Raw genomic sequence first — 230,686 nt, forward strand, 5'->3', positions numbered from 1 at the left:
CGCGAGTTCCAGCTGATCGTCGTCGCGCTCGCGCTGTTCGCGGTGTGGATGGGATGGGAGAGCGCCGCCGACCGCTTCGGCACGCCGGCGCTGCCGCTCACGGGCACCGTCGCGCGCTTCCTCGCCAGCAACCTGCTCGGGATCCCGATCGCCCTCGTCACGGCGTTCTACGCCGGCGAGCTGGTGTGGCGCGAGCGCGATGCGGGCCTCGCCGACATCGTCGACGCGACGCCCGTGGCCGACTGGGCGCCGCTCGCGGGCAAGACGCTCGCGCTGTGCGCGGCGCTCGCGATCCTGCAGGGCGCGCTGCTGCTGGCGGGCATCGCGCTGCAGGCGATCGGCGGCTGGTATCGCTTCGAGCTGGCGCTGTACGCGCAGATCCTGTTCGGGCTCCAGCTCGTCGACTACTGGCTGTTCGCCGTCGTCGCGATGCTCGTGCACGTGCTGGTGCACCAGAAGTACGTCGGGCACCTGCTCGCGGTGCTGTTCCACGCGGCGACGCTCTTCGCGGGCCGCTTCGGCCTGCGCCACCGGCTGCTGGTCTACGGCGCCGACACGGGCTGGGTCTACTCGGACCTCAGCGGCTTCGGGCCGTTCCTGCCGCCGTACCTGCTCATGAAGCTCTACTGGGTCGGGTGGGCGCTGCTGCTCGCGCTGCTCGCGAGCCTCCTCTGGGTGCGCGGCCGCGAGCCGACGCTGCGGCGCCGCCTCGCGCAGGCCCGCGCGCGCACCACGCGACGCACGCTGGTCGCCGCGTTCCCGGCGGTCGCGCTGGTGCTGATCGCGGGCGGCGTCGTGTTCCGCAACACGAACGTGCTCAACGCGTACGTCACGCCCCAGCAGGCGAACGCGATCCCGGCGGGCTACGAGCGGCTGTACCGGCGGTTCGAGGGGCGGCCGCAGCCCAAGATCGCGCACGTGCAGCTCCGCGTGGAGCTGTACCCCGCGGCGCGCCGCGTGGAGGCGCAGGGGCACTACGTGCTGGTGAACCGGTCCGCGCTACCCATCGACACGGTGCTGGTGCACCTGCGTTCTGGGATGCGCCCGCGCACGCTGGGGCTGGACCGCCCGGTGCGCGGCGTGGTCGCCGACACGCTGCACCACACCTGGCTCCACGCGCTCGCGCGGCCGCTGGCGCCCGGCGACTCGGTGCGCCTGCGCTTCGATCTCGCCTACGCGCCCGGCGCCTTCCGCCACGACGGCGCGGTGACGGCCGTCGTCGAGAACGGCACCTTCGTCGAGCGCGAGTGGTTCCCGAACGTGGGCTACCAGCGTGGCGCGGAGCTCGACGACCCGACGGCGCGGCGCGCGCAGGGGCTGCCGCCGCGCGCGCCGCGCCCGCCCGCGACGGACCTCGCGGCGCGCATGCACGCGGGCAGCTCGTCGGACGCGGACCTCGTCACCTTCGACGCCGTCGTGGGCACGGCCGGCGACCAGATCGCCGCGACGTCGGGCACGCTGCAGCGGAGCTGGACGCAGGGCGACCGCCGCTACTTCCACTACCGCTCGCCCGTGCCCACCGCGAACACGTGGGCGGTGCTCTCGGCGCGCTACGCGGTGCGCGAGTCGCGCCGCGCCGGCGTGCGCGTGCAGGTGCTGCACCATCCGGCGCACACGCGGAACGTCGACCGCATCCTCGGCGCGGCGGAGCGGTCGCTGGCGTACTACGCGCGCGAGTTCGGCCCCAACCCGTGGGGCGAGGTGCGCATCGCCGAGTTCCCGCGCTACTCGATGCGCGCCTCGGCGTTCCCGAACCTGGTCGCGCACTCGGAGTCGTTCGGCTTCGTGGCGCGCGTGCGCGACGACGCGGGCGACCTGGACACGCCGCTGCTGGTGACCGCGCACGAGCTGGCGCACCAGTGGTGGGGCGGGCAGATCATGCCCGCGAACGTGCTCGGCCGGCAGGTGCTCACCGAGACGCTCGCGAACTACTCCGCGACCGCCATCCTGCAGCAGGCGCACGGCGACGAGGCGGTGCGGCGGTTCCGGCAGCTGATGCTCATCGAGTACCTGAACCGCCGCGGGAGCGGCGATCAGCCGCTGCTGACCACCGGCGACAACGACAACGTCCACTACCGCAAGGGTGCGGTCGCGATGTGGACGCTGCGCCACTACCTGGGCGAGGCGCGGCTCAACGCGGCGCTGCGCGCGCTGGTCGCGAAGCACGGCAACGCCGGGCCGCCGTACCCGACGACGCTCGACCTGCGGCGCGAGCTGCGCGCGGTGACGCCGGACTCGCTGCAGTGGCTGCTGGTCGACCTGCTGGACACGATCACGATCTGGGACCTGCGCGCCAGCGCCGCGCGCGCGACGCCACTCGGCGACGGGCGGTGGCGGGTGGCGCTGGAGGTCGAGGCGGGGAAGGCGCGCGTGGACAGCGTGGGCAGCCACACGCCCGTCCCCATGCCGGACGACCTGGTGGAGATCGTCGTCTACGGCGCCGACGCGCACGCGCCGCTGTACCGCGCGATGCACCGTATTGGCACCGGCACGCGCACGGTGACCGTGGACGTCGCGGGCGAGCCGAAGCGCGCGGGCGTCGATCCCGACTGGCTGCTGATCCCGCGGCGCGGCGACGACCTGTCGGACAACGTGCGCGACGTGGTGCTCGCCCCGCGCTAGGCGCGCGCGCGACGGCCGGGCACGGCCGACGCGGATTTTCGCTACAGAATTCCGGCGGCGTGACGAAACTCTGACGGCGAATCGCAGCAGAGTGGCAGCGCCACGCCCGCCGGCCCGGATGCCGGCACCCGCGCCGCGCGGAACCCGCGGTGCAGCACCTGACCGAGCTCCACGCATGATCTCTCCCGTCGCCTGGCTCGACTCGCGCCCGCTGCCGAGCAAGCTGGTGATCGCCGTGCTCCCCGCGCTCGTGCTGAGCGTGGGGGGAGCCATCGCCGCCGCGCGGAAGGCGCCCGAGATCGCCGCGCCGCTCGCGGCGACGGCGCTCGCCGTGTTCGTCGTGGGCGTCGGCACCGCCTGGTGGACCGGCCGCCGGCTCGCGCGCGACCTGGGCGAGGTGTGCGACCGGCTCGCGCGCCTCGATCGCGTCTGCATCACCGGGCTGGAGACGTCGCTCGTGGCGATGGGCGCGGGCGACCTGACGCACGGCGTCACGCCGACGACGCGCCTGCTCGAGTCGACGCGCGGCGACGAGGTGGGCGACCTCGCGCGCGTGGTGGACGGCGTGATCGGCCGCGCGCAGCGCACGCTCGGCGCGTACGACGCCACGCGCGCCACGATCCAGGCGGTGCTCGCCGAGGTGCGCGGGCTGCAGGTGGAGGCGGAGGCGGGGCGCCTGTCGACGCGCGCCGACGCCGCGCGGCACCGTGGGACCTACGCGGCGCTGATCGCCGGCATGAACGCGACGCTCGACGCGGTGACGGGCCCGATGCAGGCGACCGCGTCGGTGCTCGCGCGCGTCGCCGATCACGACCTCTCGGCGCGCGTGGAGGGGGAGTTCGCCGGCGAGCACGCCGTGATCCAGGGCGCCGTGAATCGCGCGCTGGCGACGCTGAGCGACAGCCTGCAGCTGGCCGGCACGGCCGGCGAGCGCGTGGCCGGCGCGAGCGAGCAGATCGCCGCCGGCTCGGGCGCGCTCTCCGAGGACATCGCGCGTCAGGCCGCGGGCCTCGAGGAGGTCTCGGCGAGCCTGCAGCAGCTCAGCGCCGGCGCCGCCGCGAACGCCTCGCAGGCCGACGGGGCGCGCCAGCTCGCCGAGGACACGCGCGCGCGCACGGCCGAGGGCGTGGCGCAGATGGAGCGCCTCCGCGAGACCGTGGGGCAGATCAAGCAGCACAGCGACGACACGGGGCGCATCGTCAGGACGATCGACGAGATCGCGTTCCAGACGAACCTCCTCGCGCTGAACGCGGCGGTGGAGGCGGCGCGCGCCGGCGACGCGGGCCGCGGCTTCGCCGTCGTGGCCGAGGAGGTCCGCGCGCTCGCGCTGCGTAGCGCGGAGGCGGCACGGCAGACGCACGCGCTGCTGGAGGCGAGCGCGCAGCGCGCCGGTCAGGGGGTGACGCTGGCGGGCGACGTCCGCGCGCGCCTGGACGCCATCGACCGCGCGGTGAGCGGCGTCGCGCAGACGCTCGCCGACCTCGCGTCGGCCAGCGGCGCGCAGCACGACGGCGTGGCCCAGATCGATGCCGCGGTAGCGGCGCTCAACGAGCTGACGCAGCGCTCCGCCGCGACCACCGAGGAGAGCGCGGCCGCCGCGCGCGCGCTGGCCGGCGAGGCCGCGCAGCTGCAGACGTCGGTGGCGTCGTTCACGCTCGGCGCGTCCGGGGCGCCACGGCCGGACGGCCAGCTACCCGTGGCCTTCCGGCGCGAGCGCCGGCGGTCGGTCTTCACGCCGAACTGACGGCGGCGCTGCGGCCCGCCTGGTGACACAGGAGGCGGGCTCGTACATTCGGCGCTCCGCGTTCCCGGCCGCGTCGCGCGGCCCAGTCCGAGCCGCACCCTGGAGCACGCATGAAGGAATTCCTCTACTCCGCCGGCGTGAACATCGCCGGGACCATCGGTGTCCGTTGGGGCCAGCGCCGCGACCTGTCCAACGACGAGGCTGACGCGTTCATCGCCATCGTGCGCTCGCACCTCGACCAGCTGAAGATGATGCCGCTGGGCGACGAGCTGCTGACGGCGATCGGGCAGAGCGGGCGCCGCGTGACCATCTTCGCCTGCGATCCCGCGTACGCGTCGAAGGGGAGCGTCACGCTGATGGAGCAGCAGGACGCGGCCAACGACCTGGCGCGCATGATCAAGCCCTTCCGCGCGCCCGACGAGAAGCTGGTGGCCGCGATCCACAAGGACGAGGCGAAGCGGAACGCCTTCGTCACGGCCGCGCCGAAGACGCTGCAGTCGAGCGGCGCGCCGATGATGGGCGGGCACCGCGCGGCGCCCAACCCGGCGCCGAACGGCCCGATGATCGGCGGCCACCGGCCGCCCGCCGTCACGACGAAGTCGATCTACTCGGCGGAGCTGAGCGCGATCCTCGACCGGGCGTCGCCGACGCTGTCGCGCGCGCAGGTGGCGAAGCTGGCGGGCCGCACGCCCGACGAGCTGGCGCAGATGGAGGCCGGGACGCTCGCGATCGACAACGACACGTACTACCGGCTCGCGTTCACGCTCTACGAGTGGCTGACGCCCGGCAAGGGCGTGAACACCGTGATCCGCTACGTCACGACGATCACGGACTTCGACAAGAAGAAGAGCGACATCTCGTGCATCGTGCTGGGGCACGAGCTGATCCACGCGTGGCGCATGATGACCGGTCGCCGCATCGTGCCCAGCGGGTGGGAGGAGGAGGCAATGACCACCGGCATCCCGCCGTTCGTGAACTTCAAGTTCACCGAGAACAAGCTGCGCATGCAGTGCGGGATGCCCCTGCGCGCGCACTACAACTCGGACCCGAACTACAACTCGAAGCACATGGCGGTGCAGCACTTCGCGCTGCGCAACGCGTACCAGGGCTGCGGCGAGCTGGCGGCGACGTGACGCGCTGAGGTCCGGAGACGCGAAGCGGGGCGGCCAGTCGGCCGCCCCGCTTCGTTCGTCCCTCCGTCGCCGGCGTGGCTCAGCGCGCGAGCTCGCGCACCGCCTCGGTCAGCATGCGGACCTTCGCCGCGTCCGACGAGCCGGCCGCGTCGCCCTCGAGCGCCGTCGCGAGCGTCGTCAGCGCGCCCTGGCGCTGCGCGCCCGACGCCGACTCGGCGCCCGCGAGCGCCTGCCGCACGGCCGTGAGCCGCGCGCCCGACAGCCCCTTCGAGCGCTCCAGCTGGTCGACGAACGCGCGCGCCTTCGCGAAGCTCGCCGGCCACACGATCTTCGGCTGGCCCTGCGCGTTCAGGTAGTCCAGGTGGACCGTCTTCGCCGCGTCGATCTCGTTCTGCGACACGAACGCGCTCGGCGTGAGCTCGAAGATGTCGAGGCCGCGCGAGATCTCGGAGCTGACGATCGAGCCGTTGTACCAGTAGACCGACCACGAGCCGCCGTTGCCCATGCGGTTCGCGTCGACCGGGCCGCGGTCGTGGAACGCGATCTCGGTCGGGTGGCGGATGTCGGTGAAGTCCACCACCGAGATGCCGCCCTGGTACCACGACTGCACCATGACGTCGCGGCCCGGGATCGGGATCAGCGAGCCGTTGTGCGCGACGCAGTTCTCGTTGCTCGTCTGCGCGGCCGGGAGCTTCCAGTAGCTCTGGAACTCCATCTTGCGGTCCTTCAGCGTGAAGTACGCGTTCGCGCCCCACGTCTTGGGATCGCTGGCGCGGCACTTCGGCTGGCTGCCGCCGCCCCACTCGTCGGTGAAGAGGATCTTCGTGCCGTCGTTGTTGAACGTCGCCGAGTGCCAGTACGAGAAGTTCGAGTCGGCGACGGCGCCGATGCGCACCGGGTTGGCCGGGTTGCTGATGTCGAGCAGCAGGCCGTAGCCCTCGCACGCGCCGCCCGCGAGCCCGATGGCCGGGTACACGGTGATGTCGTGGCACTGCGTCGGGCCGGTGCGCGGGCCGCGCCCGCCGAACAGGCGCGCCATCATGCTCGGCAGCGCCGCGCGCAGCGCCGCGCTGTCCGCCGCCGTGGGATCGCCGCTGCCGCCGCGCGCCCGCACGATGCTGTCGAGCATCGGGCGCGTCTGCTGCGCGCGCAGCGCGCGCTCCGTGCCGTTCACGGTCACGATGAAGTCCCCGCGCGCCCGCGCCGCGGCGAGCGCCTGCGCGGCCGCCGTCACGTCCTCCGGCGCGGCGCCGTGCGTCGGCGGCGCGGCGAGGTCGTTGAAGATGCGCGGCGAGCTGACGATCGCCGCCGCCGCCGGGTTGGCCACGGGGACCTTGATCACCTCGATGCGGAAGAGCGCCGAGTTGGGGTCCTTGTCGGGCGTCTCGCTCACGCAGCCCGGCAGCTCCTCCGCCGAGCGCACGCCGGCCGAGCCCGAGATGTACACGTAGATGTTCTCCGTGTCCTTCGGGTCGACGAGCACGGTGTGCGTGTGCGAGCCGCGGCACGTCTGCACGTTGCCGACGTTGCGCGGGTTCTTGATGTCGCTGATGTCGAAGATGCGCAGGCCGCGCAGGCGGTCCTTGCTCACCGCCTGCTGCACGCCGCCGCCGCCGCAGTCGAGGCGCCCGGTGAGGCCCTCGCCCGAGACGAAGAGCAGGTTCTTGTAGACCGAGACGTCGCTCTGCGACGCCGGGCAGTAGTACGCGGTCGTGAGCTGCGGGCGGGCGGGGTTGGAGATGTCCCACACCTGCCAGCCGTTGTAGTTGCCCTGGATCGCGTAGTTGCCGGTGAACGCGAGGTCCGAGTTGGTGACCCCCGCGAAGCGCTCGGATGGCTGCGACTTGGACACCACGCGCAGGTTCCACGCGGCCTCCTCGGCGTCGTGGAGGCCGGCGCGCAGGCCGACGCGCGGATCCGGCCGCGGCGCCGCGGCCGACGCGCTGCCGCCGGTGGCGGCAGCGGCGCCGGTGCCGGCCGTCGCGCTCGCGCACGCGCCCAGCGCCAGCGCGCCGAGGGCGAGCGACAGCGACGGCAGGAGTCGGGCCGGCCGCGTGGCGGATCGGCGGGGAGGGAGCACGTGCACCATGTGGGGGTCCGGTGTCATGGGGGTGGGGCGGGGAAGGCGGATCACGGGGCGGTCGTCCCGAACATCAGCGCCGCGAGCATGTCCTGCATGCGCGCGATCTCGGTGATCTGGTCGACGTTCACGTCCGACGCGAGCTTGAACACGGTCTCGTTCTGCGCGGCGCCGTCGGTGGCGAAGAGCGTCTCGACCATCGCCACGGCGCCCTTGTGGTGCTGGATCATCAGCGTCAGGAACTGGCGGTCGAACTCCTCGCCGCGCGCCGCGGCCAGCGCCTGCATCTGCGCGGGCGTGAGCATCCCCGGCATGGCCGCGTGGCCCGCGTGCGGATCCCCGTGCCCGGCGTGCGCGTCGTGGGACTCCGCGGCGGCGGCGCTGTCGCGCAGCGCCGCCGGCTCGGGCACCGGCTGCTCGCGGTCGCGCAGCCACTGCTGCATCGTCGCGATCTCGTCGCGCTGCGCGTTGATGATGCGCGCCGCCAGCGTGCGCACGGCGGGGCTCGCGCCGTGCGTCGGCGCCAGGCGCGCCATCTCGATCGCCTGCGCGTGGTGGCCGATCATCCCGGTCATGAAGCGCGCGTCGGCCGCGACCCACGGGATGCGCGCGCTGTCGGCGCGGGCGCGCGCGATGGCGGCGCGGTCGGGCGCCGCTGCCGACGCCGCCGGCGACTGGGCGGCCGCGGCGGCCGGAGCCGCCACGAGCGCGACGGCGGTGAGCAGGGCCGCGGCGCGGCCGGCGTGGGATCGGGGCATGGCGGTGGAGCGGAGAGGGGCGGGCCCGCGCGAGCGCTCACGAGCGCGCGCGCGCGGGCCGTCCGGGGATCGTCGCCCGGAAGTTTGCATCCGTGCGCGATGGCGAGGTAGCCGCCCGGACCGATCGGCTGGTGCGGGGGCACGGCGGGTCGGCATCTTGCGGCACGACCCTCGGGCGGGCACTGTCGGCCCCGCGGTCCTCCACGTATACCCTGCGCATGCCCGACGGATCACGCCGGCTCGTCCTCCTGCTCCTCCTCGCGGCCACCGCCTGCGGCGGCGAGTCCCGGGGCCCGACGATCGGGATCGCCGTCGACTCGGACGGCCGCATCGGAGCCGAGTACGCGGCGGCGGACGTGAACGCGACGGGCGGCATCGGCGGGGACTCGCTGCGCCTGCGCCTGATGCCCACCCGCGACGCCACCCGCGCCCAGATGTCCATCGGCATCGCGGACAGCCTGGCCGCCGACGCCTCGGTGGTCGCGGTGGTGGGGCACTCCAACAGCGCGGCCAGTCTGGCGGCCTCGCAGATCTACAACGAGCGCCGGCTCCCGCACATCGCCCCGAACACCACCGCGCCGCTCTTCTCGGCGGCCGGGCCGTACAGCTTCCGCCTGGTGCCCGACGACCGGCGCCAGGCGGCCTTCATGGCGGCCGAGGTGGCGCGCGCCGGCGCCCGCCGCGTCGCCATCGCCTTCGTCAACGACGACTACGGGCGCGGCCTGCAGGGGGCGCTGCGGACCGATCTCGCGCGGCGCGGCACCGCGGTCGTGTACGAGACGCCGTACCTCGAGCGGGGCGACTCGGGGCGCGTCGCGACGGTGGCCCGCGCGATGGCCGCCGCGCGGCCCGACCTCCTGCTCTGGCTCGGCCGGCCCGACCAGCTGGATCTCATGCGCCGGGCGCTCGCGCCGCTCCTCCCGTCGCTGCCGGTGCTCGCGAGCGACGGGCTCGACGTCAGTCGCGTCTACGCGCAGCGCGATCGCTACCAGAGCGTCCGCTTCGTGCGGTTCGTCGATCCGGAAGGCCCGGGCGAGGCGCTGGCCGCCTTCCGCACCCGCTTCCGTGCGGGCACCCGCCGGGAGCCCACCACGGACGCGGTCCTCTCCTACGACGCGACGATGCTGCTGGCCGCCGCGCTGCGCGACGGCGCCCGGACGCGCGAGGAGGTCCGGGCGTGGCTGGCCGGCGTGGGCACCACCCGGCCCGCCTATCAGGGCATCTCGGGTCCCATCGCCTTCGACAGCGCCGGCGACGTGGTGCGCCCGCACCGCCTGGCCGAGGTGCACGCCGACGGCGTGCGGGCGGTGAGCGTTCCGTGAGCCCCGTGTCCGCATGAGCGTCCGATCGCGCGGCCTCGCGCTGCTGCTCGTCCTCGGCCTGTGGGGCTGCCGCGACGCGTCGCGGAGCACCATCGGCGTCGCGATGGGCACCGACGGCGTGGCGGCGGCGCGCCTCGCGGCGGCCGACGTCAACGCCGCCGGCGGGATCGGCGGCGACTCGCTGCGACTGCGCGTCACCGAGATGGAGGCCGTCGCCGCGGCGCAGCGCGCGATCCGCGTCGCCGACTCGCTGGCGTCCGATCCGGCCGTCGTCGCGGTGGTCGGACACTCCAACAGCGCCGCCAGCCTGGCCGCGTCGCAGATCTACAATGCGCGACAGCTCGCGCACGTCGCGCCGACGACCACGGCGCCGCTCTTCTCGAAGGCGGGACCCTACAGCTTCCGGCTCGTGCCCGACGACCGGCGGCAGGCGGACTTCCTGGTCGCGGAGATCGTGCGCTCGGGCGCGCGCCGCGTGGCGGTCGTCTACGTCAACGACGACTACGGCCGGGCGCTCCAGCTGGCGGTGCGCGCACAGCTCGACCGGCACGCGACGCCCGTGGTCTACGAGGCGCCGTACCTCGAGCCGGGCGACTCGGCGCAGCTCGCGGTCGTGGCGCGCGCCGCGGCCAACGCGCGCCCCGACCTGCTGGTGTGGCTCGGCCGCCCGCCGCAGCTGGCGCGCGTGCTCGCGACGCTGCGGCCCCTCCGCCCGGCGCTCCCGGTCCTCGGCAGCGACGCCGTCGATCTGGGGCCCGTGTACGAGCAGCCCGCGCGCTTCTCGCTCGTGCGCTTCGTGCGCTTCGTCGACCCCGCGGGGCCGGCGCCATCGCTGCAGGCGTTCCGCGCGCGCTTCGTCGCCGCCAGCGGCCACGAGCCGACCGCCGAGGCGCTGCTGGCGTACGACGCCACCATGCTGCTGGCGGCCGCGATGCGCGACGGCGCGCGCACCCGCGCGGCGGTGCGCGACTGGCTGGCGGACGTCGGCAGCGCGCGGCCCGCGCACCAGGGCATCTCGGGCCCGATCGCGTTCGACAGCGCGGGCGACGCGAACCGGCCGCTCCGCCTGGCCGAGGTGCGCCCCGACGGCGTGCGCGCGGTGAGCAATCCGTGATCGCCGGGCGCGGGCCGCTGCGCGGCGTCTCGGTGCGCACGCTGATCGCCGGCGGCGCGGCGACGCTCGTCACGATCATGGTGGTCGCCACCGCCGGGCTCCTGCTGGTCACCTCGCGCATGCGTCTCGCGCTCGAGCGGGAGGCGCGCACGATGCTCGCCGAGCAGCAGATCGTCGACCGCATCAACCGCGACGTCGCGCGGCAGCTGCTCTACGCCGCCAGCTACCTGGACGACCCGCGCCCCGAGACGCTGGCCGACTTCCGCGACCGCGGCGAGAGCGTCTACACCGCCGTGCGGCGCTACCTCTTCCGCGACCTCTCGCTGCCACAGCGGCTGCAGGTGGAGCGCGTGAAGGAGCTGCACCAGGCGCTCGAGGTGCGCGCGCAGGAGGCGTTCGACGCGCGGCGCGACTCGACGCCGGACGTGGTGCGGGTGCGGGCCGCGGCCGTCGTCGCGGCCGGGGATCCGCTGCAGGTGGCGCTCGACCGCTTCCTCGCGCTGCGCGCCGCCGACTACGACGCGGCGCTGCGCCGTCATGGGGAGACGCTGCGCCGCCTGTACGGCGCGGCGGCGCTGCTGGCCGGGCTGCTGTTCGTCAGCGTGTTGCTGGCGCTGCGCTTCGTGCAGCGCCGCCTGCTCCTGCCGCTCGACGAGCTGTCGCACGCCGCCCAGCGGCTGGGCGCGGGCGACCTCGCCGCGCGCGTGCCCCTGCGCCACGACGACGAGCTGGCGCGCGTCGGCGGCAGCTTCAACGCGATGGCCACGAGCCTCGGCACGCTGCAGCACGAGCTGCGGCGCAGCGAGGACCGCTATCGCCGCCTCGTCGAGCTGTCGCCGGACGCGGTGATCGTGCACGCGGACGACCGCATCCAGCTCGTCAACGACGCCGCGCGCCGGCAGCTCGGCGCGGCGTCGGCGTCGCAGCTCGTCGGGCGCCCGCTGCTGGACCTCGTGCACCCGGACGCGAAGCCGAGCGCCGCGGAGCGGCTGCGCCACGTGCTCGCGGCGGAGGAGCCCGCGTCCGCGGTCGAGCTGCCCTTCCGCCGCCTCGACGGACAGGAGGTGCACGGCGAGCTCGCCGCCACCGCCTTCGAGTTCGAGGGGCGCGCGGCGACGCTGATGGTGGTGCGCGACGTCACCACGCGTCGCAAGGCGGAGGCGGCGCTGCAGGCGGCGGAGGAGCAGCTGCGGCAGGCGCAGAAGATGGAGGCCGTGGGACGGCTGGCCGGCGGCATCGCGCACGACTTCAACAACCTGCTCACGGTCATCATGAGCTACGCGGAGCTGCTCGAGTCGGCGATCTCCGCCGCCGACCCGCTCCGCGACGACGTGGCCGAGATCCGCGCCGCCGCGCGGCGCGCGAGCCGGCTCACCGGGCAGCTGCTCGCCTTCAGTCGCAAGCAGGTGCTGCGGCCGCGGCTCACCGACCTGAATGCGGTGGTCGCGGAGATGGTCGCGCTGCTGCGGCGCCTGATCGGCGCGGACATCGACCTGCGCCCCGAGCTGGAGCCGCAGCTGCCGGCGGTCGAGGCGGACACCGGCCAGATCGAGCAGGTGATCGTCAACCTCGTGGTGAACGCGCGCGACGCGATGCCGCACGGCGGGCGCCTCCACATCCGGACCCGCCGCGTCCTCCTCGGCGCCGACGCGATCGGGGACGTGCCGGGCGCGCGGCCGGGCGCGTACGTCGTGCTCTCGGTGACCGACACCGGCACGGGGATGGACCGCGCGACGCAGGAGCGCGTCTTCGAGCCGTTCTTCACCACGAAGCCGACGGGGAAGGGGACGGGGCTCGGGCTCGCGACCGTCTACGGCATCGTGCAGCAGAGCGGAGGACACATCCGCCTGCGCAGCGAGCTGGGGCTCGGCACCACGTTGGAGATCTTCCTGCCGCAGGCCGCGAACGCCGAGCTCGCCGCCGCGATCCCTGAGGTGGCACCCGGCGCGTCGGGCGGCAGCGAAACCGTGCTGCTGGTGGAGGACGACGAGGCGGTGCGCGCGCTCGCCCGCCGCATCCTGCAGCGCGGCGGCTACACCGTGATCGAGGCCGCAAACGGCGACCAGGCGATCCGCCTCGCGGCCGAGCACCGTGGGCCGCTCGACCTGCTGCTCACGGACGTCGTGCTGCCGGGCATCGGTGGACGCGAGCTGGCCGCGCGGCTGGAGGCGGCGCGCCCGGGGCTCCCGGTGCTCTTCACCTCGGGCTACACCGAGGACGAGGTGCTGCGGCGTGGCATCCACGCGCACACCGAGCGCTTCGTCCCCAAGCCGTACGCGCCGCACGAGCTGCTGGCGCACGTTCGCGGGGCGCTCGACGCGCGACGGACGTCCGCGTCCTGATTCCGTTTGCGCGCCTCGGGCGCGCGGCGTATACATGGAGCCCGAGGACGCTCGCGCCGACGACGGCCGCGATCGCGTCGCGCGCTGGCCAGCAGGGAGCACCGCGTGGCCCACCTCGAGCACCCGCGCACGCACCGCCCCGAGCGCACGGACTTCGGTCCGCGCGCCGACGCCGCGGCGCCCGTGTCGCCGGCGGTGCCGGAGCCAGCGCCACCCGCCGCCGCGGCGGGCATGCCGATCGAGCTGCGCGCGCTGGCCGTGCTGCTGCTGCTGGATCTCGCGGTCGGCATCTGGATGCGCCTGCACGCCGAGCGGTGGCTGTCGTTCTTCGTCACGCACCTGCCGGTGCTGGGCCTCGCCGCCGCGGCGTGGGGCGTCGCGCCCGACGAGGCGAAGCGGTGGCTCACCGGCGGCGCCCGCGCCGCGCTCGCGCGCCGCGCGGTGCTGCGCGCGCTCGCGCTGCTGGTGGGCGTGCTCGCGACCGCGAGCCTGCTCTGCTCCACGGTGCGCGTGGAGTCGGTGGACCCGGGCGTCCGAACGCGGCTGCGCGTGATCGAGGGTGGGCGCACGCTCGCCGACTCCGCGCGCTTCGCGGCCGCGCCCACCGAGCCGCTCAACCGCCTGACGACGCCGATCGCGTTCCGCGTCTGGATGCCGCCGACGGGGCGGCGCGTGTGGGTGCACGGCCCCGGGCTCGCGAGCGCCAGCCGCCTCGTGCTGCCGTGGGTGCCGACGACCATCCAGTATCCCGACGACTTCGACTCGCTGGCGACGCTGGCCGCGGTGCCCGCGCCGGCCATGCTCCGCCTGCTCGCCGATTCGAGCACGCGTCCGGTGCTGACGATCCGCGACGGCGTGGACACGAGCGCGGTGCTCGCGCGCGCGCCGCTGGCGGCGCTGCGCGCGGTCGTCGTCGGCTTTCCCGAGCCCGCGCCGCCCGACACGGCGACGCTCGGCCGCTGGACGGAGCGGCTGCGCGCCTACCTCACCGACACGACGGCCCTGCAGGACAGCGCGTCGCTCGCCGCCCGCGACCAGGACGTCGCGGCCACGCTGCGGCAGTGGGCCGCGGTCGAGCGGCGGCGCAGCGCGCGGCCGCTGGTCGTCGGCGACCTGCTGCGGTGGGAGCTCCGCCGCCGCGACGGCACGCTGGTGCGATCCGACACGACGAGGGTGACCCGTGCGATCACGACCATCTTCCTCGACCCCTAATCGCCGCGTGGCGCTGCTCGCGGCGCTCGCGCTGCCCCTGCATGCGCCCGCCGCGCAGGTCGCGCGCGCGCCCGTCACGCTCGACGTGCGCATCGACGGGCCGCTGTACCGCACGCAGCTCGGCGACGACGCGTGCACGGCGCGCTGCGCCACGCTGCGCGGCGCGCTCTCGGACTCGGTGCGCGCGGCGTTCGAGCGCAGCTTCGGCTTCCTCGAGTGGCGCCCGACGGCCGCGCCGGACACGCTGGTCGTCGCGTGGGTGAACTCCGAGGCCCAGACCGGCAAGCTCGCGCTCTCGCTCCGCGGGAAGCACGCGCGCCGCGGCACGCGCACGACGCACGTCCCGTTCGAGAGCTTCAACGCGATCGCCACGCGCCCGGCCGCCGACTGGCAGAGCGTGCCCCGCCTGAGCGCCGCGTGGAGCGCGCAGCTGCGCACGATCCTCGCGCGCCCCTCGGAGACGCAGGGCATCCTCACGAACCTGCTCTGGCAGATCCCGCTCGCCGAGCGTGGCGGCGTCTCGCTCGGCGAGGCGCCGGACGTGGTGGTGGGCGTCGGCCCGCGGGCGCTGCGCGCGGATCCGGCGCGCAATCCGGTGTTCGTCGTGCGCATGCACGTCGTCGATCCGGCCACCGGCCCCATCGCGAGCGCGCGCCAGGACACGACGGAGATGTCGCTCGCCGGCTGCAGCCGCAGCGGCGGCGGCGCGACCTACCGCTGCCGCATGGACCAGCTGGTGTACCCGGAGCGCACGCCGCCCGACACGGTGCGCGGCGCCGCGGAGCTGAGGACGCTCGCGCGCCGCGCGAAGCAGCAGCCGGTGACGCTGCACCTCTGGACCTACTTCCCGGTGGACCCGGCCGACGACGCGCCGCTCCACCGGCCGCGGGAGTGACGCGATGCGTGCCGTGATCCCCGCCATCGTGCTCGTCGGACTGCTCGCGGGCTCCGCGCGCGGCCAGCTCCCGACGCCGACCCGGGTCAGCTCGGCCGCCGCGGCCACGAGCCGGCTGCAGCAGGGACGCGCGCTGCTCGACGCGCGCCGCTTCGCGGAGGCGCGCGACGCCTTCGCCGCGGTGCTCGACGCGGACGTGGAGCTCGACGCGGGCAGCCGCGCCGTCGCGCACTTCGGCCGCGGCGTGGCGGTGCAGGAGCTGCTGCGCGACGCGGAGGTGAGCGATAGCGGCGTCGTCGCCGCCGCGCTCGCCGACTACGACCAGGCCCGCCAGCTGGACTCGGCCGCGTACTTCGCCGCCGCGGGCTACAACGCCGCGCTGCTGCACCGCGCCATGGGCCGCCACGACCGCGCGGCCGCGACCTTCGTCGCCGTGTCGGCCGCGGAGCCGCCGGCGCGCCGCGCGCGCACGCTGCTCCGCGCCGCGCGCGAGCTCGAGGCGGCCGGGACGCCCGGCGCCGGCGACAGCGCCCGCGCGCTCTACCGGCGCGCGCTGGCCGCCGACAGCTCGCTCGACGACGCGCGCCTCGCGCTCGCCGGACAGCCCACGGGCGTCGCGCCCGCATGGTCGCTGGCGTCGCTGACGGCGCTCCTGCGCGACTCGTCGCGCGCGCCCGCCGTCGCCGAGGCGACGCTCGCGGCGCTGCACGCCCGGCCGGCGTTCCCGCCGCCCGTCGCGGACTCGCTGCTGCAGCTGCTCGCGACCGCCAACGTCGTGGCGAGCCTCTCGTCCGAGACGTTCGCCGCGACGCAGCGCGACCGGCTGCGCGACGTGCCGTCCCTGCATCCCACGCTGCGCGACGGCGTGACGGCGATGCTCGCGGCCTACGCGTCCACGCCCGTCACGCCGGAGGCGCGGTGGTGGCAGTCCGGCTCGTGGGACCGGCGACGCGCGTGGAGCGGCGTGCTGCGCACCATCGGCGAGTGGCACGAGCGCGACGGTCGCGAGGCGCTCGCCGCGACCTACTACGAGCGCGCGCTCGGCTTCCCCGACGAGGAGGTCGGGCCGTGGGTGGATCTGAACGCCGTGCTCCCGCTGGTGCTGATCTACGACCGGCGCGCGCGCACGTCGCCCGAGGCGGCGCAGCGGCTCGACCGGCTCATGCGGTCGGTGTTCGAGGGCAAGGCCATCGCCTACCAGCGCGAGGACATCCCGCGCATCCGGCAGTTCCACATCGCGCTCGGCAGCTACTACGCGGGGCGGAGGCAGTGGGTGGGCACGCCGCGGGGCGCGATCTTCCAGCTGGAGCGCATGCGCGAGATGACGCGGCGCATGGGCGGCGCGGCCCAGGGCGTGTGGGACCCGCCGCTGCTGCTGGAGCAGCTGATGGAGGGCTACCTCGCGACGAACCGGGCGGACGACGCACGGAGGCTGCTCCCCGCGCTCACCGAGGCCAACCGCCACGCGGGCCGCGCGGACACGACCGCCCGCTGGCGCGCCCGCATCGATCGGCCGGCGTCGGGCTGACGTCGGGTTGACGTCGGGCCGACGGCGCGGCGTCAGCCGCCCGCGCCGATCGACGCCTCGAGCAGGGCGCGGCGCTCGCGCGCGAGGCGGAGCTGGCACGTCAGCGCGTGCTGGTCGTCCGCCGTGCCGCCGACGGCGAGCGACTGCGCGCGACATTCGCGCTCGCGGTAGCGTGCCCACGCCGCTGCCGCGCTGTCGAACGCGGCCGCCGCCGCGGCCGGGCGCGTACGGACCAGCGGCTCGCGCACGCGCAGCATCGTCGCCGTCAGCCGCTCGTCCTCGCGCCGCACCGCGCTGGCCAGGCAGGCGGTGAGCGCGCGCGTGTCCGCGGCCGTCACGCACGCGGCGTCGGCCGGCGCGCCGTCGTCGCCGACCTCGATCACGCGCGTGCGCGGTGCGCGCGGCGGCACGGGCGGCGTGGGGACCGGCATCGCCGTCCCGGCGAACGGCGTCGCCCACGCGCCGAACGGATCGATCAGGAGCACGGACGGCCCGGCGCGGCGGACGCCGCCGGCGGGAGCGCGCGGATGCGCGCGTGGCGGGGCGTGCGGCACCGCCCGCCGTATCGCCGGCGGCAGCACGCGTACCGTGCGCAGGTCGGCCGGCGGGCCCGATGCGCGCGGCAGCTGCGCGCGGCCGGTCGCGGGAGCGGCCAGCAGCGTGGCGGCGAGGCCGAGCAGGGCAGGGCGCACGGAACACCTCGGGGGCGCGGGGACGTCCGCAATCTACGCGGCGTTGCGGGGCGCCGTCGACGAGGCATCTTCAGGGCGTGCAACCGCCCTCGACGCCGGTCCCGCCGCTTCGCGCCGGCGCGCTGCTGGCAGACCGCTACCGCATCGTGCGCGAGCTCGGGCACGGCGGCATGGCGACCGTCTACCTGGCCGACGAGGTGAAGTACGGCCGCCCGGTCGCCGTGAAGGTCCTGCGCGCCGACCTCGGCTTCGCGCTGGGCGCCGAGCGCTTCCTGCGCGAGATCGGCATCGCCGCGCGGCTGTCGCACCCGCTGCTCGTGCCGCTCATCGACTCGGGCGAGTGGGAGGGGATGGTCTACTACGTCTCCGCCTACGTCGAGGGCGGCTCGCTGCGCGAGCGGCTGCGGCGCGACCGCACGCTCCCGGTCGCGGAGGCGGTGCGCATCACGGTGGACGTCGCGGCGGCGCTCGACTTCGCGCACCGCGCGGGCTTCGTGCACCGCGACGTGAAGCCCGAGAACGTGCTGTTCGCCGACGGGCACGCGCTGCTCGCGGACTTCGGCATCGCGCGCGCGACGTGCGACGACGACGCCGAGCCGGTGACGGCGGCGGGGCTCGCGATCGGCACTCCCGAGTACATGAGCCCCGAGCAGGCCAGCGGCGAGTCGCGTCTGGACGCTCGGAGCGACGTCTACGGCCTCGCGTGCGTGCTCTACGAGATGCTGGCCGGCGAGCCGCCGTTCAGCGGCGCGGCCCCGCGCACCATCATGGCGCGGCAGGTCACCGAGGAGCCGCGCCCGCTGCGCGCGCTGCGCCCCGAGGTGCCGTCGGGCGTCGAGGCCGCGATCGTGCGCGCGCTGGCCAAGGATCCGGACCGTCGCTTCGCGTCCACCGCCGACTTCGCGGCGTCGCTGCAGGCGTCGCTGCAGGCGTCGCTGCAGGCCGAGCCCATGGCGCGACCGCGCGGCTACGCCGGTGCCACGCGCAGCCTCGCGGTGCTGCCCTTCGTCAACGCGAGCCCCGATCCCGAGAACGAGTACCTCAGCGACGGCATCACGGACGAGCTGATCGACGCGCTGGCCAAGGTGGACGGGCTCCGCGTCGCGTCGCGCACGTCGGTCTTCGCGCTCAAGGGGAAGCCGCAGGACGTGCGCGCGATCGGCGCGCTGCTCGACTGCTCCGTGGTGCTGGAGGGCACGGTGCGGCGCGCGGGGCACCAGCTGCGCATCACCGCGCAGCTCACCTCGACCGACGACGGGCGGCTGCTCTGGTCGCAGCGCTACGATCGGCGCGTGGCCGACGTGTTCGAGATCCAGGACGAGATCGCGCGCACGATCGTCGGCACGCTGCGCGCGACGTCCTTCGCCGACCTCGCCGCGCCGCCGGTGCGCCGCCACACCGAGAGCGCGACCGCGTATCGCCTCTACCTGCGCGGCCGCTACGAGTGGAACCGGCGCACGCGGGAGGGCGTCGCCGCCGGCATCCGCTACTTCGAGCAGGCGATCGCCGAGGACCCGACGTACGCGCTGGCGTACACGGGGCTTGCGGACTGCTACGCGCTGGAGGTCGACTACCGCAGTATCCCCGTGCACGACGGCTTCGCGAAGGCCAAGGACTACGCGCGGCGCGCCATCGCGCTCGACGACACGCTGGCCGAGGCACACACGTCGCTCGCCTGGAGCCTGTTCGCGTACGACTGGGCGTGGGACGAGGCGGGGCGCGAGTTCCGCCGCGCGATCGAGTGCGACCCGCGCTACGCCACCGCGCACCAGTGGTACGCGTTCGCGCTCGCGTCGCGCGGCGCGCTGGACGAGGCACTGGTCGAGGGCCACACCGCCGTGGAGCTGGACGGCGGCTCCGTGTCGGCGCGGCGCTCGCTCGGCTGGGCGTACTACTACGCGCGCCGCTACGCCGACTCGCGCTACCACCTGGACCGTGCGATCGCGATGGATCCCAACGCCGAGGAGAACTACCGCACGCTCGGCCTCGTGCTCGCGATCGAGGGCAACCCCGACGAGGCGACGCGCGTGCTGGAGGAGGCCGCGGCGATGCCGGAGGCGGGGAGCTACACGCGCGGCACGCTCGCCTACGCGCTGGCGCGCGGCGGGCGCACGGCGGAGGCGCGCGCGATCCTCGCCGAGCTGACGGCGCAGGCCGAGCAGGGGTACGTCTCGCCCGTCGCCTTCGCCACCGTCCACCTCGGGCTCGGCGAGGTGGAGCCCGCGCTCGACTGGACGGAGCGCGCGCTGGAGGCGCGCCGCGGCTGGCTCGCCTACCTGCGCGTGAACCCGATCATGGACCCGATGCGCGGCCACCCGCGCTTCGACGCGCTGCTCACGCGCATGCGGCTGCGCGACGCGTAGGCGCGCGTCCGCCGCGCGTCAGCCGCGGTTCGGTGCAGGCTGCGCGACGCGCTCCTCGTAGCGGCGCATGAGCGGCGTCACCGAGATGCCGTGCACGACGACGGACGCCGTGACCGTCGCGAGCACGATGCTCACCAGCCGCTCCGCGAGCGACTCGGGCAGCCCGTGCTCCGCCGCGTAGGCGAGGTAGTAGATCGAGCCGATGCCGCGGATGCCGAACCACATCGTGAGGCGCCGCTGGAGCGCCGGCGCGCCGCGCATCGGCGCGCCGAGGCGCACCGCGAGCGGGCGGATCACGAGGAACAGCAGCGGCGCGAACCACCACGCCTCCATCGACAGCGTGCGCGTCGACAGCAGCCCGCCCACGATCACCACGACGGCCACCTCGGCCACGCGCTCCAGCTGCTCCGTGAAGCCGAGCGCGGCCTCCGCCATGTAGGCGGGCGCCGTGTCGGGCGCGGTCGCGATCTCGTCGGCCTCCGCGGTCAGGGCGGCGGCGTGCACGTCGGGCGGCGCATCGGCGCCGGTGAGCTCCTCGGTCGCGCGGCGCTCCTCGCGCCGCAGCGCGAACCCCGCCGCGAACACCGCGAGGAAGCCGTACCCCTTCACCAGCAGCGCGGCGCCGTACGCGAGCGCGATCAGCCCGAGGGCCAGCAGGTCGTCGAGGCCGAGCGCCTCGCGCTTCTCGCGCCGCAGCCAGAGCACGAGGCGGCTGATCGCCCAGCCCAGCCCCCACCCGGTCGCCAGGCCGGCCGCGCCGGCCCACAGCACGTCCACCGCCAGCCACCGCCAGCCGAACGCGCCCAGATCGTGCGCCCCCAGCAGCCCGAGGCCGAGCATCACGAAGGGGAACGCCGTGCCGTCGTTGAGGGCCGCCTCGCCGGTCAGCGCGAAGCGCAGCCGGTCGCTGTCGGCCGCGTGGCCCACCTGCACGTCGCTCGCGAGCACGGGATCGGTGGGCGCCAGGATCGCTCCGAGCAGCACCGCGGCCCCGAGCGGGAGCTGCAGCAGGTACACGCCGGCGACCGTCGCCAGGCCGATGGTCAGCGCCATCACCAGCGTCGCCAGCCGCACGGGCGCGTGCCACCGGTCGTCCGAGAGCGCCGTCCGCAGCTTGAGCCCCGCGGCGAAGAGCGAGACCAGCACCGCGACCTCCGTCAGCCGCTCCAGCCAGACCGCGTCGCGCAGCGCGTCGAGCTGGATCAGCCCGAGCCCCAGCGGGCCGAGGGCCGCACCGGTGGCCAGGTAGAGCAGGGTGGTGGTGAGCGGCAGCCGGCGCACGGCCGAGCCGACGGTGGCCGTGACCACCAGCAGCAGCCCGACCAGCGTGAACCAGATCCCGACCTTCATGCGGCGGGGACGGACGGCGCGCTCATGGGCGCTCCCCAATGCACGGATGGGACCGTGTGTACGCCTCCGTACGATTGCGGGTGCGGATTTGCTCGCCGGGCGTACATTCGGGCCACCTGCCGTCCTACCCTCCCGGTCCTTCATGCCCCACCGACCGCCGTTCGCCCGACCGCGTCCGTCGCGCCGCCGACTCGCCGTGGGCATCGCCGCCGCCGTGCTGGGGACCGCCGCCTTCATGTGGCGGCGCACGCCGCCGCGGGTCCAGGTGCTCGACACCCAGGAGCACCGCGTGCGCGTCACGACGGTCGTCGACGGGCTCCGCAGCCCGTGGGGGCTGACCTTCCTGCCGGGCGGCGACCTGCTGATCACCGAGAAGCGCGGGCGCCTGCGGCTGGTGCGCGCGGGCGTCCTGCAGCCGGAGCCGGTGGCCGAGCTGGAGGTCGCCTCGTCGGGGCAGGGCGGGCTGCTCGACGTCGAGCTGCACCCCGGCTTCGCGCGGAACCGGCTGGTCTATCTCACCTACTCCAAGCCGGGACCGCGCGGCAGCACGACGGCGCTCGCGCGGGGGCGCTGGGACGGCAGCCGCCTCGTCGACGTGCAGGACGTCTTCGTGGCCGAGGCGTGGGGCCGCGGCGGGCAGCACTTCGGGTCGCGTATCGTCTTCGACCGCGCCGGGATGGTCTACTTCGGGGTCGGGGAGCGCAACGAGAAGTATCCGGCGCAGGACCTCGCGTCCGACAAGGGGAAGATCCTGCGGCTGCACGACGACGGGCGCATCCCGCGCGACAATCCATTCGTCGGCCGCACCGACGCGCGCCCCGAGATCTTCAGCTACGGGCACCGCAACCCGCAGGGGATGACGCTGCATCCCGTGACGGGCGAGCTGTGGGAGACCGAGCACGGCGCGCGCGGCGGCGACGAGGTGAACCACGTGCGCGCGGGGCGCAACTACGGCTGGCCGCGCATCACGCACGGCGTCGACTACTCCGGCGCGCGCATCAGCCCCGACTCGGCCCTGCCGGGCATGGAGCAGCCCGTGCTGCACTGGACGCCGTCCATCGCCCCGTCGGGGCTCGCGATCTACGCCGGCGACCGCTTCCCGCGGTGGCGCGGGCACCTGTTCGCGGGCGCGCTCGCGGGGCAGCAGCTGCGCCGCGTCGTGGTCGAGGGCGACCGCGCGGTGCATCAGGAGACGCTGCTGGAGGGCCGCTCGCGCATCCGCGCGGTGAAGAACGGCCCCGACGGCAACCTCTATCTCCTGACGGACGCGTCCGAAGGTTCGCTGTTGCGGGTCGAGCCCGCGCCATAGCATCGTGGGACCGGCGCGCGGCGCTGCACTGCCTCACCTGCACCTGGCCTGCCCATGCGGTCCGTAGACCTGCACCTGGTGCCCGGCGGCGCGTCCGTCGGCAGCTCGCCATCGGAGCATGGCGATCCGCGCGAGCGCGTCCCCGAGGGACCCGGCCACTCGGTCCAGTTCTACGAGAACGAGGCGTTCCTCGCCGCGGCGGTCGCCGACTTCGTGGCCGACGGCGTGGTCGCCGAGGAGCCGGTGCTCGTGATCGCGACCGCGACGCATCGGCGGGCGTTCGTGCGCCGGCTGCGCGCGAAGGGCGTGGACGTCGAGCAGGCGCGCGGCGCGGGGCTGCTCACGTGGTGCGACGCCGACGCGATGCTCGGGCGCATCATGGACGGCGGGCAGCCCAACGAGGACCGCTTCCGCGCGGAGCTCGGCCCGCTGCTGGAGCGCGCGGAGCTGCGCCGGCGCGGCGCGACCGTGCGCGCGTATGGCGAGATGGTGGACGTCCTCTGGCAGCGTGGCGAGATGCTCGCGGCGCTGCGGCTCGAGGCGCTGTGGAACGAGCTCGCGACCACGTACCACTTCGCGCTGCTGTGCGGCTACGCGATGGGACCGTTCTACGGGCTCGCGGGCACCGCGCACCACCAGGCGGTGTGCGGCTGCCACACGCACGTCATGCCCACGCGTCGCACGATGGCGCCGCCCGCGCCGCCCCTTCCCACGCCGCTGCCGCTCGCGGTCGCGCATCCGGCCGACGGCGAGACGCCGGACGACGCGGACGACGTGGACGACGCCTCCGAGGCCGAGCGGGAGCGCGACGCGCTGCGACGCCAGACGCGCGTGCTCGTGGCGGAGGTGGCGGAACGGCGGCGGCTGGAGCAGCAGCTGCGCGCCGCGCTGGCCGAGCAACGGCGCGTGGAGCGCGAGCTGCAGCGCAGCCGTCGGCTCCTGCTCGAGGCGCAGCGCGTCGCGCGCGTCGGCTCGTGGTCGGTGATCCCCGCCACGGGCGTCACCGAGTGGTCGGACGAGCTGTGGAAGCTCCTCGGCCTGTCGCCCGAGGCGGGCGCGCCGTCGGTGGAGCGGCTGATGGCGGCGGTGCACGAGGAGGACGTCGCGGCCGTGCGCGCGATGCTGCGCCGTGCGGCGGCCGCCGCGATCGCCGGCACCAGCGCGCCCGCGGCCGACGACGTGCGCATCCGACACGCCGACGGCACGGTGCGCATCTGCGAGTTCCGCGTCGCGTCCACGCCCGCGAGCACGCAGCAGCCACCGATGCTGCACGGCACGCTGCTGGACGTGACCGCGCAGCGTGCGGCCGAGACCGAGCGGCGCGCGCTAGACGCGCGGCTGCTGGAGACGCAACGCCTGGAGACGCTGGGCGTGCTCGCGGGCGGCATCGCGCACGACTTCAACAACCTGCTCACGAGCATCCTCGGCAACGCCGACATGCTGCAGTTCGCGCTGCCGGAGGGCACCGGCGAGCGCGTGCTGGTGGACGAGATCCTGCTCGCGGGCCGACGCTCCGCCGACCTGTCGCGGCAGCTGCTCGCGTACGCGGGCCACGCGTCGTACGTCGTGCGCGCGCTCGACCTGTCGGCGCTCGCGGTGGAGGTGGGCGCGCTCCTGCGCACCGCCATGCCGGCCGGCGGCACGCTGCGACTGGACGTGCCACGCGGCGGGATGGTGGCGGGCGACCGCGCGCAGCTGACGCAGGTGCTGATGAATCTCGTCACGAACGCCGCGGAGGCGCTCAATCCCGACGGCGGCACCGTGACGGTGCGCGTGCGCGAGCACACGCTCGACGAGCGCGAGGCGGCGCGGCTGGCGAAGGTGTGCGCCACCGGCGGCGGTCCGCTGCCCGCAGGGCCGTGCGTCCGCCTCGAGGTCAGCGACACGGGCGTCGGCATGTCGCGCGAGGTGCGCGCGCGGATGTTCGAGCCCTTCTTCACGACCAAGCGCAGCGGCCGCGGGCTCGGGCTCGCGGCGACGCTCGGGATCGTGCGCGCGCACGGCGGCGCGCTGGCGGTGACCAGCACGCAGGGGCAGGGCACGACCGTGCGCGTCTGGCTGCCGGCGGCGCCGTCGGGCGCGGAGGCGGAGCGCGCCGGCGCGGTGGCGGCGAGCGGCGCGCCGGCGGCGGTGCCGCAGCCGCGCATCCTCGTGGTGGACGACGATCCCGCCGTGCGCGGCACGCTCGCGCGGCTGCTCGGGCGCCTGCGCTACGACGTCGTGCAGGCCGGCGGCGCGAGCGAGGCGCTCGCCGCGCTCGATGCCGGCGACGCCCCACCCGCCCTCGCGATCGTCGACTTCACGATGCCCGAGGCGGGGGGGCAGGAGACGGCGCACCGGCTCCAGGAGCGGTGCCCCGGCCTGCCCGTGCTCTTCACCAGCGGCTACGGCGATGCCGAGGCGCCCGGCGGGGCCACGCTGCCCACGCTTGGCGAGCGCCCGCTGCTGCCCAAGCCCTACGACCTGCGGACGCTGGAGCGCCTGGTGGGGGGCGCGCTGCGCGCGAGGGACGCCGCGCCGGGGGGCTGAGCGCCGGGCACGCCGGCCCACGGCCCAGCGTTCCGGAGGGGAGCCGCGTCATTGAGGCACGGGTCGGCTGGACGACCCGGGGCGCCGTGCGCCCGCGCGATTCCCTACTGTCCCATCCCTACGATATGAAGCGAGCAGCTCCCGTCCTGGCGGCGCTCGTCGTCAGCGCCTGCGCGCGCCCGGCGACGACGCCCGCCACGAACGCGCCCACGCCGGCGCGGGGCCCGAATGCCGGCGCCCCGACCGCCGGCCCGGCCGCGGGTGCGCCCGGCGCCTCGGGCGACTCGACCCAGCGCACCGGCGCCACCGCCGGCCCGCGCCCCTACGCGCGCGTCATCACCCCGGGCACGCAGACCCGGCGCGGCCTCTTCGTCACGCACCGCCAGAACGAGCGGCTGCTGTTCGAGATCCCGCGGCGCGAGCTCGGGAAGGACATGTACCTCATCGGCCGCTATGCGGCCGCGCCCGCGGCCAACCCGAACCTCCCGGGCGGCGGCTTCGGCGCCTACGGCGGCGACCAGTTCGGCGAGCAGTCGCTGCGCTTCGACCGGCAGGGGAACCGCGTCATCGTCCGCTCCCCGCAGTACGACATCTCGGCCGACACCACCCTGTCGGTGTACGCCGCGGTGCGCGCGTCGAACTACGCGCCGATCATCGCGGTCCTCAACGTCGAGGCGTTCGGTCCCGACAGCGCGCCGGTCGTCGACGTGACGCGCCTGTTCACGACCGCGGTCCCCGAGATCGCGGCGATCCGCGGCACCATCGACCCGCAGCGCTCCTACATCGAGCGCGTGGTCGCCTTCCCGAACAACGTCGAGATCGAGGCGACGCAGACGGGCGTGCCCGCGGCGACCCCCGGGCAGGGCGGCGGTGGTGGCGGCGGCGCGGCCGGCGCGGCCCGTCCGGCGCAGTCGGTGCTCGCGCACTGGTCGCTCGTGAAGCTCCCCGAGAACCCGATGATGCCGCGCCGCTTCGACGAGCGCGTCGGCTACTTCTCCGACCAGACGGTCGACTTCGGGACGAACGAGCCGCGCTCGGTGCGCAGGCGCTTCATCACGCGCTACCGCCTGGAGTGCAGCGACCGCCGCGAGGGCGACCTGTGCTACCCGAAGCAGCCGATCACGTACTACGTCGATCCGGCGACTCCCGAGTGGCTCAAGAAGTGGGTGAAGGCGGGCATCGAGGAGTGGCAGCCGGCGTTCGAGGCGGCGGGCTTCAAGAACGGCATCGTCGCGGCCGAGGCGCCCGCGAACGATCCGGACTGGAGCCCCGAGGACGTCCGTCACACGATGATCCGCTGGCTCCCGTCGACGACGGAGAACGCCGTCGGCCCGAACGTGCACGACCCGCGCACCGGTGAGATCCTCAACGGGTCGGTGCGCATGTTCCACAACGTGATGAACCTCAACCGCTCCTGGTACTTCACCCAGGCGGCGGCGATCGACCCGCGCGCGCGCAAGCTGCCGATGCCCGACTCGCTCTCCGGGCGCCTGCTGCAGTTCGTCGTCGCGCACGAGATCGGGCACACGCTCGGCCTGCAGCACGACCAGATCGGCAGCTCGACCTACCACCCGGACAGCGTGCGCAGCGCGACGTGGGTGGCGAAGATGGGCCACAGCCCGTCGATCATGGACTACTCGCGCTACAACTACGTCGCGCAGCCCGAGGACAACATCCCGCTGCAGTACATCATCCCGCGGGTCGGGCCGTACGACCGGTTCGCGATCATGTGGGGCTACAAGCCGATCCCGGGCGCGACCAGCACCGAGGCGGAGCGCCCGACGCTGAACCGCTGGGCGCGGATGCAGGACACCATCCCGTGGTACCGCTTCTCGGCCAACAACGAGTTCGGCGGCTTCGGCACGCTGTCCGAGGCGGTGGGTGACGCCGACCCGGTGAAGTCGACCACGCTCGGCTACAAGAACCTGCGCCGGGTGATGGGCTACCTGGCCGACGCGACGCGCCTCCCGCTCGAGGACAACAGCGACCTGCGCGAGCTGTACAACCGCACCGTCAACCAGTGGGCGACCGAGGCCGGGCACGTGGCGACGATGATCGCCGGCGGCACGGTGCAGTACAAGGTCGGCGAGCAGCCCGGCCCCGTGTACGCGCCGCTCTCGCGCGCGCGCCAGGCGGAGGCCGTGCGCTTCCTGAACGAGAACGTCTTCCGCACGCCGACGTTCCTGATCGACCCCGAGGTCGGTGCCCGCATCGAGGCCAACGGGATGATCACGCGCATCAACGGCGCGCAGTCGCGCGTCCTGAACGCGGTGCTCGACGATCAGCGGCTGAACCGCCTGCTGGAGCAGGAGGCGATCAACGGCGACCGCGCGTACTCGCTGGCGTCGATGCTCGACGACGTGCGCCGCGGCGTGTGGAGCGAGGCGTACGCCGGCAGCCCGAACGCGGACGCGTACCGCCGCGAGCTGCAGAGCGACATGCTCGCGACCATCGACCGCAAGCTGAACCCGCCGGCGACGCCGGCCGGGGGGCAGCAGCAGCCGAACTTCCCGGGCTTCACGCCGCCGGCGCCGCTGTCGGACGACGCGAAGTCGCACCTGCGTGGCACGCTGACGACGCTGAAGGCGGACCTGCAGCGCGCGATCCCGCGCACGACGGACCGCGCCACCAAGCTGCACTTCCAGGGCGCGGTGCAGCGCATCGACAACATCCTCGACCCGAAGGGCTGAGTCGCGGACGCTTCGAAGACGACGACGCCCCCGCGGCCACTGGCCGCGGGGGCGTCGTCGTCTCGGGCAACCGATCGGCGTGTCGGGCCCGAACTGCAACAGCAGCAAGGATGAAATCTGATCAGATCGGATAAAAGCGGATGGCTCCGTGTGGCAGCGAGGGATCTCGCGGTCCACCGGAGCCATCCGTCGTTATCAGACCTTATCCGATCTTATCCTTGCAAATGCCCTTTGCAGCTTGGGCCGACGCGGCGATCAGCGCGTGCCCGGCGTGTGCGACGTCAGGTACAGGTTCAGCGATCCGAACGAGAGCTTCGACTTGAGCTGCAGGATGATCCGGCGATCGTCGTCGGAGATCCACACCTCGGCCTTGCCGCCCTCGGAGAAGATGCCGTTGGTCTTGATCGACGGCTGCACGACCACGGCGTCGAACGTCCCGGCGGGCACCGTCACGCGCTCGCGGCGCAGCACCTTGATCGTCACCGGGTTGCGGTCCGGCTTGAAGTACTGCTCGAAGCGGTACGTCTGCCCCACGACCAGCGGCACGGTGCGGATGTAGTACAGGAACGACCCGTCGTCGAGCGGGCGCGCGGCCGACGGCAGCTCGCCGCGGTCGTCGTGCAGGTCGTCGTACGTGCGGCGCTCGGGGAAGATCTCGAAGCGCGACACGCGCTCCTTCGGCCCCTCGTCCTGGTCCTTGTGGAAGCGGAGCGACGCGAGGTCGTCGCGCGCGAACCAGCTCTCGAAGACGTCGTGGACGCGGAAGCCGGGGATGCCGCCCTTCACGGTGAACACCGTGTGGTACGCGGGACGCCCGCGCACCGTCTCCACGCCGCGCACCTCCATGCTGCCCGTGCCGGCCTTGATGGGGCCGAAGCGGACGTCGTACTTGAGCTGCTCGCCCGGCGCGAACGGGCGCGCCGCCGCATCGGCGTCGGCCGACACGGGCGCGACGGCCGTCAACGGCTGCGCGGCCAGCGCCTGGCCGGCGGCCGGACGCCCGGCGACGGCGCCGAGGGCGGCGGTCAGCGTGGCGAGCGTGAGGAGGGTGGGGCGGACGCGCGGCATGGAGCCACCTGTGGCGAAAGGCACCGCGCGCCGGGGCGCGACACGTGCCGTGTGTTCAGTGCGTTCAGTCTTGACTGAATATAGCGAACGCTCTAGAATCCCGCCATGGCTTCTCGTGGTCCTGACTGTCTCTCCGCATTCGTCGAGCGCGCCGGCTGCCTGTGTGAGCGCGACGGGCTCCCGCGCATCGCCGGCCGCATCCTCGGCCTCCTCCTCGTGTCCCCCGAGCCGCTGGCCCTCGACGCGATCGCCGAGCGGCTGGGCGTGAGCCGCGCCAGCGTCAGCACCGACGCGCGGCGACTGGTGGAGCAGGGGGTCCTGGAGCGCGTGGGCCGGCCCGGCGACCGCCGCGACTACTACCAGATGGCGGCCGAGTCGCCCGAGCGCTCGCTGGAGCACCGGCTGACGGCGATCCGGCAGTTCCTGGCGCTGCTCGACGACGCGCGCCGGCTGCCCGGGCAGGATCCGGCCGTGCAGGAGCGCCTGGAGGACATGGCGGCGCTCTACCGCGACGTGATGCTGGCGACGAGCGAGGTGCTCGAGCGCTGGCGCGGCCGCGTCCTCGTGGGAGCGGCCGCCGCCGGTCAGTCCGCGTAGGGGTAGTCCGGGTCCGCCAGCCGCTCGGCGCGCGCGGCGGCCTCGGGCCCGGCGATCTCGCGGGCGAGGTCCACCAGCATCGGGCTGAGGTGCATGCCGTAGCGCAGCAGCGTGTACGCGCGCTCGCGCCGCGCCAGCAGGAACGCGAGGATCGGCTGATCGGCCTTCTTCGCGTTGCAGGGACGGCAGGCGAGCACGAGGTTGTCGCGCCGGTCGTAAGCCGTGAGCCCGCGGCGCGGCGTCACGTGGTCGAGCGTGATGTCGTCCGCGATCACCCGCTCGCCGCAGTAGGCGCACTTGGGGCCGTAGCGGTCGAGCAGCCACTCGCGCGTGTCGACGTAGGCGCGGCGGCCCGTCGGCAGCGACGTGAGGCGGACGGTCTCCTCGGCGGGAGCGCCGCCACCGGAGCGCTTGCGCCCGCGGCGCGGGCGGGAGCGGGGAGCGGCGGGGGCCGCCGTCGATGCCGCCTTGGCGGGCGTCTTGGCGGCGCGGTCTGGGGTGGCACGCGCGGCGCGCGTGCGGGTCGGAGCTGGAGCCTTCACAAACGGTTCTTCGGGTGAGCCGGCCCTGCGATGGGCCGGGCGTACGCCGGAAGGACGGCGGGACCGGCCTTCCCGTTTCGGGCGGCCTGGTCCGCGGACCCGTGCACTCTATACGCGAGGAGGGGCGGCCCACCAGCGGGCCGCCCCTCCGAGGCGCTTCCGGCGTCTGAGATCGTACCCCGGAGCGCAGGGCGCGGACCGCGTGCCACCGCTCCCGGTGTGCTCAGCTCGCGCGCGCCGGGAGCTGGCCCGGATCGGCGAGGAGCTCGTTGCAGCGCTCGGTGAGCGCCGAGACGTCGTACTGCTTGCCGTCGGCCGACTGCCAGAGCCACGCGTCGCCGACCCCGTTCTCCACGGGAACCAGCACCTCGGTGCTGACGGCTTCGGCGCTGCCGGGGGCCTGGCGGCCCTGGCCGGGACGCGAGACGACCCCGCGCCAGCCGATCACCTGCAGCTCGCCGAGGGCGGCGTCGCTGGGCAGGGGCGGGAACCAGGAGACGCTGACCGCCGTGCGGGCGCCCTGGAGCACGCAGCCCCGCGGCGACCGGACGCGCAGCACCTGCGAGGCCGGCTCGTCACGTCGTGCGGGCGGACGCTCGGGGGCCAGCGCGTCGAGCAGCTTGCTCGCGGCCTGCTGGGCGCCCATGCGCTGCCGGCTGGTGGGCCAGTCCTGACGGTCGGGCCACCGGGCGCCGCTCGTCTCGTCGTCCATGTCCATGTTTTCAATCTCCCACTGGGCGTTCGGGCGCGCCGCCGCGCGACGCGGGCCTGCCGGTCACGCGCGGGCGCGAGCGGCGTTACCACAAACGAGCGGGGCCGGCCGGACGGTCGTCGGGCCGGCCCTCGAGACGGGTGCGCCTGCACACGAGGTGTGCAGGCGCACCGGCGTCAGCGGCCGAGCTTGACGACGTTCTCCGCCGCCGGACCCTTCTGGCCCTGCACGATGTCGAACTCGACGCGCTCGCCCTCGGCGAGCGACTTGAAGCCCTGGGCCTGAATGGCCGAATGGTGCACGAAGCAGTCCTTCTGGCCGTTCTCGGGCGTGATGAAACCGAAGCCCTTGGCGTCGTTGAACCACTTCACGGTGCCGGTCGTACGCATGCGATTGACTCTTTGATGTAAGGACGAGAAAAGGGCCCTCACGAGAGCGAGGGCCCTTCCCCTTTGCGGTGTATGCGCGGCGCGCATCTGTCGCACTCGGAACCTAATCCGTTCCCGACCCAGCCGCAACGCCGCGGCCAGAAACATGCGGTGCTTCCGAGGTTTCGCCGCTCCGCGCCGCTCAGCGCCCCGACGCCGACGCCGTGCGCGCACCGTCCACGGCCGCCAGCAGCCGCTGCAGGAAGCCGTCGACCGCCCCGTTCTCGATCCACCGCACGACCGCCACGAGATCGCGGTCCGGGTCGACGTACACGACGTTCGTGCCGTTCCCCAGGTGCGCGAACGCGTTCGCGGGGGCGCTCGGCCACCGCTTGCGGTCGGTGTTGAGGAACCAGTTCATGAAGCCGTAGTCCGTCTGCGCGGGCGTCGGCGTCAGGGCGCGCGTCACCCACGCGTCGGAGAGGATCTGCCGGTCGCGCCAGCGGCCGCGCCGCAGCGTCAGGTGGCCGAAGCGCGCCAGGTCGTGCGCGCTGATGAACATCCCGCCGCCCCAGTGCCCGCCGCCCGACACGGACTGGATCGCCTGTCCGTCGACCACGATCCACGCGTCGTCGTAGCCGAACCAGCGCCACGTCGGCGACGCGCCGATCGGATCCATCACGTGCTCGCGCAGCACCTCCGGGAGCGGGCGGCGCCACACCGACGTGGCCGCGAGCGCGAGCGCGTTCACGCGCACGTCGTTGTACTCGTACGTGCTGCCGGGCGCCTTGCGGGCGCGCGTCGTCCACTCCGCGGGCGTGCCGGTGGGGCGGTCCGCCCACTCCGGCTTCCCCCACAGCGTGCCCTCCCAGTCGCTGGTCTGCCGCAGCAGGTGGTCCCAGGTGATGGTGCGGTTGTGCGGCGAGTCGAACGGGCGCAGCAGCTCGCTCGTCCCCATCCGCTCGGCGCGGCGGTCGGTGGGCGACCCGGCGACGCCGACGGTCATCACGGGCCCCACGTACTCGCGCACGCGGTCGTTCAGGTCGCGGATCATGCCGCGGTCGAACGCAACGCCGACCGTCGACGAGAGGAAGCTCTTGGTGACGCTGAAGGTCATGTCGACGCGCTCGGGATCGCCCCACTCGGCGACGATGTAGCCGTGCCGCAGGACCACACCCGACGGATCGCCGCGCTCGGCGAACGGGCCCACCGCCTGGCCGAACGGCTCGCGTCCGAACGTCTGGTAGTGCGCGACCTCGAGGTTGCGCGGCGCCTTGGCCTCGCTGGCGATGGCGAACGCGATCGCCGCGGCGAGGCCCGCGGAGTCGATCCCGACCTGGGCGGGCGTGCGATGCGCCCAGCGCGGACCGGGCTCGGGCCAGTAGGCGTCGCGCGCGGTGGCGCGGGCGGCCGGACGCTGCGCGCTGGCGGCGACGCACGGCGCGAGCAGCGGCGCCGCGGCGAGCGCGACGCCGAGGACGCGACGGGACAGGAAGCGAAGGAGGGACATGCGCGGGGCGGAGGCGAAGGGCGGCACCACGCGGGCGCGCGGCGCGGACCCTACGCTACGCACCAGCGCGCGCCGGCGCTCGACGCGCGCCCGTCGCTCACGTCGCGGGCGCGTTCGCGTCGGCCGGGGTCGGCTCGCCGCTGCGGAAGCGCGCCCGCCCCTCGCCCGCGAACGCCCACCACCAGGCGACGACGAGCACGAGGAGCACGACGACGACGGCGAGCAGGATCCCGCCGCGCAACTGTCGGCCGGGCGGGCCGGAGCCCGGAGGGATGGCGGAGGTCATCGCCGGTGAACGGTCGGAAGGCCGCGCAGGATCCCGTGAACGCGCGAGGCCGCGTGTGCCCGATGGGCGACACGCGGCCTCGCGGCACGTCGCGTTCCGGCGCGTCGGCCGTGGGCCGACGCGCCGGGCCGGACTCACCAGATGGCCTGGAAGTCGTAGTAGCCGTACCCGCTCTGCCCGTCCTTCACGCGGATGATCGCGGTGTAGCCGTTGCGCGCGCTCGGCTGCTCGGCGACCCACACGTCGCCGCGGCCCTGGCTGTTGCGGATCGTCACCGTGACGTCGCGGTCGGGGAGCCCGTTGCCGCTGACGCGCGTCTGGACGTCGCGCACCGTCGCGCCGCTGCGCGTCACGTAGTCCACGCGCGAGCCCTGCACGCGGATTTCGACCAGGTCGTCCACCGCGCCGCGCCACTGCAGCGCGCCCGCGCCGTAGCGCGAGTCGCCGTAGCCGCCGTTGTTGCCCCAGCCGCCGCTGCCGCGCCCGTTGTTGCCGCGCCCGCGGTCGTCCCAGCGGTCGTCGTCGCGCCCGTTGCCACGCCCGTTGCCACGCCCGTTGCCCACGCGGCCCCACCCGCCGCGATCGTCGCGGTCGTTGCGGCGCGCGTCGCCGTAGCTCGTCGGGCTCCAGAACGCGGTCACGCCGTAGCGGTCGTCGCCCGAGCGCTCGTCGCGGATGCGGACGATGGTCGTGTAGTCGTTGCGCGCCGAGGGCTGCTGCACGACGTCCACGTCGCCGCGCCCGTCGTTCAGGCGCACCGTCACCACGCCCTCGGCGCGCGGCAGCACGCCCTGCACGCGCGCGCGCTCGCGGCCACGCTCGTCGTTCGAGAAGCGAGTCGAGATGTCATCGCCGCGCATGACGATCAGCACCTCGCGATCGACGCGGCCGTTCCACGTGAACAGGTTGCGCTGCTGCTGCGCGGCGGCGGGCGACGCGCCGGCCATCAGGGTCACCGCGAGCGCGGCGGCCACGCCGCGGGTCGAACGAATCTTGGACATGGTTGCCTCTCCGGCACGACGCGAACCGACTCGTCCCGCCGCTCGGCGCGTCGCACGATGCGGGGAGACGGCGCGGGGTCGTTGGCGGTGCATTCGCACCGCGCGGCCCTGCGTCCGCCCACCGAGAGGGCATCGGCGGTGCCCGGCGGCCGGCCGCGCGTACGGCGCGGTGACGCCGGCGGTCAACCGTCGATCCGACAACGAGATGCATGCAACGACGACGGCGCGCGGCGATCTCTCGCCGCGCGCCGACTGTCCGCGCGCGAGGACGCCTTCGCGTCGCGCGGCGGGTACGACGTGGAACCCGGACGTCGCGGCCCTCAGACCTCGTCGAGCGTCACGTCGCGCGACGCGGCAAGCGCGCGGAACGCGGTCGCGAGCGCGCCCGCCGCGGCGCCCGCGGGCGACACGCGCCCGGTGTTCGTCCCCACCGCGAAGCCGGCCGCCAGCTCCAGGAACGCGCGCTCCGGCGTGACGGCCGGGGACGAGATGAGCAGCAGCCGCGCGATCGCGAAGCCCGGGTTGCCGAAGCCGTGCAGCGTCCCGCGCGGCGCGAACGCGCAGCCGCCGACGCCGAGGGAGAGGCGCTCGTCGCCGACGCGGACGTCGAGCGAGCCTTCGAGCACGTAGATCGTCTCGTCGTCGCGCGCGTGCAGGTGGTCGGGCACCCCGCCGCCGGGCGAGAGCGCGACCTCGACGACCGAGAGGGTGCCGGCGCTGTCCTCCACGCCGACCTTCTGGGTCGCGGAATCGACCAGGACGTGCACGGTCTCCCCGCCGCCCGCCGGCAACAGGCGGGTACGGGACGGGGCGCGCCCGCGCGGGGCGTCGTCGGGACCGAGGATGCGCATGGGATATGGCCTTCACGACGCAGTCGGCGCGCAGCACGGGGAGCCCGGCGCGCGGCCCGCCCGCGGCGTCGATGCGCGGGCGACAGCCGTAGCCTACGCCCCCAACCGCGTGTCGTCGTGGGTTGTCCAACCCATGTTCGGGAGACGCGCTGCGTGCTGCGTGAACGGGCGCTCATGACGCCTCTCACGCAGCACGCAGCACGCAGCACGCAGCTCTAGAGAATCTGCTGGAAGAGGAGCATCGCCGTCGTCGTCAGCCCCGTGATGACCGCGATGTGCGTGGCGCGCGCGTGCGCGTACGCCTCGGGCAGCAGCTCCTCGAGCACGAGGAACACCATCGCGCCCGCCGCGAAGCCCAGGCCGTAGGGAAGCACCGACGCGAACCGGTGCACGAACAGGTACGCGGGCACCGCCATCAGCGGCTGCGGCAGCGACGAGAAGACGCTCCACGCCGCGCACGCGGGCACCGACGCGCCCTGTGCGCGCAGCACCGCGCTGATCGCCAGGCCCTCGGGGATGTTGTGCACCGCGATGGCGATCGTGATGGCCGTCGCGAGCGCCGCGCCGCCGCCGAACGACACGCCCACCGCGACGCCCTCGGCGAACGAGTGCACGGTCATCACCACGAGCACGAGCAGCACGCGCCGCGCGCCCGCGCCGCGCAGCGCGCCGAACTCCGGCTCGCGGTCGCCCATCAGCCGCTGCGTGAGCAGCACGAACGCGACGCCCAGCAGCGCGCCGACGAACGTCGCGCCCGCGCTCCGCTGCTCGCCCTCCGCCAGCAGCCCGATGCTGGCGCCGAGCATCAGCCCCGCGGCGATCGCGTTCGCGGTCGCCATCGCGCGGGGCGAGAGGTCGCGCACGGCGAGGAAGGGGAGCGCGCCCAGGCCCGTCGAGATCGCGGTCGCCAGCGCGTAGAGGAAGACGCGGACGACGTCGGCGTCGATGCTCACGGCGCGACGCCCCGCGCGCCGCCGCCCAGCAGCGCGACGATGCCGAGTCCCAGGCTGACGACGATCGCGATGCCGGTGCGGCCGACGACGGCATAGCTGCCCGGCAGCAGCTCCGCGAACAGCAGGTAGACGAGCGCGCCGAAGCCCGCGCCCAGCGCCCACGGCAGCGCCGTCGGCAGCAGCGCGACGAGCGTCGTCGTCGCGATCGCGAACAGCACCTGGCCCACGCGCGCGACGGTCGCCGCCCGCGCCGCGGCCGCGCCACCGCGCCCATCCGCGCGCAGCGCGGCGCCCAGCACCGCGCCCTCGGAGACGTTGTGGACGACGAGCGTGAGCGCGAGCACGAGGCCGAAGCTCGTCCCCAGCGCGACCGCGGCGCCGATGGCCACGCCCTCGGCCGCCGAATGCCGGGCGCTCGCGCGGAGGGCGCCACGCGCGTCCGGCAGCGCGTCGACCGAGCGGAGCTCGGGGAGCCAGAGCAGGGTGCAGGCGAGCGCCGCGCCGGCCGCGGTCGCCCACGGGGCCCGCGCCACGCTCGGCGCGACGAGCGCGTAGGCGACGCCCAGCATCAGCCCGGCCGCGGAGGCGCCCGCCCACCCGAGCGCGGCCGACGACAGCCCGCCGCGGCGGGCGCCCACGGCGGCGCCGAGCCCCGCCGCGCCGACGGCGGCGGAGGAGAGCAGGAGGAGTTCGGGCAGGCGGGCGGGCATGGTCGGGGCGGGTGCAGCTTACCCGGCCGTCAGGAGCCCCGCCATGCCGGGACGCCCCGCGGTGCGCCGCACCCGACGGCGGGACCGGATTACAATGCGCTCGTGTCCGCCCTCTCCCGCTTCGTTCCGCCGACCGCCGTGCCGCGCCTGGAGCGCGCCCACGTGCCCGCCGTGGCGCTGCTGGCCGGGCTCCGCGCGGCCACAGCCACCGTGGTCCCGATCGTCCTCGCCGCGCTCCTCCGCCAGCCGCTGCTGATCTGGGCCGCGCTCGGCGGGTGGCTGACGTCGCTCGCCGATGCGGGCGGCGCGTACCGGACGCGGGCGCGCAGCATGGCGGCTTTCATCGTGGGCGGCGCGCTCACCTGTGCCGTCGCCTCGCTCGCGGGCGGGCACCGGACGCTGGCGCTCGTGCTGATCGCCGTCTGGGCGGGCATGGGTGGGCTGATGCGCGTGGGCGGCGACGCGGGCGCGGCGTTGGGGACCATGTTCGCCGCGACGTTCGTGGCGGCGCTGGCGACGCCCGCGGCCGACGCGCGCGAGGCCTGGCTCCGCGCCGCGCTGCTGGCCGCGGGCGGACTGTCGGCGATGGTGCTGGCGCTCGTCGTGTGGCCGGTGCGCCCGTACGCGCCCGTGCGCGAGTCCGCGACCGCGGCGGTGCACGCGCTGTCGGCCCTCGCGCGCGGGTTGCGCGACGCCTTCCACGCCGCGGTGCGCGCGCCGCACGACGCGCACGCGCCCACCGATCCGCGCACGCCGTTCGGGACGCTCGCCCGCACGCGGCACGCGCCGGTGCGCGCCGCGCTGGAGGAGGCGCGCGTCACGCTCGCGCAGACGCGCCGCACGCGCCTGGCGACGAGTCGCGCGGCCGAGGACCTCGCGATCCTGCTGGAGCAGATCGACGAGCTGTTCGCGGCGCTGGTGGGCGCCGAGGGCGCGGTGGAGGCGGTGTCGCACGCGCCCGAGGTGGACGACACGGTGCGCGAGGCCATCGCGACGGTGCTGCGCCGCTTGCCCGAGGCGCTGGACGGGCTGGCCGCGTCGATCGCGACGAGCCGTCGCTCTGGAAAGCGGCCAGCCGGGCTCCCGGCGCTCGACGGCGCGGTGGTCGCGCTCTGGCAGCTGGTGGATCCGCTGCCCGGCGCGACGCCCGCCCGCCCGCTGGGCGAGCGCGTGGGGCACGCCGCCGCGCTGCTGGAGCAGGTCGCGACGCTGGTGGACGCGACCTCCGACACGGTGGCCGCGATGCTCGCCGGGAACGACGACTCGGACGCCGCGCGGCCGTCGCGCGCGTGGGCGCCGATGGACGTGCTCCGCCGTGCCGCGAGCACCGTGGCGAGCGGCGTGCGCATGCTCGCCCATCCGGACCTCGTCACGCGGCGCCATGCGGCGCGCCTGGCCCTGACGGTGGCCGCGGCGCAGCTGCTGGGCGGGACGTTCCACGTCGCGCGCGCGCAGTGGATGACGACCACCGTGCTGCTCGTGCTGCAGCCGTACGCGGGCGCGACGTGGCAGCGCGGCGCCGCGCGCGTCGGCGGCACGGTGCTCGGCGGCGTGGTCGCGGCGGTGCTGGCGGCCGTGGTGCGCGACCAGCTCGCGCTCGCGGCGGCGATGTTCGTGCTCGCGGTGGCGGCGGTCGCGGTGCGGCGCATCGACTACGCGCTCTTCACGTTCTTCCTCACGCCGCTGTTCGTGCTGCTGGCGGAGCCCGCGCTCGGCGACTGGCGGCTGGCGGGCGTGCGCATCGTCGACACGGTCACCGGTGGCGTGCTGGCCGTGCTGGCGAGCCGGCTGCTCTGGCCGACGTTCGAGTCGCAGGGGATCCCGACCACGCTCGGCGTGCTGATGGACCGCGTGCGCGAGAGCTTCGACGCCGCGGCGCGGTCGGCGGGGCTGCTGCCGGAGATCGCCGGCGGCGCGACGCACGCACGCGCGCGGCGTCGCATGGGGCTCGCCGCGAACATGGCCGATGCGGCGCTGGAGCGCTGGCTGGCGGAGCCGCGCGTGCAGCGCCACGACGCCGAGGCGCTGCTGACGATGCTGGCCGAGGTGCGCCGCGTTGGCGTCGCGTGCACGGGGCTCGCCGCGCTGCCGCCGCACGTGGGCGCGCCGCCGGCCGCGCTCGCGGAGCGCGCGGTCGCGATCGACGCGATGCTGGCGGACCTCGCGGACGCGGTGCGGACGGGACGCGCGCCGGCGCCCGCCGATCAGAGCGTCGTCGCGAGCGCGGCGGGCGCGTCGCGCCGCACCGCGGAGCACCACGTCGTGTCGGCCGCGGCGGGACCGCTCTCGCGCGTGGCGCGGCACGTGCTCGGACTCCACGGCGCGGCGGCGCGCCTCGTGGTCGCGGAATCCGACGCGCGAGACGCGGCCTGAGCGCTGAGCCGAGTCGCGCTCCGCGTCAGGCGGCGCCCGGCGCGCCGCGCATCTCCATCACCAGCGCGGTGCGGCGCTCGTGCAGGCCGAGCTCCAGCCCGACGGGATGACGGTGCGGGTTCACGAGGCGCTTGATGCCGCCGTGGAAGCCCGCGAGCTGCGATCGCGCGCGGACGCGCGCCGCATCCAGCGATTCGGCGTCGCGCACGCGCTTCCCCGCCTGCAGCGCGGGCACGAGCAGCGGCTCCCACGGCGTGCCGGCCGCGAAGCGGCGGCGACGCGTCGGGTCGAGCGGGTCGACCATCACCGTGTCGCCGTCGGGCGGCGGCGCGTGCTCGTCGACGAGCATGTCGGCCGCGAACTGGCCCACCTCGCCCGGATCGCCGTCCTGCACGCGGTAGCGCCGCACCTGCAGCAGGCCGGGGATCGTCGTCTTCGCCGCCTGCTCCGAGACCTTCACGCGCGGGCTCCACGCGCCCGCGTCGTCGCGCATCGCGGTGAGCTTGTAGACCGCGCCGAGCGCGGGCTGGTCATAGGCGGTCGCGAGGCGCGTCCCGACGCCCCAGATCGTGATCGGCGCGCCCTGCTGCTTCAGCGACGTGATGACCGTCTCGTCGAGATCGTTCGTCGCCATGATGGCAACGTCGGTCAATCCAGCCTCGTCGAGCATCCGGCGCGCCTGGCGGCTCAGGTACGCGAGGTCGCCCGAGTCGAGGCGGATCGCGTCGAGCCGGTGGCCTTCCGCGCGCAGGCGCAGCCCCGTGGTGATCGCGTTGCGCACGCCGTCGAGCGTGTCGTACGTGTCGACGAGGAGCACGACGTTGTTCGGCAGCGCGCGCGCGTACGCGTCGAACGCCTGGCGCTCGTCGTCGAACGCCATCACCCAGCTGTGCGCGTGCGTGCCGCGCACGGGAATGCCGAAGCGCTGCCCCGCGAGCACGTGCGACGTCGCCGCGCAGCCGCCGACGTACGACGCGCGCGTCGCGGACAGCCCACCGTCGGGCCCCTGCGCGCGCCGCAGCCCGAACTCCACCACCGGATCGCCGCCGGCCGCGAGGCACAGCCGCGCCGCCTTCGTGGCGACCAGCGTCGGGAAGCCCACGTGCACCAGCAGCGCCGTCTCGACGAGCTGCGCCTGCAGCAGCGGCCCGCGCACGCGCACGAGCGGCTCCGTCGGGAACACCACCGTGCCCTCGGGCACGACGTCGACGTCGAGCGTCAGCCGCAGCTTCGACAGCGCGTCGAGGAAGTCGGGCGGGAAGAGCGTCGTGCCGTCGGCGCCGTGCAGCGACGCGAGGTAGGTCAGGTCCGCGTCGTCGAAGCGCAGCGCCTCGAGGTACGCCAGCGCCGGCTCGATGCCGCACGCCACCGCGTAGCCGCCGCCGAACGGCGCCGTGCGGAAGTACAGGTGGAACGCCGCCTCGCGCTCGGCCCGGCCACTCCGCCAGTAGCCGAGCGCCATCGTGAGCTGATAGAGGTCGGTGAGGAGCGCGGAGTGCGCCGGATCGGCGCCGGGCAGGGGCGGAGTGGTCACGCGCCCGCCCGGCGCACGCCGCGTGCCGGGCGGCGGGCGCGGCGGTCGGCGGTCAGAGCCGGACGGCCGCGGCGGCCCAGCCCTGCGGGTCGGCGTCCTGCTTGTGCAGCGTCGAGAGGTCCACCAGCACGCCGCCCGGATCGCGCCGCACGGCGAAGCGGTCCATGCCGCGCGTCGCGCGCCCCTCGATGAAGGTGCCGTCGGGCTGGTACTTGGACTTGTGCTTGGGACACTGGAACCGCCGGTCGGCGGCGAGCCAGCGCAGCGCGGTGTTCTGGTGCGGGCAGGCGAGGTTGAACGCGTACACCGCGCCCTGCCAGCGCACGACGATCACCTCGTTGTCGCGGTCGATCTCCGCGCCGTCGGCGGCGGGCACGGGATAGGTGCGCGTCTCGCCGTCGCGGCGCACGGGCGACGTGAAGGCGAGCGGCAGCGCGAACGCCTCCAGCGGCGAGGTGCCGAGCGCCACGAGCGCGGCGCCCGCGGCGGCGGCCGCGTGGCGCAGGAACGCGCGGCGGTCGGCGCCGATGGCGTCGGGCGCGGCATCGCAGGCCGTGCAGGCGTCGGGCGCGTTCGCGGCGCTCTTCGAGGGCGAGGACGACATCGATCGGGAGATGATTCGGGTCAGACGTTGGAGAGCACGACGCCGGCGAGCACGGTCGCGACCCACAGCACGAGACTGGCGATGGAGGCCGCGCGCAACCGGCGCCACCCGTCCACCACGGTCGTCGCGTCGCCCGCCGGCGCGGCGTTGACGGCCCGCTCCGCGGCTGCGAGGCGCGCGCCGTTGGCCAGCAGCAGCGCGACCAGCACGATCTTGACGTAGAGCACCGGCGACGCGACGAGGCCCTCGACGTCGGCAAGCAGCAGCATCACGCCGCTGCCGAGCATCACCAGCAGCGCGGCGACGACGGGGCGGTGCAGGGTGGCGAGCTCCCGCGCATGCCGCACGCGGTCGGCGCCGAGCGCGTCGTCGTCGCCGGCCTGCGGCACGCCGAGGCGCAGCGTGGTGCGGTCCGCGGCCACGGCGATCCCGCCGCCCAGGAGCAGCGCGCCCAGGTGCGCGAACAGCACCGCGCTCGAGACGGCGGCGGAGTCGGCGTAGAGCGACTGCCACGGCGCCATCAGCTCGGCCAGCCGCGCGACGAAGCCACCGCCACCGGCGGCCGTGTGCTGCGCCGCGGCCTGTCGCGCGGTGAGCGCGAGCAGCGCGATCGCCGCCGCGCGCGGTGCACGCGTGCGCATCAATGGCGGTTGAAGATCCACATGCCGATCACGCTGGCCGTCGACACCGCGACGGAGCCGAGCGCCACGTTCCGGTGCAGGCGCGCGTCGCCCATGTTGCCGTCCTTCGCGCGCGTGCCGAGGACGCCCGTGGCGACGAAGCCCGCCTCGGCGCCCAGCATCGTGAGGCCGTGCAGCAGCCGACGCGTGCGCCCTTCGGCGACGCCGCGCGACTCCAGCAGGTTCCACACGCCCGTGACCGTGTTGGCGACGAACACCGTGCCGACCGCGCCGGCGACGATCGCGTGGTTGCGCCGCAGGCCCGCGTCCACCGGCTGCAGGCGGCGGCCGGCGTAGATGTCCGACTTCTGGTCGAACAGGCGGTCGCCCATCAGGTACTGGCCCGCGAACAGCGGCAGGATCGCGTAGCTCCCCCAGCGGTGCAGCCGGAGGCGCGTCTCGTAGCCCTCGCTCACCTCCACCGCGCGCGGGCGGCGCACGGTGTCGGCCGGCAGCGCGGGCACCGTGGCGGCGGCCGGCGCGGGGAAGACGAGCGGCGCGGGACGCGGCGTGGAGTCGCCGGACAGGGCGGCCGCGGCGGCGGCGAGCCAGAACGGAGAGGGCATGGACGCGGGTCGGAGGAGCGGCGGTGGCGCGGCGGGCGAGGCGACGACGACGACGGTCGGCGCCCGGCACGCGGGCCGCCAGTCGTGAGGACGCTACGTGTTCACGAATTCATCCCATCGACGACAACACCGTCGCCGACGTAAACCCTGCCTCCGGCCCGCACGAGGGCGTTCTGCGCGAACAGGACCTTGCTGCCGACCTTCCGGTAGCCGCTGAGGGTGCGCAGCGGCTCGCTGCCGCCGCGCGCCGTCTCGGGGTCGACGGTGGTCATGACGCAGCGCGCGCACGGCTTGACGAGATCCAGCACGACGTCGCCCACGCGCGTGCGGCCCCACCCGTCCTCCGCGTACGGCTCGGCCGCCCCCTCGACGACGACGTTGGGGCGGAAGCGCTCCATCGACACCGGGTCCTGTCCCTGCGCGACGAGCCGCGCGTTCAGGTCGTCGAGCGACGCCTGCGACGCCACCAGCACCGGGAACGCGTCGGAGAACGCCGCGCGGTCGTGGGCGCCCGCGGTGTGGTGGTCGATGGGGCGGCGCGTCTCGTCGGGCATCCAGACCAGATGACACGGGCGGCCCAGCGCCTCCGCGAACCAGGCGTCGAGCTCGGGCGCCGAGTCGCAGGCCTCGACCTCATGCGCCCAGATGCGGACCTTGCGGCGGCGCGCGTCGGGCGGCGGCGGCGCGAGGTCCACCGTCGCGCCACCCGGCGCGTGCACGCGCACGGCGTGCGCGAGCGAGACGGGCGCCTCGGCATCGACGCCCGGCGGCGGCACGAGCGACGTGCGCAGCAGCGTCATGCCCGCGTCCTCGCGCTGCGTGAGGAAGACGCCCGCGTCGTCCACCAGCATCCAGCGGCGGTCGAGCGCGAGGCCGAGGTCACCCACGTCCGCGGCGGCGACGGGGATGCCGCGGAGCGACTTCACGGGGTGGACGTGGAGGGAGCGGACGCGCATCGGCGGACGAAGAGGCGGAGAACGGAACGGCGGAGGACGGACCGACGTGAAACGATGAAGCGGAAGCGTCGGAGATGCGAGCTATCGGGCGCTCCGGACGGTCAGGCGCGGCGGATGGCGAGCGCCAGATCCGCGACCAGCGGGACGTCGGCGACGCGGAGCGCACCGCCCGCGTGATCGACGACGCGCTGCTCCCGCGCCTCTCCGGCCACCGGGTCCCAAAGCGTCACCCTGTACGTGCCCGGCGCGAGCCCCGGCACCTCGACGGCGACGAGCCGGGCGGGCACGTCGCGCCGCAGCCGGCCGTCGTCGGTGCGCTGGTCCGCACGCAGCAGGTGGACGACGGCCTGCGAGGCGTCGCCGCACGCGAACGCGGCGCACTCGCCGCCCCGGAGCCGGACGACGGGCGCGCCCGTGGGGTGGGCCGACGGACGCGTCGTCACCATCCGCAGGGGCACTCCCGAGCGCGCGTCGCGCACCAGCAGCGCGTCGCGGAGCGGCCGGCGCCGGAAGCACGTCCAGTCGAGCAGCGGGAGGAAGCGGGACAGCGCGAGCTGCGCGGCGCGCATCCCCTCGGTGAGCGTGTGCGGATGGCGGTTGGGCCACCGCATGCCCCCGCCCGCGCCACCCGCCGCGAGGTGCGCCCACTGCATGTGCCGGAAGTACTCGTCGTCGAACGGCGCGGGCAGCGTGCAGCCCCGGTCCTTGAAGGTGTGGATGGGCCCGTGCTCGCTGTCGAGGAAGGGGCGATCGTCGGGAATCGCGGCGAGCGCCTGCTCCACGAGCGCGCCGGTGACCACGGCGGGCGCGATCGTATCGCGCGGGGCGTCGATCGTCCGCTCGGCGTAGAAGTGCGCGCTCGCGAAGTCGAGCGTGGGGTGCGCGAAGACCAGCTCGCGCAGCGACGGGCGACGGCGCAGCTCCGGACCGAACACCGAGACCGTCTGCAGGTGCGACCGGCCGTGGACGCGCACCTCGAGCTCGCGCAGCGACCCGCTCACGTCGGAGACGTAGTCGTGCATCGCCGCCTCGTCGTCGCCGGCCTGCGCGGGGTGCAGCTCGTTCCACAGGTCCCAGGCGAACAGCACGCCGCTCCCGCCCCAGCGCTCGGTGGCGAACGCCAGCCGCCGCTTCACGTACTCGCGCGTCTCGCGGCAGACGAGGAACTGCGTGCGGTGCGCGCACGGCCCACCGTGGCGGCGGTTGTACGGATGGCGGTGCCAGCGCTGCCAGTGGAAGAACGTGTCGAACGGGGTGAGCAGGATGCGCATCCCGATGCGCGCGCAGATGGCGAACAGGTCGTCCCAGAGCCTCACCATCGCCGGAACGAAGCGCCCCGCGGGCCGCTCGAAGTAGCGATGCTCGCCCTGGCAGTACTCCAGCATGAGCCGGAGGACCGTGACGCCCAGGCCGCGCAGGCGGAGCAGGTGCGCCTCCACACCGGCGAGGTCGCGCCGATGGAAGAGCCCCGCCAGCTCCGGCCAGGTGACCGCCTCGTTGGCGCCGACCGGCGTCCAGGACTCGCCCGTGTCGAGCACGAAGTACGGCGCGCGCGGCGCCCGCATCACCCAGGGCAGGGGCTCGAGCTTCGGGCGCACGGGAGCGGGCCGCCGGTCGGGACGGACCGGTGGCGCGACGAGCGGGGACATGAGCGGGGCGAGCGGTGTGGGGGACGGCGCGCGCAGGGGCGCGGAGAGGGCGGCACGTGCGCCAGTGCAGTGCCACCGCCGGCGCGAGCGCGCGAGCGCCCGTGGCCGGTCGTCCGTGCCGGTCAGCCCGCCGCGGCGGCGGGCGCGACGCGCGTGGTCGTCGCGCCCGCGTCCTCGAGCAGCGTGCGGTACCAGCGCTCGGCAGCGTCCAGACGCGCCTCGTGGCCCGCGCAGCCCCACAGCACGCTCAGCGTCGCGGTCGTGGCGTCGCGCGTCTTGGTGCGCTGCGCGTCGCGCACGGCGTTCGCGCACGGACCTTCCGCGTCGAACAGGCAGAGCAGCCCCGCGACGTCGATCTCCTGGCCCGAGGCGTTGAAGACGTACGTCGCGCCGGCGGGCGCGAGGCCCACGCGGAAGGGCGCCGTCGCGCGGTCGAGGTCCACCACGCTGATCGGGAAGCCCGAGTGCAGCGACACCGCGTTGCACGCGTCGACCGCGAGGTTGATCGCGCCCAGCGCGCCCTCGGTGGCGGCGCGCACGAGGTACTCGGATGCCGGCTTCCCGCGGCCGGTCGGCTTGTAGCCGCCGTGCCGCAGCATGTCGCGCACGTCGCTGCGCACCTGCTCGTCGCGCGCGAGCGGGGCCGGTGCGTCCAGCAGCAGCGCGTCGCGCACCGCGTCCGGCGTGGCGAGCTCGCCGAGGGGGGCGGGGAAGCGGGTCGCGAAGGCGGCCAGGCGGAGCGTCGGGTGCGCGTCGACGGCGAGGGTCGGGATCATTGGCGTGAGCGGGCGCCGAGCTGGCCGCGGGCCGGGAAACCGCGCCTCGCGACGGGTCGTAGATTGCTGGCGAGATACTTAGTCATCGCGCATCGACCGCGCGCCGCCAGCCGCCGGAGCGGGGAGCGACCACCATGCTCTGCATCCTCTACGTCATCGCCATCGGCGGCTGCCTGGGTACGGCCGCGTCGCTGGTCGAGCGCGCGCTCCCCCAGGCGTGGCCGCGCCGCTGGGTGTGGTGCCTCGCGATCGCGCTCTCCACGCTGACGCCGCCGCTGGCGCGCGTCCACCACACGATGCCGGTGGCCGACGTGCCGGCCACGCTCGCGGATGCCACCTGGTGGGCGCGCGTCCAGTCGCTCGATCCGACCATCAATCGCCTGTGGGTGCTGGTCTCCGCGTCGCTGGTGTGCTGGGGGGTGATCGGCGCGCTGCGCGTGGCGTACCTGGTCTGGAGGGCGCGGCGCCCGGAGATGGTGGACGGCGTGCGCGTGGTGCTCACCGAGACGGTGGGACCGGCGACGGTGGGGCTGCTGCGCGCGCGCGTGCTGGTGCCGCGCTGGGTGCTGGCGCTGCCGGACGGCCAGCGCCGCTATGTGCTGCAGCACGAGGAGGAGCACCGCCGCGCACACGACGCGCTGCTGCTGGGCGTGGCCTCGCTGACGCTCGTGCTGCTCCCCTGGAACCTCGCGCTCTGGTGGCAGCTGCGGCGCCTCTGCCTCGCGGTCGAGCTGGACTGCGACCGGCGCGTCGTGCGCACGCTCGGCGACGCGCCCACCTATGGGCGCCTCCTGCTGCGGGTGGCCGAGGCGTCGAGCCGCGGCCCGCGGCTGCAGCCGGCGCTGCTCGGACGGGTCGGGACGCTGGAGCGCCGCCTGCGCGTGCTGCTGGCGGCCGACCCGCGGCCGGGGCGTGCGGCACGGATCGGCGCACCGGTGCTCGCCCTGGCCCTGCTGCTCGCGGTGCTCGCGATGCCGCACCCGGTCGCGCCGAAGACGCCGGCCCCGCACGCCACCCACGTCGCGCCCCGATGAGCAAGCCCCAGCTGACCCAGCGCGAGCTGGACATCATGAGCGTGCTCTGGGAGCTCGGCGAGGCGACGGCCGCGGAGGTCCGCGACCGCGTCGACCCGGGGCTCGCGTACACGAGCATCTCGAGCATGATCCGGATGCTGGAGCTCAAGGGCTACGTCGGCCACCGCCGGGGGGAGGGGAAGACGCACGTCTACTTCCCGACGATCGAGGCGGAGGCGGCGGGGGAGACCGCGCTGGGGCGCGTGCTGGACAAGATCTACGGCGGGTCGCCGCTCAAGCTGCTGACGCACCTGATGGAGCAGCGGCGGCTGTCGGAGCCGGAGCTGGCGCGGATGCGCGAGCTGCTGGACCGCCAGCCGAAGGATGGGTAGAGGCGCCGGACGGCCCGGGCCGCGTGGGCGGAAAAACTAGAAACTAAGTTATTTGGGGCTCCGTATGGGGTGGCGGATGGGCATCCACCTCTCACCGCACGGAGGGCACGGCCATGCGACCGACGGTCCTGCTGCACGTCCTCGGAGGCGCCGTCGGGCTCCTCACCGGCTTCGTCGCCCTCTACGCCGCGAAGGGCGCGACGCTGCACCGGCGCAGCGGGATCGTCTTCGTCGGCGCGATGCTGTGGATGTGCGCGTTCGCGCTGCTCGCGATGGCGGTCTACCGATCGTGGTACGTCGTCAACGTGCTCGCGGCCGTGCTGACGAGCTACCTCGTGGTCACGGGGCTCACCGCGGTACGCGCGCCGACGCCGGCCATACGTCGCCTGGAGCACGCGCTCACGCCGCTCGCCGCGCTCGTCGGCGTGGCGGGCATCGCGCTCGGCGTCGCGGCCATCCGCAATGGCGGGAAGCTGCAGGGGATCCCGGCGTACCCGTACCTCATGTTCGGCGGCGTCGGGCTGCTCGGGAGCGCGCTCGACGTGCGTCGCATGCGCACCGGCCCGCTGCGCGGCGCGCGGCGGCTCGCGCGCCACCTCTGGCGCATGTGCTTCGCGCTCTTCGTCGGCGCGATGTCGTTCTTCCTCGGGCAGGCGGACGTGATCCCGAAGCCGATCCGCATCATGCCGCTGCTCGCGGTGCCGCCGCTGGCGGTGCTGGTGACGATGCTCTGGTGGCTGTGGCGCGTGCGGCGTCGGCGCGTCGGCGTGCCTGCCGCACCGCTTCGGGCGTTCGGCGGCGAGGTGGCGTCGCGCGGCTAAGAGGGGCGGAAAACGGCGTAAGCAGCGCGCTAAGCGGCAATCCGCATCATCGGCGCGCAGCTCCGTCCCCCCACCCGAACCGACACGCTCTCATGTCCGTCCCGTTCCTCTCCCGCGCCGCGTCGCGGCTCGCGCTCGTCGCCCTCACGCTCGCCGCGCCGCTCGCCGGCGCGCTCCACGCGCAGACCATCCACTTCGGCGCGGGCGCGCGCGACGCGTTCCTCGCCGCCGCCACGACGCCGGTCACCAACGGCATCGCCAGCGCGGGCCCCACCTACGACTTCGGCGCGCTCGGCACCGGGACCGTCAGCGGCAACGGCATCGCGACCACGAACGGGAACATCTTCGCCAGCGGCGGCGGCCTCCCGGTCCCCGCCTACACGATCGGCTTCTCGTCCACGCTCGGCGCGTTCGGCGCGGACTTCACCGGGCTCGGGACGATCAACGCGGACTTCCCGTTCCCGGCGGGCGTGGCGGAGTTCACCTTCTTCAACGGCGCGTCGACCGTCGGCACGGTCACGCAGAACTTCGGCTCCACCGGCGCGACGGTGTTCTTCGGCGTGACCGGCCTCGCCGCGTTCGACCGCGTGCAGGTGCGCACCAACGTCGGCGACGAGTTCCTGACGGACGACGTGGTGATCGGCGCGGCGCTGGTGGCCACGCCGCCCGCGACCACGGTTCCCGAGCCGACCACCGTGGTGCTCGTCGGCGCGGGCCTGCTCGGAGTGGTGGGCGTCTCGAAGCGACGGGCCCACGCGTGACGTCCCGCACGTGAACGAGGGTGCTCTCGGTGGAGAGCGCCCTCGTTCATTTTCCGGCGCAGGCTGGGCAAGCGTGGGAGCCGAAGCGCGTGCACGCCGTGCATGAGCGTGTCGTGGACGCTGCCTCGGAGCTTGGTGCCAGTCGTCGCGCGATCACTGGGCGCGCTTGGGCGCGCGGGCGTCGCTCGGCATCGAGCGTATATACGCGAGTCGGATCAGCCGAGAATGATCCGCGGCCCCTTTCGTGTCACGTCGATCTCGGTCGAGCCCCAGCTTGAGGTGCACCTCCCACGCGTCCACCGAATAACCGCGGTAGTCCGATACGCCGCCGATCTCCACCAACAGGCCGCCCACCGGCACGGTGCCGGTCCGCGCGATCTCGCGCATCTGCTCGCACGTCTGCCGAGGAGCTACCGAAGGCTCTGCGTCGCACCTCCACGCTCGAAGCGCGGCGACCACTTCGGTGACCGTCAGCGGTGGCTGGCGGCGGCCGATCGCGCTACAGCGCGCAAGCACATTGAAGTCCGAGACGGCCTTCGTCAGCGGAACGGGCTTGGCGTAGCCGGCATTCTGCAACTCGTAGAACTCGTCGAAGCCGGGCTTGCTGTAGCCCCCCGGCGCGAGGTACTGGCACGGCTCCGCGCGCTGCAGCAGCGCTGCACGCCGCGTTTCGTGCGCGGCAACTGTGTCGCGAGCTGACGGACCTGCAGCCGCGTAGCTGACGACGGGGGATGCGATCACGTGCGGGCTCACCGCGAGAGAGGCGGTCCCCAGCACGACGCAGGCTTGCTCGAGTACGCTCCGCCGCCGGAGTGCCATCAGACGCTCCGCCTTCCGTTCAGTGTGATCGTCGAGGCGCGGCCGATCGCTGCCGCAGCACTACCGCAGCACTCGGACTACTTGCCGTTGAGCGTGTACACGGTGGAGAAGCAGTCGGCGTCATTGCTCCTGTCGTCGTCACCGGATTTCGGTCTGATCTTGCGATAGGCGGCTTTTCGACCGGTCCACTGGTCAATGACGACGATGTACGTACCCTGGTCGTCGCTCTTCTCCTCGAGGAAGATCGCGACGTGATTGTCGTGCGCGTCATTCGGGTAGCGACCGTTGACGAATGTCGCGATGACCGTCCCCTTCGCCACCGTGCCGCCAAGAACCGTCTCTCCCTGCCTCCAGTGCTTCACCAGCGGCATCTTGAGGGGGATCTGTGCAATGGCGACGCACTGCCCACTTCCGTGAGACTTGCCGAGCAGCCGCTCCGGATCCCGCATCACCCAGGGCCCGCTGGTCCCGTTACTCAGGCACTTCAGTGGGCCGCCCCAGTCGATTGGTGTAGGCATTGACGCCCCCCGGTCGGTGGTTGGGGAGATCGCTGCCTCGCGCAGCCGAGCGCAGCTGAGCGCAGCCGAGCGCACGTCATCGCGCCAGCGGTGCGGGAGCCGAACGGCGCCCGCCGCGCAATGTTCGGCGGCCACGAAGCATGGGGGCACGACGGTCCGCTGGACCGGAAGCCCTGATGGCGACGATAGGGGTGATCCGCTCCCGCGGTCAAGTTCGTGCTTCGACGCTTCCGCGGACGGTCCTGCGTCGGGGTGTCGCCCCTCGTCCGCCTGGTCACCGGACCCGGCGCGTGTGCTACCCGTGCCAGCGCAGCCGGATGTACGCCGCGTGCCGCACGAGCCGCTCGAACGCGTCGGCGTCCATGCCGGCGCAGTGACGGTGGAAGTGGGCCGCCAGCTCCGCGGCGAGCGGGCCGAGGCGCGGGTCGTCGGCCGCGATGTCGAGCGGCTGCCAGTGCGCGGCGTCCGGCGACGGCTCGCGCCAGGCGTCGTCCGATGACGGGGCGCTGCTGCCGTGGGGCACCGTCGCGGGCGCCGTGGCCTCGAGAGACGGGACGGTCATGACGGAGATCCGGAAGGCGGATGGGAACGGCTGGACCCTGGCCCGCGCGGGGCTCTCCTCAAGCTGAGCCCGCCGTCATCCGTCGCGAGGTGACGAAACGCACAGGTTGCCGCGTTTCCTCACGAGCGCGCGCGAGGCGGCGCGCCGCGGCCGAGCGCGCGCGCCAGGGGCCCGAGGATCCCGAACACGAGTCGCTGGACCGCCGGCGCAGGGCGCGTCAGGCGCATCTCGTCCCAGTGCCGCGGCACGAGCACCGCGAGGTCCAGGAGCGGCGGGACGCCCCGCGCGTCGACCGCGCCCGACGCCGCGAACGCGTGCAGCGCCTCGAACAGGCGCTCGGTGCCGAGCGCGGGGCGCGTCTCCCAACGGGCAACCGCGGGCGCGTCGCCGCCATTCCACATGGCGTGCGGCACCCCGGCCGGGATGTCGAGCGTGTCGCCGACGCGCAGCTCGCGTTCTTCACCCGCGACGCGCACCCGCAGCGTGCCCGCGAGCACGGTGAAGCGCTCGCTCTGTCGCGGGTGGAAGTGCTCCGGCGGTGCGGTCGCACCCGGCGGCCACGTCGACTCGATCTCGAGGAGCGCGCCGCCGGTGTCCGCGGCGGTGCGCAGGAACCGGAGCGTCTGCCCCGTGGCGGCATTCGTCAGCGTGTCGCCGGCGCGGATCATCGCGAGTCGTCGAGGGGGCGTCGAGCGCGCTACTGGTACTGGATGTACAGAGGCTTCGGATTCAGCGCGAGCACGTCGCTGGGCTTCATCAGCGGATGCCCGGCCTTCGTGTCGTTGTGGTAGAACAGCTTGAAGCCCGTGTACTGCACCGGGTACGGATAGATGAAGCGCGACCACGTCGCGCGCTTGCCGTACGGCGGGCCCCACCCGTCCATGTGCATCACCACCTGCACGCGCGGATCGAGCTTGATGTTCTGGTAGTTGGTGACCATCGGGCCCGTGAAGCGGTGCACGACGAGCACCTTCGGCGGCAGCTTGTGCTTCGTCACCAGCCCGGCCAGCACGTCGATCGCGTGGTTGATGTGCTTCGCGTCGTACGTGCCCACGCGGCGACCCGGATCGCCGCCCTTCGTCATCGCGAACTCGGGGTCGAGGCCGAGGTGCACGTCGGGGCGCTGGAGGTACGGAAGCAGCACCTGCAGCTCCTCCTCGAGCGTGCTCTTGCCGATCTGCACGTCGAGGAACATCAGCGCGTTCTTCTGCTTCGCCCAGCCGTAGACCTTCTCGATCATCGCGGGGCTCTCGCGGCGGCGCCACTTGCCGTCCTTGCCCGGATCGCCCTGGGCGACGGCGGCGATGAGATGCAGCGCCTGCTGCACGGGCGTCGACGGATCGGCCTTGTTCCACGCGGCCGTCTCGCGGTCGAGCTTCGCGAACATCTGCGGCTGCGGCAGCTCGCCCAGCACGCCCATCTTCTTGGAGTGCGGGTTCCCGTAGTAGGCGACGATGCGGCGGTTGGGGAGGATGCTCCCCGGCAGCGGCGCCGGTCCCTTCACGGGCCAGCGCTTCGCCAGCTCCGCGTTGCGGGCGCTGTCGGCGCGCGCCTTCCGCGCGGCGGCGGACTCGCCGGCCGGCTTCGCCGCCGGCTTCCTCGCCGGCGACTTCGCGGCAGTCTTCGCACTCGTTCCGGTCCGGGTCGAGCCGCCGTCGGACGACTGCTGCGCGCCGGCGGTGAAGGCGAGCGCGCCACCCAGGAGGGCGGCGCCGGCGAGGAGGCGGAGGGGACGGGCGGTGCGGCGGAGCGACATCGACGGCGGGAAGGGGAGACGGCGGCCGCGGACCCCGCCTCGTCAGCGAGCGGGCGCCGCGCGGCGCGGTGGGGATGCTAATCCGCCCCGTCCTACCCCGGCCAGCCCCGAGGGTGCGAGGCGCGGGACCGCCGTCACGCACCCCATGCTTGCGCGATGACGCGGCTGACACGAATGTGGGCGGCCCTCCGTACGATCCCGGACGGCGAGCCCGACGTTGGGCCCGTGCCGTCCGTCCCGCCACCACCCTCCAGCTCCTCCCCTCATGCCGCGCGTCCTCAAGTGGGGGCTCGCCATCGTCGGCGTCCTCGTGGTCGTCCTCGGCGTCGCCGTCGGCGGCGCCTACGCGCTCTCGTCGCACCGCATGGCGAAGCGCTACACCGTCGCCGACGAGTCCGTCCCCGTGGGCACCGACAGCGCCACCCTCGCCCGCGGCCGCCACATCGCCGTCACGCGCGGCTGCGCGGACTGCCACGGCGCGGACTTCGGAGGCGCCACCTTCATCGACGGGATGCCGTTCGCGCGCCTGTCGGGCAGCAACCTCACGACCGGCAAGGGCGGCGTGGCCTCGGGGATGACCGTCGCCGACTGGGTGCGCGCGGTGCGCCACGGCGTGGGTCGCGAGGGACGCGCGCTCCTCTTCATGCCGTCGCAGGAGTTCAACGCGCTGAGCGACGCGGACCTGGGCGCGCTCGTGTCGTACCTGCAGACCGTCGCGCCGGTGGACCGCACCGGGCCCGCGAACGCCATCGGCCCCATCGGCCGCGCGCTCTACCTGGCGGGCAAGGTCCCGCTGGTCCCGGCAGAGGTCATCGACCACACCGCGCCGCGGAAGCCGAGCCCCGCGGTTGGCCGCACGGTGGAGTACGGGCAGTATCTGGCGGTCGGCTGCACGGGCTGCCACGGCGCGAGCTTCGCCGGCGGGCCGATCCCCGGCACGCCGCCCGAGTTCCCGGCCGCGGCCAACCTCACGCCGCACGCGACCGGGCTGGCCGCGTGGACCGAGGCGGACTTCGTGCGCGCGCTGCGCACCGGGCGCCGTCCCGACGGCCGCGAGTTGAAGGCCGAGATGCCGTGGAAGAACTTCGGGAAGATGACCGACGACGAGCTCGCGGCGATCTGGATGTACCTGCGCACGCTGCCGCCGCAGCCGACGCCGAAGGGTTGAGCGCGGACGCCCGGATGGGCACGTGCGTTGCCCCTCGCCCTCGCGCCCGGGGTCTCCCGGGCGCGACCCTTTGGTGAGGAGCACGCATGACCGACCGCAGCAGCCGCGAGAGCAAGCGCGATAGCAGGCGCGACGACGAGCGCGAGATCGACCGTGGCGCCATCGAGGGTGACCGGAGCGAGTGGCTGGAGCGCTCCGCGTCCTCCGCGGGTGATCCGCTGACCGACGTCGAGAAGAAGGGGCTGAGCATCCTCGCGCAGGCGGACCCGCGCGGCGACGGCTCGATCGAGGGCGTCAGCGCGCCCAAGGAAGGCGACGTGGGCGACAACGCGCCGATCGCCGGCTCGGCGGACAACGTCCGCCGCAACCCGCCGCTGGTCGAGGACGCGGGCCTCGGCGACGGCGGCATCTCGGCCTCGGGCGGCGCGGCTGGCGGCGCGTGAGGCCGCGGGCGCGCGTCGGCCCGCATCGCCCACCCCGCATCGCTCCGACCCGACGCGCGACGTGCCGCACTCCGATCCCACCGACGCACGCTGGCGCGCGCGGCGCCTCGCCGCGCGGCTGGCGTACGTCGTCGTCGTCCTGATCGCCACCTGGTCGGGGCTCTATCTCGATCCGAACCTCGCGCTCGCGAAGCTGCGGCTCGCGCGCGGGCTGCACCCCGGCTTCCGCCCGATGGACGTGCTCGACGCCGTCCGCAACGTGGCGCTGTTCGCGGGGCTGGGCGGCGTCTGGCTCGTGACGGGCGATCCCGCGCGACTGGGACGCGGCGTGCTCGCCGCGACGCTCGTCGGCACGGCGCTGAGCGTGGTGGCCGAGACGGCGCAGCTCTTCTCGCCGCGCCGCATGGCGAGCGTGCTGGATCTGCTCACGAACGGCGGCGGCGCGTTCCTCGGCGCCGCCGCCGTCGCGTACGCGATCGCGGTCGTCGCGCGGCGGCGCGCGCGCACGGTGGCGGCCGTCGTGCCGCACCTGCTGGTGGCCGGTCCGTACCTCGCCGCGTGCCTGTGCGAGGCATTCTCCGCGTGGGGGCGCCCCGACCTCGTGCCGGATGCGGCCGGCGGCTTCCGCACGCGGTGGCGCGCGTCGGTCGCGGACTTCCGGCTGCATCCGCATGCGCTGCCGATGTGGAGCGATCTGCTGCTGTTCGCGCCCGCCGGCTTCCTCGCGACGCGCGTGCTGATCGAGCGCGGCGCGTCGCCCGCGCGCGCGGCGACGGTCGCGACGACGCTGGGCGCGCTGACGTGGGGCGTCGCGGAGGTGCTGCGCGGCCTGAGCGGCGCCGACCTGCGGCCGTGGGCGGTCGTGCTGCACGCGCTCGCGACGCTGCTGGGCGCCGTGTTCGCCGCGACGCTCGCCGCGCGCGAGGCGCGGGGCGCGGGGCGCGGCGTCACGCTCGCGGACCGGCTGGTGCGGCTGCGCAGCAGCGCGCGCGCGTACGTCGCGCTCCTCTTCCTCTGGAGCCTGCGGCCGTTCGCGCCGGTGACGAGCGTCGGCGAGCTGCTGGGGAAGCTCTCGTGGGACGCGCTCGTGCCGCTGCGCGCGCTGGCGGGTCTCTGGTCGCTGCACAGCGTGGCCGACGTCGCGGTCGGCTTCCTCCTCTATCTGCCGGTGGGCGCGTGGTTCTCGGTGCGCACGCGCGCCGACGGACGCACGCCGCGCGCGCCCTGGTGGGGCCTCGCGCTCGCGGTCGCCACCGAGGTCGCGCAGATCGCGATCCGCGGCCGCGACTTCGACATCACCGACGTGATGGTGCAGGGCGCGGGCGTGCTGGTGGGCTGGGCGATCGTGCGCCGCGCCGACGCGCGGCGTGACCGGTTGCAGCTCACCGCGCAGCGCGAGGCGGTCATGCCCGGGACGCGCGCCGCGCGCACTCAGAGCGCGCTCGGATAGGTCTCGGGCGGCTCGTCGGCGGTCCAGGTGCCGGCGCGCTCCAGCGGGTGCACCGCGCGCGACTCGTCGAAGTGGTACAGGACGTCGAACTGCCGCCCGACGCGCGCGTGGAAGTAGTGGCTCTGGCGCTCCGTGCGCGGGCGGTAGATGACGCCGATCGCGCGCTCGAGCAGCGCCGTGTCGAGCGCGGCGCGCGCGGCGTCGGCGGCCGCGCTGCCGCGCAGCGGCACCACGCAGCGCGGCGGCGCGGCGTCGTGCAGCGCGCGCTCGATGCTGCCGGGGAGCGACGGGTTCACCTTCATCCGCTGCGCCGCGTCGCCCCAGTCGTGCGCGGCGGTCACCGTGCCGGTGTGCGTCGTGAAGCCGACGAGCACCGCGTCGTCGCCGTGCCGCTCGCGCGCGAGCTGGCCGAGGTTGATCTCGCCGCCCGCACCCATCTCGGTGGCGCGCGCGTCGCCGAGGTGGGAGTTGTGCGCCCACACGACGACCTTGCCCTCGCGCCCCTTCGCGCGCAGGTGCTGCACCAGCGCGTCGAGCGTGTCGGCCATGTGCGTGTCGCGCAGGTTCCAGCTCGACACGCGCCCGTGGAACATGCTCCGGTAGTAGCGCTCCGCGTCGAGCACCAGCCGCGCGTTCTGCTCGGCCGAGAAGAAGTCGTCGGCCGCGTCGTCGGCGTCGCGTGCGTCGTCGGCGTCGGCGTCGGGTGCACGGCGGCGGAGGTCGACCAGCTGCTGCACGACCGCGTCCTCGCAGCTCTGCGACAGGTCGAAGCTGGCCGCGTAGCCGTACTGCTGCGGGTCCTCGCCGAAGTGGTCGAAGCACGCGTAGCGGTAGCGCGCGCGGCGCGCGGCGTCGGGGTCGGTCTCGTCCAGGTAGCGCAGCACCTCGTCGATGGACGCGTGCAGGCTGTAGAGGTCGAGCCCGTAGAAGCCGGCGGCGCGCTCGCGCCCGACACGCTGGTTGTGCGCGCGCAGCGTGTCGAGCAGCCGCACGACGTCGGTGTTGCGCCACATCCACTGCGGAAAGCGGCGGAACCCGCCGAGCGCGTCGGCCGCCGTCGCGTCGCGGCCGCGGCCGCGCACCCAGTGGTTGGCGCGGTCGGAGTCCGGCCAGTCGCCCTCGACCGCGACCGCGTCGAAGCCGCGCTCGACGATGAGCCGGCGCGTGATGGCGGCGCGGGCCGCGTAGAACTCGTGCGTGCCGTGCGAGCCCTCGCCCAGCAGCACGAGCCGGCGGTCGCCGACGACGTCGAGGAGCGTGTCGTGGTCCGAGTCGTCGCCCGTGAGCGGGCGCGCGGCGTCGCGCAGGGCGGTGGCGAGGTGCGGGTCGGTCATGCCCGCGCCGTCGTGCAAGACGCGTTCTGCGGCGCTATGCGTGGTGGAGCCGGCGCAGCTCGCCGGCCAGCCGGTGCCGCACGCGGAGGCCGAGCACGACGCCCACGGCGGCGAGCCCGGCGACGAGCCCGAGCCAGAGCCCGGCCGGCCCCATTCCGCGCTGCAGCCCCAGCCAGACGCCGATCGGCAGCCCGACGAGCCAGAAGCCGACGACGTTGACGACCATCGGGACGCGTGTGTCGCCGACGCCGCGCAGCACGCCGAGCGAGACGACCTGCAGCCCGTCGAACACCTGGAAGATGCCGGCGAGCGGGATGAGCGTCGCCGCGACGGCGACGACGGCGGCGTCGGGCGTGTAGAGCCGCGCCAGCGCGCGCGGCGCGAGCAGCAGCACGACCGCGCTCACGAGCATGAAGCCGATGCCCCAGACCATCGCCGCCTTCGCCGCGCGGCGCGCGCCCGCCGCGTCGCCGGCGCCCACCGCGTGCCCCACGCGCACCGCCGCCGCCGCGCCGACGCCGAGCGGCACCATGAAGGTGAGCGACGCGAGGTTGATGGTCGCCTGGTGACCCGCCATCGCGACGGTGCCCAGGCGGCCCATGAGCAGCCCGATCGCGCCGAACGCGCTGAACTCGAGCAGCTGCTGCGCGCCGATCGGCACGCCGATGCGCGCCAGCCGCCAGAGCGCGGCCGGTCGCGCGGAGTCGCGGAGCCACGGACGCAGCGCGTGCCGCAGGCGCGGCCACGCGGCGGCGAGCAGCAGCAGCGCCATCGCCCAGCGCGACAGCGTGGTGGCGACGGCGCTGCCGTCGGTGCCGAGCGCGGGAAGCCCGAGGTGACCGAAGATGAGCGCCCAGTCGAGCCCCGCGTTCAGCACGTTGGCGATCACGATCGTGAGCACGATCGCGCGCGTCTGCGCCATCGCCTGCAGCGTCTGGCGGAAGACGACGAAGCCGAGCCACGCCGGGATCGCCGGGATCGAGAGCCAGACGAAGCGCGACGCGGCGTCGATCACCTCCGCCGGCTGGCCGAACGCGCGCAGCACCGCGGCGCTCGGCACCATCAGCAGCGCCGTGGGGACGGTGAGGAGGAGCGCGAGCAGGACGCCGCGCTGCACGCCGTGCGCGATCGCGTCGTGGTCGCGCGCGCCGACGGCCTGCGCGACCACCGGATCGAGCGCCATCAGCATCCCGGTGGCGAACGCGGTGACGTTGAAGAAGTAGAGGTTTCCCAGCGCGACGGCGGCGAGGGCGGACGCGGAGAGCCGACCGACCATCATCGTGTCGACGACGCCCATCAGCATCAGGCCGACCTGCACCATCGCGACCGGCACGGCCAGCCGGCGCGTCGCCGCGAGCTCGGTGCGCCACGCCTGGCCGGGCGTGGGCGTGCGCGGCGGCGCGTCGTGGTCGGCGGGGGCGGGGAGGGCCATGCGCGAACCGTAGCGGCGCCCCGAATCCCCGCGCAACGCGACCTCGTAGGTTCCAGCACATGTCCACCGCCTCGCCCGCCGCCCTCCTCGGCAAACCCGCCTCCTCGGGCTCCTCGTACTGGGCGCTGAGCCGCGCGCCGCGGTACAGCCTCACCTTCGCCCTGCCGCTGCTGGTGGCCTACGAGGCGCTGGCCGCGCTGCTCGGCGGCGCCGGTGGGGGCGGGCTGCGCAACGGCGCCGACGTCTGGCTCAAGACGCCCTTCGTCGCGCTGCTCGGCCCCCACGGGCCGCTGGCGTTCGGCGTCGTGATCGTGGCGATCGCGCTGGCGCTGGTGATCCGCGACCTGCGGCGCACGCGCCAGCCGCTGCGCGGCGACGTGTTCGCGGGAATGCTGGTGGAGTCGGCGGTGATGGCGGTCGTGTGCGGCCTCGCGGTGGGGATGGCGACCGCGCGGCTGATGCAGACGCTCCCGGGCCTGGTGATCGCGGCCGAGCCGATCGCGCGTCTCGGCGTCGCGTCGAAGCTGATGATCGCGCTCGGCGCGGGGCTGTACGAGGAGCTGCTGTTCCGCGTCGTGCTCGTGTCGGGGCTGATGTGGCTCGCGAAGCGCGCGATCGGCCTCGGGCCCGCGGCCTCCGCGCTCATGGCGACGGTCGGCGGCGCGATCATCTTCGCGCTCGCGCACCACATCGGTGCGTACGGCGAGCCGCTGACGGCGCAGGCGTTCACCTTCCGCGTGCTGGCGGGGCTCTTCTTCAGCGGGCTGTACGTGCTGCGCGGGTTCGGGATCACGGCGTGGACGCACGCGCTGTACGACGTGATGGTCCTCGTGATTCGATGAGGCGGAGGACGGAACGACGGAGGACGAGGAAGCGGAGGACGGAAGGGCGTGAAACGATACGGCGGACACTTCGAGCTCGAAGCTTCGAGCCGGAAGGTCCGCCTCACCGTTTCACGCAGTATCGTTCTCCGCAGGTCCGTCCTCCGCCGTTCCGTCCTCCGCCGTTCAGACTCACATGCGCTCGCGTCTCCTCCTTCCTCTCGTTCTCCTCGCGACGGGGTGTGCTGCCGCAACGGTGGGTGCGCCGTCCGGCACCAGCGATCGCGTTTCCGCCGCCGACGTGCAGGAGCTGGTGTCGGCGCTGGCCGCGGACTCGATGGAGGGGCGCGCGACCGGGCGGCCCGGCTCGATGCGCGCCGCGCGCCTCATCGCGGAGCGGTTCGCGCGCTACGGCGTGAAGGCGGCGGGCGACAGCGGGTACGTGCAGCGCGTGCCGATGGTCGCGACGGTGGGGCGCAACGGGCGGCCGGCCGTCGCGCTGGCGCCGAGCTTCGCGGCGCTCGACACGGTGGCGGCGGGGCGGCGGCTCGTGGGCGGCAACGTCCTCGCGATCCTCGAGGGGAGCGATCCGGTGCTGCGCGACTCGGCCATCCTGGTGGGCGCGCACTACGACCACCTGGGCATCGGCGCGCCGGTCGACGGCGACTCGATCTTCAACGGCGCGGACGACGACGCGTCCGGGACCGCGGCCGTGATGCTGGTGGCGCGCGCGCTCGCCTCGGGCCCGCGGCCGAAGCGGACGATCGTCTTCGGCGCGTTCACCGGCGAGGAGGTCGGGCTGGTCGGCACGCGCTGGTACATCCGCAACCCGGCGGTGCCGCTCGCGCGTACGGTCGCCGACTTCGAGATCGAGATGATCGGGCGGCCCGACTCGCTGGCGGGCGGCGCGGGGAAGGCGTGGCTGACCGGCTACGATCGCTCGACGATGGGGGAGCGGCTGGCCGCGGCCGGGATCCCGCTCGTGGCCGATCCGCGGCCGGCGCAGAACTTCTTCCAGCGCAGCGACAACATCGCCTTCGCGTATCTCGGCATTCCGGCGCACACGATCTCCACGTTCAACCTGCACGGCGACTACCACACCGTGAACGACGAGGCGGACCGGCTGGACTACGCGCACATGGCGCGCGTGGTGGAGTCGACCATTCGCGCGGTTCGCCTGCTGGCCGACGGCGCGGCGCCGCAGTGGAAGCCCGGGCAGAAGCCCGAGGCGCCGGCGGGGATGCGCGAGCGGCTCGGCATTCCCTGATCCCGGCCAGCGTTCATCCCCGGAAAGACGAAACGGCGAGACCGCGCAGGCTGCGCTGGTCTCGCCGTTCGTGCGTCGCGGGGCGACGAGGCGTCAGTGCGCCGGAGCGGGCGTCGCCGCCGGAGCGGTGCTGTGCCCGGTGGGCGTGCCGCCGTGCGTCCCGGCCGACGCGCCGTGCGACGCGTCCGCGTGCGGGTACGTCCGCATCATCAGGTCGGTCGGGTGACGGTACGTCTTCGTGTGGATGTAGAACGCCGTCAGGAACGTGGCGACGGCGCCGAGGACCGTCAGCAGCGCCGCACCCCATCCGCCCTTCTTGAAGGGGACGTGACGGTTGGGGGGGAGCACGGGCGAGGACGCCATGGGAGCGTGCGGGTTCGGGTCGTGGATGGTGGAACGCGTCGAATCTACTCGGTGCCGTCCGACAACGGCACTCGCCGAGCCACGGGACCCCGGGCCCGCCGGTCGGCGGCGTCGCGGAGGGCGGCCGGCCCGATCACCTCCCGCCCGAACCGGTCGCGGATGGCGTCCAGCGTGTGGGCCAGCCGCCGGTCGCGCTCCGTCTCCATCGGCGGCGCCCCGCCCGTCGCGGGCTCGCCGGCGCCCGCCGCGTCGAACAGCGCCAGCTGCGCGGGCGCGGCGGCCTCCCCGAACCCCGAGAGCGCGACGCCGAGCAGCCGCACGCCGACGCGCCGCGTCTTCCGCAGGCGCCGGAACAGCTCGCGCGCCACCGCGGCCACCGCGCGGTCGCTCTCGACGGCGGTGTCGAGCGTGCGCGCCGCCTGCCGCGTGACGAAGTCGGCGTCGCGGACCTTCACGGTGATCGTGCGCGCGCGGAGCCCGTCGCCGCGCAGGTCGGCCGCCACGCGCTCGCTGAGGCGCAGCAGCTCGCGCTCCAGGTCCGCGTCCTCGTGCAGGTCGTGCGCGAAGGTGTCCTCGCGGCTCACCGACTTCTGCTCCGCGCGCTCGGCCACCGGCCGCGCGTCGATGCCGCGGACCCACTCGTACAGCCACTGGCCGGTGCGCGCCCCCAGCAGCCCCACGAGCGCCTCCTCGCTGTAGGCCAGCGCGTCCGGCACGCGGCGCAGCCCGTTCCGCGCCAGCTTCTCGGCCAGCTTGGGCCCGACGAAGGGCAGGTCGGCGAGCGCGAAGCGCCTCATGAACTGCTCCTCGGTCCCGGGCGCGACCTCGTGCACCCCATCGCCGCCGGCGCCCGGCTTCGCGACCTCCACGGCCACCTTGGCGACCAGCTTCGACGTGCCCGCGCCGATCGACACGGAGAGCCCGGTCGCCTCGTGCACGGCGGCGCGGATGCGGTGCGCGGTCGCCGCCAGCGGCTCGTCGTAGAGCGCCTCGGTGCCGCCGAGGTCGAGGTACCACTCGTCGATGCTCGAGGCCTGCACGACGGGCGTCCACCGCGCGAGCACGGCGGCGATGGCGCGGCTCTGCCGCGAGCACTCGGGCCCCGGCACCGGCACGCACAGCGCCGCGGGGCAGAGGCGCACGGCGCGCGAGATGGGCATGCCGCTGCGCACGCCGTACTTCCGCACCTCGTACGACGCCGAGCAGACGACGCCGCGACTCTCGGCCGATCCGCCGACGATCAGCAGCTTCGCCTTGCCGGCGCCCTCCGGATCGACCTGGCGCGCGACGGCGACGAAGAATGCGTCGGCGTCGACGAGCAGGATTCTTCGCGAAGGGGCGGACATCGGAGTGGCGGGAGCTGCGGACTGCGGGCTGCGTGGCGGGACGCCCGGGAACTGTCTGCGCCCCGGACCCGGAAAAGCTAGCAGGGATGCAGATCCGAGAAGGTCGGATAACCGCCGATGCCCCTCCTGGCGGCGAGGAACTTCGCGCGACGCGGAGCCATCCGTCGTTATCAGATCTTATCCGAACTTCATCCTTGCCAATGCCGTTCGCCGTTCTGCAGCACGCAAGACTACCAGGCCGGCACGGCCTCCGGCGCCTCACGCCCTCGCGCGGTCACCGGCCACTTCGTCTCGACGACGTCCTGTCCGCGAACGCCGTAAATGACGTCGTTCAGGTGCACCACGATGCACACGTGGTTCGGGACGACGCGCACCTGATCGCCGACCCTGGGCCGCCACTCGGTGCGCGACAGGTCGAGGATGCCGTGCTCCTCGCTCATGCGCGTGACGATCACCTCGGGGCGGTCGAGCAGCGCGCCGAAGCCCGCCGTCTGCGTCTCGTCGGCGCCCGGTGCGCGCGCGCCGTCGATCGGCTCGCGGCCCAGCGCCTTCGTGCCGGCATCGATCACCGCCTGGCCCGGGACGCTCGTGCTCACGACCGTCGCCAGCACCGTCAGCGCGCACTCGTCCCACTCGCAGGCGCCCACCGCCGCCGTCGCGCGGTCGTTGTAGACGTACGTGCCCGGACGCACCTCGGTGATCCCCGCCACCTCGTGCATGCGCCACGCGGCGGGCGTCGAGCCGCCGCTCACCACGCGTGGCGTGAGGCCCGCCCGGTCCAGCGCCTCCAGCGACGCGCCCAGCGTCTGTGCGAGCGACGCGAGCTGCGGCTGCTGCGCGCCGATTGCCGCGCGGATGTGCCCGGGATAGAATCCCAGCCCGTCGTACTTCAACGGCGCGCGCTCCGCCACGAACTCGGCCAGCTGCACCACGGCCGCCGCGTCCTGCACACCCGTGCGCCGCATGCCGACGTCCTGCTCCACGAACACGTGGACCTCGCGCCCCACCTCGTCCGCGGCCGCCGCGAGCTGCACGGCGGTGCGCTGCGAGTCGAGCATCACCGTCAGGCGCACGCGCGGCGGGATGTTCATCAGCCGCCGCAGGCGCGTCGTGCCGGTGATCGGGAAGGCGAGCAGCAGGTCGTCGGTCAGCTCGCTCATGACCTCCGCCTCGCGCACCGTGGCGCACGTCAGCCCCACGGCGCCCAGCCGCAGCTGCTCGGCGGCGATGCGCGGCGCCTTGTGCGTCTTCACGTGCGGCCGCAGCTGCAGCCCGTGCACGGCGGCGTACGCCGCCATGCGGTCCAGGTTCATGGCCAGGCGGTCGAGGTCGACCACCGGAGCCGGCGTCTCGAGCTGCTCCAGATACAGGGGCATGGCGTGCGGTCTCTCCCGGGAGGCGGGTGGCACTCGCCCGCACGGCGCACGCCCGGCCGGCGCGCGCCGGCGCTGACGGCGCCCGCTCCGCACAAATGACACCCTCGCACACCGTCCAGCAACCCATGTCGACCTCCGCCCCCGATTCCGCCGGCGCGCCGCGCGCGTGGCAGCCCGTCTCCCTCGGCGCCGACGTCCCGCCGCCGCGCGGCGCGTACTCGCCCGGCGTGCGCGCCGGTGACTTCCTCTTCATCTCGGGGCAGGTGCCGCGCGACCTGCGCACGGGCGCGCTCATCGGCGAGGACGTCACGGAGCAGTCGCGGCAGACGCTCGCCAACCTCCGCACCGTCGTGGAGGCGGCGGGCGGCACGCTGGCCGACATCGTCTCGGTCGCGGTGCACCTGCAGCACTCGGACGACTGGGGCGCGTTCGACGCGGTCTACCGCGAGCACTTCACGGCGCCGTTCCCCACGCGCACGGTCGTCGGCGCGTCCCTGCGCGGCATCCTGGTCGAGGTGACGGCGGTCGCGTACCTCGGCAAGCGCTGAGCACGCGGTGAGCGAGCAGCCCGCGGCCCGCAGCGCGCACGTCGAGGTCCCGCGCACGGCGCGCTACTGGCACGCCGGCGCGGCCGACGCGCGCGAGGTGTGGGTCGCGCTGCACGGCTACGGGCAGCTGGCCGAGTACTTCGTGCGGCACTTCGTGCCGTTCGCGGGCGACGACCGGCTGGTCGTCGCGCCCGAGGCGCTGTCGCGCTTCTACGTCGGTGCCGGCGAGGGCGGCGGCCACGGCGCGATGCGCGTCGGCGCCACGTGGATGACGCGCGAGGACCGCGAGGCGGAGATCGCGGACTATGTGCGCTGGCTCGACGCGGCGCTCGACGACGCGACGCACGGCCTCGATGCGTCACGCGCGCAGCTGCACGTCCTGGGGTTCTCGCAGGGCACGGTCACGGCGTGCCGCTGGCTGGCGCACCGCCACCGGCGCGGGCTCGCACCGGCCGCGCGCGTGGTGCTGTGGGGCGGCGAGATCCCGCACGACCTCGACCTCGCGCGCGACGGCGACGCGCTGCGCGCCACCTCGCTGACGATGGTCGTGGGCGACGCCGACGAGTTCGCGACGCCGGCGATGATCGACCGGCAGCGCGCGCGCCTCGACGCGGCGCAGGCGCCGTACACGATCGTGCGCTACGCGGGCGGCCACCGGCTGGAGCGGGACACGCTCGAGCGCGTCCTGCGTGGCGAGGGCTGAGTCAGGAATCCGTGCCCCCAGCCTCCGCCGTCCAGCGATGCCTCGCCACACGGCGCGTGAGACTACGGATGCTCCGGATGAGACGGATGCTCCGGATCATCCGGAGCATCCGTCTCATCCGGAGCATCCGTAGCCCAATGCGATGCGGCGGCACGTCGGGCGCGCCGATGATGGCCTACGACGCCGGCGCTCAGCGCTCCCGAAACTTCCGCAGGTCGCGGCGGTCCTTCTTGCTCGGTCGCCCCGGATCGAACTCGACGCTCGTCGCCATCAGCCGGTGCTGCTCGGCGACCTTCGCGCGCTGCGCCTGGCTCTCCTCGGTCTCCTCGTAGAGCGTGCGCGCCACTTCCGCCGAGCCACGCCGCTCACCCGTACCGGTCACGCGCAGCACGTAGCGCTGCGAGCCGACGGTCACCTTCAGCTCGTCGCCGGGGCCCACGAGCTTCGCGGGCTTCGCGCGCGCGCCGTTGACGTCCACCTTCCCGCCGTCGACGGCTTCGGTCGCGAGCGAGCGCGTCTTGAAGAAGCGCGCCGCCCACAGCCACTTGTCGAGGCGGACCTTGTCGTCGCTCACGCGTCGTCGTCCTCGTCGTCCGGGCCGCCCGCGTCGTCCGACTCGTCGTCGTCCTCGTCGTCGCCGTCGAGCGCCTGCGTGGCGCGCGCCACGGCGCCCGCGAAGACATAGCGCTCGTCCTCGTTGCGCGCGCCCGCCACGAGGCCGCCGAGGGTGGGCAGGAGCGCGCGCACGGCGTCGTCGCTCTGTGCGTCCGCGAACAGCGCGCGCACCTGGTCGCACGCGTTCGCCATCGTCAGCAGCGACTGGGCGTTCGGACCGGCGCCGCGCTTGGGGGCGACGCGCGTCGCGTCGGCGCGCGCGCGGAGGGCGTTCGCGTCGGCCGCGAACCGGCCCGCGAGATGTTCGGCGATCGGACTGGCCATGTCGCAAGATCGCCGGTCGCGGCGCGCAAAGTCCAGCGCATGCCGCGACCCGCGGCATCCGACCCGCGCCGCGACCTCAGCCGGCTGGTTCGGCACGTCGGCGGGCGCGCCGTCCGCCGCCGCCGTGGCCGCATCCGGCGTCGCGGCGCGCTCGGCGATGCGCGGCCGCTCGTCCAGCACCGTGCGGACCTGCGGCGCGCGCGTGCGCACCCGCACGGGCTCGGATGCGACGGGCGGCGCGTCGCTCTCCGGCTGCGCGAGGTTCGCGTTCACGTATGCCGGATCGTCGGTCACCTCGCGCACGAGGTACGGCGCCAGCCACTGCGGCACCTCGACCACCGTGTCGGCCGTCGGCAGCTCGATCTCCGCCAGCACGAGGTCGCGCCCCGCGAACAGGTCCACCTCCCACGTCGCGGCGCCCTCGGCCACCGCGAAGCGGCGCTTCCGCACGCGCCGGTCGCGCGTCGTTGGCCAGAGCACCGCGAACAGCTCGGCCGTCGTCTCCTCCTCCACCTCCACGCGCGCGACGCCGCTCCCGAGCTTCACGGTGCGGTAGTAGCGCACGTCGGATCCGCTGCGCACCTCGCGCACGCGCTCCAGCAGCCGCGTCCCCGGAATCCAGCCCTGCGCGATCTCTACGCTCGGCATCCCGCGCAGCGTGTGCGGCAGACTGCGCAGCAGGTACTTCCGCTCGATCTCCATCGGCACGGGCGCCAGCCGCGCCGCCGTCTCCGCCTCCAGCGACGCGGCGACGCCGTCGAGCGACGCGACGAGCCCCGCGCCGTCGCGGCCGAGCCACTCGCTCGCGAGCGTGTCGTAGACGACCGTCCGCCGCGCACGTGCGCGGCGCGCGAGCGCGAGCAGCCCCGGTCGCGGATCGCGCGGATCGGCGCGCCGGTCGACCTGCCGCCGCTCGGGCTCCGGTGCCGGCGCCTCCGCGCCATTGCCCGCGGGCTCGCCCGCCTCGGCCTCGGGCGCGTCGGCGACCGCGGTCAGGGAGGCTGCCATCGCCGCCTCGGCCGCCGCGCGCGCGGCCGCCTGCGCCTCGCTCATCGTGCGCTCCGCGTCCGCCAGCGCGTCGGTGAGCTCGACGTCGAGCACGTCGAGGTCGTGCAGCTCGCCCAGCAGGTCCTGCAGCCGCCGCAGCCGCTTCACGACGGGCGTCGCGCTCTCGGTGAGACCGAGGACCGGCTCCAGCAGGTAGCGCACGCGCTTGCCCGCGATGCGCGCCTCGTGCGCCTGCGTCACCGCCTCGGGGCCCTGGACCGCGGACAGCCGCTCGCCCAGCTCCGCGGCCGCCTCGCGCAGCCGCGCCGCGAGCAGCGCCGCGAAGCGCCGCTCCGCCATCGGCGCGTCGAGGCGCACCTTCTGCCAGTAGACGGGCAGCGCCTTCGCCAGCACCGCATAGAGCCGGTCGAAGTCGGCGCCCACCTCGTGCGCGAGGTCGGCGTCCGCGTCCTCACGGCGCTCGCGCCACCGCTCGCGCAGCCACATCGCGCCGGGGCGATGCCGCGAGTTGAGCGAGCCACGCTGCGCGTCCAGCCACGCGACCTGCACCTCCAGGTCGCGGCTCTCACTGGTCGCGCGCGCGATCTTCCGCAGCCGCCGGCGCGCCTTCTTTCCGAACGAGTCGCGCAGCGCGTCGCGGTACGCGCGCTCGGTGCTGCGCAGCCGGCGGATGGCGACGCGGAAGTCGTGCAGCGCCTCCATATCCTGCGGATCCGCCAGTCGGTCGCGCGCCGCCGCCGCCTGCGCGAGCAGCTCGTGCGCGATGCGCCGCGCCGCCTCCTCGGGCGATCGCGCGAGGAGGTCGGCGGGCAGGGCGGGGAGCACGGCGCGAGGCGGCATGGATCGGTCGCGGGTGAACGGGGCGGTCAGCTGCCGTCCGCAGGCTCCACGCCCACCGACGCGCTGCCGTCCTCCTGATAGCTCACGAAGACGCGCCAGGGCTGGCAGCACACCTGGCAGTCCTCGACGTACTCCTGGAAGCCGCCGCCCCCCGGATCGAGCGCGACCTCGTTCGGCTCGCCGCAGTACGGGCAGAACACCTCGGCCTGCGTGTCCGCGACGCCGTCGCCCAGCGGGAACTCCTCGTCGAGCGCGGCGACGTCGTCGGGATCCTCGTCGCGGTCGTCGGACCCGTCGCCATCCTCGTCCTCGTCGTCGCTTAACGCGTCGGCGTCGGGGTCGTCGAACAGGTCGCGATCGTCGGGATCGTCGTGGCGGTCACGCAGGTCGAAGGCGTCGCGGGGCACGGCGGGTGGACTGAGGGGCGGGCGACGGTGCAGGCGACGGATTCGCCGCACACTCGGCGCGCGTGAGACGGGGCGCAAGTCGCGCGGCGCGCGGCGCGTGGCCGTCACGCGATTGTGACACGTCTCACGTGCGGGACGCGGCGGCGTCCCCGGGGGAGGACATCGCGCGTCCGTAAACATACGAAGCGGGTTGTCCCGCAACGGGTTGCGGACGGCGGGGGTTGAGGTGTGCCCCCTGCGCTGGCGGCCGGTGTCCCCACCGACCGTCCCTCGCGGAGCGTCCCCATGCTCGCCGATCCCGTCCATCACTACCCGCGTCCCGCCACGCGCGGTCCGTCCGCCGCGCGGCCACTGGCGCGTTCGATCGCGCTCGCGCTGTGCGCCGTGCTCGCGACCGGTGTCGCGACTGCCTGCAACAACACGCGCGTCGCGCGCATCGACCCGGCCTCCGTCACCGACCTCTCGGGGCGCTGGAACGACGCCGACTCGCGCCTCGTCGCGCAGGCGCTGGTGGGCCAGGCGCTGGAGGCGCCGTGGCTCGCCCGCGCGTCCGACCAGCGCGGCGGCCAGGCACCCAGCCTCATCGTCGGCCGCTTCGGCAACCGCACTCTGGAGCACATCCCCGTCGGCACGTTCGTGAAGGACGTCGAGCGCGCGCTGGCCGGGACCGGCGCGGTGACGGTGGTCGCCAGCGCCGACGAGCGCGGCGAGCTGCGCGCCGAGCGGGCGGACCAGCAGCAGTTCGCGAGCGCGGGCACGCGGGGGCGGCTCGCCAGCGAGACCGGCGCGCGCTACGTGCTGCAGGGCGAGGTGCAGGCGATCGAGGACGCCGAGGGGCGCGAGCGCGTGATCTACTACCAGGTGGACGCCGCGCTCGTCGACCTCGAGTCGAACGCGAAGGTCTGGGTGGGCCAGCACAAGATCAAGAAGTACGTCGACCGCCGCCGCTTCGGCTGGTGAGTGCCACTCCCATGATCACGCATCCCGAGAACGTCGCGGCGGCCGTGACGCCCCGCCGCGTGCCCGACGCCGCGCCGTGCGTCCACGCGCTCGCCCCCACCGTCCTCCTCACTCCCGAGGCCCAGGTGTCGCTCCTCATGCAGGTCGCATCGAAGCCCGCGACGCGCGCGCCGCTCGTCGCCACCGCGATCGGCGGCTGGGCGGTCGTGGTCGCGCTGCTCGGCGCGCTGGTGCTCGGCGGCTGCAACGGCCCGCGCGTCGTGCACGAGAGCCCCGTGCTCGTCACCGGGGAGCGCGTGCCGCTCACCGACAGCGTGGCCGCCGCGGCGGGCGCGCGAATCCTCGCGACCCAGCTCGCGACCGCGGAGACGCGCGACTCCATCACCGCCATCGCGACCGCCGGTTGCGCGCCCGACGTGTGCGCGGCGCTGGCGCGCGGCGAGGTCACGCTCGGCATGACGGAGGCGCAGGTGCTGGCCGCGACGCGCACCACGCCGGCCGCCTGGCGCGCGCGCCGCAGCGGCCCCGTGACGACGCTCAGCGCGCCGTCGCTGCAGGCCGCGCCGTCGGACGCCGCGGGTGAGATCGCGATGGTGCAGCTGGCCGACGGCCGCGTGGGCGCCATCGGCTACCGCGAGCCGCAGGGCGTCCGACTCGTGCAGCGTGCCGAGGACGCGACGCGTGTGGGGCGTGCACGCGCGACGGCGGATGCGCTCGTGCGCGAGGGCGATGCCATGGTCGCTGCCGGTGACAGAACAGCTGCACTGGATCGCTACGACCGCGCGCTCGTGCTGCTTCCCGACGACGCGATGCTGCAGTACCGCATCGCCACGCTGCTCGACCAGCAGCTGCGGCCCGTGGAGGCGCTGATCCGCTACCAGCGCTTCCTGCAGCAGCTGGAGCTGCAGCGCATCGACGCGATCGGCAACGCGCACGCGAAGCTGGCCGACGCGATCGCGCGCGCGCAGCAGCGCATCATCGTGCTCGAGCGCCAGGCGCGCTGACCCCATGCGCCCCCGGACCGCGACCCTCCTCGCGTGCGGCGCCCTGCTGCTGGGCGCGTGCACGCTACCGACACCCGCCGCGGTCCGACCGCAGCCGGTGACGGCCACGGGGCTCGCGGCCGCGGAGCAGGCGCTGCGCACGGCGCTGTCGGCCGGAAGCTGGGACGACGCGGTGGCGCGTGCGACCGATCCGCAGCGCGGCGCGCCGGACGATGCGCTGCTGCGCGCGCTCTACGCCGGCACGACGGAGTACTACGCGGGTCGCTGGCGCGAGAGCGCCGCGGCGTTCGAGCGGGCGGCGACCCTCGCCGACGAGCGCGTGACGTGGCGGCTGTCGCGCGGCGCGCTGGCGCTCGCGTCGAGCGACCGCGCGCTCCCGTACGTGCCCGGCGAGAACGAGGTCCTGCTCGCGCACCAGTACGCGCTGCTCGCGTACGCGCAGGCGGGCGACCGCGAGGGCGCGGCCGTGGAGGCGCGCCGCATCGGCGCGCTGCTGGAGCGCCAGGGACCCGCGGCCGATCCGCGCGAGCGCGCCACGCACGCCGTGCTGCGCTACCTCAGCGGCGTCGCGTTCGAGATGGCCGGCGAGCGCGAGGACGCCGCCGTCGCCTATCGCAACGCGCGCACGCTGGGCGCCGACGGCCTGCTGCCGGAGCCTGCACGCGCGACACGTGCGGTGGGGTCGCCGACGGGCGAGGTGGTCGTGCTGATCGAGCGCGGCTTCGTCGCACATCGCGTCTCCACGCGGATGCAGCTGCGCGTCGCGGGCGACAGCGCCGACGACGACGCGGCGCGGCTCGCGACGCGTCTGGGCGCCGCGCTCGGCGACGGCGCCCTCTGGTCGGACGACGTGCCGGCGGTCCTCGCGCTTGACGACGACGCGCCGAGGCGGCGCGCGCATGGCGGCAGCCTGCTGGCGCTCGCATGGCCCGCGCTGCGGCGCGCGCGCGACGTCGCGCCGCTCGCCGGCCTCGTGTCGCCCACCGACGCCGTCGTGCGCATCGTCAGCGCGTGGCGCGGGCTGGGCGCGGAGTCGGTCGGGCTGTCGCGGACGCCGGTGCTGCTGCGCGCGGACCTGTCCGACGCGGTGGCCGCGGACTTCCGCCGCGACCGCAGCTGGCTGGTGACGCGCCTCGTGGCGCGCGCCGCCGTGCGGCAGGCGATCGTCGCGCAGGCGCGCCGTCGCGCGCGCCCGCTCGGCGATCTCGTCGCGTCCGTCGGCACGCTGGTCGAGCAGGCCGACACGCGCTCGTGGCACCTGCTGCCCGCGCGGCTGGAGGTGGTGCGGCTGCGCCTGCCCGCCGGCGCGCAGCCACTCGCGGTCGACGTCGGCGGTCACACGCGCCAGCTCGGCGTGGTGCAGGTGGTCGCTGGCGGTCTCACGCTGTTCCCCGTACGACTCTGGCGGGACGATGCGCCCGCCGCGGCGCACGTCGCCGACGCCGGCATCTGAGCACGCGACCGATCAGCGTCCGATCCCCCGAAACCGCGCGCGTCGCGGTCGCGTCGTGTCAGGGTCGGCTCCATCCACCGGACATCCCCATGCGCCCATATCCCCCCGCCGCGCTGCTCGGCGCCCTGCTGCTTCCCGCCGTGGCTGCCGCGCAGACCACGTTCACGATCGACTCGCTCGGGCCCGCGACCAACGGTGGCGAGCCGCGCTTCCAGGGCGGCGTCGCGCTCTCGCTCGGCCAGCCGGTGCACGAGTTCCGGCAGTACGTGGCGGACGGCATCGGTGCCTCGGGGCACGCGCTCTATCGCCTGGGCGGCAGCGGCGCATTCGCGATGCGCGTGGACGCGGGCTTCGTGCAGTACGGCTCCGAGACGAAGCGCATCCCGTGGAACGACAACGTCGGCCGCGTCACCGTCGACCTCACGACCCGCAACAACATCTTCTGGGCGGGCGTCGGCCCGCACCTGATGGTGCCGCGCGGCCCCGTGCGCCCGTACGTGACCGGCTCGGTGGGCTTCGCGGTGTTCAACACGAACTCCTCGATCCGCGACCGCGACAGCGACCAGGAGATCGCGAGCGACAACAACGCCACCGACGGCACGTGGGCGATGAGCGGCGGCGGCGGCCTCCTGATCCCGGTCGCGCGCAACGCCCGCTCGCTGTTCTTCCTCGACCTGGGCGCACGCTACCACCGGAACGGCCGCGTGACCTACCTGCGCGAGGGCGGCATCACCGACCTGCCGGGCGGCGGCGTGCAGTACGACAAGATCCGGAGCGAGGGCGATCTCTGGACGTTCCAGATCGGTGTCTCGGTTGGCGGGCGGTAACTGAGAGCGTCGAGCGGCGAGCGGCGAGCGGGTTCCTCGGCGCGGCTGGCAGCGGGCGTGCGGGGCCGGCCACGCGGCGGGAGAGAGTGAGCGCCGAGCGCGGAGCGTTAGCTGACGCGATGATGCTTGTAGGCGGGGGCGGCGTGGGTGGGCAGAGGCGACCTGCGAGATCACCAAGGAGACTCGTGCACAGCAACGAGGCTCCGCAGCGTGAGATCGCTGGGAGCCGGAGCCCGCCCGCGCCGCCCCCGCCGGCGCGACTATCCCTAGTCGTCCACCCCGCGTCGTCGCTCGCGCTTCTTGTCGGAGTGCTTCTTCTTCTCGTCCAGGCGCTTCGCCTTGGCGGCGCGCGAGGGCTTGGTCGCCCGCCGCACCTTCGGCACCACGAGCGCCGCGCGCACCAGGTTCGCGAGCCGCCCCTCCGCCGCGTCGCGGTTCTGCCGCTGGCTGCGATGCTCGCTCGCCACCACGCGGATGTTGCCGTCCGCGTCCAGCCGCGACGCCAGCCGCTCCAGCAGCCGCTCGCGCTGCGCGTCGCTCGGCGCGCGCGAGGTGCGCACGTTCCACCGCAGCTCGATGCGCGTGCTCGACGTGTTGACGTGTTGCCCGCCCGGGCCGCCGGCGCGCGTGGCCTTCGCGTCCAGCTCCGCGCGCGGGATCGCGAGTGCGGGGCTCACGATCAGGACGTCGTCACCCTCCTCGAGCGTCGGCGGGACCGGCGCGCTCACTCGCCGCCCTCCGCGGTGCGGCGCGCGATGCGGTCGCAGCCCAGCGCGTCCAGGCGGCCCTTCACGCGGTCGGGCGCCGTCAGCGCGGCCTCGTTCTCGGGCGCGGCGAACACTGCGAGGTACTCGTTCGGCGACGTCTGGTGGAAGCTCGTCTGTCGGTAGCCCATCGCCTCCAGCTCGCACTTTAGCAGGGCGGGCGGCGTGCCGTGCTGGTTCGTCGGACGCGTCGTGTCGAGGATGCCGACGCGCGCACCCGGCCGCAGCGATGGCCAGAGGTTGTAGAGCAGGCCGAAGGGCTGCTCGATCTCGTGGTACATGTGGATCAGCAGCGCGACGTCCACCGCGTCGGGCGGCAGCCGCGGATCGTGCGGCTCGCCGAGGGTGAGCACGACGTTCGGCTGCGGCGTGGTGCGCAGTCGCCGCTGGAGCAGCCGCAGGTAGTCGGCCTCGATGTCCTCCGCCCACACCGTGCCCTTCGGCGCCACGCGCTCGGCCACGCGCACCGTGTAGTAGCCGTCGCCCGCGCCCACGTCGGCGACGTTGGTGCCGGGGCCGACCTTCATCAGGTCGAGCACCTGGCGCGCCTCGCCCGCGTCGTCGCGCGACTCCTCGCTCGACCAGCGCGGCGCGACGATGTCGGAGACCGGACGGCTCGGGGTGGGAAAGCGGTCGGCCGCGGCGCCACGCGACGCGCGACGCGGCGTGATGCTGTCGGCGGCCGCGGTGGTGTCGGCGTCGGCGCGCGCCGCGGGCGCGGAGTCGGCGCGCGAGGCCGGGGTCGCGCTGCCGCCGCGACACGCCGTCGTGACGATCGCCAGCGCGAGGATGGACTGGCGCAGGGCGGCGCTCATGCGCGCGCCGCTCCGTCGGTGCGCGCGGCGGCCGCACCGGCGCGGTGCACGCGCACGGCGGCGACGCGGCGGCCGTCCATCGCCACGACCTCCAGCTCGCCGCCGGGGAAGGGCGCGCGGTCGCCCACGCGCGGCAGCCGCCCGATCGCGCTGAACGTGTAGCCGCCGAGCGTCGTCCAGTCGCCGTCGGGAATCGGGAGGTGGTAGTCGGAGCGCACGTCCACCAGCGACATCGAGCCGGCCAGCTCCAGCACGCCGTCCATCTCGACGGCCTCGCGCTCGCGCTGGTCGTACTCGTCGTTGATGTCGCCGATGACCTCCTCGATCAGGTCCTCCATCGTCACGATGCCGGCGGTGCCGCCATACTCGTCGAGCACCACGGCCAAGTGCGCGCGCGTACGCCGCAGGTCGTCCAGCACGCGCTCGGCCGCGCGCGTCGAGGGGACGTACGCGGGCTCGCGCAGGTAGTCCTCGAGGCGGAACGGAGCCTCGTCGTCGGCGCGCAGCCAGAGGTCCTTCGCGAGGAAGACGCCGATCACGTCGTCGAGCGTGTCGCGGTAGACCGGATAGCGCGAGTAGCGCTCGCTGCGCAGCACCGCCCACACCTCGTCCTCGGTCGCGTCCACGTCGAGCGCGACCACCTCGGTGCGCGGGCGCATGACGTCGTACGCCTTCTTCTCGTGGAAGTCGAAGACGCCGGCGAGCATCGCGGAGTCGCTCTCGTCGAGCGTGCCGTGGGCGCGCGCCTGCATGACGAGCAGCCGCAGCTCCTCGGGGGAGTGCACGTGCTCGCCCTCGCCCACCGGCCGGATGCCGAACGGCTTGAGCACCGCGTTGCCGGCGCCGTTGAGCACCGCGATGAACGGCTTCATGAGCCGCGAGAAGAGGATCAGCGGCGTCGCGATGTGTCGGCTGACGCCCTCGGGCGCGGCGAGCGCCAGCGACTTGGGTGCCAGCTCGCCGAGCACGATGTGCAGGAAGGTGATGATCGCGAACGCGACGGCGATCGCGGCCCCGCTGTGCGCCGCCGCGCTCACCCCCGGCGCCGCATGATCGACGATGCCGAGGGCGCCGAGCCCGCGGTCGATGAGCGACGCGAGCGCCGGCTCGCCGATCCAGCCGAGGGCGAGCGAGGCGAGCGTGATGCCGAGCTGCGTGCCCGAGATGTAGCGGTCGAGGTGCTCCTGCGCCCCCTGGACGACGCGCGCCTTGCCGTCCCCCTCGGCCGCCATCTGGTCGATCTTCGAGCGGCGCGCCGCCACGAGGGCGAACTCCGCGGCGACGAAGAAGCCGTTGAGCAGCACGAGCACGAGCACCGCTCCCAGTCGGAGCCCGATGCCGCCCAACGACAACGCCTCTTCCGACGCCACCGCGTAACCCTCCCGTGCCTGGTTCGTCCTGCCGCTGAGTGGTCTCGCAAAATGCGAGACCCGTGCTCAGGCAGTCCCTTGCATTCCGCCCGCCGCCGCGCGCCCGCCCACGGTCGCGACGACCGGGCGACGGCCGCCCCGGCAATCTGCACCGCGGCACGGCGGCCTGCCCGTGCGCCCGGGGCCCGGGACGCCGCCCGCCGTCCCCCGCCGTGCGCCAGACGCCCAAATCTACCGACCTCACCCGCCAGGTCACGCTGGAGCCCCGCGCCGTGCTGCGCTGGGCGCACGCCGGCCGGCTGGTCGTGGTCACGGCGCTCTTCCTGGCGGCGGTGTTCGTGTGGGAGCGCGCCGCGCGCGACGACACGCGCATCGTGGCGGTCGCCTTCGCGCTCGCCGCCGCCTGGACCGCCGCGGCCTGGTGGCGCGTGGAGGTGCTGCGGCGCCGACCGGGCACGCCGCTGATGGCCGCGCAGTCGGCGATCGACCTCGTGCTGACGACGGCGGTCGTGCACGTGACGGGCGGCGCCAGCTCGCAGTTCACCCCCGTCTACATCCTCGTCATCGCGGTCGCCGCGCTGCTGCTGCCGGTGGGCGGCGGGCTGGCGACGGCGGTCGTCGCGGCGGCGCTCTACGGCGCGGACGTCGTCTGGCTCCGGCCGGGCGGCACCACGCTCGGCCTCTCGCTGCAGGCGTGCGTGTTCGCCATCGTCGCGCTGGGCGCGGGCTACGTCGGCGCGCGGCTGCGACAGGCGGGCGTCGGCGGCGAGCGGCTGGCCGCCGCGCTGGCCCGCGCGCGCGTCGAGGCGACCGACATCCTCCGCAACATCCGCAGCGGGATCGTGACCGTGGACGCGCAGGGGCGGCTGCTCTTCGCCAACCCCGCCGCGTCCGCGCTGCTGCAGTTGGACCTCGCGTCCCGACTCGGTCGGCCCGTCCTCGACGACATCGGCCGCGTCGCGCCGGTGCTCGCGGACGTGCTGTTCCGCGCCGCGGCGCGCGGGGAGCGCACCACGCGGGCCGAGGGCGACATCCGCGCGGGCGAGTTCACGGCGCTCATCGGCGTGACGACGACGGTGTCGGACGGATCCACCGCGGCCGGCGTCGCCGGTGCCCCACAGGCGTCCGGCACCGGCACGGCCATCTTCTCCGACATCACGCAGAGCAAGCGCGTGGAGGCGCTGCACCTGCGCGCGCAGCGGCTGGAGGCGGTGGCGGAGCTGAGCGCGTCGCTGGCGCACGAGATCAAGAACCCGCTCGCGTCCATCCGCAGTGCCGTCGAGCAGCTGGCGCGCCTCTCGACGCGCGGCATCGAGGGCACGCTCGATCAGGAGGACGCGGACGACGTCCGCACGCTGTCGGGGCTCACGGTGCGCGAGAGCGACCGCCTGAGCCGCCTGCTGTCGGAGTTCCTCGACTTCGCGCGCGCCCGCGTGACGCGCGTCGAGCGCGTGGACGCCGGCGCGGTGGCGCGCGAGGCGGGCCGGCTGGCGGCCGCGCATCCGGCGGCGGAGCACGTGCGCGTGCACGTCGCGGTGCCCGACGACACGCCCGCGATCGACGGCGATCCCGAACTGCTGCACCGCGCGCTCTTCAACCTGGCGCTGAACGCGGTGCAGGCGACGGCCGCGGCGCATCCGCAGGGCGGGGGACGCGTGCGGCTGGAGGTGCAGGCCCCCGACCCGGAGGAGCTGCCCGGCGGCCTCTCGTTCCCCGACGGCGCGGTCGCGCTCCACGTCTCCGACGACGGCGGCGGCATCGCGCCCGAGCTCCTCGACCGCCTGTTCGACCCGTTCTTCACGACGCGCCGCGACGGCAGCGGGCTGGGACTCGCGGTCGTCCAGCGCGCCGTGGAGTCGCACCGCGGCGTGGTGCTGGTGGAGGGGGGCGGCGACGGAACCGGCGCGCGATTCACGATCCTGCTGCCCCGGGCCACGGCGCACGCCGAGCCCACGCTCGGAGACAGCCGCCCGTACATGCCCACGCCCGCCGTGGCCCATCGCGCGGTCGCATGAGCTCTTTGGCGCGGGCGGATTCAAGCCCGGGCGTTCTCTGTCGCGCCCGCGCGGCGGTCGTGGGGTGCCCGCCGGCTCCGGGCGTCGCCGGACGCTGCGGAGCCCCGATCGCGCGTCGCGCATCGGGTCTCCTTGCTGGCGACGCAGCGTCGCTCGGCGATCACCCCACGACCGCCGCGCGCGTGCATCGCCGCGGCATCGAGGCGATAGCCAGTGCGCCGCGATCACGCAGGGGGCGCGAAGGGGCGACGGCGGGCACAGGCGACCTCCGATCGCAGCAAGGAGACGCGCGCACTCCGTGCGCGGCGGCTCCGCAGCGGCCGCGATCGGCGGGAGCCGACGCCCGCCGTCACCCCGCCGCGCCGGCGCGACCCACCACGCCCGCGCACGAACACGCACTGAGAGTATTCAGCACGCGCGCCACCGAGGCCACGTCATGAGCACCGCCGTCCGACCCACCGTCCTCGTCGTCGACGACGAGACGTCGATCCTCGACTCCGTCCGGATCCTCCTCAAGACCGAGGGCTTCACGCCCCACGTCGCGCACGGAGGAAGGGCGGGGCTCGAGGCGCTGGCCACCATGCGCCCGGACATCGTCGTCTCCGACGTCCGCATGCCCGGCGTCGACGGGCTGCAGCTGCTCGCGGCAGCGCACGCGCAGGACCCCACGCTCCCCGTCGTCCTGATGACCGCGCAGGCGACGCTGCAGAGCGCCATCCAGGCGGTGAACGACGGCGCGTTCTACTACCTCCAGAAGCCGTTCCGCAACGACGAGCTGGTGGCGATCGTGCGCCGCGCGGCGGAGACGCGCACGCTGCGCGTCGAGAACCAGCGGCTGACGCAGGAGATCAAGCGGCGCGACCGCACCGGCGTCGTCCCGCCCGCGGGTGCGGCGCGTGCATGGCGCGAGGCGCTGCGCATGGCCGAGACGGTGGCGCCCACGGACAGCACGGTGCTCGTCACCGGTGAGAGCGGCACGGGCAAGGAGGTCGTCGCGCGCTGGATCCACGAGCAGTCGGCGCGCACGGACGCGACGTTCGCGTCCATCAACTGCGGCGCGCTCCCCGAGTCGCTGCTCGAGTCGGAGCTGTTCGGCCACACCAAGGGCTCGTTCACCGGCGCGGTGAAGGACAAGCAGGGCCTCTTCCAGGCGGCCGGGGGCGGGACGTTCTTCCTCGACGAGATCGGCGAGACGACGCCCGCGACGCAGGTGAAGCTCCTGCGCGTGCTGCAGCAGCGCGAGGTGATCCCGGTCGGCGCCACGGAGCCGGTGCCGATCGACGTCCGACTCGTGGCGGCCACCAACCGCGACCTCGAGGAGGAGGTGCGGCGCGGGACGTTCCGCGGAGACCTGTACTACCGGCTCAACGTCATCGCCATCCACCTGCCGCCGCTGCGCGAGCGGCGCGACGACATCCCGCTGCTCGCCGACTCGTTCCTGCGGCGCGCGGCGCAGCTGCGCGGCGAGGAGGCGAAGACGCTGGCGCCGGGCGCGCTGGACGAGATGGTCGCCTACCAGTGGCCCGGCAACGTGCGCGAGCTGGAGAACGCGATGGAGCGCGCGGTGATCCTGACGCCGGGCGACGTCATCCCCGCGACCGCGCTTCCCGAGAAGATCACCGCCCGCAAGGTGGAGCCGCTGGTGGCCGAGCGGACGCCGGCGTCGCCGACGCTGGAGGCGATCGAGCGCGCGTACGTCACGTGGGTGCTGCAGAACGAGGGCGGCAACAAGTCGCGCGCGGCCGAGGTGCTGGGGATCGATCCGTCGACGCTCTATCGGAAGCTGGCGCGGTACGGCGTGGAGGCCTGAGCGGCGGCTGCGGGCGGCGGGCTGCGTGCCTCGTGAACGGCCTCGGGACGCTTCGGCGTGCCGGGGCCGTTCGGCCTTTGGAGAGGATGCGGATGCTTCGGATGACTCGGATGCTGCGGATCGCTCCGCTCGGTGCATCGAGCGTCGCCGCCACGCGGAGCGATCCGAATGATCCGTTCCCATCCGCAGCATCCGCATCCTCCCCAAACGGGGACAGGTCCAGCACGACGGAGCACGGACGCAGCCCGGAGCTCGCGGCCCGCCGCCCGAGACGTCGTCACACCGCCGGCCATGATCGTTCTGGCGCGCGACACGGCCCGCGCGCGCACGTGCCACGAGGCAAGCCGCGGCGACGCCGAAATGCTCTCGCAAGCTGCATGGCGTCGTGCAAAAAGCGAGGCGCGGAACGCCGCACCGCCGTGCGGTGGAATGATGCAAGTGCTTGCGGGAGCGTGGCTTATCCTGGCGTGCCGGACGCGGCACGGCCGCTGCCCAATGCGACGGCGTGAATCGGTCGCGACATGCGGCACGACGCGCAGAACACCGCGAGTCAGGGCGCTCGCCGAGACCCGGACGACACTCAAGTCCGCGACGGGCGCCGCCGATATCACGACTCGGATCGACCACGCAGGACCACGCAGTACCGCCTCGCACCACCGTCCCCCCCAACACCGGAGTCGCGCGTCATGCGTACCAACAACCGCAAGGGCTTCTCGCTCATCGAGCTCCTGATCGTCGTCGTGATCATCGGCATCCTCGCCGCGATCGCGATCCCGAAGTTCGCGAACACGAAGGAGAAGGCGTACATCGCCCAGATGAAGTCCGACCTGAAGAACCTCGCCTCGGCGCAGGAGTCGTACTTCGCGGACAAGAACACGTACGCCAGCCTCGCCGACATCCAGCTCGCCCCGTACAGCTGGACGGTCTCGGGCGGCGCGCAGGTCACGCCGTCGGTCACGGGCGCCGCGGGCGGCTGGAGCGCCTCGCTGGTCGACAACCGCGTCACGAGCGTCGGCGCGACGAAGAACTGCGGCATCTACGCCGGTGGCGTCACTCCGCCGAACGCTGCGGTGACGGCCGAGGGCGTGGTCGCCTGCTGGTAAGCTTCGGCTGACGCAGCACCCGCTCGACGCGCATGGGGCGGTCTCCTCCGGGAGGCCGCCCCATCGCGCATTCGGGCCTCGCGACTGGGCCCCCGATTGCGAACCGGCCCGGTCGGTCGTCCATTGCGCGGCGCCATGACGACCGCCTCCCGACCAGCTCCGGTCCCCCCGACCGATCCCGGCACCGACGCCTCCGAGCGCGCGGTGCCGCGCGCGCGTCTGGCCCTGCGGGCCGCGGGCGTCGCGGGCGCGATCGGGCTGGGCGTCGCCGTGGCCGGCGTGGTGGCCGTGCGCGCGGACGCCGCACCCGTGGCGATCGCGCTCGGTGGCGCCGCGGTGTGTGCGCTCGCGGCCTGGCTCTGGGTGCGGCGCCACGTCGAGCGCCCGCTCGCCCGCGTGGCCGTCGACGGCACGCCCGACGCCGACGTCGAGGCGCTCGCCGCGCGCACGCGCGCGCTCGCCGACCGGATGCGCGCGGGCGAGGCCCAGCGCGCGCGCGCCGAGAAGCTGGCGACCGTGGGGCGCATGGCGGCGGGGATCGCGCACGAGGTGGGCAACCCGCTGGCCGCCATCAACGGCTACGCCCACGTGCTGCGCGCGCGCACGGCCTCGCAGCCCGAGCTGGCGCCGGTGCTCGACGCGCTGGAGCGCGAGAGCGCGCGCATCGACCGCATCGTGCGCGGGCTGCTCGACTTCGCCCGTCCGCGCCGCATCACGCCGGCGATGGTGAGCGTCAACGGCGTGCTCGAGGGCGCGGTGGCGCTGCTGCGCGACCAGGGCGTGCTGCGCCGCCTCACCGTGCAGGCCGAGCTGGCCGACCCGACGCCCGCGGTGTTCGCGGAGCGGCACGAGCTCGAGCAGGTGATCGTCAACCTGCTGCTGAACGCCGCCGACGCGATGGACGGCGGGCCGGGCACCATCGCGCTCGTGTCGCGCGAGGTCGCGGTCGACGAGCTGGGACGCGAGGCGCGCCGGCGCGCGGGCGACGCGCCCGACACGATCGCGCCGCCGCGCCGCAACCGCCGCGTGACCGAGTGGCTCTCCGACGGCGGGCGCGCGCCGCGCGCGGTGGCGCAGATCGTCGTCGCCGACTCCGGCCCCGGCATCGCGCCCGAGGACTGGGAGCGCGTGTTCGATCCCTTCTACTCGACGAAGGACGCAGGGAAGGGGACCGGCCTGGGGCTCGCGATCGTCGCCCGCACGGTGGACCAGCTGGGTGGCGCGGTGTGGGTGCAGCGCGCGCGCGAGGGCGGCGCGGCGTTCGTGATCGTGCTCCCACTGGCCGATTCCCTCGCGCCGACGGGGATGGCCGCCGTCTCGGCCGACGCCGGCGAGGAGCAGCTCGACCTCCTGCTGCGGCGATAGGCGCGCGAAGCGCCCGGTGCGGCGCCATGCGCCGCCGCGCGCTCGCGTGATGCGTGGTCGCGAGCCGCCCGGGCGTACCGTGCGCCCATGCGATCGCGCACCGCCACGACCCCGTCACGCCTCCCGCGCGGCGACACCATCGTCGAGGCGCTCGTCGCGCTCCTGCTGCTCGCGACCGGCGCGCTGGCGCTGATCGGGCACACGGCGACGCTCACGCGCGACGAGCGTCGCGCGGCCGCGCGTCATCACGCCGCCGCGCTGCTGGAGGCGCGCGCGGCGGAGTGGGCCGGTGCGCCGTGCGCGGACGGCGCGGGCGCGCGCACCGTGGACGGCCTCGCGGAGTCGTGGACCGCGTCGCGCGACGCGGACTCGCTCGCGATCCTGGTGGACTCGCTGCGCGCCGCGGACGATCGGGGCGGCGTGCGCGCGGGGCTGGTGGCGGTGCGCGGGTGCGCGCCATGATCTCAACGACCGGAGTGCGACGCTCGCCGCGTGCGCGCGCCGGCACCTCGCTGCCCGCCGTGCTGATCGGCGTCACGCTGTCGACGCTCGCGGTGGCGCTGCTCGGGCGCGCGATGGTGGACCTGCTGCGTCACGCGCACCGCCTGCACGCGCGCGAGCAGGCGCGCGCGCAGCTCGGCCAGGCCGCGGGCGTGCTGGCCGCGGAGCTGCGCGGCGCGACCGCCCTGCCGTCGCCCACCGACGTCGCCGATCTCCTGCTCGTCGCCGACACCGCCGTCGAGGTGCGCGCGCCCGTCGGCGGCGGCGTGGCCTGCGCCACCGGCGGCGACTATGTCGAGGTGCTGGAGTCCGTCGCCACCGGCGCGCCGGCGGTCGGCTGGTGGAGCGACGCGCCCGAGGCGGGCGACGTCGTCCACGTGCACGACGAGGGCGCGCAGCCCACCGTGCGCGACGACGCGTGGCACGCGCGCGACCTCGTGGCCGTCGAGCATTCCGCGACCGCGTGCGCCACCGGCCCGTTCGCGCCGTGGCGCGCGGCGGGCGCGCAGCTGCGGCTCCGCCTCGCGGGCGCCGCGCTGCCGGCGACGGTGAGCGCGGGCGCGCCGGTGCGCGTGACGCGGCGACGCCGCTACGTGCACTACCGCGCCGGCGACGGCACCTGGCAGCTGGGACAACGCGAATGGTCCGCCGCACTCGGCGCGCTGCAGCCGGTCGCGGGGCCGCTCGCCTCGCGCAGCGCGCAGGCGCCGGGGCTCTCGGTCGTCGCGCGCGACGCCGGCCGCCTCGACGTCGTCGCGCGCGTCGAGCTCGCGTTCCCGGGCGCACGCTGGCGCGACTCCGCGGTGGTGCGCGCGCCGCTCGACACGGGACGCGCGCCATGAGCGGTCACGGGTCGTCCCGTCCGAGGCACGTCACGCGGCGCGGCACCGCGCTGCCGCTCGCGCTCGTGCTGCTGACCGTCGGCGCGGTGCTCGCGACCGCCGGGGAGGCGACGATGCGCGACGGCGTGCGCGCCAGCCGGGCATCGGTCGCGGCGCTGCAGGCGCGTGCGACGTCCGAGGCGGCCGTCGCGTGGGCGCAGCGCCACTGGAGCCCGGGCTGGGTGCTCGCGCTACGGCCCGGCGGCACGCGGCGCGTGAGCGTCACGACCGCCGCCGGCACCGCGACCCTCGACGTCGTGCGGCTCGACGTGCACCGCTACCTGCTCGTTGCGGAGTCGCGCGTCGCCACCGGCGTCGTGGGGGCGGGATCGCTCGCCGTCCGACGTGCGGGCGCGTTCGTGCGGCTGTCGCGCGTCTGGATCGCGCCGCCGGCGGCGCTCACCTCCGGCGGCGCGGTGGTCGCGGCCGCGGGCGCGGTGCTGCGCGGCGGCGACGTCGCGCCGGCCGGCTGGGACTGCCCGCCGCCGCTCCCGGTCCCCGCCGATCTCGCGATCGGCGCCGACGCCGATTCCGTCGGCGTCGCGCCGGACGTGCCGGCCGCGCACCGCGTCCTCGTCACGCCGGCCGCGCGCGACGACGCGACCTTCGACGTCTACGGTGATCAGTCGTGGGACGCGCTGGTGCAGCGCGCCGACGTCGTCGTCCCCTCGGGCACGGATGTCTCGCCGCTCCCGCGCGAGGCCGGCGGCGCGTGCGTCGTCGACGTCGGCAGCTGGGGCGAGCCGCGACGCGGGGCGGGCGCGTCGGCCGCGTGCACGGAGGTCGCACCGGTCGTCCACGTGCGTGGCGCAGAGGTCACGCGCCTGCGCGGTCCCGCGCGCATGCAGGGCATTCTGCTCGTCGACGGCGACCTCGAAGTGGAGGGCGACGTCGCCATCACCGGCGTCGTCATCGTGCGCGGCGCGCTGCGCGCTCCGAATGCGTCGATGCGCGTGACGGGCGCGCTGCTCGTGCGTCAGCGCGCGGCCGCGACGGGTGCTGCGCACGCCGTCGTGCTGGGCCCCGCGAGCGTCGTCGAATCCTCGTCCTGCGCGGTCACGACCGTCACGCTGGTGGCCTCGCGCGTCATGTCCCTAGGCAGGCGGGGAGGGGTCACCGTCACACGGTAGGCCAGGAGGTGACGGATCGCACGCCTCAGCCGTTACCCCCGGTGCGCCCCGTTCGTGTTGAGCGCGTGAAGCGGCCGACGTGCATCGGCGGCGCGCGATCACCCTGCAAATCCTCACCGCTCACCCGCTCATGCGCATCTTCGGTCGGAGCAAGCAGACCGTCGGTCTCGACATCGGATCCGGCCTCGTGAAGGCCACCGTCGTCGACCACTCGGGCGCCGTGCCGGAGCTGACGCGCGTCGTCGTCACGCCGCTGGCGGACGACGCGATCGTCGAGGGCGAGGTGATGGACCCGGCGCTCGTCGCCGACGCGGTGCGCGAGACGCTCGCCGCCGCCGCCGACCAGGCCAAGAACGTCGTCGTCGCCATCGGCGGCCGCGACGTCATCGTCAAGCGCATCCGCATGGAGCGCGTGAAGGAGGCCGCCGCGCGGGAGCTGATTCGCTGGGAGGCGGAGCAGCACGTCCCGTTCGACATGGACTCCGTGCAGCTCGACTTCCAGATCCTCGATCCCGCCGGCGACGCGCCCGAGATGAGCGTGCTGCTCGTCGCGGCCAAGCGCGAGCTGGTCGAGGCGAAGGTCCGCCTGCTCGAGGATGCGGGCGCCAAGCCGCGCGTCGTCGACGTCGACGCCTTCGCGCTGCACAACGCCTTCGAGACCAGCTATCCCGACGCGCTCACCGGCGTCGTCGCGCTGGCGAACGTGGGCCACGAGGTCACCAACGTCAACATCCTCGAGGAGGGCGTGCCGGTGCTGACGCGCGACCTGGCCGCCGGCACGCGCCGCGTGCGCGAGGACCTGCAGCGCGAGCTCGGGCTGTCGGCGCGCGACGCGGAGCGCGTGCTGCAGGGGCATGGCGACGCCGGTGGCGCGGCCACCGCTGCACTCGGCGCCATCGTCGCGCGGCACGCGCAGGACGTCGCGGTCGGCGTCGAGCGCGCGGCCGCGTTCCTCGAGTCCGCGTCGCGCACGGCCGGTCCGCTCCGCGCGCTCTACCTGTGCGGCGGCGGCGCGCGCATCCCGGGCCTCGCCCAGGCGGTCGCGACCCAGCTCCGCGTCTCGGTCGAGGTGGCGCAGCCCCTCGGCGGCATCGCGGTGCGCGACGGCGCGTTCGACGGCCTCGACGCCGACGCCGTCGCCCCGCTGCTGATGCTCCCCCTCGGCCTCGCCCTGCGGAAGGTCGCGTGACCGCGCCGCGTCCCGCCCACTCCGGAGCCGCCCGATGATCATCGAGGTCAACCTCCTCCCCGGCCGCCAGGCCGCGCGCCGCGGCACGAGCCCCACGGTCGGGGCGCTCGTCGAGCGCGCGAAGCTCGCCGTCCGCGACCGCTACCTCGCCGCCGCCGTCGTCATGCTCGTCGGCAGCGCCGGCGGCATCGGCGGCGCGCACGTCCTCCAGCTGCGCGACGCCGAGCAGCTCGCGGAGCGCGAGACCGCCGCCGTCGGCGACTCGACGCGCTTCCACAGCGTGATCAAGGACCGCAAGCAGGCGCTGGCCGAGCGGGACTCGGTGGAGAAGCAGCTCGCGATCATCGCGGCCATCGACAGCAACCGCTACGTCTGGGCGCACGTGCTCGATGAGGTGAGCCAGAGCCTCCCCGCCTACACCTGGCTCACCAACGTCAAGCAGACGAGCGGCGCGCCGCGCCCCGCCGCCGCGCGCAAGTCCACCGACACGACCGCGGCGGGCAAGGCCGCCGCCAAGGCCGACTCGATCGCCGCCGACAGCGCCAAGGGCGGCCTGAAGTTCCGCATCGTCGGCCAGACGGTCGACATCCAGGCGCTGACGACGTTCATGCGCGACCTCGAGGCGTCGCCGTTCGTGCAGCGCGTGCAGCTCGCGAAGTCCGAGGCGGTCGTCGTCGACGGCCGCGACGTCACGGAGTTCACGCTCGACGGCGAGTACGAGACGCCGATGCGCGGGCTCGTGCGGACGCGGGCGACCACCGTTCCGCTGCGCTGAGGAGAGCCCCGTGCCGCTGCTCCCGACCGAGAAGAAGGACCAGATCAAGTTCGCCGTGGCGCTGATCGCCGGCGGGCTGGGGGTCTACTACTACCTCTACCCGTACAGCGCGCGCGCGCTGGAGCTCGACGAGCAGCGCGCGCGCGTCGAGCGGCTCGAGGACACGAACGAGCGCGCGATGCGCGAGCTGAAGCGCGGCACCGCGAAGACGCTCCGCGCGCAGGCCGCGCGCTCGCGCGCCACGCTCGGCGTGCTGCGCCAGCTGGTGCCGACCGCGCACGAGGTGCCGGCGGTGCTCGAGGAGGTCTCGACGGCCGCGCGCCGCGCGGGCCTCGAGATCGGCGGCGTGCAGCCCGAGCCGGTGATCGGCGGCGACCAGTTCGACACGCACCGCTACAAGGTGACGGTGGTCGGCAGCTACCACGCGCTGACCTCCTTCATGGCGAACGTCGGCTCGCTGCCTCGCATCGTGGCGCCGGTGACGTTCGCGCTCGCGCCCGCGCAGGCGAAGAACAGCGCGCAGGCCGCGGCGCGCCCCGCCGGCGCTCCCGCCCCCACCGTGCAGCCGCTGATGGCGACGGTGACGCTCCAGACCTACGTGGCGCACACCGCGGCGCCCGGCGGCGCCTCGCGCGCCGGAGAGGTGCTCCCGTGACCCTCAATCCCCAGGCGCGGCGGCTCGCGCTGCTGGGCGTCGCGCTCTCGCTCACGCTCACCTCCGCGGGCTGGCTGTTCTTCGGCGCGCACGCCGAGGAGCCGACGGTGGTGGCGACGCCCGCGAAGGCGGCAGCCGTGAAGGCGACGGCGGCGGCCGCGAAGCCCGCAGCGGCTGCGACGCCGGCTGCGACGCCGGCTGCGACGCCCGCTCCGACCGCCACGAAGTCCGCGAAGGCCGAGCCGGTCGCGAAGGCGACGGCCGCTGCAGCCGCGCCGACGCCGGTGCGCCCCGCCGTGCGCGCGGTCCGCCGCGACACGACGCCCACCACCGCGACCATCGAGCGCGAGGTGTTCGCCTACGGCGGCGGCGCGCGCCGCGATCCCTTCCGCGCGCTGATCTCGACGTCGGTGATCCGCCCGATGCCCAGCGAGCTGCGGCTCGTCGCGGTCGTCTACGATCCGCGCGGCGCCGGCTCGGTGGCCATCCTGCGCGACTCCACGACCAGGAAGCAGCATCGCGTCCGCCCCGGCCAGCTGCTCGGCCGCATGCGCGTGGCGCAGATCCGCCAGAAGCACGTCGTGTTCACGATCGAGGAGCTCGGCTTCAGCCGCCAGGAGATCCTGGGGCTTCAGGACTCTACCGCTACGAGGCTGCCATGAGGGGCGTCGGCTCCCTGCTCACCGCCGCGGTCACGGCCGCGACCCCCGCGCTCGCGTCCGTCCCTGCGACGACCGTTCGCGCGCCCATCACCCTGGTCGCGATCACGAACCCGATCGCGCGCCACACGCCCGCCCTCGATGCGCGCGCCGCCGTCACCGGCGTCAGCGTCGTCGCCGGCGACAACGCCGCGGCCGCGGTCCTCATCCGCATCGACCGCGAGGTCACGGTGCAGGACTTCGTGCTCGACGGGCCGCGCCGCGTGGTGCTCGACCTGAACGGCGCGACGCTCGCCGTCGCCGGCGGGGCGCGCTACGACGGCGCGTCGCGCGGTGGCGTGAAGAACGTGCGCCTCGCGCAGTTCAAGGCCGGCGTCGTCCGCGTCGTCGTGGAGCTCGACGGCCCCCGCACCTACCGCGTCGAGCGCGTCGACGGCGCGGTCCGCCTGGTGGTGCAGGGCGAGAGCGGCGCCGCCTTCGCCCCCTGGCAGGCCGGCCGCCCGACCGACTCCTACGTCGCCGCGGCTCCCGCCGCGCCGAGCGAGCCGGCCCCGCGCCGCGAGACGCCCGCGCCGGCGGTGACCGTGCCCGCGACGGCCGCTCCCGCGCCGCAGCAGCGCGAGGCCGAGCGTGTGGCCGAGCGCGAGACGCGCGCGCAGAAGGAGCAGCGCGAGGCCGTCGCCCGCGACGGCGCGCGCCTTACGGTGACCTACCAGGACGCCGACATCCGCGACGTCGTCGCCGCGTTCGCCGCGTTCTCCGGCCGCACGATCATCGTCGGCAAGGACGTCGTCGGCAACATCACGGCCGAGATCAAGGACCAGCCGTGGGACGTCGCGCTCCGCGCGCTCCTGCGCTCGCAGGGCCTCGCGCTCAGCGAGGACGGCAAGAACGGCATCATCACGGTCGACAGCTACAAGAACCTGGCGAGCAACCGCGCGACCGAGCCGGTGGCGACCCAGATCATCGACATCAACTACGCCAAGGCCGACTCGCTGGTCCCGCTGATCCAGACGCTGCTCTCGCGCGAGTGCGCGCCGGGCGACGTCGCCGCCGCGGCGGCCGCCCAGCAGGCGAAGAACCCGGGGCAGGCCACGTCGATGTCGAGCAACCAGGGCGACCAGAAGGGCGTCCCGATGGGCTGCGTGGTCCGCGGCGCCGTCACCGCCGACCGCTCGACGAACAAGCTGCTGATCAGCGACGTCCCGTCCAACATCCCCGAGATCGTCGCCCGCGTCCGCGAGCTGGACGTGCGCACGCCGCAGGTCGCGATCAAGGCGAAGATCCTCTTCGTCAACCGCACGGGCCTCGAGGACATCGGCGTCTCGTACGACCTCGGCACGGGCACGCAGCAGTTCTTCCAGCAGCTCGTGCAGCGCATCGATCCCTCGACGCGCAAGCCGATGGACACCAACGGCGACGGCGTCCCCGACGCGATGGGCGGCGGCGACCCGTTCCCCGGCGACCGCATCGCCCTCGGCGGCAACGCGCTGTCGGCGCTCGCCAACGCCAACACGGCGCTGCAGCCCTCCGCGCTCAACCTGATCTACTCGGCCACGCTCGGCCGCTTCCAGCTGACGTCGTTCGTCAACGCGCTGCAGCAGAGCGAGCTCGCCGACGTGCAGTCGGAGCCGAGCATCGTCACGCTGAACAACCGCCCGGCGGAGATCTTCGTCGGTCAGCAGGTGCCGATCCGCGTGATCGACGCCAGCTCCGGCGCGGCGTTCGGCGGCGGGCAGCCGCGCGCGACGGTCCGCCTCGAGGAGGCCGGCATCCGCCTCAGCGTGGTCCCGCAGGTCACGAACAACCGCCGCATCGTCCTCGACGTGAGCGCCGAGAACTCGGACGCGCAGCTGTCGACCACCGACGTGGGCGTCGTCTTCAACCGCCAGCGCGCGGAGAACCGCGTGCTCGTCGGCGACGGCGAGACGGCGGCGATCGGCGGCCTCACGGTCACCAAGACCTTCACGGTCAAGACGGGCATCCCGTTCCTCGTCGACCTGCCGTTCGTCGGCCGCCTCTTCGGCCAGACGCGCAGCGAGGAGCGCAAGCAGGACCTGCTGATCCTGGTCACGCCGTACATCCTGGACGAGGGCGAGCCCGCCCCGATCCCGGCTCCGCGCCGCTGACCCGGGGAGATCCGAGCATATGGCGACGATCCACTTCCCGACGCGCGTCCTCCGCACGGTCGGCGCGCTTGCCCTGGGCGGCGCGCTGGGGGCCTGCGGCGACGCGTCCTCCTCGGCCATCACCGGCGGGGCCGAGAGCGACCGCACGCCGCCCGCGGTCGCGCTCGCGCCGGCGACCGCCGGCAGCGGCAACGACTCCACCATCGCGGTGCAGATCACCGCGCGCGACAATCTGGGCCTCAAGCGCGTGCGCGTCGTCGCGACGCAGCGCCTGCCGATCGGCAAGGACACCACCATCGTCGGCCTCGACACGGCGTTCACGAGCGCCGTGACCGACTTCACGCAGGCGGTGCGCTTCCGCGTCCCCGCGGGCACGCCGGCGGGCACGCAGATCACCGTCACCGGCGGCGCCTCGGACGGCGCCGGCAACGCGGCGGCCGAGACGTCGGTGCGCGTGGCGACCGGCAACCTCGAGCCGCCGAAGGTCCGCCTCACGGCGCCGCAGCCCGGATCGCTGTTCGTCATCGGCAAGTCGGGCGTGCTCTCGTTCAGCGCGTCGGCGCGCCTCAAGGTGCGCGCGGTCGGCTACACCGCGACGGGCCCCGGCTTCACCGCCGGCGACTCGACCTTCTTCCGCGAGCCGCTGCGTGACTCGGTGTCGATCCTCGACACGCTCGTCGTGCCGGCCACCGCGCAGACGGGCGTCCTCACGGTCACGCCGTTCGTCATCGACTCGCTCGGCCAGCGCGCGACCGGCGTGCCGACGTCGTTCGCCGTGCAGCCGATCACCGCGGTCAACAGCACGCCGGTCGTCACGTCGGGCGTCACGCGCCGCGTCGAGACGCAGGACACGGTGCGCGTCTCCGCCAGCGACCCGACGGGCATCCGCGTCCTCGGCTTCGAGATCGTGGACACGGTGCAGAAGCGCGTCCTGCTCGCCGACTCCACCGTGCTCTCCGGCCAGCTGACGGTGGCCGAGGCGACCTTCCGCTTCCGGCTCCCGTCGCTGACGCTGCCGGCGCCGGTCTACGTGCGCGCCTTCGCGACCAACATGGCGCAGCGCCGCGCCTACACGCGCATGGCCTCGGGCGCCGACCGCGTCGACTCGGTGCTCGTGGTGTCGGGCGCCACGCGCGACCTGCCGAACGGCGGCCTGCTCGCCGACGGCGTGTACATGAACCGCTACGACCGCCTCTACCTGACCAACATCGATCGCAACCAGGTCGAGGTGTTCAGCCTCTCGCGGCAGGCGTTCGAGCAGCCGATCGTCGTCGGCTCGCGGCCGTGGGGCATCGTCGGCTGGCCGCGCCGCCGCGCGGGCGTCCAGGGCGACACGCTCCTCGTCGCGAACTCGGGCGGCACGAACATCAGCTACGTCCAGGTGGGCGCGGACGGCGGCGGCACGGAGGTCTACCGCTACCCGCTGCCGAACATCATCGCCTACTCGGTCACCAGCGAGCTCTCGGCCACGACGGGCGAGATCATGCGGACCCGCAAGGTCTACGACTTCAGCGACCGCCCGCAGTTCCTCGCCGCCACGTGCGAGACGTTCAGCACCAACGGCGACAGCTGCGGCGACGTGAAGCTGGTCTACTCGACCACGCCCACGCCCGGCCAGACGACGCCGTTCCCGAACAAGGGCACGATCCGCTGGGAGAACCTGACGCGCTGCACGTCACACTTCTTCTTCGAGCAGGCGATGGGCACGGCGGCGCGCCGCGCCGACACCCTCGAGGTCGAGCGCTTCGCCGCCCACCCCTCGTACCGGCTGCCGAGCACCTGCGAGCAGCCGCCCGAGATGGTGACGCTGGTGCCGTTCATCCAGACGCTCACGGGGCTCGACGGCTCGCGCCGCCTCTACAGCATCGAGGTCGAGGTCGAGAAGCTCGCCTTCCGCGACACCACCTTCGTCCGCAACTCGGGCAACTTCGCCCGCGCGATCCTCGGTGAGGGCGGCTCGGTGCGCGGCAGCCGCGCGATCGGCTTCGAGGCGGATCCGGGGCTGCAGGAGGACATCCAGATCGCCGGCCGGACCTGGCTCTTCGAGACGCCGGTCATCGACCGCGGCATCTCGCGCCCGCGCGACGTGTCGGACTACATCGCCAACGCCTTCTCGTCGGTGCGGGGCGTCGCCATCAACTTCGACGGCGCGCTCTCGGCGATCCGCGGCGACTCCACCTACATCATCGACCAGCAGCTGCGGCTGCAGGGGCTGATGCAGACGACGGGCGGCCCGAACGCGGGCTTCGACTTCCATCCGCTGAACGCCGGCTCCGGCGCCTTCACGCCGGACATCGGGCGCCGCCTGGCCTTCTCGGCCTCCATGACGCCGCAGATCGAGGTCTTCGACAGCTACTGCTACCAGAAGCTGGGCACGATCGAGATCCGCGACCCGATCATCGGGCCGATCAAGGCCTCGCTCCGCCCGAACGGCCAGATCGTCCTCGTCGGCGCCTCGGCGCGCGGCGTGGTGGTGGTCCCGCTGGAGCGCGAGTTCAACTCCGGCTGCACCCCGTCCTTCTCGCGCCGATAGGTCGCGGACCGCCCGGTCCCGCGCCCCGCGCACCCGACGGCGCCGGCCCTCCAGGGGGCCGGCGCCGTCGCCGTTCCGCCGCCTGCCAGTCCACCACGGTCCAGCCCGCTGCGGGGTGGCGCCGGCCGCGACACTGTTACTTTGCTTCGCTCGCCCCCGCCGGACCCCTCCCTCCCGTCGCATGTCCGCCCTCCGCTTCACCACCGCCGGCGAATCGCACGGCCCCGCCCTCGTCGCCGTCCTCGAAGGCATGCCCGCGGGCCTGCCCCTCCTGGCCGAGCACGTGGACGCGGACCTGGCGCGGCGGCAGCAGGGGTACGGGCGTGGCCGCCGCATGCAGATCGAGACCGATCGGGTCGAGTTCCTGGGCGGCGTGCGGGCGGGGGAGACGCTGGGCGGCCCGATCTCGATGCTCGTCCGCAACGCGGACTGGAAGAACTGGGTCGACGTGATGGACCCGGCGCCGCGCGAGAGCGACCCGGATCTACGCCGCCGCGCGCTGACCCGCGTCCGCCCCGGCCACGCCGACCTGACGGGCGTCCTCAAGTACGAGCGCGCCGACGCCCGCGACATCCTGGAGCGCGCCTCCGCCCGCGAGACGACGATGCGCGTCGCCGTCGGCGCCGTCTGCCGGCGCCTGCTGGCGGAGCTCGGCGTCCGGATCGGCAGCCACGTCGTCCACCTGGGCGGCATCGACTGCGAGCCGTTCGAGCTGCCCGCCGACCTCAATGCCGCCTCGGACGCCTCGCCGGTCCGCGTCCTCGACTCGGCGGCCGAGCAGGCGATGATCGCCCGCATCGACGAGGCGAAGCGGGCGGGGAACACGCTCGGCGGCATCGTCGAGGTGGTCGCGACCGGGCTGCCGGTCGGGCTGGGCTCGCACGTCAGCTGGGACCGCAAGCTCGACGGCCGCCTCGGCCAGGCGATGCTCTCGATCCCGGCGGTGAAGGGCGTCGAGATCGGGCTGGGCTTCGAGGCCGCGCGGCGCAGCGGGGCCGACGTGCACGACGAGATCGCGCTGGCGCCGGGGCGGGAGCGGGCGGGGAACGTCCGCCGGCTCACCAACCGGGCGGGCGGGCTCGAGGGCGGCATGACGAACGGCGAGCCGCTGCTCGTCCGCGTCGCCATGAAGCCGATCGCCACGCTCATGCGCCCGCTCCAGACGATCGACGTGAAGTCGGCCGCCCCGGCCGCCGCGGCGGCCGAGCGGAGCGACGTGACCGCCGTGCCGGCGATGGGGGTGATCGCGGAGGCGATGGCGGCCTTCGTCCTCGCGCAGGCGGTGCTCGAGAAGTTCGGCGGCGACTCGCTGGCCGAGCTGACGCGCAACGTCGACGGCTACCTGGCGCAGGTCCGCGCCCGCCTCCCCGAGGACGCCCCCGACGCGGCCGGCGCCCCCGCCGCCTCCGACCCGGGCGCGTGAGCGCCCGCCACGTGATCCTCGTGGGGCTGCCGGGCGCCGGGAAGAGCACGGTCGGCCCGCTGGTCGCCGCGGCCCTCGGTCGCCCCTTCCTCGACTTCGACGTCGAGCTGGCGCGGCGGATCGGGGCGTCGGTGCCCGAGCAGTTCGCCCGCGACGGCGAGGCGGCGTTCCGGGAGCGGGAGGCGGTGCTGTCGCGCGAGCTCGCCGCAGCGCCGGCGATGGTCCTCGCGCCCGGCGGCGGCTGGCTGGCGAACTCGGCCGCCTCGGCACCTTTGCGGCCGGCGGGGCGTATCATCTACCTGCGGACCACGCCGGCGGCCGCGCTCGCCAGGCTGGGTGCGGCGGTCGCCGACCGGCCGCTGCTGGCCGACGCGGACGATCCGCTGGCGGCGCTGGCCGCGCTGCTGGCGCGCCGGTCGGCGGCCTACGAGACGGCCGACCTCACGGTGGACACCGACGGGCTCGACCCGGCCGGCGTCGCCGACCGGGTGGCGGCGCTGGTCCGGGCGGCGGAGGGAGGAGCATGACGGCGGATCGCGACGACCCGTCGCCCGAGGGGCTCGCCCCTGAGGGCCTGGACGCGCTGCTGCAGGAGCTGCGGGAGCGCTTCGACGGCTCGGCGGACCTCCGGGCGGTCCGGGTGTATCTGGCGGCGCGGGGGTACGACGCGCGTCGGATCGATACGGTGGTGTCCGCCTTCGCGGGCGATCCTGGAAACGGGGGGCCCGCGCCGGCCGCACGACCGGCGGGCGCGGCCGATCCGGCTATCGGGGCGGCGAGCGCCGCAGAATCGGCGGACGCCGTCCCGCCGGCTCCGCCCGCGCTCCGCATCCCCGCGGCCCACGAGCGGGCGCGCTTCTCCAGCGAGGCGTGGGGCCACCTGATCCAACGCAGGGCGGCGGCCGGCTGGTCGGTCGCCGAGCTCGAACACGTGATCGAGCGGGCGCTCGTTCAAATAGATGGACGCATCGCGGTCGACGACCTCCGCGCGCTGATCGACGGCGCGTTCGGCGGATCGGCCGAGTCCTCGACGGTACACTAGGGACCATGGCGACCAAGAAGACAGCGACGAAGAAGACGACGGCCAAGAAGGCGACCGCCGCCGGCGGCGCGCGGACCACGCGCGCCCGGGCGGCCGCCTTCGATCCGGCCGCGGACGAGGAGCCGACGCCTCCGGGCACGACCTCCCTCGTCATCGTCGAGTCGCCGGCGAAGGCGAAGACGATCGGCAAGTACCTCGGCCGCGGCTACAAGGTGCGCGCGACCGTGGGCCACATCATGGACCTGCCCGAGAAGAAGCTGGGCGTCGACGTGGACCACGGCTTCGACGTGCAGCTGGAGCCGATCGCGGGCAAGGAGAAGACGATCGCGGAGCTGAAGAGCGCCGCGAAGGACGCGAAGGAGATCTTCGTCGCGACCGACCCTGACCGCGAGGGCGAGGCGATCGCCGCGCACGTCGCGGACCTCATCACGCCCAAGCGCGGCCCCAAGCCGACCATCCGGCGCGTCCTCTTCCACGAGATCACGAAGGAAGGGATCGCGCGGGCGATGGAGCAGCCGGGCGACATCGACTCGGGCAAGGTCGACGCACAGCAGGCGCGCCGCGTCCTCGATCGCCTGGTGGGCTACAAGGCCAGCCCGGTGCTCTGGAAGACGGTGAAGAAGGGGCTCTCCGCCGGCCGCGTGCAGACGGTGGCGCTGCGCCTGATCGTCGAGCGCGAGCGCGAGATCCGCGCGTTCCTGCCGGTCGAGTACTGGTCGGTCACCGCGCAGCTGGAGAAGGGGACGCAGCCCTTCACCGCGAAGCTCCACCACGTCGATGGGAAGAAGCCCGAGATCTCGAACGCCGCGCAGGCGGACGCGATCCTCGCGGACCTCGCGGGGCGCGACATCTTCCCGGTCACCGACGTGAAGCGGCGCGAGCGTCGCAAGAACCCGCAGGCGCCGTTCACGACCTCCACGCTGCAGCAGGAGGGCGCGAAGAAGCTGGGCTTCGGCTCCAAGCGCACGATGCGCCTCGCGCAGGACCTGTACGAGGGCATCGACCTCGGCCCCGAGGGCGCGGTCGGCCTCATCACGTACATGCGTACCGACTCGACGCGCGTGGCGGAGAGCGCGGCGACGGCGGCGCGCGAGCACCTGCGCACGCTCTTCGGCGAGGACTACCTCGCGCCGGGGCTGCAGCTGTACGGCAGCACGAAGCAGACGAACGCGCAGGACGCGCACGAGGGCATCCGCCCCACCGATCCGACGCGCCGTCCGGAGCTGGTGCGCAAGTACCTCTCGGCCGACCAGCTGAAGCTCTACGAGCTGGTGTGGAAGCGCTTCATGGCGTCGCAGATGGCGCCCGCGGTGTTCGATACCACCACCGTCGACTTCGAGCTGAAGCCCACGTCGGGTGCGGCCTACGCGTCGGGCGTGTCGTCGTACGCGTTCCGCGCCACGGGCAGCGTCGTGAAGTTCCAGGGCTTCCTCGCGCTCTACCGCGAGGCGCGCGAGGAGGGCGACTCGGTCGCGCTCGAGGACGAGCAGGCGCTGCCGATGCTGGAGCTGGGGGAGCGCGTGCCGGTGAAGGAGATCGTGCCGCAGCAGCACTTCACGCAGCCGCCGCCGCGGTTCTCCGAGGCGTCGCTGGTGAAGGAGCTGGAGCGCCTCGGCATCGGCCGCCCGTCGACGTACGCGTCGATCATCTCGGTGCTCGCCGACCGCCGCTACGTGCTGCTCGAGCAGCGCCGCTTCTTCCCGACCGCGCTCGGCGAGACGGTCGAGAAGGTGATGGTGAAGAAGTTCCCGGCCATCTTCGACGTGCAGTTCACGTCGACCATGGAAGGGGAGCTCGATCGCGTCGAGGGCGGCACGGTCGACTGGCGCACCGCGCTGCAGGAGTTCTGGGGCCCGTTCTCCGAGGAGCTGCACGACCGCGACCTCGACCTGCTGATCGCCGAGGCGCACGACCTCTCCGCGCTGGAGACGGAGCGGTGCAAGGAGTGCGGCGGGAAGCTGGTGCCGAAGGCGGGCTTCTTCGGCCCGTTCGTCGCGTGCGAGAACCACCCGAAGAACTGCAAGTACACGCGGCCGATCACGGGCGAGCGCAAGCCGCCGGTGGTGACCGAGTACCTGTGCCCCGAGTGCGGCGCGCCGATGTACCTGCGCCAGGGCAAGAGCGGCGATTTCCTGGGCTGCAGCCGCTTCCCGAAGTGCCGCGGCACGCGCGCGCTGCCGACGGGCGTGAAGTGCCCGAAGGACGGCGGCGACATCTCGCAGCGCAAGTCGAAGGCGCGCGGCAAGATCTTCTACGGCTGCGAGAACTATCCCAACTGCGACTTCGTCGTCTGGGACAAGCCGGTGAAGGACGTCTGCCCCGAGTGCGGCTACGAGGGCGCGGAGGCGAAGCAGAACAAGACGCGCGGCAGCTACCGCAAGTGCCTGAAGTGCGGCAACGAGTGGGACGTCGCCGATCCGACCGAGTCGGCGGAGCAGGGCGCCGAGGAGCCGGTGGCGGTCTGACTGCGCGCGGCTTGGCGACGGAGGGAGAATGCACGCGGGGGCGCCGACCGGCTGGTCGGCGCCCCCGCGTCGCATCCGGCCCCGCCGCGGCTCAGGGAAGCTGCAGCTCCTGGCCCGGGTGGATCATGTCCGGGTTCGGGATCGCGTCGCGATTGGCCGCGTGGATCTTCTTCCACTGCGACGCGTCGCCGTAGACGTCCTTGGCGATCTTGGAGAGCGTGTCACCCGCCTTCACGGTGTAGGTGCGGCCGGCGGTCGCCTCGCCGCTGCGCGTGGCCTGGTCGGCGAAGCCGCTGTTGACCTGGAGGCTGACCTGCGCGTCGGAGGCGACCGCGCGGATCGCCTGCTGCGCCTTGTCGCGGTCGGCCTCGGTGCCCACGGTGCCCCGGACCTCGGAGCCGCTCACCTGCAGCCCGTAGACGTTGACGCCCTGGCGCTGGAGCGCCGCGGCGATGTCGGATTGGGTGGTCATCTGCCCTCCGGTGATGGATCGTGCGCGCCTGCCGCGCGGGGTGCATCGGATGGCCGGCGCGGACGGGCCGCGCACGGGACCGCGCGCATGTGCAAGGGATGGTCCCGGCGGACGGCGGCCGGGTTCGCCGGACGACGAAACCCTTTGCGCCACGGGGCGTGTCGAAGCGTCGCCTCGCCGGTACGATGCGCTCTTCCGCGGGGCCGCAACGAAGTGCATAGTAGCAGCCGCTTGGGGCCGCGCCGCCGCGGTCTCGCTCCCCGTTCGTCGCTTCCCCCCGCCGCACATGCGCCTTCCCCGTTCGCGCCCCGTCCTCGCCGCCGGTGCCGCCGCCGTCGTCGCCATCGCGGGCCTCGTCGCCTGGCGCACCCTCGGCGCCGCGAAGCCCGAGACCGATCCCCTCGTCGTCCAGGTGAAGGAGGGCGACTTCAAGGTCACCGTCACTACCACGGGCGAGCTGCGCGCCGTGAAGTCGGTGCAGGTGCAGGGGCCGCCCAACCTCCCGCAGGCGCAGATCTACCAGCCGATCAAGATCGCGACGCTGGTCCCCGAGGGGACGGTGGTGAAGGCGGGCGACATGGTCGCGGAGCTCGATCGCGGCGCCGCCGCCGGCAAGTTGAACGAGGTGCAGCTCAACGTGCAGAAGGCGGAGGCGCAGTACACGCAGGCGCAGCTCGACTCGACGCTCAACCTCTCCAAGGCGCGCGAGGAGCTGCGCACGCTGGAGTTCGCGCTCGAGGAGAAGCGCATCGCCAAGGAGCAGGCGCAGTACGAGGCGCCCTCGGTGCGCCGGCAGGCGGAGATCGACCTGCAGAAGGCCGACCGCGCCCTCGCGCAGGCGAAGCGCGACTACGCGACCAAGACGCAGCAGGCGATCGCGAAGATGCGCGAGGTCGGCGCGGACCTCGACCGCCACAAGAACACGCTCAAGATCATCCAGGACGTCGTGGGCGCCTTCACGATCAAGGCGCCGGCGCCGGGCATGGTGATCTACGCCAAGGAGTGGAACGGCCGGAAGAAGGTCGTCGGCTCGCAGGTCTCGCCGTGGGAGCCCACGGTGGCGACGCTCCCCGACCTGACGCAGATGGAGTCGATCACCTACGTCAACGAGATCGACGTGCGGAAGCTCGCGGTCGGCCAGGAGGTGAAGCTCTCGCTCGACTCCGATCCGTCCAAGGTGCTCACGGGGAAGGTCACCGCGGTCGCCAACGTCGGCGAGCAGCGCCCGAACACGGACGCCAAGGTGTTCGAGGTGAAGGTGCAGGTGATGCAGTCGGACACGACGCTGCGCCCCGGCATGACGACGTCGAACGCCGTGCAGACGGCGGTCGTGAAGAAGGCGCGCTTCATCCCGCTCGAGGCGGTGCAGGCCGACAGCGGCCGCACCTTCGTCTTCCGCCGCCGCGGCGGCTCGGTCGTGCGGCAGGAGATCGAGACGGGCCTGATGAACGACAACGAGGTGATCGTCGCCCGCGGCCTGGAGCCGCGCGACGAGGTGCTCCTCGCCGCGCCCGCCGACGCCGCGACGCTGCAGACGGTCACGCTCCCCGGCCGGCCGAAGCAGTCCGCGCCCGCGAAGCCCTCCGACAGCGCGCAGAAGGCGCCGGTGCCCGTGGTGCCGCCCACGGCCGCGCCGACGCCGGCGCCCGCCGCTGCCCCAGTCGCCAAGGCGACCGCCGCTTCCACGTCGCGCTGAGCGGTACCGTGGGAGTCGTCACCACACCCCAGGGGGCGACGTACGCGCCGCCCGCGGGCGGCACGGGCGCGCCCGGCGCCGACGCGCGCCCGCCGCACGGCAGCGACCGCGCCGCCACGCTCCGCCTCATCGCCTTCGGCCTGCGCGCCGCCATCGAGGCGGTCGGCCACAACACCCTCCGCGCCGCCCTCACCTCGCTCGGCATCCTCTTCGGCGTCGCGTCGGTCATCGCGATGCTGGCCATCGGCAAGGGCGCCGAGCAGGAGATCCTGGCGCAGATGAAGCTCCTGGGCTCCAACAACGTGATCGTCACGCCGCTGGTGGAGCAGAAGGAGGAGAAGGCCGGCGAGAAGGACGAGAAGGAGAGCAAGCGCTACACGCCCGGCCTCACCGCGCTCGACGCGCAGAGCATCCGCGACGTCGTGCCGCAGGTGCGCTCGGTCAGCACGGAGCTGTCGCTGCAGACCAACGCCACGCGCGAGGGGCAGCGCCGCTCGGTGAAGCTCGTGGGCGTCGACAGCGCGTACTTCAGCGCCTTCAACCTCGAGATGGCGGAGGGTGGCCGCTTCGCGCCGATGCACCTCGAGCGCGGCATGCCGGTCGCCGTCATCGGCAGCGGGCTGCGCGCGCGCTTCTTCACCAAGGAGCCGCCCATCGGCCGCCGCATCAAGGTCGGCGAGACGTGGCTCACGGTCGTCGGCGTGCTCGCGCCGCGCCCGGTCTCCGAGCAGACCGCGCAGCGCCTCGGCATCCGCGATGCGAACATGGACGTCTACGTCCCGCTGTCGACCGCGCTGCTGCGCTACCGCAACCGCGCGCAGATCACCAACCGCGACGTCGAGCGCGCGGCGCAGGAGTTCAACAACGACGACGAGGCGACCAAGAACGAGGACGCCACCGCGCGCGCCGAGCGGCTGAACCAGAACCAGCTCGACCGCCTGGTCGTGCAGGTGGCCGACGCGCGCTACGTCTCGCAGGTCGCGGAGGTCGTGCAGCGGCTGATGGCGCGCCGGCACAACGGCGTCGTCGACTTCGAGGTCAACGTCCCCGAGATGCTCCTCAAGCAGGAGCAGCGCACGAAGACGATCTTCAACGTCGTCCTCGGCGCCATCGCGTCGATCTCGCTGATCGTCGGCGGCATCGGGATCATGAACATCATGCTCGCCTCGGTGCTGGAGCGCATCCGCGAGATCGGCGTGCGGCGCGCGCTCGGCGCCAGCCAGCGCGACGTGCTCGCGCAGTTCCTCGCCGAGGCCGTGCTCATCAGCCTCGCGGGCGGCATGGCGGGCATCCTGCTCGGCGTCGGGCTCAGCGTCGGCATCGAGCGCTTCGCCAAGATCGCCACGATCGTCTCCCCACTCTCGGTGTTCGTCGCCTTCGGCGTGTCGCTGACGGTGGGGCTCGTGTTCGGCATCGTCCCCGCGTGGCGCGCCGCCCGCCAGGATCCCGTCGTCTGCCTGCGCTACGAATGATGGACGCCTTCCGCACCCTCCGCCGGCCGGCCGCGCGCGCCGTCTCCGCGCTCCTGCTGGCCGCGCCGCTCTCCGCGCAGGCGCCCGCCGCTCCGATGCCCACGCAGGCCCCTGCACGTGAGCCGGTCGGTCCCACGATCACGCTCGAGGAGACCGTCGACCGGGCGCTCGGCAACGGGCCGAGCGCGCGCGCGGCCCGCAGCGCCCGCGACGCGGCACGCTGGCGCGAGCGCGGATTCTCGGCCGGCCTGATGCCGCGCCTGTCGTTCGCCGGCACGCTGCCCAGCTACCGCCGCGCGATCACGCCGATCGTGCAGCCGGATGGCACCATCCGCTATCTCAGCCAGCGGCTCACGCAGTCGAGCGCGGAGCTGCGGCTGGAGCAGCCGATCGCGTTCACGGGCGGCAACGTGTTCGTGTCGTCCGCGCTAGAGCGCGCCGACATCACGGGCAACGCCTCCGGCTCGCGGCTCTGGCAGTCGACGCCGTTCACCATCGGGATCGAGCAGTCGCTCTTCCGGCCGAACAACATCGCCTGGAACTCGCGCGAGCAGGACCTGCAGCTGACGGTCGCCGAGCGCGCGTACGTCGAGGCGCGCGAGGACGCGTCGGCCGCCGCGGTGACCGCGTTCTTCGACCTGTACGCGGCGCAGATGAACCTCGCCAACGCCGAGACGAATGCCGCCGTCAACGACTCGCTCTTCCTGCTGTCCAAGGGGCGCTTCGAGGTCGGCCGCATCGGCGAGAACGACCTGCTGCAGAGCGAGCTCGCGCTGCTGCGCGCCCGCGCGTCGGCCGACGAGGCGCGTCTCGCGCGCGACCGCGCGCGCTCGGCGCTCAACCTGCTGATCGGCGCGCCCGCCGACGCGCCCGTCGCCGTCGCGCCGCCGGCCGGTGCGCCCGCGCTGGTCGCGCCAGACCCGGACCGCGCGGTCGCCGAGGCCAAGCGCAACTCGGCGCGCCCGGTGGAGCTGGAGCTGCAGGAGGTGCGCGCCGAGCGCGCGCTGCGTACCGCGCGCCTCGAGAACGGCTTCGGGATGACGGTGCGCGCGAGCTACGGCTACAACCAGACCGCGCCGATCTTCAACGGCGCCTACCAGTCGCTGCTGAACCAGCAGACGGCGAACGTCGGCGTCGAGATGCCGCTCGTGCAATGGCGGGCGGGCAAGGCGGCGGTGGAGGCGGCGCGCGCGGAGCAGGACCGCGTCGAGACGCAGACGCGGCTCGCCCGCGCCAACCAGGAGCAGGACGCGCGCTTCTCCGCGCTGCAGGTCGCCCAGGCGGCGCGGCAGCTGGCGCTCGCGGCGAAGGCGGACACCGTCGGCGAGAAGCGGTTCGACATCGCCAAGAACCGCTACATCATCGGCCGCATCGCCATCTCGGACCTGTTCATCGCGCAGAGCGAGAAGGACGCCGCGCGCACGGCGTCGATCCAGGCACTGCGGCAGTACTGGCTCGCGTACTACCGGCTGCGCCGGCTGACCCTGTTCGACTTCGCCACCAACGCGCCGCTGCGCCCGGACGCCTGAGCCGCCGCCGATCCGTGGGCGCGATCACCGGCCGGCCGCGACCCCCGCGGCCGGCCGGTGTATCTTCCGGCATGTCCTCCCGTTCCGAATCGCAGTCGCTCCACCAGGAGCTCCACGTCGTCGGCGGCGGCCTCGCCGGCTCCGAGGCCGCCTGGCAGCTGGCGCAGCGCGGCCACCGCGTCGTGCTCCACGAGATGCGCCCGTCGCGCCCCACGCCCGCCCACAAGACCGACCGCCTGGGCGAGCTGGTGTGCTCCAACACCTTCAAGAGCACCGAGCCGACGAACGCGCACGGGCTCCTGAAGGCCGAGATGCGCCTCCTGGGGTCGCTGATCCTGTGGGCGGCGGACCAGGCGCGCGTCCCCGGCGGCAGCGCGCTCACGGTCGATCGCGACGTCTTCTCGTCGGCCATCCACGACGCGCTGCACGCGCACCCGAACGTGCGGGTCGAGCGCGGCGAGGTGTCCGAGGTGCCGTCGCCGGGCATCGTCGCCACGGGCCCGCTCACGTCGGACGCGCTGGCGGAGTCGATCCGCGCCCGCCTGGGCATCGAGTCGCTCGCGTTCTACGACGCGATCGCGCCCGTGCTGTCGATCGAGTCGATCGATCCGGAGCTCGCGTTCCGCGCGTCGCGGTGGGGCAAGGAGACGATGGATGGGGCGGGGGAGGAGGGTGCGTACCTCAACTGCCCGATGTCGCGCGAGGAGTACGAGGCGTTTCTCGACGCGCTGACGACGGCCGACCAGGCGAGCGCGCACGACTTCGACAAGGTGCCGTACTTCGAGGGGTGCATGCCCGTCGAGGAGATGGCGCGGCGTGGCCGCGAATCGCTGCGCTTCGGGCCGATGAAGCCGATCGGGCTGCGCGATCCGCGCACGGGCAAGCGGCCCTGGGCCGTCGTGCAGCTGCGCATGGAGGACCGCGCGGGCCGCATGTGGAACATGGTCGGCTTCCAGACGCGGCTCCGCTTCCCCGAGCAGCAGCGCGTCTTCCGCATGATCCCGGGGCTCGCGAACGCGGAGTTCCTGCGCTTCGGCTCGATCCACCGCAACTCGTACGTCAACTCGCCGGGCGCGCTGCTGCCGCACCTCGCGCTGAAGGACGCGCCGACCACGCTGTTCGCGGGCCAGCTCACGGGCGTCGAGGGCTACACGGAGAGCACGGCGACGGGGATGCTCGCGGCCATCAACCTCGGGCGCCTGCTGCGCGGCGAGGAGCCGGTGCTGCCCCCGACGACGACGATGCTGGGCGCGCTCTACCGCTACCTGCGCGAGGCGGACCCGCGCCACTTCCAGCCGATGAACGCGAACTTCGGGCTGGTGGACGAGCTGCCGACGCCGGTGAAGGACAAGGTCGTGAAACGCGAGCAGTTCGCGCAGCGCGCGCTGGCCGACTTCGCGGCGTGGCGCGACGCGCACGTCGGCGACGGGCCGGTCGCGCTGCCGGACGGCGTGCCCGCCTCCGAAGCGAGCGCGGTGGCGTGAGCGACGCGCAGGAGCAGGCCGCGGAGCGGGCGCCGCTGCCGCCGGAGGTCGACGACTTCCTGCGGCACCTCGAGAAGGAGCGCGACGTCTCGCCGCACACGCGGAAGGCGTACGAGCGCGACCTCCGCGAGCTCACGGCGTACCTCCAGCGCCAGCTCGGCGAGCGCTTCGCGTGGGATGCGGTCGACCGCCTGCTGATGCGCGGCTACCTCGGCCACCTCACGCGGCGCGGGCTCGCCAAGCGGTCGGTGGCGCGCGCGCTGTCGTCGGCGCGCAGCTTCTTCCGCTTCATGCACCGTGAGGAGCTGGTCGAGGCCAATCCCGCACGCGCGGTGGGCAGCCCGAAGCTCGACCGGCGGCTGCCCGGCTACCTCGATCGCGCGGGCGCCGAGCGGCTGTTCGCGCTCGCGGAGACGCGCGCGCTGTCGATGCGCTTCACCGACGTGCGCAACCTCGCGATGGTGGAGCTGCTCTACTCCGCGGGGCTGCGCGTGAGCGAGCTGCAGGGGATCAACGCGTCCGACCTCGACCTGCTGTCGCAGCAGGTGAAGGTGCGCGGCAAGGGGCGCAAGGAGCGCATCGTCCCGGTGGGCGACCACGCGCTGCGCGCGCTGCGCAACTACGAGGCGAAGCGCGACGACCTGCAGCGGCGCCTGGGTGGGAAGGTGGAGCGCGGCGCCTTCTTCCTGAGCGAGCGCGGGAAGCGCCTCAGCGTGCGCGGCGTGCAGGAGGCGGTGGTGGGGCTGCTGCGCGCGATCGACGAGGAGCGCGGGCTCTCCACGCACTCGATGCGGCACACCTTCGCGACGCACATGGTGGACGGCGGCGCGGACCTCCGCGCGGTGCAGGAGCTCCTGGGACACGCGTCGATCTCGACCACGCAGATCTACACGCACACGAGCGTCGATCGGCTGCGGCAGGTCTACCGGAAGGCGCACCCGCGCGCCTGATCCCGGGGTACGGCCGGGTCTGGCGGGCGCGACCGCGCGCGCCTGGATCTTGCACTGCCTCCCGGCATGACCCTCGAAACGGTTCCCCTGGTGCTCGGCGCGGTCGTGGGCCTGGTGGGTCTCGGACTCGTCGCCGACGGTTGGCTCCCCGATTCCGCCCCGCGCGTGGCGGAGCGTCGCCGGCGCGCCCGCGCCGAGCGCGACTGCACGGGTGAGATCCTCATCGGGCTCGGGCTGCTGGCGCTCGCCGCCTCGCTCGCGGGTGGCGACGTCTGGCGCTGGGGCACGGTCGCGGTGCTCTCGGGCGTCGCGCTCCTGGCGGCGGGCGGGTTCCGCAACCGGCACTACCTGATCGAGCGGCTGCTCAACCGCGGCAAGTCGCGCCGCGGGCGCCGCCGCGAGCGCCGCGTCGAGCTGGCGGCCGAGCGGCCGGTGCCGCTGGTCGTCGCCTCCGAGGTGGACCGCCGCGGCCACGACCGCCGCGAGGACTTCGGCTACGAGCGCCGGCCGCGCACCGCGGGCCCGCTGGTGGCCGCGCACGCGGCGCCGGGCGCCAGCTTCGCCGACCGGCCGGTCCTGCGCCGCGCGTCGGCGGACTGACGGCACGAGGGCCACGATGCACGAAGGGCCGGGCGATCATCGCCCGGCCCTTTTGCGTTTCCGGCGGCATGCCGCGCAGCGTTCCCCGCCACACCCAAGTTCTAGCCGACCCGGGGGCTTGCGGCAAGGCCAGGGGCAGGCCGTAGCGTCGCGGCCGTGATCGGAGCCTCCGATCGACGACGGAACCTGCGGATACGGGGCGCGACATGGGCATGACGGGACACCCGGTGGTGATCGCCGGGGGCGGGCCGACGGGGCTGACGCTGGCGGCCGAGCTGGCGCTGGGAGGCGTCGACGTCGCGATCGTCGAGCGGCGGGCGAGCCAGGCGCTCGACGGGTCGCGCGCGGGCGGCCTGCATGCGCGCACGATCGAGGTGTTCGACATGCGCGGCGTCGCCGACCGGTTCCTGTCGCAGGGGCAGACCGCGCAGATCGTGCGGCTGCACATGATCCCGCTCGACATGAGCGACTTCCCGACGCGGCATCCGTACGGCCTTGCGCTCTGGCAGGCGCACATCGAGCGCATCCTCGCGGATTGGGTCGCGGAGCTCGGCGTGCCGATGCTGCGCGAGCGCGAGGTGACGGGCTTCACGCAGGACGACGATGGCGTGGACGTCGCGCTGTCCGACGGGAGCGCGTTGCGCGCGGCGTATCTCGTCGGCTGCGACGGCGGGCGCAGCGTGGTGCGCAAGACGGCGGGGATCGAGTTCGCCGGGTGGGACGCGACGGTGAGCTGGCTGCTCGCCGAGGTCGCGTGGACCGAGGAGCCCGCGTGGGGCTTCCGCGAGGACGCGACCGGCATCCACGCCATCGGTAAGGGGGACGGCAGCCGCGCACGGCTGGTGGTGACCGAGGCGCAGCTACGGTCGGGCGAGCCCGCGCTGCAGGAGCTGCGCGACGCGCTCGTCGGCGTCTACGGCACCGACTTCGGCGTGCACGGCCCCGTGTGGCTCTCGCGCTTCACCGACATGACCCGCCAGGCCGTCGCCTACCGCGACCGTCGCGTGCTGCTCGCGGGGGACGCCGCGCACGTGCATCCGCCCATCGGCGGGCAGGGGCTCAACATCGGCGTGCAGGACGCGGTGAACCTGGGTTGGAAGCTGGCGCAGGTGGTGAAGGGGGCGTCGCCCGCGAGCCTGCTCGACAGCTATCACGCCGAGCGGCACCCGGTGGCCGGGCGCGTCCTGCAGAACACCATGGCGCAGGTCGCGCTGCGGCGTCAGGACGATCGCACCAGGGCGCTGCGCGATACGCTGTCCGAGCTGCTCGTCCTCGACGAGCCGCGTCGGCGACTGGCCGCGGAGATGTCGGGGCTGGGCGTGCGCTACGAGCTGGGCGAGGGGCATGCGCTGCTCGGGCGTCGCATGCCCGACCTCGACGTCGAGACCGCGGCCGGGCCGACGCGGGTGTTCACGCTGCTGCGCGACGCCCGGCCGCTGCTCCTGAACTTCGGCGTGCCTGGCGCGCTCGACGTCGCGGCGTGGACCGACCGCGTGCGGTGCGTCGACGCGAGCTACGGGGGAGCGTGGGAGCTGCCGGCGGTCGGTGAGGTGCCCGCTCCGGCCGCCGTGCTGGTACGCCCCGACGGCCACGTCGCGTGGGTCGGCGATGCGAGCCAGGTGGGGCTCGCCGAGGCGCTCACCACCTGGTTCGGTCCACCGAAGGCAGCGCAGGGCTAGAGGCGCAGCCCCGCGGTCAGCGGCATCATCCCGCCGAAGCCGCGCAGCCGCGGCTGGTCGGTCAGGAGGTAGCGGAACTCGGTGAACAGGCGCGCCGGGCCGAGGTCGAACTCGAGGCCGGCGCCCGCCGTCAGCCCGACGTCGACGTCGTTGCGCCAGTTCACGTTGGCCTGGTAGTTGGGCGCGCCTGCCGGCGTCGCGCCGGCGACCGTCACCTCGACCTGCGGCGTGCGCGTGCTGAACACGCCCAGGCCGCTCATCAGGTACGGGCGCACCGGCGACGAGCGCGCGAGCGTGTAGGTCCCGCTCACCGCGACGCCGATCATGCGGCTGCGGCCGCGCGTGGTCGGCTGGGAGACATTGATGAGCGGCTGCCCGGCGCAGGCCGCGCACGGGATGATCGGGAGATTGGCGGTCGGGTCCGTCCAGGCGAAGAGCACCTCCGGGCGAACGCCGAGGCCGGAGCGAGCGCGGAAGTCGACGCCGCCCTGGACGAGGTAGCGGTTGTCGTCGCCGCCGAAGCTCCGCACGTCGAAGCCACCGCCGAGCGACAGGCGCGGACGATAGGAGTCGCGCCAGTCGTCGCGGCGACGCCGCTCCGCGAGCGCCTCGCGCAGGCGGCGCTCGCGCTCCGCGCGCTCGCGGGCCACCCGCTCCCGCTGCTCTTCCGCTCGACGCAGCGCCTCGCGCTGCTGCTCGCGCTGGCGGAGCCGGGCGCGGTACTCGCGGTCCTCGCGCTCCTCCCGCTCGCGCTGGAGGCGCTCGCGGCGCGCGCGGTCGGACTCCTCGCGCCGGCGGTCCTGGGCGGTGGCGGCGGTGGCCGTGGCCATCTGCGTGGCCGCAAGCGTGCACGCGACGAGGACGGGGACGCGCAACGACGGGAATCGCATGGGACGCTCCGGGTCGGGGCGAAAGGGGGCCCGCGCGCGACACCCCGCCGCGCGACCGGCGCTCCACACCCGTGTGACAGTGCGATCCCGCCGCTTGGTTTGCCCGCACGGGCGGTGCATCGCCGTGCATGGCGGGGGCGTCGGGTTGCTGCGCCGTTTCGGCCGCCGTTACACTTCCCGCGCGCCGACGGGCCCCTCCGTTCACGCCGCGCGGATCGCGCGCTCCAGCGCTCTTCTGCCGCCCGCCCCAGCGTCCCCTCCGATGGCCGAGCCCACGCACCGCGACTTCCTGGCGATCCCCGACTTCTCCCGCGCGGAGCTGGACGGGATCCTCGCCCTCGCGCACCGGATGAAGAGCGGCGCGTACACCGCCAAGCCGCTCAAGGGGAAGTCGGTGGCGATGATCTTCATGAAGTCCTCGACGCGCACCCGCGTGTCGTTCGAGGTCGGCACGTACCAGCTCGGCGGGCACGCGCTCTTCCTGTCGCCGCGCGACGTGCAGCTCGGGCGCGGGGAGCCGATCGCGGACACCGCGCGCGTGCTGTCGCGCTACGTGGACGGGATCATGATCCGCACGTACGGGCACGCCGAGGTCGAGGAGCTGGCGCGCCACGCGACGGTGCCGGTGATCAACGGGCTCACCGACCTGCTGCACCCCTGCCAGGTGATGGCCGACGTCATGACGATGCAGCAGCACCTCGGCAGCTACGCGGGCAGGAAGGTCGCGTGGATCGGCGACGGCAACAACATGGCGAACTCCTGGATGAACGCGGCGGCGGCGTTCGGGTTCTCGCTCGCGCTGGCGTGTCCCGAGGGCTACGACCCGGATCCGGAGATCCTGGCACGGGCGCGCGCGCAGACCGACGTGACGCTGACGCGCGATCCGCGCGAGGCGGTGCAGGGCGCGCACGTCGTGAACACGGACGTGTGGGCGTCGATGGGGCAGGAGGAGGAGCAGGCGGCGCGCGAGCGTGCGTTCGCCGGGTACGAGGTGCGTCCGGATCTCATGGCTGCCGCGGCGAGCGACGCGATCTTTCTCCACTGCCTGCCCGCGCACCGCGGCGAGGAGGTGTCGGCCGAGGTGCTCGAGGGTCCGCAGAGCCGCGTCTGGGACGAGGCCGAGAATCGCCTGCACGTGCAGAAGGCGATCATGGCCGCGCTCATCGGCGGCGAGCGCCTGGCCTGACCGCGCGAGTCGCGTGCGGCGGGACCGGCGGCATCGCGTCCCGTCCACCACTCCTGCCATGACGACGACGATCGAGGTTCCCGCGGTGGGCGCGCTCGCGCCCGACTTCACCCTGCTCACCGACGCGGGCGCGCCGCTGACGCTCAGCGCGCTGCGCGGCCGCGCGGTGGTCCTCTTCTTCTATCCGAAGGACGACACGGCCAGCTGCACGGTCGAGGCGTGCGAGTTCCGCGACCTGCTGCCGCGCTTCGAGGGGCTGGACGCGGTGGTGCTGGGCGTGAGCCCGGACCCCGTGAAGTCGCACGCGAAGTTCCGCGCGAAGTACCAGCTGACGTATCCGCTGCTGGCCGACGTCGAGCACGCGGTCGCGGAGTCGTACGGCGTGTGGCGGGAGAAGCAGCTGTACGGGCGCCGCTACATGGGCGTCGTGCGGTCGACGTTCGTCATCGACGCGGAGGGGCGGGTCGCACACGTGTTCGAGAACGTGAAGTCGGCCGGCCATGCGGAGCGCGTCGCGGAGGCGGTCGCCGGGCTCGGCTGAGGGTGGCTAGCAGGCACGCTCCCTGCTCGGGTACGGGCGGGCCGCCGCGACCGTGAGGGTCGCGCGCGGCCCGTTCGTGCGCGCAGCACCGTGCGATTCCGCGCGCCGGCGCCCTCGCCCGCCGCGTGGGAGGCCGAGCGCAGCCGTGGCCGATCTTGAGCGAGGGGAGGGGTGGACGATGAGCGACGCGTCGAAGACTGACCGTACGCAGGACAGGAACTGGGACAACGAGGTCCCGCTGGAGAAGAAGCTCGACGACCTGTACGCGCTGGTCGACGGGATCGAGGTCGCGCTGTTCACGACGCGTCGGCCGGACGGCCACCTGGTCACGCGCCCGATGCAGGTGCAGCGTCGGACCGCGGGCACCGACCTGTGGTTCATGACCAACATCGAGTCGCACAAGCTCGAGGAGCTGGTCACCGACCCGCACGTGAACTGCGGGTTCTACAAGGACCGGACGCGCGAGTGGGTGTCGGTGAGCGGCACGGCGCGGGTCACGCAGGACAAGCAGATCATCCACGACCTGTACCAGGCCGACTGGCGGGCGTGGCTCGGCGACGAGGGTGGGGCGCGTGACGGCGGGCCGGACGATCCGCGCATCGCGCTCGTGCTGGTCGAGGCGCACTCGGTGATCTACTCGAAGCAGGACCGTCCGACGCCGATGGTGCTGTTCGAGCTGGCGAAGGGGATCGCGACCGGGCAGCAGCCGAAGGTCGCGGACATGCGGTCGCTGGACGAGTCCGAGCTGCAGCGCGCGGCGAAGGTCGAAGATCCGCGGCCGTCGAGCGCCTGAGCCGGCGCGACGTCCGGACGGATGGGAGCAGCGGGCGGGCGCCGGAGTCGGCGCCCGCCCGCGTCGCGTTGGGGATGCCGCATCGCGGCGGCGCGCGGCGCGTGTCAACGGCTACCACCGCTCCTGCCACTCCGGCATATTGCCGCTCCCGTCCACCCACCGCAGGAACAGGAGCCCAATGGCTGACGTCGTCGCCGAGCAGGCGCTGAAGCGCACCCCGTTGCACGAGCAGCACCGCGCGCTGGGCGCGAAGATCGTCCCGTTCGCGGGCTACGAGATGCCCGTGCAGTACCCGGGCGGGATCACGGCCGAGCACAAGGCGGTGCGCGAGGGGTGCGGGGTGTTCGACGTGAGCCACATGGGCGAGTTCATCGTCACCGGGCCAGACGCGGTCGCGTTCGTGAACCACGTGACGACGAACGACGTCGCCAAGCTGGCCGTCGGGCAGGTGCACTACTCGACGATCCTGAACGAGCGCGGGACGATCGAGGACGACTGCCTCGTCTATCGCATGGCCGACCGGCTGATGCTGGTCGTCAACGCGTCGAACCGGGAGAAGGATCTCGCGCACATCCTCCGGTACAAGGGCGACTTCGACGTGACCGTCGAGGACCGGTCGGACGACTACGCGCTGCTGGCGGTGCAGGGGCCCAAGGCCGAGGAGATCCTGCAGCCGCTAACGGCGACCGACCTGTCGCAGATCGCCTACTACTGGTTCGCGGAGGGCGAGGTCGCGGGCGTGTCGGGGATCATCTCGCGCACCGGGTACACCGGCGAGGACGGCTTCGAGCTGTACGTGCCGGCGGCGGACGCGCCGCGGCTGTGGGACGCGCTGCTCGCGACCGGGCGGATCACGCCCGCAGGGCTGGGCGCGCGCGACACGCTGCGCCTCGAGATGGGGATGGCGCTCTACGGCAACGACATCGACGACACCGTGACGCCGCTCGAGGCCAACCTCGGATGGCTGGTGAAGCTCGCGAAGGGCGACTTCGTCGGGAAGGCGGCGCTGGAGGCGGAGAAGGCGGCGGGGATCCCGCGCCGGCTGGTCGGGTTCACGGTGGCCGAGCGGGCCATCCCGCGTCACGGCTATCCGGTGTTCCACGACGGACAGCCCAGCGGTGCGGTGCGCAGCGGGACGATGAGCCCCACGCTCGGGACCTCGATCGGCACCGCGTACCTGCCGGCGGCCGCGGCGACGCCCGGCACGACGTTCGAGATCGACGTGCGCGGCAAGCGCGTGGCGGCGACCGTGGTGAAGCCGCCGTTCTACAAGGACGCGTCGCACAAGTGAGCCGGTCGGCGCCCGCGATGCGGATCGCCATCCTGACCGTGTCCGACACGCGCGCCCGTGGTGAGGTCGTGGGCGACGCCTCGGGCGACGCGATCGCGGCGTGGGCCGCCGCGCGCGACGCCACGGTGTCGGCGCGCGCGCTCGTCGCCGACGACGCGGTCGCCATCGCCGCGCAGGTCGCGGCGTGGTGCGACGACGACGCGGCCGACGTCGTGCTGACGACCGGTGGGACCGGGCTCGCGCCGCGCGACGTCACGCCCGAGGCGACGCGCGCGGTGCTCGCGCGCGAGGCGCCCGGCATCGCGGAGCGGCTGCGCGCGTCGGCGATGGTGGCGTTCCCGCGCGCGGCGCTGTCGCGCGGGCTGGCGGGGACGCGCGCGCGGACGCTGGTGGTGAACCTGCCGGGATCGACCGGCGGCGTGCGCGACGCGCTCGAGGCGCTGGCGCCGATCCTCGGGCATGCGGTGGACGTGCTGCGCAGCCGACCGCTGGACCACGACGTGCCGCACGCGGCGGTGCGCGCATGAGCGAGCCGCGCGTGGGGCGCATCGGGCGCGAGGGGCCACGCGAGCGCGCCGACGGCGAGCCGCGCCAGCGCGTACTGCTGACGCTCACCGACCTGGAGCCCGCGGTGCGGCTGAACGCGCAGCTCGAGGCGCAGGGGCTCGAGACGACGCTGGTGTCGCCGGTCGACGACGTGCGGGCGACGCTGCGGCGGGCGGTGCCCGACGTGGTCGTGCTGACCGGCGCGCTGCTCGACGCGCAGCAGCTCGCGCTCGTGCGGATGCTGCGGTGGGACGGGATCCCGACGGTCGGGCTGACCGACGTGTCCGACCCGACGACGACGACGCGTCTGCGCGAGGCTGGGTACGCGGCGCTGTACGCGAAGCCGATCGTGCCGGAGGAGGTCGCGTCGGGGATCCGGCGCATCCTCGACCGGCGGCGGCTGTCGCAGCTCACTGGCCTCGCCGGCGAAAGCGAGGCGATCCGCGAGGTGCTCGTCCAGATCGAGCAGATCGCGCCCGTCACGAGCACGGTGCTGATCGAGGGTGAGAGCGGGACGGGCAAGGAGCTGGTCGCGCGCGCGATCCACCGCCTCAGCCCCCGTCGCGGCAAGCCGTTCATCGCCGTGAACGTCGGCGCGCTGCCCGAGACGCTGCTGGAGAGCGAGCTGTTCGGACACGAGAAGGGCGCGTTCACCGGCGCGGCCGAGCGGCGCCTGGGGCGTTTCGAGCTGGCGGACACGGGGACGATCTTCCTCGACGAGATCGGGGAGGTTCCGCCGCACACCCAGGTGAAGCTCCTGCGCGTGCTCGAGGAGCGCGAGGTCACGCGGCTGGGCGGCACCTCGCCGATCCCGGTGGACGTGCGCGTGGTGGCGGCGACGAACCGCCCGCTGCGCGACCACGTGATGGAGGGGACGTTCCGCACGGACCTGTACTACCGGCTGAACGTCCTGCGCATCTACCTGCCGCCGCTGCGCGAGCGGCCGGACGACATCCCGCTGCTGGTGCGGCGCTTCGTGGCGGAGTTCGCGGCGCGGCACGACCGGCCGTTCCACGGGCTGTCGGCGGAGGCGATGCAGCTGCTGGTGAGCTATCCGTGGCCCGGCAACGTGCGCGAGCTGCGCAACCTGATCGAGAGCATGGTGGTGCTGGCGCCCGGCCGCGAGATCCGGCCAGAGGACCTGCCGGCGCACCTGCGCGAGTCGGGCGCGGGGCGGCTGCTGCCCGTGCCGGTGGGGCCGGTGCTGCGCGAGGGGCAGCGCGCGGAGGGGCGGGAGCTCGAGTTCATCGTGCGGAGCCTGGTGGAGCTCAAGCTGCAGGTCGAGGAGCTTCGGCGGCGGCTGGACGACGAGCGCGCGGCGCGGCTGTCGGCGCCGGAGCCGGGCGCGGTCGGCAGTGGGGCGGGCGCGGGGCTGATCGCGCCGGCGCTGGAGGCGCGCGAGGAGGCGCCGCCGCCGAACGTGGTCACCGTGCGCCCTGGGATGACGATGGCGGCGATCGAGCGGGCGGCGATCGAGGCCGCGCTCCGGGAGACCGGCGGCAACCGCCGGCGAGCCGCCGAACTGCTCGGCATCGGCGAGCGGACGCTCTACCGGAAGCTGCACGAGTACGAGGGCGTCGCGGTGCCCGTCACGGACGACGAGTGACCGTGGGGGCGGCGTGACGCGGCGTGACGCGGCGCACGCGGCGGGTGAGGGCGGCCACCGGGGTGACTGTCCGCGCCCGGTTTGTGACGTTTTCATGAGGGCGGGTGTCTAGCTCCCGGACGCGCGCCGAGTCGCGTGGGGGAGTGGGCACCGGGTCACATGGGTCGCCATCGTGTCACGGCGGCGGCCTCAGGCCTTGCGCCTCGGGGTGATCCGGCTCACACTTCCCTCCGCCTCACCCCGGTGTGGCGCGCCCGCCGTACTCCTCGCAGGACCTCCCGCCGTTCGACGGCCATCCCGCCGTCCCCGCCGCTTTCTGCTGATCTGGATGGGCGCTCCGCGTCCAGCCGAGAGCATCCCCGCGCGCCGTCGTCGCCGTGACGCAGCCATCTTCCGTGTACGCGCCCCGCGGTGACGCCGCGGTGGCCTCGACGACCGCGCGCTTCCCGCTCGCCGAGGCCGAAGAGCTCCTGTCGAGTCTTCCGGGAGTCATCTCGGTCCGCATCCTCGAGACGGATGGCGGCGGCATCGGCGACGTGCACGTGCTGACGGCGTCGGACGTGTCGCCGAAGCAGACGGTGCGCAACGTCGAGAGCGCGCTCCTGGCGCAGTTCGGGCTGCGCGTGGACCACCGCAAGATCTCGGTCGCGACGACGAGCGACTCGGGCCGCGCGCGCGCGACGCGCCCCACGGGCCCGACGCTGGTGCCGCCTACGCGGGCGCTGGAGTCCGTGCGGCGCGTCTACTTCGAGGACGTGGAAGTCCGGCGTTCGTCGCGCGCGCTGTGGTGCCGCGTGATGTTGCGGCGCGGGGCGGAGATCGTCAGTGCGGAGGCGGATGCGCCGCCTGCAGAGCGGGCGCGCGTCGAGGAGCTGGCCGCGCGTGCGGCGGTGTCCGCGCTGGTGCGCGCCGAGGGCGAGACGCTGGATCTCGCGCTCGAGGGCGCGGAGCTGGTGACCGCGTTCGGCCGCGAGTTCGTGTTCGTGGGCGTGGCCGCGCGGCAGGGCCGCGGGGCGACGCTGCTGACGGGCAGCTGCGAGGTGCGCGACGGTGTCGAGGCCGCGGCGGTGCTGGCGGTGCTGGACGCGACGAATCGGTGGATTGCGCGCGGGCGCTGAAGCATCGCGTGAAATCGTCGACCGATATCGGTGCGATCTACCTGACTGAGTGAGTTGAATCCCACCTTCCGACCTATTCCCCGTCCCCGGTAGAGCGAAGCTGAGCGGGTGAGGCAATCGGCCTCTCGAGCGGAGCCAACCTAGTAAGCGCGTGTCGCTGGCAGCAGTCGCCAGTGGGCATAGCAACTAAGGGAGGTGAACTCGAATGACGATCATTGCTGATCTCGTTGCTGCGATGTTTAGCGGCACTTTGATCTGGTGGTAAGTCAAACCAGCCCGGGGCGGGGGGCTCCTTATCCATGCATGGGAAGCTAACTGCGTACATCGGGGCAACGATTGCCCTCGCCGTGCTTGCGACGGCCGCGGTTGTCATGCTAGGAGGGAGCATCGATCAGAAGGGCGTGCAGGCGGTTGTTTGCTTCACCGCGTTCGCCTTTATTGCGCAAGTGCAGGCGTTTCGACTGCCGCATAGCGCAGCGGGCTCGATTTCTTTCCTTCCGTACCTTTCGTCAGCGCTGATTGCCCCGAATTGGGTGACAGTCTGCGCCGCGTTCGGTTCGATGGTGGTCTCCGAACTCATTCGGCGGCCCGCGCTTGAGAAGGCGCTGTTTAATATCGCGCAGCTGGTTCTCTCGATCGCCTGCGGAATTATCGCGTTCCGACTTCTGGGCGCTGAAGGGCTGCAGCCGAACCGTTTGGTGCCCGGGATCCCGTATGTGTTCCTCGTGACCACCTTCTTCGTGGTGAACACGGGAGCAGTGAGCGGGGTCATCGCGTTGAGCCGGCAGCAACGCCTGGCCTCAGTGTGGCGCGAACATGCATTTCGGACTCTGCTTTTCGACGTCGTAGCCGTCGTAGTTGTCTACTCCTTCGTTTGGGTCTACCTCAAGGTTGACCTCCCTGGATTGGTTCTTCTCGCTGTTTTCGTTCTGGGTACGCGACAGCTCTACAGCACAACGCTTGAGTTGGCGCAGGCCAATCAGGACCTGCTCCAGGTCATGGTCGCGGCCATCGAGATGCGCGACCCGTACACCTCGGGTCACTCGCAGCGCGTCTCGCAGTACTCGAAAGTCATCGCGAAGGCCATCGGCCTCTCGCCCAAGGAAGTCGAGCGCGTCGGCGTTGCCGCGCTGCTGCACGACGTCGGCAAGATCGACGAGCGCTTCGCCCAGATCCTCCAGAAGCCGGGCCGCCTCACCGAAGAGGAGCGGCTCATCATCGAGGAGCACCCCGTGCGCAGCGCGGAGCTCGTGGCGATGGTCAACGGCCTGCAGGACCTCGTGAAGCCGGTCCGCCACCACCACGAGCGCTGGGACGGCGGCGGCTACCCGGATGGCCTCGCCGGCGAGGACATCCCGCTCACGGCCCGCATCATCGTCTTCGCGGACACCATCGACGCGATGACGTCGGACCGCCCCTACCGCCCGGCGCTCGGCCCCGCCGACGTGCGCCGCGAGCTGGTGAAGCATCGCGCGAAGCAGTTCGACCCGTACATCTGCGACCGCCTGATCGAGAGCGACCTGTACGAGCAGCTGTTCGCCATCTGCGGCACGCGGGTGGAGCCGCAGGTCGAGGCGCCCGTCGAGGCGCCGCGCGAGGTGCGCGCGCCGGAGCCGGTCATCGCGGCCTGACGTCCGCCCGCGTCGATACAAGAGAAGAGAGCCCGGCGCCGCGATGCGGCGCCGGGCTCTGTCGTCTGATGGATGCTCGTCGCGCCGACGCGACCGCAGTCAGCGCGTCGAGCGCTCCCGCAGGTCGAGCAGCTTCTCGACCGTCATCCCGTCCGCCTCCGCCTGGAAGTTCAGCACGATGCGGTGGCGCAGCACGGGCAGCGCGACCGCGCGCACGTCGTCCAGATCCGGCATCGGGCGCCCATCCATCGCCGCGCGCGCCTTCGCCGCGAGCACCAGCGCCTGCGAGGCGCGCGGGCCCGCGCCCCAGCCGACGTACTTCTTCATCGCCGCCGACGCCTCCGCCTCGTCCGGACGCGTGCCGCGCACCAGCTGCACGGCGTACTGCACGACGGTCGGCGGCGCGGGCAGCCGGCGCACCAGGCGCTGCATCGCGCCCAGCCGCTCCGCGGACAGCACCGGCTCCACCCGCGCCTCGTTCGCGCCCGTCGTCGCCGTGACGATGCGCTCCTCCTCCTCCCGGCTCGGGTAGCCGACCTTCAGCTCCAGCATGAAGCGGTCGAGCTGCGCCTCGGGGAGCGGATACGTGCCCTCCTGCTCGATCGGGTTCTGCGTCGCCAGCACGAAGAAGGGCTCCGGCAGCCGATGCGTGGTGCCAGCCGCGGTGACCGCGTGCTCCTGCATCGCCTGCAGCAGCGCGGCCTGCGTCTTCGGCGGGGCGCGGTTGATCTCGTCCGCCAGCACCATGTTGCCGAAGATCGGGCCGTTCACGAAGCGGAAGACGCGGCGCCCCGTGGCGTGATCCTCCTCCAGGATCTCCGTCCCCGTGATGTCGCTCGGCATCAGATCGGGCGTGAACTGCACGCGCGAGAACTGGAGGTCGAGCGCCTGCGCCACCGTCTGTACCAGCAGCGTCTTCGCCAGGCCCGGCACGCCCACCAGCAGCGCGTGCCCGCCGGCCAGCAGCGCCGTCAGCAGGTGATCCACGACCTCGTGCTGGCCGACCACGCGTCGGGCGATCTGGTCGGCCAGCGCGCGACGCGCGGCAGCCAGCTCGCGCAGCAGGGCGACGTCGTCGCCGGTGGCCTGCGGAGCCGTGGCGACGGAGGGCGGAGCAGAGGACATCGGCGTCGAGGTGAGGGTCGCGCCGAAATCAAAACGCGGGGCCGCCCGGATGACAGGGCGGCCCCGCGGGACCGGACGTTCAGGACGCGTCAGAACGCCGACGCGTCGTCGTCGCGTGCTCAGTGCGCGGCGAGCTGCGCGACGGCTCCCGTGGCAGGCGTCGCGGGCACCACGAACGCGCTCTGCTTCACGATCGGGTAGTTCGCGCTCCGCAGCTGCGCCACGACGGTGTAGCGGCCCGGCGCCGGCGCCGCCCAGCGCTCGGCGTACACGACGCTGTCGCCCGAGGCGAGCATCTTCGTCTGCATGTTCTGCGTGAACAGGCGCCCGCGGCTCCAGCGCCACACCTCGTGTCCCGCGGCGTCGTAGACCACGAACTCCTTCGTGCGCCCGTCGGGGAAGGAGAGCTCGACCCGGTGCTTCCCGGGATTCTCCACCGCGAGCGCGAACTCGACGCCGTCCTCCGTGTGCACCGACAGCGCCGCGCCGACCAGCGTGTCGCCGCGCGCCCGATGCGGGCGCGGCGCGTGGGTCGCACCGGCGCTCGACGCCTTCGCAGAGTCGGGCGTGCCGGGGCGCACGGTGGCGAGCAGCTCCCCACCGACGTGGGGGAGCGGGCCGCCGCACGCGAACACGGCCGCGGCGGCGGCGAGGAGGGGAAGAACGGCGAGTCGGCGATCCATGACGGGGCGGCGCGGCGGGGGCGGGAGGGCGCCGGGAGCGGGCCGATCGACCGTGTCGACCCTGGGAGCTGCCGGGCGGCAACCTACCGTTGTACGGACGAGCCGTCAACCGTTTGGTCACAGCGTAAGTGAAGGCGGATGCGCGACTTGCGGGCTCGCCTTCTGTTCGGCGTCTGTTCGGGAAGGGCGGGGAATCTCGCTTGCGAAAAATTTCACAAGCGCTAGATTCCCGGCCGCGATGAACCCGGAGGCTCAGGGCTCGACCGATCCCGAACGGCCGGGCCGAACGCCGGAAACGGCACCCGACGCCGCACCACGCCCGACGCCCACCGGCGACGGCGCGAGCGGCCTCGCGCTGGCCGGTCTGGGCTTCCAGTTCGCCGTCTCGCTCGTGGTGTTCTACTACCTCGGGCAGTGGCTCGACCGACGCTTCGGGACGGCGCCGGTCTTTTTGTTGGTCTGCATGCTCGCGGGCGCGGGCGCTTCCTTCTACGCCATGTACACGCAGCTCATGCGCGCACAGCGCCGCGCCGACGAGGCGCGCCGCGGGAATCGCGCGCCATGACGGCCATGACGATGGGTCGCGCCCTCGCGCTGTTCGCGCTCGTCGCCGCGGCGGTCGTGGTGGTGGGCGGCTGGATCCTGACGCTGGTCTACCCGGGCGAGGCGGCCCGGCACGCCATCGTCGCCAGCGCGGTCGTCGCGTTCGTGGTGCAGCTGGTCGCGTTCGCGATCGCGCGGCGCGCGGCGCAGCGCTCCAACGCGGTGGCGGGATGGGGCCTCGGCGCCCTGCTCCGGATGATGGTGTTCGCGCTCTACGCGCTGGTGCTCGTGAAGGCGCTCGGCCTCGTGTCGACGCCGGCGCTCATCAGCCTCGCGGTCTTCCTGTTCGTCTCCACGCTCGTCGAACCTCTGCTGCTGAACGTATGAGACTGTTCGGCTCTCTCGCGCTCGCTGCGTCGCTGGCCCTCGCGGGCGCGCCGGCGCGCGCGCAGGATGCCCACGGCGCCGCGCCCGCGGCGCCGACGGCCCAGCCCTCGGCGGTCGACACGTCGTCGGCCGCCACGGTCGGCGGGACCTCCGCCGCGGTCGGCACCGCCGAGCAGCACGGCGCCGCGCCGACGACCGTCGCCGACGTCGCGGCGCAGGGACACGCGGCCTCGCCCGCGCAGGCCGTGGACATCATCACGCCGCACATCACCGACGCGCACGCGATCGAGTATCCGTGCATCAGCGGCGACTACGCGATGCTGACGTGCGAGGCGCACCTGCCCACGGGCTGGATCGTGCCGATCGGATCGTACCAGCTGGACCTGTCGCCCACGAAGCACGTCGTGATGATGCTGCTCGCCAGCCTCATCGCCTGCGTGGTGCTGATCGGCGCGGCACGCGCGCACAAGCGGCACTCGCACGCGGCCGGCCACCCGAAGGGCTTCGCGGCCGGCATCGAGGCGATGGTGCTCTACATCCGCGACGAGGTGGCGCTGAAGAACCTCGGGCACCACGGCGAGAAGTACGTGCCGTTCATCCTGACGCTCTTCTTCTTCATCCTGTTCGCGAACCTGCTCGGCCTGATCCCGTACGGCTCGACGGCCACTGGCAACATCTCGGTGACCGCGATGCTCGCCATCATCACGTTCCTGGTGGTGGAGTTCGCGGGCATGCGCGCGCAGGGGATCGGCTACCTGAACACGATCTTCTACTGGAACAAGGATCTGCCGATCTACATGCGGATCCCGATGTTCCTGATCATGAGCCCGATCGAGCTCGTCGGAAAGATCGCGAAGCCGTTCGCGCTCGCGATCCGTCTGTTCGCCAACATGACGGCGGGTCACATCGTCGTGCTCGCGCTCATCGGCCTGATCTTCCTGTTCAGGAGCGCCGCGTCGGGTGCGCCGTTCCTCGCCGCCTCGGCGATCATGGTGCTCGAGCTGTTCGTGGCGTTCCTGCAGGCGTTCATCTTCGCGCTGCTCTCGTCGGTGTTCATCGGCCAGATCCGCGAGGCACATCACTGAGCGACGCGTAGCGTCGCTCAGTGATGTCATCGATGTCCTGTCGTCGCGGCTGATCGCCGCGACTCCCTGCGCCGGGCCTCGTCCGGTGTGGCGTACGACGGAAAGCTCGTAGTCAGTCGCGGCGGAACCGCTCCACCCGCTGCGACACGTACCCGGCCGGGTGGCCGGGAAGGCTCGCTGGATCTCGCGATCCGATGGCGGGCAGCACGGCGGCGCAGCGATGCGCGAGGTGCGGAGCCACGGCACTTCCCGATTCCTCTCAAAGACAATGTCGATCCTTCCCCTGCTCCAGGCGGCCGCCGAGACGGCCAGCGACAGCCGCGGTCTCATCTCCATCGGCGCCGGTCTTGGCGGCGGCCTCGCCGTGCTCGGCGCCGGCCTCGGCATCGGCAACATCGGTGGTCGCGCGGTCGAGGGCATGGCCCGTCAGCCCGAGGCGGCCGGCCGCATCCAGACCGCCGCGCTGATCCTCGCCGCCCTCATCGAGGGCGTGGCGCTCTTCGGCGCCGTGATCGCGTTCCAGCTCCAGGGCAAGGTCTGAGTTCAGCCGCGCGGCGGGGTGTCCTCGTGGCACCCCGTCGCGTGATCCCGGCGCGGGCTTCGGCGTCCGCCGCCTCCGCGCCCCTTCCAGAGTGACCCTCCGATGCGCACGCCCCTTCGCTCGCTTTCGCGTCCGCTGGCCCTCGCCGCCCTGAGCGCCGTCGCCGCCCGACCCGCCCTCGCGCAGGAGGCGGAGCACGGCGCCGCCGGCGCCGCGGCCGGCGGCGGGCTGCTCGACCCGCACGCGGGGCTGATGGTCTGGACGCTGCTGATCTTCGCCGTCCTCCTCTTCATCCTCACGAAGTTCGCGTTCAAGCCGCTGACCGCCGCCGTCGAGGCGCGCGAGAAGGCGCTCGAGGATGCGATCGCCGGCGCGAAGCGCGACCGGGAGGAGGCCCAGCGCCTGCTCGCCGAGCAGCGCGCGCAGCTCGAGGGCTCGCGCGGCGAGGCGCAGAAGCTGATCGCCGACGCGCGCGCCGCGGGCGAGAAGATGCGCGCCGACCTGCTCGAGCAGACGCGCCAGCAGCAGGCCGAGCTCCTCGATCGCGCCCGCCGCGACATCGACGCGGAGCGCGAGCGCGCGATCGCCGACCTGCGCCGCGAGGCGGTGGACCTCGCCCTCGCCGGCGCGTCCAAGGTCATCGAGCGCAACCTCGACGACGCGAGCAACCGCCAGCTCGTCGAGCAGTTCCTCTCGACGATCCCGACGAACGGGGCGCGCCGCTGATGCGCGACGCCACGATCGCCCGCAACTACGCGGACGTGCTGCTCTCCCTCGCCCGCAAGGGCGAGGACCCGCACGGCTGGGGGCGGATGGCGCGCGAGCTCGCCGAGTCGATCGAGGGCGACGCGAAGCTGCGCCACTTCCTCGAGTCGCCGCGCGTCGCGGCCGACCAGAAGAACGAGGTGCTGGCCAAGGCGTTCCAGGATCGCTTCCCGCGTGTCCTCGTCCGCTACCTCCAGACGCTCGTGACGAAGGGGCGACAGATGCTACTGCCGCAGATCGTCACCGAGTACTACAACCTGCTCGACGAGGCCGAGGGGCGCGTGCACGCGCGCGTCACGACGGCGCGCCCGACCACGCCGCAGGACGAGGCCGCGATCGCGGCGCAGCTCACGCGCGCGTTCGGCAAGCAGGTCGTCCCGCACGTGGTCGTGAACCCGGCGATCCTCGGCGGCGTGGTGGTGAAAATGGGCGACACGGTGATGGACGGCTCGGTGCGCCGCCGCCTGGCGATGCTGCGCGCCCGCATGACCGCGCGCTGATCGCGCCCGACGCAGGATCCCGCACGACGCCGCGCGCCGGCCGCCTCAGAGGCGGCCGGCGCGCGGTCGTTTCGGGCCCGCGCGCAGCGGTGCGGCTTGACACCCCGTGCACCCGGCGCGAGCGTCGACGGTACGGTCGGGCGCGTCCGCGTCCACCGTCGCTCGGTCCAGACCGCCGGAGGACCCGTCGTGGCGACGTTTCCGCGCATCCGCGTCCGTCTGCTCGCGCTCTCGTGCACGCTGCCGCTCGTCGCGACGACGGCGCTCGCCCAGACCAGTGCGCAGCCCGTCGCCGCCACGATGGCCGCATCTCCACGGCCGCCCGTGGCCGAGCGCGTGCCGCGTGTCGACACGCTCCACGGTGAGGTGCGCACGGACGACTTCTTCTGGATGAAGCAGAAGAAGGACGCCCGGGTCATCGCGTACCTCGAAGCGGAGAACGCGTACACGGACGCGATGACCGCGCACACGGCGGGGCTGCGTGACACGCTCTACCGCGAGATGCTCGGCCGCCTGAAGCAGACGGACCTCTCGGTGCCGTACCGCGACAACGGCTACTGGTACTACACGCGCACCGAGGAAGGGAAGTCGTACCCGATCATCTGCCGGCGGAAGGGGACGATGGCGGCGCCGGAGGAGATCGTCCTCGACCAGAACGCGCTCGCGGCGGGGAAGAAGTTCCACGCGCTCGGCGGGTGGGACGTGAGCCCGGACGGCCAGCGGCTCCTCTACCTGCAGGACACGACCGCATTCCGCGAGTACACGCTGTACGTGAAGGACCTGCCGTCGGGCCGGCTCGTGGACTCGATCCCGAACGTCTGGAACGGCACCGCGTGGGCCGACGACGACCGCACCTTCTTCTACATGACCGCGGACTCCGCCAAGCGCGGCAACGCGGTCTGGCGGCACGTCACGGGGCAGCCGCGCGGCGCGGACGCGAACGTGTTCCGCGAGGACTCGGTCCTCTACAACGTGTCCGTCTACCGGTCGCGCAACGGGCGGCACGTGCTGATCCCGACGTCGAGCTTCACGACGTCCGAGTGGCGGACGATCCCGACCGCCGCGCCCAACACGCCACCGAGGCTCGTCGCCGCGCGCCGCGACGGCGTCGAGTACGACGTCGAGCCGGCGGAGGGCGCGTTCCTCATCCGCACCAACGCCGACGGCGCGCGCAACTTCAAGGTCGTCCGCGCGCCCGAGCACGATCCCTCGCCGCGCAACTGGGCGGACTGGATCCCCCATCGCGACTCGGCCTTCGTGGAGAACGTGGACGCGTTCCGGGGCTTCGTCGTCGTGCAGGAGCGCACGGGCGGGATCCGGCGCGTGCGCATCCACGATCCGGCGACCGGCGCGGCGCACACCGTCGCGATGCCCGAGGAGGCGTACGGCGTCTTCGCCAGCGCGAACGCGGAGTACGACACGCCGACGTACCGCCTCAGCTACTCGTCGCTGGTGACGCCGAGCACCGTCTACGACTACCGCGTGGTGGAGCGGCGGCTGGAGGTGCGGAAGCGCACCGAGGTGCCGACGTACGATCCGTCGCGCTACGAGGTGCGGCGCGCGATGGCGCCGGCGCGCGACGGCACGCCCGTGCCCGTGTCGATCCTGATGCGGAAGGGGACCGCGCTCGACGGCCGGAGCCCGCTCCTGCTCTATGCCTACGGCTCGTACGGCGCGACGACCGAGCCGACCTTCCGCTCCTCGGTGTTCAGCCTCGTCGACCGCGGCTTCGTCTACGCCATCGCGCACATCCGCGGCGGGCAGGAGATGGGGCGCGGCTGGTACGACGACGGCAAGATGCTGAAGAAACGGAACACCTTCTTCGACTTCGAGGACGTCGCCGACTGGCTCGTGCGGTCGCGCTACACGTCGGTCGACCGCCTCGTCGCCAACGGCGGCAGCGCTGGTGGGCTGCTGATGGGCGTCGTCGCCAACGAGCGTCCGGAGCTGTTCCGCGCGATCGTCGCCGACGTGCCGTTCGTGGATGTCGTCAACACGATGCTCGACGCGTCGCTGCCCCTCACGGCGCAGGAGTGGCTGCAGTGGGGCAACCCGCAGGTGCGGGCCGAGTACGAGTACCTGAAGACGTACTCGCCGTACGACAACGTGCGCGCGCAGCGCTATCCATGGCTGCTGGTCACCAGCTCGCTCAACGACTCGCAGGTCGGCTTCCACGAGCCGACCAAGTGGGTGGCGAAGCTCCGCACGTTGAAGACCGACGGCAACCCGCTGCTGCTGCGCATGAACATGGCGGGCGGCCACGGCGGCAGCTCGGGGCGCTACGACCAGCTGCGCGAGCAGGCGTTCCGCTACGCCTTCATGCTGGACGCGGTAGGGCTGGCGGGGCGCGCGGGCGCACCGCGGGCGGCCTTCACCCCCTGAGCCGCGGACGGATGCGGCGGCGCGCGCCGGCCGGGTAGATTGCGCCGACCAGAACCCGGACTCGATGCTCGCCGCCCTCCCGCTCCTCCTCGCGCTCCAGCAGCTCCCGGCGTCGTCGCCGGTGCCCGACCTCTCGCAGACGTTCGCGGGGAAGCCCGCCGCGCCGTCGCGCACCTCGCCGGCGAACGGCGACACCGTCGGCTACTGGCAGCAGCGCGCCGACTACCGCATCGTCGCGCGGCTCGACGAGCCGAAGCAGGCCGTGGTCGCGACCGCGCGGCTGACGTACGTCAACGCGTCGCCCGACACGCTGCGCGAGCTGTTCGTGCACCAGCACCTGAACGCCTTCCGCCCCGGCTCCAAGTGGAGCGCGACCGACGAGAAGGAGGGGCGGCTGCGCTTCCAGCGGCTGCCGGAGCCCGCGTACGCGTACGAGCGCTTCACCGCGACGCCGACGATCGATCCCTCGCCTGGCTCGGGACAGGCTCCGACGCCGGTGCGCGCGGAGTACCCGGGCGCGCCCGACAGCACCGTCGTGCGGCTCGTGCTCCCGCGGCCGCTGGCGCCGCGCGACTCGCTCGTCGCGACGTTCGCCTGGGAGGCGCGGCCCTCGACGGTGGCGCGGCGGCAGGGGCGGCGCGGCCGCCACTACGACTTCGCGCAGTGGTATCCCAAGGTCGCCGTCTACGATCGCGGCGGGTGGCAGCCGCACGCGCTCGTGCCGGCCGGTGAGTTCTACGGCGAGTACGGCTCGTTCGACGTGACGCTCGTGCTGGCGGAGGACCAGGTCGTGGGCGCGACCGGTGTGCCCGTGGCCGGTGATCCCGGCTGGGCGCGTGCGTCTCGCGGCGGCGCGGCGCCGGTGCTCGCGCGTACGGCCTACGGCGCGCTGCCGGCATCGACGGCCGACTCCGTGCCCGCGGGCCATCGGGCCGTGCGCTTCGTGGCGCGCGACGTTCACCACTTCGCGTGGTCCACGTCGCCCGACTACCGCTACGAGGGCGGCGCGTACGTGCGCCGCGCGCCCGCGGGTCGCCCGACGGGGTGGGACACCGTGGCGGTGCATGCGCTCTTCCAGGCGGCGGACGACACGACGTGGGGCGGCGGACGCGTGGTGCAGCGCACGGTCGCCGCGCTCGGCTGGCTGGAGCGCGCGTTCGGCACGTACGCGTACCCGCAGATGACCGTGCTGCACCGCATCGACGGCGGCGGCACCGAGTTCCCGATGATGCAGATGAACGGGAGCGCGTCGCAGGGGCTGATCCTCCACGAGGGCGGGCACAACTTCGCGTTCGGCATCCTCGGCAACAACGAGTGGCAGAGCGGGTGGATGGACGAGGGGCTGACGTCGTACCAGACGTCGTGGGCCACCGGCGCGACCGCGCAGGCGCTGGCGGCGCGTGAGGCGCCGCCCGTCGGTCCCGCGCCCACAGATGCGCAGCGCGCGTCGATGCGCCGGCAGCTCAACAGCACGATCGTGCGGCAGGCGCGCCTCGTGACGCGGGGCGCCGCGCAGCCGATCGGCACGCGCGGCGACCTGTTCGCGGACTTCAACGTCTACAACAACGCCGTCTACACGCGCGCGGAGCTGATGTACGCGACGCTGCGCGACGCGATCGGCGACGCGGCGTTCGCGCGCTTCCTCAACGACTACTACGCGCGCTGGGCCAACCGCCACGTGGACGAGGCGGCGATGCGCGCGAGCGCGGAGCGCGCGGCCGGTCGCGACCTCGGATGGTTCTTCACGCAGTGGGTGCACGGCGTCGGCGTCGTGGACTACGCGCTGCGCGACGTCGCCGTGCGCGAGACGGGCGGCGGCTGGCAGGTGCGGGGCACGCTCGTGCGCGCGGGTGCGTACCGGCACCCGATCTCGGTCGGCGTGCGCACCGAGTCGGGGTGGACGCTGGTGCAGGGCGACGCCGCGCGCGACAGCCAGTCCATCGAGCTCCGCGTGGCCGAGCGGCCGCTGGAGGTGCGGCTCGATCCGCGCGGGGCGGCGGGCGCACCGACGGCGCGCTTCTACACCTTCACCGTGGCGCCGGACGGCCCGGCCCCGGCGGTCGTGCGCATCCCGGCGCCGACGCTCGCGGCGCCCTGAGCGGCCCCAGAATGGGCCATGACCCGGGCGCGGCGCGTTGCCTCGCCCGGCCCCGCGCGTCGATATTTCGTGCTGTAGCTCTCGCCCCGCGCGCGCCGTCGTCCGGCGTTCGCGGGGCTCCGCGTCGCCGGCCCCACGCCGGCGCCCTCTCACGACAGACATGAGCGGCCGCATCGACGTCAAGCGCGTCCCCAAGCCCTGGGGGCACGAGATCATCTGGGCGCACACCGACCGCTACTGCGGGAAGATCCTGCACGTGAAGGCGGGGGAGCAGCTCTCCGTGCAGTACCACGAGCGCAAGGACGAGACGGTGTACCTGCTGTCGGGGGAGCTGCGCTACTGGGTCGCGCTCGGCGACGCGCCGCTGGAGGACCAGCGGCTCCAGGCGGGAGACGCGTTCCGCATCACGCCGGGCACCGTGCACTACATGGAGGCGGTGACCGACTGCGACGTCCTCGAGGTGAGCACGCCGGAGCTGGACGACGTCGTGCGGATCAAGGACCGCTACGGCCGCGAGGGGACGAACGCGCCCTGACGCGCCTGACGCGCCCGGATGTACGAGGGCAGGGGAGCACGAGCGTGACACGGATCTTGCACGCCCGCGAGCTGGCCGCGAGCTTTGCGCCGCGCCGTCACGCTCCCCTACCGACCCTCCCATGAAAGTCATCATCCCGCTCGCCGGCAAAGGCACGCGCCTGCGCCCGCACACGCACGTCACGCCCAAGCCCATGCTGCGCATCGCCGGCAAGCCGGTGATGGACTACGTCATGGACGACGTGAAGCGCCTGGGCGACGTGGAGCAGGTGGTCTACGTGACCGGGCACCTGAAGGAGAAGGTCGAGGAGCACGCGCGCCGCGACATCGGCCTGCCCGCGGTGTTCGTCGAACAGTCGGTGCAGGACGGCACGGCGGGCGCGGTGAACCTCGCGCGCCCCTACGTCGACCAGCCGGTGCTGATCATCTTCGTCGACACGATCTTCGACGCCGACCTGTCGATCGTGCACGACACCGACGCCGACGGCATCATCTGGACGAAGGAGGTCGAGGACTACCAGCGCTTCGGCGTGGTGGTCACCGATGCCGACGGCCACATGACGAAGATCGTCGAGAAGCCGTCGACGCCGATCTCGAAGCGCGCCAACATCGGCCTGTACTACATCCGGAACTGGCAGCTGCTCTACGAGGGCATCGACCACGTCCTCACGCAGCCCAAGAACAAGGGCGAGTACTATCTGACCGACGCGTTCCAGTACATGATCGACAAGGGCGCGAAGATCAAGGTCGTCGACGTCGCCGGCTGGTACGACGCCGGCCAGATCGAGACGCTGCTCGACACGAACCGCGTCATGCTCGAGAAGGGCCGCGCGCGCCGTCCCGGCACCATCGACGCCAGCGCGACGATCGTCGATCCGGTCTACATCGAGGAGGGCGTGACGATCACGAACTCCACGGTCGGCCCGAACGTCTCGATCAGCGCCGGCTCCACGATCGAGGGCTCCACGCTGCGCGACTCGATCGTCGGCGCGCAGTCGCGCGTGCTCGGCTCGCGCCTGCACGGCTCGATCATCGGCGACGCGGTGAAGCTGGAGGGCTTCGCGGGCAGCGTCACGATCGGCGACCACGCGGAGGTGCGGGCGAGCGCCTGAGCGCCGCGCGGGCTGGCCCGGACGGGGGCGGCGCCGTACCGGCACCGCCCCCGTCCGCGCGTTCGGGCGCCCGGCAGCTGGTGCACCTGCACCATGTTGCATGACGAATCGTTCACGACATTCCGGCGCAATCGCCGCGGCCCTGCCGGCGCGGCCGCCTCACCACCGCTCGGAGTGCCATGTCGATCCTCTCCCGTCCCGCTGCCCGCGCCGCGCTCGCCGTTGCCGCGAGCGCCATCGTCGCCGCGCCCGCCGCCGCCCAGACCGTCTACTACGGTCAGAGCAACCTCGGCACCCAGAATGCCGCGATCACGCAGGCGCGCTCGGACTTCCTCGCCGCGCTCACCGCGGGCGTCGGCACCGAGACCTTCGAGGGGATCCCCGACAACACGCGCGCCCCGGTGGCGCTCAACTTCCCGGGCGCGGGCACGGCGACGCTCACGGGCTCGGGCTCGGTGGAGACGTCGCCCAGCTCGGGCGCGGGGCCGGTGTCGGGCGCGCACTACTACCTCGTGACGACGGGCGGCGCGAGCAGCGCCTTCAGCATCGCCTTCGCCAACCCGATCGCCGCCTTCGGCTTCTACGGGCGCGACCTCGGCGACAACTTCTCGAACCTGATCCTCCGCTTCACGCTCGCGGCCGGGGGCACGCGCGACGTGCAGGTGCCGTACGACGCGTCGCGCACCGCGCTGCCCAACGGCAACCTGCTCTTCTTCGGCCTGATCGACACGGCGAGCCCGTTCACGCGCGTCGAGTTCCGCAGCACGGCGTCCGGCGACGTGTTCGGCTTCGACGACATGACGATCGGCACCACGCAGCAGGTGGCCAGCGTCGTCCCCGAGCCTTCGACGTACGTGCTGCTGGCGAGCGGGCTCGGCGTGCTCGGGCTGGTCGCGCGCCGCCGCCGGACCGCCTGATGCGCTACGCGGCGCCGACCAGCTCCGCGGCCAGCGCGACGATGCCGAGCGCGCGCGCGAGCCCCACGGCGCCCTCGGCGTTCTCGAACCATTCGGCGGGCGTGTGCGCGTCGCCGCCACGCCCGCCCGCACCGATCGCGATCGCCGGCACGCCGCGGCCGAGCGGCACGTTCGCGTCCGTGGACGCGGCGCCGAGCTCCGGGACGCGGCCGACCAGCCGCGTCATCGCGACGGCGCCCGCGACCAGCGGCGCCTCCGCCGCCAGCTCGCCGCCCGGCCGGTCACCGATGACCTCGACGCGCATCGTCAGCGCTGGCGTCCCCTCGGCGCGGATCACGTTCTCCTCGTACGCGGCGCCGTGCACGGCGCGGCGGATCGACTGCTCGTAGCGGTCGAGCATCGCGCCGGACGTCGAGCGCAGGTCGACCTCCAGCCACGCGTCCGCCGGAATCGCGTTGACGCAGATGCCGCCGCCGATGCGCCCCACCGAGACGGTGACGCGCGGCGAGTCGTCGAGCGGCAGCGCCGCGATCGCCGCCGCCGCGCGCGCCGCGGCGTGCACCGCGTTCGGCACGCCGAACGCTGCCCAGCTGTGGCCACCCGGGCCCGCGAACGTCACGCGGAAGCGACGCGAGCCGACCGCGCGGTGCACGATGCGCTCGTCGCCCGCGCCGTCCAGCGCGACAGCTGCGACCACGTTCGGCGTCTCCGCGAAGTAGCGCTTCGCGCCGCGCAGGTCGCCCAGCCCCTCCTCGCCCGTCGTCGCGACGAACTCGATCGCGTGGCGCGTGCGCAGCTGCACGCCGTCGAACGTCTCGGCCAGCGCGAGCATCGCCGTGAGCCCGCGCCCGTTGTCGCCGATCCCCGGGCCGACGAGTCGCCGACCCTCGTGCCGCACCTGCAGCGGCGTCTCGCGCGGGAACACCGTGTCGAGGTGCGCGCACACCGCGACGCGCGGCGCGTCTTCCGATCGGTCCTCGCCCGGCCGACGGCCGACGACGTTGCCGGCGGCGTCCACCCGCACGTCGGCCAGGCCGAGCGCGCGGAAGCGGCGGGCGACCCACGCGCCGCGCTCCTCCTCCTCTCCCGTCGGCGCCGGGATCTCGGCGAGCGTCACCTGGTCGCGTACCGTGACCGCGTCGCGCGCGACGAGTCGCGCGCGGGCGCGCGCGAGCGCGTCGTGCACGCGCGCGACGTCGGACGCAGCCGTGGGCGCGGAGGAGAGCAGTGGCATGTGCAGGGAATTGGGGCCGCCGGTCGGACGCCGCAAGGGTCGGCGACGCCCACCGCTACATTCACACCAACCGCCCATGCCACCCGTATCCGCTCCGACCGCCCCGCAGGACGCGCCGGCCGCGACGCCTCCCGGCCGCCGACCCGCGTGGCTCGGCCGCACGGTCGTGTCGCTGGCCGCCGTCAGCCTGCTGACGGACGCGTCGAGCGAGATGATCGCGCCGCTGCTGCCGATCTTCCTGACGGGCGCGCTCGGCGCGTCGGCCAGCATGGTCGGCACCATCGAGGGTGCAGCCGAGTCGACCGCGTCGCTGCTGAAGCTGGCCAGCGGGTGGTGGTCGGACCGGCTGCCGCGTCGCAAGCCGCTCGTGGTGGCGGGCTACCTGCTCGCCTCGACGGCGCGGCCGCTGGTGGCGATCGCGAGCGGCGCCGGGCAGGTGCTCGCCGTGCGCCTCGCCGACCGGGTGGGGAAGGGGCTGCGCAGCGCGCCGCGCGACGCGCTGCTCGCCGCCGCGGTGCCGCCGGAGGTGCGCGGCCGCGCGTTCGGCTTCCACCGCGCCGCCGACCACCTGGGCGCGGTGATCGGGCCGCTCGTCGCGTTCGTGCTGCTCGGCTGGGTGGGGCTGTCGCTGCGCACCGTGTTCTGGCTCGCGGCGGTGCCCGCGGCGCTGGCCGTGCTGGTGCTCGTGCTCGCAGTGCGCGAGGAGCCGGCGGCGCCGCGCGTCGTCGCATCTGTCGAAGCGAGCACGCGTCCCGCGAGCCGCTCGCTCGGGGCGATGCTGGCGGCGGTGCTCGTGTTCACGCTCGGCAACTCGACCGACGCGTTCCTCGTGCTGCGCGCGACGCAGCTGGGCGTGCCCGTCGCGCTGATCCCGATCCTGTGGGCCGCGCTGCACGTCGTGAAGTCGGCGTCGAGCACGCCCGGCGGCGCGCTGTCGGACCGCCTGGGCCGCAAGCCGACGATCGTCGCCGGCTGGCTGCTCTACGCGTGCGTGTACGCAGGCTTCGCGTTCGCCGCCGCCGCCTGGCACGTGTGGGCACTGGTCGGCGTGTACGGCCTCTTCTTCGGGCTCACCGAGGGCGCGGAGAAGGCGCTCGTCGCCGACCTCGTGGAGCCGCACGCGCGCGGGACCGCGTTCGGCTGGTACCACCTGACGGTGGGGCTGGCGGCGCTGCCGGCGTCGCTGGTGTTCGGCGTGATCTGGGATCGCCGCGGCGCTCCCGCGGCCTTCCTCACGGGCGCGGCCCTCGCGCTGGTCGCGTCGCTGCTGCTCGTGCTGACGGTGCCCGCGGGTCAGCAGCAGCGCGAGCCGGGACGCTCGTAGCGCGCGGCGAGCCGCTCGCGCTCGAACTCCTGGCGCGTCGGCACGGCGCACTCGGGATGGTGCGCGCGCAGGTGACGCACGTAGCGCTCGTAGTCCGGAACGCCGAGCACCGCGTGCAGCACCTCGCGCACGCGCGCGAGCGTGGCTCCGAGGAAGGGCGTCGCGGCAGGCATGGCACCAATGACGCGGCCACACCGCACGGGCGCAAGTCGCCGCGCTGACACACGACGCGCGCCACAGCGGTGGGGAGCGCGGCTCACGGCGTTTCTCCGTCCGCCCCTGCATCGTCGTATGCGCGGTGCGCCGGGTGACACGCCCGTCACGGCGCGTCCTCACCACGTCCTCGCCGCTCGTGTCGCTCGTCAAGCAGTGGTTCCACCGCAGCGCGCCGCCCGCCGCCCCGCCGGCTCCCGTCGCGCCGGCTCCCGTCCCGCCCTACGTCGCGCCGCAGGCCGCCGAGCAGCCCGCCCGGCGCGACGCGGCAGCGAACGACGACGCCACGGTCGGACGGATGCTGGACACGCTGGGGACGCTCGTGCAGCTGGTCGGGCAGTACGCGCACGACAGCGACGTGCGTCCCGCCGCGGCGGCGCGGCACCAGGCCGACCTGTGGCGCCGGCACCTGACGACGGGGCTGGGCCATCCCATGGAGGACGGCGCGGAGGGAGGCGCGACGCGCGGCGGCGGCCTGGCGGCACGCGACTGGGAAGGCGCCGCGCGCTTCGCGACCGCGGAGCGGCAGGCGGAGCACGCGTACGTCGCCCGCGCGCTGGACGACCTGCGCGGCACCGTGTGGACGCTCGTGCAGGGCCTCCACCAGGCGATGGGCGCCGAGGCGGCGGCCGGCCGCGCATCCGCGTCGGTCGCGCGTCGGCTGCACGCCGCGGTGAGCGACGCGAGCCCCGAGACGCTCCGCGACGCGGCGCTGGCCGCGGTGGGTGAGCTGGGAACGGTGATCGCGCAGCGCGAGCGCGAGCGCGAGCAGCAGATCGCGCAGCTGGGCGAGGAGATCTCGAAGCTCGGCGCCGCGCTGGAGGAGGCGCGCCGCGAGGGCGCGACCGATCCGCTGACGGGACTCGGCAACCGGCGCGCGTTCGACGCCGCGCTGGACCACGCGGCGGCGCTGCACGGCCTGTGGGGGCAGCGCGTGTGCCTCCTGCTGATCGACGTCGACCTGTTGAAGCAGCTGAACGACCGTGACGGGCACGCCGCGGGAGACGCCGCGCTGCAGCGCGTCGCGTCGCACCTCGCGCGGATCTTCATGCGGCGCACCGACGTCGTCGCGCGCATCGGCGGCGACGAGTTCGCGGTGCTCCTGCGCGACGTGGCGCCCGACGAAGCGCGGCGGCTGGCCGAGCGGCTCGTCGCCGCCGTGGCGCCGTCGCCGGAGGCGCCGTCGCCCGAGGCGCCGTCGCCCGAGGCGCCGTCGCCCGACGAGGAGACCGCGTCGATCACCGTCTCGGCCGGCGTCGCCGCGCTGCGGCAGGACGAGACGGCGGCCGAGTGGTTCGCGCGCGCCGATGCCGCGCTCTACGCGGCCAAGGCGGCCGGGCGTGGCCGCGTGCACCGGGACGGCTGACGCGAGGGCGCGGTCCGTCCGGGACGCCTGTGGGGGGCGAGGCGGCTCAAGTCGCAGTCTTCCGCGGCCGAAACTCCTGACGGAGCCTTCCCGCCGAGCATGGCGCGTGGGTCGAGGTCCTCCTGATGGCGCCCCGCGGCTTCCCGCCGACGGGACGTCGTCGCCCCGCGCGCCCATGGCGTCGCGAGTCACCGCCTGCCGAGACCCGTGCCGACCCACAACGCCGACGGACTGGAGCCGGTCGAGCGCGCGATGGTGCTGCGCGCGCGACACCGCCAGTCGATCAACATGCGATGGTCGCTGGCGACGTTGGGGATGGTGCTCGCGCTCGGGGATGCGGTGTTCGACATCAGCGCCGCGCCGTGGCAGCTGGTGATCACCGTCCCCGCGCTCGTCGGCGTGGCCAACGCGATCGCGTCGCTGCGCCTGAACGCCGACCGGTACACGCCCAACGACGTCTGGCGTCTGCTGATCGTCGACGCGTTCGGGCTCGCCGGCATGGCGGCCGTCGCGGGCATCGCCGGCTACGGTGCGCTGCCGTTCTACGTGATGGTGATCGGCGGCTATGCGCTCGGCTTCCCCGAGCTCGCGCGCACGCTGCTCGCGATCGTCGCGGTCCTCCATCCGCTCGCGCGCTACTCCAGCTCGCAGATCCTCGGCTTCCCGCTGTCGACGGGACTCATCCTCGTCGAGGCGGCCGCGCTCGCGGGCGTGGGCTGGCTGACGACGCTCGCGCCGGCGATCAACACCGTCCGCACGCGCCGGGCGCGCGCGGCGCTGTCGGCGCTGGAGCGCGGCGACTTCACCGTGCGGCTGCCCGAGCGCTCGCCCGACGACCTCGGCCTGCTCGCGGCGAGCTTCAATCGCACGGCGGAGACGCTCGGCCAGAGCGTGGCGGCGCTGGAGACCGTGATCGCGCAGCACGAGGCGGAGGTCGCCGGGCACGAGCGCGCCCGCGAGGCGCTGCGCGAGAGCGAGGCGCGCCTGTGGATCGCGCAGAGCGAGGCCCAGGGTACCGCGGCGCGCATGCGCGCGGTCGCCAACGCGGCGGCCGGCGTGCTCGCGGCGGATTCGCTGGCGGCGCTGCACGACGTGCTGCGCGACGCCTGCCGCCAGGTGATCGAGTTCGACGCGTTCTCGCTCGCGATGCACGACGAGGCGTCCGACTGCTGGCAGCCGCTCGGCGCCTCCGATCCGGCGCTGGTCGAGGAGCGGCTCGGGAAGCTCGTCCTCGAGCGCCGCACGGCGCTGCGGCTCTCCGCGCGCCGCGGCAGCGAGGGCGAGCGCCGGTCGGGCAGCGTGCTCCTCGCGCCGCTGGAGACGGCGGACGGCATGCTGGGCGTGCTGGCGCTGCACAACGAGCGCGACGACGCGTACTCCGAGGCGGACCTGGAAGTCAGCGAGGTGCTCGCCCACCTCGCGACGACCGCCATCCACAACGTCACGCTGGTGGCCGAGCTGCGCTGCTCGCGCGAGGCGTTCGCGCACCAGGCGCACCACGACCCGCTGACGGGGCTCGCCAACCGCGCGCGGCTGCACGAGCGGCTCGCGCAGGTGCTCTCGGCCGCCGACACCGACGCGGTGGCCGTGATGGTGCTGGACCTCGACGGCTTCAAGCGCGTCAACGACTCGCTCGGCCACGCTGCGGGCGACGAGCTGCTGTGCGAGGTGTCGAAGCGCCTGCTGAACGCCACGCGCGGCTGCGACCTCGTGACGCGCCTCGGCGGCGACGAGTTCGCGGTGCTGCTGGAGAACGCGCGCTCGGACGCGGATGCGACCGCGGTCGCGGAGCGGATCCTCACCTCGCTGCGCACGCCGTTCGTGCTGGGCACGGCGGAGGCAGTCGTCGGCACGAGCATCGGCATCGCGCGCCCGGCGCCGCTGGAGGGCGCGGACGCCGGCGCGCCGCCGACGCGCGCTGCCGTCGTCGAGCGCGCGGACGCGATGCTGCGCGACGCGGACCTGGCGATGTACCGCGCGAAGGCCGGCGGCAAGGGGCGGTTCGCGTTCTTCGAGCCGTCGATGCACGCCGAGGCCGTCGCGCGGCTGGCGCTGGAGGCCGACCTGCGGGCCGCACTGGAGCGCGAGGAGCTGGCGATCTCGTACCAGCCGATCGTGACGCTGCAGGACGCGACCGTCATCGGCGTCGAGGCGCTGGTGCGCTGGGAGCATCCGACGCGGGGCTCGATGAAGCCCGCGGACTTCGTGCCGGTGGCCGAGGAGACGGGGCTCATCACGTCGATCGGCGCGTGGGTGATGCAGGAGGCCTGTCGCCGCGTCGCCGGGTGGAACGCCGCGCGCGTCGGCGCCGGTCAGGAGCCGCTCACCCTGACGGTGAACGTGTCCGCGCGGCAGGTCTACGAGCCCGGCTTCGTCGACGGGGTGCTGGAGGTGCTCGCCGAGACCGGCTTCGACGCCGCGCAGCTCCTGCTGGAGATCACCGAGAGCGTGCTGCTCGACCGGCCAGAGCTGGCGCGCGAGCGGTTCCTGGCGCTGCGCGACGCCGGCGTGCGCCTCGCCGTCGACGACTTCGGCACCGGCTACTCCGCGCTCGGCTACCTGCAGGCGTTCCCGATCGACACGCTCAAGATCGACAAGAGCTTCGTCGCCGGCCTGCGGCGCGGCAGCGGCTCGCAGGCCGCGCTGGCGCGCACGATCGTCGCGCTGGGGCGCGCGCTGTCGCTGCGCACCATCGCCGAGGGCGTCGAGGACGAGGACCAGCGCATCGCCCTGCGCGACGCGGGGTGCGCGTTCGGGCAGGGCTTCCTCTTCTCCGGGCCGCTCGATCCGGTGGCGGCGGAGGCGATGCTGGTGCCGCGCGTCGCGCGGACGCGCGGCAAGCGCGCGCTGAAGCTCGCGTGACGGCGGTCGCCGGCGTCAGTCGCCGGCGACCGCGACGGTCGGCTCGTACGGGACCTCGGTGGAGCGCGCCGGCTTGCGGCCCACGAGCACGGCGATCCATTCGCGCGCCGAGTCGGCGAGGATCACGAGCACGGCGACCAGGAAGAAGCCCGCGACGGCGGCGTCGAGGCGGTCGTTGAAGACCATCGCGCGCGCGGCCTCCATCGACTTCGCGCCGGCGGGCAGCGTGCCGGCGGCCAGCGCCGTCTCGAAGACCCGCGCGTGCGCCAGGAACCCCAGGCGCGGGTCGGCCGAGAAGATCTTCGTGAGGCCGGTCGAGAACGTGACGACGACGAGCCACGCGAGCGGCAGGAGGGTGACGAACGCCCAGCGTGCCTTGCCCATCTTCACGACGATCGTCGTGCCGACGCAGAGCGCGACGGCGGCCAGCAGCTGGTTGGCGATGCCGAACAGCGGCCAGAGCGAGTTGATGCCGCCGAGGGGATCGGTGACGCCCTGGTAGAGGAAGTAGCCCCACATGGCGACGAACACCGCGCTCGTGAGCACGACGGCCGGCGTCCACGCGACGCGGCCGAGCGGCGCCCAGACGTGCTTGCCGAGGTCCTGCAGCATGAAGCGGCCGACGCGCGTCCCCGCGTCGAGCGTCGTGAGGATGAACAGCGCCTCGAACATGATGGCGAAGTGGTACCAGAGCGCCATCGCGCCCTCGCCGCCGAGGGCGCGCGAGAAGAGGTGCGCCATGCCCACCGCCAGCGACGGCGCGCCGCCCGTGCGGGAGAGCAGCGAGTGCTCGCCGACCTGGCGCGCGAGCGTCTCCAGCTCCAGGGGCGTGACGACGAAGCCCCAGGTCGCGATCTTGGCCGCCGCGGCGGCCGCCGTCGTGCCGATGACGCCCGCGGGCGCGTTGATGGCGAAGTAGACGCCCGGCGTGAGCACGCAGGCGCCGACGAGCGCCATCACCGCGACCAGCGACTCGGTGAGCATCGCGCCGTAGCCAACGAGTCGCGCGTCGTCCTCGCGCTCCAGCAGCTTGGGCGTCGTGCCCGAGGCGATGAGCGCGTGGAAGCCCGAGATCGCGCCGCAGGCGATCGTGATGAAGACGAACGGGAAGACCTTGCCGGCGAACACCGGGCCCGTGCCGTCCACGAAGCGCGTGACGGCGGGCATGGCGAGCGGCGGGAGGACGATCAGGATGCCGGCGGCGAGGGCGACGACGACGCCGATCTTCACGAAGGCCGACAGGTAGTCTCGCGGCGCGAGCAGCAGCCAGACCGGGAGCACGGACGCCGCGAAGCCGTAGGCCATCACGAGCCAGGCGAGCGTCGTGCGCTGGAGCGTGAACGTGTGCGCCAGCGCGGGCTGCGCGGCGACCCACTGGCCGGCGTAGAGCGCGCCGACCAGCAGCACGAGCCCCATCGCCGTCGCCTCCAGCACGCGACCGGGCCGGAGCCAGCGCAGGTAGCCGCCCATCAGCAGCGCGATCGGGATCGTGAGGCCGACGGTGACGGTGCCCCACGGGCTCTGGCCGAGCGCGTTGACGACGACGAGCGCGATGACGGAGATCAGCACGACCATGATGCCGAGCACCGCGACGAGCGCGGTGAAGCCGGCGACGGGTCCGATCTCCTCGCGCGCCATCTGGCCGAGCGACTTGCCGTCGCGGCGGATGCTGGAGGCGAGGATGACGAAGTCCTGCACCGCGCCGCCGATCGCGACGCCGACGATGAGCCAGAGCGCGCCGGGGAGGTAGCCGAACTGCGCGGCCAGCGTGGGGCCGACGAGCGGCCCGGGGCCGGCGATGGCGGCGAAGTGGTGGCCGAAGACGACCCAACGGTTCGTCGGCACGTAGTCGCGGCCGTCGTTCAGCCGCACCGCGGGCGTGGGGCGGGCGCGGTCGAGGGCGAACACGCGCGACGCGATGAGCCGCGCGTAGAAGCGGTAGGCGACGAGGTACGTGCAGACCGCGGCGACCACGAGCCAGGCGGCGTTGACCGATTCGCCGCGGCGCAGCCCGAGGACCGCGAACGCGAACGCGCCCGTGACGGCGACGGCGAGCCAGACGAGGGCGCGGAGCAGCGTGGGCATGCGGGGCATGCAGGCGTGGCAGGAGGGAGGAGGGCGGGGCGGCGCGCGTGCAGGCGCGCTTTATGGATGCGGGGACGCTCATCGTCAACCCCGGCGCCGCGGCGTGGGCGTGGTCTGGAACGCGTCGGTCGCCTCCGATTAGCTTCCGGCGCGCGGGACGCCCGGCGGCGCGGCACGACGCGCGCCGACGGCGACCCCGGCCTCGCCGACATCCGATCCGTCTGCGCCGCGTCGCGGCGCCTCACCGTCCGCTCGACATGCCCACGCCAGTCACCCTGATTCCCGGCGACGGGATCGGTCCCAGCATCGCCGACGCCACCGTCCGCGTCCTCGAGGCCGCGGGCGCGGACATCGAGTGGGACGTCCAGGTCGCCGGCCAGGCCGGCGTCGCGCAGCACGGCGATCCGATCCCCGAGCCGACGCTCGCCTCGATCCGCCGTACGAAGCTGGCGCTCAAGGGGCCGCTCGAGACGCCGGTGGGGAAGGGCTTCCGCTCGGTGAACGTCGCGCTGCGCAAGGAGTTCGACCTGTACGCGAACGTGCGCCCCGCGCAGTCGCTCGTGCACTCCAAGCGGCACTACGACGACATCGACCTCGTGCTGGTGCGCGAGAACACCGAGGGGCTGTACGTCGGCATCGAGCACTACGTGCCGAGCGGCGGCGATCCGCAGGCGGCCGCGGAGAGCGTGGCGCTCATCACGCGCAGCGGCTCGGAGCGGATCCTGCGCTACGCGTTCGAGTACGCGGTGCGCCACGGCCGCAAGAAGGTGACGATCGTCCACAAGGCGAACATCCTCAAGTTCTCGCAGGGGCTGTTCCTGGACGTGGGCCGCCAGATCGCGAAGGAGTACGAGGGGCGCGTCGCGATGGACGAGCGCATCATCGACGCGATGGCGATGAACCTCGTGATGGACCCGAACCGCTTCGACGTCATCGTGACGACGAACATGTTCGGCGACATCCTCTCGGACCTGATCTCGGGCCTGGTGGGCGGCCTCGGGCTGGCGCCGGGCGCGAACATCGGCACGAACGCCGCGATCTTCGAGGCGGTGCACGGGACGGCGCCGGACATCGCGGGCAAGGACATCGCGAACCCGGGCGCGCTGATCCTCGCGGCGTGCATGATGCTCGAGCACATGCAGCAGCCGGACATCGCGAAGCGCGTGCGCGACGCCTTCGTGGCGCAGATCCAGGACGGCGAGGTGCGCACGCGCGACCTGGGCGGCACGGCCGGGACGACGGAGTTCACGGACGCGCTGGTGGCGAGGATCCGCGGCTGACGCGGCGCGTGACGCGATGCTGACCGTCCTCCACGTCTCCGACCTGCACTTCGGGCGCCCGATGGTGCCCGCGCACATCGCCGCGCTCGAGTCGCTGGTGAACGACCGGCCGTTCGACGTGGTCGCGGTGTCGGGCGACCTGTCGCAGCGCGCGCGCGCGGGCGAGTTCCAGCGCGCGGCGGTCTTCCTGCGCGACGCCCAGCGCGTCAGCCGCACGATCGTCGTGCCGGGCAACCACGACGTGATGTGGTGGCGCGCGCCGCTCGGCATCGGCGCGGACGAGGCGCTGTACGAGAACTGGCGCGCGCACGTGCAGGCGGAGATCGAGCCGGTGCTGCGCGTGCCGGGCGCCACGTTCGTCGGCCTCAACACGGCCCAGGGCGTGCTCCCGCAGACGCTGACGTGGAACGTGCGCGACATCTCGATCATCGGGCACATCCGCCGCGCGCAGATCGAGCACGCGGCCGCCGAGTTCGCGCGCTCGCCGTCCACCGACGCGCGCGTGATCGTCATGCACCACAACCCGGTCAAGGGCGAGCTCTCGCAGCGCCACGGCCTCAAGAACACGCGCAAGGTGCTCGGCGCGTTCGCCGAGATCGGCGTGGACCTGGTGCTGTGCGGGCACGACCATCAGGAGGCGATCCACTTCGTGGAGCACACGAAGAAGGGCACGGTCATCTCGACCGCGGGCACGGTGTCGAGCCGCTCGCGGGGCGGGCGGCCGTCGTCGGCGAACGCGATCACGCTCACGGGCGAGACGATCGAGATCACGACGCTCGTGTGGTCGGCCGAGGGACAGCGGTTCCTGCCGGGGCCCCGCCACTGCTTCGATCGCTGACCGGCTGGGTGGAGCGGATGACGGAAGCCCATCGCCGACGCCGCGCGGGCGGCGAGGGCGCGGGACAGCTCGCGCTGCCGCTCGACCTGCCGGCGGCCCCGCCGCTGCCGGCGGCGCCGGCGCCGCCGCGCACGTCGGGCCCGCTCGTGACGACCGACGTGACGCCGGTCGAGCGGGGACGGCGCAGCAGCGCCGAGGCCGCGGCGCGGCTGCAGGCGGCGCTCGTGCGCCTCGGCCTGCGCGGCATCGAGCGGGTGCGGCTGACGCGCAACCGCACGGTGATGGTCAGCTTCAGCCAGGGCGAGTTGCGCGTGCACGAGGGCTACCTCGACGCGCCGCCCGAGGTGCTGCGCGCGATCGTCGGCTTCGTGTGCGGGCGCACGCGCGCCGAGCGGCGCCGCGCACGGGAGGCGATCCTCGCGCACCAGATCGCGCGCCCGGCCGCGGTGCGCCGCCCCGAGCGCACGAAGGCCGAGGACGAGCCGGTGGTCGCGCAGCTGAAGCGCTTCCACGCGCACTACAACCGCGTCTACTTCGGCGCGCGGCTGCGCGCGGTGCCGATCCGCCTCTCGAGCCGCATGCGTACCCGCCTCGGGCACTACACGGCCGCGACGCCGACGGGCGACCCGGCGGAGATCGTGATCGGCCGCGAGCACATCCGGCGGCACGGGTGGGAAGAGGCGCTGCACACGCTCCTGCACGAGATGGTGCACCAGTGGCAGGACGAGGCGGGGCACGCGATCGATCACGGGGCGACGTTCCGCAAGAAAGCCCGCGAGGTGGGGATCACGCCGTCCGCCCGTCGTCACGTGCTGCCCCGCAGACAGAGGGCGGCGCCACCGCCGGCCGCTGCGGCGATCGGGTTGCGGGCTGCCCGAGAGGAGTAGGGTTTCGGGTTCGGGGTTGTCGGGCGGGTTTTGGCGCGTGGGGCGGGGGTGCCGGGGGCGGTCGCCGGCTCGGTATTTCGCGGGTCGGAGCCCCGCCCGCGCTACGCGCGGCTGGTCTCCTCTGCCGCGAAACATCCCTCGCGTTGCTCGGGACTCGCTCGGCGACCGCCCCCGGCACCCCCGCCCCCCTAGCGTCGTCGTCCGCTCGACGGTCGTAGCTCGAGCCTCCTCGCAGGCGGGCGCGGCATCCGAGGACCGCGATCCACGCGGCGGCTCGCCCTCCGTCGCGCGGGCTGCCGGTGTCGCCGATTGCGCGGCGTGATGGAGGGCGCGCACCGCCGCCGTTGAGCGCGTGCGCCAAAGTTCGGGACCCTCGAACTGGCCTGCGCGCACGAAGCGGCTAGAGTCGCCGGCTCCGGCGCTGACCCCCGGAGGCGCGGGCGGTGGGGCGGGCGCAGGCGACCTCGATCGCAGCAAGGAGACCCGACGCGCAACGCGCCGTCGGGGCTCCGCAGCGGCCGCGATCGCCGGGAGCCGAAGCCCGTCCCGCCGCCCGCGCCGTGCGCGAGAAACCCGCCTGCACCCGAAGGCTCGTAACCTGAACGAGGAAGGGCTGTTAGATTCGTGGGTCTCCGAACCCGACTCCCATGGCTACTGAGATCGCTCCCCACGAGTCCTACCTGCCGTCGCCGCAGCTCACGCCGCGCGAGGGCGACCTGTTCAACATCGACGCCGGGCTCACCGAGGAGGAGCGCGCCGTCCGCGACTCGGTGCGCCGCTTCGTCGACGAGAAGGTCCTGCCGATCATCGGCAAGCACTACGTCGAGGGCACCTTCCCGAAGCACCTGATCGCCGAGATGGGCGAGCTGGGCGTGTTCGGCGCCAACCTGCCCGAGGAGTACGGCTGCGCGGGGCTCAACAACGTGCAGTACGGGCTCATCATGCAGGAGCTCGAGCGCGGCGACTCGGGCATCCGCTCGTTCGCGTCGGTGCAGGGCGCGCTCGTGATGTACCCGATCTACGCCTTCGGCAGCGAGGAGCAGAAGCGCCACTGGCTGCCGAAGATGGCCACGGGCGAGGTGATCGGCTGCTTCGGGCTCACCGAGCCGGACTACGGCTCGAACCCCGCGGGCATGATCACCGTCGCGCGCGAGCAGGCCGACGGGTCGTGGGTGCTGAACGGCGCCAAGATGTGGATCACCAACGGCTCGCAGGCGCACGTCTCGGTCGTCTGGGCCAAGACCGTCCGCCACGGCGAGACCGAGGTCGGCGACGAGCGCACCATCCGCGGCTTCGTCGTCCCGACCGACACGCCGGGCTTCCGCGCGCGCGACCAGAAGGGGAAGCTGTCGCTGCGCGCGTCGGACACGTCCGAGCTGATCCTCGAGGACGTGAAGCTGCCGGCCGACGCGATCCTGCCGAAGTCGGGCGGGCTCAAGTCGCCGCTGATGTGCCTGACGCAGGCGCGCTACGGCATCTCGTGGGGCGCGCTCGGCGCCGCCATCGCGTGCTTCGAGGAGGCCGTGTCCTACTCGAAGAACCGCGTCATGTTCGACAAGCCGATCGGCGCGTTCCAGATCCAGCAGGTGCGCCTGGCCGACATGCTGACGGAGATCGTGAAGGGGCAGCTGCTGTCGCTGCACCTGGGCCGCTGCAAGGACCTGGGGACGTTCACGCCGCAGATGGTGTCGCTGGCCAAGCGGAACAACGTCAACATCGCGACCGACATCGCGCGCGAGGCGCGCCGCCTGCTCGGCGGCAACGGGATCCTGGCCGAGTACGCGTCGATGCGCCACATGGCCAACCTGGAGAGCGTGTACACGTACGAGGGGACGCACGACGTCCACTCGCTCATCCTCGGCCAGGCGATCACGGGGCACAGCGCGTTCAAGTGAGCACGGGCTGAGCCGGGCCGGTCCCGGCGGCCCGATCCGACAGGGCGCGTCCTTCCACGGCGGAGGGGCGCGCCCTGTCGGCGTCCGGCCGGTGGGGGTAACGTTGCCGCGTTGTTCGAGGGCGGTTCCGCACGCTGGACGGGGTGACCCGCGGGCGTGCTGCTCGGGTCCAGATGCATGTAGGCCACGCTGTGTGCGTTCGTTCGTCGCCGGTGCCCCCCGGACGTCGGCGGCTGCCCGCTGGTCCCATTTGCAGGAGGCACGCGATGCGTTCTCCGTTCGCGTCCCCGGCCGGGAAGCAGTCCGGCCACATCTCCCCGGTCGCCGCAGCGCTCCTCGCGCTCGCCGCCGCCGGCCCACCGGCCGCGCTCGTCGGCCTGCTGGCGGTGCCGGGCGAGGCCGCCGCACAGGCGACACAGGGCATCATCACCGGCGTCGTCGTGGCGGAGGGCACGCAGCGGCCGCTCCCCGACGCGCAGGTGTCGGTCGAGGGCACCACCAACGGCGCCGCGACCGACGCCAACGGACGCTTCCGGGTCGCCGGCCTCACCGGCACCGAGGTGCGCCTGACGGTGCGGCGCATCGGCTACCAGCCGGCCACGGTGACCGCGCGGGTGGGCGCCACCGACGTGCGCGTGACGCTGCGCGAGCGCGCGCTGGAGCTGAGCCAGGTCGTCGTCACCGGCACCGCCGGCGTGCAGGAGCGCCGCGCGATCGGCAACGCGGTCTCGACCGTCAACGTCGCCGAGGTCACCGCGACGCAGCCGGTGCGCAACTTCTCCGACCTGCTGACCGGGCGCGCGTCCGGCGTCAGCGTCATCGGCAGCTCCGGGCAGGTGGGCACCGGCTCGCGCATCCGCGTGCGCGGCGCGTCGTCGCTCTCGCTCGCCAACGACCCGCTGATCTACGTCGACGGCATCCGCGTCGACAACGCGCAGGCGAGCGGCCCCACCAACCAGGCGTTCGGCTCCGCGTCCGTGTCGCGGTGGAACGACTTCGATCCCGACGACATCGAGAGCATCGAGGTCATCAAGGGACCGGCCGCCGCGACGCTCTACGGCACCGAGGCGTCGAACGGCGTCATCCAGATCATCACGAAGAAGGGCGCCGCCGGCCGGCCCGGTTGGAACTTCACCGTGCGGCAGGGCAGCAGCTGGCTGCCCGGCTGGAAGGACGGCTACGGCTACGTGAACTACGGCACCGTGCCGCGCGCGGGCTCGACGACCGCGCTGGACACCGTGTCGATCACGATCGCGCAGCTGAACGACTCGCTCAACGCGCACTTCGGCCACGACATCTTCCGCGCCGGACGGCAGCAGGACTACCAGGCCAACGTCAGCGGCGGCACGGCCGCGCTGCGCTATTACGTGGGCCTGAACCGCGAGGAGGCGACCGGCGTCGAGCGCGCGAACCGTCTCCAGCGGACGAACTTCCGCGCCAACGTCTCGGCGTCGCCGAGCCGCACCGTGGACGTCACGGCGTCGTCGGCGTTCGTGACCGGGCGGACCTACCTGCCGTACGAGTCCGGCGGCGGCGGCGCGACGTGGGCGACCTACTTCTCGTCGCCGTCCTTCCTGTACAGCGGGCGCAACGCGAACAACGCGCAGCTCGGCTTCCGCAGCGGGCCGCCCGACATCTACTACGCCGCGTACAACATCTTCCAGGACGCGGACCGCTTCACGAGCAGCCTGCAGGTGACCAACCGGCCGGCGTCGTGGCTGGACCACCGGCTGATCCTCGGCATCGACCGGCTGGTGGAGGACAACCAGACGCAGGCGCCGCGCAACGAGACGCTGTTCGCCACCTACGCCGCGTTCTCCGAGGTGGGCGGCACGACGCAGGGCTCGCTCGCCGTGGGCACGCGCAACGTCGCCAACGTCACGGCGGACTACGCGTTCAACGCGAAGTACACGATCGCCAGCGGCCTGGCGGGCGTGACGTCGGCGGGCGGCCAGTACTACGGCCGGCGCACGCGCGGACGCGCGATGTCGGCGACGGGCTTCCCCGCGTCGGGCATCCTGGCGCTGTCGGCGGCCGCGGTCCAGCGGCTGGACGGTGACAGCCTGTTCGACAACAACACGCTCGGCGGCTTCGTGCAGCAGCAGCTGATCTGGAACGACCGCCTGTTCGTCACCGGCGCCGTGCGGCGCGACGACAACTCGGCCTTCGGCACGGACTATCCGGCCGTCACGTATCCGAAGGTGAGCGCCTCGTACGTCGTCAGCGAGGAGCCCGCGCTGAGCATCCCGAAGGCGTTCAGCACGCTGCGGCTGCGCGGCGCCTACGGCGGCAGCGGCTTGCAGCCGGGCGCGTTCGACGCCATCCGCACGTACACGGCGAGCGGCGGCTTCCTGACGCCCAGCAACGTCGGCAACACGGAGCTGGGCCCCGAGAAGAGCACGGAGCTGGAGCTGGGCCTCGACGGCGGGCTGCTGGACGACCGCTACGGCTTCGAGCTGACGTACTACGCGGGCACCACGCGCGACGCGATCCTGTCGCGCCAGGCGCCGCCCTCGATCGGCTTCCCGGGCTTCCAGCTGTTCAACGCCGGACGCGTGGACCGCGACGGCTTCGAGTGGGTGCTGCGCGCGCAGCCGATCCGCTCGCGCCTGGTGACGCTCGATCTGGGCCTCAACGGCAGCGCGAACAAGTACGAGATCAAGTCGCTCGGCCCCGCGCAGACGGTTTCGCTGACGAGCAACGTGCAGCACGTGGTGGGCTACGCGCCGGGCGCGTGGTGGGACCGCCGGATCGTGAGCGCGGACTACAATGCGACCACGAAGCGTGCGACCAACCTGCGCTGCGACGACGGGAAGGGCGGCTCGACGGACTGCGCGACGGCGCCGCGCGTCTTCCTCGGCAACACGGTGCCGACGAAGGAGGGATCGTTCACCGCCGGGCTCTCGTTCCTCGAGAACTGGCGCGTGAACGCGTTCTTCGACTATCGCGGCGGCTACAAGAAGCTGGATGGCAACCTGCGCGTGCGCTGCGGCGCGTTCGCGCTGTGCCGCGACCTGTACTACCCCGACGAGGTGCAGGACAAGGTGCTGCTCGCCGCCGAGCAGGCGGGTACCGCGTACACCTTCCACCTCATCCGCGACGCGAACTTCACGCGGTTCCGCGAGCTGTCGGTGACGTACACGTTCCCGCGCGCGCTGGCGCAGCGCTTCGGCGGCACGAACGCGGGCATCACGGTCGCCGGCCGCAACCTCGCGCTGTGGACCGACTACACGGGGCTGGAGCCCGAGGCGTCGTTCAACGGCGGCTCGCGCGGCGGCCAGTTCGGGCAGTGGGAGCAGAACGTGCTCCCGCAGACGCGCTCGGTGGTCGCGACCCTCAACTTCTCCTTCTGACCATGACGCCTCACATGCATCGCGCCGCGCGGCGGCGCTCCGGTGTGCGCGGCGTCGCGCGGGCGGCGGCGCTGGCGTGGCTCTGCGCCGCCGCCGCGGGCTGCAGCGACACGGTGGATCGCCTGCTGACGGCGACGACGCCCAGCCGCCTGGGCGAGACGGCGTTCCTGGTGCCGCAGAACGCGCCGCTGCTGGTCGCGAGCGCGATCGCCGACTTCGAGTGCGCGTACGGCGCGTACGTCGTCGCGAGCGGCCTCGCGTCGGGCGAGCTGTACGACGCCTCGCAGACCGCCTCGCGCTGGTCGTACGACCGCCGCGAGGTGCTGCCGGCGGACGCGCACTACTCGACCTTCGGGTGCGAGGCGATCGGCGTCTACACGCCCATCAGCACCGCGCGCTACACCACGGACCAGGCGCTCCAGAAGCTGGGGGAGTGGACGGACGCCGAGGTGCCCAACCGGGCGCGCCTGCGCGCGACGGCGGCGCTGTACGCGGGCTACTCGTACCTGCTGCTGGCCGAGGGCTTCTGCACGGCGGCGGTGAACCTGGGACCGGAGCTGACGACGGCGCAGCTGCTCGACTCGGCCGAGGCGCGCTTCACGACGGCGCTGGGGCTCGTGACGGCCGCGGATTCGACGGTGCGCTACGGTGCGTCCGTCGGGCGGGCGCGCGCGCGCCTCGGCAAGGGGAACACCGCGGGCGCGGCGAGCGACGCGGCGACGGTGCCGGTGTCGTTCGTGCTGAACGCGACGGCGGACAACAACAGCGGCCGGCGCAACAACCGCGTCTTCGCGCAGAACAACGCGTCGAACACCGGCGTCACCATCGCGACGCCGTACCGCACGCTCACGGTCGCGGGCGCGCCGGATCCGCGCGTGCGCGTCACGAACCAGAACCGCCTCGCGGGGGACCAGATCAACCAGCTCTGGACGCAGAACAAGTACGCGTCGCTGACGGCGTCGCTGCCGATCGCGACGGGCGTCGAGGCGCAGCTGATCCTGGCCGAAGCGCAGGGCGCGGCACAGGGTGTCGCGACGCTCAACGCGCTGCGGGCGCGCGCGGGCGTGGCGCTGCCCGCGCTCACCGCCGCGGAGGCGGCGAGCTTCCAGGCGACCGTCTACGAGGAGCGACGCCGCGAGCTGTTCCTGCAGGGGACGCGGTGGTTCGACGAGCGGCGCGGCAACCTGACGCTCGATCCCGCGACGGGCACGCAGTACCCGAAGGGCGGGAGCTACGGTGCGCAGCGCTGCTGGCCGCTGCCCGCGGTGGAGCGGGCGGCGAACCCGAACCTCGGCGGGTGAGCGCCGGACCCGAACGACGACGGCAGCAAGGATGAGAGCTGACAGGGTCTGATGACGACGGATGGCTCCGCGTGGTGGCGAGGAACGTCGCCCGACGCGGAGCCATCCGTCGTTATCAGATTTCATCCGATCTTCATCCTTGCAATTGTCGTTCGGGTCCGGCGCGCGGGGATCGAAAGAGCATCAGACAGGATTATCAGGATTGACAGGATTTACAGGATTCGGAGCGCCTCCTGGCGGCGACCAGCTTCGCGCCGGTGTGGAGACCATCCTGTTAATCGTGTAAATCCTGTCAATCCTGTCTGCAGTTGTCGTTCGGATTCGGCGCGATCGTGTCAGCGCGGCCCGCCGAAGTGCAGCGCGAACAGCAGCGAGAAGCGCGAGTCCGCGCCCTCCAGGCCGATCGGCACCGTGACGGCCGGGCGCACGGTGAACCGGTCGTTGAAGGTCAGGCCGGCGCCGAGGTCCAGCGCGCCGTACGAGTCCGTGTCGGTCGTCTCGAGGTCGCTGTTCTCCGGCGAGAGGCTGTTGCGCGTGTAGATCAGCCGCAGCCCGCCGAACGGCACCAGGTTCACCGCGGTCGACAGCCCGACCGGCGCGCCGATCGAGAAGCCCGCGCTGGCGAGGAGCGTCCGGTTCTCGATGTCGACGCCGGCGCTCGTGAAGTCCGGCCCCAGCCGGTAGCCGAGCGTCGCGATCGGGCAGAACTCGGCGGTCGGCGCGCGTCGGCGCGTCGGCGTGCCGATCGGCACCTGGTAGCCGAGCGTGCCCTGGATCGTGGTCGCCGACTCGTCGATGTCGTCGAAGTCGTCGAGCGAGACGCCGACGCCGCCGAACGGGCCGGCCGCCTGGCCGAAGAGCAGATCCGCGCCGATCGTCGTCAGGTCGTCCCCCGTCCCGAGCACGCCGCCGACGCGAACGGGATGGGTGTTGAACGAGGCGGCGCCGGTGCAGGTCTGGGCGCTGGCGTGGGCAGCCGGCAGCAGGACGGCCGCGGCGAGCAGGCAGGCGGAGAGCCGCGTCCGCGGCAGGAGACGGATCTGGGTCATGGGATGCTCCGACGGGTCATGGGCGCGATCCCGGCGCTCCACGGGATCTTCGGAGGGAGCGCCGGCCGCAGCGCTGGCGTAGGCAGGTCGCGCGCCCGCGCCGCCCGGGGAGCGTGATCGCCGGCACGTTTCGGGGAGCCCGGGCGCTCCATGGCCGGGCCAGTCGCGCCTTGAACAGCGTTCGGTCGCGCGCGATCTTTCCGCGTCAGGCATGTGAATTCCTTCACAAGACCCAATGAGGAGGCGTCGCGGTGAAGATCGCCGTGTGCATCAAGCGGGTGCCGGTCATGGAAGTGAAGTTCGCGATCGGCAAGGACGGCGCGAGCGTCGACGAGACCGGGTTGAAGTACGACGTGAACGATTTCGACCTGTGGGCGGTCGAGGCCGCGCTGCAGCTCAACGAGAAGAACGCGCCCGGCGAGGTCACCGTGATCTCGCTCGGCACCGACGCCGCGCAGGAGCAGATCCGGAAGGCGCTGTCGATGGGGGCCGACAAGGGCGTGCTCCTGAAGGCCGACCGGCTACCCGGCGACGCGTTCGCGGTGGCCGAGGCGCTGGCCGCGGAGCTGAAGGACGGCGGCTACGACGTCATCTTCTTCGGCAAGAAGTCGATCGACGCCGACAACTCCGCGACCGGCGCGATGGTCGGCGAGCTGCTCGGCCTCCCCGTCGTCACCGGCGTCTCGAAGCTCGAGATCGCGGGCGGCAAGGGCACCGCGCACCGCGCGGTCGAGGGCGGCATCGAGGTGCTCGAGTTCCCGCTGCCGGCGATCGTCACAGTGGACGAGGGGCTCAACAAGGAGCGCCTGCCGTCGCTGAAGGGGATCATGGCGGCGAAGAAGAAGCCGCTCGAGTCCAGGCCCGCGCAGCTGGGCACCGCGGGCGTCACGGTGCAGAAGATGGAGCTGCCGCCGGAGCGCGCCGCGGGCCGCATCGTCGGCGAGGGCGCCGCCGCGGTCCCGGAGCTGGTGCGCCTGCTCCAGTCGGAAGCCAAGGTCCTCTGAGCCACGCGAGGGAATCACACAATGGCGAACGTGTTCGCATTCGTGGAGTCGCGCGGTGGCGACGTCCGCAAGGCGGGGCTGGAAGCAGTGTCGGCCGCGCGGCAGATCGCCGACCAGACGGGCGGCGGTGAGGTGCACGCGCTGCTCGCCGGCGCGCCCGGCATCGCGGCGCAGGCGTCGCGGCTGGCCGAGGTGGGCGCCGACGTCGTGTACGTCGTCGAGCACGCGGGGCTCGCGCAGTACGACGCCGAGTCGCTCGCGGCGACGGCGGCGGAGCGCATCCGGGCCGGCGGCTACCGGGCGGCCGTGTTCAGCGCGACCGCGCAGGGCAAGGACCTGAGCCCGCGCGTCGCGGCCAAGCTGCGCGCGCCGCTGGCACCCGACGCGACGGCCATCGCGGTGGAGGGCGACGCGATCGTCGTCCGGCACCCGATGTACACCGGCAAGGTGATCGGCGCGCTCGCGATCACGGCGTCGCCCGCGCTGCTGTCGGTGCGCCTGGGCGCGGTGCCCGCGCAGCCGAACGCGAAGGCCGGCCGCGTGGAGACGATCCAGCCCGCCGCCGACCCGGGCGCCTCGAAGGTGCGCGTGGTCGAGCTGCGCGAGGGGAACAAGGGGAAGATCGACCTCGGCGAGGCGGCGGTGATCGTCGCCGGCGGGCGTGGGCTGAAGGCGCCCGAGAACTTCAAGCTCGTCGAGGAGCTGGCGGACTCGTTCGGCAACGCCGCGGTCGGCGCGACGCGCGCGGTGACCGACGAGGGGTGGCGCCCGCACTCCGACCAGATCGGGCAGACGGGGCGCGTCGTCAGCCCCGAGCTGTACGTGGCGGTCGGCATCTCCGGCGCCATCCAGCACCTGGCCGGCATGCGCACGTCCAAGACGATCGTCGCGATCAACAAGGACAAGGAGGCGCCGATCTTCAAGGTGGCCGACTACGGCATCGTCGGCGACGTCTTCGAGATCGTGCCGGCGCTGACACAGGCCGTGCGCGCCGCGAAGGCCGCGCACTAAGTTGGAGCGGGCGGCGCGCACGACGGCGCCGCCCGCTCGTCTTTCGGCTCGTACAGCCTCTCACCCGCTCGGAGTGCGCCCGTGACGACCGGGAACGTCGTGTTTCTCGTCATCCTGCTGCTGGCCGCGGCCTTCCTCGCGTACAACGCGCAGCGGCTGTATCGCTACATGACGATGGTCGGGAAGCCGGAGCACCGCCTCGACGATCCGGCGCGGCGCCTCTGGAACCTGCTGACGATCGGCTTCGCGCAGACGAAGATCCTGCGCGACCCGACGGCCGGCACGTCGCACGCGGCCGTGTTCTGGGGCTTCCTCGTCGTCACCATCGGCACCGTCGAGGTGTTCGTGCAGGGCGTGTGGGACGGCTTTAGCTACGCCAGCTTCCTCCCCGCGCCGCTGTACGCGCTCTACGCGCTGTCGCAGGAGCTGTTCGCGCTGCTGATCCTCGCCGCGGTGAGCTTCCTGATCTACCGCCGGCTGGTGCTCAAGCCGAAGCGGCTGCAGGGCGACGTCGTGCACGGCACCGAGGCCGTGATGATCCTGGCGACCATCGCGCTGCTGATGGTGACGCTCGTCATCACCGGCACGATGGAGGCGATCTACGAGCCGGACGCGCCGTCGGGCTACGGCCGCCTCGTGGGCCACGGGCTGGCGCTCGGGCTCTCCGGCGTGATCTCGCCCGAGAGCGCGCACACCGTCCGCGACGTCTCCTGGTGGACGCACGCGATCGCGGTGCTCGGCTTCATCAACTTCCTACCGTACTCCAAGCACCTGCACGTGCTCGTGTCGCTGCCGAACGTGTTCCTCTCGAACACGAGCGGGCCGGGCACGATCGGCGCGATGCGGCCGATGAACCTGGAGGACGAGACGGCGGAGCAGTTCGGCGCCAGCGACGTCGAGCACCTGAGCTGGAAGAACCTGCTGGACGGCTACGCCTGCACGGAGTGCGGCCGCTGCACCGCGGCGTGCCCCGCGAACATCACCGGCAAGGTGCTCTCGCCGCGCAAGATCGTCGTCAACACGCGCCAGCGCCTGATGGAGAAGGCGCCGCTGGTGGTGGGCGACGTCGGTGAGTTCCGCCGCCCGACGCTCGTCGAGCAGGAGGGCGCCGACGCCGGCACGCAGACCGCGACCGCGGTGCTCGAGAACCGCCTGCTCGACAACTACATCACCGAGGAGGAGCTCTGGGCCTGCACGAGCTGCCGCGCGTGCGTGCAGGAGTGCCCGGTCTCGATCGACCAGCTCGACATCATCAACGAGCTGCGGCGCAACCTCGTGCTGATGGAGTCGCGCTTCCCCGAGGAGCTGCAGCCGGCGTTCCAGTCGATGGAGCGCAACGGCAGCCCCTGGGCGTTCAGCCCCGCCGCGCGCGAGGAGTGGGCCCAGGGGCTGGACATCCCGACGATGGCGGAGGCGTTCGAGCGCGGCGCCCGTCCCGACCTGCTGTTCTGGGTCGGCTGCATGGGCTCCTTCGACGATCGCGCGAAGAAGATCACGGTGGCGTTCGCGCGCGTGCTGAAGGCGGCCGGCGTCGACTTCGCGATCCTCGGGCAGGAGGAGACCTGCAACGGCGACCCCGCGCGCCGCATGGGCAACGAGTACCTCTACCAGACGCTCGCGAAGGGCGCGATCGAGACGCTCGACCGCTACGAGGTGAAGACGGTCGTCACCTTCTGCCCGCACTGCTTCCACCAGATCGGCAACGAGTTCCCGCAGCTCGGCGGCAACTACGAGGTCATCCACCACACGACGTACATCGAGCGCCTGCTGCAGGAGGGCCGCGTCCCCCTCGACACCGACGAGGGGAAGCAGCTGACGATGGTCTACCACGACTCCTGCTACCTGGGGCGCTACAACGACGTCTACGACGCGCCGCGCGCGACGCTCAAGCGCGCGCTGCCGGTGGTGAACCTCGTGGAGCCGAAGCGCACGAAGAGCCGCGGCCTGTGCTGCGGCGCGGGCGGCGGCCGCATGTGGATGGAGGAGACGGAGGGGAAGCGCATCAACGTCGAGCGCACCGAGGAGCTGCTCGCGACGGGCGCCGACGCGATCGCGGTGGCGTGCCCGTTCTGCATGACGATGATGACCGACGGCGTCACCGCGAAGGGGAGCGAGGTGCCGGTGCTCGACATCTCCGAGGTCGTCGCGTCGCGGCTCGCCACCGGCGCCCCGGCGGCGCTCGCCGGCGACTGAGCCTCGCGGCACGCAACCTGACGCAGGACCGAGCGGGCGGCGCCGAGCCACGGCGTCGCCCGCTTCATCTTGCCGGGAGGGGCGAGCGATGGCGGATCAGGCAGACCGGACGCGCGGCGACGAGCAGGAGCAGGACGGCCTCGGGCGCGACGCGGCGCACGGCGGCGGACGCGACGACACGACGGGCGGCTCCTACGGACGCTCGACGGGGCGGGCAGGGGACGACCTGAGCGCGTCGTCCGACGACGCCTCGTCGAGCGGGCGCGACGCGGGCGACGCGGGCGACGCGTCGGGGCGCCGGCAGGGGCTGGAGGGCCGCGGCTTCGACGCGGGCACCGGCTACGGCGGCGGCGGCAACGCCAGCGCGTACCGCGCGGGAAGCAGCTACGGCGGGCAGGGCGGATCGGGCGGCGCGCAGATCCCGCGCGGCACCGACGAGCACTCCGACAATCGGTCGGGCGAGCAGGCGGGCCAGCGCGACCGCGACGGCCGCAGCGCGAGGGGCCGCGACGACGCCGACGCGCTGGATCTCGACGCGGCGTCCGACGTGCGCCGGCGCGATCCCTCGCGCTGAGCGCGACGTACGTGACGCGGGTGGGCGGATGAGCAGTTCCGCCCATACCGCGTGCGGCCCGCGCCGTCGAGATTGCGCGGCGCCATGGCCGAACCCCGACTCCTCGTCGTCGAGGACAATCCCGACATCGCGGAAGGACTCGAGGCGAACCTCGCGTCCGAAGGCTTCGCGGTGGAGGTCGCGCGCGACGGGCGCGTGGCGCTCGCCGCCGTGCAGGCGCAGCCACCGGACCTCGTGATCCTCGACCTCGGGCTGCCGCGCATGGACGGCTGCGAGGTGCTGGAGCGGCTGCGCGCCGACGGCGTGTGGTGCCCCGTCCTGATCCTGTCCGCGCGCGGCAGCGAGATGGACAAGCTGCACGGCTTCCGGCTGGGCGCGGACGACTACGTCACGAAGCCGTTCGGCATGCGCGAGCTGGTCGCGCGGATCGCGGCGCTGCTGCGGCGTGCCACACCGGCCACCGCGGTCGTCCCGCCGGCCGAGCCGCAGGAGGAGCGCGACGATGCGGCGCTGCTGGCGCGCTTCGGCCTCACGGAGCGTCAGGTCGAGGTCGCGCGCCTGCTCGGCGAGGGCGTGAGCAACGAGGAGCTCGCGCAGCGGCTGGGCATCAGCCCGCACACCGCGCGCAACCACACGGAGCACGTCATGCGCAAGCTCGGCGTGGGCTCGCGCGCCCGGGTGGGGGCCCTGCTGCGTGGCGCCGGCGGCTGACCCGAGGCGGGCGGGGGCGGCGTCCGACCTCGTGCGCCGGGCGCGCGGCTGGTGGGTGCGCCGCTGGCGCGTCTGGGTCGCGTCGCTCGCCGTCGTCGCGACGCTCACCGCCGTCGGCGCGGCCGCGCTGCAGCAGTGGATCGCGTGGCGCACGGAGGACGCGCTCGTGCAGCGCGCGCTCGTGCGTTCCGCCGCATACTCCGCGCGCATCTTCGACGACGGAATCCAGCGGCAGCTCGGCGACCTCCCGCTGCACGCGCTGTCGCCGGTGCTCGGCGCCCCCGCGTGGGGGACGTCGGCCGAGCCGCTGCCGCTGGCCGCGCTCGAGCGCCACCTGCGCACGACGCCGATGTGGCAGACGTTGCAGCGGGACTCGGTGCTCGCGATCGGCGTGGTCGACTACCGCGCGGGACAGGGGCGCCGGATCTCCGTGCGCCGCGTCGGCCGCGTGGCGGATTCCGTCGACGCGGCCGCGGCGATCGCGCAGGTGATGACGGGCAGTGAGCAGTGGCGGGGCCTCAACACGACCGGCATGTCCTTCCGAGGACCGGGCGCGCGGCTCTACAACGTGCTGTGGGCGTGGCAGAAGGACGCGCGGGACCGGCCGGTCGCGCTCGTCCTGCTCGTGACCGACGCGCACCTGCGGCTCCGCACCGCGACGTCGGTCGTGTTCCGCTACGTGCCGCTGCTGCCGCCGCTGGACGAGGCGGACACGTCACCCGAGCGGGCGCGCGCGAGCTGGAGCGAGCCGAACGGCCGGGACGACACGCGGACGTTCAACCACCGCTACATCGCCGTGCGGCTGCGCGAGTACGCAGGGCAGCGGCGCGTCTTCTTCGCGTCGCCCAACTGGAACGATGCATGGGTCGCCAGCTCCCCGCTGCGCGGCGAGCATCCGTCGCTGTTCGGCGCGCTGATGGTGGAGGCGGTCGTGAACCCCGAGCTCCGCGCCTACTTCCCCGAGTCGCGGGCGTCGCGGTCGGCGCAGACGATGCTCGGCGGCATCCTGGCGCTGGCGGCGATCCTCGCGCTCGCGTCCGTGGCGAGCCTGCGGCGCCGTCAGGAGCTGGCGCAGGCGCGCGAGCTGTTCGTGTCGTCCATCTCGCACGAGCTGCGCACGCCCCTGACGCAGATCCGGCTCTTCACCGAGTCGCTGCTGAACGACCGCGCGCGATCGCCCGAGCAGGCCGGCCGCTGGCTGCGCGTGATCGACCGCGAGGCGCGCCGCCTGGGCGACCTGGTGGACAACGCGCTGCTGCACGCGCGTGGGCTGCGCCACGACGTGCACCTCGCGCGCGTGCCGGTCGCGCTGGAGGATCCGCTGGCCGCGATGGTGGAGGCGACGCGCCCGTTCGCGACGTCGCGCGACGCGCGCGTGGCGGTGGACGTCCCGCCCGGCGTGCGCGTGCTGGGCGACGAGCGCGCGCTGCGGCACGTGCTGCAGAACCTCGTGGACAACGCGCTCAAGTACGGCCCGGCGGGGCAGACGGTCCGCGTGACGGCGGCCTTCGACGCGCCCGGCACGGTGGACGTCGCGGTGGACGACGAGGGGCCCGGCGTGGCGATCGCCGACCGGCGCCGCATCTGGGAGCCGTTCGTCCGCCTGGCGCACGACGATGGCGCGACCGGCACGGGGCTCGGCCTGAGCGTGGTGCACACGCTCGTGTGCGCGGGACGCGGGCGCGTGCGCGTGGAGGACGCGCCGGGCGGCGGCGCGCGCTTCGTGGTGCGGCTGCCGCTCGCCTGACGCGCGCGAGCGGGCGGCGCGCGCTCAGCGGCGGCGTAGGCGGTAGAGGCGGATCGTCTGCCGCGTGCCGTAGCCCTCGACGTCGCGGGTCACCGGCTGGCCGACGTCCAGCCCCAGCGCGCGCGCCTGCTCCACGAACTCGGGCGCGGCCAGGCGCCCCGGATCGGTGACATAGGCGACGCCGCCGCGGCGCAGCGTGTGCGCGAGCGCGCGCGCGACGAGCGCGGCGTACGGCTTCTCGTACAGCACGTCCGACGCGACGACGCGGTCGTAGTGGCCCAGGTCCGCCGGCAGCGCGCGCCAGTCCACGAGGCGCGTCTCGCAGTCCACGCCCGCGGCGCGCCGCACGTTCGCGCGCGTGAAGTCGAGCGCCTCGGCGTAGTAGTCGCTCGCGGTGACCTCGTAGCCGGCGCGCGCCGCCGCCGCGGCCACCAGGCCGCTGCCGCAGCCCAGCTCCAGGAGCCGCTTCCCTTCGCCGCCCTCCTGCAGCAGGTGCGCGGCGAGCACGCGCGCCGACGGCCAGACGTCGGCCCAGTAGGGCAGCCGCTCGTCGTGCGCGAACGCGTCCTCGTCGATGAGCGCCTCGGCGCTGCGCGGACGGCGGATGTCGAACGACTCGCGTGCGCCCTCGTCGTGCAGGCGGATCGTCTCGGTGACCGTGTCGAAGCGCGCGTCGAGCGCGGCGTCCAGTGCGTCCAGCGTCGCGTCGCTCATGCGCGCACCTCGGTGAACGTCGCGGCGTCGAGCGCGGCCGCGTCGAGCGCGCCCTCGCCCAGCAGCAGCGCGCGCGCGGGCGCACCCGCGGCGAGGGCCGTCACGCCTTCGGGCACGACGAGCAGCGCATCCGCGCGCGCGGCGGAGGTGAGCAACCCGGAGCCCTGCGGGCCGGTGAGGCGCGCGGCGAGCTCGCCCGACTCCTCGGCGTCGAGCGTGACGCGCAGGAAGTGCGTGAGCGGCGCCGGCGCATCCACCGGCTCGCGCAGCGTGACGCGCACGGCGCGGCGGAACGGCCGCGCGTCGCCGGAGAGGCGGCGCAGCAGCGGGCGCGCGAACAGCTCGAAGGTCACGACGGTGGAGACGGGGTTGCCGGGCAAGCCGAGCCAGGGCACGTCGGCGTGCGAGGCACGCGGCAGCGTGCCCGCCCCGACCGGGCCGCCGGGGCGCATGCGCACACGCCAGAAGCGCAGCCGGCCGCCGAGCGCGGCGACCGCGTCGCGCACGTGATCGCGGTCGCCGACGCTGATGCCGCCCGTCGTCAGCAGCACGTCGGAGTCGGCGTCGAGCGCCGCCTGCAGCCGCTCGCGCAGCGCGTCGGGCCGGTCGGGCGCGACGCCCATGTCGAGCGGCTCGCCGCCCGCCTCGCGCACCAGCGCCGCCAGCGCGACGGTGTTGGAGGCGATGATGCCGCGCCCCGCGCGCACCGCGTCCACGTCGCCGAGCGGCACCAGCTCGTCGCCCGATGCGACGAGCGCCACGCGCGGGCGGCGCACGACGGAGAGCCTCGTGCAGCCGACCGATGCGAGCACCGCGAGCCCGCTCGGGCCGAGCCGCGTGCCGGCCGCCACGACGACGCGATGCTCGGCGACGTCCTCGCCGCGCGGGCGCACGTTGTGGCGCGCGCCGGGCGCGGGCCGCACGTCGCGATCGTCGCGCACCAGCACCGCGTCGCCGTCGTAGGTCACGTCCTCGACGCGCACGACGGCGTCGGCGCCCGCGGGCACGGGCGCGCCCGTGGCGATGCGGACCGCCTCGCCCGAGTTCAGCGTGCCGCGCCACGCGCCGCCGGCGGGCACCGTGCCGACCACGCGCAGCACGACCGGCGCGTCCGCGCGCGCGCCGAGCACGTCGGCCGCGAGCACCGCGATGCCGTCCATCGCCGCGTTGTCCCACGGCGGCAGCGCGACGGGCGACACGACGTCCTCCGCCAGCACGCGTCCGTGCGCATCGGCGAGGGGGACCCGCTCCGCGGGCAGCGGCGCGACGTCCTCCAGCACGGCGGTGATCGCCTCCGCGACCGCGAGCCGCGACCGCGGGGCGGGGTGGCTCACGGCGCGCCGGCCGCCGTGCGTGCGCCGCCGAGTCGCAGCGACGCGAGCCGCGCCGCGAGCGCGTCGGCCACGCGGTCCACCTGCGCCGTCGGCACCGTGTAGTTGTTGCAGAGGAAGCTGAAGAGCAGCATCTCGCCGTCGGCGGTGGTCACGTAGCCCGAGAGCGACCGTGCCTTGTCGAGGGTGCCCGTCTTCGCGTGCACGTTCCCCTCGGCCGGCGTCCCCTTCATGCGCGAGCGGATCGTGCCGTCCACGCCCGCGATGGGCAGCGCGTCGTAGAAGAGGCGGAAGCTCGGGTCGCGGCGCATCGCGTCGAGCACGCGCACGAGCGCGCGCGGCGTGACGTAGTCGTGGCGCGACAGCCCGCTGCCGTCGCGGATCACGACGTCGCGCTCGGCCGCCACGCCCCACGTCGCCAGCTGCCGCTCCATCGCGCGGCGCCCGCTGTCCGCGGTGCCGACGCCCGTCTTCTCCAGCCCCATCGTCTTCAGCAGCAGCTCGCCGATCTGGTTCTGCGACGGCTTCTCGAACGCCGGCATCACCTCGCGCAGCGGCAGCGACTGCGTGACGAACAGCGTGTCGCCGACCGGCGCGACCGGCTCCTTGCTGACGCGCGGCTCCGCGCCGCCGATCGTGATGCCACGCGTCCGGAGCGCCGTGCGCAGCGCCCCCAGGAAGGCACCGTTGGCGTCGCGCTGCGCGAGCGTCAGCACGGCGCTGTCGTTCACCGACACCACGCCCTCGAGCACGTGGCGGGCCTCGCGCGCGTCCCACCGCGCGCGCACGCGCGTGGCCGTGCGGCCGCTGGCGATCCCCGGCGTCACCGTGCGCACGTCCACGCGCAGCGGCAGCGCGTCGGCCGCGGGCGTGACCTGCACCGTCACCGAGTCGCCGGGCCGCGCGCCCGCGCGCACGACGATGCGGCCGAAGCCCTCGTTGAAGAACAGCTCGTCCACGCCCGCGGAGTACGGCGAGTCGAGGTCGTCCCACGACCAGCCGTAGCCGTGCGCCTCGTCGGGGAAGGCGTCGCCGTCGGCGATCACGCGTCCCGCGATGCGGCGGATGCCGCGCGCCGCGAGCGAGTCCGCGACCGCGAGCAGCGGCTGCATCGCGTCGGTGCGCATGCGGTCGCTGATGGTCGGGTCGCCGCGCCCGACGACCGCGAGGTCGCCCTCCAGCACGCCCGCGCGCACGGGGCCGTGCGCGACGTACGCGGTGCGCCACCGGTAGTCGGGGCCGAGCGTGGCGATCGCGGTGGAGCCGGTGAGCAGCTTCTGGTTGCTGGCCGGCATGAACAGCCGGTCCGCGTCGCGCGCGTACAGCGTGTCGCCGGTGCCGGGGCGCACGATCAGCACGCCCCAGCGCGCGTTGGCGAACATCGTGTCCTGCACCAGCGAGTCCACGGCCACGCGCAGCGCGGCGACCGGCGACAGCGGCGCGGGCGTCGCCGCCGGCGCGGGCGTGCCGGTCGCGCGCGCGGCGCAGGCGCCGAGCGTCGGGACGAGCGCGAGGCCGGCGAGGAGGGCGCGGGTGGTGACGGCGCGCGCGGCGAGGGGCGAGGGCATGGGCGACCTGGAAGCGGGGAGGGTGGCGGGCGCCTCCAAGCTCACCCGGCGGTCGGGCGTCGCGCAATCGCGCACGGTGGGCGACCTGCGGTCAGGCGCCGCTCAGGCGTCGCGCGCCGGCTCGAACGTCGCGCTCAGCGACTCGTCCTCGGCCACGGTCACGCGCTCCACCCGCGGCGCGCCGCTTCCCAGCGCGTCGCCGAGCCGCGCCTGGACGCGCGTGGCGATCATCCGCGCGAGGTTCTCGCCGCTCGGGATCTGCGCGCCGTCGGCGAACTCCGGGACGTCGGTGTTCAGGTTCCGGTGGTCGAACCGTTCGCGCACCTCGTCGCCGAGGATGCGGTCGAGGAGCCCGAGGTCGATGCAGAAGCCGGTCGTCTCGTCGATCGGGCCACGGACCGTGACGTGGCAGACGTACGAGTGCCCGTGGAAGCTGGGCCGCGCGCAGAGGCCGAACACCTCGAGGTTGCGCGCGTCGCTCCACTCGGGGCGGCGGTAGCGGTGCGCGGCGGCGAAGGTGACGCGGCGCGTCAGTGAAGCGAATGCCATGCGGAGCGTGGAGCGTCTAGCGGCGAGCGTCGAGGGGGGGCACCGCGGAGTATAGCCGACTCCTCCCGGGGAACCACGCTCGACGCTCGACGCTCACCGCTCGACGCTGTCTGTCCTAGTGATCCTCGCCGTACTCCCCCGGTCCCGCGTCGGTGCCGCGCAGCCCTTCCGGCGTCGGCGACTCGGGCGGGATGTACGCCGTCCCGTGCGCGACCGCGTCCTGGTAGTTCGTCGTGCCGAACATGCGCTGGTCCAGGTCCTCGTCGCCCCGCGCCTGGAACACCTCGTCGCTCTGCTGCTCGGGCATCTCGCCCAGCAGCGTGCCCGCGGTCGCGCGCTCGGCCTGGATGTGGTCCTCGACGTCCATCGGCGTCTCGTCGCGCGCGTTGGCGTCGACCACGAGCTGGTTGTCGAATGAGCCGATGCCCACGATGTCGGTCAGCACGTGGTCGGCGATGCGCAGCTCCGCCTCGGTGCCCACGCGCCCCTCGAGGCGCACGGTGCCGTCCTCCACGTGCACCGTGAACTCGTCGACGTCCAGCGTCGGGTGCTCGGCGAGCCGGTCGCGCACCAGCGCGCGCAGCTCGTCGTCGCTCAGGTCGTCGGTGCTGCTGAAGTCCTCGTAGTCCCGCGCCATGTCCGCTCCTCGGCTCGATTTGCGAGGGGAGGGGTGCACCGCGCGTGCCGCGGCGCCGGAACGGCGGGAAAGGCACGAGGCCGGCGCGGGACGATGTCCCGACGCCGGCCCCGGTCGCGCACGGCTGCGGCGCGTGGAGCGCCGCGCGGCCGATCAGCGCGCGAACTGGTAGGTGATCCCGAGCGTCAGCCCGAGGTTGTTCGTCCACTTGCTCTTGGACGCGCCGCTCGGCAGCACCGACGTGCTGTCGAGGCCGACCGCGAAGTAGCGGTCCGGATAGCGGATCTGGTACAGGTAGCTGCCCACGTCCGCGCGCACCGACCACGGGCTGCCGCTCGGCACGAAGCGCAGGCCGGTCCCGTACGTGATCGCGAAGCGGGTGCCGAACTTGTAGCCGCCCGGATCGGTGCCCGTGAGGTTGGACACCGCGCCCGCGCCGCCGTGCACCGTCGGCACGAGGCCGTGCCAGCTCTTCTGACCCGTGAGGCCGACCGTGAGGCCGACGTCGGCGATGGTCAGCGGGCGGCGCTCGACGCCGAGGATGCGCGTGCTCGCCGGGCGCGCGGGATCGAGGACCGTGCGCTCGGAGACCGCCGTCGCGACGCGGGCCGTGAAGGACGCGGGCCCGCCGAGGTAGACGTCGTAGCGCAGCCCCGTCAGCGGCCCGCTCTGCGGCGCGATGCCCGCGGGATCCTTGCCGGCCGCGAACCAGCCGCCGAAGACCGAGAACGACTGCCGGTACTCGAGGTCGATGAACGGGCTGCGGTCGACCGGATAGCCGACCTGCGCCTCGGCGCGCCCACCAGCCAGCAGCGACGCGGCGCCGAGCGCCATCAGGACACGGCGATTCATGAACTCGCTCACGCGCGCACCCCGGCGAACTGCGCGCGGAGGTCGCGGCCGGTCATCTCCTCGGGCTGATCGACGCCCAGCAGGCGCAGCACCGTCGGCCCGACGTCGCAGAGCGCGCCGCCCTCGCGCAGCGGCACGTCGTCGCCCGCGGGGTCGACGACGACCAGGGGCACGGGGTTGGTCGTGTGCGCGGTGTGGGGGCCGCCCGTCTCGGGATCGATCATCATCTCGCAGTTGCCGTGGTCCGCCGTGACGAGCAGGCGCGTGCCGCTCCGCTCCGCCGCCGCGACGATGCGCGCCAGGCACTCGTCCACCACCTGCACGGCCTGGATCGTGGCCGGGAGGGAGCCGGAGTGCCCGACCATGTCGCCGTTGGCGAGGTTGCAGAGCATGAAGTTGTGCGAGCGCCCGCTGATCGCGTTCACCAGCACGTCGGTGACGCCGCGGGCGCTCATCTCGGGCGCGAGGTCGTAGGTCGCGACCTTCTGGCTCGGCACCAGGAGGCGCTCCTCGCCCGCGTACGGCGTCTCGTTGCCGCCGTTGAAGAAGTAGGTCACGTGCGGGTACTTCTCGGTTTCCGCCGTCTTCAGCATCGTCAGGCCGCGGTCCGTCAGCACCTCCGCCACGATGCGCGCCATCGACTGCGGCGGGAACGCCGCGCGCACGTCGTGCTGCTCCAGCGTCGGGTCGTAGACCGTCATCGTCACGACCATCAGGTCGGGACGGTCCGACACGTCGAAGCCGTCGAACGCCGGGTCCACCAGCGCGCGCACGATCTGGCGCATGCGGTCCGACCGGTAGTTCCAGCAGATCACCGCGTCGCCGTCGCGCATGGTGGCGAGCGGCTGGCCGCTCGCGTCGACGACGACCGCGGGGATCATGAACTCGTCCGTCGTGCCCGCGTCGTAGGTCTGGCGGATCGCCTCCACCGGATCGGTGACCTGCGGGCCGACGCCCTGTACGGCGGCGCGGTAGGCGAGCTCCGTGCGCGGCCACCGCTTGTCGCGGTCCATGCCGTAGTAGCGGCCGCCCACGCTCGCGATCACCGCGCGGCCGGCGGCCGTGGCGACGGTCTCGCGCACGTACTCCAGCGCGCTGCGCGGCAGCGTGTCGCGCCCGTCGAGCAGCGCGTGGATCGCGACCTTGGGCACGCCGCGCCGCGCCGCGAGGTCGATGAGCGCGAACAGGTGCTGATCGAGGCCGTGCACGCCGCCCTTGCCGACGAGGCCGAGCAGGTGCAGCGTCCCGCCGTTCGCCTTCACGCGCTCGCAGGCGGCGACGAACGCCGCGTTCTCGAAGAACGACCGGTCCCTGATCGCCTCCGAGATGCGCACGAGGTCCTGCATCACCACGCGGCCCGCGCCCAGGTTCAGGTGCCCGACCTCGGAGTTGCCCATCTGCCCCTCGGGCAGCCCCACGGCGAGCCCCGACGCGTCCAGCAGCGTGCGCGAGCGACGGCGCCACAGCGCGTCCCACGCGGGCGTCTCGGCCAGCGCGATCGCGTTCCCCTCGCGTTCGGCGCGGAATCCCCAGCCGTCCAGGACGAGCAGGGCGACCGGTCGGGTGTCGGTGGTGGGCATCGGGTGAACGGCGGGGTACGGAACAGGGACGCGGCGCGCCCGGTAGCATGCGCGCGGATCGGCCGGCCGTCGGGCCGCGCGAAATGTACCCGGACGGGCGCCCCGATGGGCACCCGCAGCAGTAGACGCGCCAGTACCCGCGCCGCCGCCGGCCCCGCCACCCGCCCATGACCGTCACGCTCTCCGACCGCCGCACCGAGCCCCGCCCGGGTCCCGCCGCCGACCGCCGCCGCACCGGTTGGCGCGACTTCCGGCACGCGTACCGGGGCTTCGTGCGCACGGTGGGGCTCGCGCTGCTGGTGCTGGTGGCGCTGGACGTCGTGCTCCTGCTGGAGCGCCATCGCTACGCGCGTGAGGCCGCGCGGCTGCGCGCGAACATGTCCGACGTCGAGCGGCGGCGAACGGACGCCATCCTCGCCGCCGACGAGGACCGCATGCGCATGACGGTGGAGCTGGCGCGACGGCGCGCGATGGGCGACCGCGACCTGCACCTCGCGGTCGCGGTGGACAGCGGTCGCCTGACGCTGGAGCGCGACGGCGCGCGGCTGCGCGACATGCGCGTCGAGGTGGGGCCGGCGCGCCGCGTGGGCGCGCCGCCCGACACGCTGCACATCGCCGCACCGCGCGGCGCGCGCACCGTTGCGCAGGTGCTCGGCCCCGACGACGCCTGGGAGGTGCCGCGCTGGGTCTACGTCGACCGCGGCCTCCCCGTGCCCGACGACCGCCTCGTGAAGGGCGCGCTCGGCGCGCGCGCGGTGCTGCTCTCGGGCGGCACGGTGCTGTACGCGCTGCCGTCGGCCGGGCCGCTCAACGACCCGGCGTACGTGATGCCGGGCGCCATCCGCGTGCGCCGCGAGGACCTCGACGCGATCGTCGCGAACGTGGCGCCCGGCATGACCGTCTACCTGTACTGACGTGTTCCGCGCGATCCGATTCGGGGGGCGCCACGCCTGGTGGCTGCTGGCCGCGGTGTTCGTGGCGATGGCGCTGACGACGCGCCTCCTCGCCGTCGCCGCCGACGCGCGCTGGGAGCGCGACGTCGCCCGCATGGTGTTCAACGACAACCTCGAGCTGCTGCGCCAGCTGCGTGCCGAGGCGGGGCAGGCGACCGACTCGCTGCAGCGGCTGCTGAGCGAGACGCCCGACACGCCCGCGGACGCGCCCTACCTGGTGGTCAGCGTGGCCGAGCGGCGGCTCTGGTACAAGCAGGGCGATTCGGTGCTGTTCGGGACGCAGGTCGCCACCGGCAGCGGCAAGACGCTGGTGCGGGACGACGGCGCCGGCGCGCACTGGAAGTTCGAGACGCCGCGCGGGCGGCTGGTGGTCATCTCCAAGGACTCGATGCCGGCCTGGGTGCCGCCCGACTGGCACTTCGTGGAGCAGGCCCGCAAGCGCGGGCTGGGGCTCGTCCGCCTCAACCGCGGGCAGGAGCTGCGGGCCGCGGACGGCTCGATCGTGACGGTGCAGGGGAGCGACGTCGTGCGCCGCTACCCGAACGGCCGCGTGGTGCCCTACACGGCGAGCGACGGGCGCGAGATCGTGGTCGGCGGGAACCTGCTGGTGCCCCCGTTCGGCACCAACCAGCGGCGCTACAAGGACGTCCTCGGCACCCGCCGGCTCAACCTCGGCGACGGCTACGCGTTGCACGGCACCAATCGCCCCGAGACCATCGGCCAGGCGGTGAGCCACGGGTGCGTGCGCCTCCGGAACGAGGACATCGAGTGGCTGTACCAGCACGTGCCCGTGGGCACGCCGGTCTACATCTACTGACCGGCCGCAGCCTCGTCGGGTGGAGGCGAAAGCGTTAGCATTGAACGGGTTCGGTCGTCAGAACCCGGGGGCGCGGTCCCCCTCCGTCCGATCGCCAGGGAGGCAGTACGTGAAGCATCGCAAGTCGACCGTGCGCACGCTCGCCGCGGCCGCGCTGGCCGCCGCGACGGTAGCCGTCGCGCCCGCGCGCGCGACGGCGCAGCCGGACACGCTCGGCGGGCGCAGCGGCAAGCTGCGCGCGCGGTTCGTGAGCCTGGAGCGCACGCTCACCTTCCCGTTCCTGCGGCGCCTGCTGGGCGACTCGTCGGCGCGGCCGGGCGTGTACACGGTCGACGAGGCGCCGGGCGGGCGTCCGTTCTCGTTCATCGGGCTGGTGCCCTTCGGCGAGAAGCGGAACGGCCGCATCGGGCCCTATCGCATCGGCTTCTGGCCGGCGGAGAAGGGGCGGGCCGTCCGGAGCGCGAAGTACGGCAACCCGCAGGGCTTCATCGAGGTCACGCCCGACAACAAGGACACGCGCGTCTCGGAGCACTTCAAGCTCGCGGACTTCCTGACGCACGATCAGGTGCGCGTGTGGCCCAAGTACCTCGTGCTCGACGAGGCGCTGGTGGACAAGCTGGAGCTCGTGCTCGCGGACCTGCGCGCGCGCGGCTACGACGCGAAGCGGCTCCACGTCATGAGCGGCTTCCGCACGCCGCAGTACAACGCGACCGGCGGCGAGACGGCGGGCCGCGCGGACCTCAGCCGCCACCAGTACGGCGACGCCGCGGACGTGTGGGTCGAGAACGGCGCCGGCCGCATGGCGGACCTCAACCGCGACGGGCGCGTGGACACGCGCGACGCCGCGATCCTGGCCGAGGCGGCGGACCGCGTGGAGCGGGCGCACCCGGAGCTCGCGGGCGGGGTGGGGATCTATCGCGCCAACCGCGCGCACGGGCCGTTCGTGCACATCGACGTCCGCGGGGCGCGGGCGCGATGGGGCCACGCGTGATGTCCGGCGTGTCGATCGACGAGACGGAGCCGATGAGCGAGACCCCGGCGAGCGAGCCGACGGCCGGGCTGACGATGTTCGAGCTGGCGCGGCTGGAGGAGGCGCGCCGCCGCGCGGCCGAGGTGGAGGCGCAGGTGCGCGCCAGCGCCACGGTGGCCACGCGCGCCCGCAAGCCGCGCAACTGGCTGTCGGCGGTGGCGTTCATGGCCGCGCTGGGCGCGGTGCTGACCTTCTTCCGCCCGTCGGACCCCGACGTCGCGACGCTCGAGGAGATCGCGGCGGTGCGCGAGGCGGGCGCGGGCGCGGACGTCGCGCGCGACGCGACCGATGCCGCGGTCGCCGCGTCGCGTCCGGGCTACGGCCGTAGCGGCGACGTGCTGGTGCGGGTCGCGATGCCGAGCCAGCTGATCGAGTCGCCCGTCGCGCTGCCGGCGGGGAGCGGCACGCTGCGCTACCAGTGGGTGCGCGCCGCCGACTCGTCCGAAGCCGACGTGCCGCGCACGCTCGCGCCGGGGATGTCGGTGCTGGCGCCGGCGCGCCCGGGCGTCTACCGCCTGGCGGTGGGCGAGGGCGCGTCGCGGCAGGTGCTCGACGACCTCTCGCTGGCGGTGCTGGTGCCGTTCGCGCAGAAGTTCGGCGGCACGGTGAACGGCTACCGCCTGGGCAGCTGGCCCTTCGAGCGCCTGGGCGGCGAGCGCCCGCTCGGCTTCGTCGAGGTCACCGCGCGCACCGCGGACGTCTCGCTCTCGCGCCACGTGCGCCTCGGCGACTTCGTGACGCACGACCAGCAGGCGCAGTGGCCGCGCTACGTGGTCGTGAGCCCGCGCCTGCTGGACAAGGTGGAGCTGGTGGTCGACGAGATCGCGAAGCTGCGCGGCGTGGGCGATCCGTCGCGCATCCGCGTGCGCATCAACTCGGGCTTCCGCACGCCGCTGCACAACTCGGGCGTCGAGGGCTCGGCGCTCAACAGCCGGCACCAGTACGGCGACGCGGCCGACGTGGCGATCGACGCCGACGGCGACGGACGCTTCACGAGCTTCGACAGCCGCGTGGTGGGGCTGGCCGTCGAGATGATCGAGAAGCGGCACCCCGAGCTCGTGGGCGGGCTGGGCGTGTACGTCAACGCGCGCTCGTCGTACGTGCACATCGATGCGCGGGGGCGGCGGGCGCGCTGGTGGGGGTGAGGCGCTGCGGACTGCGGGCTGCGGGTCTGCTTTGATGGCGTCCTGGTTGCGCTGGCACCCCGGGCCGCCCGGCGCGTAGTATCCGGCATTCGCGTCGAACCCGCAGTCCGCAGCCCGCAGCCTTTTCATGAGCCAGCACATCCGCGACCGCATCAACCGCCAGCTCGACGCCCTGGGCGAGGACCGGCTGTACCAGGTGCTCGACTACGTGGACTTCCTCGAGTCGCGCTACGGGCAGCGCGCCGCCACGCCGCCGAACACCTTCCAGCGGCTGGCCGACACGATCGAGGACCGGCTGCGCACGGGCGGGCTGGCCGCGAGCACGGTCAGCGAGGCGATGGGGTTCCTCAACAAGGCCGTCGGCGCGCTGAACGGCGCCGTGGCGGCGGGCCGCTCGGTGGCGACCGACATCGCGTCCGCCGCGCAGCGTGCGGGGACCGTCGTCGCGGACGCGGTGAACGCGCCGCCCTCCGGCGCTCCGGGCGCGCCCCCGCCGACGACCGGCGTGCCGGCCGCGCCGGCGCCCCAGCCGGGGCCGTCCCCGTGGCCGCCGCCGGCCCAGCCCTCGCCCGTGACGCCGCCTCCGCCACCGTCCGGTACGAGCCCTGCTACCGAGCCGCGGCGTGACGACGCCGCGCCCGGCACTCCCGGCGCGGCCACCTGACCGTTCCCCCAGCCCGACCCGCCGTGACCCCGTCCCCCCTGTCCCGCTCCCGCCAGCTGGCCGAGCGCGCCGTCGAGCGCGTGGGCGACCGCTTCCGCGAGGTGCGTCCGAAGGCCAAGCGCCGCCCGCGCACCGGCGCCAAGCGCACCGTGCTCGACACCATCCGGCAGCTCCCGCACTACCTGCGGCTGCTGGGGGGCCTGCTGACGGACCGGCGCGTGTCCGCGCTCGACAAGGTGCTGGTGGGCGGCGCGATCGCCTACATCCTCCTGCCGACCGACCTGCTGCCCGACTTCATCCCGTTCCTGGGCGAGGTCGACGACGTCTTCCTGCTGGTGACGGCGCTGCAGCGGCTGGTGGCGAACGCGGGGCGGCGGGTGCTGCTGGACCACTGGAGCGGGCATCCGTCGGAGCTGGCCGACCTCAACCTGAAGCGCGTGGTCTCGGCCGCCGCGTTCTTCCTCCCGATCGGGATGCGGCGGAAGCTGCGGGGGATGGCCGGGGGTTGAGTCGCCCCGGCGGTCCGCCTACCTTCCGCCATGGCGACCAGAACTCCCTCAGCAGCTCCCAGCCCCGCGCGTCCGGCTCCGTCGGACGGCGGGGTTTCGCGTTCGGGGCCCGGCGCCCCGGCAAACGGCACTCCGTCGAACGGCGCGCCGCGCCCGCACGGGCTGACGCGCGTGCGCGAGGCGATCGCGCTGACGTTCGACGACGTCCTGCTGGCCCCGCGCCACGCGCAGGTGCACCCGAAGGACGTCGACACGTCGTCGCGCTTCACGCGCGGCATCGCGCTCAACGTGCCGCTCGTGTCGGCCGCGATGGACACGGTCACCGAGAGCGAGATGGCGATCGCCATGGCGCGCGCGGGCGGCATCGGGGTGCTGCACAAGAACATGTCGATCGACCGCCAGGCGGCGGAGGTCGACCGCGTGAAGCGCTCCGAGAGCGGGATGATCCTCAACCCGATCACGCTCTCGCCCGAGGCCACGCTGCGCGAGGCGGTGGCGCTGATGGGGCGCTTCAAGATCTCCGGCGTGCCGGTGGTGGACGGCGACGGGCGGCTGGTCGGCATCATCACCAACCGCGACCTGCAGTTCGAGCGCGCGCTCGACCGCCCGCTGCGCGAGGCGATGACGAGCGAGGGGCTGGTGACGGCGCCCAGCGGCACGACGCTCGACGAGGCGGAGGCGATCATGGGCCGCCACCGCATCGAGAAGCTCCCCGTGGTGGACGACGCGGGCGCGCTGCGCGGCCTGATCACGGTGAAGGACATCCACAAGCGCCGGCAGTACCCGACGGCCAACAAGGACCATCACGGCCGCCTCCGGGTGGCCGCGGCGGTGGGCGCGGGCGGCGACTTCCTCTCGCGCGCGCGGGCGCTGGTGGACGCGGGCGTGGACGTGCTGGTGATCGACACGGCGCACGGCCACTCGCAGGGCGTGCTCGACGCGACCGCGCAGGTGCGCGAGGCGTTCCCCGACGTGCAGCTGGTGGCCGGCAACGTCGCGACGCGCGACGGCGCGGCGGCCCTCGTGGCGCGCGGCGTCGACGCCGTGAAGGTCGGCGTCGGCCCCGGCTCGATCTGCACGACGCGCGTGGTGACGGGCGTCGGCGTGCCGCAGCTCACCGCGGTGATGGACGCCGTCGAGGGCGCGGGCGACGTGCCCGTGATCGCCGACGGCGGCATCAAGTACTCGGGCGACATCGTGAAGGCGCTCGCCGCCGGCGCGTCGTGCGTGATGATGGGCTCCATGCTCGCGGGCACGGAGGAGAGCCCCGGCGAGTCGATCCTGGCCGAGGGGCGCCGCTTCAAGATGATCCGCGGCATGGGATCGCTGGCGGCGATGCAGGACGGCAGCGCCGATCGCTACTTCCAGGAGGGCGAGATGAGCCCCAAGAAGCTCGTGCCCGAGGGCATCGAGGGGCGCGTCCCGTACAAGGGCCCCGTCGGCGACGTCCTGTTCCAGATGGTGGGGGGGCTGCGGAGCGGCATGGGCTACGTCGGCTGCGGCTCGATCGAGCGGCTGCGCACCGAGGCGGAGTTCGTGCGCATCACCGCGGCGGGCCTGCGCGAGAGCCACCCGCACGACGTCACGATCACGCGCGAGGCGCCGAACTACTCGGCGTAGCGCCCGCGCTCGCGCGTCCGCAGGTCGTGAAGGTCGTCTGACCTGCTTCTGACCCGCGGGGCCCTGCATTCGCGCGGCTCCGCGCCCAACGTAAGGCGCCACCCGCTCGTATCTGGCCGTCGCACTGGCCGGGAGCAGGTGGCGCCGGTCGTTTGAGGCCAGGCTCGACATTGACAGAGTCGTGACGCTCGGGGCAGGTTTCCGCCCGTCTCCCCGGCACCGGCTGGCCGCGCTCCCTCCTGCGGCCGTCGCGAATCGACCGTTCCCCGCACAGGATCCCGCGAGAGGACCCGTATGGCGTTGTCGTCCATCAAGAGCATCGCACAGATTCAATCCGAGGCGAGCGAGGAGGGAGCGCACACGCTCAAGCGCTCGCTCGGCGCGCTCAATCTCGTGATGCTCGGGATCGGGGCCATCATCGGCGCCGGCATCTTCGTGCTCACCGGCACCGCGGCCGCGAACAACGCCGGCCCCGCCGTCGTGATCTCGTTCATCCTCGCGGGCCTCGGCTGCCTCTTCGCGGGGCTCTGCTACGCCGAGTTCGCGTCGATGATCCCCGTCGCCGGCTCGGCGTACACGTACGCCTACGCGACGCTCGGCGAGTTCGTCGCCTGGATCATCGGCTGGGACCTGATCCTCGAGTACCTGTTCGGCGCCGCCACCGTGGCGGTGGGCTGGTCGGGCTACTTCGTGGCGTTCATGCACAAGCTGGGCGTCGACATGCCCGCCGCGTTCACGCAGGCGCCGCTGTCGGTGGTCGGCACTCACACGCTGGTACGGAACCCCGGCGGCGTGCTGAACGTCCCCGCGATGGTGCTCGTGCTGCTGATGACCTCACTCCTCGTCATCGGCATCAAGGAGTCGGCGCGCTTCAACAACGTGATCGTGATCGAGAAGGTCGCGATCGTGTTCCTCGTCATCGGCTTCGGCTTCATGTTCGTCGACTCGGCGAACTGGGAGCCGTTCGTGCCGGCGGCGCAGGGCCCGGGGCGCTACGGGTGGGACGGCATCGTGCGCGCGGCCGGCGTGGTGTTCTTCGCCTACATCGGCTTCGACGCGGTGAGCACGGCGGCGCAGGAGGCCAAGAACCCGCAGCGCGACATGCCCATCGGCATGCTCGGCTCGCTCGCGTTCTGCACGGTGCTCTACATCCTGATGTCGCTCGTGATGACGGGCCTCGCGCCCTACACGGAGCTGAACGTCCCGCACCCGGTGGACGTGGCGCTCGCGAAGGTCCCGTCGCTCGGCTGGCTGAACTACCTCGTCGACATCGGCGCCATCGCCGGCCTCGCGTCGGTCGTGCTGGTGATGCTCATGGGCCAGCCGCGCATCTTCTTCTCGATGTCGCGCGACGGCCTGCTGCCGGCGGTGTTCGGCAAGGTGCATCCGAAGTTCCAGACGCCGTACGTGACGACGATCCTCACGGGCGTCGTCGCCGCGGTGGTCGCGGGCTTCTTCCCGATCGCGCTCCTCGGCGAGCTGGTGTCGATCGGGACGCTCTTCGCCTTCGTCGTCGTGAGCGCGGGCGTGCTGATGCTGCGCTACAAGCGCCCGGAGCTGCCGCGCCCCTTCAAGACGCCGCTCGTGCCGATCGTCCCGGCCCTCGGCATCCTGGTCTGCGGGTACCTGATGTACGGCCTCCCGCCGGATACCTGGCTCCGCCTGCTCGTCTGGCTGGCGCTCGGCCTCGTGATCTACTTCCTGTACGGCAAGTCGCACTCGCGCGTCGGCCAGATGGACACCGGCCGCTGAGTCGACCGACGGCGCGGGACCACCGGGTCCCGCGCCGTCGCGCGTCTCGAGGACCGCAGGGCCGCTCCCCCGGGAGCAGCCGGCGGTCCTCGTGCGTTGCGCCATCCGGTGGCGCGCCGCCTGCCCTCGACACTCCGCTGACACGCTGCGGCGCTTTCGCCGCCCCTCCTCTCCGCATGACCACGGCGCTCTCCCCGCTCCCGGACCTCCTGGCCCTCCCGCCCGCGCGCGCGGAGGCGATCCGCGCCCTCGCGCCGTACCTGCGCCCGGGGCGCCGCGTGGCGCTGTCGACGCACATCAACGCCGACGGCGACGGCTGCGGGTCGGAGGTCGCGATGGCCGGCCTCCTGGCGCAGCTCGGGATGACGCCGATGATCGTCAACCCGACGCCGTGGCCGGAGATGTTCCGCTTCCTGCTGCCGGACGAGGCGCTCGACCAGAGCCCGCGCGGGGCCGCGGCGCTGCGCGAGGCGGACGTCCTCATCGTGCTCGACATCTCGGACGTGAAGCGGCTCGGCGTCCTGGGCGACACGGTGCGCGGGCTCAAGATCCCGAAGCTGGTCATCGACCACCACATCGCGACCGAGGACCCGGCCGGCGACGTGGTGGTGAGCGACACGTCCGCGTGCGCCACGGGAGAGCTGGTGTTCGACCTCGCGCGCGTGCTGGGCCTCGAGCTCACGACGGCGGTGGCGACGGGCCTCTACGTCGCGATGCTCACGGACACGGGCGGCTTCCGCTTCAGCAACACGTCGCCGCGCTGCCACGCGATCGCGGGCCAGCTGCTGGCGGCCGGCATCGAGCCGGAGGACATGTACCGTCGCGTGTACGCCTCGGTGCCGGTGGGGAAGCTGGAGCTGCTGCGCGAGGCGCTGGCGACGCTGGAAGTGGATCCGTCGGTCGGCCTCTCGTGGATCTCGGTCCCCGCGGGCGCGATGGAGCGCTTCGGCGTCCGCTCCGAGGACCTCGACGGGATCGTCGAGCACCCGCGCTCGATCGCGGGAACGCGCCTCGCGCTCTTCTTCCGCGACCTGGGCCACGGCAAGGTGAAGGTGTCGTTCCGCAGCACGGGCGACGTGGACGTGAACGCCCTGGCGCGGGGGTTCGGGGGGGGCGGACACGCCAAAGCCGCGGGAGCGCTGGTGGCGGGCGGCCTCGACACGGTCCGCGACACCGTCGTCGACGCGGCGCGCGCGTATCTCGCCGCGATGGGGGACTGAGGTACTCGCTGACTGCTCGCGGGCGTTGGTGCGCGGGCGGGTGGGTGATTGATGCGCTTCGGCTCCCGGCGACCTTGCGCTGCGGAGCCTCACGGCTGCGCGTGAGTCTCCTTGCTACGGTCGCAGGTCGCCTGCGCACACCCATCACCCACCCACCCCGAGCTTCAGCGCGCAGTCAGGCGGGCGCGCGGTCGTAGTCCGCGCGAGACGGTGCGGCGTCGGCGTGGACGGCCGGTGCCGCGGCGCGCCCCGGCCGTCGCCAAGTTGGGCACGGGCCTACCATGCTGGGCGCGGCGTGGGTGGGACGGGCAAAGCCGACCTGCGACCGTAGCAAGGAGACCCGATGCGCGCGGCGCGATCGGGGCTCCGCAGCGCAAGGTCGCTGAGAGCCGGAGCCCGTCCCACCCACGCCGCGCGGCGCACGAGCCACCCGGAACACCGAAGCCCGAACCCGGCCGGGAGTGCACGCGCGCTCCCGGCCGGTCTAGCTTTAGAAGACCATCAAATCAATGTCTCCCGGACCGCTCGCGCGCCGGCGCGGAGTCCGGGTGCGTCCCTACATCGCATGAGCCAGCCTCTCCAGCAGCGCATCGCGGACGCTCTCGCCCGCGTGCACAACCCCCGACTCGGCGCCGACGTCGTGGCGGCCGAGCAGGTCCAGGACGTCGCCGTCACGACCGACGGGAAGGTCCGATTCACGCTCCTCCTCGACGCGTCCGACGACGCGACGCTGGTGCGCGAGGCGCGCCTCGCCGTCGAGGGCGTCGAGGGCGTGTCGGACGTGCGCATCGACGTCACCGACCCCGCGGAGTTCGCGGCCGGCCGCGACGCGCGCCGTGGCGCGCAGCGCGCGGCGCACACGCATGGTCACACGCATGGTCACACGCACGCCGCGCCCGCGGCCGCGCCGCGCGGGCCCGCGCGCGCGCTGCCGGTGATGGACGCCGCGCCCGCACGGCCGGCGACGCCCGCCGCGCCGACGCCCGTCGCGTATCCGCACCTCGGGAAGATCATCGCCGTCTCCAGCGGCAAGGGCGGCGTCGGCAAGTCGACCGTCGCGGTGAACCTCGCGGCGGCGCTGGCGAAGCAGGGCGCGCGCGTGGGCATCATGGACGCCGACATCTACGGCCCCAATCTCCCGCTGATGCTCGGCGTCAACGAGGCGCCCCCGGTGCGCGACAACATGATCCAGCCGCTGATGGCGTTCGGCGTGAAGGTCATGAGCATCGGCTTCCTGATCGAGCGCGACCAGCCCGCGATCTGGCGCGGCCCGATCGTGATGAAGGTCATCAACCAGTTCCTGAAGGACGTCGCCTGGGGCGAGCTCGATTACCTGCTGGTCGACATGCCGCCCGGCACCGGCGACGCGCAGCTCTCGCTCGTGCAGGCGACGCACGTGCACGGCGCGATCGTCGTCACGACGCCGCAGGCGGTCGCGGTGGGCGACGCGCTGCGCGGCGTGCGCATGTTCGAGCGCACGGGCGTGCCGGTGCTCGGCATCGTCGAGAACATGAGCTACCTCGAGAACCCCGAGACGGGGAAGCCGATCGCGGTGTTCGGCTCGGGCGGCGGGCAGCAGCTCGCCGACGAGGTGCAGGTGCCGCTGCTCGGCCAGGTGCCGCTCGATCCGCGCGTCGTCGAGGGCGGCGACACGGGCCGCCCGATCGTCGTCGCCGCGCCGCAGACCGGCGCCGCGCGCGCGCTGACGTCGCTCGCGGAGCGCGTCGCGGAGCGCGTGGCCGAGCGCTACGGCGTGCCCGCGGGACGCTGAGCCTCCCGATCGACGAGCGCGACGGCGGCGTCGCCGTCGCCGCGACGGGCGAGCATTCCGCGCTCGTCCGCGATCCGCTGCCGCGCGTCATCTGGCGCGTGGCGGCGCCCGCGGTCGCGTCCAACCTGCTGATGACGGTGTTCCTGGCCGCGGATGCCTACTGGGTGGGCACGCGGCTCGGCGCCGCCTCGCTGGCGGCGGTGACCGCGTCGGTGTTCTGGGTGTGGATGGGGATCTCGGTGGCCGAGATGGTGAGCATCGGGCTCACCGCCGTCGCCGCGCGGCGCCACGGCGAGCGGCGCCCGCAGGATGCGGCGCGCGCGGCCGGCGACGCGCTGCTGCTGACGCTCGCGCTGGGCGTCGCGGCGGCAGTCGCAGGGCGCGTGGGCCTCTCCTGGATGTTCGGCGCGATGGGCACGCCCGAGGAGGTGACCGCGATCGGGCGCGAGTACCTCGGGCTGTACGTGCTCGCGGCGCCGGTGCTGTACGGCTACTTCGTCGTCGACGCGACGTTCCGGGCGTCGGGCGACACGCGCACGCCGTTCCTGATCCTCGCGGCGTCGGTGGTGCTCGCGCTCGCGCTCGACCCGCTGCTGATCCTGGGGCTCGGCGGCTTCCCGCGGCTCGGCATCGCGGGCGCGGCGCTGGCCACCGTGACCACGCGCAGCCTCGCGTTCGTCGTGGGGCTCGCGCTGCTGGTGCGCCGCGGGATGCTGCGCGTCGGTGCGCCGCGTGCACGCGTCATGGCGACGATCGCGCGCATCGGACTGCCGACCGCGGCGACGGGCGTGCTGTTCAGCGTCGTCTACGTCGTCGTCGCGCGCACCGCGTCGGCGTTCGGCACGCCGGCGCTCGCGGCGCTCGGTCTCGGCTTCCGCGTCGAGAGCTGGCTGTACATGATCGGCGTCGGCTTCGGCGCCGCGGCCGCCGCCGTCGTGGGGCAGAACCTCGGCGCCGGTCTGGTGGAGCGCGCCGAGCGGGCAGGGTGGTCGATGCTCGGCGCCGCGAGCGTGCCGGCGGTCGTGGCGTCGGCCGCGGCGCTCCTCGCGCCCGAGGCGCTGGCGGGCGTGTTCACGAGCGACGCCGCCGTCATCGCGACGACGGCGAGCTATCTGCGCGTGGCGGCGGTCTCGCAGCTCGTCGTGTGCGCCGAGGTGGTGCTGGAGGGCGCGCTCGGCGGCGCGGGCGCGACGGTCGCGCCCATGGTGGTCTCGACCACGCTCACCGCGGCACGCATCCCGCTGGCGACGTGGGCCGGCGCCCGCTTCGGCGTGGACGGGCTGTGGTGGGTGATCGCCGCCACCGCCACCGCGCGCGGGCTGGCGATGATGGCGCTCTGGCGGCTCGGGCGCTGGAAGCGCAACGTCGTCTGACCCGATCCCGCGAGCCCGCGTACGCGCTCAACTCACGCATGCGTCCCATCGTCACCCTGCTGACCGACTTCGGCACGGCCGACGGCTACGTCGCCGAGATGAAGGGCGTGCTGCTCACGCACGCGCCCGACGCGACGCTCGTGGACGTGTCGCACGAGGTGCCGGCGCACGACGTCGAGAGCGCGCGGCTGGCGGTCGCCCGCTACTGGCGGCGCTTCCCGCGCGGCACGGTGCACCTGGCCGTCGTCGATCCGGGCGTCGGCAGCGCGCGCGCCGCGCTCGCCGTGGAGAGCGACGGACGCTTCCTCGTGGGCCCGGACAACGGCGTGCTCTCGCCCGCGCTGCTCGCCGCGGGCGCGCAGGTCGTCGCGCTGCCCCTGCCGCCGCGCGCGGCGCCCACGTTCCACGGGCGCGACCTGTTCGCGCCCGCGGCCGCGCGGCTGGCCACCGGCACGCCGCTCGACGCCCTCGGCGATCCGATCGACGATCCCGTCGTGCGCCGCACGCCCGAGGCGCGCCGCCTGGCGGACGGCGGCATCGAGGGGAGCGTGATCGCCATCGACCGCTTCGGCAACGCGATCACGAACCTCGTGACGCTCGGCGGCGGCGCGATCGAGGTCGAGGGGCGCGCGCTCCCGCTGCAGCGCGTCTACGCGGACGTCGCGCCGGGATCGCCGCTGGCGCTCGTCGGGAGCAACGGGCTGGTGGAGATCGCGGTGCGCGACGGGAACGCGGCGGCGCGACTGGGCCTCGTGCGCGGCGCGCGCGTCGTGCTGCGGCCGGCGCCGAGGGCCTGAGCGGCGAATCGATCGCTGGCGCGCCGGCCCCGAACGGCGAACGGCAATCGCAAGGATGAAGATCGGATAAGGTCCGATGACGACGGATGGCTCCGCGTGGTGGCGAGGGATCTCGCGCTCCACCAGAGCCATCCGTCGTTCTCCGATCTTGTCAGATCCTATCCTTGCTGCCGTTGCCGTTCGGGTCCGCCACGTAGGAGCCTGCTCAGTCGGCCCGTGGCGGCCGCGCGACGTACGCCGGACTCGGCGCGCGTCCCGGTCCGGACGCCGGCCGCTCGGTGCGCGGCGGGTTCGGACGCTGCACCGAATCCACGGACGGTCGGTCCGCGGGGCCGCCGGTCGAGAGGCGGCCGTCGTACAGGTGCCCCGCGCGCGTCTTCGCGGCGCCGGTGCCGATGCGCAGCTCCGATGCGAGCTCGCCGCCGATCAGCAGCACGACCATCGACAGGTACATCCACGTCAGCAGCACGATCACCGCGCCGATGGTGCCGTAGGTCTTGTTGTAGCTGCCGAAGTTCTGGACGTAGAAGCGGAAGCCGAGCGTGACCACGACCCAGAGCGCCGTCGCGACCACCGAGCCGACGAGCGCGTGGCGCTTGTGCTGCGGCGCGGCCGGCAGGAAGTAGTAGACGATCCAGCCGGTGCCGACGAGCAGCCCGAGCGCGAGCGCGTACTGCAGTGTCGTCCACACGAGGCGCCCGATGCCGCCGATGCCCAACCGGTCCGACAGCGCGTCGACGATGTTGCCGCCGGCCAGCATGGTCACCGTCGCGAACACGAAGAGGAAGCCGACGCCGATCAGGCAGGCGATCGCGATCAGCTTCTTCTTCCACCACGGCCGCGGGTCGCTCGGCAGGTCGTAGGCGGTGTTGAGCGCGTCCATCAGCGCGCTGAACACGTTCGAGCCCGACCAGATCGCGAGCAGCGCGCCGATCGAGATCAGCCCCGGCGCGTCGTCGGTGAACACGACGGACTGCACGATGCCGGCGACGAGCGCGTACGCCTCCGCGGGCACGGCGCGCTGGAGCTGCTCCAGCAGGAAGGTGAACGTCTCGCGCTTGTCGCCGACGAGGCTGAGCAGCGGCGCGAGGAAGAGGAAGAACGGGAAGAGCGAGAAGAAGAAGTAGTACGCCGTCTGCGCGGCGAGGCCGAGGACGTTGTCGTCGAGGACCTCGCGCAGCGTCTTCTTCGCGAGCGGTCCGACGCGATGGTTCTTGATCAGCATGAGGGGGCCCTCCGGTCTCGATGCATGGCGGCGGAGGGGGCAAGGCACAGGCCATCCCGGGCCGTCGGCGGCTGTCCGTCAGGATCGGCCGGAACGGACGACGGGCCGGCACCCGGAGGCGCCGGCCCGTGTGATCGGAGCCGTCGAGCTGTGGGCGTGCGTGCGTCCTACTCGCGGCCGGGCGGGACCGGGGTCGGACGCCGCGCCGCGACGATGCCGCCGATCGGCGTGGGAGTCTGCCACACCGGGACGCCGTCGCGCTCGACCGGGACCGCGCCCGTCGCGCCGCGCCCGGCCGCCGCGCGGGCCGGCGTCGCCCGTCCCGCCGTGCGCGTGCCCGCCCGCGAGAGCAGCGCCGCGCCCAGGCCGGCCGTCGCGGCGACCCAGGTGAGACCGATCGCGGCCATGCGCACCATCAGCGCGACCACCGGCAGCCCCTGCAGCGCGGCCGCGGCCAGCCAGAGCGCGAAGTAGATCGCGAGGCCGACGGTCAGCGCGCGCAGGGCGTCGCCGCGGGCGGCCGTCGCGCGCCAGTCGCCCGGGCGGCCGGCCACCGCGCGCCCGGTCACGAACGCGACCGCGAGGAAGCCCAGTGTCAGCAGGCCGGCGACGGCGAGCACGAACGCGACGATCGCCAGCGGGATCGCCAGGATCCCGAGCAGCGTCACCGCCAGCAGGACGATGATCGTCACCAGGGCGGGGAGGATCAGCAGCTGGCCGACCAGCCCCGCGGCGAGCGCGCGGCCGACGCCCTGCTGCAGCGACTCCGCGACGCCGTCCAGGTAGGTGCTCCCCGAGACCAGCACGCCGATCCCGATCAGGAGCAGGATCGCGAGCCAGCCGAGCGTCATCGTCAGCCCGCGCCAGGGCGAGGGGCGGGCACCGGCCGGGCTCGCGTCGCCGACGCCGAGCCAGCGCGGCGGCTGCTGCGAGAACGACTCGGCGGACCCGAGGACGCGTCCGCCCGAGGCCACGCGCACGTCGCCGAGGACCGACACGGCGTCCTCCGTGACGTGGCCGCCGGGGTGGACCACGACGTCCCCGTTGAACGCCACGACGTCGCCCTGCACGGTGCCGTAGACGTCGACGTTCCCCTTGAGGACGACGATCCCTTCGGTGGTGGTGCCGGCCGGCACGACCAGCCCGCCGAGACGCACCGCGCCCTCGCCGGCCGGCGCCGTCGCCGCGGAGGGCGAGGGCTGGGCCGCGAGGGCGGGAGGAGCGACGGAGGCCAGCAGGACGGCGGCGCCGAGGGCGAGCCAGGTGCGGAGTCGGCGCACCGCCGTCACCCCTGCCGCCGGCGGCCCGAGGCGGTCACCGCGCGGAGGCCTGCGGTGGCGCCGACGACGGTGACGACGAAGGCCGCGACGGCCAGCGCGAGGACGCCGGCCCCAATGGCCGGGGCGCCGTCGCCCATGAGCACCCGCGCGAAGGCGCCGAGCGCGCCCTGCGTGGTCTCGCTGCTGCGCTCCAGGGCGAGGCCGCTGACCATCGCCAGGAGGTCGACCCGCGCCACGACCCAGAGGGCGGCGAGCGAGAACAGCGTCGCGAAGGTGAGTCCGCCGGCCGCCGCGAGCACGCGGGCGGGGGTGGACTGGGGGACGAGCTGCCGGACCGCGTCGCGCGCGGCGACGTGCCAGGGCTCGAATACCTGGACCTGCTGCATCACGCGGTCGGCGAACAGCGGAGCGGGCGAGAAGTGCGGGATCAGGTCGAGCTCCCCCGCGATCAGACGCGCCGTCTCCAGCTCCGCCTCACACTCGGCACAGCGCCGGACGTGCGCCTTGAGCGGCGCGACGCCGAATCCGGCCTCGCCGTCGATGAGCAGGTCGATCTCTTCCGGTAGTAGATGACGGTCCACGTTGGCTCCTCCTGCCGGGCGTACGGCCGGGGGTTCGCGGGAGTTTCAGGGCAGCGGGCGGCGCGCGGCGGACCGCGGGGCGGGGCCCCGGCGGTCGGTGTCGCGCGTCACTGGCGGAGGTGCTCGAGGGTCCGCCGCAGCTCGTGGCGAGCGCGGTGGATGTAGGTCTTCACGGTGCCGAGGGGCAGGTCGAGCGTCGTCGCGATCTCCTCGTACGAGCGACCCTCGACGTGCCGGAGCATGATGCAGGCCCGGTACTCGGGGCGGAGCTTCGCGATCGCCCGCTCGATCGCGGAGCCCAGCTCGCGGGCCTCCATCTCGTCCAGCGCCGACTCCTGCTGCGCGGCGAGGTCGAACGTCGTCGCCTCCACCTCGGCGGCGGTCGTGGCGTGCGGGGAGCCGTCCATGCTCACCGTGTCCAGCCGCTTCCGCCGCATCCAGTCGATGGCGACGTTGTTCGCGATCTTGAACAGCCAGCTCGAGAACTTGAACTCGGGGCTGTACTTGTCGATGTGGTTCAGGACCTTGATGAAGGCGTCCTGCGACAGGTCCTCGGCCGTCTCGCGGTCGCGCACCATGCGGAAGACCAGCGAGAAGACCGGCCGCTCGTAGCGCCGCACCAGCTCCCGGAACGCCGTCTCACGACCCTCCTGCGCCAGCCGCACCACGTCGGCATCGGGCAGGTTGGCGAGATCGAGCTGGGAGGGCGGCGGGGGCATGCGGGCGCGCGGGGGGAAAACGGACGTCGGGCGCGTGCAAGGTAGTCGCCCGGCCTGGCACCCGGCCAGCGTGACGGGCGCGTCACCGCGTCGCGCGGCGTCGCGCGCTTGTAGCAGGGGGGCGATGCGGCGAGCTTACGCGCGATGGCCCTCCACCCCGCCGACGCTCCCGACACGACCGACCGCACGGACGCCGCCCACGAGGGCGCGGTGGTGGACGCCGCGGCCGCGGGGGGGCGCGAGAAGCGGGCGTACGTGCGCCGCATCTTCTCGGAGATCGCGCCGCGCTACGACCTGCTGAACCACGTCCTGAGCCTGAACGTCGACCGCGCGTGGCGCCGCCGCGCGCTGGAGGCGCTGGGCTGGCGGGCGCGCCCGGCGGGCGTGTTCCTGGACGTCTGCGCGGGAACGCTGGACGTCGGCGCGCAGTTGGTGCGGCAGCGCGACTTCCGCGGGCTGGTGGTGGGCGCCGACTTCGCGGAGCCGATGCTGCGCGCCGGGGTGGGGAAGGCGCCGCGGGCCGCGCTGGTCCCGGTGGCCGCCGACGCGCTGGAGCTGCCGATCGCGGCGGGCACCGTCGACGGTGCGATCGTGGCGTTCGGGATCCGGAACGTGCAGGACCTGGACGGCGCGCTGCGCGAGGTGCACCGCGTGCTGGCGCCGGGCGCGCGCTTCGTCATCCTGGAGTTCACGACGCCGCCGAACGCGCTCGTGCGCGCCGGCTACCACGCCTACTTCCACCACGTGCTGCCGCTGGTGGGCCGCGCGGTCAGCGGGCACCGTACGGCCTACGCGTACCTCCCGAAGTCCGTCGCGCACTTCCCGGCGCCCGACGCGCTCGCGGCCCGCATGCGGGCGACGGGGTTCGCGGAGGTGGCGTGGACGCGGCTGACGCTGGGGATTGCCGCCATCCACGTGGGCACGAAGAGCTGACCGGCCGCGACCCTCGACAGGACTCTCTTGACGCTCGACACGCTCTCCGACTTCATCGCCGCCATCGACCGCATCGGCGAGCTCCATCGCATCACGCACCCCGTGCGCGCGCGGCTGGAGCTGTGCGAGATCGCGGACCGCGTGTCCAAGATGCCCGGCGGCGGGAAGGCGCTGCTGTTCGAGCACGTGCTGCTCGCCGACGGGTCGCGGTCACCGTATCCGGTCGCGATCAACCTGTTCGGGTCGATGCGGCGCATGGCCCTGTCGCTCGGCGTCCAGGAGCTCGACGAGCATGGACGGCGCATCACCGAGATGATGGACCTCAAGGTCCCCGACGGGCTGCTCGGCAAGCTGTCGATGCTGCCGCGCCTCCTCGAGGTCGCGAAGTTCCCGCCGCGCACCAAGAGTGGATCGCCGCCGTGCCAGGAGGTCGTGTGGCGCGGCGACGAGATCGATCTGGACCGGCTGCCGATCATCACGTGCTGGCCCGAGGACGGCGGGCCGTACGTGACGCTGACGATGTGCATCTCCAAGGACCCGGCGCGCGGCATCCGCAACGTCGGCATGTACCGCGTGCAGCAGCTCGGCACGCGCGAGGTCGCGATGCACTGGCAGCGCCACAAGACCGGCGCGGAGCACTTCCGGCAGATGGCCGAGCGGGGCGAGACGATGCCCGTGTGCATCGTGGTGGGCGCGGATCCGGCCTCGGTCTACTCGGCCAGCGCGCCGCTGCCGCCCGGCATCGACGAGTTCATCTTCGCGGGCTTCCTGCGCCGCGAGCCGGTGAAGCTGGTGAAGGCCGTGACCTGCGACCTCGAGGTCCCGTGGGACGCGGAGCTGGTGCTGGAGGGCTACATCGACCCGCGCGAGGCGCTGGTGGTCGAGGGACCCTTCGGCGACCACACGGGCTTCTACTCGGAGGCGGATCTCTACCCCAAGGTCCACCTGACGGCGGTCACGATGCGGAAGGCGATGACCTACGCGACGACGATCGTCGGGCGTCCGCCGATGGAGGACTTCTACCTCGGCCACGCGACGGAGCGCATCTTCCTGCCGCTGCTCAAGCTGACGGTGCCGGAGATCGTCGACTACCACATGCCGGCCGAGGGCGGGTTCCACAACCTCGTCTTCGTGTCGATCGACAAGAAGTACCCGGGGCAGGCGTACAAGGTGATGAACGCGCTCTGGGGCGCGGGGCTGATGTCGCTGGCGAAGGTGCTCGTCGTCCTCGACAAGGAGGTGGACGTGCGCAACGTGCAGGAAGCGTGGTGGGCGGCGCTCAACAACATCGACCCGGAGCGCGACACGCGCTTCACGATGGGCCCCGTGGACGTGCTGGACCACGCCAGCCGCGCCTTCACCTACGGCAGCAAGATGGGGATCGACGCGACGCGCAAGCTGCCCGAGGAGGGCTTCACGCGGAACTGGCCGAAGGTGATCGAGATGGACGCCGCCACGAAGGCGGCGGTGGACGCCATGTGGCCGAAGCTCGGACTCTGATGCCCAACGCCCTCGCTCCCGAGCCGCAGACTTTCGCCGGCCCGTCGCGGCTCGCGCGGTGGGCGAGCTTCGTGAAGCTGCCGCACACCGTGTTCGCGCTGCCGTTCGCGCTGGTGGGCGTGCTGCTGGCGAGCTTCGCGCATGCGGTCGACGCGCGCATCGTCGGGTGGGTGATCGTGGCCTTCACGGCGGCGCGCTTCGCGGCGATGGCGTTCAACCGCATCGTCGACCGCGACGTCGACGCCGCCAACCCGCGCACCGCGATGCGCGAGCTGCCCAGCGGTGCGCTCGGCGTGCGCGAGGCCAAGCTGTCGGTGGCGCTCGCGTCGGCGGTGTTCGTGGCCGCGTCGGCGCTGCTCAACCCGCTCTGCCTCGCGCTCTCGCCGGTCGCGCTGGGATGGGTGTTCCTCTACAGCTACACCAAGCGCTTCACGCGCTGGTCGCACCTCGTGCTCGGCCTCGGGCTGGGCATCGCGCCGGTGGGCGGCTACCTGGCGGTGACGGGGCGGTGGAGCGAGCCGTGGTGGCTGATCTGCGCGCTGTCGCTCGCGGTCACGGCGTGGGTCGGCGGATTCGACGTCTTCTACTCGCTGCAGGACGAGTCGTTCGACCGCGCGCACGGGCTGCACTCGCTGCCGGTGGCGATGGGCGAGGCGGGCGCGATCCGCACGGCGCGCGTGCTGCACGTCTTTGCTGTCGCGATGCTCGCCGCGGTCGCCGCGGGCGCGCCGGGCGGCAACGCGTGGATCGCGTTCGGCGTCGTGGTCGTCGCCGGGCTGCTGCTGTGGGAGCACCGGCTCGTGCGGCCGGGCGACCTGTCGAGGCTCGACGCCGCGTTCTTCACGATGAACGGCATCATCAGCCTCGCGTTCCTGGGCTGCGTGCTCGCGGCGCGGCTGCTGGCCTGACCGGACGATGACCCACGCGCCCACCGTCCCGCGCCCGATCGTCCTCGCCGTCACCGGCGCGTCGGGCGCGCCGTACGCGGTGCGGCTGCTGCGCGCGCTGGTGGGCGCCGAGCGGCCCGTGTGGCTCATCGTCTCGACGCACGGCTTCCGCCTGCTGGAGACCGAGGTCGGGATCGCGTCGCTCGACGCGCTGCGCGACGAGATCGGCGCCGAGGGGTGGGACCGCTGGGTCACCGTGTTCGACGACCGCGATCGTGGCGCGCGTCCTGCCTCGGGCTCCGCGCGCACGGCGGGGATGGTGATCTGCCCGTGCTCCATGGGCACGCTCGCCGCCGTCAGCCAGGGGACGTCGCGCTCGCTGGTGGAGCGCGCGGCGGACGTCGTGCTGAAGGAGCGGCGGCCGCTCGTGCTGGTGACGCGCGAGACGCCGCTGTCGCTGGTGCACCTGGAGAACATGACGCGCGTGACGCGCGCGGGCGCGGTGGTGCTGCCGGCGGCGCCGGGCTTCTACCATCGCCCGACGCGCATCGAGGAGCTGGTGGACTTCGTGGTCGCCCGCGTGCTCGACCTGCTGGACGTGGACCACGCGGTGGGGCGCCGCTGGGGCGAGGGAGAGACCGGGGAGGAATGAGCGTGGCGGAACGGACGCACCTGATCGGCCTGATCTCGGACACGCACGGCCTCGTGCGGCCGTCGGTGTTCGACGCGCTGGCGGGCGTGCAGCTCATCCTCCACGCCGGGGACGTCGGCGGGCGCGATGTGCTCGTGGAGCTGGAGGCGATCGCGCCGGTGCTCGCGGTCTTCGGCAACACGGACGAGCCGGACCACCCGGGCCTCGAGACGGAGCGCGTGCACACGGTGGGCGGCGTCTCGATCCACGTCAGCCACGGCCACGAGCTTGGACGCCCGACGCCGGCCGCGCTGCTCGCCGCCTATCCGCAGGACGTCCTCGTGTACGGCCACACGCACCGACAGCTGATCACGCGCGCCGAGGGACGGCTCGTGGTGAACCCCGGCGCTGCTGGACCGCGCCGCTTCGATCTCGTGCCGAGCGTGGCGCGCCTCACCATTCGCGACGGCGCCCCCGACGTCGAGCTGGTGCCGCTGACGTGAGCCCGCGTGCGGCGAAGACCGCGAAGACCGCGAAGACCGCGACCGACGAGGCGCGGTTCGCGCCCGCCGCGCTGACGTACCTCCGGCAGCTGTCGCGGAACAACAACCGCGCGTGGTTCGAGGAGCATCGCGACCGCTACGAGCGCGACGTGCGCGCGCCGATGGTCGCGCTGGTCGAGGAGGTCGATGCGCTGCTCGGCGACGTCGCGCCGGAGATCGTCGGCGACCGGAGGCGCTCGATGTTCCGCATCCACCGCGACGTGCGCTTCTCGAAGGACAAGTCGCCGTACAAGACCAACGCGGCCGTCTGGTTCTTCCACCGCGACGTGCAGCGTGCGCGCGGCGGCGACACGGCCGGCGGCAACGTGCACGGCGGCGCGGGCTTCTACTTCCAGCTCGCGCCGGGCGACTGCTTCAGCGGCGGCGGGCTGTGGATGCCGCCGCGCCCCGCGCTGGCGCAGGTGCGCGACCGGCTGGCGGCGCGTTCCGACGAGTGGAACGCGATCGTGCGCGCGCCGGCGTTCAGGCGCCGCTTCGGCGCGCTCGACGCGGAGGCCGTGCTGACGCGCGTGCCGCGCGGCTTCGCGCCCGAGCATCCCGCGGCCGAGTGGCTGCGTTATCAGTCGTTCACGGCGGGCCGCCCGCTGACGGCCGACGAGGTCACCGCGCCGCGGCTGGCCGAGCGGCTGGTGAAGGACTTCGCGGCGCTGCTGCCGATGGTGCGCTGGCTGAACGAGGCGCTGGGGCTCGCGCCGGCCGAGCGCCGCTGACCTGAAGTCGACGAGCGACGAGCACACCCGCGCCCGTCGCTCGTCGCCGCGCTCACACTTCCTTGAAGTGCGACGCTGGGTAGAGGAAGTCGTCGTCCGAGTCGTCGATGATGCGGTAGAGGGCGCCGTTCGCTTCGGCGCCGAGCATCTCGTAGATGCGGCCGAGAGTCAGATCGTGGCATCCGCCCGGCTCGTCGTCGCCGGGCAGCTTGAGCCAGGGCTTCACGCTGATGCACTGCACCAGCGTGGTGGGTTGCCAGGACGTGGCCATGTGTCGCGCGCTCCGCTCCGTTGAGGTTCATGCGTCTCGGGCGGCGCCCTGCCGGCGCGAGGGGCGGGCACAGGTCGCCAGCGGCGTCGCCGGCCACCAGGGGTGCAAGACGTCGGCCATCCACCGGCCGCGCGCGCGTCAATCGTGAGGACGGTCACAAGGCCGTCCGGGCAACGGCCGCGGGCGGGCGACGGTCGCGCTCAGGCGGCGTCGGCGGCCGTCCCCGCGACGGGACGCGCGTCGCGCAGCCGTGCGGCCAGCGCCTCGTCGTCGGCGGCGTCGAGCAGCGCGGCGGCCGGCACCGTGCGCGCCAGCTCCGCCGGCCGGTGCCGGAACCACCACGAGAGCAGCAGCAGCTCGTCCACCTCGTGCGTGGGGACGGCCGCGGCCGCGCGCTCGCGCGGCACGAACACGTCGCGCGCGAGCTCGCGCAGCCCCGCCGCGTCGGTCGCGCCGTGCGGGCGCGCCAGCTCCGCCCGCACGCGGCCGCGGCGCACGAGGTACACGCGGTCCTCCGCCGCGTGCCCCGGCACGACGTACGCGAAGCTCAGCGTCTCGACCGCGAACCGCAGCCGCTCGAACTGCGCCTGTAGTGCCTCCAGCCGGTACACCTTGTCGCGCATCGCGGCCGCGCGCTCGAACTCCATCGCCTCGCTCAGCGCGTCCATCTGCGCGCGCAGGTCCGCCAGCGGCCCGTCGTCCGCGCCCTCGAGGAAGCGGCGCGCGAGCTTCACGCGCGAGGAGTACTCGCGCGTCGTGCATCCCGCGACGCACGGCCCCAGGCACTTCCTGATCTCGTGGCGGATGCAGCGCGGCGTGCGCGACGCGAGCTGCACGAGCTCCGGCACGAACAGCTCGCCCTGGTCGGCGAAGCGCATGGGCGTGGCCTGCGCGCAGTCGCGCAGCCCGAGCGCGTCGGACAGCTCGCGCACCGCGTCCGCGACGCCCGACGCGCCCTGGAACGGTCCGTAGTACACGCCGCCGTCGCTGCTCCCCGTGCTGCCGCGCACGACGCTCAGCTTGGGCGCGGGACCCTTCGTGAGCTTGATGAAGCTCCAGTGCCGCTCGTCGCGCTTCATCTTCACGTTGAAGCGCGGGCGCCACCGCTTGATCAAGCGCAGCTCCAGCAGCAGCGCCGCGAACTCGCTCGGCGTGTACTCCCACTCGATGTGCGACGCGTCGCGCAGGATGCGCGCGCTCTTGTCGTCGGGGTACACGCCGCGGAAGTAGCTCAGCAGCCGCGTACGCACCTTCTTCGCCTTGCCGACGTACAGCACCTCGCCGTCGGGGCCGAGCATGCGGTAGACGCCGGGCATGTCGGCGGCCTCCGCGCGCACGAGCGCCTTCAGCGCCGGCAGGTGCGCGTCGGCGGCCGAGGCCATCGCGGCGGCGACGATCGCGGGAATCTCGTCCTTCATCGCTGGCACCCGCGACAGAACACCGTCTGACGGCCGTCCACCTCGTGCGTCGCCTCCAGCGGCGCGTCGCAGCGCCCGCACGGGGCGCCCGCGCGGCCGTAGACCGCCAGCGCCTCGACGAAGGTGCCGCGCTCGCCGCGCGCGTCCACGTAGTCGCGGAAGCTGGTGCCGCGCCGCGCGATCGACTCCGAGAGCACGGACACCAGCGCGTCGCGCACGCGCGCCGACTCGGCCCGCGTGAGCGAGGCCGCGGGTCGCGCCGGCGCCACGCGCGCGCGCCAGAGCGCCTCGTTCGCGTAGATGTTGCCGACGCCGACGAGCCGCTTCTGGTCCATGAGGACCTTCTTCACCGGCTGCCGCGACGTGCGCAGGGCCTCGTGCAGCGCCGCGCCGGTGAACGCCGGATCGAGCGGCTCGGGGCCGAGGGCGCCCGCGTACGCGTCGAAGCGCGCCGGGTCCATCAGCGCGACGGTGCCGAGCGCGCGGATGTCGCGGTAGTGCAGCGCGCGTCCGTCGTCGAGGCGGAAGGTGACGCGCACGAAGCCGCGCTCGCGCTCCGGGAGGCCGGAGCCGTCGCCGGGCGCGGCCTCGAGCAGCAGCGCGCCCGTGAAGCGCGGCTGCACGACGAGCCGGTCGCCGCCGTCGAGGTCGAGCACGACCAGCTTCGCCCGCCGCCACACGCGCGCGATGCGCGCACCCTGCACGCGCGCGGCGAGCGCGCGTGCGTCCACCTCGCGCAGCACCGACGGGCGTGGGACGGCGACGGCGACGATGCGCGCGCGCGGGAGCTCGGCGTCGAGGTCGCGGGCGATGGTCTCGGTCTCGGGCAGCTCGGGCATCCCGACAGGCTACGTGCGCCCGGCGTCCGAGACGCGGGCGTGGCTAGGGAGAGCGCCGGCGCGCGACCTCGCGCCAGCCGATGTCCGTGCGGTACTGCTTCCCGGCAAACTGCACCCGCCCGGCTGCGGCGCGACTGAGGGTCTGCGCGTCCTCGAACGTGTCGGCCACCGCCGTCACCGCGAGCACGCGCCCACCGGCGGTGACGAGCCGCCCCGACGCGTCGCGGGCGGTGCCGGCGTGGAAGAGATATACCCCTTCCGGGACCTGTTCGGGTAGGGCGATCGGGTCGCCGGTGCGGGGGCGGTCCGGATACCCCGCAGCCGCGACGACGGTCGTCACCGCGGCGGCAGGCGCGTCGCCGACGTCCAGCTCGACGTCGGACAGGTCGGGCAGCGCGCCGTCGACCGCGATCGCGCGCATCCAGTCGCCGATCGGCATCCAGTCGAGGTAGGGAAGGAGCGCCTGCGTCTCGGGATCGCCGAAGCGGCAGTTGAACTCGACCACCTTCGGACCGTCCGCGGTGAGCATGAGCCCCGCGTAGAGCAGGCCGGTGAAGGGGCGGCCGGCCTCGCGCATGGCGCGCAGCGTGGGCTCGATGATCGTGCCGTCGATCGCCTCCAGCAGCTCGCCCGCGGCCTCCGTCTCCATCGTCCCGACCGGCACGTAGGCGCCCATCCCGCCGGTGTTCGGTCCGCGGTCGCCGTCGGCGAGGCGCTTGTGGTCCTGCGCGGCGGGGAGCCCGATGACGTTCGTCCCGTCGGTGAGGAAGAAGAGCGACACCTCCTCGCCCTCCATGTACTCCTCGACCAGCACCTCCGCGCCCGCCTGCCCGAAGCCGCCCTCGACGAGCATGAAGTCGATCGCGCGGTCGGCCTCCTCCAGCGACATCGCGACGACGACGCCCTTGCCGGCCGCGAGGCCCGAGGCCTTGATGACGACCGGCGCCCCGAAGACGCGCGCCGCCTCCTTGGCCACCGCGGGATCGGTGTGCAGCTCGGCCCGCGCGGTCGGCACGCCGGCGTCCAGCATCAGCTTCTTGGCGAACGCCTTGGACGTCTCGATCTCGGCCGCCGCGGCGGTGGGGCCGAAGACGGGCAGCCCGCGCGCGCGGAAACGATCGACGACGCCCGCCGCCAGCGGCGCCTCGGGGCCGACGAGCGTCCAGTCGACGCCCTCGGAGTCGGCCAGGTCGGCGAGCGCCTCGACGTCGGTCGCCGCTACGGAGACGCAGCGTCCCAGCTCCGCGATCCCCGCGTTGCCGGGCGCGGCGACGATCTCCGTGTCCGGGCGCTCGCGCCGGAGCTTCCAGGCCAGCGCATGCTCGCGGCCGCCGCCGCCGATGATGAGGACTTTCATTGCGGCGCAAGATAAACGGGGCGGCCCGCCGTGCCGGCGGGCCGCCCCGTCTCGTCCCGCAACGCGTCGCTCAGCGGTACAGCGTCAGCGGGATCGGCAGGCTGTTCACGCCATAGCTCGTGAACGTCCCCTCGATGGAGAGGCCGTCGGCGCTCAGCTGCCCGCGGTAGGTGCTCCGCGAGTTCGACTCGCCGCCGTTGTCGATCGAGAGCGTCACCACGCCGGCGCTCGTGATCGATCCGACGAACTTGTACTTGCCGCCCTCGCTCAGGCCCACGACGGTGCGCTCCACCGTGCCGTCGAGCGTGGCCTCCTTCTGGTCCATGCGCACGATCCAGCTCTCCTGGCGCGTGGAGCCCGGATACGAGAGGAGCCCCGACCAGGTCGCGGCGACGCTCGGCACGACGACCGGAGCCGGCGCGGGCAGCGGGGCCTCACCCTCGCCGCCACTCCGGCGGAACTGGGCCGCGCCGGACGGGCGGATGGCGGTCGGGGCGTCGCCGGCGCACGCGGCGGAGAGCAGGAGGGGAGCGGCGACGACGATGGCGCGGACTGCCTGGCGGATGCTCACGTGGATCGACTCCTCGACGGGATGGTGGAAACGGCTCGCAAGTCCGTGTACACAAAATCTGTTATAACGACCAATTAGTCAATGGCCCCGCCCGCCGAGTGTGATCGATCGGGCGGAGGACGGAACCGCGGAGGACGGTGAAGCGGAGGACGATGCGGCGTGAGACGAGAGAGCGGCCCCTCGGGCTCGAAGCTTCGAGCTCGAAGGGGCCGCTTCATCGTTTCACGCCGTATCGCTTTCCGCCGTATCGGCTTCCGCCGTTCCGTCCTCCGCCTCAGCGATCACTGCGGAAGACATCATCGAACGCCTGCCGCGCGCGCCCCAGCGAGTCGCGCAGCGTCGCCCCGACGTCGCGCAGCGGGTCGCAGTCGTCCTCGGCGCGCTCGTCCGCCTCACGCGCCGCGTCCTCGGTGCGCGCCTCGGCGGCGTCGGCGGCCGAGGCGGCCGCGGTGTCGTCCCGGCGGACGTACTCGCCCGCGACGATCCGCACGTAGCCCTCGCTCTCGGCCCACCGGCGCAGCTCGGCCACCCGGAGCGTGTGCAGCGGGTGGTCGCGGAGCGCGCTGTTGAGCGCCTTCATGACCGTGTTCCAGCCGGAGCCGCCGGTCTCGGACTCGGACGCCTGCGCGAGGAATGCGTCGAGGTCCGTCGCGTCCTCGTCACCGCCCTGGGCCCCGCCGGCGCGCTTGAGGAAGGTGCGGTACGCCGTCCGCGGCTCCTGGATGCCGAGCAGGCCGGCGCGGTCGGCGGAGAGCTCGGCCTTGCGGTACCAGTCGAGCAGCGCGAGCTGGAAGGGGAGGAGGACCACGCCCACCAGCAGCGGCAGGTTCGTGACGCCCAGCGTGAGCAGGAGCGCGGCGACCGTGCGGTACGTGACGCGGCCGCTCATCACGTGCCCGAGCTCGTGCGCGAGGACGAACTTCTGCTCGTCCGCGTCCAGCAGGTCGAGGTCGTCGGCGTTGAGGACGATGAACGGCTCCTCGAAGCCGACCGCGCCCGCGTGCATCCACGGCGTGCGCGTCACGTACAGCTGCGGGGCGGGGCCGCGCGTGCCGTCGGGCCGGGTGTCGGGCCAGTCGAGGGTCGCCAGCACCTCCTGGTAGCGCGCCCACAGCTTCGGCCGCTGCGTCGGCCCCACCAGCACCGCGTTCCCCAGGAAGAGGTTGCGGACGCCGCGCGCGCCGTACGCGCTCGCCACCTGGCGGACCACGCCGTCGAAGCCGGGGATGCCGCGCAGCTTCCGGAGCGCGTCGCGGTCGTCCGGGTGCTCCCAGGCGAGGGGGCTGATCTGCGGAAGCGGGGTGGGCATCAGCGTCTGGATGGTGGTGAGCGACGTGCGACGGGGCGGCCCCGGAAGGCCGCCCCGTCCCTACGCCCGCGATCAGCGCGCGGTGTCAGCGACGTGGGGGCTCAGCCGGGCAGCCCGTCGAACGCGTGCTCCAGATCGGCGAGCAGATCCTCGGTGTCCTCGACGCCGCAGCTGAGGCGGATCAGCCCCTCGCCCATCCCCATCGCGTCCTTCTTGTCGGCGGGCACGGACGCGTGCGTCATCAGCGCCGGCAGGCTGATGAGCGACTCGACGCCGCCGAGCGACTCGGCCAGCGAGAAGACGCGCACGCGCTCCAGCACGTGGGCCGCGCGCGCCTTCGTGCCCAGCTCCACCGAGATCATCCCGCCGAAGCCGCTCATCTGCGACTTCGCGAGCGCGTACTGCGGGTGCGACTCGAGCCCCGGGTAGTAGACCCGGTCCTCGCCCATCCGCTGGGCCAGCCACGCGGCAACGCGGCGTCCGTTCGCGTCGTGCTGGCGCATGCGCAGGTGGAGCGTCTTGGTGCCCCGCAGCACGAGCCAGCTGTCGAACGGCCCCGGGACCGCGCCGGCCGCGTTGAGGATGAACTGCAGCCGCGTCGCCAGGTCGTCGTCGTTCAGCACCGCGATCCCGCCGACCATGTCGCTGTGGCCGTTCAGGTACTTGGTGGCCGAGTGCCAGACGATGTCGGCGCCCAGCTCCAGCGGGCGCTGGAAGTAGGGCGTGGCGAAGGTGTTGTCGACGATCAGCAGGGCGTTCCCGCGGTGCGCGACGTCGGCGGCGGCGCGCAGGTCGGTCAGCCACATGAGCGGGTTCGTCGGCGTCTCGACGAGCACCGCGCGCGTCTCGGGCGTCATCGCGTCGGCGATGCGCTGCGGGTCGCGCGTGTCGACGTAGCTGAAGCGCAGCCCGAGGTGCTGCAGCAGCTTGTCGAACAGCCGGAAGGTCCCGCCGTAGACGTTCTCGCCGCAGACGACGTGGTCGCCGGCGCGGAACAGCTTCATGATCGAGTCGAGGCAGCCCATCCCCGACCCGAACGCGAAGCCGTGGCGGCCCCCCTCCAGCGAGGCTACGTTCCGCTCCAGCGCCTCCCGGGTGGGGTTCTTGCCACGGGCGTACTCGTAGCCCTTGTGCTGGCCGAGGGCGTCCTGGACGTAGGTGGACGTCTGGTAGATCGGGGTCATGATGGCCCCGGAGACCGGATCGGGGCGCTGGCCCGCGTGGATCGCACGCGTGCCGAAACCGGACCGGAGATCGTCCTCGAAGATGCGCGTCATGCCGTCGATGCTGGCGGTTTGAAAGGGGCCCTCGGTCCGACGCGCACAAGATACCCGGAGCTCTGGTGGAGGGGGACCGGCCGGCCTCCCACCCCTGGCTCGCGCTCGTCCCGCGCCCGCCTCGCCCGCCTCGTGTCGTCCCGGCTCGTCTCGCCCTCCGCGGCCAGCATCGCAGTTCCCCCACCGGTGGCGCCGCCGCAGGCGCGGCTCGACCAGGCGCTCGTGTCGCACGGCGAGCCGCGCAAGGTCGTCGTGGTGGACGACGAGCCGCGCCTCCGTCAGGTGCTCGTGCGGCTGATGTCGCGCGACGGCTTCGAGTGCATCGACGTGCCTGACGGCCACGCCGCGCTCGCCGCGATGGAGGAGCACGCCGCGCCGCTGCTGCTGAGCGACCTGCGCATGCCGGGCATGGACGGCGTCGAGCTCCTGAAGCACGTGCGTGAGCGCTGGCCCGACACGGCGGTCGTGATGATCACCGCCGTCGCCGACGTCGAGGTCGCCGTCGGCTGCCTCGGGCTCGGCGCGATGGACTACCTGACCAAGCCGTTCCACCTCGAGGAGGTGCGGGCGCGCGTGCGCCAGGCGCTCGAGAAGCGGCGGCTCGTCGTCGAGAACCGCACCTACCAGCGCCAGCTCGAGGTGCGCGTGGCCGAGCAGGCGCGCCGGCTGGAGACGCTCTTCCTCGCCAGCATGCAGTCGCTCGCCGACGCGCTGGAGGTGAAGGACCCGTACACGCGCGGCCACTCGGTGCGCGTGTCGCGCTACGCGGCGGCGATCGGTCGCGAGCTGGGCGTGGACGAGGCGATGCTCGCGCAGCTGGAGCTGGGCGGCCACCTGCACGACATCGGCAAGATCGGCGTGCGCGAGGCGGTGCTGAACAAGCCCGGTCCGCTCACCGACGACGAGTACGCGCACATCATGACGCACCCGGAGATCGGCTGGCGCCTGCTGACGCCCCTGCTCACCGAGGCGCCGATGGCGCTGCACGTCGTTCGCTCGCACCACGAGCGCTTCGACGGCAGCGGCGTGCCCGATCGGCTCGCGGGCGAGAGCATCCCGCTGGAGGCGCGCATCGCCGCCGTCGCGGACTCGTTCGACGCGATGACGAGCCAGCGGCCCTACCGCAGCGGGCTGACGATGGAGGCGGCGCGCTCGGAGCTGCGCCGCTGCGCCGGCACGCAGTACGACCCGCGCATCGTCGAGGCGTTCGAGCGCGCGGCGCAGGCGGGCGGCATCACGCTCGGCTGACGCGCACGCGCGGTCACTCGATCGTGATCTCGCTCGGCTGCTTGTAGGCGCTGAGCCGCTCCGCGCACCAGCGCTTCACGGCGTCCAAGGTCACGTCGCCGGTGACGGCGAGCGCGATGTCGTGCTCGCGCATCGGGTCGGGGATCGCGCGCACGGTCGCGGTGCGCACGCCGGGCAGCTCCAGCGCCGCGCGCTCGATCTCGCGCGGGTAGATGTTGAAGCCGTTGCGCGTGAACATGTCCTTGCACAGGCCGCGGAACGCGAACGTCCCGTCCTCGTGGCGCACCGCGAGGTCGCCCGTGCGCAGCCAGTCGCCGTGCTTCGCGAGTCCGAGCGCGCCGTGGCGCACGTAGCCCGGACCGACGTTCGGGCCGCGCACCCACAGCTCGCCCGCCGCGCCGTCGGGCAGCGGCGCGCCCCTCGTCGGGTCGTGCACCTGCACCTCGATGTCGGGGAAGGGGACGCCGAGCGTGCCGAGGCGGTTGGGGAGCGACGGGCGGTTGAAGAGGCAGACCGGACCCGCCTCCGTCAGCCCGTAGCCCTGCCGCAGCGCGACGCCGGTGAGCTGCTCCCACCGCTCCTGCAGCTCGATCGAGAGCGGCGCGCCGCCGCAGATGCACAGTCGCAGCGCCGGCGCGGCGAGCGCGGTGCCGCGGCGCTCCAGCACCTGGGCGATCACGGCGAACACCGAAGGCACGCCCACGAGCAGCGTGATCCCCTCGCGTTCGATCACGTCGACCGCGCGCAGCGGGTTGAAGCGCTCCATCGTCGTGACGCGGCCGCCGGCCATCAGGGGCGCGAGCCCCGCGACGACGAGCCCGAACAGGTGCGCGAACGGCAGCAGCGCGAGCGCATGCTCGCCGGCCGTGATCTCCGCGGCGTCGATGGTCGCGCGCGCGTTCGAGATGAGGTTCCGGTGCGTGATGATCGCGCCGAGCGGACGGCCGGCCATGGCGGAGGTGTAGACGATCGCGGCTTCCTCGTCGCGCCCTTCGGTGTCGGTCGAGCCCTCGAGGTCGAGCGCCTCGCCCTGGTGCGACTCGAGCGCGACGTCGCGCGCCTGTCCGCCGGCCACCACGCGCGCCGTGCGCGGCGCGTCGTCGAGCAGCACGTGCGGCGTGCCTTCCGGCAGCCGCGTGGCGAGCGCCGCGCTGGTGAACACCACGCCGACGTCGGCGTCCGCGAGCTGGTGGGCGATCTCCGGCGGGGCGGCGAGCGGGTTCACGAGCACGGCGCCGCGCCCCTCGCTGGCCGCGAGCGCGACGAGGAACGCCGGCGACGTGGGGAGCAGGATCGCGCTGCGCCGGTCCTGCAGCGCCCGCACGAGTGGTGCGCTCCGGCGCAGCAGCGTCAGCCCCGCCGCGACCAGGCGGGCGGCGTCGTGGGCGTCCATCCGCCCGCCGCCGGCGGCGGCGGCAAGAGGAAGCAGGGCGAGCGGGTCGGTCATCGCGAGTGCAGGGGAGGGGAGCGCCCGCCGGTGAGCGGGCGCGGCAAGCTACCGGACCGGGCCGAACGCGGAAACCGCGCCGCGAGGCCGTGGTGGTGCGCCGAACCGCTGTGGATCGCGCCGGTTGGTGCCGAGACTCACGCGGGACCTCGACCGCGCGTGGCAGCCGCCCCGGGCCGACACTAGCTTGCACGCTTCGCCGAGCCCGGCGGGCGTGCTCGCGTCCGCCGGGCTCGCGCGGTTCCGCTGGCGGTCCGCGCGCGCACGGCGCGCGCCCAGGGGAACGGGACGACCTTCAGGAGAGCCGATGGCGTACGAAGGGTTGATGGTGAGCGTCTCCGGCGTGCGGGGACGGGTGGGCGAGGCGCTCTCGCCCGAGGTCGTGGCGCGCTTCGCGGCGGGCTTCGGCGCGTGGGCCGTGGCCCAGCGCGCGCCGGGCCAGTCGCGCGCCGTGGTCGTCGGCCGCGACAGCCGCGTGTCGGGTCCGCTGTTCCACCGCGTGGTGCTGTCGGCGCTGGAGTCGGTGGGCGCGGACGTGATCGACATCGGGCTGACGACGACGCCCACCTGCCAGCTGGCCGTCGAGCACCACCACGCCGCGGGCGGGCTCATGATCTCGGCCAGCCACAACCCGATCGAGTGGAATGCGCTCAAGATGATCGGGCCGACGGGCCTCTTCCTGGAGGCGGCCGAGGGCGAGGCGATGCGCGCCGGGATTGAGGCCGGGACGCGCTACGCGACGTGGGACGCGCTGGGCAGCGTCACGACCGACGCCGACGCCGCGCGCCGCCACGTCGAGGCGGTGCTCGCGCTGCCGTACCTGGACGTCGCCGCGATCCGCGCGCGCCGTTTCAGTGTCGCGCTGGACTGCGTGCGCGGCGCCGGCGCGGTCATCATGCCGATGCTGCTGGACGCGCTGGGCTGCGACGTGACCGCGATCAACATGCAGCCGGACGGCCGCTTCCCGCGGCCGCCCGAGCCCGTGGCGGAGAACCTGGGGGAGCTGGCCGAGCTGACCGCGCGCATCGGCGCCGACGTCGGCCTCGCGGTCGATCCGGACGTGGACCGGCTGGCGCTGGTGTCGGAGCAGGGCAAGGCGGTGGGCGAGGACTACACGCTCGCGCTCGCGGCGCGGCTCGTGCTCAAGCATCGCCGCGGACCGGTCGTCACCAACCTCTCGACGAGCCGCGTGGTGGAGGACGTCGCGCTGGCCGCCGGCGTGGAGTGCCGCCGCGCGCCCGTGGGCGAGGTGAACGTGGCGGTCGCGATGCGCGAGAGCGGGGCGGTGATCGGGGGCGAGGGCAACGGCGGGGTGATCCTGCCGGAGCTGCACCTCGGCCGCGACGCCCCGGTGGGCGCGGCGCTGCTGCTCCAGCTGCTGCTGGAGGAGGGGCGTCCGCTGTCGGCGCTGGTGGCTGACCATCCGCGTTACGTGATCGTCAAGGACAAGCTGGACCGCCCGAAGGCTCCGCTCGGCTCCGTGTACGAGGCGCTGCGCGGGGCGTTCCCCGAGGCGTCGCCCGACACGCAGGACGGGCTGCGGCTGGCGTGGCCGGACCGGTGGGTGCACGTGCGGCCCAGCGGCACCGAGCCGATCGTGCGCGTGATCGCCGAGGCGCCCACCGAGGCCGACGCGCGCGCGCTGGTCGAGCGGTCGCGCGTGCCGCTGGACGCGCTGGTGGTGTAAGACGGCTGCGTGCCGAGTGCTGCGTGCTGCGTGACCGGCCTCGGGACGCCCCTCACGCAGCACGCAGCACGCAGCACTCCGAGATTCCCTGCTCGCCTCCTCAGGATTCGCTTCAGGACAAGCTCCCATGTGTGGCATCGTCGGATACGTCGGCCCCCGCGCCGCGACCCCGCTCCTCATCGAGGGGCTGAAGCGCCTCGAGTACCGCGGCTACGACTCGGCCGGCGTCGCCGTGATGAACGGCAAGGGCGTCGAGACGCGGAAGGCGGCGGGCAAGATCTCGCGTCTCGAGAGCGCGCTCTCGTCCGCGCCCGTGCACGGCACGCTCGGCATCGCGCACACGCGCTGGGCCACGCACGGCCCGCCGACGGAGCGCAACGCGCACCCGCACGTCGACGAGCACCATCAGGTCGCCGTGGTGCACAACGGGATCATCGAGAACGCGCCCGCGCTGCGGACGCTGCTCGAGAAGACCGGGCACACGTTCAGCTCCGAGACCGACACCGAGGTGCTCGTGCACCTCATCGAGAGCGCCTATGACGGCAATCTCGAGGACGCGGTGATCGAGGCGCTGCACCTGGTGGACGGCACGTACGGCATCGCGGTGATGCACGGCAAGGAGCCGAACAAGATCGTCGCCGCGCGCAAGGGCAGCCCGCTGCTCGTGGGCCTCGGCGACGGCGAGTACTTCGTCGCCAGCGACGTGTCGGCGATCCTCGCGCACACGCGCGACGTCGTCTACCTGGAGGACGGCGAGATGGCCGTCGTCACGCGCGACGGCTATCGCATCTGCGACCTGAACGCGCGGCCGGTGGACCGCCAGGTGAGCCGCATCGACTGGGACCTCGACCAGATCGAGCGCGGCGGCTTCGCGCACTTCATGCTCAAGGAGATCTTCGAGCAGCCGCAGACGCTCGAGAACACCATGCGCGGGCGCCTCATCCTCGAGGAGGGGTTCACGAAGCTCGGTGGGCTCAACCTCACGAAGGAGGAGCTGCTGGCGATCGACTCCGTCGTCATCACCGCGTGCGGTACCAGCTGGCACTCGGCGCTCATCGGCGAGATGATGATCGAGGAGCTGTGCCGGATCCCCGTCGAGGTCGAGTACGCGTCGGAGTACCGCTACAAGAACCCGATCGTCACGCCCAACACGCTGGTGATCGTCATCTCGCAGAGCGGCGAGACGGCGGACACGCTGGCGGCGATGCGCGAGGCGAAGCGCCGCGGCGCACGCACGCTGGGCCTCGTCAACGTCGTGGGCTCGACGATCGCGCGCGAGGACGACGGCGGCATCTACCTGCACGCCGGCCCCGAGATCGGCGTCGCGTCGACGAAGGCATTCACCAGCCAGGTCGTCGCGCTCGCGCTGTTCACCCTCAAGCTGGCGCGTCTCCGCAACCTGTCGGTGGAGCAGGGCCGCCGGATCGCGCAGGCGCTCGCCGAGCTGCCCGCGCAGGTGCAGTCGATCATCGAGCGCGCCGACGAGATCGAGGCGCTGGCCGAGCAGTTCAAGAGCGCGCACAACTTCCTGTACCTCGGCCGCGGCTACAACTTCCCGACCGCCCTCGAGGGCGCGCTGAAGCTGAAGGAGATCAGCTACATCCACGCCGAGGGCTACCCCGCGGCCGAGATGAAGCACGGGCCGATCGCGCTGATCGACGACCTGATGCCGGTGGTCGTGGTGGCGCCGCACGACGCGGTGTTCGACAAGGTGACGTCGAACATCCAGGAGGTGAAGGCGCGCAAGGGCCGCGTCATCGCGATCACGACGCGCGAGGAGCCGGCGCTCAAGGGGCAGCTCGACTACGAGTTCCGGATCCCGGAGACCGTCGACATGCTGACGCCGATCCTGGCGTCGATCCCGCTGCAGCTGCTGGCGTACTACATCGCCGTCAAGCGCGGCTGCAACGTCGACCAGCCGCGCAACCTCGCGAAGAGCGTCACCGTGGAGTGAGGCGCGGTCGCGCCGGCGACACGACGACGACGGGCGGCTCCCATCCGGGGCCGCCCGTGGTCGTTCTCCTCGCCGCCTAGCGCCCGACGCGGACCGCCGTCCAGCGGGCGCGCCGCGTGGTGCAGCCGGAGGTGTCCTCCTCGAGGAACGTCCCCTCGGCGGTCGTCGCCGTGGGAAAGCGGCCGGCCACCTCGAGGTCCGTGTTCGGAGCCTTCTCCAGTCGCGCGAACGCGCCCTCGATCACGGGGATCGACTCCCGGAACCCCCACCGCGCGCGCTCGCGGTACGCGTAGCCGGGCGCGCAGTGGTAGTCGACGAGGAAGTCGGTGTCGACGATGCGCCCGCCGACCACCCGGAACGCCACGGTCTGCCCGCCGCCGGTGGTGATCCCGGCGATCGTGCCGCGCCACTGGCCGTCGCGCGGCGTGGCTCCCCGCTGCGGCATGGCCGGCCCGCCCACGGGAGCGGGCGCCGGTGCCGCGGGTGCGGGGGCGGGGGCGGGCTCCTTCCGGACCGCGTTCCCCGCGGCGCCGCGCAGCAGCTGCGCGACGCCCTCGTTCAGCGTCTGCTCGGCCCACGCACGCGCCGTGCGCCCGTCCCTGTCGGTGAGCTCCGGGCGTGCACCGGCGGCGAGAAGGAGGCGCGCGGCCGCGGTCTGCCCCCAGACGGCCGTGCCGATGAGCGGCGTGCGTCCATTGGTCCGGAGCTGGTGGTTGGGGTCCACGCCGGCCGCGAGCAGCCGGCGCACGGTCGCGGTGTCGTTCTCGGCGGCGGCCTTGTAGAGCGAGTCGCCACGCGCGTCCGCCTGCGCGGCGAGAGGCGCGGCGGAGGCGAGCAGCAGGGCGAGCGTCGTCGCGGTGCGGCGGGGCAGCGGGTGCTGGGTCGACATCGGTCGGCGTGAGGTGACGGGCCTGGCCCTCGTCGGGCCGCGGTCGACGCTGGACGAGCGCCGCGACGCGCCGGCAACCCGCAGGGGCATCCGTCGCTGGTTCGGGGCCTCTTTGCTGGCGGCGCACGCGCGACGCCGGCAGCATGGCGCGCCATGAGCGAATACCATGACCGACGCGCCGGCCCGCGGCGGCGCCGGCGCCTCGCGGGCGGCGCGATCGCCGCGCTGGCGCTGGCGACGGTCGGCGCATTCGTGTTCGCGCGCGCCGCGGAGCACGAAACGCCGCCCGCCGTGCGCGGCGCTCCCCTGCGCGTCGCGGCCACCGACGGCGACGCGCTCTTCCTCCTCACCGCGCACGAGGAGCGGCACGTCCTCTCCTCGCGCGGCCGCTCGCGGCACGTGCGGGTCCAGCACCACGTCGACCTGTGGCGCTTCGATCCGGCCACGGCGGCTCCGGTCTTTCGCCGCCGCCTGATGACCGTGACGGGTGCGCGTTCGGCGGCGGCGTTCGACGCGCGGCTGCTCGGTGCCCACGGCGGCACGCTCTGGCTGCACACCGACGGCCTGCAGGCGGTCGCGATCGCCGACGGCCGGCCGCTCGGGAACGCCGACACGATCGCGGCGCGGTCGCCGACGCTGCGCGGCGCGATGCCGACCGAGTCACGCTTCGTCACGCTCGCCGCCGACGGATTGCGCATCACGGCGACCGACGCGCGGATCCACCGCGTCGATCCCGCGACGCTGGTCGCGCAGCCGGTGACGGCGCCGCCGGCCGCCGCCGCGTCCGCGGTGACCCGCCCCGGCCGCTGGATCCCGAGCTCCACGACCGCCTTCGTGACGCGCGGGCTGGAGGCATCCGACCGGTGGCTCGGCGTGTTGAGCGCGGACGAGGGGGAGCGGTTCCGGAGCCGGGTGGCGACCGTCGCGGCGGCGCTGGCCAGCGACCGTCGCGAGCGGACCTACCACGACGCGTCGCGGCTCGCGCCGCCGCGCGACGACGGGCTCGCGGCGCCCACGCGTCTCCGCCTGTGGAGCGCGCGCGTCGACCGGGTGTCCGCCGCGCCGCCAGGCTGGCCGGCCGACCTGCCGAGCCGCTGGGGGACGCGCGCCGCCTATGCGGACATCGCGCCGCTACCGGAGAGTCCCGAGTTCCTGCAGGGCGGGCTGCTCCACGCGGGCGCCACGCCCGCCGCGCCGCTGCTCCTGCGGGAGCCCGACGGCGTCCTCGTGCTCCACCGCGACCGGCTCGGCGAGACGGGCCGGCTGCAGCTGACCCGCGTGGCCGCTCCGGGAGGGCGTCCGGTCTGGGACGCGCGCCTGCCCCTCTCCGTGCTGCAGGCGGTGCTGCCGGGCCATTCCCGCCAGCGGACGCTCGTCCTGGTCGGCCGCGAGTACGCGCCGGCCGACGGGGCGCCGCGCGATCCCCACCACACGGCGCACGAGCAGATCGTGGCAGTCGACGTGGCGACCGGCGCGGTGCGGGCCTACGACCTGACCGTCCGAGGCGCCGAGGCGCCGGTAATCGGCGCGCGATGACGCTGGTGACATTTTCGTGAGTGACTCGTACTCTTCCGTATGCGTCCGGCCCCTCTCGCGCGCTCCCAGGCAGGACCCCTGCCCGCCCTCGCGGCCCTTGCCGCGCTGACCGTGCCCGCCGGGGCCGCGGGCGGGCAGTCGAGCGTCCCGGCCGTGCTCCCGCTGGCCGCCGTGGAGTCGGTGCGCCCCGACGTCGACACGGTGACCGTGGCCGGGCGCGCGCTGGTCGGTAGCGGCGTCCTGCACGACCGCGCCCTCTACCTCTCGGTCGCCACCGGCGGGCGCGGGATCTGGGTGTACAGTCGCGGCGCCGCCCGCCTGCGGGTCCAGCCGGGCGACAGCCTCGAGGCGACGGGCGTCCTGCACAAGTACCGCGGGACGCTGGAGGTGGTGGCGTCGCACGTGCGCCTCGTGCCCGGCCCGCGCACCGCGATGCCGGCGCCGCGCGAGGAGCCGGCCGGCGCCGCTTCCGTGGTCGCTTCGGAGGGGTTGCTGGTCCGCGTGCGCGGCCACGTGGGCGCACAGGGCGTGAGCGAGGGCGGCCGCTGGCTGCGCCTGCACCGGAAGGCGGACGCCAGCGGCGTCCCCGACTCGGTGACGGTGTGGACGCCGCCGGCGCACCAGCGCGCGCCCGACCTGCACACGCTGCGCGTCGGCGACGAGGTCATCGTCACCGGCATCGCGGCGCTCTACCGCGACAACCCGACCGACCCGCCGGTCGCGCAGCTCGTCCCCCGCGGTCCCGAGGACATCACCACCGTCGGCATCCCGCGCTACTGGCGCGAGCTGGCGCTGCGCGGCCTCGCCGCGCTGCTCGTCCTCGGCGCGGCGGCGTGGGGGATCGTGCGCATGGCGACCCGACGTCAGGCGCGCGCGCTGCGCGAGACCGAGGCGCGCTACCGGCAGCTGCTCGCGCTCTCGCCGGACGCGGTGATCGTGCACGACGACGAGCGCGTGCTGTTCGCGAACCCCGCCGCGGCGCGCCTGCTGGGCGCCGTCGACGAGCACGCGCTCGCCGGCAGGCGGCTGGAGAGCTTCCTCGGCAGCGAGGAGCGGGCGGCGCTCGCCGTCGCCGCGACGGTGAGCCAGGACCCCGCGCAGCGTCCGCTCGGCCGGCGGCTGCGCACGCGCATGAAGGGCCCCGAGGGGGCGCTCGTCGACGCGGAGGTCGCGACCAGCCCGTGCCGCTTCTCCGACCGCGACGCCGCGGTGCTCGTGGCGCGCGACATCGGCCCGCAGCTGCGCTACGAGCGCGAGCTGCGCGAGCTGGCGCTGCTCGACGAGCTGACGGGGCTGCACAACCGCCGCGGCTTCCTCACGTTCGCGGAGGCGGAGCTGCGCCGCCTGCGCGGGAGCGGCCGCGGCGCGGCGCTGCTCTTCGCCGACCTCGATGGGCTGAAGCGCATCAACGACGCCCACGGCCACGCCGCCGGCGACGAGGCGCTCACCGCCGTCGCGCACGCGCTGCGCGAGGTCGTGGGCGCGCAGGGGCTCGTGGCGCGGTGGAGCGGCGACGAGTTCGTGGCGCTCGTGCACGAGCCGGAGGGCCGTGGCATCAGCGAGGCGGGTGAGGTCTCGCGCGCGTTGAGCCTGCTCCCCGGCACGCTGCGCGCGGACTCCGCCGTCGCGGAAGCGTACGAGCAGCGGCTGCGCGACGCGCTGGCGCGCCGCCGCTCGCCACACAGCCCCTACGTCGTCTCGGCGACGGTCGGCGCGCACCACCTGCCGGCCGACGGCGGCGAGACGCTGGCCGCCGCGCTGGCCGCGGCCGACGCGGGGCTGTACCGCCGCCGCGCGAAGACCCGCCCCGCCGCCGTCCTCGCGACCTGACGTGCGCGTCCTCGTTCAACGCGTCGCGCACGCCGAGGTGCGCGTCGCCGACGAGTCGGGCGGCGTGCGCGTGACCGGGAGCATCGAGCGCGGCTTCCTGCTGCTCGTCGGCTTCACGCACGCCGACGGCGACGAGCAGCTCGACTGGATGGTCGACAAGGTGCTCGGCCTGCGGGTGTTCGCGGACGCGGACGACAGGATGAACCTCGCGCTCGCGGACGTCGGCGGCGCGCTGCTCGTCGTGTCGCAGTTCACGCTCTACGGCGACGCGCGCAAGGGAAAGCGGCCGAGCTTCATCGACGCCGCGCGGCCCGAGCTGGCAATCCCGCTCTACGAGCGCTTCGTCGAGCGGCTGCGGGCCCGCGGCCCGCGCGTCGAGACGGGCGAGTTCGGCGCGATGATGCAGGTGGAGCTGGTGAACGACGGCCCCGTGACGCTGTGGCTGGAGCGCTGAACCCGTGCTGATCCCGTGACGACCCCGAAGGCCCCGCGGGTGGTGCTCGCGTCGCAGTCGCCGCGCCGCCGCGACCTGCTCGACCTGATCGGCGTGCGCCACAGCGTGCGCCCCGCCGACGTCGACGAGAGCGTGCGCGCCGGCGAGGCGCCCGACGCCTACACCGAGCGGCTGGCGCGCGAGAAGGCGCGCGCGGTCGCGGCGCTGGAGCCGCAGGCGTACGTCGTCGCGGCCGACACCACCGTCGTCATCGACGGTGAGATCCTCGGCAAGCCCGCGCACGTGGCGGAGGCGCGCGAGATGGTGCGCCGTCTCGCCGGCCGCACGCACGAGGTGTTCACGGGGATGGCGGTGCGCCTCGAGGACGGCGTCGGCGTGCGCGAGGCGAGCGCGGTGGAGCGCGTCCGCGTCACCTTCCGCCCGCTCACCGACGCCGAGATCGCGGCGTACGTCGCCACGGGCGAGCCGATGGACAAGGCGGGCGCGTACGGCATCCAGGGCTACGGTGCGACCATCGTCGAGCGCATCGACGGCGACTACTTCGCCGTCATGGGGCTGTCGCTCGTGCGCACCGTCGCCCTGCTGCGCGAGGTGGGGCTGCAGTACGAGTTCGGGCCGCTGCGGGTCGTCTAGCGGGGGACGCCGCCGCGCATGCGGCTCGCCACCGCGGCGGGCACGACGTGCGCGCCGGCGCCGTCACGCGGGGGCAGGACGAACGTCCCCACCACGCGGGCGAGCTCCGTCGCCTCGCCGGCCAGCGACTCGGCCGCCGCCGCGGACTCCTCGGCCGACGCGGCCGCGCCCTGCGTCACCTCGGTGACCGAGTCCATGGTCGCCGCGATGCGCGTGACGCCGTCGGTGACCTGTGTGACGCCAGCCGCGACCTGCGCCACGCCGTCGCGCTGCTCGCGGCTCGCCTCGGCGATCTCGCCGACGACGCCGAGCACGCGCTGGACGCTGACGTCGATCTGGCGCAGGCCATCGGTCATCGTGCCCTGATGCCGCACGCCCGCCTCGGCGTGCTGCACGCTCTCCTCGATCAGCTGCGCCGTCGTGCGCGCGGCCTCGGCGCTGCGGAGCGCGAGCGCCCGCACCTCCTCCGCGACGACCGCGAAGCCGCGGCCCGCGTCGCCGGCGCGCGCCGCCTCGACCGCGGCGTTGAGCGCGAGCAGGTTCGTCTGGAACGCGATCTCGTCGATCGTGCGGACGATCTTCGCGGTGGAGTCGGCGCTCGCCTTGATCCGTGCGATCGCGCTCGTCAGCTGCGCGAGGCTCGCGCTGCTGGCATCCACGTGGGAGCGCGTCGCCTCGGCGACCGTGCGCGCCTGGGCAGCGCCATCGGCGTTCTGCTGGCTCATCGCCGCGATCTCGTGCAGGCTGGCCGACATCTGCTCGGCGCTGGCCGAGAGCTCCTGGATGTCGCGCGAGACCTCGCTCACCGCATCGGACTGGCGCACCGCGCCGTCAGCCAGCGCGCGGCCGCTCGACTCGATCTGGGCACCCGCGGCGCCGACCTGCTCACCGACCGCGGCGATATCGCGCAGCGCGTCCGCCAGCCCGTCGGCCGCGGTGTTCACCGCCGACTTGATGCGCGCGTGGTCGCCGCGGTACTCGCCGGTGACGCGCCGCGTGAGGTCGCGCGCCGCGACGCGCTCGAGCACGATCGCCGCTTCGCTCACGGGCGCCACGACGGCATCGAGCGTTGCATTGAGCCCGCCGACCAGCTGGCCGAACGCGCCCTCGAAGCGCGCCGCGTCGCCGCGCGCCGACAGGTCGCCGATCTGCGCCGCCTGCGTCAGGCGCGTCGTCTCGGACACGACCTCGCGCAGCGTCTCGACCGAGCGGCGGAACGATGCCGCCAGCGCGCCGATCTCGTCGCGCGCGTCGTAGGTGATCGCCTGCTCGACGTCGCCGCGCGCCACGCCGTCGGCGACGACCACGAGATCCGACAGCGGGCGGATGACGCGGCGCACCGCAAGCACGCTCGCCACGACGACGCCGGCGAAGAGCACGACTGCCGCGAGCGACAGCAGCTGCCGCTCGCGCGCGACCGTCACCGCCTGACGCGCGACCAGGGTGTCGACGTGCGCCGTGAGCGTGTCCGCGAGCTGCGTGAGCACCTCGGTCGGCGCGCGGTCGCGCCCCTTCATCATGCTGTCCGCGACGGCGGGGTTCTTCCCGTCAGCGGCGACGAACACGACCAGCGCCGAGTCGAACTCCTGGTCCAGCTGGGCGTGCGCCTTCGAGAACTGCTCCGTCAGGCGCAACGCGATCGTGTCGCCCGCGACGAGCGTCCGCAGGGAGTCGACGCGCGACGCCACGCGTGCCTCCTCTTCATGCAGCTGCTTCGTGTACTTCTCCCGCGCCTCGGCCTCGTGCCCGCGGATGAGGATGTTCTTCCACTCCTGCATCTGCGTCTTGAAGTGGACCTGCGCGACGATCGCGTCGCGGCGCGCCTGCACCGGGCCGGCCAGCATCTCGGCGTACGAGCGCGCGAGCGCGGCCTGGCGGACGAGCAGTGCGGTGGTCAGCGTGCCGCCGATCGCGATCGACAGCCCGACGGCGAGGTACATGCGCCGGGCGACGGTGAGGTTCCACATGGGACGAGAGAGGGGAGGGAGTGGGCAGCGCGAGCGTCGTGTAACGATTCGGTCACGACATGCGCGCCCTCTTCCAAGTCTCGTTACCCCCGCTGCCGATCTTCATGACGGGCGCCGTGACGTTTTCGTGTCACAGTCGGCCGCAAACGGCGCTCGGGCGCCGCGAGTTCGTCCCCTAGGGTCGATCGCCGTAGTGCGTGCGCCAGCGCTCCACCTTCTCGAGCACCTGCGCGACGGTGATGCGCGGCAGCCGGTCCATCCGGTTCTCCATCGAGATCGGGTAGTCCTCGCCCGGCTCGCCGTACGCGTCGATCATCAGGTCGCGGAACTTCCGGTACGGCCCCACGCGCTTCGGGTTCGAGTAGCCGATGAGCGACACCACCGGCCGGTCGAGCGCGACGGTCATGTGCAGCGGCCCCGTGTCCGGCGACAGCACGAGCGCCGAGCCGTCGAGGATCGACACGAGGTTGCGCAGCCCGCTGCCGAGCGCGGACACCGGCCTGTGGCGCGCCTCGCGCATGATGATCGCCTCCGCCGCCAGCTCGCGCTCCGAGCGCCCGCCGACCAGCACCGGCTGCAGCCCGTAGTCCGCGTACAGCGCGTCGCACACCGCGGCCCAGCGCTCGGGCAGCCAGTCCTTCTGCGGCTTGCTGGTGGCGACGACGATCGACGCGACGGGTCGCTGGATGGGCGCGAAGAAGTCGCGCTGCCACGCGCGCTCCTGCGGCCACGGGCCGAGGTCCCAGACCACCGGATCGTGCGGCACGCCGAGCGCGTCGAGGAACTCGAAGTACTGGTCCTGCACGTGCTGCATCGGGTGCGGCGGGACCTTCGCGTTCGTGAACAGCCAGTTGAAGTCGCGCGCGCGCGCCCGGTCGAAGCCGAGCTTCACCGGCGCCGGCACGAAGCCGGTGATGAGCCCCGCCTTGAAGTAGACCTGCAGGTCGATGCACAGGTCGAACGGCCCGCGCTCGTGCAGCGCACGCCGCACGTCGAGGAAGCCCTGCGCGCCGGCCGAGCGGTCGAAGAGCACGATGTCGTCGACGGCGGGATGGCCCCGCACGAGCGTCGCGGGGCCCGGCTGCAGCACCCAGGTCACGTGCGGCGCGGGCTGCAGGCGACGGAGCGCGGTGAGCAGCGGCAGCACGTGCACCGCGTCGCCGACGGCGCTCATCATCACCACGCACACGCGGCGCAGCGGGACGTGCGCGTACGGCGCGTCGGTGCGGCGCGCGATGGGCGGCAGGACGGTGGCCTCGCGCGGAACGCTCACGTCGTGCCGGAGTTGTGGCCCGGGCGCCAGACGAGGTCCACGTGCGCATCCGGGCCGCGGCGCGCCATCAGCCGCAGGCAGTCGAGCTCCAGATCCGACACGGCGAGCCCGCGCTGCGTGCGCCACTTGTGGATCGAGCGCTCCAGCCGGCGCAAGTTGGCCTCGCCGATCACGTGGCGGCGCGCGTCGGACGCCGCCTCCTTCTGGCGCGCGACGTCGAGGTCGAGCACCCAGGCGTCCAGCGCGTCGGGATCCTCGGCGCGCGGCGCTGGCGTCACGAGCACGTTCTTGAGGTTGAGGTCCGGATGCCGCACGCCCGAGTGCGCGAGCGCGTGCAGCAGCGCGCCCGTCGCGCGCACCCACGGCCCGCGCGGGTCGCGCATCAGCGGCAGCGTGCGCAGAAGCGCCGCGAGGTCCTGCGCGTCCGGCACGAGCCGCGTCATCACGTCGGCGCGCACGAGCCCCGGCCCCGCCGGATACAGCGCGTACGCCACCACCTCCGGCGTGCGCACGCCGGCCGCGCGCAGGCGCTCGCTCAGCGCGAGCTCGTGCGGCGCGCGCGACGGCGCGACGAACAGGTCGCGCGTGACGCGCGCGAGCAGCCCGCCGTGCCACGAGTGGCGCACCACGACGGCATCGCCGCCGGGCAGCGACACCGCCCACGCGGCGGCGCGGCCACGCAGCTCGCGGCGGCCAGGCTGCGCGCGCGCGAAGGCCGTCAGCGACCCGTGCTCCGCGATCGCGCGCGCGAGGTCGTCGGCGAGGTCGGCGCGGCAGACGAGCGTCGCGCCGCGCACCGCGAGCCGCACGTGACCCGCGGGCGCGGCGTCGAGCAGCGCGCTCACTCCGCGAGCGCCACGACGTGCACGGGCGTCGTGCCCAGGGCGTCGGACTCGCGCATGCGCGGGGCGGGGCGTCGCAGCGCCCGCCGCAACGAGTCCGCGAGCAGGATCTCGCCGGCGCCCGCGGCGTCGCACAGCCGGCTCGCCTGGTTCACGACGTCGCCGATCACCGTGAACTCGAGGCGGCGCTCGGAGCCGATGTTGCCCGCGAACACCTCGCCGTACGACAGGCCGATGCCGATCGCGAGCGGCTTGCGGTGCGCGGCCACGCGGCGCGCGTTGAGCGCGTCCACGGCGCCCAGCATGTCGATCGCCGCGGCCAGCGCGCGGTCGGCGTCGTCGGCGCCGCTCTCGGGCGCGCCCCACTGCGCCATCACGCAGTCGCCGATGAACTTGTCGAGCGTCCCGCCGTGGCGGAACACGCACTCCACCATGCCGCTCAGGAAGTCGCTGAGCGTCTCCGCGAGGTCGTCCGGCGACAGCTCGGCCGCGAGCTTGGTGAAGCCGCGCAGGTCGGCGAACAGCACGGCGACCGTGCGCCGCTCGCCCCCCAGCCGCACCGCATCCTGCGAGCGCGCGATGCGCTCGGCGACGGGCGGCGCGAAGTAGCGCGCGAAGTTCTCGCGCGCCACGGCCTCGCGCCGCACGCGCTCGGCCAGCCGCGCGTTCTCCAGCGACGCCGCCCCCAGCGACGCGAACGCCGTGAGGAAGTCGAGGTCCGCCTCGGCGAACTGGCGATGCGGATCGGCGCTGTCGACGTACAGCGCGCCGAACGCACCGCCCTCGGCGTCCAGCAGCGGCGCGCACATGGCGGAGCGCACGCGCTGCCGCAGCACCGACTGGCCGACGAAGCGTGGGTCTGCGGTGGCGTCGACGGTGAGCAGCGCGCTGCGGCGCGCGAGCGCGGCGCGCGTGATGGTGCGCGGCACCGGCGGCGCACCGGCGGCGATGAGGTCCGCGCCCCAGCGGTCGCGCGCGACGGCGGGCACCAGCTGCGCGTCGTAGTCGCTCGTGAGCAGGATGGCCGCGCGGTCCGCGTCGAGCGTGCGCAGCGCCGCGCCGACGATGCGCTCGTGCACGGCCGCGACGTCCGCCGCGCCGCCGAGGGCCTTCGTCGCCTCGAGGAGCTGCTGCAGGCGCCGCGCGGTGAGCTCCTGCGGCGACGCCGCCTCGCGCTCGGCCACGATGGGCGGCTCGCCGTCCGGATCCGCGGACGCGGGCGGGGCGGGCTGCGCCGGGGCAGCGGCGAGGACGGGGGCGGCCGCGGGGATCGGCGCGGCGCTGCGGGCGGGCGTCCGGGCCGTGCCCACCGCCGGCGGGGCCGCGGGCTGCGCGATTGGCTTCAGGAGCGTGGCGCCCGGCGGGGGCCCGGGCTCGGCCTCCTGCGGGACGGCCGGTGCGTCGGCGCTCGGCGTCGCGCGGCCCGCCCCCTCGTCGAGGTCCGACGCGGGGCGCGACCCGGAGGTCGCCTCCGCGGGGAGCAGCTCGGGCTCCGCGCTCGGGGCCGCGCTCGGGGCCGCGCTCGGGGCCGCGCCGCCGTTGTCGAGCACCACCAGCTGCTGGACCTCGCCGTTCTCGCCCTCGCCCTCGACGCGCAGCGGCACGACGCCGAAGGCGACCACGTCGCCGGCGCGCAGGCGCGCGCGCTCCACGCGCACGCCGTTGCGGAAGGTGCCGTTCCGCGACCCCAGGTCCATCACGACCAGATGGTCGTCCACGATGTGCACCTCGGCGTGGCGCCGGGAGACCGTGGGGTCGGAGAGGACCAGCGAGCACTCCGCGGAGCGCCCGACGACGAGCGACCCGCCCCCGGGCGGGAAGTCGGCGAGCGTGGTGCCGTGGGCGTCGACGAGGTGGAACGACATGCCCCGAATCTAATGGTCCCGGCGCCGCGTGCTCAGCCGGTCGGCCGCGGCGCCGCCGCCCGGACCCGGCCGATGGCGGTCAGCATCGCGCGCGCCTTGTTCTCGGTCTCCTCCCACTCCTTCACCGGGTCGGAGTCGTAGACGATGCCGGCCCCGGCCTGGACGCTGGCCTCCCCGCCCGCGATGACGCAGGTGCGGATGGTGATCGCCATGTCCATGCGCTGGTCGCCCGCCGCGATGTAGCCCACCGCGCCCGCGTACGGGCCGCGGCGCTCGGGCTCCAGCTCGTCGATGATCTCCATCGCGCGGACCTTGGGCGCGCCGCTCATCGTGCCGGCCGGGAAGACCGCGCGGAAGACGTCGATGGCCGAGCGGTCGTCGACCAGCGTGCCCTCCACCTGGCTGACGATGTGGAGCACGTGCGAGTAGCGCTCGATGTGCATGAGGCTCGTCACCTCGACGCTGCCGTAGCGCGCCACGCGCCCCACGTCGTTGCGGCCGAGGTCCACCAGCATCACGTGCTCGGCCCGCTCCTTCTCGTCGTCGAGCAGCTCGGCCGCCATCGCCTCGTCGGCGGCGGGCGTGGCGCCGCGCGGGCGCGTGCCGGCGATGGGGCGCACGATGACGCGGCGGTCGGCGACGCGCACCATCAGCTCGGGCGAGCAGCCCACCAGCTCCACCCCGTCGAGCACCAGGTGGTACATGTACGGCGACGGGTTGATGGCGCGCAGCGCGCGGTACAGCGCCGAGGAGTCGAAGTCGTGCGGCACGCGGATGCGGCGCGCCAGCAGCGCCTGGAAGCAGTCGCCGGCGCGCACGTACTCCTTGATGCGGTCGACGTCGGCGATGAAGCGCTCCCGCTCGTACGTGCTCTCGCCCACCGCCGGCGCGGCGGCCGGATCGAGGTCGAGCGCGGGGAGCGGCAGCGGCGCGCGCAGCCGCGCGATCGTCGCATCGACCGTCGCGACGGCGTCATCGTACGCGGCGCGCAGGTCGTGCGGATCGCCCGCGGTCGCCTCGTCCACCGGCACGCCGACGACGACGCGCGCCTGCGCGCGCAGGTTGTCGATCACGACCAGCGCGCGCGTGAAGACGAAGAGCGCGTCGGGCGCCTGCACGCCGCGCGGCGGCGCGTTCGGCAGCCGCTCGATGTGGCGCACCACGTCATACGCGAAGAAGCCCACCGCACCCGCCCAGAACGGCCCGAGCGCGGCGACGTCGGCCGGCCGGAAGCCGGCGACGATCGCCTGCAGGTCGGCGAGCGGGTCGGCGGGCGTGCGGGCGTTGTGCCAGCCGGACTCCGGCGTCCAGTCCTCGACCACGCCGTCGGCCAGCCGCCACGCGCCGCGCGGCTCGGTGCCGAGGAAGGTGTAGCGGCTCCAGGTCTCGCCGCCGGCGGGCGCGCTCTCCAGCAGGAACGCGAACGGGCCGCGCCGCAGCTTGGCGAACGCCGACACGGGCGTGTCGGTGTCGAGCAGGCAGTCGCGCCACACGGGCACCAGCGTGCCGGGCGCGGCGAGCGCGCGGAAGTCGTCGAAGGCGAGCACGATGTGCGAGGAAGGACGGCGAAGCCGGGGCAGGGACGTGCGCTGGGACTGCGCTTGCCGCGCGCCCGCGCCCCGGCGAGACTGCGGCATGCGTGACACGCGAGAGATGCGACCGACGCGCCCGACGTACCGTCGCCCGAGGACCGCCACGGTGATGCTCGTGGCGATCATCGCCGCGCTGCCGGCCGCTGCCGTCGCACAGGGCGCGACGCCGACGGCGAACGGCTGGAACGACTCGACGTCGATCGCGCTGGTGCGGCGGTCCGCGGAGCGGCGGCGCGTGCAGCTCGCCGACACGGCGCTGCGCGACTACCGCGCGCTGGCCCGCGGCACCCTCACCTTCCTCGGCCAGCTCGGCGACGTGATCGCCACGCCGCCGAAGGTCATCCAGGCCACGCAGGTGGCGACGGAAGTCTACTGGCGCGCGCCGAGCCTGAGCAAGCAGCGCGTCATCGGCTCGCGGGACACGACCGTGCTCCCGACCGACAACTCGTTCTACCGCGACCGGTTCGGGATCGTCCAGAACAACTTCCCGAACGTCATCCGCGTGGGCGAGGGGCGCGACGTGGCCGACGTGCCGCATCCCCTGTCCCCCAGCGGCGAGGCGCTCTACGACTTCGCGATCCGCGACTCGCTCGGCATCCGCCTGGGCGACCGGACGGTGAACGTGCTGGAGGTGCAGGTGCGGCCGAAGGACCCGACGCAGGCGCGCTTCGTCGGGACGCTGTTCGTGGACCGCGCCGACGCGCAGGTGGTGCGCATGGCGTTCACCTTCACCAACGCGTCGTACCTCGACAAGCGCAACGAGGACGTGTCGATCGTCCTCGAGAACGCGCTCGTGCAGGGCCGCTTCTGGCTGCCGCGCCGCCAGGAGGTGGAGGTGCGGCGCGTGGGCACGTGGATGGACTTCCCGGCGCGTGGCATCATCCGCGGCCGCTGGGACATCGGCGACTACCGCGTGAACCAGGAGCTGCCGATGACGACGTTCACCGGCCCGGAGCTGGTGTTCGCGTCGCCGGCCGAGCGCCGCGCGTACAGGTTCGAGGGCTCGATCCTGGACGCCATCCCGCCCGACGTCACGATGGTCACGGACGACGACGTGCAGCGGGTACAGGCGCAGGCGCGCGCGCTCGTGCAGGCGCAGGTGCTGCAGCGCGCGCGCGGGAGCGCGCTGTCGGCGCGCGCGATCTCGGACTTCGTGCGCGTGAACCGCGCGGAGGGGCTCGCGCTGGGCGCCGGCTACCTGACGCGGCTGGGCGGCGGCTACGCGCTGCGCGCACAGGGGCGCTACGGCTTCGCGGACCGGCAGGCGAAGGGCGCGCTGACGCTGGAGCGCCGCTGGGCCACCGGCGGCGCACTGCGCATCGAGGGCTTCCGCACGTACCGCGAGGCCGGCGACGAGCCGGAGGTGTCGCTCGCGCGCAACTCGCTCGCGGCGCAGGAGTTCGGGAGCGACTGGACGGATCCGTACGACGTCGCGGGCGTGCAGCTGGGCGCGTCGCTCCCGCTCTGGCGCGACATCCGCACGACGCTCACGCTCGGCTACGAGATGCAGGACGCGGTGTCGGTGCGCGCGCGGCCGCTGAGCGGCGCCTACGAGCCGACAATCCCGGCGGCGACGATCTCCGGGCTGCGGCTCACCGCGCTGGCCGAGCGGGCAGCGGTGACGGGGCCGTTCGGGACGTCGCTGCGCTGGCGCGCGGAGGTGCGCGGCGGCACCTGGACGTCGGGGCGCAACAACGGCCTCGCGTGCCCGCAGGGCGACGCGTGCGGCCACTTTGGGCGCGGCGCGCTGACGCTGGAGCTGGAGCGCCCGGTCGGTGCGGCGGAGACGAATCGACTCGTGACGCGGACGACGCTCGCGGGCGTCGTCGCGTCGTCGGAGGTCGGGCTGCTCGCACCCGGCCGGGGCAGCGCCGGCTCCGGGGATCCGGCGCGGGTGCGGACCGATCTCCCGCCGCAGGAGCTCGTGTACCTGGGCGGTCCGGTGACGGGGCCGGGCTACGACTTCCACGCGTTCGCGGGCCGCTTCGGCGCGAGCCAGCGCGTGGAGTGGCGGACGCCGGTACCGTTTCCGTCGATCTCGCTGGGGCGCTACGGGCGTTCGCCGGCGCGCGCGACGCTCGCGCCGTTCGCGCACACCGTCTACCTCGCGCGGCCGTCGCCCTTCCGGCCGGGGCAGGCAGGTTGGTCACCCGCGGTGGGTGCGGGCGCGTACCTGTTCTTCGACCTCGTGCGCATGGATGTCGCGCGCGGGCTGCGCGACGGGCGCTGGACGTTCTCGCTGGACGTCACGCGCGACTTCTGGCGCGTGCTCTGACGGGTCGGCGGCGCGGCGTGCCGTCCCGCGTCGCGGCGATGCGGGTGATGCGTGCGGCCGGTGCGAGACTCGGACACACCGAGCTCGCGCCGAATCCCGCGCCCATCGTCTCGTGAGCACTCGCCGTCCGCCGCCGCCAGCACCGCCCCGCGCGCCCGTCACCACCGAGCGGGCGGCGGCGGACGTCGTGCGGCTCGTGGAGCGGCTGGTCGAGGACGCGCTGCGCGCGGGTGCGAGCGACGTGCACGTCGAGACCGGGGAGGACGCCGTCCGCGTGCGGCACCGCGTGGACGGCGTGCTGCGGTCGGTGGAGACGCTGCCGCGCGACGTCGGGTTGCCGCTCGTGTCGCGGCTGAAGATCCTCGCCGGGTGCGACATCGCGGACCGGCTGCGGCCGCAGGACGGGCGGGCGCGCGTGCGCGTCGCCGCCGGTGTCGTGGACCTGCGGCTGTCGACGCTGCCCGCGGCGCGCGGCGAGAACGTCGTGCTGCGCCTGCAGGCGCCCGAGGCCGCGCCGGGGACGTTCGAGGCGCTGGGCTTCTCCAGCGGCGACGCGGCGCGCGTGGCGCAGCTGCTGGACGCGCGCGAGGGGCTCGTGCTGGTGACCGGGCCGACGGGCTCCGGCAAGACGACCACGCTCTACGCGGCGCTGGGGCGCATCCTGGCGCGCGGCGGCGTGAACGTCGTGACGGTCGAGGATCCCGTCGAGCGGCGGCTGCCGGGCGTCGTGCAGGTGCAGGTGAACGAGCGCACCGGGATGACGTTCGCGACCGCGCTGCGCGCGATCCTGCGGCAGGACCCGGACGTCGTGCTGGTGGGCGAGGTGCGCGACCGCGAGACGGCGGCGATCGCCGCGCAGGCCGCGCTCACGGGGCACCTCGTCCTGGCGACGCTGCACACCATCGACGCGGCGAGCGCGGTGACGCGCCTGGCCGATGTCGGCGTGGAGCCCAGCACGGTGGCCGCGGCGCTGCGCGGCGTGGTGGCGCAGCGGCTCGTGCGCCGGCTGTGCGGGAGCTGTCGGCGGCCGCGCGCGGCTGGATGGCGTGACGCGCGCCTGCGTGGCGTCGCGCCGGAGGGCGACGCGTGCTGGGTGGCGGCGGACATCGGCAACACGTGCGCGGCGTGCGGCGGCGCCGGGTACCGCGGGCGGCTCGCGCTGGTGGAGGTGCTGCGGGCCGGCGGGACCATCACGCGCCGCATCGCCGACGGGGCGGATGCGCCGTCGCTGGCGCACGCCGCGCACGCGCTCGGGATGACCACGCTGTGGGAGAGCGGCGCGGCCGCGGTGCGCGCCGGCGCGACGAGCGCCGAGGAGCTGCTGCGCGTCCTGGATCCGCCCGTGGAGCGCGTGGCGCCGGCCGCGGCACCGCACGCCGTGGGCGCTCCGGTCGGCGCGGCCACCGCACGTGTCGCGGAGCAACAGGTGACGCGGCCCGTGGAGCGCGAGCGGACCGTCGAGGCGCCGGCGCCGCTCCCCGATCTCGACGACACGTTCGAGCTGCTGCCGCTCGCGACGCGCTGCCGTCCGCCGTCGCCCGCGCCGCCAGCGTGACGCCGCCGGTTACGCACCCGTGGACAGGAGGCTAACTCTCGCGCGTGACCATCCTCACCAACAAGGCGGCGCGATGAGCGCCGGTCCCGAGCTGCGCGTCGGCGTCGTGGACGTCTACGTCGTGCATCCACGCCCCGGCGCGTGGCAAGTGCTCGTGCTGCGCCGCGCCGCGCAGGGCACGCGCTGCCCACTCGCGTGGGAGGCCGTGCACGGCCGCATCGAGCCGGGCGAGCGCCCCGAGCAGGCCGCACTGCGCGAGGTCGCGGAGGAGACGGGGCTCGCCGTCGAGCGCCTGTACAACGTGACGACGCAGGCGTTCTACCTGCACGGCATGGGCAGCGTGCAGGTGGCGGTCGCGTTCTGCGCGTTCGTCGCGGCGGCGGACGCACCGACGCTCGGTCCCGAGCACGGCGAGTTCGCGTGGCTGTCGCCCGAGGACGCGCGCGCGCGCCTCGCGTGGCCGCGCGAGCGCGAGGCGCTCGACCACGTGCTGCACCTGCTGGGTGGCGGCGATGCGGGACCGCTGGAGGACGTGCTGCGGGTCGTGTGACCTGCAGCGTCGAGCGGCGAGCGTCGAGCGTCGAGAGAGGCCCGCGCGGGAGCAGAGGACTGCGTGGAAATGCAGGCCACGCCCCGAGGCGAGTGAGCGCCGAGCGCCGAGCAGGTGCTCGCGCGACGACTTAGGGCGGGGCGCGGCGGGGGCGGGCGGAGGCGACCTGCGACCGTAGCAAGGAGACCCGATGCGCGGAGCGCGATCGGGGCTCCGCAGCGCAAGGTCGCCGGGAGCCGGAGCCCGTGCCCGCCGCGCCCCGCAGCGCACCGATCCCGTACGACAGGAATCGGCGCGCCAGACCAGATCAATCGCGCGACTTCTCGCGGGCGGCGGCCGAGACCCACGCCTCCTCGCGAGGCGCGTTGGGCTTGACGACGATGCTCTTCGCCGGGATCCCCACGTTCACGTGGTAGGGACGCACGTCCTTCGTCGCCACCGCGCACGCGCCCACCATCCCCTGCTCGCCGACGTGCACGCCCGCGAGCACCGTCGCGTGGTACGTCACGCGCACGCCGTCGCCGAGGACCGTCGTGACGTTCGTGACGTCGCGCTGCTCGACGATGCTGTGCGTGTGGCTGTAGACGTTCGCGTAGTCCGAGATCGAGACCTTGTTGCCGAGCACGATCCCGCCGCGGTCGTCGAGGAGGACGTGGCGGTGGACGACGACGTCGTCGCCGACCTCCATGTTGTAGCCGAACGAGAACTCGACGTGCTGGAAGCACTTGAAGTTGGCCCCGCAGCGGCGGAAGATCAGCGGCGCCAGCAGCCGGCGGAGCCGCACGCCGAGCTCCACGTGCTGGCCGCCGAGCGGTGAGCGGTCGAACGAGTACCAGAGCCAGAGCAGCGGCTTGACCGGCTGGAACTGCGCGTCGTCGCAGTCGGCGTAGTACTCGGGCTCCAGGGTGACGTTGCGCGGGTCGAGCGCGGAGAGCGCGAGCCGCGTCCCGAGCGGGATCGACTCGTCCACGAGCGCCTCCTCCAGCCGCGGCGCGAAGCCCGGGTAGAGCAGCTCGGCCAGCGTGTCGCGGCAGATGACCGCGCGCGCGTCGGGCGTGTCCGCGCCGGGGGCGTGCAGCCGCTCGGCCAGCCGGTCGAGCCAGGCGTCGGCGAGGGCGGCGGCGGGGCGGGGCGGCAGGCTGCGCAGCGGAAGGAAGGCCATCGGTCGGAGCCGGTCGGAGCGGTGGGCGTCGGGCGGACAGGGGACGCGCCCAAGGTAGCGCGGAAGGCGCAGGCGCGGGGCGGCGCGCGCGTGTCACGATCCGGCGCAGGCGCGCGAATCAATCCCGAATGGAATTGACGGGATTCGGTGGCCTGGGTACCATACCCGCCATTCCGAGTCACCCTGTCGGGATTCCCCTGTCGGGATTCTCCTGCCGGGATTCTCCCGCGCTCCTCGATCGCTCTCCCGTGCGTACTCTCGTCGTCTGTGGGCTGTGCTGCGCCGCCGGGCTGACCACCGCCCTGCCGGCCGCCCTGCGCGCCGCGCCGTCCGTCCTCCAGGGCCCGCAGGCCGCGGTGGCCGACACCGCCGCCACCGTGCGCCTCGACATCCCCGTCCAGCCGCTCGCCGACGCCCTCGCGGCGCTCGCGCGGCAGACCGGGCTCCGCCTGAAGGTCGAGGCGCCGCTCGCCGGCCTCCGCGCCGGCCCGGTCGTCGGCACCATGACGCCGGCCGAGGGGCTGCGCCGGCTGCTCGCGGGCTCCGGGCTCGCCGTGCGCTTCGCCGACGCTGGATCGGCCATCGTCGTGGCCGCGGGCGCCGCGCCCGTCGCTGGCAAGGCCGACGGCTACGCCCTCGGGCGTGTCCTCGTGACCGGCGAGGCTGCCCGCCGGCGCGGCTATGTGGCCTCGCGCACCCGGACGGCCACGAAGACCGACACGCCGCTGCGCGACACGCCGCAGGCCGTGACCGTCGTCTCGCGCGACCTCATCGCCGACCAGGCGATGCAGGGCATGCAGGATCTCGCGCGCTACGTGCCCGGCGTGACGATGGGGCAGGGCGAGGGGCACCGCGACGCGCCGACGATCCGCGGCAACAGCTCGACCGCGGACTTCTTCGTCGACGGCGTGCGCGACGACGCGCAGTACTTCCGCGACCTGTACAACGTCGAGCGCGTGGAGGCGCTGAAGGGCGCGAACGCGATGATCTTCGGGCGCGGCGGCGGCGGCGGCGTGATCAACCGCGTGAGCAAGGAAGCGCAGTGGGCGCCGACGCGCGCGCTGACGCTCACCGGCGGCGCGTTCGACCAGCGCCGCGGCGCGGTGGACGTCGGCCAGGGCTTCGGCACCGCCGTCGCCGCGCGCGTGAACGGCATGTACGAGCGCGCCGGCGGCTTCCGCGACCGGGCGGACCTGACGCGCTTCGGCGTCAACCCTACGCTCGCGCTGACCGCGGGCGCGCGCACGGTCGTACGCCTGGGGTACGAGTGGTTCGGCGACGACCGCAACGTCGACCGCGGCGTGCCGTCGTTCCGCGGCGCGCCGTCGGGCGGCGACCCGACGACGTTCTTCGGCAACCCGGACTCGAGCTACTCCGCGCTGCGCGTGCACGCCGGCACGATGACGGTCGACCACGAGGCCGGCCGCGGCGTGACGGTGCGCAACCGCACGCGCTGGGCGCGCTACGACAAGTTCTACCAGAACGTCTTCCCGGGCGCGGTGAACGCCGCCGGGACGCAGGTCGCGCTCTCGGCCTACGCCAACGCGACCGACCGCGCGAACCTGTTCAACCAGACGGACGTCACCTGGGCGGTGTCGACGGGGCGCGTGCGCCACACGCTGCTGGCGGGCGCGGAGCTCGGACGGCAGGCGAGCGACAACTACCGCGAGACGGGCTACTTCGGCGGCACCGCGACGTCGACGAGCGTGCCGTTCGCCAGCCCGACGGTGAGCATCCCGGTGACGTTCCGACAGAGCGCGACCGACGCCGACAACCGTGCGACGACGACGGTCGCCTCGGCGTACGTGCAGGACCAGGTCGCGCTGACGTCGCAGCTGCAGGCGGTCGTCGGCCTGCGCGCCGAGCGCTTCGACATCCGCTTCCAGAACCACCGCAACGGGCAGACGCTGCGTCGCGACGACCGCATGCTGTCGCCGCGCGCGGGGCTCGTCTACAAGCCGATGGAGCCGGTGTCGGTGTACGGCTCGTACGGCGTCTCCTTCCTCCCCAGCTCGGGCGACCAGTTCTCGTCGCTCACCGCGACCACGCAGACGCTGGAGCCCGAGCGCTTCCGCAACCGCGAGCTGGGCGCGAAGTGGGACGTGAATCGCGACCTCGCGCTCACGGGCGCGATCTTCCGCCTCGACCGCACGAACACGTCGGCGCCCGATCCGACGGACCCGACGCGCACGGTGCAGACGGGCAGCCAGCGCACGACGGGCTGGGAGCTGGGCCTCACGGGCCAGCTGACGGACCGCTGGCAGGTCGCCGGTGGCTACGCCGCGCAGCGCGCCGAGATCGTGAGCACGACGGCGGCGGCGAAGGCGGGGCAGACGGTCGCGCTGGTGCCGCGCGAGACCTTCTCGCTCTGGAACCGCGTGCGCGTCGCCCCGATCCTCTCGGCCGGCCTGGGCGTCGTGCAGCAGGCGAAGATGTACGCCGCGATCGACAACGCGGTGACGCTGCCCGGCTTCACGCGCGTGGACGGCGCGCTGTTCCTCTCGCTCGGCGCCCACGCGCGCGCGCAGCTGAATGTCGAGAACCTGCTCGACGCGCGCTACTACGCGACGTCGCACGGGAACAACAACATCATGCCCGGCGCGCCCCGCACGCTGCGCCTCACGCTCAGCACCGGGTTCTGAGCTCTGCGCTCGCGTGAACGCGCCCGCTCGTCCGTCGGGACGGGCGGGCGCGTTGGCGTTCAGGGCTCCGTGTGTGGCCCGAGGGCGGGTGGGAGCCCGCCGGCTCCGGCCGATCGCGGCCGCGGCGGAGCCGCCGCGCGCCCTGGGCGCGCGCGTCTCCTTGCTGCGATCGGAGCGTCGCTCGGCGATCTCCCACCCGCCCTCGGGCCCGAGGCGTGAGTGGTTCGCACACACCCTCGGCTGACGGGGGCGGCCGCGTCATGCCTGCGGCGTCGCGCACGGCGCGTGCGCATTCCGCGCCCGGCTCCCACGATCGAGCCTGGCGTGGAACGAACATGCGTGGGCACAGGCGACCTGCGACCGTAGCAAGGAGACCCGACGCGGAGCGATCTGGGGCTCCGCAGCGCAAGGTCGCTGGGAGCCGACGCCCACGCATGTTCGTTCCGCGCGGCGCACCGAGACCTCGCCCGGCGACGCCCGAGACCTAGCGGGGGCGCGGCGTTGCTGCGGCGGGCGCGGCGCTCGAACGGCCGGCGCGTGAGCGCACCAGGGCGCGCTCGCGCTCGACGCGGGGGAGGATCTGCCCGCTCCAGGTCGTGCCGTCCCGCGTGGTCTCGACGGTGAGCTCCAACGGCTGGTTCAGGTCCAGCGACCCGTCGAACACGTACAGCGCGCTCTGCACGTCGCGCTGCTGCAGCCGCTGCTCGCCGAAGCCGCGCGTCACCGGCACGACGTCCAGCGGGCGGAACTCGCGGCCCGCGTTCGTGAGGATCACCTCGAATGGGGAGAAGCGCGCCTCGCCCTGCTCGCGGCCGAAGAACGACACGTACCACACGCTGTAGCGCGGGTAGCGGTAGCGCTGGGCGATCGAGTCGAGCGCGACACGGCGGCTCGCCTGCAGGTCGCGCATCGCGCGGTACGAGTCGGGCGCGAGCAGGCGGATGAAGCTCTCATCCAGCGGCAGCAACTGCACCGTCGTGCCGCCCACGAGCGAGACGCGCACCGCGAGGTCCTGCTGCCGCAGCGTGCCGAAGCCCGGCGGCAGCAGCGTGGCGGTGCTCGTGTCGCCCGCCAGTGCGCCGCGCGTTGCCGGTGCGGGCGCCGCGCCGGGCGCGCCGGCGGTGCCCGCGCATGCCGACGCACCGATCGTCAACGCGAGCGCGCCGAGTCGTCGGACCGTCTCGCGCGTCACGGCGCCTCGTCCTCGCGGCGCGGCGCGTCCGTCGGCACCGCGTCGTCATCCTCGCTCGCGGGCGCCGGCTCCGGCTCGCGCCACGCGGGCTGCGCGACCAGGTCCGCGATCGCCGACGCGAGCTCGTCGCGGCCCTCGCCCGTCACCGCGCTGAACGGGATGATCTGCGATTCCTCCATCCCCAGCGCCGCCGCCGTCGCGAGCACGCGCGCGGACGCTTCGGCGCGCTTCATCTTGTCGACCTTGGTGGCGACGATGATCGTCGGCACCTCGATCTCGCTCAGGAAGTCGAGCATCTGCAGGTCGTCGCCGCTCGGGTCGTGGCGCACGTCGAGCAGCTGCACCACGCCCTGCAGGCGCGGGCTGTGGCGCAGGAAGCCCTCGATCAGCGGGCGCCACTCGGCCTTCCGCTCCTTCGAGATGCGCGCGTAGCCGTAGCCCGGCAGGTCGACGAGCGCGAACTGCCCGTTGACGTCGAAGAAGTGGATCTCGCGCGTGCGGCCCGGCGTGTTGCTGACGCGCGCCCATCCCTTGCGGCGCACCAGCTTGTTGATGAGCGACGACTTGCCGACGTTCGAGCGGCCGCTGAACGCGACCTCGGGCAGCCGCGGCTCGGGGCGCCAGCCGTCGGGCGACGACATCGGGCCCAGGTAGTCGAGCCGGCGGATCACCAGCGGGTCGGCGCTCATGCGTTCTCCTGGCGGGGCGCGTCGAGCGCCACGGTGGGGCGGCGCGACGGCTTGCGCGTCCGCGTCTCTGGCGTGCGCGGCTCGGGCGTGCGCGCCGTCTCGCGCCGCCGCGCCCGCGTCGCGCGATCGGGCGTGACGGCGTCGCGCGCGACCGGTGCCGCCGCGGGCTGCGCGCGCAGTGCGACGGCCAGCACGTCGTCCATCGTCGCGACGGGATGCCACGTGACGCCGGCGCGCACGTCGGCCGGCAGCTCGTCGAGCGCGCGCGCGTTGCCACGCGGCACGACGACGTGCGCCACGCGATGGCGATGCGCCGCGACGCCCTTCTCCTTCAACCCGCCGATCGGCAGCACGCGGCCGCGCAGCGTCAGCTCGCCGGTCATCGCGACGTCGCCGCGCACCGGCACGCCGGTGAGCGCGCTCACGAGCGCGGTCGCGATCGTGATGCCCGCCGACGGGCCGTCCTTCGGCGTCGCGCCCGCGGGGATGTGCACGTGCACGTCGCGCGTGCGGTGGAACTCCGGGTCGACGCCGATCGCGGCCGCGCGTGCGCGCACCCAGCTCACCGCGGCGCTCGCGCTCTCCTTCATCACATCGCCCAGCGTGCCGGTGAGCTGCACGCGGCCGCGGCCGGGCACAACGCTCACCTCGACCTCCAGCAGCTCGCCGCCGGCGGCCGTGTACGCGAGCCCGTTGCACACGCCCACCTTGTCCTCCAGCGACGCGGCATCGTCGTCGAACGGCGCGGCGCCGAGCAGGGACGGCAGGTCGGCCGTCGTGACGGCCAGCGGTGCGGGCGCACTCGGCGCCGGCTTCGGGCGGCCGCGCTTCGGTGCCGGCTTCGTCTCCGTGAGCGCTTCCGCGCGGCGCCGCGCGAGCTTGCGCGCCACGCGCCCCACGCGCCGCTCCAGGTCGCGCACGCCCGCCTCGCGCGTCCAGCCGCGCACGATCGCCGGCAGCACGTCGGGCGCGAGCGTCACCATCGCGGGATCGAGCCCGCACTCGCGCAGCTGCCGGGGTACCAGGAAGCGCTCGGCGATCGCCAGCTTCTCGGGCTCCAGGTAGCCGGGGATGCGCACGATCTCGAGGCGGTCGCGCAGCGGCTCGGGGATCTGCGACAGCCCGTTCGCCGTCGTCACGAACAGCACGCGCGACAGGTCGTACTCGACCTCGACGAAGTGGTCGCTGAACGCGTCGTGCTGCTCGGGATCGAGCACCTCCAGCAGCGCCGCCGCGGGATCGCCGCGCCAGTCGCTCCCCATCTTGTCGATCTCGTCGAGCAGCATCACCGGATCGACCATGCCCGCGCGCCGCATCGCCTGCAGGATGCGCCCCGGCATCGCGCCGACGTAGGTGCGGCGGTGCCCGCGGATCTCGGCCTCGTCGCGCACGCCGCCGAGCGAGACGCGGACGAACGGGCGGCCCGTGGCGCGCGCGATGGAGCGCGCGAGCGACGTCTTGCCGACGCCCGGCGGTCCCACGAGGCAGAGCACCGGCGGACGCGGCTCGTCGCGGCCCGCGTCGTCGTCGCGCTGCCGCAGCGCGAGCACCGCGAGGTGGTCGAGGATGCGCTCCTTCACGTCCTCGAGCCCGTGGTGGTCGGCGTCGAGCGCGGCGCGCGCGGCGCGCAGGTCCACCGGCGCGTCGGGCGCGACGGCGCGCGTGTGCCACGGCAGCGCGAGCAGCCAGTCGAGGTAGCTGCGCACGACGGTCGCCTCGGGCGACGTGGGCGCCATGCGCCGCAGCCGCCGCACCTCGCGCAGCGCGCGCTCCTCGGTGGCCGCGGGCAGCCGCGCCTCGCGCACCGACGCCTCCAGCGCCGCGACGTCGTCGCCGTCGTCGTGCCCCAGCTCGTGGTGGATCGCCTTCAGCTGCTCGGTGAGCCAGAACTCGCGCTGGTGCTGCGACACGGCGCCGCGCACGCGCTCGTCGATCGAGTGCCCGAGCCGCAGCAGCACGGCCTCGCCCGCGATCGCCTCCGCGAGCCGCGCCAGCAGCGCGGCCAGGTCGGGCGCCTCGAGCAGCGCCTGCCGCGCGTCGACCTTCACGTCCAGGTGCGCGGCGATTCCCCACGCCTGCCGCTCCAGCGACGGCGCCTCGCGCACCACGGCCACGACCTCGGGCGGGATGCGGCGCTGCAGCGCGACGTAGTCCTCGAACGCCGCCAGCAGGTGCGTCGCCGCCGCGCGGCGCGCGTCGTCCTCCTCCTCCCCCTCGGTCACGGTGGGGAAGGGGACCACCGCCGCGCGCAGCGCGCCGCCCGCGTTCCCCGGCACGGCCTCGATGCCCGTCACGCGCACGCGCGACAGCGCCTCGACCAGCACCTTCACCGAGCCGTCGGGCAGTCGGCTCAGATGCTCGACGCGCGCGACGACGCCCACGTGGTGCAGGTCGTCGGGCCCGGGGACGTCGGTCGTCGGGTCGCGCTGCGCCAGCAGCGCCAGCTGCCGCCCGCCCTGCGCCGCCAGCTCGACGGCCGCGAGCGACGCGGCCCGGCCGACGAGGAGGGGCGTCGCGACGGAGGGAAAGACGATTACGTCGCGCAGCGGGACGACGGGAAGCAGCTCGCTCATACCGCCAATCTAGCGTGCCTTCGAGTCTGCCGGCTCAGCCCGCGCCCACCCGCTCACGCCGCGCCACCTGGTGGTCGCGCGGGCAGCCCGTGCGCCTCTCGGGCCTGCGTCGCACGCGGGCCTCGCTCGCACGCCCGCGCACTTCGGTTGCGCGCCCGCCTGCCGACGCGACGGAGGTTGGGGCCGGGTGGGGCGAGGGGGATCGCCGAGCGACCTGAAAATGGCGCGTGCGGAGATCCGACGCGCGCCGCGCCGTCGGGGCTCCGCCGCGCCATTTTCCGAGCCGGCGACGCCCCCTCGCCCCATCCGGCCACGAGCCCAACCCAACCGAGCCCCCGAAACGCAGAACGCCCGCCCCGCAGCGAGCGAGGGCGGGCGTCCACGACGAGCGAGCCGCGAACGACTCAGGCCTCCTTCTTCACGCGCTTGGGGGCCAGCTCGATCAGCGGCGGCGCGCCGTGCGTGATGCACCCCTCCGTGACCTTGACCTCGACCACGTCCTCCCGCGTCGGCAGGTCGAACATCACGTCCAGCAGCGACTCCTCGAGGATCGCCCGCAGGCCGCGCGCGCCGGTGCCGCGCTTGAGCGCCTTCGCCGCCACCGCGCGCAGCGCGCTCTCCTCGAACGTGATCTTCACGCTCTCCAGGTCGAAGAGCTTCGCGTACTGCTTCGTGAGCGCGTTCTTCGGCTCCTTGAGGATGCGCACCAGCGCGTCCTCGTCGAGCGCCTCGAGCGGCACCGCGACCGGCAGGCGGCCCACCAGCTCGGGGATCAGGCCGTAGCGCAGCAGGTCCTCCGGCTCGACCTCCTCGAACGGGTTCTTCGACTTGGCCTTCGCCTCGGCGTCGGGCTTGCCCGTGAAGCCGATCTGCCGGCGGCCGACGCGCGCCTCGATGATCTTCTCCAGCCCGTCGAACGCGCCGCCGCACACGAAGAGGATGTCCTTCGTGTTGATCTGGATGTACTCCTGCTGCGGGTGCTTGCGGCCGCCCTGCGGCGGCACGCTGGCGACGGTGCCCTCGAGGATCTTGAGCAGCGCCTGCTGCACGCCCTCGCCGCTGACGTCGCGCGTGATCGACGGGTTCTCGCTCTTGCGCGCGATCTTGTCGATCTCGTCGATGTAGACGATGCCGCGCTCGCACTCGGCGACGTTGAAGTCGCCCGCCTGCAGCAGCCGCACGAGGATGTTCTCGACGTCCTCGCCGACGTAGCCCGCCTCGGTCAGCGTCGTCGCATCCGCGATCGTGAACGGCACGTCGAGGATGCGGGCGAGCGTCTGCGCCAGCAGCGTCTTGCCGACGCCGGTGGGGCCCACGAGCAGGATGTTCGACTTGTCGAGCTCCACCTCGTCGTCGCGGACGCTGGCGGAGTTGATGCGCTTGTAGTGGTTGTAGACCGCGACCGCGAGCGCCTTCTTCGCGCGCTCCTGGCCGATCACGTACTGGTCGAGGACGTCCTTGATCTCGGTGGGCGTCGGGACCTGGGTGATCGCCTCGGCGACCTCACGCTCCTCGTCCTCGGCCAGGATCTCGTTGCAGAGGGCGATGCACTCGTTGCAGATGTAGACGCTCGGGCCGGAGATGAACTTCCGGACCGAGTCCTTCGACTTTCCGCAGAACGAGCAGCGCAGGTGTTTGTCGTGCGACATGGCGGCTGGGGCGGAGCGGGAGCGGCGGTGGACGAGGTGCGGGAGGCGGGGAGCACCTCGGCGACACCGGACGGCCCCCACGGACACGTAATAGTCTCGGTCGCGGACGGTCAAGCATGAGTGCCGCGCGCCCGCGCGGCCGCGACTGACCGCGTGCGCAGGCAAGGATCGATCGTGTACGGACTTCCGTGCACGGACCCCTGACGCGCGTCCCGCGAACGAGGCACTGGGGACCGCGCGCCCGCAAGGCCTTGCACGGGCGCGCGGGGGCGGCACGGGGTCCGTGGTGACGCGCGCCGCGCCGTGCGTGACGGCGCGGGCGTCGGTCGGCGCGGGTCGGCGCCGCGGCGCCACCGGCGAGGCGGCGCGTGCTGGTGCGCTCTCCGGGACGCACATGGGGCCCGGCCGCCGAGCTCTGCGGCCGGGCCCCACGCGCGCCGGACGGCGCTGGTCAGTGACGGATCAGGTGCTCGTGACGGTCGGCTGCGCCGACGCCTCGACGATCTCGCCGCGCGTCGTCACGATGTTGTCGACGATCCCGTACTCCTTCGCCTCGTCCGCCGACATGTAGCGGTCGCGGTCGAAGTCGCGCTCGATGCGCTCGGTCGGCTGGCCGGTGTGCTTGGCCATGAGCTCGTTCATCTTCGTGCGGAGATACAGGATCTCGCGCGCCGCGATCTCGATGTCCGCCGCCGTGCCCTGCGACCCGCCCGAGGGCTGGTGCATCATGATGCGCGCGTGCGGCAGCGAGAAGCGCTTGCCCTTCGCGCCGCCGGCCAGCAGGAAGCAGCCCATGCTCGCCGCCATGCCCATGCAGATCGTGCTCACGGGCGACGACAGGTGCTGCATCGTGTCGTAGATCGCGAGCCCCGCGCTCACGCTGCCGCCCGGGGAGTTGATGTACAGGTGGATGTCCTTCCCCGGGTTGTCCGCCTCGAGGAAGAGCAGCTGCGCGATGATGATGTTGGCGACGTCGTCGTTGATCGGCGTGCCGAGGAAGACGATGCGATCGAGCAGCAGGCGCGAGAAGATGTCGTACGTCCGCTCGCCGCGGCTGGAGCGCTCGATGATGTAGGGCGTGTAGATCGTGGGCATGGGCTCGTCGTCGTCGTCGTGGTCCAGGGTCGGCATGAGCGCCTCACTGCGCAATCGACGCGTCGGGCGGGCGGTTCCGCAACTCCCCCGAACGGGCAACAGCCCCTCCGGGAGGTCGGACCGCACGCGCGCATCGTGCACGCGCGCGCGGCCCCCGACGACCATCTCTTACCCCAGCGTGTTCCGCGCCTTGAGCCAGTCGAACACCTTGCGCTCGGTGATGCCGTGCTCGATCTCGTTCAGCCGGTTCGCCTTCTGCAGCGCCGCGTAGATCTGGCCCGGGTCGACGTTGCGCGCCTGCGCCATCGTCTGCACTTCCTCGTCCACGTCCGCCTCGGTCGCGCTCAGCCCATGCTGCTTGGCGAGCGAGTCGACGACCATGTCGCGGCGCACCTGGCGCTCCGCGATCGCGCGGAACTCCTGCGCGAAGCGGTCGTGGTCCGCCTCGGGGATCTGGTACGCCTGCGCGTAGCTCTGCGTCAGCTGCTTCACCCAGCTCGGCGGGATCTCGAACTGGTTCGCGTCGATGATCGCGTCCAGCAGCTTGGCGCGCGTCTCCGCGTCGGCCTCGCGCGTCGCGTTCGCCTGCAGGTCCTCGCGCACGGCGGCCGTCAGCGCGTCCACCGAGTCGAAGTCGCCCAGCTCGCGCGCGAACGCGTCGTCCATCACGGGCGCCGTCTTGCGCTTCACCTCCTTCACCGTGACGCGCGAGAGCTTGCTCGCGCCGCGCTGCGCCTCGTCGGGGAAGTCGTCCGGCCACTTCACGGCGCGCTCCACGGTCTGGCCGGGCGCGGCCTCCATGATCAGCTCCTCGATCCCCGGGATCGCCTGCTGCTGGCCGATCGTGATGCGGTACTCCTTGCCGGCCGGCATCGTCCCGTCCTCGTCGGCCGTCGCCAGCTCCACCGTCACCATGTCGCCCGGCGCCGGCTTCTCCTCGACGGGCGCCCAGCTCGCCTTCTGGTCGCGCAGCGCGTCGAGCTGCTGCTGCACCATCTCCTCCGTCACCTCGCTCGACGGGCGCTCCACGGAGAAGCCCTCGACCTTCTCGAGCGTGATCTCGGGGCGGACCTCGAAGTGGAACGTGAAGGTCAGCGGCTCGCCCGCCTCGAACTTCAGGTCGTGGATGTGCGGCTGCGTGATCGGCTCGAGCTTCTCCTGCGCCATGACCTGCTGGTACGCCTCCTGGACGAGCGTCTGGAGGGTGTCCTGGCGGATCTCGGTCGCGAAGCGCTTGCGCACCATCGCCGCGGGCGCCTTGCCGGGGCGGAAGCCGGGGAGGCGGGCCTGCGACGCGTAGCGGCGCGCGGTGCGCTCCTCGGCGGCCTGCACGGCCTCGGCGGGGATCGACACCTCGAGGTGTCGCTCGGCGCCGGCGCTCTCCTTCTGCGTGATCTGGATGTCCATGGTCGGTTCAAGCCGCGCTCCACGGGGAGCGCACTCGGCAAAGGTGCGGGCTGAGACGGGCAGAGCGTCGCGTGCCCGGCAATGGCCGGTCCGCGACGCTCCGCCCCACAAGCTAACCCCGCCCCTCTGACGATAGAAGCACGGCCCCGGCGCCCCCCGCTCGGGGGACCCTCTGGAGCCTGCGCTCGGGTGCGGGGTACGTTGCGAGCCGGGCCCGGCCGGACACCGGGCCGACGTCCCCCTCACCCCAGTGCCCATGCCCCTCTTCCGTCAGCGTCCGGCGCTCGCCGCCGCCAGCGCGACCCTCGCGGCCGTGACCTTCGCCGCCGCGTCGCTGGACGCGCAGACGCCGCCGCCCCCGCCCGATCCGGGCCCGTGGCGTCAGGCCATCGCCGTCAACGCGCTCGCGCTCCCCTTCGGGCTGTTCTCGGCCGAGTACGAGGCGGCGCTCGCGAGCCCGGGCTTCACGCTGGGGATCGGCGGCTCGTGGCTCACCACGGGCGACGATCGGGACAGCTGGGTCTCGGCCAAGGCGCTGTACTACCCGGGCGAGCGTCCCTTCCGCGGCTTCTCGGTCGGCCTCACGGCCGGCGTCCACTCGGCGCGCAACGACGACAACTTCGTCTGCACCTTCGGGTGCAGCGGCGACGTGCCGCGCCGCACGGCCACCGCGCCCACGGCCGGCGTCATCGTCAGCTACGACTGGCTGCTCGGCCGCCAGGAGAAGTTCCGGGTCGGCATCGGCGCGGGGGCCAAGCGCGTGCTGCGCGACGTCAACGACGGCAGCCCGCTGGAGCAGGTCTATCCGGATGGGCGCTTCGTGATCGGCGTGGCGTTCTGAGCCCGGCCCGCCGGACCCGAACGGCGTTGGCAAGGATAGGATCGGGTAGCGTCTGATAACGGCGGATGGCTCCGCATGGTGCGACGTCCCTCGTCACCACGCGGAGCCATCCGCCGTTATCAGACCTTCTCGGACGTTCATCCTTGCCGCCGTTCGTGGTTTGGGTCCGGCGCGGCGGAGGGAGGCCTTCGAATTGGGTCGGAATGAGGATGGCGCCATGACACCGACCGTCATAGAATGGCGGCGAGTCGTTGACCATCCGTTCACGTTGGGCGGGACGACTCGTTGGTCCTCACCAACTTCCTTCCGATCACCGATATGAGGCTCCTCCGGATCACCTCCCTGGCGCTCGCGGCCCTCGCGTCGTCCGGTTGCTACCACGCGGTCGTCGAGACCGGCCGTCCCGCGGGCGGCACGATCGTCTCGCGCCCCTGGACCCCGACGTTCCTCTGGGGCCTGGTCGCCGCGCCCGAGATCAACGTCGCCTCGCAGTGCCCGCGCGGCATCGCGAAGGTCGAGACGCAGATGAGCTTCGTGAACGGCCTCGCCAGCTTCGTGACGCTCGGCGTCTACACGCCGCGGACCGTGACGGTCACGTGCGCCAGCGGCAGCGCGTCGACGGGCGGCGGCACGATCGAGGTCGCCGGCACCGACCTGCAGGCGCGCCTGACGGCGATGAACGCCGCCACGGCCACCGCGGTGCGCACCGGCGAGCCGGTGTTCGTCCAGTTCTGAGCGTCCGACACCGACTCTCCTCTCGAGGATTCCGATCCATGCGTCGTCTCTCTCCGATCCTGCTCGCCTGCGCGGCGATGCTCTCCGCAGGGTGCTACCGCATCACCGTGCAGTCGGGCGCTCCGGCGGCCGCCACGCCCGCGGTGAACATCCCCTGGGCCCACGGCTTCGTGTACGGCCTCGTGCCGCCGTCGCCGGTCAATGTCTCGTCGCAGTGCCAGCAGGGCGTGGCGACGGTCGTCACGCAGCAGAGCTTCATCAACGGCCTCGCGCAGTTCCTGACGTGGAGCCTGTACTCCCCGCAGACCATCACCGTGACCTGCGCGACGGGCCCGGTGCGCACGTCCGCGATCTCGACGCAGGCCCCGACCGTCGCCGTGCGCGCCGACTCGGCCGCCGTCGCGACGCGCGAGGTGCAGGCGAAGCGCTGACCGACCCGGCGCGCTCGTAGCAGCACGACGGGGCGGCGGCCATCTCGGCTCGCCGCCCCGTTCTCGTTCGATGGGACACTCCGTCGTGCCGGACCCCTGTGTCCGTTGGTGAGGATCCGGATGCTCCGGATGCGACGGATCCGACGGATCGCTCCGCTCGGGTGCACGGGACGCCGTCGCCGCGTGGAGCGATCCGAAAGATCCGTTCCTATCCGGAGGATCCGCATCTCCCCATAGACAAAAGAGTCCGGCGCGCCTGGCTA

198 protein-coding genes (2 of these 198 cut by a window edge) are annotated in these 230,686 nt (G+C 73.9%); 120 read left to right on the plus strand and 78 right to left on the minus strand.

The window, feature by feature from the left end; genetic code table 11:
* The 3 genes from rosag_RS21610 to rosag_RS21620 form a co-directional block, all read left to right on the plus strand.
* On the plus strand, positions 1-2,622 hold the 3' portion of the coding sequence (locus tag rosag_RS21610; RefSeq protein WP_284352253.1) for a M1 family aminopeptidase. The gene continues 960 nt to the left of window position 1, outside the view; 2,622 of the gene's 3,582 nt are visible here — the last part of the coding sequence; the start codon falls outside the window, past its left edge; the stop codon is at positions 2,620-2,622.
* Positions 2,623-2,797: 175 nt separating this feature from the next.
* Positions 2,798-4,366: a methyl-accepting chemotaxis protein gene (locus rosag_RS21615; RefSeq protein ID WP_284352254.1), complete on the plus strand. Its 1,569-nt coding sequence runs from the start codon at positions 2,798-2,800 to the stop codon at positions 4,364-4,366.
* A 110-nt stretch (positions 4,367-4,476) separates the two neighbouring features.
* The gene (locus rosag_RS21620) at positions 4,477-5,499 is read left to right on the plus strand and encodes a M91 family zinc metallopeptidase (RefSeq protein ID WP_284352255.1); all 1,023 of its coding nucleotides are present in this window, start codon (positions 4,477-4,479) and stop codon (positions 5,497-5,499) included.
* A gap of 79 nt (positions 5,500-5,578) precedes the next feature.
* On the opposite strand, the gene rosag_RS21625 is transcribed toward rosag_RS21620, so the two are convergent.
* Both rosag_RS21625 and rosag_RS21630 read right to left on the minus strand, forming a co-directional pair.
* Complete coding sequence (locus rosag_RS21625; protein WP_284352256.1) at positions 5,579-7,606, minus strand: LVIVD repeat-containing protein; 2,028 nt, start codon at positions 7,604-7,606, stop codon at positions 5,579-5,581.
* Positions 7,607-7,629: 23 nt separating this feature from the next.
* Positions 7,630-8,337 carry a DUF305 domain-containing protein gene (locus tag rosag_RS21630; protein WP_284352257.1) on the minus strand — a complete coding sequence of 236 codons (708 nt, stop codon included), beginning with the start codon at positions 8,335-8,337 and terminating at the stop codon, positions 7,630-7,632.
* Between the two features lie 218 nt (positions 8,338-8,555).
* Here rosag_RS21630 and rosag_RS21635 point away from each other — a divergent pair, with 218 nt between their 5' ends.
* The 6 genes from rosag_RS21635 to rosag_RS21660 all read left to right on the plus strand — a co-directional run bounded on the left by rosag_RS21635 (position 8,556) and on the right by rosag_RS21660 (position 16,750).
* A complete protein-coding gene (locus rosag_RS21635) occupies positions 8,556-9,659 on the plus strand; it encodes an ABC transporter substrate-binding protein (RefSeq protein WP_284352258.1) in 1,104 nt (367 codons plus the stop codon).
* A gap of 13 nt (positions 9,660-9,672) precedes the next feature.
* On the plus strand, positions 9,673-10,773 hold the full coding sequence (locus tag rosag_RS21640) for an ABC transporter substrate-binding protein (protein ID WP_284352259.1): 1,101 nt from the start codon (positions 9,673-9,675) through the stop codon (positions 10,771-10,773).
* Complete coding sequence (locus rosag_RS21645; protein WP_284352260.1) at positions 10,770-13,115, plus strand: hybrid sensor histidine kinase/response regulator; 2,346 nt, start codon at positions 10,770-10,772, stop codon at positions 13,113-13,115. Before rosag_RS21640 ends, rosag_RS21645 begins: the two co-directional genes overlap by 4 nt.
* A 105-nt stretch (positions 13,116-13,220) precedes the next feature.
* Complete coding sequence (locus tag rosag_RS21650; protein ID WP_284352261.1) at positions 13,221-14,327, plus strand: hypothetical protein; 1,107 nt, start codon at positions 13,221-13,223, stop codon at positions 14,325-14,327.
* 7 nt (positions 14,328-14,334) lie between these two features.
* Positions 14,335-15,222 carry a hypothetical protein gene (locus rosag_RS21655; protein ID WP_284352262.1) on the plus strand — a complete coding sequence of 296 codons (888 nt, stop codon included), beginning with the start codon at positions 14,335-14,337 and terminating at the stop codon, positions 15,220-15,222.
* A 4-nt stretch (positions 15,223-15,226) separates the two neighbouring features.
* Positions 15,227-16,750: a hypothetical protein gene (locus rosag_RS21660; protein ID WP_284352263.1), complete on the plus strand. Its 1,524-nt coding sequence runs from the start codon at positions 15,227-15,229 to the stop codon at positions 16,748-16,750.
* A gap of 32 nt (positions 16,751-16,782) precedes the next feature.
* Here rosag_RS21660 and rosag_RS21665 read toward each other — a convergent pair whose 3' ends face one another.
* Positions 16,783-17,442, minus strand: a complete 660-nt coding sequence (locus rosag_RS21665) for a lysozyme inhibitor LprI family protein (protein ID WP_284352264.1) — start codon at positions 17,440-17,442, stop codon at positions 16,783-16,785.
* A 77-nt stretch (positions 17,443-17,519) separates the two neighbouring features.
* Here rosag_RS21665 and rosag_RS21670 point away from each other — a divergent pair, with 77 nt between their 5' ends.
* Complete coding sequence (locus rosag_RS21670; protein WP_284352265.1) at positions 17,520-19,805, plus strand: protein kinase domain-containing protein; 2,286 nt, start codon at positions 17,520-17,522, stop codon at positions 19,803-19,805.
* An 18-nt stretch (positions 19,806-19,823) separates the two neighbouring features.
* Here rosag_RS21670 and rosag_RS21675 read toward each other — a convergent pair whose 3' ends face one another.
* Positions 19,824-21,155: a cation:proton antiporter gene (locus rosag_RS21675; protein ID WP_284352266.1), complete on the minus strand. Its 1,332-nt coding sequence runs from the start codon at positions 21,153-21,155 to the stop codon at positions 19,824-19,826.
* A gap of 142 nt (positions 21,156-21,297) precedes the next feature.
* On the opposite strand from rosag_RS21675, the gene rosag_RS21680 reads away from it, so the two are divergent.
* The 3 genes from rosag_RS21680 (at position 21,298) to rosag_RS21690 (ending at position 27,683) form a co-directional block, all read left to right on the plus strand.
* Complete coding sequence (locus rosag_RS21680) at positions 21,298-22,464, plus strand: PQQ-dependent sugar dehydrogenase (RefSeq protein WP_284352267.1); 1,167 nt, start codon at positions 21,298-21,300, stop codon at positions 22,462-22,464.
* Between the two features lie 54 nt (positions 22,465-22,518).
* Positions 22,519-24,993 carry an MEDS domain-containing protein gene (locus rosag_RS21685; protein WP_284352268.1) on the plus strand — a complete coding sequence of 825 codons (2,475 nt, stop codon included), beginning with the start codon at positions 22,519-22,521 and terminating at the stop codon, positions 24,991-24,993.
* A gap of 125 nt (positions 24,994-25,118) precedes the next feature.
* Positions 25,119-27,683 (plus strand): zinc-dependent metalloprotease, encoded by a 2,565-nt coding sequence (locus tag rosag_RS21690; RefSeq protein ID WP_284352269.1) that lies wholly within the window; start codon positions 25,119-25,121, stop codon positions 27,681-27,683.
* Positions 27,684-27,938: 255 nt separating this feature from the next.
* Here the strand turns inward: rosag_RS21690 and rosag_RS21695 are convergent, their stop codons facing one another.
* Positions 27,939-28,751, minus strand: a complete 813-nt coding sequence (locus rosag_RS21695; protein WP_284352270.1) for a DUF3108 domain-containing protein — start codon at positions 28,749-28,751, stop codon at positions 27,939-27,941.
* Between the two features lie 105 nt (positions 28,752-28,856).
* Here rosag_RS21695 and rosag_RS21700 point away from each other — a divergent pair, with 105 nt between their 5' ends.
* Positions 28,857-29,348, plus strand: coding sequence for a GbsR/MarR family transcriptional regulator (locus rosag_RS21700; protein WP_284352271.1), 492 nt, complete (start codon positions 28,857-28,859; stop codon positions 29,346-29,348).
* Here rosag_RS21700 and rosag_RS21705 read toward each other — a convergent pair.
* From rosag_RS21705 to rosag_RS21745, 9 genes are all read right to left on the minus strand, one after another.
* Complete coding sequence (locus tag rosag_RS21705; RefSeq protein WP_284352272.1) at positions 29,336-29,890, minus strand: HNH endonuclease; 555 nt, start codon at positions 29,888-29,890, stop codon at positions 29,336-29,338. The two genes, rosag_RS21700 and rosag_RS21705, sit on opposite strands and share 13 nt — an antisense overlap.
* 223 nt (positions 29,891-30,113) lie before the next feature.
* Complete coding sequence (locus rosag_RS21710; RefSeq protein ID WP_284352273.1) at positions 30,114-30,608, minus strand: hypothetical protein; 495 nt, start codon at positions 30,606-30,608, stop codon at positions 30,114-30,116.
* Between the two features lie 170 nt (positions 30,609-30,778).
* Positions 30,779-30,991, minus strand: coding sequence for a cold shock domain-containing protein (locus tag rosag_RS21715; RefSeq protein ID WP_284352274.1), 213 nt, complete (start codon positions 30,989-30,991; stop codon positions 30,779-30,781).
* 181 nt (positions 30,992-31,172) lie between these two features.
* Positions 31,173-32,480 (minus strand): serine hydrolase domain-containing protein, encoded by a 1,308-nt coding sequence (locus tag rosag_RS21720; protein WP_284352275.1) that lies wholly within the window; start codon positions 32,478-32,480, stop codon positions 31,173-31,175.
* Positions 32,481-32,577: 97 nt separating this feature from the next.
* Positions 32,578-32,766 carry a hypothetical protein gene (locus rosag_RS21725; RefSeq protein WP_284352276.1) on the minus strand — a complete coding sequence of 63 codons (189 nt, stop codon included), beginning with the start codon at positions 32,764-32,766 and terminating at the stop codon, positions 32,578-32,580.
* 134 nt (positions 32,767-32,900) lie between these two features.
* Positions 32,901-33,767, minus strand: a complete 867-nt coding sequence (locus rosag_RS21730; RefSeq protein ID WP_284352277.1) for a hypothetical protein — start codon at positions 33,765-33,767, stop codon at positions 32,901-32,903.
* Between the two features lie 320 nt (positions 33,768-34,087).
* Positions 34,088-34,534, minus strand: coding sequence for a cupin domain-containing protein (locus rosag_RS21735; RefSeq protein ID WP_284352278.1), 447 nt, complete (start codon positions 34,532-34,534; stop codon positions 34,088-34,090).
* A 299-nt stretch (positions 34,535-34,833) separates the two neighbouring features.
* Positions 34,834-35,565: a ZIP family metal transporter gene (locus rosag_RS21740; RefSeq protein ID WP_425607532.1), complete on the minus strand. Its 732-nt coding sequence runs from the start codon at positions 35,563-35,565 to the stop codon at positions 34,834-34,836.
* 2 nt (positions 35,566-35,567) lie between these two features.
* Positions 35,568-36,281: a ZIP family metal transporter gene (locus rosag_RS21745; protein WP_284352280.1), complete on the minus strand. Its 714-nt coding sequence runs from the start codon at positions 36,279-36,281 to the stop codon at positions 35,568-35,570.
* Positions 36,282-36,383: 102 nt separating this feature from the next.
* Between rosag_RS21745 and rosag_RS21750 the strand changes: the two genes are divergently transcribed.
* Positions 36,384-38,654 carry an FUSC family protein gene (locus rosag_RS21750; protein ID WP_284352281.1) on the plus strand — a complete coding sequence of 757 codons (2,271 nt, stop codon included), beginning with the start codon at positions 36,384-36,386 and terminating at the stop codon, positions 38,652-38,654.
* A gap of 25 nt (positions 38,655-38,679) precedes the next feature.
* On the opposite strand, the gene rosag_RS21755 is transcribed toward rosag_RS21750, so the two are convergent.
* The 7 genes from rosag_RS21755 to rosag_RS21785 form a co-directional block, all read right to left on the minus strand.
* Positions 38,680-40,188, minus strand: coding sequence for a nicotinate phosphoribosyltransferase (locus tag rosag_RS21755; protein ID WP_284352282.1), 1,509 nt, complete (start codon positions 40,186-40,188; stop codon positions 38,680-38,682).
* 52 nt (positions 40,189-40,240) lie between these two features.
* Positions 40,241-40,792, minus strand: a complete 552-nt coding sequence (locus rosag_RS21760) for a QcrA and Rieske domain-containing protein (RefSeq protein ID WP_284352283.1) — start codon at positions 40,790-40,792, stop codon at positions 40,241-40,243.
* A 20-nt stretch (positions 40,793-40,812) separates the two neighbouring features.
* Complete coding sequence (locus tag rosag_RS21765; protein WP_284352284.1) at positions 40,813-41,433, minus strand: hypothetical protein; 621 nt, start codon at positions 41,431-41,433, stop codon at positions 40,813-40,815.
* The gene (locus rosag_RS21770; protein ID WP_284352285.1) at positions 41,433-42,038 is read right to left on the minus strand and encodes a hypothetical protein; all 606 of its coding nucleotides are present in this window, start codon (positions 42,036-42,038) and stop codon (positions 41,433-41,435) included. Before rosag_RS21770 ends, rosag_RS21765 begins: the two co-directional genes overlap by 1 nt.
* Before the next feature lie 101 nt (positions 42,039-42,139).
* Positions 42,140-42,994, minus strand: a complete 855-nt coding sequence (locus rosag_RS21775; protein ID WP_284352286.1) for an MOSC domain-containing protein — start codon at positions 42,992-42,994, stop codon at positions 42,140-42,142.
* A gap of 101 nt (positions 42,995-43,095) precedes the next feature.
* A complete protein-coding gene (locus rosag_RS21780) occupies positions 43,096-44,643 on the minus strand; it encodes a hypothetical protein (protein WP_284352287.1) in 1,548 nt (515 codons plus the stop codon).
* Positions 44,644-44,765: 122 nt separating this feature from the next.
* On the minus strand, positions 44,766-45,419 hold the full coding sequence (locus tag rosag_RS21785; RefSeq protein WP_284352288.1) for a phenylalanine--tRNA ligase beta subunit-related protein: 654 nt from the start codon (positions 45,417-45,419) through the stop codon (positions 44,766-44,768).
* Positions 45,420-45,553: 134 nt separating this feature from the next.
* Between rosag_RS21785 and rosag_RS21790 the strand changes: the two genes are divergently transcribed.
* From rosag_RS21790 to rosag_RS21805, 4 genes are all read left to right on the plus strand, one after another.
* Complete coding sequence (locus tag rosag_RS21790; protein ID WP_284352289.1) at positions 45,554-46,453, plus strand: M56 family metallopeptidase; 900 nt, start codon at positions 45,554-45,556, stop codon at positions 46,451-46,453.
* Positions 46,450-46,824 (plus strand): BlaI/MecI/CopY family transcriptional regulator, encoded by a 375-nt coding sequence (locus rosag_RS21795; RefSeq protein WP_284352290.1) that lies wholly within the window; start codon positions 46,450-46,452, stop codon positions 46,822-46,824. The genes rosag_RS21790 and rosag_RS21795 overlap by 4 nt, the downstream gene beginning before the upstream one ends.
* Before the next feature lie 113 nt (positions 46,825-46,937).
* Entirely contained in the window at positions 46,938-47,645 is a 708-nt protein-coding gene (locus rosag_RS21800) for a hypothetical protein (RefSeq protein ID WP_284352291.1), read from the plus strand.
* Between the two features lie 92 nt (positions 47,646-47,737).
* Entirely contained in the window at positions 47,738-48,406 is a 669-nt protein-coding gene (locus rosag_RS21805; RefSeq protein WP_284352292.1) for a PEP-CTERM sorting domain-containing protein, read from the plus strand.
* A 153-nt stretch (positions 48,407-48,559) separates the two neighbouring features.
* Here rosag_RS21805 and rosag_RS21810 read toward each other — a convergent pair whose 3' ends face one another.
* From rosag_RS21810 to rosag_RS21830, 5 genes are all read right to left on the minus strand, one after another.
* Positions 48,560-49,147 (minus strand): hypothetical protein, encoded by a 588-nt coding sequence (locus tag rosag_RS21810; protein WP_284352293.1) that lies wholly within the window; start codon positions 49,145-49,147, stop codon positions 48,560-48,562.
* Between the two features lie 155 nt (positions 49,148-49,302).
* Entirely contained in the window at positions 49,303-49,878 is a 576-nt protein-coding gene (locus tag rosag_RS21815) for a BPSL0067 family protein (RefSeq protein WP_284352294.1), read from the minus strand.
* Between the two features lie 160 nt (positions 49,879-50,038).
* Complete coding sequence (locus rosag_RS21820) at positions 50,039-50,305, minus strand: PHD finger domain-containing protein (protein ID WP_284352295.1); 267 nt, start codon at positions 50,303-50,305, stop codon at positions 50,039-50,041.
* Between the two features lie 119 nt (positions 50,306-50,424).
* Positions 50,425-50,973 (minus strand): cupin domain-containing protein, encoded by a 549-nt coding sequence (locus rosag_RS21825; RefSeq protein WP_284352296.1) that lies wholly within the window; start codon positions 50,971-50,973, stop codon positions 50,425-50,427.
* A gap of 29 nt (positions 50,974-51,002) precedes the next feature.
* Positions 51,003-52,061: a hypothetical protein gene (locus tag rosag_RS21830; RefSeq protein WP_284352297.1), complete on the minus strand. Its 1,059-nt coding sequence runs from the start codon at positions 52,059-52,061 to the stop codon at positions 51,003-51,005.
* A 265-nt stretch (positions 52,062-52,326) separates the two neighbouring features.
* On the opposite strand from rosag_RS21830, the gene rosag_RS21835 reads away from it, so the two are divergent.
* The 3 genes from rosag_RS21835 to rosag_RS21845 all read left to right on the plus strand — a co-directional run bounded on the left by rosag_RS21835 (position 52,327) and on the right by rosag_RS21845 (position 55,122).
* Complete coding sequence (locus rosag_RS21835; protein WP_284352298.1) at positions 52,327-53,229, plus strand: cytochrome c; 903 nt, start codon at positions 52,327-52,329, stop codon at positions 53,227-53,229.
* A gap of 86 nt (positions 53,230-53,315) precedes the next feature.
* Positions 53,316-53,672, plus strand: a complete 357-nt coding sequence (locus tag rosag_RS21840; RefSeq protein ID WP_284352299.1) for a hypothetical protein — start codon at positions 53,316-53,318, stop codon at positions 53,670-53,672.
* 61 nt (positions 53,673-53,733) lie between these two features.
* A complete protein-coding gene (locus tag rosag_RS21845) occupies positions 53,734-55,122 on the plus strand; it encodes a VanZ family protein (protein ID WP_284352300.1) in 1,389 nt (462 codons plus the stop codon).
* On the opposite strand, the gene rosag_RS21850 is transcribed toward rosag_RS21845, so the two are convergent.
* Positions 55,104-56,456 (minus strand): erythromycin esterase family protein, encoded by a 1,353-nt coding sequence (locus tag rosag_RS21850; protein ID WP_284352301.1) that lies wholly within the window; start codon positions 56,454-56,456, stop codon positions 55,104-55,106. The two genes, rosag_RS21845 and rosag_RS21850, sit on opposite strands and share 19 nt — an antisense overlap.
* 34 nt (positions 56,457-56,490) lie before the next feature.
* The gene (locus rosag_RS21855; protein WP_284352302.1) at positions 56,491-57,888 is read right to left on the minus strand and encodes an MATE family efflux transporter; all 1,398 of its coding nucleotides are present in this window, start codon (positions 57,886-57,888) and stop codon (positions 56,491-56,493) included.
* Positions 57,889-57,947: 59 nt separating this feature from the next.
* On the opposite strand from rosag_RS21855, the gene rosag_RS21860 reads away from it, so the two are divergent.
* Complete coding sequence (locus rosag_RS21860) at positions 57,948-58,730, plus strand: CPBP family intramembrane glutamic endopeptidase (protein ID WP_284352303.1); 783 nt, start codon at positions 57,948-57,950, stop codon at positions 58,728-58,730.
* 235 nt (positions 58,731-58,965) lie between these two features.
* On the plus strand, positions 58,966-59,976 hold the full coding sequence (locus tag rosag_RS21865) for a M20/M25/M40 family metallo-hydrolase (protein ID WP_284352304.1): 1,011 nt from the start codon (positions 58,966-58,968) through the stop codon (positions 59,974-59,976).
* Positions 59,977-60,069: 93 nt separating this feature from the next.
* Here rosag_RS21865 and rosag_RS21870 read toward each other — a convergent pair whose 3' ends face one another.
* The 3 genes from rosag_RS21870 to rosag_RS21880 form a co-directional block, all read right to left on the minus strand.
* A complete protein-coding gene (locus rosag_RS21870) occupies positions 60,070-60,339 on the minus strand; it encodes a hypothetical protein (protein ID WP_284352305.1) in 270 nt (89 codons plus the stop codon).
* 44 nt (positions 60,340-60,383) lie between these two features.
* Positions 60,384-61,685, minus strand: a complete 1,302-nt coding sequence (locus rosag_RS21875; protein ID WP_284352306.1) for a Y-family DNA polymerase — start codon at positions 61,683-61,685, stop codon at positions 60,384-60,386.
* Between the two features lie 230 nt (positions 61,686-61,915).
* The gene (locus rosag_RS21880) at positions 61,916-63,061 is read right to left on the minus strand and encodes an alanine racemase (protein ID WP_284352307.1); all 1,146 of its coding nucleotides are present in this window, start codon (positions 63,059-63,061) and stop codon (positions 61,916-61,918) included.
* Positions 63,062-63,186: 125 nt separating this feature from the next.
* Between rosag_RS21880 and rosag_RS21885 the strand changes: the two genes are divergently transcribed.
* Both rosag_RS21885 and rosag_RS21890 read left to right on the plus strand, forming a co-directional pair.
* Complete coding sequence (locus rosag_RS21885) at positions 63,187-63,609, plus strand: RidA family protein (RefSeq protein WP_284352308.1); 423 nt, start codon at positions 63,187-63,189, stop codon at positions 63,607-63,609.
* Positions 63,610-63,616: 7 nt separating this feature from the next.
* Entirely contained in the window at positions 63,617-64,312 is a 696-nt protein-coding gene (locus rosag_RS21890) for an alpha/beta hydrolase (protein WP_284352309.1), read from the plus strand.
* A gap of 190 nt (positions 64,313-64,502) precedes the next feature.
* Here the strand turns inward: rosag_RS21890 and rosag_RS21895 are convergent, their stop codons facing one another.
* Genes rosag_RS21895 through rosag_RS21905 form a run of 3 tightly spaced genes read right to left on the minus strand, consistent with a single transcriptional unit; the run spans position 64,503 to position 67,506 of the window.
* Complete coding sequence (locus rosag_RS21895; RefSeq protein ID WP_284352310.1) at positions 64,503-64,886, minus strand: RNA-binding S4 domain-containing protein; 384 nt, start codon at positions 64,884-64,886, stop codon at positions 64,503-64,505.
* Positions 64,883-67,099 (minus strand): CHAD domain-containing protein, encoded by a 2,217-nt coding sequence (locus tag rosag_RS21900; protein WP_284352311.1) that lies wholly within the window; start codon positions 67,097-67,099, stop codon positions 64,883-64,885. Before rosag_RS21900 ends, rosag_RS21895 begins: the two co-directional genes overlap by 4 nt.
* A gap of 26 nt (positions 67,100-67,125) precedes the next feature.
* A complete protein-coding gene (locus rosag_RS21905) occupies positions 67,126-67,506 on the minus strand; it encodes a CPXCG motif-containing cysteine-rich protein (RefSeq protein ID WP_284352312.1) in 381 nt (126 codons plus the stop codon).
* A 285-nt stretch (positions 67,507-67,791) separates the two neighbouring features.
* Between rosag_RS21905 and rosag_RS21910 the strand changes: the two genes are divergently transcribed.
* The 4 genes from rosag_RS21910 (at position 67,792) to rosag_RS21925 (ending at position 71,750) form a co-directional block, all read left to right on the plus strand.
* Entirely contained in the window at positions 67,792-68,466 is a 675-nt protein-coding gene (locus rosag_RS21910; protein ID WP_284352313.1) for a penicillin-binding protein activator LpoB, read from the plus strand.
* Between the two features lie 11 nt (positions 68,467-68,477).
* Positions 68,478-69,470 carry a hypothetical protein gene (locus rosag_RS21915; RefSeq protein WP_284352314.1) on the plus strand — a complete coding sequence of 331 codons (993 nt, stop codon included), beginning with the start codon at positions 68,478-68,480 and terminating at the stop codon, positions 69,468-69,470.
* A 4-nt stretch (positions 69,471-69,474) separates the two neighbouring features.
* On the plus strand, positions 69,475-70,923 hold the full coding sequence (locus rosag_RS21920; protein ID WP_284352315.1) for a COG3014 family protein: 1,449 nt from the start codon (positions 69,475-69,477) through the stop codon (positions 70,921-70,923).
* Between the two features lie 89 nt (positions 70,924-71,012).
* Entirely contained in the window at positions 71,013-71,750 is a 738-nt protein-coding gene (locus tag rosag_RS21925) for a hypothetical protein (protein ID WP_284352316.1), read from the plus strand.
* A 266-nt stretch (positions 71,751-72,016) separates the two neighbouring features.
* Here rosag_RS21925 and arfB read toward each other — a convergent pair whose 3' ends face one another.
* The 3 genes from arfB to rosag_RS21940 are packed head-to-tail and all read right to left on the minus strand — an operon-like array spanning position 72,017 to position 74,699.
* Positions 72,017-72,478 carry an alternative ribosome rescue aminoacyl-tRNA hydrolase ArfB gene (gene arfB / locus rosag_RS21930; RefSeq protein ID WP_284352317.1) on the minus strand — a complete coding sequence of 154 codons (462 nt, stop codon included), beginning with the start codon at positions 72,476-72,478 and terminating at the stop codon, positions 72,017-72,019.
* Positions 72,475-73,329, minus strand: a complete 855-nt coding sequence (locus tag rosag_RS21935; RefSeq protein WP_284352318.1) for a class I SAM-dependent methyltransferase — start codon at positions 73,327-73,329, stop codon at positions 72,475-72,477. The genes arfB and rosag_RS21935 overlap by 4 nt, the downstream gene beginning before the upstream one ends.
* The gene (locus rosag_RS21940) at positions 73,326-74,699 is read right to left on the minus strand and encodes a hemolysin family protein (protein WP_284352319.1); all 1,374 of its coding nucleotides are present in this window, start codon (positions 74,697-74,699) and stop codon (positions 73,326-73,328) included. Before rosag_RS21940 ends, rosag_RS21935 begins: the two co-directional genes overlap by 4 nt.
* 212 nt (positions 74,700-74,911) lie before the next feature.
* Here rosag_RS21940 and rosag_RS21945 point away from each other — a divergent pair, with 212 nt between their 5' ends.
* The 17 genes from rosag_RS21945 to topA all read left to right on the plus strand — a co-directional run bounded on the left by rosag_RS21945 (position 74,912) and on the right by topA (position 96,374).
* Positions 74,912-76,714, plus strand: a complete 1,803-nt coding sequence (locus rosag_RS21945; RefSeq protein ID WP_284352320.1) for a two-component system sensor histidine kinase NtrB — start codon at positions 74,912-74,914, stop codon at positions 76,712-76,714.
* A gap of 436 nt (positions 76,715-77,150) precedes the next feature.
* Positions 77,151-78,524, plus strand: a complete 1,374-nt coding sequence (locus tag rosag_RS21950; RefSeq protein WP_284352321.1) for a sigma-54-dependent transcriptional regulator — start codon at positions 77,151-77,153, stop codon at positions 78,522-78,524.
* A gap of 686 nt (positions 78,525-79,210) precedes the next feature.
* The gene (locus tag rosag_RS21955; protein WP_284352322.1) at positions 79,211-79,627 is read left to right on the plus strand and encodes a type IV pilin protein; all 417 of its coding nucleotides are present in this window, start codon (positions 79,211-79,213) and stop codon (positions 79,625-79,627) included.
* Positions 79,628-79,762: 135 nt separating this feature from the next.
* Positions 79,763-80,992 carry a sensor histidine kinase gene (locus tag rosag_RS21960; RefSeq protein WP_284352323.1) on the plus strand — a complete coding sequence of 410 codons (1,230 nt, stop codon included), beginning with the start codon at positions 79,763-79,765 and terminating at the stop codon, positions 80,990-80,992.
* 87 nt (positions 80,993-81,079) lie between these two features.
* Positions 81,080-81,454, plus strand: a complete 375-nt coding sequence (locus rosag_RS21965) for a hypothetical protein (protein ID WP_284352324.1) — start codon at positions 81,080-81,082, stop codon at positions 81,452-81,454.
* Positions 81,455-81,468: 14 nt separating this feature from the next.
* A complete protein-coding gene (locus tag rosag_RS21970; RefSeq protein ID WP_284352325.1) occupies positions 81,469-82,335 on the plus strand; it encodes a PulJ/GspJ family protein in 867 nt (288 codons plus the stop codon).
* A complete protein-coding gene (locus rosag_RS21975) occupies positions 82,332-83,504 on the plus strand; it encodes a hypothetical protein (protein ID WP_284352326.1) in 1,173 nt (390 codons plus the stop codon). Before rosag_RS21970 ends, rosag_RS21975 begins: the two co-directional genes overlap by 4 nt.
* 130 nt (positions 83,505-83,634) lie before the next feature.
* Positions 83,635-84,693, plus strand: coding sequence for a type IV pilus assembly protein PilM (gene pilM / locus rosag_RS21980; RefSeq protein WP_284352327.1), 1,059 nt, complete (start codon positions 83,635-83,637; stop codon positions 84,691-84,693).
* A gap of 34 nt (positions 84,694-84,727) precedes the next feature.
* On the plus strand, positions 84,728-85,468 hold the full coding sequence (locus tag rosag_RS21985; protein ID WP_284352328.1) for a PilN domain-containing protein: 741 nt from the start codon (positions 84,728-84,730) through the stop codon (positions 85,466-85,468).
* 10 nt (positions 85,469-85,478) lie between these two features.
* Positions 85,479-86,123 carry a type IV pilus inner membrane component PilO gene (locus rosag_RS21990; RefSeq protein WP_284352329.1) on the plus strand — a complete coding sequence of 215 codons (645 nt, stop codon included), beginning with the start codon at positions 85,479-85,481 and terminating at the stop codon, positions 86,121-86,123.
* Entirely contained in the window at positions 86,120-86,785 is a 666-nt protein-coding gene (locus tag rosag_RS21995; protein ID WP_284352330.1) for a hypothetical protein, read from the plus strand. The genes rosag_RS21990 and rosag_RS21995 overlap by 4 nt, the downstream gene beginning before the upstream one ends.
* Positions 86,782-88,911: a type IV pilus secretin family protein gene (locus rosag_RS22000; RefSeq protein WP_284352331.1), complete on the plus strand. Its 2,130-nt coding sequence runs from the start codon at positions 86,782-86,784 to the stop codon at positions 88,909-88,911. The genes rosag_RS21995 and rosag_RS22000 overlap by 4 nt, the downstream gene beginning before the upstream one ends.
* A gap of 19 nt (positions 88,912-88,930) precedes the next feature.
* The gene (locus tag rosag_RS22005) at positions 88,931-91,444 is read left to right on the plus strand and encodes a hypothetical protein (protein ID WP_284352332.1); all 2,514 of its coding nucleotides are present in this window, start codon (positions 88,931-88,933) and stop codon (positions 91,442-91,444) included.
* A 181-nt stretch (positions 91,445-91,625) separates the two neighbouring features.
* The gene (gene aroC / locus rosag_RS22010) at positions 91,626-92,867 is read left to right on the plus strand and encodes a chorismate synthase (RefSeq protein WP_284352333.1); all 1,242 of its coding nucleotides are present in this window, start codon (positions 91,626-91,628) and stop codon (positions 92,865-92,867) included.
* Entirely contained in the window at positions 92,864-93,394 is a 531-nt protein-coding gene (locus rosag_RS22015) for a shikimate kinase (protein ID WP_284352334.1), read from the plus strand. The genes aroC and rosag_RS22015 overlap by 4 nt, the downstream gene beginning before the upstream one ends.
* On the plus strand, positions 93,391-93,909 hold the full coding sequence (locus rosag_RS22020; RefSeq protein WP_284352335.1) for a hypothetical protein: 519 nt from the start codon (positions 93,391-93,393) through the stop codon (positions 93,907-93,909). Before rosag_RS22015 ends, rosag_RS22020 begins: the two co-directional genes overlap by 4 nt.
* A gap of 5 nt (positions 93,910-93,914) precedes the next feature.
* Complete coding sequence (topA, locus tag rosag_RS22025) at positions 93,915-96,374, plus strand: type I DNA topoisomerase (RefSeq protein WP_284352336.1); 2,460 nt, start codon at positions 93,915-93,917, stop codon at positions 96,372-96,374.
* A gap of 91 nt (positions 96,375-96,465) precedes the next feature.
* On the opposite strand, the gene rosag_RS22030 is transcribed toward topA, so the two are convergent.
* Entirely contained in the window at positions 96,466-96,846 is a 381-nt protein-coding gene (locus rosag_RS22030; protein ID WP_284352337.1) for a LysM peptidoglycan-binding domain-containing protein, read from the minus strand.
* Between the two features lie 286 nt (positions 96,847-97,132).
* On the opposite strand from rosag_RS22030, the gene rosag_RS22035 reads away from it, so the two are divergent.
* The 7 genes from rosag_RS22035 to rosag_RS22065 all read left to right on the plus strand — a co-directional run bounded on the left by rosag_RS22035 (position 97,133) and on the right by rosag_RS22065 (position 106,256).
* Complete coding sequence (locus rosag_RS22035; RefSeq protein WP_284352338.1) at positions 97,133-98,542, plus strand: efflux RND transporter periplasmic adaptor subunit; 1,410 nt, start codon at positions 97,133-97,135, stop codon at positions 98,540-98,542.
* Between the two features lie 8 nt (positions 98,543-98,550).
* Positions 98,551-100,014 (plus strand): ABC transporter permease, encoded by a 1,464-nt coding sequence (locus rosag_RS22040; protein ID WP_284352339.1) that lies wholly within the window; start codon positions 98,551-98,553, stop codon positions 100,012-100,014.
* On the plus strand, positions 100,011-101,543 hold the full coding sequence (locus tag rosag_RS22045) for a TolC family protein (protein ID WP_284352340.1): 1,533 nt from the start codon (positions 100,011-100,013) through the stop codon (positions 101,541-101,543). Before rosag_RS22040 ends, rosag_RS22045 begins: the two co-directional genes overlap by 4 nt.
* 71 nt (positions 101,544-101,614) lie before the next feature.
* Positions 101,615-103,027 (plus strand): methylenetetrahydrofolate--tRNA-(uracil(54)-C(5))-methyltransferase (FADH(2)-oxidizing) TrmFO, encoded by a 1,413-nt coding sequence (trmFO, locus tag rosag_RS22050; RefSeq protein ID WP_284352341.1) that lies wholly within the window; start codon positions 101,615-101,617, stop codon positions 103,025-103,027.
* A complete protein-coding gene (locus rosag_RS22055) occupies positions 103,024-103,977 on the plus strand; it encodes a tyrosine recombinase XerC (RefSeq protein WP_284352342.1) in 954 nt (317 codons plus the stop codon). The genes trmFO and rosag_RS22055 overlap by 4 nt, the downstream gene beginning before the upstream one ends.
* Before the next feature lie 66 nt (positions 103,978-104,043).
* Positions 104,044-104,577 carry a hypothetical protein gene (locus rosag_RS22060; RefSeq protein ID WP_284352343.1) on the plus strand — a complete coding sequence of 178 codons (534 nt, stop codon included), beginning with the start codon at positions 104,044-104,046 and terminating at the stop codon, positions 104,575-104,577.
* Between the two features lie 212 nt (positions 104,578-104,789).
* On the plus strand, positions 104,790-106,256 hold the full coding sequence (locus rosag_RS22065; RefSeq protein ID WP_284352344.1) for an FAD-dependent monooxygenase: 1,467 nt from the start codon (positions 104,790-104,792) through the stop codon (positions 106,254-106,256).
* Here rosag_RS22065 and rosag_RS22070 read toward each other — a convergent pair.
* Entirely contained in the window at positions 106,253-107,146 is an 894-nt protein-coding gene (locus rosag_RS22070) for a hypothetical protein (protein WP_284352345.1), read from the minus strand. The two genes, rosag_RS22065 and rosag_RS22070, sit on opposite strands and share 4 nt — an antisense overlap.
* Positions 107,147-107,408: 262 nt before the next feature.
* Here rosag_RS22070 and argF point away from each other — a divergent pair, with 262 nt between their 5' ends.
* The 8 genes from argF to rosag_RS22110 all read left to right on the plus strand — a co-directional run bounded on the left by argF (position 107,409) and on the right by rosag_RS22110 (position 115,858).
* Positions 107,409-108,332, plus strand: coding sequence for an ornithine carbamoyltransferase (argF, locus tag rosag_RS22075; RefSeq protein ID WP_284352346.1), 924 nt, complete (start codon positions 107,409-107,411; stop codon positions 108,330-108,332).
* Positions 108,333-108,390: 58 nt separating this feature from the next.
* Entirely contained in the window at positions 108,391-108,873 is a 483-nt protein-coding gene (locus rosag_RS22080) for a peroxiredoxin (protein ID WP_284352347.1), read from the plus strand.
* A 178-nt stretch (positions 108,874-109,051) separates the two neighbouring features.
* On the plus strand, positions 109,052-109,666 hold the full coding sequence (locus rosag_RS22085) for a pyridoxamine 5'-phosphate oxidase family protein (protein ID WP_284352348.1): 615 nt from the start codon (positions 109,052-109,054) through the stop codon (positions 109,664-109,666).
* A gap of 178 nt (positions 109,667-109,844) precedes the next feature.
* Complete coding sequence (gene gcvT, locus rosag_RS22090; RefSeq protein WP_284352349.1) at positions 109,845-110,957, plus strand: glycine cleavage system aminomethyltransferase GcvT; 1,113 nt, start codon at positions 109,845-109,847, stop codon at positions 110,955-110,957.
* Between the two features lie 17 nt (positions 110,958-110,974).
* Positions 110,975-111,484 (plus strand): MogA/MoaB family molybdenum cofactor biosynthesis protein, encoded by a 510-nt coding sequence (locus tag rosag_RS22095; RefSeq protein WP_284352350.1) that lies wholly within the window; start codon positions 110,975-110,977, stop codon positions 111,482-111,484.
* Positions 111,481-113,109, plus strand: a complete 1,629-nt coding sequence (locus rosag_RS22100) for a sigma-54 dependent transcriptional regulator (protein WP_284352351.1) — start codon at positions 111,481-111,483, stop codon at positions 113,107-113,109. Before rosag_RS22095 ends, rosag_RS22100 begins: the two co-directional genes overlap by 4 nt.
* Positions 113,110-113,531: 422 nt before the next feature.
* Positions 113,532-114,227 carry a hypothetical protein gene (locus tag rosag_RS22105; RefSeq protein WP_284352352.1) on the plus strand — a complete coding sequence of 232 codons (696 nt, stop codon included), beginning with the start codon at positions 113,532-113,534 and terminating at the stop codon, positions 114,225-114,227.
* A gap of 347 nt (positions 114,228-114,574) precedes the next feature.
* A complete protein-coding gene (locus rosag_RS22110; protein ID WP_284352353.1) occupies positions 114,575-115,858 on the plus strand; it encodes an HD-GYP domain-containing protein in 1,284 nt (427 codons plus the stop codon).
* A 99-nt stretch (positions 115,859-115,957) separates the two neighbouring features.
* Here rosag_RS22110 and rosag_RS22115 read toward each other — a convergent pair whose 3' ends face one another.
* Entirely contained in the window at positions 115,958-116,983 is a 1,026-nt protein-coding gene (locus rosag_RS22115; protein WP_284352354.1) for an AAA family ATPase, read from the minus strand.
* Between the two features lie 119 nt (positions 116,984-117,102).
* Complete coding sequence (locus tag rosag_RS22120; RefSeq protein ID WP_284352355.1) at positions 117,103-117,666, minus strand: BsuPI-related putative proteinase inhibitor; 564 nt, start codon at positions 117,664-117,666, stop codon at positions 117,103-117,105.
* Positions 117,667-117,904: 238 nt separating this feature from the next.
* Here rosag_RS22120 and rosag_RS22125 point away from each other — a divergent pair, with 238 nt between their 5' ends.
* The 11 genes from rosag_RS22125 to rosag_RS22175 all read left to right on the plus strand — a co-directional run bounded on the left by rosag_RS22125 (position 117,905) and on the right by rosag_RS22175 (position 128,530).
* Positions 117,905-118,231, plus strand: a complete 327-nt coding sequence (locus rosag_RS22125; protein ID WP_284352356.1) for an AtpZ/AtpI family protein — start codon at positions 117,905-117,907, stop codon at positions 118,229-118,231.
* Positions 118,232-118,242: 11 nt separating this feature from the next.
* Positions 118,243-118,596 carry a hypothetical protein gene (locus rosag_RS22130; protein WP_284352357.1) on the plus strand — a complete coding sequence of 118 codons (354 nt, stop codon included), beginning with the start codon at positions 118,243-118,245 and terminating at the stop codon, positions 118,594-118,596.
* On the plus strand, positions 118,593-119,681 hold the full coding sequence (gene atpB, locus rosag_RS22135; RefSeq protein ID WP_284352358.1) for a F0F1 ATP synthase subunit A: 1,089 nt from the start codon (positions 118,593-118,595) through the stop codon (positions 119,679-119,681). The genes rosag_RS22130 and atpB overlap by 4 nt, the downstream gene beginning before the upstream one ends.
* 268 nt (positions 119,682-119,949) lie before the next feature.
* Entirely contained in the window at positions 119,950-120,222 is a 273-nt protein-coding gene (gene atpE / locus rosag_RS22140; protein ID WP_284352359.1) for an ATP synthase F0 subunit C, read from the plus strand.
* 102 nt (positions 120,223-120,324) lie between these two features.
* Positions 120,325-120,948, plus strand: a complete 624-nt coding sequence (gene atpF, locus rosag_RS22145) for a F0F1 ATP synthase subunit B (protein WP_284352360.1) — start codon at positions 120,325-120,327, stop codon at positions 120,946-120,948.
* A complete protein-coding gene (gene atpH / locus rosag_RS22150; RefSeq protein ID WP_284352361.1) occupies positions 120,948-121,487 on the plus strand; it encodes an ATP synthase F1 subunit delta in 540 nt (179 codons plus the stop codon). The genes atpF and atpH overlap by 1 nt, the downstream gene beginning before the upstream one ends.
* A gap of 189 nt (positions 121,488-121,676) precedes the next feature.
* Complete coding sequence (locus tag rosag_RS22155) at positions 121,677-123,869, plus strand: S9 family peptidase (protein WP_284352362.1); 2,193 nt, start codon at positions 121,677-121,679, stop codon at positions 123,867-123,869.
* Between the two features lie 64 nt (positions 123,870-123,933).
* The gene (locus rosag_RS22160; protein WP_284352363.1) at positions 123,934-125,967 is read left to right on the plus strand and encodes a M1 family metallopeptidase; all 2,034 of its coding nucleotides are present in this window, start codon (positions 123,934-123,936) and stop codon (positions 125,965-125,967) included.
* 160 nt (positions 125,968-126,127) lie between these two features.
* Positions 126,128-126,502, plus strand: a complete 375-nt coding sequence (locus rosag_RS22165) for a cupin domain-containing protein (protein ID WP_284352364.1) — start codon at positions 126,128-126,130, stop codon at positions 126,500-126,502.
* A 121-nt stretch (positions 126,503-126,623) separates the two neighbouring features.
* Entirely contained in the window at positions 126,624-127,613 is a 990-nt protein-coding gene (locus rosag_RS22170; RefSeq protein WP_284352365.1) for a sugar phosphate nucleotidyltransferase, read from the plus strand.
* 179 nt (positions 127,614-127,792) lie between these two features.
* Positions 127,793-128,530, plus strand: a complete 738-nt coding sequence (locus rosag_RS22175; protein WP_284352366.1) for a PEP-CTERM sorting domain-containing protein — start codon at positions 127,793-127,795, stop codon at positions 128,528-128,530.
* A 4-nt stretch (positions 128,531-128,534) separates the two neighbouring features.
* Here the strand turns inward: rosag_RS22175 and rosag_RS22180 are convergent, their stop codons facing one another.
* Positions 128,535-129,764 carry a M20/M25/M40 family metallo-hydrolase gene (locus rosag_RS22180; protein ID WP_284352367.1) on the minus strand — a complete coding sequence of 410 codons (1,230 nt, stop codon included), beginning with the start codon at positions 129,762-129,764 and terminating at the stop codon, positions 128,535-128,537.
* 76 nt (positions 129,765-129,840) lie between these two features.
* On the opposite strand from rosag_RS22180, the gene rosag_RS22185 reads away from it, so the two are divergent.
* Positions 129,841-131,088 carry an MFS transporter gene (locus rosag_RS22185; protein WP_284352368.1) on the plus strand — a complete coding sequence of 416 codons (1,248 nt, stop codon included), beginning with the start codon at positions 129,841-129,843 and terminating at the stop codon, positions 131,086-131,088.
* Here rosag_RS22185 and rosag_RS22190 read toward each other — a convergent pair.
* Entirely contained in the window at positions 131,058-131,261 is a 204-nt protein-coding gene (locus tag rosag_RS22190) for a YbdD/YjiX family protein (protein WP_284352369.1), read from the minus strand. The genes rosag_RS22185 and rosag_RS22190 overlap by 31 nt on opposite strands.
* A gap of 179 nt (positions 131,262-131,440) precedes the next feature.
* On the opposite strand from rosag_RS22190, the gene rosag_RS22195 reads away from it, so the two are divergent.
* Entirely contained in the window at positions 131,441-132,667 is a 1,227-nt protein-coding gene (locus rosag_RS22195) for a GGDEF domain-containing protein (protein ID WP_284352370.1), read from the plus strand.
* A 207-nt stretch (positions 132,668-132,874) separates the two neighbouring features.
* A complete protein-coding gene (locus rosag_RS22200; RefSeq protein ID WP_284352371.1) occupies positions 132,875-135,529 on the plus strand; it encodes an EAL domain-containing protein in 2,655 nt (884 codons plus the stop codon).
* A gap of 15 nt (positions 135,530-135,544) precedes the next feature.
* Here rosag_RS22200 and rosag_RS22205 read toward each other — a convergent pair whose 3' ends face one another.
* On the minus strand, positions 135,545-137,614 hold the full coding sequence (locus rosag_RS22205; protein WP_284352372.1) for a carbon starvation CstA family protein: 2,070 nt from the start codon (positions 137,612-137,614) through the stop codon (positions 135,545-135,547).
* A gap of 257 nt (positions 137,615-137,871) precedes the next feature.
* Here rosag_RS22205 and rosag_RS22210 point away from each other — a divergent pair, with 257 nt between their 5' ends.
* The 6 genes from rosag_RS22210 to rosag_RS22235 all read left to right on the plus strand — a co-directional run bounded on the left by rosag_RS22210 (position 137,872) and on the right by rosag_RS22235 (position 147,168).
* Positions 137,872-138,894, plus strand: a complete 1,023-nt coding sequence (locus rosag_RS22210; RefSeq protein ID WP_284352373.1) for an isocitrate/isopropylmalate dehydrogenase family protein — start codon at positions 137,872-137,874, stop codon at positions 138,892-138,894.
* 16 nt (positions 138,895-138,910) lie between these two features.
* The gene (locus rosag_RS22215; protein WP_284352374.1) at positions 138,911-139,732 is read left to right on the plus strand and encodes a metallophosphoesterase family protein; all 822 of its coding nucleotides are present in this window, start codon (positions 138,911-138,913) and stop codon (positions 139,730-139,732) included.
* Positions 139,733-139,749: 17 nt separating this feature from the next.
* Positions 139,750-140,619, plus strand: coding sequence for a SprT-like domain-containing protein (locus rosag_RS22220; protein WP_284352375.1), 870 nt, complete (start codon positions 139,750-139,752; stop codon positions 140,617-140,619).
* 647 nt (positions 140,620-141,266) lie between these two features.
* Positions 141,267-142,514, plus strand: a complete 1,248-nt coding sequence (locus tag rosag_RS22225; RefSeq protein ID WP_284352376.1) for an acyl-CoA dehydrogenase family protein — start codon at positions 141,267-141,269, stop codon at positions 142,512-142,514.
* 266 nt (positions 142,515-142,780) lie between these two features.
* Positions 142,781-145,867, plus strand: a complete 3,087-nt coding sequence (locus rosag_RS22230) for a SusC/RagA family TonB-linked outer membrane protein (RefSeq protein WP_284352377.1) — start codon at positions 142,781-142,783, stop codon at positions 145,865-145,867.
* Between the two features lie 2 nt (positions 145,868-145,869).
* Entirely contained in the window at positions 145,870-147,168 is a 1,299-nt protein-coding gene (locus rosag_RS22235) for a RagB/SusD family nutrient uptake outer membrane protein (RefSeq protein WP_284352378.1), read from the plus strand.
* 335 nt (positions 147,169-147,503) lie between these two features.
* On the opposite strand, the gene rosag_RS22240 is transcribed toward rosag_RS22235, so the two are convergent.
* Positions 147,504-148,217 (minus strand): hypothetical protein, encoded by a 714-nt coding sequence (locus rosag_RS22240; RefSeq protein ID WP_284352379.1) that lies wholly within the window; start codon positions 148,215-148,217, stop codon positions 147,504-147,506.
* 251 nt (positions 148,218-148,468) lie between these two features.
* Between rosag_RS22240 and rosag_RS22245 the strand changes: the two genes are divergently transcribed.
* The 6 genes from rosag_RS22245 to rosag_RS22270 all read left to right on the plus strand — a co-directional run bounded on the left by rosag_RS22245 (position 148,469) and on the right by rosag_RS22270 (position 155,457).
* The gene (locus rosag_RS22245) at positions 148,469-149,221 is read left to right on the plus strand and encodes an electron transfer flavoprotein subunit beta/FixA family protein (RefSeq protein ID WP_284352380.1); all 753 of its coding nucleotides are present in this window, start codon (positions 148,469-148,471) and stop codon (positions 149,219-149,221) included.
* 21 nt (positions 149,222-149,242) lie between these two features.
* Entirely contained in the window at positions 149,243-150,232 is a 990-nt protein-coding gene (locus rosag_RS22250; protein WP_284352381.1) for an electron transfer flavoprotein subunit alpha/FixB family protein, read from the plus strand.
* Between the two features lie 81 nt (positions 150,233-150,313).
* Positions 150,314-152,425 carry a (Fe-S)-binding protein gene (locus tag rosag_RS22255; protein WP_284352382.1) on the plus strand — a complete coding sequence of 704 codons (2,112 nt, stop codon included), beginning with the start codon at positions 150,314-150,316 and terminating at the stop codon, positions 152,423-152,425.
* 88 nt (positions 152,426-152,513) lie between these two features.
* Positions 152,514-152,999: a hypothetical protein gene (locus rosag_RS22260; protein WP_284352383.1), complete on the plus strand. Its 486-nt coding sequence runs from the start codon at positions 152,514-152,516 to the stop codon at positions 152,997-152,999.
* Positions 153,000-153,083: 84 nt separating this feature from the next.
* Positions 153,084-153,710 carry a response regulator transcription factor gene (locus tag rosag_RS22265; protein WP_284352384.1) on the plus strand — a complete coding sequence of 209 codons (627 nt, stop codon included), beginning with the start codon at positions 153,084-153,086 and terminating at the stop codon, positions 153,708-153,710.
* Between the two features lie 31 nt (positions 153,711-153,741).
* The gene (locus tag rosag_RS22270; protein WP_284352385.1) at positions 153,742-155,457 is read left to right on the plus strand and encodes a sensor histidine kinase; all 1,716 of its coding nucleotides are present in this window, start codon (positions 153,742-153,744) and stop codon (positions 155,455-155,457) included.
* A gap of 24 nt (positions 155,458-155,481) precedes the next feature.
* On the opposite strand, the gene rosag_RS22275 is transcribed toward rosag_RS22270, so the two are convergent.
* From rosag_RS22275 to gpmI, 7 genes are all read right to left on the minus strand, one after another.
* Positions 155,482-156,171 (minus strand): class I SAM-dependent methyltransferase, encoded by a 690-nt coding sequence (locus rosag_RS22275; RefSeq protein WP_284352386.1) that lies wholly within the window; start codon positions 156,169-156,171, stop codon positions 155,482-155,484.
* Positions 156,168-157,505 (minus strand): molybdopterin molybdotransferase MoeA, encoded by a 1,338-nt coding sequence (locus rosag_RS22280; RefSeq protein WP_284352387.1) that lies wholly within the window; start codon positions 157,503-157,505, stop codon positions 156,168-156,170. The genes rosag_RS22275 and rosag_RS22280 overlap by 4 nt, the downstream gene beginning before the upstream one ends.
* Positions 157,502-159,070, minus strand: coding sequence for a D-alanyl-D-alanine carboxypeptidase/D-alanyl-D-alanine endopeptidase (dacB, locus tag rosag_RS22285; RefSeq protein WP_284352388.1), 1,569 nt, complete (start codon positions 159,068-159,070; stop codon positions 157,502-157,504). Before dacB ends, rosag_RS22280 begins: the two co-directional genes overlap by 4 nt.
* A gap of 102 nt (positions 159,071-159,172) precedes the next feature.
* The gene (locus rosag_RS22290; protein WP_284352389.1) at positions 159,173-159,619 is read right to left on the minus strand and encodes a 6-pyruvoyl trahydropterin synthase family protein; all 447 of its coding nucleotides are present in this window, start codon (positions 159,617-159,619) and stop codon (positions 159,173-159,175) included.
* 115 nt (positions 159,620-159,734) lie between these two features.
* A complete protein-coding gene (locus rosag_RS22295) occupies positions 159,735-160,256 on the minus strand; it encodes a BON domain-containing protein (protein WP_284352390.1) in 522 nt (173 codons plus the stop codon).
* Positions 160,257-160,409: 153 nt separating this feature from the next.
* Positions 160,410-161,108, minus strand: a complete 699-nt coding sequence (locus rosag_RS22300; RefSeq protein WP_284352391.1) for a porin family protein — start codon at positions 161,106-161,108, stop codon at positions 160,410-160,412.
* Positions 161,109-161,116: 8 nt separating this feature from the next.
* Positions 161,117-162,688: a 2,3-bisphosphoglycerate-independent phosphoglycerate mutase gene (gpmI, locus tag rosag_RS22305; RefSeq protein ID WP_284352392.1), complete on the minus strand. Its 1,572-nt coding sequence runs from the start codon at positions 162,686-162,688 to the stop codon at positions 161,117-161,119.
* 167 nt (positions 162,689-162,855) lie between these two features.
* On the opposite strand from gpmI, the gene rosag_RS22310 reads away from it, so the two are divergent.
* From rosag_RS22310 to rosag_RS22365, 12 genes are all read left to right on the plus strand, one after another.
* The gene (locus rosag_RS22310; RefSeq protein ID WP_284352393.1) at positions 162,856-163,602 is read left to right on the plus strand and encodes a hypothetical protein; all 747 of its coding nucleotides are present in this window, start codon (positions 162,856-162,858) and stop codon (positions 163,600-163,602) included.
* Position 163,603: 1 nt separating this feature from the next.
* Positions 163,604-164,458: a L,D-transpeptidase gene (locus rosag_RS22315; RefSeq protein ID WP_284352394.1), complete on the plus strand. Its 855-nt coding sequence runs from the start codon at positions 163,604-163,606 to the stop codon at positions 164,456-164,458.
* 109 nt (positions 164,459-164,567) lie between these two features.
* Entirely contained in the window at positions 164,568-165,449 is an 882-nt protein-coding gene (locus tag rosag_RS22320) for a D-Ala-D-Ala carboxypeptidase family metallohydrolase (protein ID WP_284352395.1), read from the plus strand.
* A gap of 32 nt (positions 165,450-165,481) precedes the next feature.
* A complete protein-coding gene (locus rosag_RS22325) occupies positions 165,482-166,633 on the plus strand; it encodes a D-Ala-D-Ala carboxypeptidase family metallohydrolase (RefSeq protein ID WP_284352396.1) in 1,152 nt (383 codons plus the stop codon).
* Between the two features lie 127 nt (positions 166,634-166,760).
* Positions 166,761-167,297 carry a hypothetical protein gene (locus rosag_RS22330; RefSeq protein WP_284352397.1) on the plus strand — a complete coding sequence of 179 codons (537 nt, stop codon included), beginning with the start codon at positions 166,761-166,763 and terminating at the stop codon, positions 167,295-167,297.
* Between the two features lie 23 nt (positions 167,298-167,320).
* A complete protein-coding gene (locus tag rosag_RS22335; protein ID WP_284352398.1) occupies positions 167,321-167,806 on the plus strand; it encodes a YkvA family protein in 486 nt (161 codons plus the stop codon).
* A 171-nt stretch (positions 167,807-167,977) separates the two neighbouring features.
* Complete coding sequence (gene guaB, locus rosag_RS22340) at positions 167,978-169,426, plus strand: IMP dehydrogenase (RefSeq protein WP_284352399.1); 1,449 nt, start codon at positions 167,978-167,980, stop codon at positions 169,424-169,426.
* Between the two features lie 294 nt (positions 169,427-169,720).
* A complete protein-coding gene (locus tag rosag_RS22345) occupies positions 169,721-171,178 on the plus strand; it encodes an amino acid permease (RefSeq protein ID WP_284352400.1) in 1,458 nt (485 codons plus the stop codon).
* Between the two features lie 176 nt (positions 171,179-171,354).
* Entirely contained in the window at positions 171,355-172,398 is a 1,044-nt protein-coding gene (locus rosag_RS22350; protein WP_284352401.1) for a DHH family phosphoesterase, read from the plus strand.
* A 565-nt stretch (positions 172,399-172,963) separates the two neighbouring features.
* On the plus strand, positions 172,964-174,169 hold the full coding sequence (locus rosag_RS22355) for an Mrp/NBP35 family ATP-binding protein (protein ID WP_284352402.1): 1,206 nt from the start codon (positions 172,964-172,966) through the stop codon (positions 174,167-174,169).
* A gap of 98 nt (positions 174,170-174,267) precedes the next feature.
* Positions 174,268-175,542 carry an MATE family efflux transporter gene (locus tag rosag_RS22360; RefSeq protein WP_284352403.1) on the plus strand — a complete coding sequence of 425 codons (1,275 nt, stop codon included), beginning with the start codon at positions 174,268-174,270 and terminating at the stop codon, positions 175,540-175,542.
* Between the two features lie 38 nt (positions 175,543-175,580).
* Entirely contained in the window at positions 175,581-176,339 is a 759-nt protein-coding gene (locus tag rosag_RS22365; protein ID WP_284352404.1) for an SAM hydrolase/SAM-dependent halogenase family protein, read from the plus strand.
* Between the two features lie 205 nt (positions 176,340-176,544).
* Here rosag_RS22365 and rosag_RS22370 read toward each other — a convergent pair whose 3' ends face one another.
* The 4 genes from rosag_RS22370 to rosag_RS22385 all read right to left on the minus strand — a co-directional run bounded on the left by rosag_RS22370 (position 176,545) and on the right by rosag_RS22385 (position 180,144).
* Positions 176,545-177,564, minus strand: a complete 1,020-nt coding sequence (locus tag rosag_RS22370; protein WP_284352405.1) for a YihY/virulence factor BrkB family protein — start codon at positions 177,562-177,564, stop codon at positions 176,545-176,547.
* Positions 177,565-177,731: 167 nt separating this feature from the next.
* Positions 177,732-178,844, minus strand: a complete 1,113-nt coding sequence (locus rosag_RS22375) for a bactofilin family protein (protein WP_284352406.1) — start codon at positions 178,842-178,844, stop codon at positions 177,732-177,734.
* A 5-nt stretch (positions 178,845-178,849) separates the two neighbouring features.
* The gene (locus rosag_RS22380; RefSeq protein WP_284352407.1) at positions 178,850-179,425 is read right to left on the minus strand and encodes a hypothetical protein; all 576 of its coding nucleotides are present in this window, start codon (positions 179,423-179,425) and stop codon (positions 178,850-178,852) included.
* Positions 179,426-179,532: 107 nt separating this feature from the next.
* Positions 179,533-180,144, minus strand: coding sequence for an RNA polymerase sigma factor (locus tag rosag_RS22385; RefSeq protein ID WP_284352408.1), 612 nt, complete (start codon positions 180,142-180,144; stop codon positions 179,533-179,535).
* A 144-nt stretch (positions 180,145-180,288) separates the two neighbouring features.
* Here rosag_RS22385 and rosag_RS22390 point away from each other — a divergent pair, with 144 nt between their 5' ends.
* Genes rosag_RS22390 through rosag_RS22415 form a run of 6 tightly spaced genes read left to right on the plus strand, consistent with a single transcriptional unit; the run spans position 180,289 to position 185,368 of the window.
* Positions 180,289-181,077, plus strand: coding sequence for a ubiquinone/menaquinone biosynthesis methyltransferase (locus tag rosag_RS22390; protein WP_284352409.1), 789 nt, complete (start codon positions 180,289-180,291; stop codon positions 181,075-181,077).
* A gap of 27 nt (positions 181,078-181,104) precedes the next feature.
* Complete coding sequence (locus tag rosag_RS22395; RefSeq protein WP_284352410.1) at positions 181,105-182,577, plus strand: menaquinone biosynthesis decarboxylase; 1,473 nt, start codon at positions 181,105-181,107, stop codon at positions 182,575-182,577.
* Positions 182,577-183,485, plus strand: coding sequence for a UbiA-like polyprenyltransferase (locus tag rosag_RS22400; RefSeq protein WP_284352411.1), 909 nt, complete (start codon positions 182,577-182,579; stop codon positions 183,483-183,485). Before rosag_RS22395 ends, rosag_RS22400 begins: the two co-directional genes overlap by 1 nt.
* Positions 183,486-183,492: 7 nt before the next feature.
* The gene (locus rosag_RS22405; protein ID WP_284352412.1) at positions 183,493-184,116 is read left to right on the plus strand and encodes a UbiX family flavin prenyltransferase; all 624 of its coding nucleotides are present in this window, start codon (positions 183,493-183,495) and stop codon (positions 184,114-184,116) included.
* A 2-nt stretch (positions 184,117-184,118) separates the two neighbouring features.
* Positions 184,119-184,598, plus strand: a complete 480-nt coding sequence (locus tag rosag_RS22410) for a metallophosphoesterase family protein (protein ID WP_284352413.1) — start codon at positions 184,119-184,121, stop codon at positions 184,596-184,598.
* Entirely contained in the window at positions 184,595-185,368 is a 774-nt protein-coding gene (locus tag rosag_RS22415; RefSeq protein ID WP_284352414.1) for a DUF2461 domain-containing protein, read from the plus strand. Before rosag_RS22410 ends, rosag_RS22415 begins: the two co-directional genes overlap by 4 nt.
* Before the next feature lie 52 nt (positions 185,369-185,420).
* Here the strand turns inward: rosag_RS22415 and rosag_RS22420 are convergent, their stop codons facing one another.
* The 7 genes from rosag_RS22420 to rosag_RS22450 form a co-directional block, all read right to left on the minus strand.
* Positions 185,421-185,639, minus strand: coding sequence for a hypothetical protein (locus rosag_RS22420; protein ID WP_284352415.1), 219 nt, complete (start codon positions 185,637-185,639; stop codon positions 185,421-185,423).
* Between the two features lie 200 nt (positions 185,640-185,839).
* The gene (locus rosag_RS22425) at positions 185,840-187,057 is read right to left on the minus strand and encodes a GIY-YIG nuclease family protein (protein ID WP_284352416.1); all 1,218 of its coding nucleotides are present in this window, start codon (positions 187,055-187,057) and stop codon (positions 185,840-185,842) included.
* Positions 187,054-187,896, minus strand: a complete 843-nt coding sequence (gene mutM, locus rosag_RS22430) for a bifunctional DNA-formamidopyrimidine glycosylase/DNA-(apurinic or apyrimidinic site) lyase (protein WP_284352417.1) — start codon at positions 187,894-187,896, stop codon at positions 187,054-187,056. The genes rosag_RS22425 and mutM overlap by 4 nt, the downstream gene beginning before the upstream one ends.
* A gap of 43 nt (positions 187,897-187,939) precedes the next feature.
* Entirely contained in the window at positions 187,940-189,253 is a 1,314-nt protein-coding gene (purD, locus tag rosag_RS22435; RefSeq protein WP_284352418.1) for a phosphoribosylamine--glycine ligase, read from the minus strand.
* Between the two features lie 70 nt (positions 189,254-189,323).
* Positions 189,324-189,824, minus strand: a complete 501-nt coding sequence (locus rosag_RS22440) for a hypothetical protein (RefSeq protein WP_284352419.1) — start codon at positions 189,822-189,824, stop codon at positions 189,324-189,326.
* A gap of 274 nt (positions 189,825-190,098) precedes the next feature.
* Complete coding sequence (locus tag rosag_RS22445) at positions 190,099-191,133, minus strand: M48 family metallopeptidase (protein WP_284352420.1); 1,035 nt, start codon at positions 191,131-191,133, stop codon at positions 190,099-190,101.
* 101 nt (positions 191,134-191,234) lie between these two features.
* The gene (locus tag rosag_RS22450; protein ID WP_284352421.1) at positions 191,235-192,410 is read right to left on the minus strand and encodes a trans-sulfuration enzyme family protein; all 1,176 of its coding nucleotides are present in this window, start codon (positions 192,408-192,410) and stop codon (positions 191,235-191,237) included.
* Between the two features lie 186 nt (positions 192,411-192,596).
* Between rosag_RS22450 and rosag_RS22455 the strand changes: the two genes are divergently transcribed.
* Positions 192,597-193,658: an HD-GYP domain-containing protein gene (locus rosag_RS22455; RefSeq protein ID WP_284352422.1), complete on the plus strand. Its 1,062-nt coding sequence runs from the start codon at positions 192,597-192,599 to the stop codon at positions 193,656-193,658.
* Between the two features lie 13 nt (positions 193,659-193,671).
* On the opposite strand, the gene rosag_RS22460 is transcribed toward rosag_RS22455, so the two are convergent.
* On the minus strand, positions 193,672-195,105 hold the full coding sequence (locus rosag_RS22460) for an AMP-binding protein (RefSeq protein WP_284352423.1): 1,434 nt from the start codon (positions 195,103-195,105) through the stop codon (positions 193,672-193,674).
* Positions 195,106-195,412: 307 nt separating this feature from the next.
* On the opposite strand from rosag_RS22460, the gene glmM reads away from it, so the two are divergent.
* Both glmM and glmS read left to right on the plus strand, forming a co-directional pair.
* Positions 195,413-196,792: a phosphoglucosamine mutase gene (gene glmM, locus rosag_RS22465; RefSeq protein WP_284352424.1), complete on the plus strand. Its 1,380-nt coding sequence runs from the start codon at positions 195,413-195,415 to the stop codon at positions 196,790-196,792.
* 127 nt (positions 196,793-196,919) lie between these two features.
* Positions 196,920-198,746 carry a glutamine--fructose-6-phosphate transaminase (isomerizing) gene (gene glmS / locus rosag_RS22470; RefSeq protein WP_284352425.1) on the plus strand — a complete coding sequence of 609 codons (1,827 nt, stop codon included), beginning with the start codon at positions 196,920-196,922 and terminating at the stop codon, positions 198,744-198,746.
* 76 nt (positions 198,747-198,822) lie between these two features.
* On the opposite strand, the gene rosag_RS22475 is transcribed toward glmS, so the two are convergent.
* Positions 198,823-199,635, minus strand: a complete 813-nt coding sequence (locus tag rosag_RS22475; protein WP_284352426.1) for an ankyrin repeat domain-containing protein — start codon at positions 199,633-199,635, stop codon at positions 198,823-198,825.
* A gap of 153 nt (positions 199,636-199,788) precedes the next feature.
* Here rosag_RS22475 and rosag_RS22480 point away from each other — a divergent pair, with 153 nt between their 5' ends.
* The 4 genes from rosag_RS22480 to rosag_RS22495 all read left to right on the plus strand — a co-directional run bounded on the left by rosag_RS22480 (position 199,789) and on the right by rosag_RS22495 (position 204,088).
* On the plus strand, positions 199,789-201,171 hold the full coding sequence (locus rosag_RS22480; protein WP_284352427.1) for a PA2928 family protein: 1,383 nt from the start codon (positions 199,789-199,791) through the stop codon (positions 201,169-201,171).
* 111 nt (positions 201,172-201,282) lie between these two features.
* The gene (locus tag rosag_RS22485) at positions 201,283-203,001 is read left to right on the plus strand and encodes a sensor domain-containing diguanylate cyclase (protein WP_284352428.1); all 1,719 of its coding nucleotides are present in this window, start codon (positions 201,283-201,285) and stop codon (positions 202,999-203,001) included.
* A 1-nt stretch (position 203,002) separates the two neighbouring features.
* The gene (gene dtd, locus rosag_RS22490) at positions 203,003-203,455 is read left to right on the plus strand and encodes a D-aminoacyl-tRNA deacylase (protein WP_284352429.1); all 453 of its coding nucleotides are present in this window, start codon (positions 203,003-203,005) and stop codon (positions 203,453-203,455) included.
* A gap of 15 nt (positions 203,456-203,470) precedes the next feature.
* Entirely contained in the window at positions 203,471-204,088 is a 618-nt protein-coding gene (locus tag rosag_RS22495) for a Maf family protein (RefSeq protein WP_284352430.1), read from the plus strand.
* On the opposite strand, the gene rosag_RS22500 is transcribed toward rosag_RS22495, so the two are convergent.
* The 5 genes from rosag_RS22500 to rosag_RS22520 all read right to left on the minus strand — a co-directional run bounded on the left by rosag_RS22500 (position 204,085) and on the right by rosag_RS22520 (position 211,582).
* Positions 204,085-206,055 (minus strand): methyl-accepting chemotaxis protein, encoded by a 1,971-nt coding sequence (locus rosag_RS22500; RefSeq protein WP_284352431.1) that lies wholly within the window; start codon positions 206,053-206,055, stop codon positions 204,085-204,087. The two genes, rosag_RS22495 and rosag_RS22500, sit on opposite strands and share 4 nt — an antisense overlap.
* Before the next feature lie 175 nt (positions 206,056-206,230).
* Positions 206,231-207,328: a glycosyltransferase family 9 protein gene (locus tag rosag_RS22505; protein ID WP_284352432.1), complete on the minus strand. Its 1,098-nt coding sequence runs from the start codon at positions 207,326-207,328 to the stop codon at positions 206,231-206,233.
* Positions 207,325-208,173, minus strand: a complete 849-nt coding sequence (locus rosag_RS22510; RefSeq protein ID WP_284352433.1) for a lipopolysaccharide kinase InaA family protein — start codon at positions 208,171-208,173, stop codon at positions 207,325-207,327. The genes rosag_RS22505 and rosag_RS22510 overlap by 4 nt, the downstream gene beginning before the upstream one ends.
* On the minus strand, positions 208,170-210,035 hold the full coding sequence (locus tag rosag_RS22515; protein ID WP_284352434.1) for an adenylate/guanylate cyclase domain-containing protein: 1,866 nt from the start codon (positions 210,033-210,035) through the stop codon (positions 208,170-208,172). The genes rosag_RS22510 and rosag_RS22515 overlap by 4 nt, the downstream gene beginning before the upstream one ends.
* Positions 210,036-210,067: 32 nt before the next feature.
* Entirely contained in the window at positions 210,068-211,582 is a 1,515-nt protein-coding gene (locus rosag_RS22520; RefSeq protein WP_284352435.1) for an anthranilate synthase component I family protein, read from the minus strand.
* An 88-nt stretch (positions 211,583-211,670) separates the two neighbouring features.
* On the opposite strand from rosag_RS22520, the gene rosag_RS22525 reads away from it, so the two are divergent.
* From rosag_RS22525 to rosag_RS22535, 3 genes are all read left to right on the plus strand, one after another.
* The gene (locus tag rosag_RS22525) at positions 211,671-213,902 is read left to right on the plus strand and encodes a hypothetical protein (protein WP_284352436.1); all 2,232 of its coding nucleotides are present in this window, start codon (positions 211,671-211,673) and stop codon (positions 213,900-213,902) included.
* Between the two features lie 112 nt (positions 213,903-214,014).
* Positions 214,015-215,457: a GspE/PulE family protein gene (locus rosag_RS22530; protein ID WP_284352437.1), complete on the plus strand. Its 1,443-nt coding sequence runs from the start codon at positions 214,015-214,017 to the stop codon at positions 215,455-215,457.
* A gap of 73 nt (positions 215,458-215,530) precedes the next feature.
* The gene (locus rosag_RS22535; protein WP_284352438.1) at positions 215,531-216,007 is read left to right on the plus strand and encodes an NUDIX domain-containing protein; all 477 of its coding nucleotides are present in this window, start codon (positions 215,531-215,533) and stop codon (positions 216,005-216,007) included.
* 307 nt (positions 216,008-216,314) lie between these two features.
* On the opposite strand, the gene rosag_RS22540 is transcribed toward rosag_RS22535, so the two are convergent.
* Entirely contained in the window at positions 216,315-217,169 is an 855-nt protein-coding gene (locus rosag_RS22540; protein WP_284352439.1) for an acyltransferase, read from the minus strand.
* 248 nt (positions 217,170-217,417) lie between these two features.
* On the opposite strand from rosag_RS22540, the gene rosag_RS22545 reads away from it, so the two are divergent.
* Complete coding sequence (locus tag rosag_RS22545; RefSeq protein ID WP_284352440.1) at positions 217,418-219,811, plus strand: TonB-dependent siderophore receptor; 2,394 nt, start codon at positions 217,418-217,420, stop codon at positions 219,809-219,811.
* A gap of 484 nt (positions 219,812-220,295) precedes the next feature.
* Here rosag_RS22545 and rosag_RS22550 read toward each other — a convergent pair whose 3' ends face one another.
* The 6 genes from rosag_RS22550 to tig form a co-directional block, all read right to left on the minus strand.
* Positions 220,296-221,003 carry a hypothetical protein gene (locus rosag_RS22550; protein WP_284352441.1) on the minus strand — a complete coding sequence of 236 codons (708 nt, stop codon included), beginning with the start codon at positions 221,001-221,003 and terminating at the stop codon, positions 220,296-220,298.
* On the minus strand, positions 221,000-221,692 hold the full coding sequence (gene yihA / locus rosag_RS22555) for a ribosome biogenesis GTP-binding protein YihA/YsxC (protein WP_284352442.1): 693 nt from the start codon (positions 221,690-221,692) through the stop codon (positions 221,000-221,002). Before yihA ends, rosag_RS22550 begins: the two co-directional genes overlap by 4 nt.
* Positions 221,689-224,265, minus strand: coding sequence for an endopeptidase La (gene lon / locus rosag_RS22560; protein WP_284352443.1), 2,577 nt, complete (start codon positions 224,263-224,265; stop codon positions 221,689-221,691). Before lon ends, yihA begins: the two co-directional genes overlap by 4 nt.
* A 404-nt stretch (positions 224,266-224,669) precedes the next feature.
* Positions 224,670-225,914: an ATP-dependent Clp protease ATP-binding subunit ClpX gene (clpX, locus tag rosag_RS22565; protein WP_284352444.1), complete on the minus strand. Its 1,245-nt coding sequence runs from the start codon at positions 225,912-225,914 to the stop codon at positions 224,670-224,672.
* A 462-nt stretch (positions 225,915-226,376) separates the two neighbouring features.
* Positions 226,377-227,009: an ATP-dependent Clp endopeptidase proteolytic subunit ClpP gene (gene clpP, locus rosag_RS22570; protein WP_309298193.1), complete on the minus strand. Its 633-nt coding sequence runs from the start codon at positions 227,007-227,009 to the stop codon at positions 226,377-226,379.
* A gap of 168 nt (positions 227,010-227,177) precedes the next feature.
* Positions 227,178-228,416: a trigger factor gene (gene tig / locus rosag_RS22575; protein ID WP_284352446.1), complete on the minus strand. Its 1,239-nt coding sequence runs from the start codon at positions 228,414-228,416 to the stop codon at positions 227,178-227,180.
* 256 nt (positions 228,417-228,672) lie between these two features.
* Here tig and rosag_RS22580 point away from each other — a divergent pair, with 256 nt between their 5' ends.
* From rosag_RS22580 to rosag_RS22590, 3 genes are all read left to right on the plus strand, one after another.
* Positions 228,673-229,257, plus strand: coding sequence for a hypothetical protein (locus rosag_RS22580; protein ID WP_284352447.1), 585 nt, complete (start codon positions 228,673-228,675; stop codon positions 229,255-229,257).
* Positions 229,258-229,575: 318 nt separating this feature from the next.
* Positions 229,576-229,992 (plus strand): Bor family protein, encoded by a 417-nt coding sequence (locus tag rosag_RS22585; protein ID WP_284352448.1) that lies wholly within the window; start codon positions 229,576-229,578, stop codon positions 229,990-229,992.
* A gap of 38 nt (positions 229,993-230,030) precedes the next feature.
* A complete protein-coding gene (locus rosag_RS22590; RefSeq protein ID WP_284352449.1) occupies positions 230,031-230,423 on the plus strand; it encodes a Bor/Iss family lipoprotein in 393 nt (130 codons plus the stop codon).
* A gap of 260 nt (positions 230,424-230,683) precedes the next feature.
* On the opposite strand, the gene rosag_RS22595 is transcribed toward rosag_RS22590, so the two are convergent.
* Positions 230,684-230,686 carry the final stretch of a phytoene desaturase gene (locus rosag_RS22595; protein ID WP_284352450.1) on the minus strand. It continues 1,518 nt past the right edge of the window, so the window shows 3 of its 1,521 coding nt (coding positions 1,519-1,521); its start codon lies beyond the right edge, outside the window — the gene reads right to left on this strand; the stop codon is at positions 230,684-230,686.

The organism is Roseisolibacter agri, assembly GCF_030159095.1.
In the GTDB taxonomy this organism is placed as follows: Bacteria; Gemmatimonadota; Gemmatimonadetes; order Gemmatimonadales; family Gemmatimonadaceae; genus Roseisolibacter; species Roseisolibacter agri.

Bases quoted from the DNA above. Each gene is read 5' to 3' on its own strand.
- rosag_RS21615 (WP_284352254.1), top strand. From the start codon at position 2,798: ATGATCTCTCCCGTCGCCTGGCTCGACTCGCGCCCGCTGCCGAGCAAG.
- rosag_RS21620 (WP_284352255.1), top strand. From the start codon at position 4,477: ATGAAGGAATTCCTCTACTCCGCCGGCGTGAACATCGCCGGGACCATC.
- rosag_RS21625 (WP_284352256.1), bottom strand. From the start codon at position 7,606: ATGACACCGGACCCCCACATGGTGCACGTGCTCCCTCCCCGCCGATCC.
- rosag_RS21630 (WP_284352257.1), bottom strand. From the start codon at position 8,337: ATGCCCCGATCCCACGCCGGCCGCGCCGCGGCCCTGCTCACCGCCGTC.
- rosag_RS21635 (WP_284352258.1), top strand. From the start codon at position 8,556: ATGCCCGACGGATCACGCCGGCTCGTCCTCCTGCTCCTCCTCGCGGCC.
- rosag_RS21640 (WP_284352259.1), top strand. From the start codon at position 9,673: ATGAGCGTCCGATCGCGCGGCCTCGCGCTGCTGCTCGTCCTCGGCCTG.
- rosag_RS21660 (WP_284352263.1), top strand. From the start codon at position 15,227: ATGCGTGCCGTGATCCCCGCCATCGTGCTCGTCGGACTGCTCGCGGGC.
- rosag_RS21675 (WP_284352266.1), bottom strand. From the start codon at position 21,155: ATGAAGGTCGGGATCTGGTTCACGCTGGTCGGGCTGCTGCTGGTGGTC.
- rosag_RS21680 (WP_284352267.1), top strand. From the start codon at position 21,298: ATGCCCCACCGACCGCCGTTCGCCCGACCGCGTCCGTCGCGCCGCCGA.
- rosag_RS21685 (WP_284352268.1), top strand. From the start codon at position 22,519: ATGCGGTCCGTAGACCTGCACCTGGTGCCCGGCGGCGCGTCCGTCGGC.
- rosag_RS21690 (WP_284352269.1), top strand. From the start codon at position 25,119: ATGAAGCGAGCAGCTCCCGTCCTGGCGGCGCTCGTCGTCAGCGCCTGC.
- rosag_RS21695 (WP_284352270.1), bottom strand. From the start codon at position 28,751: ATGCCGCGCGTCCGCCCCACCCTCCTCACGCTCGCCACGCTGACCGCC.
- rosag_RS21700 (WP_284352271.1), top strand. From the start codon at position 28,857: ATGGCTTCTCGTGGTCCTGACTGTCTCTCCGCATTCGTCGAGCGCGCC.
- rosag_RS21710 (WP_284352273.1), bottom strand. From the start codon at position 30,608: ATGGACATGGACGACGAGACGAGCGGCGCCCGGTGGCCCGACCGTCAG.
- rosag_RS21715 (WP_284352274.1), bottom strand. From the start codon at position 30,991: ATGCGTACGACCGGCACCGTGAAGTGGTTCAACGACGCCAAGGGCTTC.
- rosag_RS21720 (WP_284352275.1), bottom strand. From the start codon at position 32,480: ATGTCCCTCCTTCGCTTCCTGTCCCGTCGCGTCCTCGGCGTCGCGCTC.
- rosag_RS21725 (WP_284352276.1), bottom strand. From the start codon at position 32,766: ATGACCTCCGCCATCCCTCCGGGCTCCGGCCCGCCCGGCCGACAGTTG.
- rosag_RS21730 (WP_284352277.1), bottom strand. From the start codon at position 33,767: ATGTCCAAGATTCGTTCGACCCGCGGCGTGGCCGCCGCGCTCGCGGTG.
- rosag_RS21745 (WP_284352280.1), bottom strand. From the start codon at position 36,281: ATGCCCGCCCGCCTGCCCGAACTCCTCCTGCTCTCCTCCGCCGCCGTC.
- rosag_RS21760 (WP_284352283.1), bottom strand. From the start codon at position 40,792: ATGTCGTCCTCGCCCTCGAAGAGCGCCGCGAACGCGCCCGACGCCTGC.
- rosag_RS21765 (WP_284352284.1), bottom strand. From the start codon at position 41,433: ATGCGCACGCGTGCACCGCGCGCGGCGGCGATCGCGCTGCTCGCGCTC.
- rosag_RS21770 (WP_284352285.1), bottom strand. From the start codon at position 42,038: ATGCCCTCTCCGTTCTGGCTCGCCGCCGCCGCGGCCGCCCTGTCCGGC.
- rosag_RS21775 (WP_284352286.1), bottom strand. From the start codon at position 42,994: ATGCGCGTCCGCTCCCTCCACGTCCACCCCGTGAAGTCGCTCCGCGGC.
- rosag_RS21780 (WP_284352287.1), bottom strand. From the start codon at position 44,643: ATGTCCCCGCTCGTCGCGCCACCGGTCCGTCCCGACCGGCGGCCCGCT.
- rosag_RS21785 (WP_284352288.1), bottom strand. From the start codon at position 45,419: ATGATCCCGACCCTCGCCGTCGACGCGCACCCGACGCTCCGCCTGGCC.
- rosag_RS21790 (WP_284352289.1), top strand. From the start codon at position 45,554: ATGCTCTGCATCCTCTACGTCATCGCCATCGGCGGCTGCCTGGGTACG.
- rosag_RS21795 (WP_284352290.1), top strand. From the start codon at position 46,450: ATGAGCAAGCCCCAGCTGACCCAGCGCGAGCTGGACATCATGAGCGTG.
- rosag_RS21800 (WP_284352291.1), top strand. From the start codon at position 46,938: ATGCGACCGACGGTCCTGCTGCACGTCCTCGGAGGCGCCGTCGGGCTC.
- rosag_RS21805 (WP_284352292.1), top strand. From the start codon at position 47,738: ATGTCCGTCCCGTTCCTCTCCCGCGCCGCGTCGCGGCTCGCGCTCGTC.
- rosag_RS21820 (WP_284352295.1), bottom strand. From the start codon at position 50,305: ATGACCGTCCCGTCTCTCGAGGCCACGGCGCCCGCGACGGTGCCCCAC.
- rosag_RS21825 (WP_284352296.1), bottom strand. From the start codon at position 50,973: ATGATCCGCGCCGGCGACACGCTGACGAATGCCGCCACGGGGCAGACG.
- rosag_RS21830 (WP_284352297.1), bottom strand. From the start codon at position 52,061: ATGTCGCTCCGCCGCACCGCCCGTCCCCTCCGCCTCCTCGCCGGCGCC.
- rosag_RS21835 (WP_284352298.1), top strand. From the start codon at position 52,327: ATGCCGCGCGTCCTCAAGTGGGGGCTCGCCATCGTCGGCGTCCTCGTG.
- rosag_RS21840 (WP_284352299.1), top strand. From the start codon at position 53,316: ATGACCGACCGCAGCAGCCGCGAGAGCAAGCGCGATAGCAGGCGCGAC.
- rosag_RS21850 (WP_284352301.1), bottom strand. From the start codon at position 56,456: ATGACCGACCCGCACCTCGCCACCGCCCTGCGCGACGCCGCGCGCCCG.
- rosag_RS21855 (WP_284352302.1), bottom strand. From the start codon at position 57,888: ATGGCCCTCCCCGCCCCCGCCGACCACGACGCGCCGCCGCGCACGCCC.
- rosag_RS21860 (WP_284352303.1), top strand. From the start codon at position 57,948: ATGTCCACCGCCTCGCCCGCCGCCCTCCTCGGCAAACCCGCCTCCTCG.
- rosag_RS21870 (WP_284352305.1), bottom strand. From the start codon at position 60,339: ATGGCGTCCTCGCCCGTGCTCCCCCCCAACCGTCACGTCCCCTTCAAG.
- rosag_RS21875 (WP_284352306.1), bottom strand. From the start codon at position 61,685: ATGTCCGCCCCTTCGCGAAGAATCCTGCTCGTCGACGCCGACGCATTC.
- rosag_RS21880 (WP_284352307.1), bottom strand. From the start codon at position 63,061: ATGCCCCTGTATCTGGAGCAGCTCGAGACGCCGGCTCCGGTGGTCGAC.
- rosag_RS21885 (WP_284352308.1), top strand. From the start codon at position 63,187: ATGTCGACCTCCGCCCCCGATTCCGCCGGCGCGCCGCGCGCGTGGCAG.
- rosag_RS21900 (WP_284352311.1), bottom strand. From the start codon at position 67,099: ATGCCGCCTCGCGCCGTGCTCCCCGCCCTGCCCGCCGACCTCCTCGCG.
- rosag_RS21910 (WP_284352313.1), top strand. From the start codon at position 67,792: ATGCTCGCCGATCCCGTCCATCACTACCCGCGTCCCGCCACGCGCGGT.
- rosag_RS21915 (WP_284352314.1), top strand. From the start codon at position 68,478: ATGATCACGCATCCCGAGAACGTCGCGGCGGCCGTGACGCCCCGCCGC.
- rosag_RS21920 (WP_284352315.1), top strand. From the start codon at position 69,475: ATGCGCCCCCGGACCGCGACCCTCCTCGCGTGCGGCGCCCTGCTGCTG.
- rosag_RS21925 (WP_284352316.1), top strand. From the start codon at position 71,013: ATGCGCCCATATCCCCCCGCCGCGCTGCTCGGCGCCCTGCTGCTTCCC.
- rosag_RS21935 (WP_284352318.1), bottom strand. From the start codon at position 73,329: ATGAGCGCCGCCCTGCGCCAGTCCATCCTCGCGCTGGCGATCGTCACG.
- rosag_RS21950 (WP_284352321.1), top strand. From the start codon at position 77,151: ATGAGCACCGCCGTCCGACCCACCGTCCTCGTCGTCGACGACGAGACG.
- rosag_RS21955 (WP_284352322.1), top strand. From the start codon at position 79,211: ATGCGTACCAACAACCGCAAGGGCTTCTCGCTCATCGAGCTCCTGATC.
- rosag_RS21960 (WP_284352323.1), top strand. From the start codon at position 79,763: ATGACGACCGCCTCCCGACCAGCTCCGGTCCCCCCGACCGATCCCGGC.
- rosag_RS21965 (WP_284352324.1), top strand. From the start codon at position 81,080: ATGCGATCGCGCACCGCCACGACCCCGTCACGCCTCCCGCGCGGCGAC.
- rosag_RS21975 (WP_284352326.1), top strand. From the start codon at position 82,332: ATGAGCGGTCACGGGTCGTCCCGTCCGAGGCACGTCACGCGGCGCGGC.
- pilM (WP_284352327.1), top strand. From the start codon at position 83,635: ATGCGCATCTTCGGTCGGAGCAAGCAGACCGTCGGTCTCGACATCGGA.
- rosag_RS21985 (WP_284352328.1), top strand. From the start codon at position 84,728: ATGATCATCGAGGTCAACCTCCTCCCCGGCCGCCAGGCCGCGCGCCGC.
- rosag_RS22000 (WP_284352331.1), top strand. From the start codon at position 86,782: ATGAGGGGCGTCGGCTCCCTGCTCACCGCCGCGGTCACGGCCGCGACC.
- rosag_RS22005 (WP_284352332.1), top strand. From the start codon at position 88,931: ATGGCGACGATCCACTTCCCGACGCGCGTCCTCCGCACGGTCGGCGCG.
- aroC (WP_284352333.1), top strand. From the start codon at position 91,626: ATGTCCGCCCTCCGCTTCACCACCGCCGGCGAATCGCACGGCCCCGCC.
- rosag_RS22020 (WP_284352335.1), top strand. From the start codon at position 93,391: ATGACGGCGGATCGCGACGACCCGTCGCCCGAGGGGCTCGCCCCTGAG.
- topA (WP_284352336.1), top strand. From the start codon at position 93,915: ATGGCGACCAAGAAGACAGCGACGAAGAAGACGACGGCCAAGAAGGCG.
- rosag_RS22030 (WP_284352337.1), bottom strand. From the start codon at position 96,846: ATGACCACCCAATCCGACATCGCCGCGGCGCTCCAGCGCCAGGGCGTC.
- rosag_RS22035 (WP_284352338.1), top strand. From the start codon at position 97,133: ATGCGCCTTCCCCGTTCGCGCCCCGTCCTCGCCGCCGGTGCCGCCGCC.
- rosag_RS22045 (WP_284352340.1), top strand. From the start codon at position 100,011: ATGATGGACGCCTTCCGCACCCTCCGCCGGCCGGCCGCGCGCGCCGTC.
- trmFO (WP_284352341.1), top strand. From the start codon at position 101,615: ATGTCCTCCCGTTCCGAATCGCAGTCGCTCCACCAGGAGCTCCACGTC.
- rosag_RS22060 (WP_284352343.1), top strand. From the start codon at position 104,044: ATGACCCTCGAAACGGTTCCCCTGGTGCTCGGCGCGGTCGTGGGCCTG.
- rosag_RS22065 (WP_284352344.1), top strand. From the start codon at position 104,790: ATGACGGGACACCCGGTGGTGATCGCCGGGGGCGGGCCGACGGGGCTG.
- rosag_RS22070 (WP_284352345.1), bottom strand. From the start codon at position 107,146: ATGCGATTCCCGTCGTTGCGCGTCCCCGTCCTCGTCGCGTGCACGCTT.
- argF (WP_284352346.1), top strand. From the start codon at position 107,409: ATGGCCGAGCCCACGCACCGCGACTTCCTGGCGATCCCCGACTTCTCC.
- rosag_RS22080 (WP_284352347.1), top strand. From the start codon at position 108,391: ATGACGACGACGATCGAGGTTCCCGCGGTGGGCGCGCTCGCGCCCGAC.
- rosag_RS22085 (WP_284352348.1), top strand. From the start codon at position 109,052: ATGAGCGACGCGTCGAAGACTGACCGTACGCAGGACAGGAACTGGGAC.
- gcvT (WP_284352349.1), top strand. From the start codon at position 109,845: ATGGCTGACGTCGTCGCCGAGCAGGCGCTGAAGCGCACCCCGTTGCAC.
- rosag_RS22095 (WP_284352350.1), top strand. From the start codon at position 110,975: ATGCGGATCGCCATCCTGACCGTGTCCGACACGCGCGCCCGTGGTGAG.
- rosag_RS22100 (WP_284352351.1), top strand. From the start codon at position 111,481: ATGAGCGAGCCGCGCGTGGGGCGCATCGGGCGCGAGGGGCCACGCGAG.
- rosag_RS22115 (WP_284352354.1), bottom strand. From the start codon at position 116,983: ATGTCCTCTGCTCCGCCCTCCGTCGCCACGGCTCCGCAGGCCACCGGC.
- rosag_RS22120 (WP_284352355.1), bottom strand. From the start codon at position 117,666: ATGGATCGCCGACTCGCCGTTCTTCCCCTCCTCGCCGCCGCCGCGGCC.
- rosag_RS22125 (WP_284352356.1), top strand. From the start codon at position 117,905: ATGAACCCGGAGGCTCAGGGCTCGACCGATCCCGAACGGCCGGGCCGA.
- rosag_RS22130 (WP_284352357.1), top strand. From the start codon at position 118,243: ATGGGTCGCGCCCTCGCGCTGTTCGCGCTCGTCGCCGCGGCGGTCGTG.
- atpB (WP_284352358.1), top strand. From the start codon at position 118,593: ATGAGACTGTTCGGCTCTCTCGCGCTCGCTGCGTCGCTGGCCCTCGCG.
- atpE (WP_284352359.1), top strand. From the start codon at position 119,950: ATGTCGATCCTTCCCCTGCTCCAGGCGGCCGCCGAGACGGCCAGCGAC.
- atpF (WP_284352360.1), top strand. From the start codon at position 120,325: ATGCGCACGCCCCTTCGCTCGCTTTCGCGTCCGCTGGCCCTCGCCGCC.
- atpH (WP_284352361.1), top strand. From the start codon at position 120,948: ATGCGCGACGCCACGATCGCCCGCAACTACGCGGACGTGCTGCTCTCC.
- rosag_RS22160 (WP_284352363.1), top strand. From the start codon at position 123,934: ATGCTCGCCGCCCTCCCGCTCCTCCTCGCGCTCCAGCAGCTCCCGGCG.
- rosag_RS22165 (WP_284352364.1), top strand. From the start codon at position 126,128: ATGAGCGGCCGCATCGACGTCAAGCGCGTCCCCAAGCCCTGGGGGCAC.
- rosag_RS22170 (WP_284352365.1), top strand. From the start codon at position 126,624: ATGAAAGTCATCATCCCGCTCGCCGGCAAAGGCACGCGCCTGCGCCCG.
- rosag_RS22175 (WP_284352366.1), top strand. From the start codon at position 127,793: ATGTCGATCCTCTCCCGTCCCGCTGCCCGCGCCGCGCTCGCCGTTGCC.
- rosag_RS22180 (WP_284352367.1), bottom strand. From the start codon at position 129,764: ATGCCACTGCTCTCCTCCGCGCCCACGGCTGCGTCCGACGTCGCGCGC.
- rosag_RS22185 (WP_284352368.1), top strand. From the start codon at position 129,841: ATGCCACCCGTATCCGCTCCGACCGCCCCGCAGGACGCGCCGGCCGCG.
- rosag_RS22190 (WP_284352369.1), bottom strand. From the start codon at position 131,261: ATGCCTGCCGCGACGCCCTTCCTCGGAGCCACGCTCGCGCGCGTGCGC.
- rosag_RS22205 (WP_284352372.1), bottom strand. From the start codon at position 137,614: ATGCCCACGCTGCTCCGCGCCCTCGTCTGGCTCGCCGTCGCCGTCACG.
- rosag_RS22210 (WP_284352373.1), top strand. From the start codon at position 137,872: ATGCCCACGCCAGTCACCCTGATTCCCGGCGACGGGATCGGTCCCAGC.
- rosag_RS22215 (WP_284352374.1), top strand. From the start codon at position 138,911: ATGCTGACCGTCCTCCACGTCTCCGACCTGCACTTCGGGCGCCCGATG.
- rosag_RS22220 (WP_284352375.1), top strand. From the start codon at position 139,750: ATGACGGAAGCCCATCGCCGACGCCGCGCGGGCGGCGAGGGCGCGGGA.
- rosag_RS22225 (WP_284352376.1), top strand. From the start codon at position 141,267: ATGGCTACTGAGATCGCTCCCCACGAGTCCTACCTGCCGTCGCCGCAG.
- rosag_RS22230 (WP_284352377.1), top strand. From the start codon at position 142,781: ATGCGTTCTCCGTTCGCGTCCCCGGCCGGGAAGCAGTCCGGCCACATC.
- rosag_RS22235 (WP_284352378.1), top strand. From the start codon at position 145,870: ATGACGCCTCACATGCATCGCGCCGCGCGGCGGCGCTCCGGTGTGCGC.
- rosag_RS22240 (WP_284352379.1), bottom strand. From the start codon at position 148,217: ATGACCCAGATCCGTCTCCTGCCGCGGACGCGGCTCTCCGCCTGCCTG.
- rosag_RS22250 (WP_284352381.1), top strand. From the start codon at position 149,243: ATGGCGAACGTGTTCGCATTCGTGGAGTCGCGCGGTGGCGACGTCCGC.
- rosag_RS22260 (WP_284352383.1), top strand. From the start codon at position 152,514: ATGGCGGATCAGGCAGACCGGACGCGCGGCGACGAGCAGGAGCAGGAC.
- rosag_RS22265 (WP_284352384.1), top strand. From the start codon at position 153,084: ATGGCCGAACCCCGACTCCTCGTCGTCGAGGACAATCCCGACATCGCG.
- rosag_RS22275 (WP_284352386.1), bottom strand. From the start codon at position 156,171: ATGAGCGACGCGACGCTGGACGCACTGGACGCCGCGCTCGACGCGCGC.
- dacB (WP_284352388.1), bottom strand. From the start codon at position 159,070: ATGCCCTCGCCCCTCGCCGCGCGCGCCGTCACCACCCGCGCCCTCCTC.
- rosag_RS22290 (WP_284352389.1), bottom strand. From the start codon at position 159,619: ATGGCATTCGCTTCACTGACGCGCCGCGTCACCTTCGCCGCCGCGCAC.
- rosag_RS22295 (WP_284352390.1), bottom strand. From the start codon at position 160,256: ATGGCGCGGGACTACGAGGACTTCAGCAGCACCGACGACCTGAGCGAC.
- rosag_RS22300 (WP_284352391.1), bottom strand. From the start codon at position 161,108: ATGAATCGCCGTGTCCTGATGGCGCTCGGCGCCGCGTCGCTGCTGGCT.
- gpmI (WP_284352392.1), bottom strand. From the start codon at position 162,688: ATGCCCACCACCGACACCCGACCGGTCGCCCTGCTCGTCCTGGACGGC.
- rosag_RS22310 (WP_284352393.1), top strand. From the start codon at position 162,856: ATGACCGTCACGCTCTCCGACCGCCGCACCGAGCCCCGCCCGGGTCCC.
- rosag_RS22325 (WP_284352396.1), top strand. From the start codon at position 165,482: ATGAGCGAGACCCCGGCGAGCGAGCCGACGGCCGGGCTGACGATGTTC.
- rosag_RS22330 (WP_284352397.1), top strand. From the start codon at position 166,761: ATGAGCCAGCACATCCGCGACCGCATCAACCGCCAGCTCGACGCCCTG.
- rosag_RS22345 (WP_284352400.1), top strand. From the start codon at position 169,721: ATGGCGTTGTCGTCCATCAAGAGCATCGCACAGATTCAATCCGAGGCG.
- rosag_RS22350 (WP_284352401.1), top strand. From the start codon at position 171,355: ATGACCACGGCGCTCTCCCCGCTCCCGGACCTCCTGGCCCTCCCGCCC.
- rosag_RS22355 (WP_284352402.1), top strand. From the start codon at position 172,964: ATGAGCCAGCCTCTCCAGCAGCGCATCGCGGACGCTCTCGCCCGCGTG.
- rosag_RS22365 (WP_284352404.1), top strand. From the start codon at position 175,581: ATGCGTCCCATCGTCACCCTGCTGACCGACTTCGGCACGGCCGACGGC.
- rosag_RS22370 (WP_284352405.1), bottom strand. From the start codon at position 177,564: ATGCTGATCAAGAACCATCGCGTCGGACCGCTCGCGAAGAAGACGCTG.
- rosag_RS22385 (WP_284352408.1), bottom strand. From the start codon at position 180,144: ATGCCCCCGCCGCCCTCCCAGCTCGATCTCGCCAACCTGCCCGATGCC.
- rosag_RS22390 (WP_284352409.1), top strand. From the start codon at position 180,289: ATGGCCCTCCACCCCGCCGACGCTCCCGACACGACCGACCGCACGGAC.
- rosag_RS22400 (WP_284352411.1), top strand. From the start codon at position 182,577: ATGCCCAACGCCCTCGCTCCCGAGCCGCAGACTTTCGCCGGCCCGTCG.
- rosag_RS22405 (WP_284352412.1), top strand. From the start codon at position 183,493: ATGACCCACGCGCCCACCGTCCCGCGCCCGATCGTCCTCGCCGTCACC.
- rosag_RS22420 (WP_284352415.1), bottom strand. From the start codon at position 185,639: ATGGCCACGTCCTGGCAACCCACCACGCTGGTGCAGTGCATCAGCGTG.
- rosag_RS22425 (WP_284352416.1), bottom strand. From the start codon at position 187,057: ATGAAGGACGAGATTCCCGCGATCGTCGCCGCCGCGATGGCCTCGGCC.
- mutM (WP_284352417.1), bottom strand. From the start codon at position 187,896: ATGCCCGAGCTGCCCGAGACCGAGACCATCGCCCGCGACCTCGACGCC.
- purD (WP_284352418.1), bottom strand. From the start codon at position 189,253: ATGAAAGTCCTCATCATCGGCGGCGGCGGCCGCGAGCATGCGCTGGCC.
- rosag_RS22445 (WP_284352420.1), bottom strand. From the start codon at position 191,133: ATGCCCACCCCGCTTCCGCAGATCAGCCCCCTCGCCTGGGAGCACCCG.
- rosag_RS22450 (WP_284352421.1), bottom strand. From the start codon at position 192,410: ATGACGCGCATCTTCGAGGACGATCTCCGGTCCGGTTTCGGCACGCGT.
- rosag_RS22460 (WP_284352423.1), bottom strand. From the start codon at position 195,105: ATGACCGACCCGCTCGCCCTGCTTCCTCTTGCCGCCGCCGCCGGCGGC.
- glmM (WP_284352424.1), top strand. From the start codon at position 195,413: ATGGCGTACGAAGGGTTGATGGTGAGCGTCTCCGGCGTGCGGGGACGG.
- glmS (WP_284352425.1), top strand. From the start codon at position 196,920: ATGTGTGGCATCGTCGGATACGTCGGCCCCCGCGCCGCGACCCCGCTC.
- rosag_RS22475 (WP_284352426.1), bottom strand. From the start codon at position 199,635: ATGTCGACCCAGCACCCGCTGCCCCGCCGCACCGCGACGACGCTCGCC.
- rosag_RS22480 (WP_284352427.1), top strand. From the start codon at position 199,789: ATGAGCGAATACCATGACCGACGCGCCGGCCCGCGGCGGCGCCGGCGC.
- rosag_RS22500 (WP_284352431.1), bottom strand. From the start codon at position 206,055: ATGTGGAACCTCACCGTCGCCCGGCGCATGTACCTCGCCGTCGGGCTG.
- rosag_RS22515 (WP_284352434.1), bottom strand. From the start codon at position 210,035: ATGTCGTTCCACCTCGTCGACGCCCACGGCACCACGCTCGCCGACTTC.
- rosag_RS22525 (WP_284352436.1), top strand. From the start codon at position 211,671: ATGCGTGACACGCGAGAGATGCGACCGACGCGCCCGACGTACCGTCGC.
- rosag_RS22535 (WP_284352438.1), top strand. From the start codon at position 215,531: ATGAGCGCCGGTCCCGAGCTGCGCGTCGGCGTCGTGGACGTCTACGTC.
- rosag_RS22540 (WP_284352439.1), bottom strand. From the start codon at position 217,169: ATGGCCTTCCTTCCGCTGCGCAGCCTGCCGCCCCGCCCCGCCGCCGCC.
- yihA (WP_284352442.1), bottom strand. From the start codon at position 221,692: ATGAGCGCCGACCCGCTGGTGATCCGCCGGCTCGACTACCTGGGCCCG.
- lon (WP_284352443.1), bottom strand. From the start codon at position 224,265: ATGAGCGAGCTGCTTCCCGTCGTCCCGCTGCGCGACGTAATCGTCTTT.
- clpX (WP_284352444.1), bottom strand. From the start codon at position 225,914: ATGTCGCACGACAAACACCTGCGCTGCTCGTTCTGCGGAAAGTCGAAG.
- clpP (WP_309298193.1), bottom strand. From the start codon at position 227,009: ATGCCCACGATCTACACGCCCTACATCATCGAGCGCTCCAGCCGCGGC.
- tig (WP_284352446.1), bottom strand. From the start codon at position 228,416: ATGGACATCCAGATCACGCAGAAGGAGAGCGCCGGCGCCGAGCGACAC.
- rosag_RS22580 (WP_284352447.1), top strand. From the start codon at position 228,673: ATGCCCCTCTTCCGTCAGCGTCCGGCGCTCGCCGCCGCCAGCGCGACC.
- rosag_RS22585 (WP_284352448.1), top strand. From the start codon at position 229,576: ATGAGGCTCCTCCGGATCACCTCCCTGGCGCTCGCGGCCCTCGCGTCG.
- rosag_RS22590 (WP_284352449.1), top strand. From the start codon at position 230,031: ATGCGTCGTCTCTCTCCGATCCTGCTCGCCTGCGCGGCGATGCTCTCC.